The following is a 228,149-nucleotide window of genomic DNA, read 5'->3' as shown; positions in this document are numbered from 1 at the left end:
ACGCCTTTGACGACGCTGCGATTCTTGGGATCGGACATCTCGTATCTCCTAGGTGGAATTACTCACGAATCCGGAACATTAAGTACCGGTAATCGGGATTGGTTAGAACTTTAGGTCCTTCCTCGTAAAAGGTCAACATGAAAATACAAAAAAACGATACATATCGTCTAATTTTTTGCACCACAACAAAGTGATCGATATACGACCCAAACGGGAGGGATGGCCCGGCCCCGACCGTTCAATATAGGCGGCACGGCTGACAGCGGCGAGCCCGGCGGCTCCCGTCCTGCCATGGCCCGTTATCATGGCCGCGTCGCTGCGGCCCTGCCCGAGCGATAGACGACGACGTGCGCCGCACTGGTCACGCGGCGCCGCCTGGCGCAAAATATGCATGCTGCTGTGAGCTGTACCGGTATGCGGGCCCCAGCCCGCGTGTCCGCTGTGTACGCCCCCGTTCCGCCTTTCACTTTTCAGAGGATTGCCCTGCCATGTCGACGTCCCAGACTCCGCAACAGACCATTGCCGCTGCGCTGAAGGTCTCGGCGGACTTTCATCCGGAACAGGAAATCGAGCGGCGCATTGCCTTCCTGACCGACTACCTGGTACGCGCCGGCATGCGTTCGTATGTGCTCGGCATCAGCGGCGGCGTGGATTCGCTGACCGCAGGCTGCCTTGCCCAGCGCGCCGTGGAGCGTGCCCGCCACCAGGGCTACGATGCAACCTTCTATGCCATGCGCCTGCCCTACGGCGTGCAGAAGGACGAAGCCGAGGCGCAGCAGTGCCTCGAGGTGATCCGTCCCGACCGCCTCGTAACCGTCAATATCAAACCCGCGGCCGACGGCATGCTGGCCGCGCTGAAGCAGGCGGACGTGGCCTTCCGTGACGAGAAGCACGAGGATTTCGTGATGGGCAACATCAAGGCACGCCAGCGCATGATTGCCCAGTATGGGGTCGCCGGCGCCCACCATGGGCTGGTGATCGGCACCGACCATGCAGCGGAGGCGCTGATGGGCTTCTTTACCAAGCATGGGGATGGCGCGGCCGACCTGACGCCGCTCACGGGGCTCAACAAGCGGCGCGTGCGCAAGCTGGCGCAATTGATGGGCGCGCCTGATTCACTGGTGTTCAAGGTGCCGACCGCCGACCTCGAAGCCCTCGCCCCGCTGAAGCCGGACGAGGATGCCTTCGGCGTGACCTATGAGCAGATCGACGATTTCCTGGAGTGCAAGCCGGTGGATCCGCAGGCCATGGAAATCATCCTGCGGACGTATCGAAACTCGGCCCACAAGCGCAGCCTGCCAGCCGAGCCGGTCTAGGACACCCTCCCGGGTGACGCACGCACATGCGCGCTGGCGCGGAAAACCGCCGCCAGCGCCTCTCTGCACGGCGCGTCTCAGGAAAGGCGGTGACGGAACAGCCAGGCCGCAAGGGGCAGCGTGACGGCGCCGATCACCAGCAGTGGCACAAAGTCCAGCGCCACATCGGCCAGGCCCGCGCCTTCCAGGTAGACGCGCCTGACAATGCTGGTGCCAAAGCGCAGCGGATTGACGTAGGTGACGATCTGCAATACCTCCGGCATATTGCGGATCGGCGTGATCAGGCCGGACAGCATGGTCAGCGGCATGATGAGCAGCGATATGTACAGCATGGCCTGCTGCATGTTCAGCGACAGGGCAGAAATCGACAGCCCGATGCCCACCGCCGCACCGGTAAAGACCAGCAGTCCCAGATACAGCAGGCCGACCGACCCGTTCATCGGAATCTGGAACCAGAAACGGATGATGAGAAAAATGAGCGTCGACTGCAGCATGCCGACCAGGATCGCCGGGATGGCTTTGCCGACCATGATCTGCAGGGGTGTCAATGGAGTAACCAGCAACTGGTCGAACGTACCATGCTCGCGCTCGCGCGCCACTGATAAGGCCGCGATCAGCAAGGTCTGCAACATGCTAAGCGTACCGATCAGCGCGGGCATGAGGTTCCAGCGCGACTCAAGATTCGGATTGAACCAGGCGCGCCGCTCGACGCTGACCGCAGGCGCGCCTTCGGCCAACGCGGCGTTATAGCTGGCCACGATGGCGCCGACATAGCGCGCGGCAGCGCTGGCGGTGGAGGAATTACGGCCATCGAGGATCACCTGCAGCGGCGCCCGCCCGCCGGCATTGAGACGCTGCTCGAAGTCGGCCGGCACGCTCAGCACGAGCAAGGCCCGATTCTCGTCGATCACCTGGGCAATCTGCGTCGGCGACGTCAGTGTCGCAACGCGGTCGAACACCCCCGTGCCATCCAGCCGGGCCAACAGTTCGGTGGAAGCGGCGCCGCGGCTCTGGTCGAGGATCGCGTATGGCACATGGGTCAGGTCGAACGTCGCGCCATAGCCGAACAACATGGACTGCATAAGCACGGGGACGAACAGGATCGCACGGCTGGAGGGCTCCTTCAGCAGCGTCAGGATCTCCTTGCGGATCAATGCGCCAATCCGGGCGATGGTGGCGATCATGGCCTCACTCCAGTGTCTTGCGCACCGTGGCGCGTGCAGCGAAGACCAGCGCCACGGCGTACAGGCTCAGGACTACGGTGCTGCGCAGGATGGTGGGCCAATGGTCGCCTGCCAGAAAGAGCGTCCTGATCAGCACCATGAAGTGCGTGGCAGGCAGGAGTTGGCTGACCACCTGGATGACGAGCGGCACGTTGCGCAGATCGAATACGAATCCAGACAGCATCAGGGCAGGCATGAAGCTGACCAGCGAAGCCATCTGCCCCGCGTGGAACTGGTTGCGCATGGCGCCCGAGAGGAACAGGCCAAGCAGCAGCGAGACCGTGAGATAGAGCATCGAGGAAGCTACGACGAGTGCAAGCGAACCGCGCATGGGCACATGGAAAAGAAAGTGCGCGGCCAGCAGGCACATCGCCAGGTCGACCGCGCCCACCAGCAGATACGGGGCAATTTTCGCCAGGACGATCTCCAGGGGCCGCACCGGCGTGACAAACAGTGACTCCAGCGTGCCGCGCTCCCATTCACGCGCGATCAGCAACGACGTCAGCAGCGCACCGATCAGCGTGAGCACCAGCACAATCAGGCCCGGCACCAGATACCAGCGGCTCTCGCCTGCTTCGTTGAACCACATCCGCTGCACCACTTCCACACTGCCCGCGAGCGGGGCGTCGTTGCCGGAGCGGTCAGACTGCTTCTGCGCCTGGGTGGCGACCGCCCCTGCCACGTAGCCTTCGACGGTGGCGGCCGAGGTCGAATCGACACCATTGAGCAACAACTGGACGCGGCCCTCGCCGGCATTGAAGCGACGCGAAAAATCGACCGGGATGCGCACGATCCCGTCCACTTTGCCTGCACGCATCAAGGCATGCGCCTCGGCCATGCTAGCCACGCGCACGGGCGCAAGATAGCGCGAACCATCCAGGCTCTCGGCCACCATGCGTGCGGTTGGTGAGCGGTCTTCCAGCACCACAGCAACCGGCGCGTGCTCCACATCGAATGACAAGCCATAGCCGAACAGCAGGATCAGCCCGATCGGCAGGAGCAGGCCGACGGCCAGATTGCTCCTGTCGCGGACCATCTGGCGCATTTCCTTGCGCAGCAGCGCAAGAAAGCGGCGGAGTGCGCCGCTGGTATCCACGAGCTGGCCGGAACTCATGCCGTGTGCTCCACGATGCGGCAGTCGCCAGCTGGGGGTAGCGCATGGCGGCTGCGCTCAACAACGGCGATAAAGGCGTGGTTCATGTCGCTCCCCGCCACATCACCAACCTGCGCGCGCACTGCCTGCGGGGTGCCCAGGGCAAGCATCGTGCCCGCGTCCTGAATGGCGATACGGTCGCAGTACTCGGCTTCCTCCATGAAATGGGTGGTGATGATCACGGTCACCCCGCTCTGCGCCAGGGCCGTGATGGTACGCCAGAAGGCACGGCGCGCCAGAGGATCGATACCGCTGGTGGGCTCATCGAGAAACAGAATTTCCGGATGGTGCAGGAGGCTCGCCGCCATCGCCAGACGCTGCCGGTAACCGACCGGCAGCGCCCCGCTGACCGCGGCGGGCGCCAGGCCGAACTGCCGCATCACCGTTGCGACGCGCTCGCGCAACGCGGCCCCACGCAAACCGTAGGCACCGCCAAAGAACTCCAGGTTTTCCTGGACGGTGAGGTTGCCGTACAGCGCAAATTTTTGCGACACATAACCGATATGTGCGCGGGCCTGTGCGCGAGCCGTCCGCAGGTTGACCCCGGCCACTTCGAGACGGCCGCTAGTGGCCGGCAGCAGTCCGCAGAGCATGCGGAAGGTCGTGGTCTTGCCGGCGCCGTTCGGCCCGAGCAGGCCAAAGATCTCGCCGCGTGCAACGTCGAAAGAAGTTTGCGCCACCGCTGTAAAGTCGCCAAACTTTCGAACCACGTCGCGCACCACGATGGCAGGCCCGGCAGGCGTGGCCTGGCCAGCCACCGGCAAGGCGGCATGCGGCCCGGGCAAGCGGCTCTCGCCATGATGATGCTGGCGCAGCATCATCATGAAGGCATCTTCCAGGGTTTCGCGGCGCGGTTGCGCCACGAGCCCGTCAAGCAGTTGCGCCAGCGGTGCGGTCGCCGCCTCCGGCCGGCGGATAAAATGCACCGCCCCGCCCCTGGGCACCGCATCGATGATCAGCGCCTCGGCATCGAGCAGCCGCGCCTGCAGGTCACGGGCTGGCATGCCGGATGGCGGCACGGCCAGGAATGTCAGGCCACGTGCCCGCGCTGCCAGCTGCGCCGGCTCACCCTGCGCCAGGAACGTGCCCCGGTTCATCACGAACACCTGCGCACAGCGCTCGGCCTCGTCCATGTAGGCTGTACTGACAATCACGCTGAGATGCTCGTCATCCACCAGTTGCTGCAGGATCTTCCAGAGCTCGCGGCGCGACAGGGGATCCACGCCGGCGCTGGGCTCGTCGAGCAGCAGGAGCTTGGGCGAGCGCACCAGGGTGCACGTCAGACCCAGTTTCTGTTTCATGCCGCCCGACAGCTTGCCGGCCGGACGATCGACGAAGCGCGTCAGGTCGGTCATCTCCAGCAGCCGCTCGAAGCGTGCATGGCGCAGATCCGCCGAGATGCCATGCAGATCGGCATAGAGATCAAGATTCTCCTGGACGCTCAGATCCTCGTAGAGGCCGAAGCGCTGCGGCATGTAGCTGATGTGGTCCTGTACCGCCTGCGGGCTGTGGACCACGTCCATGCCTAGAACCGCCAGGCTGCCGCTATCCGGCTTGAGCAGCCCGGCCATCATGCGCATCAGGGTGGTCTTGCCGGCGCCATCGGGACCGACCAGCGCAGTCAAGGCCGCACGCGCCACGCTGAAAGACAACCCAGCAACAGCCTGCAACGGCTCGCCGCCAGGCGAAACGAATGTCTTGCCGACCTGCCGTGCCAGCACCACGGCATCCGATGAGGCTGCCTCCTCAGCGGTGGCGCGCATCGTCCTGCCCGCCAGTGACAACGCGCACCGTGGCCGGCTGCCCGAGCCGCAGCTGGTTATCCCGATCCTCGACGCGCACGCGCACCTCGTAGACCAGACTGGTACGCAGTTCTTCCGTCTGCACCGACTTTGGCGTGAACTCGGCCACCGACGAGATATAGCCAACCGTGCCATCAATGGGCCTATCCGGCGCGCTGTCGGTTGTTACACGGGCGGCCATGCCCGGTTTGACGCGGCCGAGATCCGGCTCGCTGACGTAGACCCGAATCCATTTCGGATGCGTCAAGGCCAGCGCAAACGCCGGCTTTTGCGGGGTGGCCATGTCGCCGGGCTCCAGCAAGCGGGAGCGCACGACGGCATCTGCCGGAGCCAGCAGCGTGCCCTGGGCGATCTGGTGGCGCAGCAGCGCCAGCTGTGCCTGGGATGCCTTGAGTTGCGCCTCCGCACCGGCCACGTCCTCCTCGCGCGGACCGAGTTCAGTCAAACGCAAGGCTTCCTGGCGTTCCCCGACCGTGGCCTGGGCGACTTGCCAGGTACTGCGGGCCCGGTCAACATCCTGGGCACTGACACCGCGCCCCTGTGTGCTGACGGCGACTTCCTGCAGACGAGAATAGTCCTGCCGGGCCCGCGCCGCGTCAGCCTGTGCCGCCACCAGGCGGCTGCGCGCCTGGGCGATTTCCTGCGGGCGGGAGCCGTTGCGCAGACGCTTGAGATTCTGTTCCTGCACGTCGATCTGCGCCTGCGCCTGTTCGGCCTGCAGCGCCAGCGTACGCGTATCGAGCACGCCAAGCACGGCACCTGCCTTGACGCTGTCCCCCTCCTCCACACGTAGCTCGGTCACCCGGCCGGTGCCGTCGAAGGCCAGCGCGATCTGGCGGATATCCACATTGCCATGGAGCACCAGCTCGCCGGCGCCTGGACGGTGGCGACCTTGCCACCAGACACCGAAGGCGAGCGCCAGCGCGGCGATCACGACAAGGGGAATCAAAAGCTTCTTCATGGTCGCTATCCCGCGGATCGAAGGTCATGCATCGGATCAGAAGCACGATCAATACTAAATCAAATCCTTGGCCCCATGCCGCCCAACGCGCGTTCATGCGCCATGTGTCGTCCGGTCCTGCCCCCCACCTGTGCCCCAGCACGAGAGCCCTGCTGCATGCCCCGCATGTCGGCAGGGCGGAACCGAGGGGCCGCTGTGGGATCCGGGCGGACGCCATTGCGCAACAAAAAACGCCGGGGCATACCCGGCGTTTTTTGTTGTCGTCTCGAGACTCAGAGAAAACGGTCAAGCAGCTTGCGGCTCGGGCGATCGAGCGCCGCGAAATCGCGGATCAGGTACTGCACGCCATGGCTGTCGGCGATCAGCAGCATGGGCGCGGCGAGACGGCGGATATCCTCCTCGCCCTTCAGCGTGAATGCCGTCGGGCCTCGGTCGGTATCAACTTCCCAGACGCTCGGCGTGGTGAAGCCGGATACCGAGCGGATCCGCTGGATCTGGGGCATGAACTCGCGGCTGCCCAGTTCCTCCGCCACCAGTTGGCGTGCTGCCGCATCGAGATCCGCGAGCTGTGCGATCCAGACCAGCTCCTTGCCATCCGTGCTGACCAGTGCGATACCGCGATCCGGGGCACTGATGGGAAAGGCGCGGACCGGCACCACACCTTCATGTTGCGTGCCATCGGCAAACGACAACAGCAGCTTGCCGAAAGGATTGCGGGCCAGCGTGAAGGCTTGTGAAGCGTGCGTACTCATGCCAGTTCCTCCTCGCCCAGAGCATCTTGTTCATGCGCCTGATCCTGCTCGGCCTGACGCGCCTGCGCCTGGTACAGGCGGTAGTACGCGCCTTGCCGCGCCATCAGTTCATCGTGTCCACCGATCTCCACGACCTGGCCACGGTCCAGCACCACCAGCCGGTCGGCCTTGCGCAGCGTGCTCAGGCGGTGCGCCACAGCAATCGTGGTACGGCCGCGCACGAGGTTGTCGAGCGCCTTCTGGATTTCTTTCTCGGTCGTCGTATCGACCGAGGACGTGGCCTCGTCGAGAATGAGGATATGCGGGTCGATCAGCAGCGCGCGCGCGATCGAGATGCGCTGGCGCTCGCCGCCCGAGAGCGACTGGCCGCGTTCGCCGACCAGTGAATCGTAGCCGTGCGGCAGGCGCAGGATGAACTCGTGCGCGTGCGCGGCACGCGCCGCCGCGACGATTTCCTCGCGCGTGGCGTCCGGCTTGCCATAGGCGATGTTCTCTGCAATCGTGCCAAAGAACAGGAACGGCTCCTGCAGTACCAGGCCGATGTTGCGGCGGTATTCGGTGACGGGCAACGCGCGGATGTCCTCGCCATCGAGCAGGATTGCCCCTTCCGACACATCGTAGAAACGGCAGATGAGGTTGACCAGCGTGCTCTTGCCGGAACCGCTGTGGCCGACGAGTCCGATCATCTCGCCTGGCGCAATCGACAGGCTGAGATTGCGCACCACCTGCCGGTTGCCATAGCGGAAACCGATGTTGCGGATGTCGATGCGGCCGTCCACCTTGGCCAGATGGCGGGGCTGGGCCGGTTCCGGCACGCTGGAAACGTGATCAAGAATGTCGAAGATACGCTTGGCGCCAGCCGCGGCTTTCTGCGTCACCGAGACAATGCGGCTCATCGAATCGAGGCGCGTGTAGAAGCGGCTGATATAGGCCAGGAAGGCGGCCAGCACACCCACGGTGATGTGATCGCTCGACACCTGCCAGATGCCGAAGGCCCACACCACCAGCAGGCCGATCTCGGTCAGCAGCGTGACTGTCGGAGTGAACAGCGACCAGATCTTGTTGACGCGATCGTTCACCGCCAGGTTATGGCGGTTGGCCTCGCGGAAGCGCGCCACCTCGCGCTTTTCCTGGGCGAAAGCCTTGACCACGCGGATGCCGGGAATGGTGTCGGCGAGCACATTGGTGATCTCGGCCCAGATGCGGTCCACCTTTTCGAAACCGTGGCGCAGCCGGTCGCGCACCACGTGGATCATCCAGCCAATGAACGGCAGCGGCAGCAGCGTCACGAGCGCCAGCCACGGGTTGATCGAGACGAGGATGGCAGCCGTCATCAGGATCATCAGCACATCGGTGAAGAAGTCGAGCAGATGCAGCGACAGGAACAGGCAGATGCGGTCGGTTTCCGAGCCGACACGTGAGATCAGGTCGCCCGTACGTTTGCCGCCAAAAAATTCCAGCGACAGTTTCTGCAAGTGCTCATAGGTCGTCGTGCGGAGGTCGGCGCCGATGCGCTCGCTCACCTTGGCAAGGATGAAGGTGCGCGCCCAGCCTAGCACCCACGCCACCAGCGCTGCCGCCAGCAGCCCGCCGAGGTAGAGCTTGACCTTGGATTCATCGATCGGCACGCCGTTCTGGTAAGGAATCAGCACCTCGTCCATCAGCGGCATGGTCAGGTACGGCGGCACGAGCGTCGCCCCCGTGGCCGCCAGCATCAGCAGGAAACCACCGAGCAATTGCCACTGGTATGGCCGGGCAAAACGCCACAGGCGCAGCAGCGCCCAGCGGTCGGAACGCGCGCCAGCCGATTCGGCCTCGACCTGCTCGACCGGGAACGCGTCATCATCCGCAGGCTCGATTCCCGCCAGCGCACCGCGAGCAGCCTCGAATGCCGTGACCAGTTTCAGCGCGGTCGGGTTATGCCCGAGCGTATACCGCCAGCGGCCAAGCCGACCCTGCGGATCGTGCAGCTCGATGGTGCCCACGCCGGCGTGGTCGAAATGGCGCAGTCCGTGGTTGGCGGCCAGTGGCCAGCTCTGCCATGCGCCCGTGCCGGGTGTGCAGGCCAGCAGGCGCTGTCCGGACGCCCCGCTGGCCAGCGCAAGGATGCCGCTGCCATAGTGCAGGCGGTCGTCCAGATCCAGGTCGAGTACGGCCAGCAGGCTTTCGCCCGGCTGGAGTTGCCCGTCCAGCGCCGCACGCGGGCTGGCGCCCGGCAAAATCGCTGCGGACGGGGTGGGTTGCATATCGTCGATCTTCATGAATTGGTGACAGGCTGTAACTTGCAGGCACCGGCCTGCGCGGCCCCGGAAATCGCCAGGTGCGGGTCAGGCGCGCATCGAAATGCCGAACAGCGCACATCCGGGAGCCGACATACCAGCGCCGGCCTGCCCGGCAAGGCGGCTGGGCGGTCGGCAAGTGGCGGGGAGAACGTCATGCGCGGTAAACGCCTGGAGGCCGTTTTTCGCCGACATGGTGCAAAACCGTTTCTTTTCGATACATTTGCGCGCCGCCATGTCCGCCAACACGTTCCACAATGGCTTCCATGTTCCGCCGGTAGCGGCTGGCGTCCTGCGCAAGCGGGATATTGCCATTCTTGCTTTCCGGCGAATGGCGGTCCCCGCCAGGTTGCGGCAAGTATAACCATTCGCCACCTTGTGCGCCGCCCGCCCCAAAAGATTTCTTTTTTTCGCGTATCACGTAAACCATTCGCGAACCTGAACGTTAATAGATCACCATTTGACGATTTATCCAGCCTCAGCCTTAGCGTGCCTGCCCAAATGACCAAAAAAGATATTGAAATCCTGGACATCCTGTCCCTGCGCGGACCGAATATCTGGACGTATCGCCCTGTCCTGGAAGCCTGGATCGATATCGGCGAGCTGGAGAATTTCCCGTCCAACCTCATTCCGGGCTTTCCCGAGCGCCTCGAGGCATGGCTGCCGACCCTGATCGAGCACCGTTGCAGCTACGGGGAACGCGGAGGTTTCCTGCGGCGCCTGAAGGAAGGTACCTGGCCAGGCCACATTCTGGAACATGTGACCCTTGAGCTACAAAATCTCGCCGGTCTGCCCGGTGGATTCGGCAAGGCCCGTGAGGCCTCCAAGGTGGGCGTCTACAAAGTGATCGTCCGCGCCTGGCATGAAGATGTGACACGCGCCGCCCTGATCGCCGCCCGCGACCTGGTCATGGCCGCCATCGAGGACCGTCCGTACGATGTCGCCGCCACGGTCGAGGAACTGCGCACCCTGACCGATGCGCGCTGCCTCGGCCCGAGCACGGCCTGCATCGTCGACGCCGCCGACGATCTCGACATTCCCTTTATCCGCCTGACCGAAGGCAATCTCGTCCAGCTTGGCTATGGCGCACGCCAGCGCCGCATCTGGACCGCCGAAACCGACCGCACCGGCGCGATCGCCGAAAGCGTGTCGCGCGACAAGGACCTGACCAAGAGCCTGCTGTCCGCCTGCGGCGTGCCCGTGCCCGAAGGCCGGCTGGTGGAAACGCTGGAAGACGCCTACGAAGCCGCCGAGGACATCGGCATGCCGGTGGTCGTCAAACCCACCGATGGCAACCATGGCCGCGGCGTGTTCACCAACATCACCAGCCGCGAGGAAATCGCCGCCGCCTGGGAAGTGGCCGTGGACGAAGGCAGCGGCGTACTGGTCGAACGGTTCATTCCGGGCCAGGAACACCGCCTGCTGGTAGTCGGTGGCAAGGTCGTGGCAGCGGCGCGCGGCGAGATCGCCAGCGTCACCGGCGACGGCGTGTCGACCATCAGCCAGCTGGTAGAAAGCCAGATCAATACCGATCCGCGCCGTGGCAGTACCGAGGACCACCCGCTCAATTTCATCCGCATCGACTCGTCCGCCCGCCTCGAACTGAAGCGCCAGGGCTACGATGCCAATTCCGTGCCGCCCGCCGGCAAGTCGGTGCTCATCCAGCGCAGCGGCAACATGTCGCATGACGTGACCGATCTCGTGCACCCGTCCGTGGCCGCCCATGCCGTGCTCGCCGCCCGTATCGTCGGCCTCGACATCGCCGGCATCGACCTGGTGGCGGAAGACATCTCGCAGCCGCTCGAAGGCCAGCGCGGCGCCATCGTCGAAGTCAACGCCGGCCCCGGCCTGCTGATGCACCTCAAGCCAGCCGAAGGCGAAGCCCGTCCGGTGGGCCGTGCCATCGTCGAGCACCTGTTCCCTGATACGGACGACGGCCGCATCCCCGTGGTCGGCATCACCGGCTCCACCGGTAAGACCGCCGTGGCACGCCGCATCGCCCACCTGCTGCACCTGAATGGCGCCAATGTGGGCCTGGCCTGCAGCGAAGGTCTGTTCGTCAATGACCGCCAGATCGAAAAAGGCGATTGCGCCAACTGGAAGTCGGCGCACCGCACGCTGCTCAACCGCGCCGTGGAAGCCGCCGTGTTCGAGAACGGCAACCGCGCCATCCTGTCCGAAGGCCTCGCCTACGACCGCTGCCAGGTGGCCGTGGTGACCGACCTCGACCCGGCCGAGACGCTGCCCGAATTCTCGATTCTCGAGCCGGACCAGATGTTCAATGTGTTCCGCACGCAGGTCGACGTCGTGCTGTCCTCCGGCTATGCCGTGCTGAATGCCGATGACGAGCAGGTGGCCGACATGGCCCGCCTGAGCGACGGCGAAGTGGTGTTCTTCAGCACCCGTGCCGACAGCCCGGTGGTGGCCGCGCACCTCGCCGCCAACGGCCGCGCCGTGTTCCCGCGCAACGGCAGCATCGTGCTGGCGCATGGCACGGCGGAAACCCTGCTGGAGCGCTACGACACCCAGCCGAGCATCAGCGTGCTGGCCTCGCTCGGCGCCGCCTGGGTGCTGGGCGTTGCGCCCCAGCTCATGGCTGCCGGCATCCGCGCAGAAAGTACCTTGCAGCCTGTTGCAGAACTCGCCTGAGAGACCGCACAATGCTAAAGCGAACCACGCCCCCCTGCCCTACCGTTTCTCTGGAAAACCTGTTCATGGAAGTCTCGCGCGTCCGCGTGCTGCGCGGCCCCAATCTGTGGAGCCGCCATACGGCAATCGAAGCCATCGTCCACTGCTCGGACAACGAACTGACGCTCGAGGCGCTGCCCGGCTTTGAAGAGCGCCTGCGCAGCCGCTTCCCGGACATCGGCATGCTGCAGCCGGCCGGCCACCTGCAGGCCACGTCGATTGCGCACGCCTTCGAGGCCGCCGCGCTGGCGCTGCAGGCCAAGGCTGGCTGCCCGGTGACCTTTGGCCGTACCGTGGCCACGCCGGAAGCCGACACCTTCCAGGTGGTCGTGGAATACACGGAAGAAGCCGTCGGCCGCCTCGCCTGCGAGCTGGCCGAACAACTGTGCCGCGCCGCGCTGAACGACACCCCGTTCGAGCTTGAGGACGCCCTGCACCGGCTGCGCGAGCTCGATGAAGACGTGCGCCTCGGACCGAGCACTGGCTCTATCGTCCAGGCCGGCATCGCCCGCGGCGTGCCGTATCGCCGCCTGACCGAAGGCAGTATGGTGCAGTTCGGCTGGGGCAGCCGCCAGAAACGCATCCAGGCCGCGGAAACCAGCGGCACCAGCGCCATCGCCGAATCGATCGCCCAGGACAAGGAACTCACCAAGACCCTGCTGCACGCCGCTGGCGTGCCGGTACCGGTCGGCCGGTCCGTGGAAGACGCGGAAGACGCTTGGGCAGCCGCCCAGGAAATCGGCGGCGCGGTCGTGGTCAAGCCGCGTGACGGCAACCAGGGCAAGGGCGTCGCGGTGAACATCACGACGCGGGAGCAGGTCATGGCGGCCTATGAAGTCGCTTCGCGCTTCCGCTCCGACGTGATTGTCGAACGCTATATTCCAGGCCACGATTTCCGTGCCCTGGTGGTCGGCAACAAGCTGATCGCCGCCGCTCGCCGCGATCCGCCGCAAGTGACCGGCGACGGCGTGCAGTCGATCCGCGAACTGGTCGCCAAGGTCAATCTGGACCCGCTGCGCGGCGACGGCCACGCCACCTCGCTCACCAAGATCCGCCTCGACGATATCGCCGTGGCCACGCTCGCCACGCAAGGCTACAACCCTGATTCCGTACCGCCGGCCGGCGTACTGGTCGTTCTGCGCAACAACGCCAACCTCAGCACCGGCGGCACCGCCACCGACGTCACCGACGACGTGCATCCCGAATGGGCGGCGCGTGTCGTGGCTGCCGCGCAGATGGTCGGCCTCGACATCTGCGGCGTCGATGTGGTCTGCAATAACGTCCACCAGTCGCTCGAGGAGCAAGGCGGAGGCATCGTCGAAGTCAATGCCGCGCCGGGCCTGCGCATGCACCTTGCGCCGTCGTACGGCAAGCCCCGCCAGGTCGGCGAAGCCATCATGGACCTGATGTTCCCGAACGGCGACGACGGCCGTATTCCTGTCGCCGCCGTGGCGGGCACCAACGGCAAGACCACTACCGTGCGCCTCATCGCTCATCTGCTCGGCATGAACGGCGATACGGTCGGCATGACCAACTCCGATGGCGTATACATCGGCAAGCAGCGCATCGACACCGGCGACTGCAGCGGCCCGCGCAGCGCGCGCAACGTATTGATGCATCCGATGGTCGACGCCGCCGTGTTCGAAACGGCACGCGGCGGCATCCTGCGCGAAGGCCTCGGCTTCGACCGCTGCCAGGTCGCCGTGGTGACCAACATCGGCATGGGCGACCATCTCGGCCTCAACTACATCAGCACGGTCGAAGACCTGGCCGTAGTGAAGCGTGTGATCGTCGAGAACGTAGCGCCGGACGGCACCGCCGTACTGAATGCCGCTGACCCCATCGTCGCGCGCATGGCGGCCAACTGCCCCGGTTCGGTGACCTACTTCGCCGCCGACCGTAACAACCCGATCCTCGCCACGCACCGTGCCAAGGGTCTGCGCGTGGTGTACACCGACGGCGATGCCATCGTGCTGGCCGAAGGCGAGACGGAAATCCGCCTGCCGTTCGCCGCCATCCCGCTCACGCACAACGGCACCATCAACTTCCAGGTGGAGAACGCCATGGCTGCCGCTGGCGCCGCCTGGGCGCTCGGCATCGACATGGCCACCCTGGCTGCCGGCATGGCCAGCTTCGTCAGCGATGCGGCCACAGCACCGGGCCGCTTCAACCTGTTCGAGTACCGCGGTGCGACGCTGATCGCCGACTACGGCCACAATCCGGATGCCATCCTGGCGCTCGTCAAGGCCGTCGAAGCCATGCCGGCCCAGCGCCGCAGCGTAGTCATCAGCGGCGCGGGCGACCGCCGCGATGTTGACATCCGCCAGCAGACGCAGATCCTCGGCCAGGTGTTCGACGATGTCATCCTGTACGAAGACCAGTGCCAGCGTGGCCGTGCCGACGGAGAAGTGCTCGCGCTGCTGCGCCAGGGCCTCGAAGGCGCCACGCGCGCCAGCCATGTCGAGGAAATCCGCGGCGAATTCCCGGCCATCGATGCGGCGCTGGCCCGTCTGCGGCCGGGCGACCTGTGCCTGATCCTGATTGACCAGGTGGAAGAAGCGCTGGAATACATCGCCAAGCAGGTCGCGAGCGCCAAGGTCGCCGCCTGACCCGCGACACCGCCCTCCACGTACCTCATACCTCAAACCGCCATCCTCCGGGATGGCGGTTTTGTTTTGGAGCATCCCCGGGTATGCCGGCTCCGCGCGAGGATACCGCCGGCCCTTCATGTCCTTGGCGGATACCTCAACCTTGCCCCGTAACACAGCGCACCACCAAGCCGAAAAAAAACCGCTCCGAAGAGCGGTTCTTGCAGCAGCAGGCCAGCAGCCTGCATTGCATCAGTCGTCCAGCAACGACAGGTCGCGCACCGCGCCCTTGTCGGCCGACATCACCAGCTTGGCATAGGCCTTGAGCGCAGCCGACACCTTGCGGGGACGCGGCTTGGCCGGCTTCCAACCCTTGGCGTTCTGCTCCTCCCGGCGTTTCGCCAGTTCCTCGTCGCTGACCAGCACGTTGATCGTTCGGTTGGGAATATCGATGCGGATCCGATCGCCGTTGCGCACCAGCCCAATCGCACCGCCCGCTGCCGCCTCGGGCGAGCAATGGCCGATGGACAGGCCCGAGGTACCGCCCGAGAAACGGCCATCGGTCAGCAGCGCACAGGCTTTGCCCAGTCCTTTCGACTTGATGTAGCTCGTCGGATAGAGCATCTCCTGCATGCCGGGGCCGCCCTTGGGACCTTCATAGCGCACCACGACCACGTCGCCAGCCTTGACCTTGTCGGCCAGGATGTTTTCCACGGCTTCGTCCTGCGACTCGACCACATGGGCCGGGCCCTCGAACACGAGGATGGAGTCGTCCACGCCCGCCGTCTTGACCACGCAGCCATCCAGCGCGATGTTGCCAGTCAGCACCGCCAGACCGCCTTCCTTGCTGAAGGCATGGTCATACGAACGAATACAGCCTTCGGCGCGGTCGGCATCGAGGCTCGGCCAGCGCGTGTTCTGGCTGAAGGCCACCTGCGACGGCACGCCGGCCGGCCCGGCCATGTAGAACGTCTTGACCGCTTCATCGCTGGTGCGGATGATGTCCCATTGCTCCAGCGCATCGCCCAGGGTCTTGGCATGCACGGTCGGCACATCCGTGTGCAGCTTGCCGGCGCGCTCCAGCTCGCCGAGAATGGCCATGATGCCGCCCGCGCGATGCACGTCTTCGATGTGGTACTTGTTGGTATTCGGCGCAACCTTGCACAGCTGCGGCACGGTGCGCGAGAGACGGTCGATATCCGCCATCGAGAAATCGATCTCCGCTTCCTGCGCGATGGCCAGCAGGTGCAGGATGGTGTTGGTGGAACCGCCCATGGCGATATCCAGCGTCATGGCGTTCTCGAAAGCCTTGAAGCCGACGGAACGCGGCAGTACCGACGCATCTTCCTGTTCGTAGTATTGGCGCGCAAGTTCGACGATACGGCTACCGGCGCGCTTGAACAGCTGCTCGCGGTCAGCATGCGTAGCCACCACCGTGCCATTGCCCGGCAGCGAGAGACCCAGTGCCTCGGTCAAGCAGTTCATCGAGTTGGCGGTGAACATGCCCGAGCACGAACCGCAGGTCGGGCAGGCAGAACGCTCCACCTCGGCCACTTCGGCATCGCTCACCTTGCTGTCGGCCGCCATGACCATGGCGTCGATCAGATCGAGCTTCTTGATCTGGATGGTCTGCTCGCCATTCGCACCCGGTACGGCGAGGCGCACCTTGCCCGCTTCCATCGGGCCGCCCGAGACGAAGATGACCGGAATGTTCAGCCGCATCGCAGCCATAAGCATGCCCGGGGTGATCTTGTCGCAGTTGGAGATGCACACCATGGCATCGGCGCAATGCGCGTTGACCATGTACTCCACGGAGTCCGCGATAATGTCGCGGCTCGGCAGCGAATACAGCATGCCGTCGTGGCCCATGGCGATGCCATCGTCCACCGCAATAGTGTTGAATTCCTTGGCGACGCCGCCGGCCGCCTCGATCTCGCGGGCCACGAGCTGGCCCAGATCCTTCAGGTGCACGTGGCCCGGTACGAACTGGGTAAACGAATTGACCACCGCGATGATGGGCTTGGAAAAATCTTCATCCTTCATGCCGGTGGCGCGCCACAGGGAACGCGCGCCCGCCATGTTGCGGCCGGCCGTGGAGGTTTTGGAACGATATGCGGGCATGTTGTTTATCGAAAAATTCGCTGACAGGAAAGCGGGCCGTGGGAACGGAAGACCCTCGCGCGCCCGTACGGACAACCTCTTGAGCTGCACTCTGGGCAAACCCGGCAATTATCCCACAGCCCCACGCAGGATGGTTTGCGCATGTGCATGACGCGCCGGGAGCGCGCCCGGGTGCCCCGGCAGGCACCCGGCAAAGGGCGATGGCAACGGCCCGCCAAGCGTGCGGCCACCCACCGGTGTTACGGTTACTTGTCGCGCGCCAGCGGGCAAGTGCTGAGCCCGAGTAGCGGATACAGCGGGCAGAAGCGGAACACGCCAGTCAGCAGCGGAATCACCCCCAGCCAGCCCCACCAGCCGACCGTCCCGGTTGCCGCCAGCGCAATCAACACCACACCCACAACGATGCGCAGTACACGGTCCACACCACCTACATTGGTCTTCATCGCACTCTCCCATTTCACATCACACACCACCGGCCCGGCAACCCGCCTGACCTCATGGACAGAAAATCGCCTTGAGCGTCGCGATCACCCGCGCCACGTCCGGGTTCTCGATGCGGTAGTACAGCATCTGCGCTTCACGCCGGTAGCTCACCAGCCCCTCCTCGCGCATCTTCGCCAGATGCTGCGACAGGGCCGACTGGCTCAATGGCACCTGCTCCAGCAGGCTACCGACAGCCATCTCGCCATGCTCGATCAGCAGGCACAGCACGAGTAGCCGATGCGGGTTACCAAGGGCACGCAGCATGCCGGCTGCCTCAGCCGCCTGCGCCTGCAGAAAAGTCGGATCGTTATTGCTCACTGCCGTCGTATATCAGTTTTTTCTAATTTAGCAAAATCTAATAAATAGAACAAGCGATGACCAATGAGGTCCATCAGGATTCGGTTTTGGTGCAATGGCCAAGCGGCCCCGTGCATGGATTGGCACATTGTGCTGTGCCGCAAACATCAGCTCCGCCTGGGCGGCACAAGACCCTGCCAGCAACGGGGGTGGCGCTTGACCTGCCGGAAAACCTCGATTTCATGCGGCTCTCCAGCGAGCCACATTGAAGATACGGGGTTTACCCTAGATCCTCTCGCCTGCAGCGAACTTTGGGCGTATCGTCATATCTGACAGATGTGTTTCGTCTTGTTAACCAACAGAGGGAGGTCGTCGAAGTCTTATGGCTCGTCAGCTGATTTCTGCCATGCGGCAGTACGCCAGTTTCAAGGGCGTCAAGCATTATGTCGTGCAAGGAGTTGAAGCACTCGGTGTGCTGCTGAAAGCCACCCCCGGCGCCGCAGCGCGCGCAATCTCTGCGATCGTCGCAGAAACCGAACATGGCGTGCAGGTATGGGTTTCGTACCTGGGCAAGCCGTTCGATCCTCACACCAACTACTTTCTGCAACCCAAGCCGATTCCTGTCCGGCAACGCCGGCGGGGGCCGCCGGAGCGGCTGCGCTAGGCAATCGCAACGGCAGCTGCAGCACCGGCAGAGCTATCCACCAACAGACAGGGTCATCATCGATGGCCCTTTTTCATTGGGGCTACCGATACGCTGCGTGCCTGTCCCATCTACCGTCGGTACCATACCGTCCTCAGCATGAAAAAAAGCGGCGCTCCCCCCTGAGAACACCGCTTTCATCCTGCATCGCCCGTGCTTGCATGGACATGCCACGCATCAAGGCAGGATACGCACCTCGTCGACATCGAACTCGACCGACCTGATGCCCTTGTCCAGCTCGCCCACCAGTTCGACGGTCATTTTGTCGTCGATCGACCGGCCTGCGGGGAAACGCTTGGCGTCGATCTCCACGCGGATACGGCCGGTGCCATCGTCGAAGGTGTAATGCTCGCCACCGTCATGCGACACAATGCGGCCGCGCAGGATGGCGTTCTGATCGTCCTTGCCATTGGCGAGCAACGCCTTGACGGTTGTGGGTTGTACCGTGGTCGGGCCGGTGTATCGGGCCGCAGCGGTCGTACCGGCCGTGCTGGGGCCGGTATAGTTCTGCGCCAGCGCCGCGCCGGCGCAGAATGCCCCGGCGAGCAGCGTGGCCATGACGAGGGTACGCGGCGAACGCAGCGAAGCGGGAAGGAAGGAACGGGACGGACGGATCTGGACCAGTTTCATGATGAACTCCTTGCGCCGATAACGGCGTTGACATTGAACACACCGTTATTGCACCACCCCAACATGAAGTGAATCTGAGCCGCGAGTCCCGTATCGCTGTCCTGCGCGATACTGCTCAGCCTGCGGTCTTGACTGGGATCGTCAACACCACGCCCAACCCAACCCCATCGAGCCCCTTGCCAAACGTCAGTGTCCCGCCATGCAGCTCGGCTACGCGCGCTGCAATCGACAGACCCAGACCGCTGCCTTGCGTCCCCGTGCCGAGTACCCGAAAAAAACGCTGCGTCAAGTGATCAAGGTCAGCCGATGCCACGCCCGGACCATCGTCGCGCACCGCGATCTCGATCGTCCCGCCGCGGTGGCTGGCAGACACCTCCACGCGCCCGCCCTCCCGGCCATACCGGATGGCGTTGTCGAGCAGATTGCGCAAGGCACTGAACAGCCAGTCGTAGTGCCCGGCCATCGTCACCACGTCGCAGGTAACCGAAACCATGATGCGCCGCCCCTTCACAGCCGCAGCACACATGCGCACGACCTCGTCGAGCAGTGCCTGCATGTCGATGCGATCCATCGCCACCGCGTCGGCGGACTGCGGATCGAGCCGCGCCAGCTGCAACAGGTTTTCCACCAGCGCGGTACTGCGGGCGACATCCTCGCGCAAGCGCTGCAGATCTGCCGCCAGCGCCGGTGCCATGGCAGATTCCATATCGGCCGCATAGCTGCGCTGCATCACCTGGATGCGCGATGCCAGCGCGGCCAGCGGCGTGCGCAATTCGTGCGCCGCATCAGCCGTGAAGCGGCGTTCGCCTTCCAGCGCCTGCGAGAGGCGCGCCAGCAAGCGATTCAGTGCCGTCACCACCGACTGCACTTCGCGCGCCTGACTATCGTCCCGTACCGGCGACAGGTCGCTGGGCGACTTCGCGGCAAGGCCTTGTGCCATGCGGTCGAGCGGCGCCAGCTGCCGCCGCACCAGCCACCAGTTGACCAGCCCGAGCACCGCCCACAATGCAGCCAAAGGCCAGGCCAGCGCGGCCAGCCCATCGCGCAGCAGGGCACTGCGGTCATCCCATTCCTGACCGATCTGCACCGAAAAACCCAGCGTCTTGTGCCGGCGCACGTAGACCCGCCACCATTCGCCATCCACTCGCGTGTCGTAGAATTTGTCGTCCTTGCTGCCGGGATCGACGAACGGCTGCTTCGGCGCATCCTCGCCGCGCCGCAGGACAACGCCTTCCCGCGACACGATCTGGTAGTCGAGACCCATCGTTGCGCCCTGCCTGCCGCGATCGGCATCGGGGCGCACGGGCCCGCCCGCCACGTCCTCACCGAGCGCCAGCACCAGCTTGGCGCCCTCTTCCAGCGTATCGTCGAATGTCTCGTTGGTTTCCTTCCAGGCAATGGCCAGCACGATGGCCGTGCTCACCAGGCCGGCGATCACGCTCGACCCGACCGTTGTCGCAATCAGCCGCCGCCGCAGCGAATAGCCATGCGGCGGTGCGGAAGGGAGGGAAGACCTGCGGGCAAACCAGCGCAATGCCATGTCAGCGCGCCCGGGAATGTACGGATGGGCCTGTCGACCCGCTTGCAGCCTCGCCACCAGCGTCGGCATCTGTATCGCCAGCAGCATTGTCCGCCGCGCTGGCGATCTTGCCGTCTGCAGGCGGGTTCATGGGTGAATCTCCCAGACGATATCCTTGCCGCCGGATGGTCTCGATCCAGCCGGCACCCAGCTTGCGCCGCAGGTTGTAGATATGCACTTCGATGGCGTTGCTCTCGACCTCGTCGCCCCACCCGTACAGCGCCTCTTCCAGCTGTGCGCGGGACACGATGTGGCCGGGCCGGCGGATCAGCGCATGCAGTACCGCGAACTCGCGCGCCGTCAGCGTCAGCGGTGCGCCATGCAGGGTCACCTGCTTACCTGCCTCGTCCAGCACCAGCCCGCCGTGCCGCAAGGCGGGCGAGGAGCGACCATCGTGCCGCCGGATGGCTGCACGGATGCGTGCCGACAACTCTTCGAGATCGAATGGTTTGACCAGGTAATCGTCTGCGCCCAGATCCAGCCCCTCGATCCGGTCGCGCACCGCATCGCGCGCCGTAATCATGATCACAGGAGTCGTCGCGTGACGCTCGCGCAGGCGGCGCAGCAGCGCATCGCCCGTCACACCCGGCAGGCCGCGGTCGATCAGCAGGCACTGGTAGTCATGCGTCGCCAATGCCGCCTCCGCGTGATCGCCGCGCGTCACGCGGTCCACGACATAGCCATCGAGCCTGAGCCACGACTCGATCGACTCGCCCAGGGAAAGGTCGTCTTCGACAAGCAGGATGCGCATGCAGCTGATTATACGGTCGGAGATGAAGCAAAGCTGAAGATGCCGGGCAAGCACCCACCATATCCACACCGCACGCACCATACACGGCCCTGTCGCCCGCACCTTGCTCACGTCTGTGATCCGCCAGGCGGCCGTGCCGCATCCACCGCAGCCTGCTCGCCGCCCTGCCCACCCGACGGCCGGTCCATATCGTGCAGCACCGTCGCATGCGAGGCCGCCAGCCGCCACGCGCCATCGTACATGCGCCATACCCGCGTATAGCGCACCTCCTCCGATATCACCCCGCCCTTGCCGGCGCCCTTGCTGGGATCCTTGACCAGCACCAGCCGACGCACCCGCGACACCACCACCGCCGTGTCGCCCCAGATCTCGACATGCCACTCCAGCAGGTCGAGTCCCACCAACTGCTCGACCAGCAAGGCAAAGTGCGACAGGATCGCCCGCTTGTCATACACGCAGCCGCTCGCATCGACCACGATAGCGCTGTCGTCCAGCAACGCGGCAAGCGTGCGCAGCGAGGAATTCAGCAAGGCGCGGCGGAAGCGGTCTTCGGCTACCAGCGGTGAAACGGGATGGTATGGGGTATCGGCGATATCGGTCATGGATGTTCCAGCAACCTGAAGCGTAAGCCTCGGCAACACACATGCTCCGCTAACGCACTAGAGCCAACGCTCAGAAATATTCGGTTTTGGAACAAATTTGAAAGTGCTGAATATCTAGCTATATCTTCATGAGCCAAATTTTTTCAAAATTCCGTCAACCGCACGCTGTGCCTTGATCTACAGCGATTTCATGTCTGTTCTTGCAGTCCAATTTCTCAGACATACCGCATCTGCTCTTTCGACGATGCAAGGATCTTTCAAATTTTCAAGCGCATGATCAATCTGCCGGTGAGCACGTTGAATACACGCCTGATGGCTTCCAACCAGGAATATTCGTGGAATGCCCCCAGGGCCAAGAAGGAGCAAAAAAAATGACTGAGCGTCGCGCCCACACAGGACCAGCGCCTCACGCGGCTGAAGGGATAGCTCACCTTGCCAAAGGAAACGAAACAGCCTATCGACCGCTTATTCGGAGGACGACGAATCGCCAGTGTGCACCAACGTCGCGTGTGACGCCGCCAGTCGCCATGCGCCGCTCACCATGCGCCATACACGTGTGTAGCGCACGACCTCCGACACGGCATGCCTTTTCCCGATTTCGCGCACGATCATCAATCGTCGCACGCGCGACACCACGACCGCCGTATCACCCCATGCCTGCACATGCCAATCCAGCAAGTCCAGACTTGCCAGTTGTTCTGCTAACAAAGCGAAATGCGACAGAATCGCGCGCTTGTCGTAAACGCAACCGCTAGCATCGACCACTATTGCGTCGTCGTCGACCAGCGCAGCCAATGTCTTGAGCGAGGAACTGAGCAGCGCTCGACGAAATCGGTCCTCTATAGCGAGCGGAGAAATCGGATGCGGATTCATCTGGGCTGACCGTAGCAATTAGCTCTGATAAGTCCAAGCGCTCCCACGCTGTACATAGACAAAGTCCTCGCTACCATTTCGCGGATATACTTTCTCACTTTTTCGCTCCCTTGCGCGCCAAAATAGTCTAAAATCGACTATTCCAAACCGGACTATAGCATGGGTTCATGATCTATGGTCAACGGTACGAAACGCTTAGAAAAGTGTTGCGCAAGACGCGTCTACAGAGCGGTCTGACGCAAGTACAACTTGCTGAAAAATTGGGCAAGGGGCAAAGCTATGTGTCGAAGATCGAGCGTGGGGAGCAGTATTTGGATGTAGTCGAATTTATCGAATGGTGCGAGGCTTGTAACGCAGCGCCTAAATCAGTAGTCGATAAAATTTGAGCGTCGACGAGAAACTTTGAGACAGGCAAGCACCTCGTCGATCATGCTCCCTGACACAACAAGGTCCGGCTGTTTTACCAGTATCCATATGGATAACGCCAGATTATTGGTCTGGAATCCTCGCCCTCAAACCGAGCGGAGAAAATGCGCCATATTCACCGCACGATATACGGCGAATAGCGAGCCTGGAAGAAACAATGCAATTGCATTACAATTACAATGCAATTGCATTCTAGGAGTTCGTCATGCCTGCCATTCTCGAAGCCGAATCGACACTGACCGACCGCTACCAGACCACAGTCCCCGAATCCGTACGCCGCGCCCTGCGGCTGGACAAGCGCGACAGGATTCACTACACGATCCGCCCCAGCGGCGAGGTCGTGTTGACGCGCGCAGAGTCTGCCGACGAAGCAGACCCCGTCCTTGGACAATTTCTGGGGTTTCTGGCCGACGACATCGCGCGCCATCCCGCGCGCCTGCAAGCCGTTGATCGCCGCTTCGTGCAGCGCCTTCAGTCGCTGACGCAAGGCGTCGATGTCGATCTGGATGCCCCGCTCTCGGCAGATGATGAATGAGCGGACGCACGGCTGCACCATTGCTCATTCACGGCTGGGCGGTGTTCGCGCACCCCTTGTTCATTGCTCAGCTAGAGGCATTGACTGCACAAGTCCAGGCGCTCAAGAAGAAAGATCCTTCTGGCTATGTGAAGAAAAATGCCGCGAAACGATTGGCGGCTATCACTCGACTGGCATTCGACCTCATCCCGCAGGACCCCGCTCGGCCCGAGTACCGTCAGGGCGGTACGCTGGGTGATCACCACAAGCATTGGTTTCGAGCCAAATTCTTTCAGCAATACCGTCTATTCTTTCGCTATCACGCCCCAAGCAAGGTGGTTGTGTTTGCTTGGGTCAATGATGAGGACACCAAACGCGCCTGCGAAAGCCAGGATGATGCGTATCGTGTGTTCCGCAGGATGTTGGAAAACGGGCATCCTCCCGATGACTGGAGCCAGTTGCTGGCAGAAGCACATGCTGAAGGACTTCGGCTGCAGCAGTTTGCCACCGGCCTCGACATGACCTGAGTATTTCGGAGCGGCCTTGCGTGCATGGTCCTCCGCAAAGAAAAAGCTCCTTGTCTGTCAGGTTCTGGGACGCATTCCTTTTCCAAGGAGCAACCTCATGTACATCCCTCCCGGCTTCAACACCGTCACCCCTTATTTCATCGTCCAGGACGCCGAACGGCTCATCGCTTTTCTGGTCAACGGACTCGGCGGCACGGAGACACTACGCTCCATGCGCCCCGATGGCGGCATCTCCAATGCTCAGATCCGGCTCGGCACATCGACGGTGATGGTGGGCGAGAGCAACAAGGAGTATCCGCCGATGGCGAGCACGTACTATTTCTACGTGGACGATGCCGATGCCGCGGTGGCACGCGCGCTGCAGCATGGCGGCGAGCTGGTGATGGAGGTCGGTGACAAGCCCTATGGCGACCGGCAAGGCGGTGTGCGCGATCCGAGCGGCAGTATCTGGTGGATTTCGCAGCGGATGGTGGAAGAGCCGTACACCGTGTGACGACGTACACGTCCGCAACACGCGGGCGGCGAAGTTCCATGGCGCGGCGGTGCGTGATAGGCTCGCAAAAAAATCACAACAGCAGGAGGACACATGGCGGAGCAGATGCTCATCGGCCCGGTACTGTCGTTTCGCGGCGTCGGCAACAATGATATGTGGCGCGTCACGGCGCTGATCGGCGTGCACGAGGATGCCCCGGTGCCCAGGCTGCTGGTAGAAGGACGCGACGCAGGCCGCCCGCGCGAGCTGCTGCTGTTCCGTAAGGAACGCTACCTGCGCTATGACCTTGCCTGCAAGATGCAGGCGCAGGAGCGCCGTGTGGAATATGGCATCGAAGGCGGACCGGTCTGGCATTTCACAGTGCCGGCAACCGGCACTGCGCCGCGGATCGCGTACGTATCATGCAATGGCTTCTCCGACCCCAGCGGCATGCGCAAGCTGGTCCGCCCGGCCAATACCGTGTGGCAGGACCTGCTGGAAAGTCACGACCGCCTGCTGCGCCCTGGGGATCGGCTGCTCGACAAGGAGCAGCTGTGGCACGAGGAGCGCATCCACGACAAGGGGCTGCAACGTTTTCATGTGCTGCTGATGGGGGGCGACCAGATCTACTTCGATTCGATCTGGGAAGATATTCCCACGCTCAAGCACTGGGTCAGCCTGTCGCGGCAGGAGCAGCTGGACTTCAAGGTCAATGCCGCCCTCGAACGCGAGATCGAGCAGTATTACTTCACGCTCTACCGCCAGCGCTGGCTGCCGGAGAAGCGCCGTCCGTGGGGCGCGCAGGCGCCAAACCTCGATGCGGCGGATGGCCTGGCGCGCGTTCCCACCGTGATGATGTGGGACGACCACGACATCTTCGATGGCTGGGGCTCCTACAGCTGCGCCATGCAGCGCTGCGAACTGTTCCGCGTGATGTTCCGCCATGCGCGCCGGGCGTTCTGGGTGTTCCAGATGCAGCACGCACTCGACGACCTCCCCGACCTGACCGATGCCACGCCGGCGGGTTTCCAGAGCAACGACCCGCTCTACGCGCCCATTGCCTGGAGCGCGGCGTTGAAGCGCGACGCACTTGCCCTGCCGATGCTCGACCAGCAGCCGGGGTTCAGTTCCGTATACCGTGTTGGCCCGCTGGCCATCGTGGCAGCAGATCTGCGCACCGAGCGCTCGCGCACCCAGGTCATGGGCTCGACTACCTGGTCCCGCCTCAAGGACTGGATGGCCGCCCTGCCCGCACCCGCAGGCAAACCTGCCGGCGGACGCACGCGCAAGACTGCGGAAGCCCGCTGCGAACACCTGCTGTTCATGTCGTCGGTACCGGTGGCGCACCCCAAGCTGTCGCTGGCGGAAGGCCTGCTCGACACCTTCGGGCAGGACCACGTCATTGACAGCAGTGCGGATGACCTGAAGGATCACTGGTCGCACGACGACCACGAAGGCGAGCGCAAGCGCCTGCTCGAAGTGCTTTCCGGCATCGCCCGCGACAAGCGGCTGCGTGTCTCGCTCGTCTCCGGCGACGTGCATGTGGCAGCCTGGGGCACCGCCGTGCGGCGCGACCTGCCACTGACGGAAACCTGGGCGCAGATCCACCAGTTCACCTCGTCCGCCATCGTGCATCCGTCCTTGATGGGCGTGGCCGAACGGCTGTTCCTGTCGCTGCTGAACAGCATGGCAGGCAAGGCGCAGCATATCGACGTACAGTACACCGTAGAGATGATGCTGTTCCCGGGACACAACAAGTACGTGATGCCGGCACGCAACTGGCTCGCGCTGGAGGCCGATGACGCTGGCCGCGAAGGCCGCAAGCTGTGGGCGACATGGCGCTGCGAGACGGAAAGCGGATTCTCCAATCACCTGCTGGCGGTGCCGGGCGTAGCGGCAGGCTGAATCGCACCCGCCGGCGGCTATCGTTCCGCCAACCAGCAAGGGAGGCTTGCCATGACCATCCGCCTGAAGCGCGCCTACGATCCGCCCGCCGCGAGCGACGGCTACCGCGTGCTGGTCGACCGCCTGTGGCCGCGCGGCCTGACAAAAGAGGAAGCGCATATCGACCTGTGGCTCAAGGACGTGGCGCCAAGTACCGAACTACGCAAGTGGTACAACCACGATCCGGCCCGCTGGACGGAGTTCGGCGAGCGTTATGCGGCGGAACTGCGCGAGCGCGAGGCTGCCGTGGACCAGCTCGCGGCCCTGGTGCGCGAGCGGACGGTCACGCTGGTGTATGCGGCGAAAGATACGGCGCACTGCCATCCACTTGTGCTGAAGACATTTCTGGAGCGTCGCAAGCGCGGAAAATCAGGCGACTGAATTGGCGCGACTGGTTGGGCACACCAGTTTGGCACAACTGACGGGCCGCAACGCAGGCCGGCTGGCCCAGGCATGACGGGTCACGATGTGCCGCCACCCGCCCGCCATAAGCCATGGCGGCGTCCGGCGTGCCGCGCTTACTTCCCCTGCGTCAGCGTGGCGTAGCTGGTCATGAGGTTGCGGTAGTCAGGAATGTGATTCGAGAACAGCGTGCCCAGCCCCTCAATATCGTTGCGCCAGTCACGATGTAGTTCGCAGGCGGCGCCGAACCAGGTCATCAGCTGCACACCGGCTTGCGTCATGCGCTCCCACGCTGCATGGCGCGTGATTTCGTTGAACGTACCCGAGGCATCGGTGATGACGAATACGTCGAACCCTTCCTCGATGGCGGATAGTGCGGGAAACGCAACGCATACCTCGGTCACCACGCCGGCGATGATCAGCTGACGCTTGCCGGTCGCCTTGACGGCGGCCACAAACTCCTCGTTGTCCCAGGCATTGATATTGCCGGGGCGCGCAATGTAGGGCGCATCGGGAAACTGCGCCTTCAGTTCCGGCACGAGCGGGCCATTGGGGCCTTGTTCGAAACTGGTGGTCAGGATAGTCGGCAGCTTGAAATACGTGGCCATGTCAGCCAGTGCAAGCACGTTGTTCTTGAATTTGTCCGGATCGATGTCACGCACGAGAGACAGCAGGCCGGCCTGGTGATCCACCAGCAGTACGGCAGCATTGTCCTTGTCGAGTCGAACGTAAGGCTTGGTCATGGTCTACTCCTTGGGTGAGAATCCGTCGCAGGGACGGGGTGCAACGCAAGCCACCGGATAGGTAGCGCAGCGGCGCGGTGTGACCATCCATCAGGAATGGCCGGAAACAGGCAAGCGGGGCGAGCCAGGCGGGCTGCGCTCCGCATTGCCATACATGAGGTCGGATGTTGTGGGCGGGGTGGCGACAGCCGGGTGCAGTCTCCCGGAGACCCATCGGGATCGCATGATCCCGATGGGTCGATGGCTGCTGGCGGGCGTGTCAGGAAGCGCCAGTCGCAACGGTCTCCCGTGGCATTTCGCCAAAGCGGCCGGCGTGGAAGTCGTCGATGGCCTGGCGGATCTCGGCCTGGGTGTTCATGACGAACGGCCCGTGCCCCACCACCGTTTCCTCGATCGGTTCACCCGACAGCCACAGCAGCGTGGCATCGTTGTTGGCCTCGATTTCCACTTCGGTCCCCGCGCGCGCGAAATGCACCAGTTGCCCCTCGCGGACCACTTCGCTGCCATTCAGCATGACCGTACCGCGCAACACCACCAGTGCAAGCGTATGGCCATCCGTGGCGGTAAAGCGGCTGGTACTGCCCTGGGTCAGCCGCACATCCCACACGTTCATGGGCGTGTGCGTGCGCGCCGGACCGCGACGGCCATCGAACTCGCCGGCAATCACCCGGACGCGTCCCGCGCCATCCGGCAGGTCCACCGACGGGATATCGGCATTCAGCAGCGTCTGGTAGCCCGGCGCGTCCATCTTGTGGCGCGCCGGCAGGTTCACCCACAGTTGCACCATCTCGATGGTGCCACCCTGCTCCGTAAAGGCCGGCGAATGGAACTCCTCGTGCAGGATGCCGCCCGCTGCCGTCATCCACTGGACATCGCCGGGGCCGATCTGCCCGCCCGCCCCCGTCGAATCGCGGTGTGCCAGCTCGCCCTGGTAGACGATGGTCACGGTCTCGAAACCACGGTGCGGATGCTCGCCCACGCCACGCGGCTTCTTGGCCGGCGGAAACACGGTCGGCGCCGCATGATCGAGCAGCAGGAATGGACTGAGGTGACGGCCGAGCCCGTTGTAGTCGAACAGCGAGCGCACCGGAAAGCCGTTGCCCACCCAGTGCGGCCGGGGGGCGCTGTACACGCCGCGAATGGTCTTCATATCGTTCTCCTGTGCCTGGCGGGAAGGTGTGTCCCGCATCCATGTGAACATGATAGTTTTGCGACGATACTTCCGGTAGATGGGATTTTTTGACATCATTGTCCCATCTGGAGAACGATAAACACCGGATGACGCCATCGGAGCCGCCATGCAAGACCTCAACGATCTGTACTACTTCGTGCAGGTGGTCGACCACCAGGGCTTTGCCCCTGCCGGACGGGCGCTGGGCATTCCCAAGTCCAAGCTGAGCCGCCGCATTGCACTGCTAGAAGAGCGGCTCGGCGTACGCCTGATCCAGCGTTCGACGCGGCGCTTTGCGGTCACGCCGGTGGGCCAGACGTACTACGGCCACTGCAAGGCGATGCTGGTAGAAGCGGAGGCGGCGGATGAAGCCATTGCCCGCACCCGCTCGGAACCGCGCGGCGTGGTGCGCATGACCTGCCCGGTCGCGTTGCTGCAGATGGAGATTGCACCGATGATCGCGGCGTTCATGGCTGGTTGCCCCGGCGTGGAAATCCACCTCGAGGAAACCAACCGGCGGGTGGACGTGGTCGGCGAAGGCATCGACGTTGCCATTCGCGTCCGCCCACCACCGCTGGAAGACAGCGACCTGGTCATGCGCGTGCTGGCAGAGCGCAGCCAGTGCCTGGTCGCCTGCCCGGACCTGCTCAAGGATGGGGTGCCGCAGGTCCCTGCCGATCTGGCCCACCTGCCGAGCATTGCGCTCGGGCTCCCCCAGAACGACCATGCCTGGAACCTGTTCGGCCCCGACGGCGCGCAGGCCACGATCCGTCACCACCCGCGCCTCATCACGCGCGACATGCCAACCCTGCGCATCGCCGCGCTAGCCGGCGTAGGTGTAGTGCAATTGCCGTCGATGATCGTCCGCGAGCAGATCGCACGGGGAGAACTGATCCACGTCATCCCAGGCTGGGCGCCCCGCCGCGAGATCGTGCATGCGGTGTTTGCCACGCGGCGTGGACTGCTGCCAGCGGTGCGTGCCCTGGTGGATGATCTGGCGGCGCGGTTTGAGGCGTTGGGGGATGATTGAATGCTGCTATGCGCGCGACATAAAAGGCCTCTCGTGCCACCCCGCCAAGGTGGCGTCCAAAAGCATCATCGCGCGTTGCAGCAAGTAGGCGGCCTCAAGGAAACGGAACGCGAGGAAGTAGCACCATATTCCAAGCGCCGCCCCGATATACCAATAAAAAGAAAGGTTCTTGCCACCCAATGTCGTAGTGAAGGTAATGATCACACTTGCAATCAACGGCAGAATTCCCACTTTTTCCAGTGGACCGACGACAAGAGGCCGTCCGCCAGCGCAATCCTTCAGCCACAAGCGCCTCGCTCCATAGGGTTCATGTATGCATGATGCCTGCAGCGACTGACTAGCCTCCTCAGTAGTTGAGGCATATGATGCATATCAATCTCAATCGACAGGTCTTCTTCAAAACTCACCTACGCTCACACCATGCACGACTCGACCGACATTGATCAACGCTTGACTGATCTTGAGATAAAGGCTGCTTACACCGACGACCTACTCGATCAACTGAACCAGACGGTGTTCCGCCAGCAACAGCAGATCGAGCGGCTGGCGCGGGAGCTCGAGGCCTTGCGGAGCCAGATTCCGGAAGGCGGTGCGCCATTCCAGAGCCTGCGCGACGAACTGCCGCCGCACTACTGAGCCACGTGCAACCGATATGCCCAACGCCTTCCTGTACTGGCTGGCTGATGCTGTACTGCTGGTGCATGCCCTGTTCGTCGTCGCGGTCGTGGGCGGACTGCTACTGATCTGGATTGGCGCGTGGCGCAAGTGGCAGTGGGTGCATGCGTGGTGGCTGCGGGTGGCGCACCTCGCGGCCATCGTGTTCATCGCAGGCTCGGCGCTGATTGGCGTGGCATGTCCGCTGACGGTCCTGGAGGATGCGCTGCGTGGCCGTACACCTGGTGCGAATGGCTTCATTGAGCGCTGGGTTGGCGCGCTCCTCTACTACGATTGGCCGACATGGGTATTCACGGTGCTCTATGTCGGCTTCGCGGCGCTGGTGGCCGTGACATGGATCGCCATTCCGCCGCAGCGACGGACCGGTCCGCGCTAGGTCGCCTTACGCGCGGCGTGAGGCGACCACTCATACCTGCGTCACATACTTCGTCACCAGATACCCGTCGAACGTCTCTGCCCCACCCTCGCGGCCCATGCCGCTGTCGAGGATGCCGCCGAACGGGATTTCCGGATTGATCGCTCCGATATGGTTGATGTGCACCATGCCGGATTGCAAGGTATTGGCCAGTTGTGTCGCGCGCGCGGTGCTGCCGGTGAAGGCGTAGGCCGAAAGGCCATAGGCGAGGCTGTTGGCACGGGCGATGGCGTCGTCAAGGTCGGTAAAGCGCACCACCGGCGCAATCGGCCCGAAAGGCTCCTCGCGCATCAACATGGCATGATCAGGCAGTTCGGTGACGACCGTCGGCTCGAAGAAATAGCCGGTCGCCGCCGCCGAACCGCCGGTGACGATCTGGCCGCCGTGCTGGCGCGCGTCGTCGACAAACTGCTGCATGGCGGCGACACGGCGCGGGTTGGCGAGCGGTCCCATCTGCGTGGCCGGATCGAGGCCGGGGCCGACACGCACCTCGCGCATCTGCGTGAGAAAGGCTGCCATGAAACGGTCGTAGGCCTTCGCGTGGACATAGAAGCGACTGGGCGAGGTACAAACCTGTCCGGCGTTGCGTAGCTTGAAGCGCGCGAGCACGGTAGCGGCGTTGTCGATATCGGCATCGTCGCACACGATGGCGGGCGAATGCCCGCCCAGTTCCATCGTGACCGGCTTCATGTGCGCACCAGCCAGCGCGGCAAGCTGCTTGCCGACCGGTACCGAACCCGTGAACGAAACCTTGCGTACGATGGGCGATTCAATGAGGTAGCGTGACACCTCTGCCGGCTCGCCCCACACGACGTTGAGGCAGCCGGCCGGCAAGCCGGCATCGTGAAACAGCTCGGCCAGTGCGACCACGGCGCTGGGCGCTTCTTCTGGACCTTTCAGGATCAGCGTGCAGCCGGCGCCGAGCGCCGCAACCATCTTGCGGATAGCCTGGTTGAACGGGAAATTCCAGGGCGTGAAGGCGGCGCAGACGCCGACCGGTTCGCGCACCGTGAACTGGCGGATATGCGGGGCGCGAGCGGGAATCACCCGGCCGTAGATGCGCCGCCCTTCCTCGGCATGCCACTCGGCGTGATCGGCGCAGGCCACCACTTCTCCCTTGGCTTCGGCCAGCGGCTTGCCCTGGTCGAGCGTGATGCAGCGGGCGATGTCACTCGCGCGCTCACGCGCCAGTTCGGCCACACGCCGCAGGATAGCGGAGCGCTCATGTGCCGGGGTGTTGCGCCATGCTGCGAAGGCGCGCTGGGCAGCGGCCAGTGCGCGATCGAGATCGGCCGTGGTGGCAAGGGGCAGCGCACCAATCACCGTACCGGTTGCTGGATCCCGCACGGGCCGCGTCGTACGCTCGTCTGCCGGGATAAATGCGCCGTCGATATACAGGCTGAGTGAACGATACATCTTCTCTTCTCCAGATTTTTATTATCTTCCCACAACCCGCGCAACCGATACATTAGTTATGTACATATCATGCATTAATTATTTTCATACCGTTTGAGACATATTCAGGGTATTTATTACATGGCAATTTGAAGACGCCTTCGCTGCAGGCAGCATCAGGGATTCCACCATCTTCTTGCAGTGCTGGTTGGCGGCCATACTGGCGTCCCCAGAGCGGAAAAACATGGCCGCCTTGATTTGCATCGAATATCTATTATCAAAAGAGGAGGATCGCCATGCAGAGTATGCGCAAGCAAGCCGGAAAAATGGCACTGTGCCTGTTTCTGGCCGGCGGGGTATTAGCCACGGCCCACGCCAAACCCGCTGTCGACAAGGACACCATTGTCTTCGGCATCGGACGCGACATTGCCATGCTCGACGCGCAGGTGGACAACACCGGAAACTCGGATCGCTACGCATGGCAGCTCTTCGACAACCTCTATACCTTCGACAAGAAAGGCATGCTGAAGCCTCAGCTCGCCACCAGCGTAACGCCGTCGGCAGATGGCATGGAGTATCGCTTCACGCTGCGCAAAGATGTGAAGTTCCACAATGGCGAGCCGATGACCTCGGCAGATGTGAAGTACTCGTTCGAACGCATTCTCGATCCGGCGGTGAAGAGCACGCGCCGCCCCTACTTTGCGGACACCGTCGACAGCGTATCGGCCCCCGACAAGTACACGGTTGTGGTGCGCATGAAGAAACCGGATGCGGTGTTCATGAACAAGATCGCTGCGTTCGTGGCGATCGTACCCAAGGCTTACACCGAATCGCTGCCGAGCGTGGAAGCCTTCTCTCGCGCGCCGGTCGGAGCGGGCCCCTACAAGTTCGTGTCGCACAAGATCGGCCAGTCGGTAGAGCTGGAACGCTTTGACGAGTACTACGGCGACAAGCCGGGGATCAAGCGGCTGATTTTCAAGTTCGTGCCGGAAGCGTCCAACCGCGTGAACGCCCTGCTCAAGAATGAAGTCGACATGGCCGATGGCATCGCTCCGGTCGACGTGGCGCGCGTCAAGGCGACCCCGGGGCTGGACGTGGTGAGCGTCCCCATGGGTAGCCCGCTGAACGTGCGGCTCTACGCCAACGTACCGGGCACACCTCTCAATGACAAGCGGGTACGGCTGGCACTCAACCACGCGATCGACACTCAGGCGATCATCAAGAATGTCATGCATGGCATCGGCCAGCCGTTGACGTCTTACATCTCCGCCTACTATCCGATTGGCGTCGACCCGGCGCTCAAGCCCTTCAAGTACGATCCGGCACTCGCGCGCAAGCTGCTGGCCGACGCCGGCTATCCGAAAGGCTTCGAGACCGAGCTGCTGAGTCCTACGTCGTACCCGAAGGAAGTCACCGAAGCAGTGGCGGCGTACTGGTCGGCCATTGGCGTGCGCGCCAAGGTGCGGCTGCTCGACTATCCGGCGTGGAACCGCCTGAACAATACGCACAAGTCGGGGCCGATGACGGTGATGCAGTACTCGAATGCGATGTATGACCCGATCACCCCGATTGCGGGTACGGCCAGCAAGAACGGCACGTGGTCTGACTACTTCAATCCAGAGGTGGAAAAGCTGATCGAGGAAACCAACGGCACCAGCGATCCGGCCGCGCGCGACAAGCTGTTCCGCCAGATCGCCAAGCTGCTGCGCGACGATGGCCACGCAGTGCTGATTTCCGAACTGTTTTCGGTCTTCGCCAAGAGCAAGGACATCGTGTGGGAACCCCAGCGCGGCTACGCCTTCTACGACCTGCGTACAGTCAAATGGAAGTAATGGTTGCCGGCCGGATTCCCTGCGCCGGCCGCCACGCTTCCATTCGGAGCCATGCATGAAACCAACCCGCTTCACCCTGCTGCCGAGCCTGGCGCCGCTCGGCAATGAAATCACCGGACTGGATCTCAGCCAGCCGCTCGATGCCAAGACCTTTGCCGAACTGCGCGAAGCCTATAACCAATGCTCCGTGCTGGTGTTCCGCAACCAGGTGCTGACACCGGAACAGCAGATCCGCTTTAGCCGCGGTTTTGGCGAGCTGGAAATCCATGTGATGGCACGCTATCTGCTGCCGGGGCATCCGGAAATCTTCCGGGTCTCCAACATTGTTGAAAACGGACAGCGCATTGGCGGCAGCGGCGAGTTCTGGCATACCGACCTGTCATACGTGGCCGAACCCAGCCGCGGCTCGCTGCTGTATTCGGTGGAAGTGCCGGTCCGCAACGGCGTGGTGCTGGGCGATACCGAGTTCGCCAGCACGGCGGCGGCCTACGATGCCTTGCCTGCCGCAATGCAGAAGAAACTCGAAGGACTGAAGGCGGTGCACCGCTATGGCGACATCTACAACAAGATCGCCCAGTCGCGTGGTGGCCCGGCCCTGACCGAGGACCAGAAGAAACAGACACCGGACGTGATCCATCCGGTCGTCCTGGTGCATCCGTTCAGCGGCCGCAAGAGCCTGTTCATCAACGAGGGTTTTACTGTCGGCATCGTCGGCATGCCGGACGATGAAGCGCAGACGTTGCTGCGCGAACTGTACGACCACACCACGCGGCCGGAATTCATCTACCGCCACAAGTGGCAGGTAGGCGATCTGATCATGTGGGACAACTGGGCCACCGTGCACCGGGCCACGGGCGGCTATACGGCCGAGGAGCGGCGCCTGCTGCATCGCACGACGCTCAAGGCCTCGCCGGAGTTCCGGCAGTCAGTGGCTGCCTGCGCTTGAGGCGCGGATGAAGGGGGCATGCGGGTGCCGAGCCTGCATGCCTGCCGGGCTGATCAATCGGAGCGACAACCGCTCCACCATCCTGCACTATCCGCTACGTCTTTCACTTCGCGCGCGCCACGCGTTGCAGCCACTGCTGCGCGCCATCGCGGCCACGCATGCGGTGCCATGCCGCTGCACCCAGCATCGCCAGCAAGCCGCCCAGGCTGGCCAGCAGCATGTCGCGCTGGGCATCCCAGACGTCGCCCTGGGTGCCGAGGTAGGCGATGCCCAGGTCGCCGCCAAAATACGCGGCGGCCGCCCACTCGAACATCTCGTACAGGGCCGAGCTGGCGACGATGAATTCCACCGGGAAGAAATAGCTCCAGAAGCCACGCACGCCCGTGGCACGCAGCACGATCTCGCGTACCGGGTAGGCCAGCAGCAGGCCATACAGAAAATGCCCGAGGCGGTCGAAATGGTTGCGCTCCCAGCCCATCAGGCTGTTCAGCGAAGTGCCGGCAATGGCCTGTAACCAGGCGTCGTATGGCACTTCCGAGTAGGTGTAGTGCGCGCCGATCTCGTGCACGCAGAGAAAGACGAACAGCAGCGTGTACGACGCAGGCGACAGCGGCCAGCGGCGATACGTGGCAGCCACGGCCACGACACACACCAGGACCAGCACGTTTTCCAGGGCCCAGTCGTCGCGATGCAAAGGCGCAATGGCCAGCACGGCCCACCACACGCCGAATGCCACGGCGAGCAGCAGCAGGTACCGCCGGGCGGCGTGCAGCGTCTGCATCAGGTCAGGGCGCGGCCGACCGTGGCAATCACGATGACGAGAATGCCGAGCCACAGGTTAGCGTGGACGGCACGCCGGATGCGGGCCAGCGCGGCACTGCCGGCGGCCCAGTCCTGGGCGGCAACGGCCCGGCTCAGCGCCTGGTATGGCGCGGCAAACACATAGACGAAAATTGCGGCCATCACCAGTCCGCCACCAGCCATGGCATGCAGGTGCTTGGGTGCCGCGGCGAAACCCATGTGTCCGAGCATCGCAAATCCGCTCAGCAGGATGCCGATCACCGCGATCCACACCCAGACAAAGAAACGCCGGAACACCCCCTGCCACAGCCGCAGCCGCAATGGTGGCTCGAGCGCCTCGGCGGCAGTCGGCCGCAGGCAGACGTAGGCGAAGAACATGCCGCCCACCCAGACCACGACACCAGCCAGATGGATAAAGAGCAGCAATGCATAGAGTGTCATGACGTCTCCTGATGATCGTGTGGGGAAACGACCATTGTAGCGGGTGCGCGTGGCAGGCCGAAGCAAGGCGGCTCCAGCGCCTGAACCCGGCGACAGGGCCGCGCAGGCCGGCCCGCGATCAAGCCCTGTAGTTTCTTTATTGTTTCTCTTGACCTTGCCACCGTGGGAAGCACGATGCTGTCATGGACAAGCCAGCTAGGGGCTAATTATGGGCTAATTACGGGCTCACCACCGGCCCGGCAACAGGAGAGAAAGATGAACACTCAAGTTTTCCGCGTCAGCGGCATGACCTGCGGCAACTGCGTCCGCCATGTGACCCAGGCGCTCGATGCGCTGCCTGGTGTGGAAGAAGTCACGGTCGATCTGGCTGGCGGCAGCGCCACAGTCACTGGCAAGGTCGAGCCGGCGGCGGTCGTCGCCGCGCTCGCTCAGGAAGGCTATCCGGCAGAACCTGCGGCAAGCCAGACCGCCGGCGCGGCGCCTGCACGCCGGGGATGCTGCTGCGGCTGAGCGATCCGGCCGGGCCACCGCGTGGTCGAGATGCGATGGCCCGCACAGCTGGCCGGCATGGCACTCAGGCCCGTGCCAGCAATACCTGCAGGGCACCGGCCTCGCCGGCCGGCGTATCCTGCAGGCGGCTCAGCCACATCGCTGCCACGCCCGTCTCTCCGTCCGCCAGTCCGTGGACGACCGTCTCCGCTGGCAACGCTGCCAGCTGCGCAGTCATCGCCCGTGCATCCATGCACAGCAGGCGATAAAGCGCGCCATCGGCTTCAAAGCGCAGGATGCCGGCCGCATCATCGGTATGTGACACAAGCCTGAAAGCGGTCGCCGCCGCCAGTACCGCATTGAGCATGCGAAACACGGTGGCCGCGGGGCGCGGGGTAAAACGCCGGTCGATCAGGCCGTGGCGCGGGTAGTAGCCACGGTCGACGTCCATAAACGTATCGAAGACGAAGCGTACGCCGCGCAGCGCCTTCGACAGGATCATGGCCTGCGCCGCACGGGCCGCCAGCTCGTCATCCTCGGCCCGTTCAGTGGCAAGATTCGGTCCGCTGGTCTTGAGCGAGGCCAGCACAAGACAACCGGTCTCCTCCGCAAACGCCGCCAGCACATGGGCCGCCGGGCAGAGCGGCTCCTCCGCATCGAGCCGCACGGTCACGCCGTCGATCACGCCGGCGGCACGCGCCACCATCAGCGTTTCACGCTGCCCCGCCAGCTCGTCCAGTGTCAGGCCGGATTTGACGAAATGACTGAAGTGCTTGCCGTCGTAATGCGAATCGTCAAAGGCGGCAATCCGCGCGTAGTAGATGGCGGCGCCCGTGGCCTGCCGCGCCGCGCGTAGCGCCTCCTGCTGACGCTGGAAACTGGCACCGGTGAGATTGACCTCAAAGGCGGCGACACCGCACTGCACGGGCTGTGCTTCCAGGCTGGCAGCCTTCGGCACGCCGAGCGTGGTGACGATATAGCGGTGCCCGAAGCGCGCCATCTGCGCCATGCGCGCACGCGCCTCCGGATCGTGCAGATCCATGTCGGTCACCTTGGACAGGCGCGCACCCATTTCCCACAATGCCAGCAAGGGGTAGTCGTTGCGCGCCCATTTGCGTCCGAACTCCTGCACGCCACCGGTAGCGGTGATCTGCATGCGTTCGGTCCACGGGTGACGCAACTCGACACCGACGTCATCAAAGGTGGCCGTCTTCGGATGCGTGAGATGCAGCGTCCGGGCTGGCGCTGCAGGCGCACCGGCCTGACTGTGCCGGCCCATCGTACGCACCGGATGCGCGACGTGCCCGCGCGTATACACGTCGACGATGAAGTAGCCAAACTTGTCGGCATCGCCACGCCCGAATTCCGTGGCCGGGGCGACCCGGTAGAACTCGGTGAAATCGTGCCGCAGGAATGCCGTGGACGGCAGCATGTAAAACTCTGCCGCGCCGACACGGTCGTACCAGAAATTGTGCACATGGCCGGCGAAAACGGCCTCCACGCCGGGACGCCGGATCAGGTCGAGCAGCCAGCTACGCGCGGGCTCGTCGACATTGTCATAGTTGGCACGCTCGTCGGGGGCAAAGATATACGGCGGGTAGTGCATGAACAGGAATACGCGGCGCTGCCCCGCCGTGGCGATCTGCTCTTCCAGCCATGCGCGCTGGCGTGCTTCATCGGGCAGCCCCGAGTTGAGCAGCAGCGAGTTGACGATGATGCAGCGCAGGCCTTCTTCATCGAAGGCGTAGAAATCCTGCCCGAAAGCTTCACGGTAGGTTGCCAGATAGGCGTCGCACACCTGCCCGGCCGGCATCCACTCCACACACTTGTCGCCCACATCGTGATTGCCGGGCACCAGATGCACCGGCAGCGTCACCGGCTGCGCAATCTCGCGGTAGCGTGCCACGGCGTCGTGGAAGGTGGGCAACGATGGCACCGGGTTGACGATATCGCCGAGATGCACCACGAAGCGCGGCGGCGGATCCATTGCCGCGATTTCCTGGAAGACGTGGCGCGCGCGGTCGTTGGCGAGGCGGTTGGTCAGATAGGGAGACGCCGAGGCGCCATCCTGCTCGTTGATGTGGGTGTCCGCGACGACAACAAAGGAAAACAGCGGTGCACCCAGCGTGGCATGCGGCAGGTGTGGCATGGGGAGTGTCTCCTGTATGGGCACGGTACACGCGGCCATCACGTCATCACGCAACCATGACCTCGGCGGCACTTACGCCCGAATAGTGGAATTCAATTCCTTTTAATTGAACAAAAGTATTGTTTCCGCCCGCTATAATGTCAAGCACGTTCATATTCGGGGAAGGGCTTGGAAGATCTCGACGACGGCGGTGCGTCGTTTCTCGATGCGGAAACACTGGCGGCCCATCCGCAGTTTGCGTCCACGCTCGCCAATGGCCTGGCTGTGCTCGGCTGTTTCGGCGGCGGGCAAACGGTGCTGGGCAACAAGGACTTTGCCGAACGCCTGCAGCTCTCCCGGCCCACGGTATCGCGCCTGACGTTTACATTGATGGGCCTGGGCTACCTGCGCCGCGACCGCACCACCGGCAAGTATTCGCTTGGGCCAGCGGTGCTCTCGCTCGGTTATCCGCTGCTGTCGCAACTCACGGTGCGGCAGATTGCCTCGCCGGAAATGCTCGAGCTGGCGCGCCATGCGCGCGGGCCGGTTTCCATCGGCACGCGCGACCGCCTGCAGGTGGTGTACGTGGAAACCGTACAGGCCTACGACAGCAACGCCACCAAGCCCGACATCGGCTCGACCCGTCCCTTCCTGCGCACCGCCATCGGACGCGCCCTGCTCGCCAGCTACAGCGTGCCTCAGCGCACGGCCTTGCTGCGTCGCCTGCGCGAGACGGTGCCGCAGGAATGGGCAGCCTTTCATGCCGCAGCAGAGCAGGCCTGTACGGAGATCGCGCAACAGGATTTCTGCATCGTGGCCGGCGACTGGCGGCCGACGCTTGCCGCCGTGGCGGTCCCGATGCGCGCGCCCGTCGGTGGCATGCACCTGGCCTTCAATCTGACCGTCCCCGCGTATGCAACCGACCGCCAGCATCTGCAGACCGACCTTGGCCCACGCCTGGTGAGCCTGGTCCGGAGCATCGAGTACAAGCTCGGCCTGGGCGATCACTGAGGATCCTGATCCATGCTGAGCCCCGAAACCGCCCTGTCCTTTTTTGGCGTTGCCGTGCTGCTGGGCCTGAGCCCGGGTCCCGACAATCTTTTCGTCCTGCTGCATTCGGCCATGCACGGCCGCAAGGCCGGCATGCTGGTGGTGCTGGGACTGTGTACCGGCCTGCTGGTCCATACCGCCGCCGTGGCATTCGGCGTGGCAGCGGTGGTCGCCGCGTCGGTCACGGCATTTACCGTGCTCAAGCTGTGCGGGGCGGCGTATCTGGTGTATCTGGCATTCCAGGCATTCCGTGCGCCCGTTGGCATGCAGGCCGATGAGCCACGCGCGCCGCTCGGTGCATGGCAGGGCTACGGGCGCGGTGTGATCATGAATCTCAGCAACCCCAAGGTCGTGGTGTTCTTTCTCGCCTTCCTGCCGCAGTTTGCCCATCCGGAAGCCGGCAGCCTGCCGGTGCAGATGCTGCTGCTGGGCGGTATCTTTATCGTGGCGACGCTGCTCACCTTCGGCGCCATCGCCTGTTTTGCCGGTACGTTCGGGGCAGCACTGCGTCGCTCGCCGCGCGTGCAGCGTGGTCTGAACTGGGCGGCGGGCATGGTATTCCTGGGGCTGGCTTTACGACTGGCCAATGCGGAACTCTGATTTTCTCGCCTTGCCATGTACCAGCACAGAAGCCGCACAGCCCCCCAGAACGCGATTCGCCCTATACAGGCTTGGGCAGCTTCATCCCCTGTATTTGCAGGCCACGCCATCTGCTTTTTTTGTACACTGCGAACTCTTTCCATGCAGTGCCTTCCGACCTCGCCTGAGCGACACGCCCAGCGACGCTCATAACGCTCATCTTTAGGAACCGGCGTGCCCATCCTGCGATTCTTCATTCCGTTCGCCGCAGCGTATTTCCTCTCCTCGCTGTTCCGCGCGGTGATCGGCGTCATCTCGCCTGAGCTGGCGCGCGAGTTCAGTCTCAGCCCGCAGGATCTTGGCGCGCTCGCCAGCCTGTATTTCTACGCGTTTGCCTTTGCGCAGATTCCTGCCGGCGTACTGCTCGACCGCTTTGGCCCGCGCCGCGCGGAAGGCGGCCTGATTCTTGCGGCCGCAGCGGGTGCGCTGCTGTTCTGCTTTGCCGACAGCTTCGCCGCACTCGGCGCGGGCCGCGTGCTGATCGGCATCGGCGTGGCGATCTGTTTCGCGGCACCGCTCAAGGCTGCTGCGGTATGGTACCCGCCAGAAAAACAGGTGGCCTTGTCCGGCTGGATCATGCTGGTCGGCGGCCTCGGCGCGTCGTTTGCCACCAAGCCGGTGGAACTGGCCCTCGGCTATTTCGACTGGCGCATGCTGTTCGCCGGGCTGGCGGTACTCAGCCTGCTGGCGGCAATGGGCATTGCCTGGGCCATCCGCGACATTCCGGTCGAGCGCGAACAGCGCTCGATGGCCGAGCAGTGGCGCGGACTCGGCGGACTGCTGGTGCACCGGCGCTTCTGGTGGGTCATGCCGTGGGCGTTCACCGGCATGGGCACGTTCATTTCCGTACAGGGCCTGTGGGGTATGCAGTGGCTCATGCATGGCGCGGGGTACAGCAAGCCGGATGCGGCCAGCCTGCTGCTGGCAGTGTCGCTGATCTCGCTGTCCGGGTACTTCTTCATTGGCGCCCTGTCGGAGCGGCTGGCCCGGCGCGGCGTCACCAATCGCCACCTGCTGGCGGCCGGCATGTTGCTCGACCTTCTCAGCCTGCTCGCCATCAGCCTGCGCTGGCCGGGCGAGGTGGTGTGGTGGTGCCTGTATGGTCTTGGCACGTCGCTGAATGTGCTGACCTACACGGTCCTCAGCCATGGCTTGCCTGCTACCCTCGTGGGGCGCGGCAATACCGGCCTGAACCTCTTCATGTTCATTGGTACCGGCTCGATCAGCTTCCTGGTTGGCTGGCTGATCTCGCAACTACAGGCCCAGGGCATGGCGACCGGGCAGGCGTTCGGGACGACATTCATGTGCCTCACCGCGGTCAACGCACTGGCTGCCACCTGGTATCTGCTGCGCTGGCGCACGTTCGAGCAGCGCTGACTCTGGCACTCGCCGCGCACAGGCCTGCCTGGTGCGCGGCCCGACAGGGACGGATAATCCGCAGCCTGCCGCCCTGAGCAAAACCTGCCTGCAGCCGGACTAACGGTAGCGCGACTCGACGAGGTCGATCTCGCGCACCAGCTTGCGCGACACCGTATCCGAGATGCGCCCTTGCCGGGCGAGATTGAAGATTTCCTCGCGCTCGGCCTGCAACCCGGCCAGCCGCAAGGTGCGCTCGACATCGTCCGTCTTGCGCAGTTGCTGGGCATCGCCCTCCTGTCCCATGCCGTCATCGAGCCGCGCCTGGTAGAGCGTGATCACACGGCTGGCGGCATCGCTGTACAACTCGGCCTCGGCGCTATCGTGCAGCAGGGCATGCTGGGCTTTTTCGATGGCCGCGATGGCCGCCGTGGCGGACTCGTGCCGCGCGAGATTTTCCTCCATCCGCTCGGCTGGTTCGTCTGGCACTTCCAGCCCGCGCAGCAGGCGTGGCAAGCCGATGCTCGCCACCACCAGCGACAGCAGGATGACAGCCGTGGCCAGGAACACCGCCAGATCGCGCGCCGGAAAAGCCTCGCCGCCCGGCAGCATGAGCGGCAGCGTCATCACGCCGGCCAGCGTGATTGCGCCGCGCACACCCGCCAGCGATGTCGCCAGCACAAGCCGCCACTGCGCGCGCGAGGTCGGCACGCCAGATTGCCCGGTCTTGAACAGTGAGACGCGCAGCGACACCCAGACCCACACGAAACGCAGCACGGCCAGGCCAACATTGATGGCCAGCGCATACGCCGCCAGCCACCAGGGGTTGACGTGCCCGCTCTGCTCGACCGAGGCCACGGCGTTGCGCAGGATGCCCGGCAACTGCTCACCCAGCAGCACGAACACGATACCGTTCAGTGTGAGCTGCACGGTATCCCACACGGCGGCGCGCTGCAGTCGCGTGCTGCCCAGCGCCCGGCCGGTGAGCTCGACATAGCTCATGGTCACGCCGGCCGCAACCGCCGCCAGGATGCCCGATGCGTCGATATGCTCGGCCACCAGATAGGCGCCAAATGGAATCAGCAGGCTGATCAGGATGGGCGACCCGGCCTCTTCACCGACGAGCCGCGACAACCATTGCTGCGCCGTGCTGACGATGAGTGTCACGGCCGCGCCAACGGCAAGACCGGCCGTCGCCACCCAAAGAAAAGTCAGCGATGCCGACGCGAGCGAGAACGTGCCCGTCACCGCCGCAGCTACTGCGAACCGGAAACAGACCAGACCCGACGCATCGTTGAGCAATGACTCGCCTTCGAGAATATGCATCAGGCGCTTAGGGATTGGCGCGCGGGCGGCGATGGCCGACACGGCCACCGGGTCGGTCGGCGACACGATGGCGGCGAGCGCGAACGCCACCGCCAGCGGCATGGCGGGAATCATCCAGTGGATCAGGAAACCCATGCCGAGCACGGTGAAGACGACCAGGCCCAATGCCAGCTCGATGATCACGAACTTGTCGCGGAACAGGCCTGCCTTGGGAATGCGCCAACCATCGAGGAATAGCAGTGGCGGCAGGAACAGCAGAAAGAAGAACTCCGGATCGAGCACCACGCCATGGTTCAGCCCTCCGGCAATCACCGCACCGAGCGCGATCTGCACCAGCGGCAATGGCAGCGCAATGGGTAGCATGCGCACCACGTAGCCGCTGACCACCACGGCCAGCAGCATGATCAGGACAACGCCGACGGATTCCATGCGGAGGCGGGATTGGACGAGTGACGCCGTGCGCCGGAACAGCGCACGGGAGGATGGCAAACGATGCCGGAAGAGTCAGGAGACAGGCCGGTCACAGGCAGGCAGTGCGTGGCGCGGCGGACAGCGTCACGAACAGGCATCACGAAACAAGCGCCGCACACCAGCGCGGCGGCGCGTGGCTTTTATTGTACGCCCGCCATCGACAGCCTGCGGCTGTTTTCCTGTGAGACCTGGTCGTTGAGGGTCCACAGGTCGATCAGCACGCCGATCAGGAAGAAACCGCCGGTGAACAGGTACAGGATGCCGGTCAGCCACTTGCCCATGTACATGCGATGCACACCGAACAGGCCGAGGAACGTGAGCAGCAGCCACGCGATGTTGTAGTTGAGATGTCCCGGCGTGTAGCGCAGGTCGGCATCGCGGTCCATGCCGGGAATCAGGAACAGGTCGATCAGCCAGCCAATGCCGAGCAGGCCAAGCGTGAAGAACCAGATCGTCCCGGTCACGGGCCGGCCGTAGTAGAAGCGGTGTGAGCCGGTAAAGCCGAAGATCCAGAGCAGATAGCCAATCAGCTTGCTATGGTTGTCCGCGGGTGTGTTCATAGTGGTCCTCGTGGTGATGACATGAAGCATCATGCCATAGGCATGGGCACCGTGACATCACGATACCGCAGCGATGCTGCAGCAACCCACGCGGCATCGCACCGCGCATCATCTCGCGCACGCTTCTCGCCGGCACCGCACGTGGACTCACCCACTGCATACCGTTGCCTTAACCGCCCACTCAGCCGAACCGCACAGCATAGATGGGCGGCAAATGCGCGGACAGGCAGATCCACTGGTCGCCACCATCTTCAGACAACCAAAGGCCGCCCGTCGTCGAACCCATCGCCAGCCGCTGGCCTGTGGCGTCGACATCGAGCCCGTGGCGGTAAATCAGGTCATATGACGGTGTCTGCGGCAAACCCGCGCGCAAGGTTTCGAAGGTCTGGCCGCCATCGCGCGTGCGCGTCACCACGAGTTGCGCATCGACCGGCACGCGGCAGGCATCCTGCGCCGCCGGCACGAACCAGGCGGTATCGGGATCATGCGGATGCGCGGCCACGGCAAAGCCGAAGCTGGAAGGTTGCGCCACCACCCGCCGCCAGTGCGCGCCGCCATCGGTCGAGCGGAAGATGCCATCGTGATGCTGGACCCAAAGCGCATCCGGCTGCGTGGCACAGGCCGTCATGCGATGCGGGTCCTGGATGTTCGGATCCTCACGGCGCTCCGGCGGCATGTAGCCGGCCTCCATGCCTTTGCAGCCGACTTCCCAGCTTGCTCCGCCATCACGCGTATGCCAGACGCCGCCGCACGAGATGGCCACGGTGACATGACGGCTGTCGCGCGGATCGACATGAATGGAATGGATGCCCGGATAGTCGTAACCGCCGCCGAACCACTCGGCGCGTTCCGGGCGATCCCACAGTGGGCGGTTCATCTGCCAGGTGTCACCGCCATCGTCCGAGCGGAACAGGCCGCCGGGAATCGTGCCAGCCCACAGCACCCCGGGCTGCTCCGGTCCGCCCGCTTCCAGCGACCAGATCTGCACCAGGCTCCAGGGTGGCGCGGGTGGCGCATCCCCGGGCGTGGGCAGGTTCGGTACATAGCCCTCTGGCTGGGGCGGATAGGTCGGCACGGCGCATTCTTCCCATTCGCCCCCGGCGCGGCAGCGCCAGAACTTGACGCCGAAATGGCCGAGGTTGAGAGCGGCATACACGGTGCCGTCGCGTCGGTCGGGCAGCACCATGCTGACCGGTTCGCCGAGGAAGGCGGCGCCTACCGTTTCCCACGCCCCGTCCCTGCGCCGCAGGGTGAACAGGCCCTTGCGGGTGGCGACATACAGTTGCTGCGGTTCGTTCATGGTCGCTCCGTACGGAAGATCGGGAGTGAGTGTACGGAAATCATCCGCCCGACAGCGCCTGCACCACGTACACCCGGCTGTCCTGCCGCAACGCATCGCCAAGGCCCCGCCGGTCCGCGATGGCCCGCCCATCGACAAAGATCGCCATGTGGCGGCGCAGTTGAGCCTGGTCGTCGAGAATGTAGCCGCGCAGTTCGGGTTGCAATTCAAAGACGGCATCCAGCGCGCTGCGCACGGTAGCGGCCGCGATGTCGCGCGCCGGGCTGGCGACATGACGTTGGATGGCGGGTGCGAAAACGATATGGGCCATGTGCGGAATCAGGATCCTGACGAAGAAGTTCTCAGTGTAGTCAATGGCAGCATGACGCGAGGGTGCTATGCTGAATGACATCTGCTGCAAACGATGCGCAGGCGCCCATGCACTTTCCTGATCCAGACCCCGGCCGGGCATCGGGAGATCCGGCAAGCCCGGCAAGCCCAGCCGCCGCCCTGCACTGGCAACGCTGCTTCGTCGCCCTGACACCTGTCCGTGCCACCGCTGAACGGCTGGCACTGGCCAGCGGCCCCGGCATTCGCGCCGTGCACCCGGCCAATCTGCACCTGACCCTGGCCTTCATCGGCGATCTGCCAGCCGAGCTCGGGCAGGAGGTGGCGCGCACCCTGCCGTCACTGGCACGGCCGCTGCGCTGCCTGCCGCTGGAGGCCATCGAATGGTGGCCGGACAGCATCCGCCCGCGCGTGCTGGTGGCAACCTTTACGGCCAACGACGAACTGCTGGCTCTGGTCGATCATCTGCGCACGCGTCTGGCGCAGGCCGGCCTGCCAACCGGCAATGCGTTTCGCGCACACCTGACGCTGGCGCGGGCCAGCCGGCGCATCACTGCGGAAGCAGCCGCAAGCGCGGCCCGGCACGCGGATCCACCGACACATGCCTGTTTCACCGCACTAACGCTGTATGCCACGCGGCCGGATGGTCCGGCTGGCCAATACTGGCAAGCGGCCAGCATCCCGCTCGGGGAGGTACTCGCCGGGCCCGATGGCGTGGCCCGGCATATTCCCTGATGCTGTGGCGCTGGATTTCCGGCGCTGGTTTCTCGGCACCGACCTTTTTGCACCCCGTCGTCGTCAGCTTGCGTTGTGCCTGAACCTCACGGCCAACTTCGCGCCTTACTTCGGCATGGTGGCCTGGAAGGATGGGCGGGCCTTGTAGCCTGCGAACCACTTCGCGGTGCGCGGCGCAAGGGCCGCCCAGTCGAACTCGGGATTGCGGAAGTCGAGATATCCGAGGGCGCACGCAATGGAAATCACGCCAATGTCATTGCGGCCTTCCAGGGCCTGCGCTTGCGCTTCGATGCCGCGCACGGCGCTGCGTGCTGCCTCGAATTTTCCGTCGATCCACTCCTGCCAGCGCAGCGGCTCGGGACGCACGAAGGTCTCGTAGCGGATCAGCACGGCGGCATCCATCAGGCCATCGCCCAGCGCCTCGTCACGCAGTGCGGTCCAGCGGGCCGGGCCTTCGGGTGGAATCACCTGGCCCGATGCCACGCTGTTCAGATACTGGCAAATGACACGCGAATCATAGAGCGCCACATCGTCGTCGGTCACCAGCGCGGGAATCTTGCCAAGCGGGTTCTGCGCGACCACGTCCGCGTTACGGTTGATCGGGCTGACGGCCGCAGGCACCAGCTCGATGCGATCGACCAGCCCCAGTTCATGGGCGGAGATCATGACTTTGCGGACAAACGGCGACGTGGGGGCGTAGAACAGCTTCATTGTGTCTCCTGGAGTCGAAAAGCGGGCGCGGCGTCCCATTGTTGTTGTATGCGCCGGTCAGGCCGTCGATCCTGCAACGGTATACCCGGCACGGACCAAGCATACACGCTGTGCCCGCAACGCGTGCACCTGCCGGGCGGGCTCCGCAGTACCTCGCTCCTGACGGCGGCACGCACTACACTGGAGCATGTGCCCGGCCCAATGCGGGGACTGGCACATAGCGTTGCGGAAACCGGCCCGTGACCGACACACCCACCTGACGACCCGAGGACTAATGACATGCCCAGCCTCCACACGCCACAGCACCCACCGGGCCATCCGCAGCCGGACCCGGAGACTCCGCCGGTACGCGATCCGGCGCCGCTGACACCCCCGATTCCAGAAGAAACGCCGGACGAACCGCAGGTCACGTCCTGATGCCTGACGGGGCGAGCGGTCCGTGCGGCAGAGCTAGGCAGGCGAGGACTTCGGCATCGGTGGTTTGAGAAAAATCGTCATAGTGGCGGCTGACGCCGTCGAACCGCACGGGTGTGTGGACACAAACGAACTGGTCAGCCACATCGCGGAATCGCTCCGCTGCGCCGGCCGGTGCAACCGGCACGGCAACGACGCAGCATGCGGCGCCCTGCCCCCGCAAGGCAAGCAGCGCCGCCTGCATGGTCGCGCCGGTTGCCAGCCCATCGTCGACCACCACCACGGTCCTGCCAGCCAGCACAGGAGGCGGCGAGCCAGCCCGGTAGCGTGTCATGCGCCGCTCCAGCTCGGCCCGTTCGCGCTGGAGCACATAGTCGAAAGCGGTGTCCGATACGTGATGCCAGGCGATGATTTCTTCGTCGCGATACACCACCGCGCCTGGTGCTACTGCGCCCATCGCCAGCTCCGGATCGAATGGCAGGCCGAGCTTGCGCACCGGCAGGATATCGAACTGTACGCCCAGCACCGCAGCGACAGCGGCCGCCACCGGCACACCGCCGCGCGGCAGGCCAAGTACCATCAGGTCCGCGCGCTGTTCGGCAGACAGCTCACGCAGCAGCATCTGGCCCAGTTGCCGGCCGGCGTCAGTCCGATCAGCAAATGGCGCAGTCATGCCAGCGACGCCGGTTCAACGTGGCCCGAACCATCAGCTCACGGCATGGCGTGCCACCAGCACGAGTACGATGACCAGTATCGTCGCGCCGATGACGCCCGCGGAAATCAGGTGAATCGGATTGAGCTGCATGTCCCGGTCATGTTCCGCGCCCTTGCGGACGCCGAAGAAGCCCCACAGGACCGCACGGGTGGTTTGCGCAAAGGAGGCCTTGCGCTGGATGGTCTGCTTGAAGTCGCTCATGATGTCTGCCAGTTCGTTTGCCGCGCCGGCCACGCTGATCGCATCCGTTCACATCAGTTGCATTGATCAGCGGCGGCAAGCCCGGATCGCACGCGCCTCGACATGCCGCCCGACGCGGAGATACCTTGAGCCTAGCAGGTGGGCCGGACAATACCAGTAGCAGTTTTGGCAGAAAACACCGGATCAGTTCGGCGGGGCGCCCGACAGGGTTTTCGTGGCGGCGGCAGGGCTGTCAAAGCCCTGCCCAGTCAACGCTCGGCCCGTAAAGGCTGCAGCAGGTGCGTCAGTCCGTTGTGATCAAGTTCGTGCATCAGCGCCAGCAACCGGCCCAGCTCGCCCGGCGGAAAACCGGTACGGGCGAACCAGTTGAGGTAATGCCCGGGCAGGTCCGCGATGAGACGTCCCTGATACTTGCCATACGGCATGCTGACGGACAGCAGGCGGTCGAGCGGCGGTACATGATCGCTCACTTGCCTCGCCCTCCACCTGCACCGCCGAGCGCCTGGGCCGTACCGGGCGGCGCTTCGAGATAGCGCTTGAACTCCATCGTATAGGTCGCACGTCCCTGCGTCAGCGAGCGTAGTGCGGTGGAGTAACCGAACATCTCCGCCAGCGGGACCTCGGCATGCACCGCCTTGCCACCGCCACCCGGAATATCCTCCATGCCCTGCACCATGCCGCGCCGCGATGACAGGTCGCCCATGACGTTGCCCGTGAACTCCTCGGGCGTCTCGACTTCGACCGACATCATCGGTTCGAGCAGCACTGGCTGGGCCCGCTGCAGCGCTTCCTTGAACGCCAGCGAGCCGGCCATGCGAAAGGCATTCTCGTTGGAATCGACATCGTGGTACGAACCGAACACCAGCGTGACCTTGACATCAACCACCGGATAACCGGCCAGTACCCCGGACGGCAACGCCTCCTGGATGCCACGGTCGACGGCGGGAATGAATTCGCGCGGCACCACCCCGCCCTTGATGGCATCGACAAAGGTGTAGCCGCCGCCCGACGGCAGCGGTTCGACATCGAGCACCACGTGACCATACTGGCCGCGTCCACCGGATTGCTTGATGAACTTGCCCTCCACATCCTTGACCGCGCGGCGGATGGTTTCGCGATAGGCGACCTGCGGCTTGCCGACCGTGGCCTCGACGCCGAACTCGCGCCTCATGCGGTCCACCAGGATTTCCAGGTGCAGTTCGCCCATGCCGGAGATAATGGTCTGGCCAGACTCTTCATCGGTACGGACGCGGAATGATGGATCCTCCTGCGCCAGCCGCCCCAGCGCGATGCCCATCCTCTCCTGGTCGGCCTTGGTCTTGGGTTCGATGGCCTGCGAGATCACCGGCTCCGGGAACACCATGCGCTCCAGGACGATGACGTGCCCGGGATCGCACAGCGTGTCGCCGGTGACCGTCTCCTTGAGGCCCACGGCGGCGGCAATATCGCCTGCCCGTACTTCCTTGATCTCGTTACGCTCGTTGGCATGCATCTGCAGCAGCCGACCCAGGCGCTCCTTGCGCTGGCGCGAGGGAATGAAGACCTGGTCGCCGGTCTTGACCACGCCGGAATAGACACGAAAGAAAATCAGCTGGCCGACGAACGGATCGGTCATGATCTTGAAGGCCAATGCGGCAAACGGCTCGTCGTCGTTCGGGTGGCGCTCGGCCTCGCCGCCGTCCTCGGTATGGCCGAGGATGGCCGGTACGTCGGCCGGCGACGGCAGGTAGTCGAGTACGGCATCGAGCAGCGCTTGGATGCCCTTGTTCTTGAATGCACTGCCGCACAGCATGGGCACGATTTCACCGGCGATGGTGCGCGTGCGCAGCGCCTGGCGGATCTCGTCTTCCGTCAAGGCCTCGCCGGCCAGGTATTTTTCCAGCAGCGCCTCGTTGGCCTCGGCCGCGCTTTCCACCATGCGGTCGCGCCATTGCTGCGCCTCTGCCAGCAGGTCGGCGGGGATGTCCTCGTAGCTGAACTTGATGCCCTGGCTGGCCTCGTCCCAGACGATGGCCTTCATCTTCAGCAGATCGATCACGCCGCGGAAGTGGTCCTCGGCCCCCACCGGGATCTGGATCGGCACGGGATTGCCGTGCAGGCGCTCGACGATCTGCCGGTGCACGCGGAAAAAATCGGCGCCGACCCGGTCCATCTTGTTGACGAAGGCCAGGCGCGGCACGGCGTATTTGTTGGCCTGCCGCCAGACGGTTTCGGACTGCGGCTGCACCCCGCCAACCGCGTCGTAGACCATGCAGGCACCGTCGAGCACGCGCATGGAGCGCTCGACCTCGATGGTGAAATCGACGTGCCCCGGTGTATCGATGATATTGATGCGATGCTCGGGATAGTTGCCGGCCATGCCTTTCCAGAAGGTCGTGGTCGCCGCCGCCGTGATGGTGATGCCGCGCTCCTGCTCCTGTTCCATCCAGTCCATCGTCGCCGTGCCCTCGTGCACTTCGCCGATCTTGTAGTTGACGCCGGTGTAGAACAGGATGCGCTCGGTGGTGGTGGTCTTGCCGGCATCGATATGCGCGCTGATGCCGATATTGCGGTAGCGCTCGATTGGGGTTTTGCGGCTCATGGCGACTCCTTCCCGGGATGAGCGGGCCATGCGCGGGCATGTCCGCCAGCCATCAGTTTGGCACGATTGCCTCGCCTGCACAAAAATTCACGCGGCTTGGGAATAAACCGTGGGCACGCTGCGTTTACCGGTTGCAACGTCCGCACAATGGCAGCGGCACACCGCCGCGGCCCCCACACCTCAAGGAGACACCATGCAAACCCAACGCTCTCTTCCGTTCGCCCGCTGGGCAGCCGCTTCGGCAGCCGCCATCGTCCTGACTGCCTGCGGCGCCATGCCCGGCTCCCAGGCCACCGCACCGGCGACCATGACCAACGGCATGCTGGTCGGTCCCAATGGCATGACCCTGTACACCTTCGACCGGGACAGCGGCGGCAAGAGCGTGTGCAACGGCCAATGCGCCGCCAACTGGCCGCCGCTGCTGGCACACGGCCCGGTGAGCGGGGACTTCGGGCTGATCACCCGCGACGACGGGCAGCAGCAGGTCACCTACAAAGGCAAGCCGCTGTACTACTGGGTCAAGGACCAGAAACCCGGCGACAAGAGCGGCGATGGCGTCAACAACGTCTGGCGCGTGGCGAAGTAACTGCGGCGGGACTATCATGACGGTGTGGGGCATTCGCCCCGCGCCTGCCACGCTGCAGAACACGCATGACCGACCTGACTGAGCACCTGCCACGCCTGCGCCGTTACGCCCGCGCCCTGACCGGCGACGCGCATGCGGCCGACGACCTGGTCCAGGACACGCTCGAACGGGCGTTGTCCCGCTTCCGGTTGTTCCGCCCGGGCACGCGTCCGGAAGCCTGGCTGCTGTCCATCATGCACAACCTGTTCGTCAGCCAGGTCCGCCAGCGTGGCACACGGCCGCAGACCACACCGCTTGACGAGGCCCACGCCATGCCCGCGATACGCGGTACCGAAGGCGACCGGCTGGCTCTGCGCGACCTTGACCGTGCCCTGGCCCAGTTGACGCCGGAACAGCGCGAAGTCCTCCTGCTGGTATCGCTCGAGGAGCTGACATATGAAGAGACCGCACGCGTACTGGGGATTCCCGTCGGCACGGTGATGTCCCGGCTGTCGCGGGCGCGCGACCGGCTGCGCGAGATCCTGGCGCAGCAATCCGGCCCCGGCCCGGCCCACCTGAAGGTAGTGAAATGAAACCCCCGCTCGATTCCGAACTGCATGCGCTCATTGACCGGCGCCTGTCTCCGCAGCAGGCAGCGGAGACCGAGCAGCGGCTGGCGCATCATCCCGAAGAAGCCGCGCGCGTGCGCGATTGGCGCCGACAAAAGGAAGCCCTGCACGCGGCATTCGATGGCTGGCTGGAAACCCCGGTGCCGGCCCATTTGCAGCGTGCCGCTCGACGCACGCCGCAATGGCGCTACGGTATGGCAGCGGCCTTGGCGGGGCTGGTGCTGGGCGGCGTGATCGGCTACAGCGTGCGCGGCCTATGGCCGGTGTCGTCGCCTTTGCTGGCCGAGCGCAACTATGCGACCAAGCTGCGGACGCAGGCGACCCTGGCTCATGTCACCTACTCGCCTGAAGTGCGCCACCCGGTGGAAGTCGCGGCGTCACAGGAGGCACATCTGGTGCAGTGGCTGTCCAAGCGGCTTGGCCATGCCGTTGCGATTCCGCATCTGCAGGCCCAAGGATTCGAGTTGGTTGGCGGACGCCTACTACCGGCCGGGCCCGCCCCAGCGGCGCAGTTCATGTACCAGGATGCCCGCCAGCAAAGGCTCACGCTCTACGTCCGCCCGTCGGAGGGCAATCGCGAAACGGCTTTCCGCTTTGCACGTGAGGGTGCAGTCAGTGTGTTCTATTGGGTCGACGGGCCGTTCGGCTACGCCCTGTCGGGCAGCATGCCGCGCGAAGAACTCCTGGCCGCGGCGGAGGCGGCCTATCATCAACTGGCCCGGCCGGAACAGCACCAAGCCCAGCCACGCTGAGCCGCCGGGGCAGCGGGCATGGGCTATCATCTCTCCCTGACCGATGTTGCCCCCGATGTACCCCAACGTTGCCCCAATGTCCGCGCGCCTCAATCTCACCACCCGAAAATCGCTGCTGTTCGCCCTCGCGGCCGAGCGGCTGTCGACCTTCTACGAACATGGCCAATGGCTGACCGAGGCACAAGGGGCGACGCTCGCCGCCTCATGGCTGGCACGCCATGACCTGTCGCTGCCGCATGCCGAGCGCAAGGCATTCTCGGCCCTGAGCGACGCGCTGGCGCGCGAGCTGGCCGGCACGCTGTCACGCGAGGCAGGCCTGTATACGGCGCATGAGATGATGGAAGCGCTGTCGCCGAACTACGTATCGGACATTGCGCTCGATCTGATGGACGAATGCGAGCGGCGGCTTCGGGAGGCGGAACTGGCGGAGTAATCGCATCCGCCCCCTTCCCGTGGAATGGCAATCGATGATCAGGAATCGGCAAAGAGCTTGACGCTCTTGTTGGCTTCCTCGACCTTGCCTGTCCAGTGCTCGACAATCGGCGACGGATCTTTCTCGACCGGGGCGTTCAGGTTGTTTTTCTGCACCGCCTTCAGGGCATTGGCATAGAGCGTCGCCAGTTGCGCGCGCATCTGCAGTTCCGTGATCGATTTCTCGCTATAGCGACGCATCATGATGCGCTGCGCCGAGTCGCGCGCCGGACCGGGAATCAGTTGCGTGTACTTCTGGGCCTCGGCAGCACCCGCCTCCCCGAGATGCTTGCGGGCCTGCGCCACGAAATCGCTGCTCACCGCCGCAGCCTGTTCCGGCTGCATATGTTCATCGAGCCGGCATAGATAGGACTTGTGCATAAAGCGCTTGGCGTCGGCGCTGCCGGAACGGTCCATGGACTCGTACAGCGCCTGGTGCAGCGGCACGGTGGTCAGCTTGGCTTCGTAGATCCAGCCGTAGTAGTTCAACCGGCTGCACTCCAGGCGATCGTATTTCCAGCCCTGCGGATACATTTCGTCGCGCAGCGCCTGCAGCAGCGCCGGCACGGCACGCTTGTAGTCGCCTGTTTCATGCAGCAGCTGGGCAATATGCGCATTCAGCAGGCCGCAGGCGTTGTACATGTCAGCGCGATCGGTATTCTTGAACGCCACGCCGAACGCCTGTTTGCCCAGCGGCGTGCCCGTTCCGCATTTGTCATTGAAGCGGCTTTGCAGCAAGGCCAGCGCTTTTTGGTTCTGGCCGCTCTTGCGCAACGGTACGATGTCGCTCAGGATGTATGCCTCTTCATCCTTCTTGTAGCTGTACGCGCCGGTGCTGGCGCATCCCGACACCACCAGCGCGGCCAGGAGAGCCGCAGCGGCGGGCCATCGGATGGATTTGCTCATGCTCATTGCACTCCCCACGGATTGACATCCGGCGCGGTTACCGCTTCCTGCATGGCGCGCTGCATATTGGTTTCGATATTACGTGCCTTGATGGCCGCCTGACGCTCACGCTGTGCGGTTTCGTAACGCTCGCGCTCCTCGCGCGCTGCATCCGCGGCCGCCGAACTCTCGCTCATCGAGCCAAACGCCTGTGCCACGGTACCGAGCATCGCCAGATTGCGCGCACTATTTGACGTCGATGGCGTGGTGCGCCGTGCAGTGGACGGCGGAGGCGTATAGGCCGGAGCCGGCGTATAGCTCGGCGCTGGAGTGTAGGCAGACGATGGCGTATAGGTGCCAGCATTATTCTGGGTGTTGCCCTGGGCCTGATTCTGCTGCGGCCGGCTGCCAAAGATCTGCTGGTTGCGCCGCTTCGCTTCTTCCTCGCGCTGCCGCTGCAGAGCCTCTTGCTCGCGCTTGCGGCGTTCGGCTTCCAGGCGTTCCTGTTCACGCTTCTTGAAGGGATCCACATAGACGTTGCAGCGGTAGCTTTCGCTGACGGCCACGACACCCGTCTGGATCTGCTTGGTCTCGCCAGGCTGGACGATTACCGTGAGACCATCGCCAAAGCCACCGTTAGCGTTGGCCCAGGACACATTGCATTGCTGAGCCTGGCCACTGCTGTTCTGAAGATACAGTACGGCATTGAAGCCACCGGGAGCGCCACGCTTCCACATGCGCATCTGCGCGTGGGCTGTACTGCAGACCGCCAACGACAACAACGCAGCGCCCGCACAGATCCAGCGAACCTGTGTGCGGCGTGTGGGCCTGAAAAAAAACGTACAGTTCGACATCAAGTTTCTCATGCTTTCCCTCATACGGCCGGTGGCGCGAGTTTGGGTTGATATCGTAGGGTGTATTAGCAGACCTCACATCCCGCAATCGGGGGATGTGCATTCGGGCATGCCAGCCACATTGACGTGCCCGGCATGCTCTAGTGGCCGTAAGCGAGTTGCTGTACCAGGCGGAGCAGATCGACCTGGCGGGACGTCTGTGTGCGCCGGAAAATGGATTTGAGATGCGAGCGCGCAGTTTCCAGCGAAATACCGAGGTCGAAGGCGCATGTCTTGATCGGCAGGCCCAGCATCAGCTTTTCGATCAACCGGTACTCGGCGGGCGAGATACCGAACAGCATGCGTAGCAGCATGTCGACCGGGCGCGCCTCATACTGCGCCGCGTGCACCATGACCAGCGCGAGAGGATCTTGCCCGGGCAACTGCATGCCCATGGCCTCAGGCAACGGCACAACCACGAGGTAGTAGCGTTGCAGGGGCTCGCCATACTCCAGTACTGCGCCGCCCGTGGCCAGTCTGTGCGTCAGCGCACACGCCCGCGATAGCGCCTGGGCCACTGCGATGGTACCGCTGCAAGTATGCCGCAGGCCGCGGGCAGAAAAAGGATTGCCCTTGAGGGCCAGCCAGTCGTCAGCCGCACGGTTGCCCAGCTGCACGGCGCCACGCTGATTCATGACCAGAACGGGAAAGGTGAAGGCATCCAGCACGCGCATCGCCAGCTCACCCTGACGCTGCAGGACATGCAGATGATGGCGCAAGCGGGCCGCCTGCTCGAAATGGGGTTGCAGCCAGCGCAGGATGGCGGAGTTGTCTGGCATCGCGCGCTCGCGCACATCGTCACCGCTCTGCAGCGAGAGGAAGCACTCCACCCGGTCGGTCTTCAGCAGCGGCGTGGCCTGCACCGAGTTGAGATCGTAGGCACGCAAGAACTCTTGGTGAAACTCGCCTTTCTGGAGAATCTTGCCATCCAGATCGCGGTAATCGACAAACCAGTCGCCCACGTCATAACGGTCCGCTATGTCGTAGCCTGGATCGTAAGCGTAGTAATGGGCGATGTATTCCTGCAGCAGCCGATTGTCGATATTCGACTGGTCGCTGATGAACGCAGCCTTGGTCTGCCGGTCGCGCAGCAGCATGCACGCCGACGCCGACTCAGTCAGACTGCGGATCTGTTCCAATGCCCCGGCCCACCCACCCGGCGCAAGTACCCCTTCATAGAGCGAATGGGCGATTTCCAGCGCCTTCTGTTCCCCCGTCACCATGCCCCCGGCCCTGCTTTATTCTTGAATAGACCCAATACATGAGCCCGATAGTAGCCCAAGGGCGTGACAAACTGCATCGCCACATACCCCACTCAAGTTGGGTATCCGGAACTATCCGGGAACATACAGGACGCTGTCAGTCTTGACGCGGGATCGCGGACAGGCTCGCACAGTAGTCGCGCTTGGCGGCAGCCGTCATGCGCTTGACTGCCAGCTCGGCCTTGAGCGCGTCCGAACGCGTGCCGCAGGCGACGGCGCCGGCAATGCGCAGGGGCGGATGTGAACGGGTATAGCGCGCGCCTTTCCCCGCCTGATGCTGCGAGAAGCGGCGCGCCACGTCGGTGGTGATGCCGGTGTACAGCGAGCCACCCGCGCACTCGAGAATCTAGAGGTACCAGACGGACACGGGCGGACGCTAGGGAAGAAACCTACGTTCAGGAGAGCGGCGCATCCAGCAGTTCGCGCGCGGCCGGGCGGTTACGCATCTCGGCGTACCAGCGTGCGATATGGGGTCGTTCCACCTGCGGCTGCGGCAGGTTGCTCCAGCGATGGATTTCGCAGGCAATCGGGATATCCGCCATGGTGAACTGCTCGCCGGCCATGTAGCGATGGCGCGCGAGATGCGCATCCACGATTGCCATCAATGGTTCGGTTGCGGCATTCGACGCTTCGATCTGCGCGGGCTGTCGCTCGGCTTCCGGTGTCCGGATCCATTGCCAGAAACTACCTTTGGTGGCCGGGTTGAGACGGGTCTGCTGCCAGTCCATCCAGCGCTCGGCAGTAAACCGGGCCTGCAGGTCCTCGGGATAGAGCGTCCCGGCCGCGTAGCGGGCCGCAAGGTATCGCACAATCACGTTCGATTCCCAGAGCAGGTAACCATCGTCGTCCAGCAGGGGGACCAGGCCATTGGGGTTCATTGCCTGGTAGTCGGCGGTGTCGACGATGCCAAACTGCCGTCCCGCATCCACCCGTTCAAATGGCACGCCGGTCTCCCGCACGGCCCACACGACTTTCATGACATTGATGGAATTCATCCGCCCCCAGATCCGCAGCATGTCCGCCCTCTCCCTCTTTTCTTCTGTTCGATTCGCGTTGCGCCCGGCATAGCGCCAGAGCAAGACGACAGCATACCCGAGGGCCCGGATTCATGTCACGACGGCTGTCGTCTCGCAAGCTGTCAGCACATCGAGGAAGGCTTTGCGCCACCAGTGGATATCCTGGTCGCGCAGCCGCATCATCAGCGCGCGATGCCGTTCGATCCGCTCCTCGGGCGGCATGCTCAGGGCGCGGCGGATCGCCTCGGCCGTTCCATCGATGTCATAGGGATTGACCAGCAAGGCCTCACGCAATTGCTCCGCGGCGCCGGCGAAGCGGGACAGCACCAGCACGCCAGGATCACGCTCATCCTGGGCGGCGATGTATTCCTTGGCGACGAGATTCATGCCATCGCGCAGCGGCGTCACCAGCGCCACCCGACACGCCCGATACAGGCCCGCGATGCGTTTGCGCGCCACGTTGCGGTGCAGGTAACGGATCGGTGTCCAGTCGAGTTCACCATAGTCGCCGTTGATACCACCACAGATCTGGTCCATGGCATGGCGCAGATCCTCATAGGCATCGACATCCTCCCGGCTCGGCGCGGCGATCTGGATCAGCGTGGCGATGCTGCGGTTTTCCGGATACTTGTCGAGCAGCATGCGGAACGCTTGCATACGCTGTGGAAGACCTTTCGAGTAGTCCAGCCGGTCGACACCGATCAGCAATTGCCGGCGCGAGTATTCGGTGCGCATGCGCTGGTACATATCACGGCCTTCGCGTGCAGTGGCGAGCGCGACGAATTCATCGACATCGATCGATACTGGAAATGCGCCAGCCTGCAGGAGACGTCCGAATGCGCGAAAGCGCTGGCCCGACAGCATCTCGACCGCCACCTGGGATTCGGTGGCCAGGAAACGTGCGAAATGCCCGACATCGCGTTCGCTCTGGAACCCGACCAGATCGTAGGAGAACAGGCAGCGCACGAGCCACTGGCACTGAGGAATCGCCGCGAGGATGATCGGTGGCGGCAAGGGAATGTGCAGGAAGAAGCCAATGCGGTTGGTGCAGCCAAGACGGCGCAGTTCCGCAGCCAACGGAATCAGGTGATAGTCGTGGACCCAGACGATATCCTCGGGCTTGAGCAAGGGCATAAGCCGCCGGGCAAACATGCTGTTCACGCGATGATAGCCTGCCGCAAACCCGGCTTCGAACTGAGCCAGGTCGAGCCGGTTATGAAACACCGGCCACAACACACCGTTGGCATAGCCGCTGTAATACGCTTCGTAGTCATCACGGCACAGATCGACCGTCGCAAGCGTGACCCGCCCGGCGCGCTGCACATGCAACGGTGGATCGTCCATATTTGCATGTGTAGTTTCCAGAATTTTCCCGCTCCAGCCAAACCACAATCCACCGGATTGCTGCAGGCTCTCACCGAGCGCGACGGCAAGTCCGCCGGCGGTGCTGTTGCGGGGATCGGCAGTGCGGTTGGACACCACCACCAGGCGCGACATGGGATTTGGACCTCCTTGATAAGCCAGTGCGATCCATGATGCCGGCCGGTCGGATGCTAACGCGGCAGTTAATTGAGTAGTTGCCTGAGCAAGAGATGCACCGCAGCGGGATCGCTGATCCGGTAGCCTGCAAGGGTCGTGCCCGCGCCGACCTTGATGCCAATACCCTGGGCGGCATGCACGGCAGCAAAGCCGGACTCATCGGTGACATCGTCCCCGATGAACACCGGGATCCTGCCGGCGAATGGCGACAGGTGCATAAAGTCATGTATCGCACCGCCCTTGTCGAGGTTGGCAGCCTTGACCTCCACGACCATCTTGCCGTGCAGCACGGTCACGCCCGGCAGATCATGGGCGGCCGCTCGCATGGTATCTAGGCAAAGGGCGGCGCGTTCCGGCGCCTGACGGTAGTGCAGCGCGAGGGCGCCATGCTTGCGCTCGACCACCAGACGGGCATCGCGTGCCGCCAGTGCCGCTGCAGCCGCCTCCACTGCCGTCAACGAGGGGACCGGCATCTGCACCAGCGGGCCACCTGCAAGCCGCCGCTCCGCACCATGGGTGCCGGCGCACGTCAGTTGCAATGGCGCGAGGAAGGCATCGAGCTGTGCAACCGGGCGGCCGGACACGATGGCCAGCGCGCCATCGAAGCGTTGCTGCAGCATGCCAAGCATGCCTGGCAGGGATGGCGGCAGGACTACCGCATCGGGTGTGGAAGCCAGCTCGGCAAGGGTGCCGTCGAAATCGAGGAACAGTGCGCTGGGCTGCGCAAACAGGTCAGAGAGGTCGGCAGGGGAGGAAAAAGGCGGTGGCGAAACATGCATAGACACATGGTAGCAAACCACGTGCCACTGGGCCGGCGCATCGCCATGCACCGGCCCGCGACCGTCAGGTCAGCTGCAGTTTTCCATGCAGCGCGTAGTCTTCACATCGCCCGGACGCGGATCGCCCCGCGTGAAGCCGTTGCGGTTCGGCATGGCAACCTTGGGCAGCGACGTGGCATCGAGCGAGGCGTTGGCATCGACGATACCGTTCATGTGCAACAGGAACGCCGTCAGCGCATACACCTCGTTTGGCTTGAGCGACTGCGGACGATCCCACGGCATGGCGCGGTTGATGTAGTCATACAGCGTCGTGGCATACGGCCAGAAGCTGCCGATCGTCATCACCGGCTTGTCGCTGGTCAACGTACCCTGACCGCCCACCAGGCGCGCCGCGGTGCCGCCCTGCCCCGTTGCACCATGGCAGGCAGCGCACTGCGCGGCATACAGGGCACGCCCCTGCGCCACCGTGCCGGAACCCGGCGGCAAGCCGCTGCCATCGGGGGCGATATCGATATTCCAGCCAGCGATCTCCTGGGCTGTCGGCGTCTTGCCGAGACCATAGCGCTCCCCGGCGGGCTTGTGCACCTGCCCGGACTGGCCAGCCTGGTTGGCGCAGCCGAGAGTCAGCAATGCGGCAGCGATGGCCGCGACGCCTGCTTTATGCATGGACATTGGTAATCTCCCCGCTCGTCGCGACTTTCCAGCTCTGAATGCCGTTGTAGTGATAGAAGGATTTCGTGCCGCGCGCAGCGATCAGTTGCTGGCGCGTGGGCTGAACCGCGCCGGTCTCGTCGATCGCGCGGCTCTGCAGGATGGCGGGCTCGCCATTCCAGCGCCACGGCAGGCAGAAGCGCGTGACGGCCTTGCTCTGGATCGCGCCCTGCAGTACAGCTTCGCGCCAGTTGCGTCCACCATCGACTGACACATCCACGCTGCGGATCTTGCCACGTCCGCTCCAGGCGATCCCTGATATCTCGTAAAGTCCTTTCTCACGCAGCGTCTGCCCGCCGGATGGCGTGGTGATGACGGACTTCACATCCATCTCGAACGTAAACTCGCGCGCCTTGCCATCCGGCATCAGATCGGTGTACTTCGAGGTTTCCTCGCGCGTGTAGAACGGCTGGTTGCCGATCTTCAGGCGGCGCAGCCACTTGATGCTCATATTGCCTTCGATACCCGGCAGCAGCAGGCGCAGCGGGTAGCCCTGCTCGGGGCGCAGCCGCTCGCCGTTCTGGGCGTAGACCAGCAAGGCGTCCTTCATGGCCATCTCGAGCGGAATGCTGCGGGTCATGGCTGCGGCGTCCGCACCTTCAGCCAGCAGCCACTTGCCTTCCGGCTTGACACCAACTTCGTCGAGAATGGTCGAGAGCGGAACGCCCGTCCACTCCGAGCAGCTCAGCAGGCCATGGACATCCTGCGCGGTCTTGCCGGTCGGCTTGTTCCATTCCGCGGCACTGTTACCGGAGCACTCAAGGAAGTAAATACGGGTGAACGACGGATAGCGCATCAGGTCGTTCATCGTCAGCAGCAGCGGCCTCTCGACCAGGCCATGCACCATCAGGCGATGCTCGTCCGGGTTGATGACCGGCACGCCGGCATGATGGCGCTCAAAGAACAGGCCATTCGGCGTGATGGTGCCAAACAGGTTCTGCAGCGGCGTACGCGTAGCTGTCGGAAATGCTGCAACCGTCGCTGGCAACTTACGTACGACGTTTTTCTCGAACGGCGACGGCAGGCCATACGGCGGATTCAGGAATCCGCCTCCCTGGGTTTTCATCCAGGCCGGAACATTCGGCGGCAGATTGGCTTCACTGGCCTGCGCGGCCGGAATCAGCTTGGCTGACGCAACCGCAGCGGCAGACACCGCAGCACCGCGCGCCAGAAACGCGCGACGACCAGACGCGGGAGCGCCCGGTCCGGTTGTCTCCTGAGGCTTGTTATTCTTCATGAGTCACCTGTGACGTCGGGGGATCCTATGAGTCACATGGATGATGCAGCGGGCTCGTGTGAAATAAAAGCAAGAATTTCTTCACGAACACAAAAGAATTTCTTGCCCTACATGTCTCGAAGGTTTGTGAATCAGGGACTTAGCGTACGCTCGGAATTTTGCATCCTAGTTCATGGGGCAAGAAATCCCGGATGGCAGGACGGGGACTCGCAAAATCATCGGGGATGGAGTGGGAGGAAAGCAGTGTTGGGGTACTAGCACGGAGGGAGCCGCCCAATATACAAACGCGCCGCCCGGCATTGCTGCTGGGCGGCGCGTTTATTGGCGCATCGAAAGTCAGGCTGGGGTAACTTGGTCGTTCATCACCCGGACACGCATGCCGACCTGGAGATTGTTGGGGGAAGTTTGCGTTACCGTGGCGATGCGGCCATCATCGAGCCGGACGACAACCCGGTACAACGCCTGCTGCCCACCCTGGCTACGCTGGATCTGGTTGCCAGCCACCGCGCCGAGGACCGCGCCACCGATGGTGGCCGCTGTCTTGCCGGAGCCGCCGCCGATCTGATGGCCCAAAAGGCCGCCAGCCGCGCCACCCAGGACCGTGCCGAGAATGCCGCTGCTCGCCTGCTGGCCTTGCAACATTTCGATCGATTCAACCCGGCCATACAGCGCATAGTTGGGGGCCACGCCTTGCGGCGCCGATTGATAGCCTTGTTGCGGATAACCGCCCTGAGGATAGCCTCCCTGCGGGTAGCCGGATTGCGGGTAGTTGTTCTGGTACGCCGGAACGGCACAGCCTGCGAGGGCGACCGCGGAAGCCATCGTTGCCAACAGAAGTTTCGTTTTCATCATGTTTTCTCCATCCTGGCGGGATGCCCGCGGCATCCCATGGAGCTAGGAGCCACGCACGGAAATGTTGGTTCCGTGCCGAGGCTGCCTGGATACAAAGCGAAACAACCGATACAAATCCGGTAACGCTTGTGCGTGTGCCAGGATCAGGCTCGTTCGCCCGTAATATAGCTTTCCAGTTGGGAAATGATGAATTGCTGCTCGGAGATGATATCCTTGACGAGGTCGCCAATCGAGATCAATCCGATCAGCTTGCCGTGTTCCAGCACGGGTAGATGGCGCAGGCGGCGCTCGGTCATCAGCGCCATGCAGCGTTCGTTGTCTTCTTGCGGACCGACATAGATGACGGCGCGCGTCATGATGTCGCGCACTGGCGTCGATTTCGAGGACCGGTCCATGAGGACGATCTTGCGGGCGTAATCGCGCTCGGTCACGATCCCGACGATCTCGTCGCCCTCCATGACCAGTACGGCCCCGATGCTCTTTTCCGACATCAGGCGGATTGCATCGAACACGGGCGCATCGGGCCGGATGGTGTGCACCGTCCGGTCAGGCTTGGTCTGCAGAATCGCGGCAACGGTTTTCATGTCGTCCTCCTCGTGAGCGTGGCGCCAGGGACATCCATGTCTTCATTCTAACCAAGCTGCGGACAAAGCGCGTAAATCAATATACGCCTGACATTTTCAGCCCCCCGTGTCGGAGGCTCAGACGGGTCTGCGGTGCGACTGGCGAAAGCTTCCGGCCGAGCCACGACGTTGAGGCACAGCTCAACACTCACCCCGCCAAACGCTTATTGACACGCAGGTCGCGGTACACAGCGGCGCGCATCAGAAGCATCGACACGACCGGCGATGTCATCAGGATGAAGGCGGCAATGATCAGTTCATGAATCACCAAGCGGGACTGCAGCACGGTGAAATAGAGCATCGACGCCAGCAGCAGGCATCCAGCGCCGAGTGTGACGGTAATGGCCGGACCATGGATGCGCTGGTAAAAATTGGGCAAGCGCATCAGCCCGAGCGCACCGATCAGGGCAATGCTCCCGCCCAGGATCAGCAGGAGCGCGGTCAACAGCGCCGCCCAAGCTGGCATGTTTTCGATTGCATTCATTCAATCACCTCCCCGCGCATCAGGAATTTTGTCAAAGCGACTGTCGACACGAAGCCGAGCAAGGCAATCAGCAAGGCAAATTCGAAATAGATCGGACTACCAAAACGAATACCCAAGGTCAGGGCCAGCAACATGCAGCACATCCACAATGTATCCAGGGCAAGGACGCGGTCATGAGCGGAAGGACCGATCAACAGGCGGACGGCGCAAAACACCATGGCAAGGATCGCGCAGACGAATGCATATCCTATTGCCAGTTCCAGCAAAGAATTCATTGGCCATCCCCTATTCAAAGATTTCGATGATCGGTTTTTCGTATTGCGTCTTGATGGTATCGATCCACCATTGCTCATCGTGCAGATCGAACACATGCAGGGCCAACTCATTCTTGCCCGGCAAGATTTCCACCCACACCGTGCCCGGTGTCGAATTGATCAGGCAGGACAGCAAGGCGAGGCCGTACGGGTTTCGCAGATCCAGCGGGATCCTGATGAACTGCGAATTCAGCCCCTCCGCCTTGGCGAACAGGATGATCCGGCTGACATTGAAGCAGGACCGCACGATCTCCACCAGCGCCATCGTCAGCAGACGAAATAGTGCCAGAGGCTTGGCAAGACGCGGATACCCGATCGGCTGCAACAGCGGCGCGACCAGCACTGGCACGAGCACGCCAAGGAAGGCGCCCAGCAGCAAGTGGGCTGGGTCGAGACTCTGGTTGAGCAACAGCCACAGTAGCATCAGCGTGCCGGACACCCCCGGCGAGGGCAACCAGCGCTTCATGGCGCCTCCTTCGCTTGCTGAACGCCTGGCACCACCGGTTGGGACAGGACCCGATCGATGTATTGGCCCGGCCGGTGCAGGTCATCGCTGGCACGCTGCAGGTAGGCAAGGACCGGCGCAGCCTGAACGGTCAGCGCGACGCAGAGCACCAGCAGCAGGCCGATCGGCGCAACTTCTGTTGCTGGCAACCTGGGCGGCTTGATGTCGCCCGCCGCCCAGAACGTCCGGACGCCGAAGCGCAGCATTGCGATGATGGCCGCCCATCCGGACAGCACGATGAGCGCCATCAGCACCCATGTCACTGGAGTCACCGATGCATTAGGCGCATCCGGATTGAGCAGCGCATGAAACAGCCCGAACTTCGCAACGAAACCGGATAGCGGCGGCAAGCCGGCGATCACCAGCGCGCAACCGGCAAACGATAACCCCAGGACAGCTACCGCAGCCGGAATACCCACGCCCACGGGTTCTTCCGGCGTTTCTTCAATCGCAAAAGCTTCCATCGTCAGCGCCAGCATTTCCGCGCGCGAGGAGCTGATACGTTGAATCAGCTCAAGCAGAAGCATGAATGCCGCCAACGCCAAGGTCGACCCAAGCAGATAGTACAACCCTGCACTGATCAGCGACGCCTGGCCATAGCCGATCACTGCCAGGAGGATGCCTGACGAGACGATCGCCGCGTAACCCGCCAGTCGCCCTGGCGCTTCTGTTGCCAACATGCCGGCAGCACCAAAGGCAATGGTCGCCATGCCGCCCAGGAGCAGGACATTGAAGCCGAAGCCGGCAGCAGCGCCCGCCTCGTCGGAGAACACCAGGAGCCATACGCGCAGGATCACGTAGGCCCCGACCTTGGTCATCATGACCAGCAAGGCAGCGACAGGAGGTGATGCTGCTGCATACGTAGCCGGCAACCAGAAGCCGAGCGGCCACATCGCGCTCTTGACGAGGAACGCGATCGCCAGCACCGCCACGCCGGTCTTGAGCAGCACCAGTTCATCACCCGTGATGCCCGGCAGGCGTCCCGCCAGATCTGCCATATTGAGCGTTCCGGCACTGGCGTAGATCAATGCGACGCCGATCAGGAAGAGCAACGAAGCAACCAGGTTAATGGCGATGTACTGGATACCCGCACGCAGACGCGTGGCATTGTAGCCATGCAGAAGCAAGCCATAGGACGCTGCCAGCATGACCTCGAAGAAGACGAAGAGGTTGAATAAATCGTGCGTCAGGAACGCGCCATTGATTCCCATCAACAGAAACTGGAACAGCGAATGGAAATGCACACCGATGCGGCTCCATCGCTGCATGGAATACAACAGCGCGGCGGCAGCTATCGTTGCGGCCAGTAACAGCATCACGGCCGCAAGGCGGTCCACCATTAACGCGATACCGAACGGCGCCGCCCAGTTCGCCGCCAGGTAGACGCCGATCCCGCGCGGCCATTGGCCGCTATCGGTCAGCGAGACCAGCGCGATCGCTGTAGCCAACAGACTGATTACCGATGCCAGGCTGATGAAGAACTTGAGTTGATGCCGGCTTTCGTTGAGCGAAATCAGCAAGGTGCCGCACGCCAGCGGTAGCAGCACCGGCAGCATGATCAGGTGTTGGGACCAACCCAGGGTCATTGCTCGGGCTCCTGTCCGTCGACATGGTCAGTGCCGGTCAAGCCGCGCGCGCCGATCATCACCACTAGATAAAGGGCGGTGGTGGCAAAACCGATTACGATGGCGGTCAATACCAGCGCTTGCGGCAAAGGATCGGCGACCGTGGCCGGATCGGGCAAGCCCTTGCCGGGAACAAGCGGCGGGCGGTCGACCCAGAGACGCCCCATGACGGAGATGAACAGATTGACCGCGTACGACATCAGCAGCAGTCCGATCAGCACCTGGAACGTTCGGGGACGCAAGATCAGCCAGATGCCCGCGCCGAACAGGATGCCGATAGCAAGCGCGATGACAATTTCCATCAGATAGCCTCTTTTGTAGAAACGGTTTCCGGTATAGCGCCGCCGGCAGTCAGACGGTGACCACGGATCGACTGGTGCGCCAGCGCCACCAGGATCAACATGGTGGTGCCGACGACAGCCAGGAATACACCCAGATCGAAGAAGAAGGCGCTCGGAACATGAATTTCACCCAGCAGCGGCAGAGTGAGATGGCTGGTATGGCTGGTCAGGAAGGGATAGCCAAACACCCAGGCGCCCAAACCTGTCAGGCACGCGGCGGCCAGCCCGCATGCAATCCAGTCGTGGGGCCGGACGCGAATGTGCGACTCCACCCAGTTCGTTCCGGCCAGCATGTACTGTGTGATGATCGCTACCGCGAAGATGAGGCCCGCCACGAAACCGCCGCCCGGCAGATTATGTCCGCGGAGAAAGAAATAAACGGCGACCACCATCATGAACGGCAACAGGAAACGCAGGTACACACCGCCGACCATCAGGTAACCACTGTTGGCCTGTTCGTCAGGCGCCTGTCCGACGGCCGGATCGACATCGTTTGCCTGCTGTATGGGAACAGCGATGCTCTCCGGCGCCGGGCGAAAGCGACGCAGCAGCGCATAGACCGTCAATGCCACGATGGCGAGCACGGTGATCTCACCCATGGTATCGAAGCCACGAAAATCGACCAGGAGTACATTGACCGCGTTGGTGCCGCCGCCTCCGGATAACGAATGGAGCAGGAAGAAATCGCCGATGCTCTGCGGGGGCGGACGTACCAGCACCGCATAGCTGACCGCAGCCATGCCAAGCCCCCCTGCCACGGCAATCAGCAGGTCACGCGCGCGCCGCAGCCAGACACGACGCGGCACATCGATATTCAGTTCGCGCGGCGTGATGCGTGGCGGCAGCCATCGCAAGCCAAGCAGGATCAGTACCGTGGTTACGGTTTCAACCATCAGTTGCGTGAGGGCCAGGTCCGGTGCCGATAGCCACAGGAAGGACAGACTGGTCACGATGCCCGTACCGCCGACGAGAATCAGTGCAGCCAGACGGTGATATTTGGCCTGCCAGGCAGCCGCGATTGCACAAGCCGCGCCAATGAACCACATCAGGGCAAACAGCGGATCGATCTCCGTACGGGGCATCGCGCTCAAGACCGGCAAGGGCCACACCAGAAGAAGGGGTGCCCCCACCAGCATCAGCATCATCAGCAGCAACTGCGGCTGCAAACGCTGTGCGCCAAGCCATTTCACCAGCGACGAGGCGCCCAGTTGCAGGTACGTCATGATGCGTTCGTACATCCGCGCGCCATTGAACCGGTACAGCACGGGCGCCTGGTCACTCTGGAGCAGCCCATAGTACTTGCGCAGCACGATATAGATGGCAATGCCGCCAACCAGGGCGACAATGCTCATCAGGAGCGGCAGGTTGATGCCATGCCAGACGGCCAGTTCATAAGCGGGCGTGGCCTGGCCAAGCACGGAAACAACAGCCATATGCAGGATCGGCCCTACACTTGGGCCGGGGACGGCGCCCACCACGAGGCATAGCAGCACCAGGAACTCCACTGGAAAGCGCATCCAGCGCGGCGGCTCGTGCGGCACCCGGGGCAAGTCGCGCGCTGGCTGGCCGAAGAACACGCTAATGAATCGGAGTGAGTACGTCACGCTGAAAATACCCATCGCCACTGCCGCAATCGACATGTTCCAGTCTTCCGTGCCGCCTACCAGTGCGGTCTCGGCAAAGAACATTTCCTTGGACAGGAATCCATTCAGCAGCGGCACCCCGGCCATCGCGGCGCTGGCGACGATCGCCAGCGTGCTGGTATAGGGAAGCATCCGGTAAAGGCCACGCAGCTGACGCATATCGCGCGTACCGGTTTCGTGATCGATGATGCCGGCCGCCATGAACAGCGAGGCTTTGAAAATGGCATGGTTCAGCGTATGAAACACGGCGGCGACGAGCGCCAGGGGCGTTCCGAGACCGAGCAGTACCGTGATCAAGCCCAGGTGGCTAATGGTGGAATAGGCCAACAGCCCTTTCAGATCATGCTGGAAAATGGCGAGAAACGAGCCAACCAGCATCGTGCATGTCCCGGCACCCGCGATGATCCAAGTCCACTCAGGAGTACCCGATAACGTCGGCCACAGACGCATGAGCAGAAACACCCCTGCCTTGACCATGGTAGCCGAATGCAGGTAGGCCGATACCGGCGTCGGCGCGGCCATGGCATGTGGCAACCAGAAATGAAACGGGAACTGTGCGCTCTTGGTGAGCGCGCCAAGTGCAACGAGCACCAGCGCCACCACATACAAGGAATGTGCGCGGACCTTGTCGCCAGCAGCCAGCACTGCGTCGAGCTCATAGCTGCCGGCGATATGTCCGAGTACCAGTACGCCGACCAGCAGGCACAAGCCGCCGGTGGCGGTGACCGTAAACGCCATCCGCGCCCCGCGCCGGGCATCGATGCGATGGTGCCAGTAGCCGATCAGCAACAGCGAGGTCAGGCTGGTCAATTCCCAGAACACGACCAACTGAATCAGATTGCCCGACAGCACCACGCCCAGCATCGAGCCCATGAAGGCCAACAGGAAGGAAAAAAAACGCTGCACCGGATCCGCGGGCGACATGTAGTAGCGTGCATACAGCGCCACCAGCAAGCCAATCAACAGCACCAGCATGACAAATAACCAGGCCAGGCCATCCATGCGCAAAGCAAAACTAACGCCATATCCTGGCAGCCATTCCGCCTGATAGCGCTCGATTGCCCCGCCACTAATCTGCGGATAAAGAGGCGCCGTCAGCAACAATCCAAACAAAGCGATGGCGCCAGTCAAGACTGCTTCCCCATTACGGGCGTTGGCAGGCAGGCATGCGGCGATGATGCTGCCAATAAAGGGAACAAGGACTAGCGTCAGCAGTAGCATTGGCTATGAGAAAAATGCTGTTATATGGGAGCGATGAGTGTATTCGAACTTTGTCGCAATCCTCATCACGGATTCATTACCAAGGGCGCGTCGACGAAGGCCATAGGCGCCTCGGGACAGAGACTCGGGCACTCGGAGCATCAAAGGACCAATCCATCCGGATTCCTGAGATCCTTATCTTTTCAGATGCATCACAGCGAACTGCGGTCCTCACGCTCGGGCGTCCCGTTTCCATCGCTCCGCCCGGGTAATCCGTCACCCCGGCAAGACGCCATGCCGGAACCGGCTTGGAGCAGCGCTTGTCGAACACGTAGCGTCCAGCTTCCGCGACCACGCGCCGACGTACCGCCAGCAAGGATCTCTGCCAGATGCGCAGCCGCGTACAGATCGAGCCAGCGCCCTTCTTCATGCCTTAGTACGGCGAGTAGAACACTGCCTGTGCCACACCATCCCAGCTGGCATACGACCTCATGGATGCCGACTCCCTGGCTGGGAGCGTTGCATGGGGTCGCGTGGGAGAACACAGCTCACTCGCGGATCTCCGCCATCGAAGTGCGCCCGAAACCGGGGGACCAGGAAGAGCTCGGCCACCGCCGTCAGGAGCTTTTGTCGCTTTTTCTGGCTTTTGGTTCTTATCGCACACGTCTTTTCTGAACTGGCCAGTTCATTTTATTTTGCTTTCGGCGAAAAGCAACACTTTGCCGAACTTCCAGGATATCCAGTCCCGTACCTTGTGCACTACGGTGAGACAAGGCGCGCACGCAGCACAATAGTGCACGATAGCGCCGCGGATACGCCACTGGGACTTGCCAGAAGAATGCAAGAACCACGACAAACCCAGCAAGGATGTTCGAGTTTTACCGCGCTGCTCGAGGGATCCTCGGGGGTCCGGCAGCGGCATCAAACCGACCCGTAAGAGAAGGCGCCCTCCTTTGCTCCGGGCCACCATGCCCGGTGAGTGAGCCACTCAACCCAAGACGGGTTTAGCGTTGCTATGCCATCCGCCCGTGCCGTTTCATCGTAGCCTGCCCACCGTGCACTGCCACCTGCATTTTACGCGAGCAGCCTGCTCCGGTAGAATGCGCACTCTGCCGCCTGGGTGGTGGAATTGGTAGACACAAGGGACTTAAATTTGATTGAGCACCGGGCTGCGAAAGCGCCCGCGTGAATCCCCTCAAATTCGGCGAACCCCCTGGCCTCATGGCCGAGGCAACGCCGAGCCAAGCTCAGTGATGAGAAGGTGTAGAGACTAGACGGGGGGCGCCTACCGCGCATCGCGCCACGGCGAAGGCATAGTCCAGCGCACGAACGGCCAACCGGCGGCGAAAGTCGCAGTGTGACGAAAATCCCTCGGCGCAAGCCATACGGGTTCGATTCCCGTCCCAGGTACCAAACGTCAGGTTTTTACCGCGAGGCTGGACAAGCGGCTCCTTTCTTCCTGCGGTGGGACGCTTGCTCTTGCCATCACGATTCGCCTGTCGGCTCGCCCACATACTTTCGCGTCTTATCAATAAGATCATTGCTTACCCCCACAGGATGGCAGCCGACAGGGGGGCGTGATCTTTCTCCTCCACCTTGCTTCAGCACAGCTTTTCTCGGCAGCAATGCGGGCATATCGGGGCAATCAAGATCGGGCTTCGCATGCCCGAATCAGTTCTTGAAATTTGCCTGGCCAACACTGCAATCTCTCTTCCTCTAGTCATAAGTCGGCGCAATGACCATCAGTCTCATCGCCCATAACACGTTGATGGCATTGGGTTTCCATCCAATCAAGAGCAGTCGCTAAAAAATATTTCATCGGGACTGAATCGCCCGAGCAAGTGTCAGCGGGATGATCACGCCATCGACCGTCAGCACGCCTCTTCCAACCACGCCGCCCGCCAACATCGCCAAACCGTCCGCTAGCCCGGCGGCAGCCGCGATCCCATACGTTACACAAAGCACTGGGTTGCATGCACCGTAACCGCCCAAACGGGTGATAGCTTCGCCATATCGCATCAGCTACTTTTCCCTTGGCGAACACCTTGGCAATCCTTTTGCTGACCAAGGCCTCTCCTGTAATCGCTTGTCGTAGGTCAAAAACAACTAGATTGAGGATGACATGAAACTGAAAGCGTTTGGATTGACTGCGGCGGCCCTCTCGGCCGCAGCCTTGGTAGCTGCATGTGGCGGCGGCGGTGGCGAGACCCCGGTTGCCCCCGCACAGGCCAGCCTGCAATTGTCCGGTGTCGCCGCGACCGGCCTGGCGATGGCCAGCAGCGCCGTGGACGTGAAATGCGCCTCCGGCACCGGAACGGCGACGACCAACGCGTCCGGCGGGTACACCGTCACGGTCACCGATGGCGCCCTGCCCTGCATCGTCAAGGTGACTGGCCAGGTCAATGGTGTGGACGTGACGCTGCACTCGCTCGCCCAGGCCGGCACGGCCAGCGGCTCGACCACGACTGCCACCGCCAACGTCACCCCACTGACCGAGATGATCCTGGCACGCGCCGTCGGCACCCTGCCATCCGATCTGTTCGCCAATTTCGGTTCGGGCAGCGCTGTCACCAGCACCGCGATCACCCAGGCCAGCACCGACATCCTGACCGCGCTAAGCACCGCCGCGGGCGTAGACCTGACCACGATCGACCCATTCAACACGCCCCTGGTGGCGGCCACCTCTGCCAATCCCTCGGGCGGCAACAACTATGACAAGCTGCTCGACCAACTGGGCACCGTTGTGAGTTCTGCAACACTGGCACAGGTCGTAAGCCAGATCGCCAGCACGACGGGCAGCGGCGCACCGACTACCCTGAGCGAGGTCGTGACGAATATCTCCAAGGGTTCGCTGGCAGGCTGCCCACAGGCGCTGAGTGGCAAGTACCGCATCATCGACTACATCGGCGCGTCCGATGTGGTCGAGATCGATTTTGGTGCCGGACTGCTCAAGGCAGCCGACGGCGACCATGCCATCACGCCAAGCAGCCAGGCATGCGAGTTCGATGTCGCCGGAAGTGTCCTGACCACGGTAATGATCGGGCCGGCCGGCGCCGGTGTCACCCGTGATGCGGAACGTGTGGGCTTTATTTTCCCGGTACAGGCGCACAACTTTGCTTCGGTACAGGGTAAGTGGGAGTTCCTGGAAAGCGGCGTCGAGGAGGCATCCTCCAATAACGCCGCACGTCACTGGGTTGGTGAAATGACCATCGCCTCGGACGGCAAGGTCACCGTGTGCGACTACGATGTTCCGGCGAACAATTTCAGCGCCTGCGCGGTCGACACCGACGAAGCCGCCACCCTCCAGGCGAACTCCGACGGCACCTTCAGCCTGCAGTACGGCAGCGGGTCATCGCCTGTCTACGGTTTCCGCGCACCGAACGGCGCCCTGACGCTGTTCGGCACCAACAACCCGAGCGGCAGTCTTGCCCCCGAGGTGCTGAAGTCGAGCTTCGTGCTGACGCGCCCGAACACGATCAGCGCTGCACCGGTTGGAACCGAGTCGAAGTTCTGGGATGTGACTCAGAACGTTGTGCTCGACAGCGGCAACAACACCGTGCTGAACCCAGGGGGAGATCCGAGCCTCAATACCGGCACGATCGCACGCAACTCGACCGTCATCACGGCTTCGACCGAGACGACGATCACACGCAAGCTGACGAGCAGCGGCAGCGACAACGGCCGCGTCGACACGCTGACGCTGAACAACCCGATCCCGGGCATGCGTTCGCGGCCGCAGGGCGTGGATAACAGCACCGGCACGCCGATTCCCTACAGCGCCATCATCAGCCGCGGTTTTCAAGGGACGGGCATCAGCATTGCCCTGGACAACCGCGTCGATAGGCACTTCATGTCCTATAGCGTGACCCGGCCATAAGCTAGTCCAACGACGCAAGACCCCGCCCTGAACCGACCATCCGATGCTGGACGGTCGGTGCGGTGGCTAAGGGCCTGGGTTCGGTGCAACACCGGGCCCAGGCCCTTTACGTTTGAATCTGATGCGATAAGCCGGACATTCGCAGGCCGGAATGCGGCGGGTATAAAAAAAGCCCCCGACGGGGGCTTTTCTGAAACTGGAGGCGGGGGTCGGAATCGAACCGGCGTCCACGGCTTTGCAGGCCGCTGCATAACCACTCTGCCACCCCGCCAGGTGACGCTGCCTGTGCACGAAATCGCACGACGAGGCGCATTGTAACTGCAAGCGGAAATTCGTGCAGGGCACGCCTTCGCTCCTTCACCCGCAGTCAACATGCATCCCGGCAAACCGGGAAGCCACGACTGCAAACAAAAAGGGAAGCGCAACATCTCGCTTCCCTTGGGGAGCGGAACAGGATCTGGGCTGCGAGCCCAACCCATTGATTCACAAAGGGTTTTTCCTGTCCTCCGCGACAGAATGGACGCAATTATGTCGTTGTTTGCGCGGCGCGTCAAGCAAATTGTGCCAAATCTCGCCCCCGCCCCATGATTCAGGCCGTTTCCGTGCGGTAGAAACGTGACGGCGGCATGCCGAACTGGCGCTTGAAGGCGGCGGCATAGGCGCTCTGGTTGTCGTAGCCATGGCGGAATGCCACCTCCAGCACAGGCAATCCCTGCGCAAGATCTTCCAGCGAATGGAGCAGGCGGGCATGCTGCCGCCACCGGCCGAACGGCACGCCCGTCGCATCGAGAAAGCGCCGATGGAAGGTCTTGGAACTCGTGGCCAGCTGCCGCGCCCACGCCTCTGCCGTGGCGGGTGCATCCGGCGCTTCGATGAGCATGGTGCACACCCCGGCGATACGCGGATCATTGGGCCACGGCAGGTAGAACGGCAACCGCGGGACAGCCGCCAGCTCATCGAGCAGGCAATGCATCAGGCGTCCGGCGCGGCTATCGGGACGATAGTCGAGCGGTAATCGGGTCGCGGCAACAATCAATTCACGCAACAGCGGCGAGATGCTGATCACACCGTTTTCCGCAGGAAGATCGGCAACGGCCCGAGGATCGATGAACAGGCTGCGCATCTGCGCTGCCCCCCGCATCTCCACCGCATGCTCCGCGCCGGCACACAGCCAGACACCACGGTGCGGCGGTACGATCCACCGGCCATTCCCGGCCATCACGGTGAGCACGCCTTTCACGGCATACAGCAATTGCGCACGCCCATGGCGGTGGGGTGGAATGCGGCTACCCGCCGGGTAGTCCACGGCGATGCCGGCCACGGGCACGCTTGCCGTTTCATATGGAGACAGGTCTGGCACCGGCCCGGACACAGCTCCTGGCGCAGGCACGGCCGTCTCGGCGGATTGGAATGGTCGGGGACGAGCCATGCGCAAGTGGCCAGCGTGGGATGATGTTGTCCATTTTACGACAATATCCGTCTATCTATGTTGATACAGACAGACGACGATCCTCTATGCTGTGCACATCGCCTGACCATCTCGCTTTCAGCCAGCTGCCTCCCGTGACCGCGCGCCCGACCGTCCTCCTGCTATCGCTACCCCTGCCTCTCGGCCGGGGTCTGCACGCGTGCGCGCCATGTCTGACTGACTCCTGATTCCCCCAGCCCCGGCCTCGACCAGCTTTCCACATGGATGCCCACAGGAAAGCAGGGGAATCGACTGCTGTCCTTTCCCATTGCTCCAGATCGAGGCCCCATATGCTGAACCGACCCGAGACCAAGTACCGCCCTTTTCCGCCCATTCCGCTGACCGACCGGCAATGGCCTTCCCGGACCATCACGAAGGCGCCAGCCTGGTTGTCTACCGACCTGCGCGACGGCAATCAGGCCCTGTTCGAGCCGATGAACCGCGAGCGCAAGCTGTGCCTGTTCCATGAACTGGTCCGGCTTGGCTTCAAGGAGATCGAAGTCGGTTTTCCGTCAGCATCGCGCACGGATTTCGAGATCGTCCGGCATCTGATCGACGCGGGACATATTCCCGACGACGTCACGCCCATGGTCATCACGCAGCTGCGCGAGGACCTGATCCGCGAAACCGTCCACAGCGTGCGCGGGGCGCGGCGCGCCATCGTGCACCTCTACAACGCCGTGGCCCCGGTGTGGCGGCGCGTGGTGTTCGACATGTCGGTGAGTGAAATCGTTGCGCTGGTCGAACATCATGTACAGCTCCTCAAATCCCTGACGGCGCAGCATCCGGAAACCGAGTGGGTCTTGCAATATTCACCGGAAACATTCTCGATGGCGGAGCTGGAGGTCTCACTGGAAGTCTGCAATGCCGCCATCCACACCTGGGATGCTGGGCCGTCGCGTCCCATGATCATCAATCTGCCGACGACCGTCGAAGTTGCCACCCCCAACGTCTTTGCCGACCAGATCGAATGGATGCATCGCCGGCTGGACCGGCGCGAATACATCACGCTCTCGGTTCATCCGCACAATGACCGCGGAACCGGCGTGGCCTGCGCCGAGCTGGCGCTGATGGCGGGTGCGCAGCGTGTAGAAGGCTGCCTGTTCGGCAACGGCGAGCGCAGCGGCAATCTTGATGTGGTCACGCTGGCGCTCAACCTGTACACGCAGGGCATCGACCCCGCGCTCGATTTCTCCGACATCGCCGCAGTGGCACGCATTGCGGAGGACTGCACTGCGCTGCCCATCCATCCGCGCCATCCGTACGTGGGCGATCTCGTGTTCACGGCATTCTCGGGCTCGCACCAGGACGCCATCGCCAAAGGTTTCGCGGCACAGCAGCCGGACGGCTTCTGGGAAGTGCCCTACCTGCCCATTGACCCGCAGGATCTCGGGCGGACGTATGACAGCATCGTGCGCATCAATGGGCAATCGGGCAAAGGCGGTATCGCCTATCTGCTGGAACGCGACCACGGCATCGCCATGCCGCGCCGCATGCAGGTCGAGTTCAGCGCCGTGGTGCAGCGGCATGCCGACAGCAGCGATACCGAGATCGACAGCGCAACACTGTGGAGCATCTTCCAGGAAACCTATGCGCCACCGCTGCGCCGGGGGGCATTCCGCTATCACGCACATGCCTTGCATGACACCGGCAAGGGACAACGTATCGAACTCCAGCTGCGCGAGGTGGATGGCACGATCCGCCATCTCCACGGCACCGGCAACGGCCCGCTCGCGGCTGCCGTCGATGCGCTGCGTATCGTGCTGGGCGGTGCGCTGCGCGTCGACAGCTACGAACAGTGGAGTCTGGGCGCTGGCGCGGAGGCTCAGGCAATTGCCATCATCGAACTGGCCTCGCCGGAGATCGCCGGTACGCGTTTCGGCGTGGGCCAACATGAGAATATCGTGACGGCGTCGATCCTCGCGTTGCTGTGCGCGTGCAATCGCCTGCATGAGGCCGGCATGCCGATCGCACGCGCCATGACCCAGGCAGGCTGAATCCGGGGTGCGCGGCGTCGGCCGCGCACCCCGGCAAGACGGGACTCAATTCTGCCGCCAGCCCCGACTGGCGCTCCGCACTCTCCGCCATCAACGCATGGGGCGTAGCGTCGGATTGGCAAGAACCTCAAGTAACCAATCGGCACGCGCGCCCGCGTCGCACTGCGGCAATGTGACAACCCGGTAACCCAACCGTGGGTATACCGCACACAGGCGCTCATACTCGGCCTTCGCAGCGGCAAAGTCATGCCGCCGCTCAGCATCGGCTACATAGATCTCCGGCCAGGGCGGCGAAAGAAATACTGTAGCGTGATACCGGCAATCAACGGCAGCCATCCCCGCCGCGATACCCAGATGCTCCAGACCGGTCACTGCATCAACGACGCTCCGATCGAAGAACACTAGGTGGGGCGCGTACCGATGTGCCATGAAATCGTCGACTGCCAATGCAAGTACCTGCTGCAGGAACATGCCTAGATCGACCCAGGGTAGCGCCTTGCCGCCGGCGGCCAACTCCTGCTGCACGACGCGACGGCCGGCCTCCGGCACGACTGCATGGCCACGTCGGGCCAGTACCTCCAGCAATGTCGATTTGCCGCTGCCGGAACAGCCGGAAATAACGACGCAGTGGTGGTGATCGAACGTGGAAACATGATCCATGTGGGAGTATCCAGATGAGCTTGAACGCGGCAACGCATCCGCAAGACCAGCGTACCGAGCTACGGCCGCCAATGGCCAGCGGCATTTTTGCCAGGCAGCCAAGTGGCTCAGGCACGTGCAACGCCAGAATACCTGCGGGGAGGGAAAGCCGGGCGGCAGGACAACACTGCGCCGCCGTCAATCGGTTGTGGAAACGGAGCAGCACAATGCTGCACACCGGATGTCGGTGAGACGGGGGAAGCAGTCAGCTGAATCCAGACACGGACGCAAGAAAGCCAGCCGGAGCGGAAAATACCAGGGGAAACGCAGGACAACAGGAGGAAAAAGCGGAAACCGGCGCAATCCGGGCACACTTCACGCAGTGCGGCGCAAAGCCGCGGGGCAAGTGTGTAGAAAGACTGGAGCGGGAAACGAGGCTCGAACTCGCGACCTCAACCTTGGCAAGGTTGCGCTCTACCAACTGAGCTATTCCCGCGTGGTCTGGCAATACGCCTGCAAAATCACCAGTTGAGAGCAACCGGCAATACACGTTGTAGAGATGGAGCGGGAAACGAGGCTCGAACTCGCGACCTCAACCTTGGCAAGGTTGCGCTCTACCAACTGAGCTATTCCCGCAGGGTCCCGTACAACGGTACCGGCAAAAAAGTCATGACTGACTTGCTACCGGCTTTGCTTTCGCATCACATGGCTGCGATGCGAGAACGAGATTATGGCAAAAAGCGGCACCACTCGTCAAGCGCCGTTTTGCAAAATCCACTTCAGCGGCTGCGCTCACGGATCTGCGGCCAGGCCAGCTTCATGTAATAGAACATGGAATACAGCGTCAGCACGGCGGCGGCGTAGATCATCCAGGTACCGATCCGCGCCGTATCCAGCGTGCCGACAGGGTCATGCCACAGCAGCAGCGGAATAGCCGTCATCTGACAGGCAGTCTTGAGCTTGCCGAAAAAATTGACCGCCACGCTCTTGGACGCGCCGATCTGCGCCATCCATTCACGCAATGCCGAAATCGTCAATTCGCGGCCGATGATGATCAGGGCGATCAGGTCCGAGACCCGATCGAGCGCGAGCAGCGACAGCAAGGCGGCCACGACCATCAGCTTGTCGGCGACTGGATCGAGGAAAGCGCCGAACGAGGAGGTCTGGTTCCAGCGGCGTGCGAGAAAACCATCGAGCCAGTCCGTGACCGCGGCGATCACGAAGAAGCCTGCCGCGAAAACATTCTGGAGATGCGGCGCCAGCACCGACTCGGGAAGATAAAACACGCCGACCACGAGCGGGATAAGCGCCACACGCAGCCATGTCAGCAGGATCGGAAGATTCAGGGGCATGGTGGTTCGTCAGAAGATGGCCTGCGCCGGGAGCAGCACAAATGCGCAGCACAGGCATTGTCGCCGATTTCGGCACGGCCGCCCACCCCGGTAGCCGGGTGGGCGGCAATTCCCATGTTCAATGCAACTGCCGGTAGATTTCCTCTGCCAGCGTAAACGAGATGCCTTCCACGCTCGCAAGTTCCTCGATACTGGCCGCGACCACGCCCCGCAACCCGCCAAAGCGCGCCAGTAGCCGCTGACGCCGCTTGGCACCCACCCCTTCGATATCCTCGAGCCGTGAGGTGGTGCGCGCCTTGGCACGCTTGGCGCGCATGCCGGTAATGGCAAACCGGTGCGCCTCATCACGGATCTGCGCCACCAGCATCAGCGCCGCGCTGCCGACACCGAGCTCGAGCGCAGGACGGCCATCAGCAAAGACCAATGTCTCCAGCCCGACCTTACGTCCCTCGCCCTTGGCGACGCCGACCAGCAAGCCAATATCGAGGCCGAGCGCCTCGAAGACCTGGCGCGCGATCTCGACCTGCCCCTTGCCCCCGTCGATCAGGACGATATGCGGCATGGCAGGCAGGGGGGGCACGGCCGGCTCATCGCTGAGGGGCTCAGCAGGCGTACTTGGGACGCACGTTTCCGCGTCCTTCTCCAGGGTGTCTCCAGTTTGTGCTTCCGCCGGGACCGCCGCATTTTCTTGTGGTACGTCTTCTGCCTGCTTTACAGCCTCTCCATCCGCATCCGACACCGCCGGCGCTTCCGCCAGCATCTCCGCAAGCTTCTGATAGCGCCGCGTCAGCACTTGCCGCATCGCCGCGTAATCGTCCCCGGGGATGATGCCGTTGATATTGAAGCGTCGATACTCGGACGGTTGCATGGCATGGCTGTGATACACCACGCACGATGCCTGCGTGGCCTCGCCAGCGGTGTGGCTGATATCGAAGCATTCGATCCGCAGTGCTGCCAGGTCCTCCAGCTCGATGCCGACCAGCTCGGCCAGCGCCCGGGTCCGGCCCTGCTGGCTGCCCTGCTCGGCCAGCCGGCGCGCCAGGGATAGCTCCGCGCCCTTGAGCGCCATCTCCAGCCAGATCCTGCGCGCACCCTGCGGCTGCCGCAGGAGCGTGATACGCCGCCCAGCCTGCTCGGTCAGCGCCCGGACCAGCTCTGTACCTTCCGGGGCATGGCTGACGACAATCACCGGCGGTACGAACTGACCAAGGTAATGCTGCGCCATGAAGGCTTCCAGCACATCGCTGGCAAGGCGGTCCTCCACGGATTGTGCTTGTGCATCGGGCTGTGCCTCTGCATCACTACCGACATCGGCCACACCTTCGATATGGGCTGGAAAGTACGCCTTGTCACCAAGATGACGGCCACCGCGAATCATGGCGAGGTTGACGCACGCGCGTCCGCCCCGCACCACCACGGCCAGCACGTCGATGTCGCTGGCGGTGCCGACCTCCTCCACCGCCTGCCGCTGCAGCACGTTCGACAGGGCAGAGATCTGGTTGCGCACCGCAGCCGCCTGCTCGAACTCGAGGCGGCCGGCATGGTCCTGCATCTTCTGCTGCAACGCTTCGATAACTTCACCCTGGCGGCCCAGCAGGAAGCGCGCCGCATGATCGACATCGCGCGCATAATCTTCCTGGCTGATGGCCTTTACGCAAGGCGCAGTGCAACGGTGGATCTGGTGCAGCAAACACGGCCGCGTGCGGTTGTTGAACACCGTATCCTCACAGGTCCGCAGCTGGAAGACCCGCTGCAGGATCTGCATGCTTTCACGCACCGCCGTGGCGCTGGGGAATGGCCCGAAGTACTGGTGGCGTCGGTCTGTCGCGCCACGGTAATAGGCCATGCGCGGAAATGCATGCTGCGTCAGGCGCAGGTAGGGATATGACTTGTCGTCGCGGAACAGGATGTTGTAGCGCGGCGTCAGCGCCTTGATCAGGTTGTTCTCGAGCAACAGTGCCTCGGCCTCCGTTCGCACCACGGTGGTCTCGATGGCAGCAATTTTCGCCACCATCATGGCGATGCGGGGCGACAGCTGGGTTTTGTTGAAATAGCTCGAGACACGCTTCTTCAGGTCGCGCGCCTTGCCGACATACAGTACGACTCCGCCCGCGTCGAGATAGCGGTAAACGCCCGGCAGGTTCGGCAGCCGGGCGATGACGGCCTTCGGGTCGAACGGTGTGGCAGGTGGCGAAGCCGCGGGAGTGTCTTGGTCCGGCATGGTCATGTCTGTTGCAATCCGGTCTCGCGTGGCACCATGCATGGCTCGGGGTTGTACGCCCATGCAGTTCCGTCACGCTTTGATCAGAGATGAGGGCTTTCCTCTAGAATCGCAAGTGTAGAGGAATTTGCCCCAGCACAGCCGCCCCCCCATAGCTTCCGACCCGAACCGTTCCGCCCCGATCGCCCGCCCGCATGCATTCCTCCCTCACCTGCGACCTCTTCTGCACCGTCGTTGATAACTACGGCGACATCGGCGTGTGCTGGCGGCTGGCACGCCAGCTCGTACAAGAGCATGGCTGCATCGTGCGCCTGTGGGTGGATGACCTCACGGCATTTCATCGCCTGTGCCCGGAGATCGATGTTCAAGGGCAACATCAGAGAATTGCCGGCGTGGACATCCTGCACTGGGACCGTGATGCGGCAGCGCTGCCCGCGCAGTGGACGCCGGGCGAGATGGTCATCGAAGCGTTCGCCTGCGACCTGCAGCCGGGCGTGCTGGATGCCATGGCACGCCAGCCGCACCCGCCCGTGTGGCTCAATCTCGAGTATCTGAGCGCCGAGCCGTGGGTGCGTGAACATCATGCCCTGGCCTCGCCGCATCCGCGCCTGCCCCTGGTACGGCACTTCTTCTTTCCCGGCTTCGAGCCGGGCACCGGCGGCCTGATTCATGAAACCGGGCTGGAACAGCAACAGCAAGCCTTCGGGACAGGCACGGCTGGGCGCCAGCGCCTGTGGCATCAACTCGGCATCGCGCCGCCGCCCGCGGACGCATGCCTGGTCAGCCTGTTCGCCTATGCCAATCGCGCCTTGCCATCCTTGCTGGAACAATGGCGCATCGCGCCACAGCCCGTGGTCTGCCTGGTGCCGGAAGGGCTGGCGGCGACGCAGATCGGTCAACTGCTCGGTGCACCAGGGCAAGCCATGCAGCCTGCAAGCGGTGTGGCCAATTGCCCGACAGGCTGGCAAGGCGGCAATCTCACCATCCTGCCGATTCCGTTCGTCCGCCAGGAGCGCTACGACGAACTGCTGTGGGCTTGCGACGTGAATTTCGTACGCGGCGAGGATTCCTTCGTACGCGCCCAATGGGCGCGCAAGCCGTTCGTCTGGCAGATCTACCCGCAGGCAGAAGAGGCGCACATCGAGAAGCTGGATGCATTTCTCGCCCGCTACCTGGCACTGCTGCCCGCCCGCGAAGCGGATGTCGTGCGCAATACCTGGCATGCCTGGAACGATCCCGTGCATCATCCAGCACTTGATTGGGCAGCCTTTTACGCTACGCTCGCCACCCAGCGCGCCGCAGCGGCGGCCTGGGCCGCACGGCTGCTGGCATTGGGCGATCTCGCTGCAAACCTCGTGGCATTTTGCGAAAACCGGTTAAAATAGCGGGTTGACTATCGGGGACTTACGTTCCGGCCAGCGCACGCGACATGTGGCGCACGGGCGACTGGGAGCAGCCCCCGCGATGGAAGATGCCAGACCGGTCCTCGAGACCCTGCCGGCGCAGCAGCCGGCAATGTCCGCCGGTTACCGGGCGCAGGCATCGCACGACCTACCTGCCCGAATACTCCTTTACTCTCAGGAAGCAAGATGAAGACCGCACAAGAACTCCGCGTTGGCAACGTATTCATGCTCGGCAGCGAACCGCTGGTCGTGCAGAAATCGGAATACAACAAGTCCGGCCGCAACTCCGCTGTCGTCAAGATGAAGATGAAGAACCTTCTGACCGGCGCAGCCTCCGAAGCCGTGTACAAGGCTGACGACAAATTTGAAGTCGTGGTGCTCGAGCGCCGCGAATGCACCTACTCGTACTTCGCCGATCCGATGTACGTGTTCATGGATGCCGACTACAACCAGTACGAAGTCGAGAAGGACAGCATGGGCGATGCCCTGAACTACCTCGAAGACGGCATGGCGGTCGAAGTGGTGTTCTACAATGACAAGGCGATCTCGGTGGAACTGCCGACCGTCGTCGTGCGCGAGATCATCTACACGGAACCGGCTGTCAAGGGCGATACCTCGTCGGGCAAGGTGCTGAAGTCCGCCAAGATCTCGACCGGCTTCGAACTGCCGGTGCCGCTGTTCTGCAATATCGGTGACAAGATCGAAATCGACACGCGTACCGGCGAATACCGCTCGCGCGCCTGATCGGCCGTACGCCTGGCGCATCACGGCGGCTCCGTCCGCCCCGCATCACCACCAGCGGTATGCGCGATACGCCTCGCGGGCAAACAAAAAGCCGCCTCGTGCATGAGGCGGCTTTTTGTTGGGATGCCGTCCGCGACAGCCGTGCACTCAGGCGATCAGCTCGTGCTCGCGCAGCAGCCGCAAGGCATTGCGGTAGTCGGTGGACGCTTCGAGCTTTTTCCAGGTGACCGGCTTGCTGGCGGCGAACAGCTTACGGATACGCCGCTGGGCCACCTTGTCGATCACGACCGGCAACTCGGTGAGCAGCTTGTCGGCCTTGTCCGGGCTGTTGCAGATCAGCACCATGTCGCATCCCGCCGTCAGCGCGGCGTGCGCGGCATCGGTCACGCTGCCGGCCACGCTGGCGCCCTCCATGCTCAGGTCATCACTGAAGATCACGCCATCGAAAGACAACAGCGAGCGCAGGATGTCCTGCAACCAGAAGCGCGAGAACCCCGCTGGGTTGGGATCGACCTTCGGATAGATGACGTGCGCGGGCATCACCGAAGCCAGTGTCATGCCCAGCCAATCGTAGGGGCGCGCATCCTCGGCCAGGATCTCGTCGAGCGTGCGTTCGTCGACCGGCACTGCCACGTGCGAGTCCGCGGCAACGAAACCGTGCCCCGGGAAATGCTTGCCGCAGTTGGCCATGCCGGCCAGCCGCAGGCCGTGCATCAAGTGCGAGGCCAGCATGGTCGTCACGCGCGGATCGCGCGAGAAGGCGCGGTCGCCAATCACGGCACTGCCGCCGTAATCCAGGTCGAGCACAGGCGTGAAGCTGAGGTCGATATCGCACGTGCGGAGCTCGGCCGCCAGCACATAGCCGCAGGCCACGGCGGCCTTGGTGGCGAGCAGCACATCGCGCTCCCATAGCTCGCCAAGCTTGCGCATGGCCGGCAGATGCGTGAAGCCGTCGGTCTTGCAGCGCTGCACGCGGCCACCTTCATGGTCGATACAGATCAGCACGTCGTCGCGCACAGCACGGATGGCACGTGTCAGCGCCGACAACTGGGCGCGCGATTCGAAGTTGCGCGAGAACAGGATCACACCGCCCGTCAGCGGATGCGAGATACGGCGAATGTCATCAGTATCGAGCTGGACGCCGGCCACGTCCAGCACGATCGGGCCGGGTTGCGGTTTACCACTTTTATTGCTGGTTCGAGTCATGCTTGCCCTGGATCGGAAGAAGTCGAAGAATCGGAAGTATGAGAGCCGCCTGGCACGATGCTCTTACCGCCGGTTGTACGCGTGGCCGTTCCTGCGCCCTGCTCCGCTACCACGAACGCCACTGCATAGTCGCGTTCATCGGTCAGCGTGACGTGGAACGTCAGCCCGCGAGCTTGCACCCAGGCCTCGAGCTCGCCACTGCAGCGCACCACCGGTTTGCCGGACGGACCGTTGAGTACCTGTACGGCGCGCCACGTCATGGGCCAGTGCATGCCCAGGCCGATGGCCTTGGAGAAGGCTTCCTTGGCCGCGAAGCGGGTCGCCAGAAACGCCAGCCCGCGCGCGGGCACACGTGCACGGCGGGCATGATAGACAGCCATTTCCTGCGGGCCCAGCACCTTTTCCGCGAACCGCCCGCGCGTGCGCTCCATCACGCCTGTCACGCGGTCGATCTGCAGGATATCGGTGCCGATGCCGTAGATCATCCGGCCGGCCGCCCGGCAACCGCCAGCGCAGACAGGCGCGCCGCCACCATGATGGCCTTCATCTCGCGCACCGCGTTCTGCCAGCCGGCGAACACGGCATGCGCGACGATGGCATGCCCGATGTTGAGTTCATGGATGCCCGTCAGCGCTGCGATGGGCTGCACATTTGTGTAGTGCAGGCCGTGGCCGGCGTTCACGCGCAAGCCCAGGCGCACGCCCTCGTCCACAGCGACGGCGATGCGGGCGAGCTCGCTCGCCATTGCCTCCGGGGAGTCGGCATCAGCATAACGGCCAGTGTGCAGCTCCACTACCGGCGCACCGCACGCGTGTGCGGCCTGCAGCTGCGCCGCTTCGGGATCGATAAACAGTGACACGCGGATTCCAGCGTCGGCGAGCTGGCGGCACGCCGCCTGCACGCGCTCGAAATTACCCGCGACATCAAGCCCGCCTTCAGTCGTTACCTCCTGGCGGCGCTCGGGGACGAGGCAGACATCCTGCGGACCAATGCGGCAGGCGATGTCGAGCATCTCCTGCGTCACGGCGCATTCGAGATTCATGCGCGTACGCAGCAGGGGCCGCAAGGTGGCGACATCGGCATCGCGGATATGGCGGCGATCCTCGCGCAAATGCAGGGTGATCAGGTCCGCGCCGGCTTCCTCGGCCTGCAGTGCGCCCTGCACGGGATCGGGATACGTGGTGCCACGCGCATTCCGCAGCGTGGCGATATGGTCGATATTGACGCCGAGGTCGATGACGCCTGGCGAGGCATGAAAAATCATAGATTGTGCAAGTCGATCAGGATCTGGCGCGTCTTCAGGACAGCGCCATTCAGATAATAATCCAAGAGGAAGCGCATCAGCATCCGGCTCTGCGTGGCCGACACCGGGCGCGAGAAATCGTTGGCCGTCATGTCGAGCAAGGTCTGCCCCTTCACGACTGGCCATGCCGCGGGCGCGTCCTGCGCCGCTAGCCGCACGCCCTGCTCGGGATCGTACACATACTCGCCGTCAGGCTCGACCAGCGCGCGATTGGCGCAGCGGTCGAAACGCACGGCATAGCCGGTTTCCTGCAACAGCACGCGTTCGAAGCTGCGCAGCGCAAACGCTGCGCGGTCGCCTTGCCCGAGGCGGGCCAATGTTTCAGTATATTGCGCGAACAGGACGGGATGCGGATCCTCGCGTGCGCAGAACTTGATCAGCAGTTCGTTCAGATAGAAGCCGCTGATCAGCGCCTCGCCGGCCAGCGGCAGCATGCCGCCAACCCATTCGGCCTTGGTCAGCGTACGCAACTCGGCACGGCCGGTCCAGGACAGCAACAGCGGCTGGAACGTCTGGAGGACACCGCGCAAGGCAGAATGCGGGCGCTTGGCGCCTTTTGCGACCAAGGCAAGCCGGCCATGATCGCGCGTCAGCACATCGACGATCAGGCTGGTTTCGCGATACGGATAGGCATGCAAGACGAAGCCGGGCTGGTGCTGGATGCGCAGTTCGCTGCGCGGGGCCCGGCGTGGCGGTTCTGTTACCGCGCCCTCTTTTGCCGCATCCGCTGATTCGTGCGCTGATTCATGGACTGACGCATGCGCCGGTTCATTCACCGGCTCATTCACCGGTTCACTCATACCCGTAGGCGCGCAGTCCCGCTTCGTTATCGGCCCAGCCGCTCTTTACCTTGATCCAGACTTCCAGATAGACCTTACTGTCGAACAGTTTTTCCATGTCGAGCCGGGCTTCCGTGGAAATCTGCTTGAGACGTGCGCCCTTGTTGCCGATGATCATGGCCTTGTGCGCATCGCGCTCGACCAGGATGGTGCAGAACACGCGCCGCAGGTTGCCAGTGGTTTCGAATTTGTCGATCACCACCGTGCTGGTATAGGGCAGTTCATCGCCGGTCCAGCGGAAGACCTTTTCACGCAGGATCTCGGAGGCCATGAAGCGTTCGCTGCGGTCCGTCATGGCATCCGCATCGTAGATCGGTTCGCCTTCGGGCAGATAGGCGCGCACGATGTCCAGCAGGCGGGCGATGTGGTCACGGCTCTTGGCCGACATCGGCACGGTCTCGCGGAACGGGTAGACGCTCGCGACTTTCTGCAGGAACGGGAACATGACGCGGTCGCGCGTCTCGCCTTCGAGACGGTCGAGCTTGTTGACGATCAGCAGCACCGGCGTGTTCTTGGGCAGCAGGGCCAGCACCTTCTCGTCGTCCGCACCGAAGCGCCCGGCCTCGATGACGAACAGCACCACATCGACGGACGACAGCGTGGACGTCACCGCCCGGTTCAGCGAACGGTTGAGGGCCGTTGCATGCTGCGTCTGGAAACCTGGCGTATCGACGAATACGAACTGCGCATCGTCCGTGGTCTGGATGCCGGTGATGCGGTGGCGCGTGGTCTGGGCCTTGCGCGACGTGATACTGATTTTCTGCCCCACCAGCGCGTTCATCAACGTCGACTTGCCGACGTTGGGGCGGCCCACGATGGCGACGGTACCGCAGCGGAATGCCTGGCCATCGGCCGGCATGTCATCCGCAGGAGTGCCGGCATCCGCCGGCGGTTGTTGATCGGTCATTCCTTGAGCCTGAGAGACAGTTGCGGGTCTTGCGGCGCCGGCTGCTTGCGCGTCTTGCCGGTGCGTTCGGTACGGCTGCGCTTGAGCAGTTGCGGCACCAGGCGATGCGCCTCATCGAGCGCCAGCTTGGCGGCAGCCTGCTCCGCCGCGCGGCGCGATGCGCCCGTGCCGAATACGTGGATCTCAAGCTTGGGAATCAGGCACTCGACCTCGAACTGCTGGTTATGCGCCGCACCGTGGGTCGCCACGACGTTGTAGGTCGGCAGCGCGATCTTGTGCCCCTGCAGGTATTCCTGCAGCAGCGTCTTGGCATCCTTGCCGAGCGTGCGCGGGTCGACCTGTTCGAGAATCGGGATATACAGTTTGCGGATCAGGGTGCGTGCCGCATCGAAACCGCCGTCGAGGAACACGGCGCCGAACACGGCTTCAAGCGCGTCGGCCAGAATCGAGGGGCGGCGAAAGCCGCCACTGCGCAGTTCCCCCTCACCCAGCTGCAGCACCTCGGACAAGTGGAGCATCTGGGCGATTTCGAACAACGCCTGCTGCTTGACCAGGTTGGCACGCACGCGCGAGAGATCGCCTTCGTCAAGCTTGCCGAACATGCCATACAACATGTCGGCCACCGCGCAGTTCAGCACGGAGTCGCCGAGGAATTCCAGCCGCTCGTTGTGATGTGCACTATGGCTGCGATGCGTCAGCGCCTGCTGCAGGAGCTCAGCCTTGACAAACTGGTAACCGAGACGCTGTTGCAGGACGTCGAGACTCATATTACTGCGCCGTACCGGAGTATTGGATCGCGAGGCTGATCGGACCGTACAGCAGGATCTCGCGACGATAGCTGAAGCGGACCGAGTCCACTGCGCCGTTGGCGTTGGTCTGGATATCGAGGTCCCGGCCGCGCACAACCTGCACGCCATCCACCAGCGCCTGCCGGTCGAATGCGGCGATGGCGGTTTGTACCGAACTGCCGTCAGTCTTCGCCTGGTAGGCGGCTCGCTTCACAGACTGGTACTCCAGCAATGACGGCACGACCTTGACCAGCGGCACGAACACGCCAACCGCCAGTAATACCGTCACCAGCAACCCCAGCAATGAAAATCCTGATTCCCGTCTGCTCCCACGCATGACCCGCTTCCCCCGGTGAATGACTTATTGTGATGTATCTGTCATCGGAACGACCCGATCCGGCCCAGGTCGCCGAGGTTCATCCAGATGAAAAATGCCTTACCAACCACATTTTTATCCGGAACGAAGCCCCAGTAGCGCGAATCCAGGCTATTGTCGCGATTATCGCCCATCACGAAATAGTGTCCTTCGGGAACCTTGCAGGTCAGCCCACGTTGATTGTAGGTGCAGTTTTCGCGAAAGGGAAAATCGTCCGCGCCGATGACAAACGGCGGCCGGTCCGCATCGTTGAGGATCTGGTGGGATGCGCCGCCGATGGTCTCGGTGAACTGCTTGGAATACGTCAGGCGCTCCTCGTCGAGGAAGTCGGCCTTGGGTTGATATTCGGCCGGCTGCCCGTTGACGGTCAGCTTCTTGTCTTCATAGCGCACCACGTCACCCGGCACGCCGACCACACGCTTGATGTAGTCGAGCGATGGGTCCTTGGGAAAGCGGAACACCATCACGTCGCCGCGCTGCGGATCGTTCAGCGGGATGACCTTCTGGTTGACCACAGGCAGGCGGATGCCATAGGTGTATTTGTTGACCAGGATGAAGTCGCCGATCAGCAGCGTGGGAATCATCGAGCCCGAGGGAATCTTGAACGGCTCGACTACGAACGAACGCAGCACGAACACCGCGAGGATCACCGGGAAGAAACTGGCCGAGTATTCGAGCCACCACGGCTGCCGCAGTTTTTCCTCGGCCAGCTTGGTGCGCGAGGTATCGATCTCGCTCACGCCGTAGCGATCCTGCAGGTCCTGGCGGCGGGCGTCGAAGGCGGAGAGCGCGTCCGCCGCCGCAGCGCGACGTTTCTTTTCGAAGTACAGCTTGTCCGCCACCCAGGCGATGCCGGTAATGACCACCAGCACAAAAAGAATCAAAGCGAAGTTCATGTCAGGATGTTCCCCATGTCCTGCAATTGCCTGTCCGAGGTGGCGCGCATTCCCTTGCCGCGCGCCGCGCCGGCATTCCGGTTATTTATCTTCGACACGCAGGATGGCGAGGAAGGCTTCCTGCGGAATTTCCACGGTGCCCACCTGCTTCATGCGCTTCTTGCCGGCCTTCTGTTTCTCGAGCAGTTTCTTCTTGCGCGTGATGTCACCGCCGTAGCATTTGGCCAGCACGTTCTTGCGCAGCGCCTTGACGTTCTCGCGCGCGATGACATTGGCGCCGATGGCAGCCTGGATGGCCACGTCGTACATCTGGCGCGGAATGATCTCGCGCATCTTGGCGGCCACTTCGCGGCCGCGATACTGGCTGTTGGAGCGGTGCACGATGACTGACAGCGCATCGACCTTGTCGCCATTGATCAGGATGTCGACCTTCACAACGTCCGAGGCGCGGTATTCCTTGAACTCATAGTCCATCGAAGCATAGCCGCGCGACACCGACTTGAGGCGGTCGAAGAAATCGAGCACGATCTCGCCCATCGGGATCTCATAGGTCAGCTGCACCTGCCGGCCGTGGTAGCTCATGTTGATCTGCGTGCCGCGCTTCTGCGTACACAGCGTCATGACCGCACCGACGTAGTCCTGCGGCATGTACAGGTTGACCGTGACGATCGGCTCGAGGATCGCGTCGATCTTCGCCGGGTCCGGCATCTTGGCCGGGTTTTCGACCGTCACCATCGTGCCATCGCGCTGCTGGACCTGGTAGACCACGGTCGGTGCCGTGGTGATGAGGTCCATGTCGAACTCGCGCTCGAGACGCTCTTGCACGATCTCCATGTGCAGCAGCCCGAGGAAGCCGCAGCGAAAGCCGAATCCGAGCGCCTGCGAGACTTCTGGCTCGTACTGCAGCGACGCATCGTTGAGCTGGAGCTTTTCAAGCGATTCGCGCAACGCGTCGTACTGGTTGGCCTCGACCGGATACAGGCCGGCGAACACCTGCGGCTTGACTTCCTTGAAGCCGGGCAGCGGTGCAGCCGCTTTCGCCGCGGTGTGCGTCACGGTGTCGCCCACCTTGGCGGCCTTGAGCTCCTTGATGCCAGCGATCACGAAGCCCACCTGGCCTGCCGTCAAGGCCTCGCGCGGCACGGACTTTGGCGAGAACACGCCGAGGTGCTCGACCAGATGCTGCGTGCCGCTGGCCATCAGGGTGATCTTGTCTTTCTGGCGCAGCGTGCCGTTGACCACGCGCACCAGCATGACGACGCCGACATAGTTGTCAAACCAGGAGTCGATGATCAGCGCCTGCAGCGGCGCATCGGCATCGCCCTTGGGCGGCGGCACCCGCGCGATGATGGCTTCGATGACATCGTCCACGCCAAGGCCGGTCTTGGCCGAGCAGTGAATGGCATCCTGCGCGTCAATGCCGATGACATCCTCGATTTCCTGGATGGCGTTGGCGGGATCGGCCGACGGCAAGTCGATCTTGTTCAGCACCGGCACCACTTCCATGCCAAGCTCGATGGCGGTGTAGCAGTTGGCCACGGTCTGGGCCTCGACGCCCTGCGAGGCATCGACGACCAGCAGCGCGCCTTCGCAGGCCGACAGCGAGCGACTGACTTCATAGCTGAAATCGACGTGTCCCGGCGTGTCGATCAGGTTCAGGTTATAGACCTTGCCATTGCGCGCCGTATAAGCGAGCGCGGCGGTTTGCGCCTTGATGGTGATGCCGCGCTCTTTCTCGATATCCATCGAATCGAGCACCTGGGCTTCCATCTCGCGGTCGGACAGCCCGCCGCACATATGGATGATGCGATCGGCCAGCGTCGATTTACCGTGGTCGATATGGGCGATGATCGAAAAATTGCGGATATTGTCCATCTGGCTCAGAAAATGCCGGCTGACGTGGCAGCACGGGGCATGGGTCGTCTGTTCATGGGGCAGATGCCGCCTGCCCGGACAGGCAACGAGGCGGCATCGAAGGAGTGCGTTGGAAAAACTGCAGAACGCGCATTAACCCGCCATTTTACCGGAATTCGGGGTTTTCCCGATGCGGAATGCGGCGATATTTATGCGCTGGCGGGATCGGTGAGCCAGGCGCGAATCCCCGGCAGATCGGCAAAATAATGGCACAGTTCACGGCCGGGGTTCGCTGGCGTGCCGGTCATGAGCACCGGTACCAGTTCGCCCAGCCGCGCCTCGATGGCCGGGTCGCTATCGACGTCGACTTCGTGCAGGGTAAAGGCAAATTCGCCCCGCAACGGTTCGATCGCCAGTTTCATGTCATCGCAAAGGTGACAATAGCCCCGGCCATAGAGTGTCAGGTCGGCCATGCTCACCGGCCCGTGCCCGCGAGACGGACCGTCAACACCTGGGTCGCATCGCCGCGCCGCACGAACACCGCGTGCGTCTTGTTTTTGTCGAGACCGCGCACCAGCGCCTCGAACTGGCGACTGTCCCGGATGTCGGTATCGCCAACCCGCAGGATGACGTCACCCTGCCGGATGCCGGCGCGTGCCGCCGGCCCTTCGGCGCGCTCCACCTCGATCCCCGACTTCAGCTTCAGCTCCGCCTGCCGTGCCGCGCTCAGGTCCTTGACAACCAGGCCCATGGCATCGACCTTCTGCGCGGGCGCCTTCTCGGCACCGCCTTCGCTGTCGCGGCTGGCGCGGGTATCGCTCGGCAGCTCAGCCACGGTGATGCTCATGTCGCGCGTTGCGCCCTTGCGCCACACCTGGATTGGCACGCGGCTGCCCGGCTTGGTATCGCCAACGAGGCGGGGCAGGTCGGACGCCCGCTCGATGTCACGGCCATTGAAGCGCAGGATGATGTCACCAGCTTCGATTCCGGCCTTTTCCGCAGGCCCCCCTGCCTCGACGCTGCCCACCAGTGCGCCGCGCGCCTTGGCGAGGCCAAGCGATTCAGCCTGCTCCTTGGTGACGTCACCGATCGCGACGGCAATACGGCCCCGCGTCACCCGGCCGGATGCCTTGAGCTGGTCTGCCACGCGCATGGCTTCGTCGATCGGGATGGCAAACGAAATGCCCATGTAACCGCCGCTACGGCTATAGATCTGCGAGTTGATGCCAATGACTTCGCCGCGCAGGTTAATCAGCGGACCGCCCGAATTACCAGGATTGACCGCCACGTCGGTCTGGATGAACGGCAGGTAATCGCCAGTATCGCGACCCTTGGCCGACACGATACCCGCGGTCACCGTGTTATCGAGCCCGAATGGCGAGCCGATGGCGAGCACCCACTCGCCGGCTTTCACCGCGTTCGAATCACCGAGCGGCAGGCGCGGCAGGTTGGTCGCTTCGATTTTCACCAAAGCGACGTCCGTGCGCTTGTCCGAGCCAATCAGCTTGGCCTTGAATTCCCGCTTGTCAGGCAGGGTGACATAGATACTGTCCGCATCCTCGACCACGTGCGCGTTGGTCATGACGTAACCATCGGCAGAAATAATGAAGCCTGAGCCGACACCGCGGCTTTGCTCCGGCCCTGGCTGCTGGGGCTGTTGCGGGGAACGGCGACCGGGCGGCATGCCCGGTAGCGGTACGCCGAAGAAACGACGGAAGAACTCCGCCATCTCCTCTTCGTCGGTGCTGGCACCACCCGAGGAACGGATGCGCTCCGTGGTACGAATATTGACGACTGCCGGGCTGGCGCGCTCGACCAGATCGGTGAAGTCCGGCAGATTGTAGGAACGGGCAGTGTTCTGCGCCAGCGCGGGCGTTGAAGTCACCGGCGCGATCAGCAGCGTGGCAGCGAGCATGCAGGCACTCGCCAGATGGACAGGTTTCACCGTGAGCATGGATGACAACTCCCTAGAAAAACGATTGGGTTGCCCGGACGGCAGCGCTGGCAGCGCCCCCACCCGTTCGGGGCCAACCCGGTCCGTATAGACCGTTACGGCTTGCCAGCAGGGCGATAGCTGACGGCCGCCGCGAACTGGCGGACCGTGGATGCCGGCACCTCACCGACCACCGTGATCCAGTGGTCGGCCACGCGGCGGACCTGGATATGCGTGGGCCCCTGGGCGGCGATGCCTTCCTTGCGCATGCGCTGCTGATCCACCGGCTCGATGAACACCGAGAGGCCGGCAAGGCCATCGCTGAACACGACCTGGTGCACCTCGAATGCTTTTTCATTGTCGGTGTTAAGGGGGCGGCGGACTTCGCGGATCTTCTGGAAGCCGCGCACCGGCGCGGACACCTGCCAGCCCTGATCGGCCAGGTTGGCCGGCTGGTAATGGATATCGTACTTGCGCCAACCGCTCAGGCCCTTGATGGCGCCGATGATGCGCTGCTTGCCGGACGGCACGCCAATATCCACCTGGGAAAACGCAATCTGTTCGAGCACCGTCTCGGCATCGCCGAGTGTCTGCGCGCGAATCAGCAGGCCGCTGTCCTTGTCGGCCCAGATGCGGTAGGCAAAGCGCTGGCTGTCCCGCGGGTCGAGCGCAAACACCTCGCATTCCTTGCCGGCGACACGCTCACGACCGAAGTGGCGCATGTCGTACTGTTCGAGTACATCACCCTTGGTCGTGGCCAGCAACGCGGGGAAACGATCCTTGCCTTCCTGTTGCTCCACGACGACGACATGGGCCTCGTGGATCAGCGTGTGGACCTGGGAATTCTGGCGCAGCACTTCGCGCTGCTTGCCATCAAGCATCTCGAGCCGCTCGTACTCGTTGTTCAGACCATCGGAAAAATGCTGGATGCGCGAGGAATGGATGGTGCTGCCGCGCTGGAACGTCAGCGTGCCGACGTAGTTCTCGCGCTTGGCCGCTTTCTGGATGCGTGCCAGCCATTTAGCGGCTTCACCGCGCTCCAGGCGCGTCGGCTCCTGCGGGCGCTCCTGCGCATGCAACGTGCCGAAGCCGGAAACACACAATACCAACACGAGCGTGCGGCAGACTGCCGCAACCTGATGCGAACGCACCGCGTGACGGATCGACTGCGGGATCGACCGCGGGATCGACCGCGCGGTATGCAACGAATGTGCCGCCATTATTCCTTCGAATTGTCCTGTGCCTGCGTCGTTTGCGCGGCTGCCGCGCGGATGTAGGGCATTGACACGCCCGTGGTTGCTGCCTGCCGATGGGCACGCAGATAATCGTCCAGGCGGGCGTCGCGAATCATCGTGGCATCGGCGGACACCGCGATCACCGGACCAGCGCTACGCGTAGCCGATTCGGACGGTGCGGGCGCCATGGCCACGACGGTGGACGAAGTGTTCGGGTTGACCGACTGGCCAAGTTGCGGCACGGCGATCCATGTCACCGCGGCCACTGCTGCCGCGACCGCGGTCGTCGGCACGACCCGGCGCACCCACGAGGGACGGAGCAGCAGGCGATGGCGCGATACGGAACGCGCGGCCACAGGAGCCAGCACATGGGGTTCGCTTTCGAAGCGCGCGGCGAACGACTGCAGGAAAGCATCGCTCGACTCGCCTTGGATCAGATCCTCGGAACGCAGCGCGTCACCGATCAGCTGATAGCACTGCCAGTCAGCCATGCCCACATCGGACTTGGCCGCATCGAACGCTTCATTGAGCTCATGGCTGGCGATTTCGCCATCCATCAGGGCGGACACGTGTTCCGCGACTGCGGTGAGCCGCACCGGTTGTTGTTGAGCCTGACCCATTTCCCGACCCCAAAAAAATCCTGATAACCGAAACAATCCCGTTTTTTCGTTGCTGTTCTGCCGGATGACGACAGCTGGCGCGCAACGTTTATATACCGCTCGATCACAACCGGCAGCAGCGTCGCCGCTTACCAGCGTTTTCCCTCCACTGTTCCCAGCAAGGGCCGCAATTTCTCCGCAATCGCCTCGCGTGCGCGGAAAATCCGGGAGCGTACCGTACCAATCGGGCACTCCATCGCCTCGGCGATTTCCTCGTAGCTCAGGCCTTCTATCTCGCGCAGCGTGATCGCAACCCGCAGTTCCTCGGGCAGGCTTTCCATCGCGCGATTCACCGTATCGGCAATCTGCCGCGTATGCAGCATCGATTCCGGTGTGTTGATGTCTCTTAGTTGGTCAGCATCAGCAAAAGTTTCAGCTTCTTCGTTATCAATGTCACTCGCCGAAGACGGCCGCCGGCCCTGCGTGGCAAGGTAGTTCTTGGCGGTATTCACGGCAATCCGGTACAGCCAGGTATAGAACGCCGACTCGCCACGGAACTGGGGCAAGGCCCGGTAGGCCTTGATGAACGCATCCTGCGCGACATCCTCGACCTCGGCATGATCCCGGATCAGACGCGAAATCAGGCGAATGATCTTCCGGTGGTACTTGACCACCAGCAGCTCAAAAGCCTTCTTGTCACCCTGCTGGACCCGCTCGACGAGAAGTTGATCGGCTTCGCGTTCACTCACTCAGTGTTCACCTGATAATTATCGCTTCAATTGTTACGTTCGCTTTCAGCGTTGCATATTACCAACGGGCGCCCGCTTCGGGTTGCGCCGACGTCGCATCGCGCAGCCTGCGGTGAAATCCGGCCATCTGGACGGCGGACGCACCCTCTGCATCGATCAGCACCCACACGGTGGCACGCCCCTGTCCCAATCCCAGCAATACCAGCCGCCCGCTCCACCACCAGCACCAACGCAACGGCAATGGCACAGGCTGCGGCGTGCCACGGTGCCACACTTGCAGTGTGGGCACCGCAGCACTTTCCACAAAGGCCAACTTGCAGATGTTTGCGGAACGCCACACCGGCGGCCATGCGAGCATCAGCAATGCTACGCTCAACAGGCCAGCCAGCCATCCGGGCACGGGCCCCGCCAGCGTTGACTGCAGCGCCAGCCAGCCAAGCACCGCCCCCTCGCCCGCCGCGAGCAGCGCGCAGCCGCGGCGAAACCAGGCCGCGCTGACCAGGACGGGAGCGGAATGCACGGAAATTTAACGGGGGCGGCGGAATACCAGCGTGCCGTTGGTTCCGCCAAACCCGAAATTGTTCTTGACGGCCACATCGATCTTCATCTCCCGCGCGGTGTTGGCGCAGTAGTCGAGATCGCACTCCGGATCCTGCTCGAAGATGTTGATGGTAGGGGGCGAAGCCTGATGATGGAGCGCCAGGACCGTGAATACCGATTCCAGGCCACCAGCACCGCCCAGCAGGTGGCCAGTCATCGACTTGGTCGAGTTAACCACCATCTTGTAGGCATGCTCGCCAAACGCCGCCTTGATGGCATCGGTTTCGTTCTTGTCACCGAGTGGCGTCGACGTGCCGTGGGCATTGAGGTAATTCACCTCGTCGGCATTCATGCCGGCGTCGCGCAGCGCATTCTGCATGCAGCGGCGCGGACCATCCATATTGGGCGCGGTCATGTGGAACGCATCCCCGCTCATGCCAAAGCCAGCGAGCTCTGCATAGATGCGGGCGCCACGGGCCTTGGCGGACTCGTACTCTTCCAGCATCATCACGCCGGCACCCTCGCCCAGCACGAAGCCATCGCGGCCCACATCCCACGGGCGCGAGGCGGTTGCCGGATCATCATTGCGGGTAGAGAGCGCGCGCGCCGCGGCAAAGCCGCCGATCCCCAGCGGGGAGACGGTCGACTCGGCGCCGCCGGCCAGCATTGCATCGGCATCGCCGCACTGGATCAGGCGGGCAGCCAGTCCGATGCTGTGCAGGCCTGTGGTACAGGCCGTGACTGCAGCCAGGTTCGGACCACGCAGATTGTGGTTGATACTGAGGTGCCCCGAGATCATGTTGATGATCGAACCCGGCACGAAGAATGGCGAAATACGGCGCGGACCGCGATTCAGCATTTCGATCTGGGTGTCTTCGATCATCGGCAGACCGCCGATGCCGGAACCCACCATCACGCCAATGCGATCGGCATTTTCCTCGGTGACTTCGTAGCCGCTGTCCTGCAGCGCCTGCATGCCGGCGACAATGCCATAGTGGATGAAGGTATCCATATGGCGGGCTTCCTTGGCGGGAAGATAGTCCTCCACATTGAAGCCCTTCACTTCACCGGCAAAGTGCACGGACAGTGCGGAGTGGTCGAACTTGGTGACCGTGGCAATACCCGACTTGCCGGCCAGAAGGTTCGGCCATGCTTCGGCGACCGTGTTTCCGACAGGCGAGATGAGTCCCAGACCAGTAATGACAACGCGACGACGGCTCACTCTGTATTCCTACGTTTATAACGGACAAAAGCCACAGAAGACGTCACCGGCTGCAGGCCATGGCCCGCTCCGGCACCTCTTCTGTGGCTGCAATTCTGTGCGCAGGGCTGCAGGCCTTGATCAGGCCTTGACGTGTGCCGTGGCGTAGTCGATCGCCTGCTGCACCGTCGTGATCTTTTCGGCTTCCTCATCGGGAATTTCCATACCGAATTCATCTTCCAACGCCATCACCAGTTCAACCGTGTCGAGCGAATCGGCGCCGAGGTCGTTCACGAAGGAAGACTCGGTCTTGATGTCGGCTTCAGCGACACCCAGTTGCTCAGCCACGATTTTCTTGACGCGTTGTTCGATATTGTCCATGTAACCCTCCAGGGAAGTTCGACAAAAATGTGGGCGCATTTTAGCAGGTTTAGGCACGAAGATGCCGCCCAGCCCGATATGCAAAAAACACACCCGTTCTTCAATTAAAAAACGTTGAACAGTTGCCAACGGCGTGCGTACTGGCCGCGCCCATGGGGCAAGCCCGGCCGTACGCGGCCGCCCGCCAACTCAGTTCATGTACATGCCGCCATTCACGTGCAGTGTCGTGCCCGTGATATAGCCAGCTTGTGGCGACGCCAGGAAGACCACCGCATGCGCGATGTCCTCGGGCTCGCCCAGCCGACCAAGGGGGATCTGCCCCTTGAGTGCAGTGTGCTGCTCTTCCGACAGGGCCTTCGTCATGTCGGTGTCGATAAAACCCGGTGCAATGCAATTCACCGTAATGTTGCGGCTACCGATTTCGCGGGCCAACGCGCGCGACATACCCGCGACGCCAGCCTTCGCCGCCGCGTAGTTCATCTGGCCGGGATTGCCGGCCGAACCCACGACGGAAGTGATATTGATGATACGGCCGCCGCGCGCTTTCATCATCGGCCGCAGCACGGCGCGCGACAGGCGGAAGACCGACGTCAGGTTGGTGTCGATGACAGCGCTCCAGTCATCGTCCTTCATGCGCATGGCCAGTTGGTCCTGCGTGATGCCAGCGTTGTTGACAAGGATGTTCAGGCCGCCATGCGACTTGACGATGTCGTCGATCACAGCCTCGCAGCCTGTCGCATCATTGACGTTCAGCACCACGCCATGGCCCGTCAGCCCATCGGCCGACAGGTACGCACTGATGGCTTCCGCGCCGGCCGCGCTGGTCGCCGTACCGATCACCCGCGCACCGGCACGCGCCAGTTCCAGCGCAATGGCCTTGCCGATGCCGCGCGACGCACCGGTGACCAGCGCCACTTGTTGTTCGAGAAGTCGTGTCATCGTGGTTCCTTACTTCAACTGAGCCAGGGCTTCCTGAACAGAAGCGGGATCGGTGATCGACAGGGCCGTCAGGTTGCCGTCGATGCGCTTGGTCAGGCCAGCCAGGACCTTCCCCGGTCCGCACTCCACGAGGTGCGTCACGCCCGCTGCCGCCATGGCCTGGACCGATTCCACCCAGCGCACGGGCGCAGCCGCCTGACGCACGAGCGCATCTTTGATGGCAGCCGGATCCGACACGATGGCCACGTCCACGTTGTTCACCAGCGGAATCGTCGGCGCGTGGACCGTCAGGTTCGCCATGTACTCGCGCAGGCGATCCGAAGCCGGCTTCAGCAGCGAGGAATGGAACGGCGCCGAGACCGGCAGCGGCAGCGCGCGCTTCGCGCCCTTGCTCTTGGCAATCTCGCACGCTTTTTCCACCGCGGCCTTCTGGCCGGCGATCACAACCTGCGCCGGCGCATTGTAGTTGACGGCCTCGACGATGCCGGCCACCGACGCTTCGGCACAAGCGGCGCGCACATCGTCATCGCTCAGGCCGAGAATCGCCGCCATGCCGCCCTCGCCCACCGGCACGGCTTCCTGCATGGCCTGGGCGCGGAAACGCACCAGGGGAACGGCATCCGCAAAGGCAATCGCTTCCGCGGCAACCAGGGCGGAATATTCGCCCAGGCTATGGCCGGCCACCATGGCCGGTGCCGCACCGCCCGCATCGCGCCACACGCGGTAGCACGCCACGGCGGCAGTCAGCATCACCGGCTGGGTATTGGTGGTGAGATTGAGTTCTTCGGCCGGGCCTTCGGCAATCAGCTTGCCGATATCGAAACCGAGGGCCGACGAGGCTTCTTCCAGCGTGCGCTGCACCACCGGATGATCGGCAAAGGCGTTGAGCATGCCCACCGATTGCGAGCCCTGGCCGGGAAAGACGAAAGCAAATTTCATGATATCTGCATTGGGTAAAGTCACGACGCGCCAGCTCTAGCGTCCTGATCCGAATTGAGAGGTGATGTCAAAAATGAAGCGGAGCGGTTCTGGCTAGGCGCGCGGCCGCAGACAGTACATGCAGTACGGCAAGGCCGCCGCATGACGCCAAACCGGACGCCAGAATCATTTTGAGATGACCTCTTACATGCGCAGCAGTACTGCGCCCCAGGTAAAGCCGCCGCCCACGCCTTCCATCAGCACGTTGTGGCCCGGCTGGATGCGGCCATCGCGCACCGCGGCGTCGAGCGCCAGCGGAATCGATGCCGCAGAAGTGTTACCGTGCTCATGCACCGTCGCGACCATACGCTCGGGCGGCAGGCCGAGCTTCTTGGCAGAACCCAGCATGATGCGGATATTGGCCTGGTGCGGTACTAGCCAGTCGATCTGGGCGGCGTCCACCTTGGCCTGTTCGAGGACTTCGCGCGCGACCTTGTCGAGCACATTCACGGCCAGCTTGAATACGGCCTGGCCGTCCATCTTGAGCAGGGGATCACCCGTTACCGTACCGCCCGACACATGGCCTGGCACGCACAGGATATCGACATAGCTGCCATCCGCATGCAGCGCCGTGGACAAGATGCCCGGCTCGTCGGACGCCTGTAGCAGCACCGCGCCGGCACCGTCGCCAAACAGCACGCAAGTGGAACGGTCATTGAAATCAAGGATGCGCGAGAACACTTCCGCGCCGATGACAAGCACTGTGCGGTACATGCCGCTGCGGATGAAGCGGTCTGCCGTGGCCATCGCGTAGATGAAGCCGGAACACACCGCCTGCAGGTCAAACGCAGCACAGTTGCTGGTGATGCCCAGCTTGCTCTGCACCATGCAGGCGCTGCTCGGGAAAACGAAATCGGGGGTGGAGGTCGCGACGATGATCAGGTCGATCTGCTGGCGATCGACACCTGCGGCTTCGATGGCTCGCTCCGCCGCCCGCACGGCGAGATCGCTGCTGGTGACATTGGCATCGGCATAGTGCCGCGCGGAAATGCCACTCCGCGAGGTGATCCATTCATCGCTGGTTTCGATACCTTTTTCCGCCAGCATGGCGGTCAGATCCTGATTGGTCACGCGGCGCGGTGGCAGGTAACTGCCGGTGCCAATGATCTTTGCGTATGTCATGAAAATCCTGTCGATGTAAATCGGCGTCTGCTATGTACCCGTCCTGGCCATCAACCAACGCGCGGCATCACGGTGGGCGGGTCGCCTGGCAGCTCCCGTGGCGCAGCCTTGCTGGCAAAGACTTGGGCAATACGCTCAACCACGCCATTTTTGGCCGCATCATACCCGCGTTTGATCGCCCATTCAAAAGCATAGGCGTCCGCCGAGCCATGGCTTTTGATCACCAGGCCGCGCAGTCCCAGCAGGGACGCGCCATTGTAGCGGCGATGATCGACACGGTGGCGGAAGCGATTCAGCACCGGCATTGCCACCAAGGCCATCAGCTTGGTCAGCCACGAGCGGCCGAATTCCTCGCGGATCATGCCGCCAATCATCTTGGCGATACCTTCGCTGGTCTTGAGCGCCACGTTGCCGACAAAGCCATCGCAGACCACCACGTCGGTCGTGCCGCGATAGATGTCATTGCCTTCGACATTACCGTAGAAATTGAGCGAACTGGCGCGCAGCAGCTCGCCCGCCTGCTTGACGACCTCGTTGCCCTTGATGACTTCCTCGCCGATGTTCAGCAGGCCGACCGACGGTCGTTCCTTGTTTTCCACCACCGCGACCATGGCTTCCGCCATTTGCGCGAACTGCAGCAGGTGCTGCGGTTCGCAGTCAGCATTGGCACCGAGATCGAGCATTGTGGTGCCACCGCCCTTTTCGTTGGGAATGGCCGTGGCAATGGCCGGGCGGTCGATGCCGTCCAGCGTCTTCAGGACATAGCGCGACAGTGCCATCAGCGCGCCAGTGTTGCCGGCCGAAATGCAGGCATCGGCATCGCCGTTCTTGACCTGGGTAATGGCCACGCGCATTGAGGAATCTTTCTTGCGGCGCAGCGCGACTTCCACGGAATCGTCCATCGTGACGACTTCGGATGCCGGGACGATGCTCAGCTGTGCATTGCCACTGGCGCCGAGCTTCTTGAGTTGCTGCTGGATGGCAGCAGGGTCGCCAACCAGCACCATGCTGGCATCTGCGTGCTGCGAGACGAAATTGACCGCGGCAGTGACGGTCACGGTTACGCCGTGATCGCCGCCCATGCAATCGATAGCAAGTCGGATCGTCATGTATGTGAGGAGTGGATCGAGAACCGCAGCCTCGGTTGCCTGCCGGATCGGGCAAGGCAACGGCCATCCATCGTCGTGGCTGCCGCCGGATGTCGAACGGTCATGTCAGGCGCGCGGAAACAAAAAAGCGGCAACGCAACTGCCGCTTTCCTATCAGATCGAATCACGAACCAGCGCGGGGAAAATCAACACACCTACCCGACACGCCTGCCCGATTCATCAGTCGTTCTTGGTCTTGACGACCTTCTTGCCACGGTAGTAGCCGTTCGGGCTCACGTGGTGGCGCAGGTGCACTTCACCGGTCGTCGGCTCGACGGCCAGCGACGCCGCGTCCAGATGGTCGTGGGAACGGTGCATGCCGCGCTTCGACGGCGTCTTCTTGTTTTGCTGAACTGCCATGATCTATGACTCCTAAGAGAATGTCTTGAATTTTATCACATCACATCCGCCGCCAACGTAGCCGGGTTGCAGCGAATGCACGATACTGCTCGACCGTAAACCGCGCGCCCGCGTGCGGCAGGCGCTGCACCACTGCTTCTTCAGTGGCGGCGTTTCAGGTCGGCCAGCGCCGCGAACGGCGATGGCCTGGTTTCTTCCTCTGCATCTTCGGGCGCTTCTTCAGGCACGACCTGGCCATCCGCACCCGTGACCAGGTCCGGATGAACCTCCGGACAGACGTCATGCTTGACTGCGATTGGCAAAGCCAGAAGCAATTCGTCTTCGATCAGTTCGGCCAGCTGGAAATGACGCGAACCGACGATGACATCGACTTCGTCGTCATCGACCGGCGCCGCATCAGCTTCTGCCTCGGTACGCACCAGCTCCAGGACGGTCCGCACGGACAGCGATTCCGGCTTGACCGTCAGACAGCGCTGGCACACGAGCCACAGCACGCCATCAACCTCCAGCGCCACGAACTTGCGCTTGCGCCCATCCAGGCCGGCCATCGAGGCCTCCTCGCGCACGAAACCGCGCAAGCGCCAGTTGAATAGTGCATCGCGCGCGTCGGCCGGCGCCTCGGGGGCCAGCTCCGCCAGCACACGCGGCAGTGAGGTCAGCGGGAGCGCACCCTGCGCCTCTTCGCCAGCGACACTGAAGTCGAAAATATCGAACGGTCTGAGCGGATTCAACTGAATCATGATGCGGAATCCCTAGTCTGGCGCGTGGCGCTCCACCTGCACTCACAGCCGTGCCGGCGCGGTTCGCAACAAAACCATCCGTACCGCGCGTTACCGCAGGATTGCCGTGTTGCCGCTTGGTCGCCAATCTGGTTTGTTGATAACATGCGCGGTCAGCCCGGCACGATCAGCAAAACGCGCGATTATACGCTGCTTTTTCAGCGGTCGTCAAAGCCCTCCGGGCAAAATCCATCTTTTCCGTCAATGACTTATGACTGACCCGCGCCTCCCGGCACTGATCCTCGCCTCCAGCTCCCGTTACCGCCGCGAATTGCTGGAACGGTTGCGCGTGCCCTTCACCGTCGCGGTGCCCGATATCGATGAAACCCCGCTGCCCGGCGAGTGCCCGGACGCCACCGCCATGCGGCTTTCACTGCACAAGGCACAAGCGATCGCCCGCCAGCAGCCGGATGCACTGATCATCGGCTCAGACCAGGTGGTCACGCTCGACGGCCAGCAGATGGGCAAACCCGGCGATCATGCACGCGCGCTCCAGCAATTGCAGCGCATGCGCGGTCGTACGGTGACTTTCCACTCGGCGCTCTGCCTGTTCGATGGCCGCACGGGACAGCACCAGATCGAGGATGTGCAGACTCTCGCGACCTTCCGCGACCTGCCGGATGCCGAGCTTGACGCCTACCTGCACCTCGAGCACCCCTATGACGTGGCCGGCAGCGCCAAGGCCGAGGGCCTGGGCATCGCCTTGCTGGAAAAAGTGACGTCGGACGACCCCACAGCCCTGATCGGCCTGCCGCTGGTCGCCCTGACCTCCATGCTGCGCCGAGTCGGCTACCCCTTCTTTGGAGCCTGAGCATGGCCGGCACCCTGTATCTGCTGCCCAACACCCTAGGCGCGCGCGATGCCGCAGACCCCCTGCCCGCAGTTATTCCAGCCGAGGTACAGCGGCAGACGGCCGCCCTGGACTATCTGATCGCGGAAAACGCCAAGACGGCGCGTGCCTACCTGAAGAAACTGTCGGAATCGACGCCGTTGCGCCACGCAATCCAGCAGATCGAGATCCGCGAGCTGAATGTCAATACACCGCAGGAGGCGCTGTCCGCTCTGCTGGATCCGCTGGCAGGCGGCCGGGATGGCGGGTTGCTGTCGGAAGCCGGCGTCCCTGCGGTGGCGGACCCCGGTGCCAACCTCGTGCGACTCGCGCACCAGCGCGGCATTCCAGTCCGCCCGCTGGTGGGTCCGAGTTCGATCCTGCTGGCGTTGATGGCGTCCGGCCTGAATGGCCAGAGCTTTGCATTCCACGGCTATCTGCCGATCGACGCCGCGGCACGTGCCGCACGGCTGAAGCAGCTCGAGCAGCAATCGCGCACCCAGGGCCAGACGATGATCTTCATCGAAACGCCCTACCGCAACCCGCAACTGCTCGACACCATCCGCAGCCAGTGTGCGGGGCAGACATTGCTATCGGTGGCGGTCGATCTCACGCTGCCCAGCGAGCAGGTCGTGACGCTGCCGGTGGCGCAATGGTCGGAGCAGCGTCTCGACCTGCGCAAGCGGCCGGCGATTTTCCTGCTGCTGGCCCACTGATCCACCCCAAGTGGCAAGGAAGAACGCCGGGTAGCGTCCTCAATGCGCCTGCGGCGCCGGCCTCAACGCAACGGCTGCAGCGAACCGCTCCACAGCAGCGCCTTCACGGCGCCGGCGCCCATGGCCGCGCCAAAGCGCTTGGCGACCCGCTCGGCGATATTGTCCTTGACCGTATAGTCGACGATATTTTCCGCTTTGATCACATCGCGCGCCACGAAGTCAGCGGTCCCGATACCGTCTGCCAGTCCCAGCTCGACGCTGCGCGCACCGCTCCAGAACAGGCCCGAGAACAGCTGCGGATCGTCGGAAAGCCGTTTCCCCCGCCCTTCGCGCACCACGGTGATGAACTGCTGGTGGATCTCGTCGAGCATCTGCTGCGCGTAAGCGCGCTGCACCGGCGATTGCGGCGAGAACGGATCCAGCATCCCCTTGTTCGCCCCGGCCGTGTAGAGACGGCGCTCGACGCCAATCTTTTCCATCAGTCCGGTAAAGCCGAAACCGTCCATCAGCACGCCGATGGAGCCGATAATGCTGGCCTTGTCCACGTAGATCATGTCGGCCGCCGCGGCAATGTAATAGCCGCCGGACGCGCAGACTTCCTCCACCACCACATACAGCTTCTTGTCCGGATAGATGCCGCGCAGCCGGCGGATTTCATCGTTGATGATGCCGGCCTGAACGGGCGAGCCGCCGGGCGAATTGATTTTCAGGATGACCCCGGCCGACGCCGTATCCTCGAACGCCGCCTGCAGCGACGCATTGATGGCCTCGGCGCTGGCGGACGTACCGGCCGCGATCTCCCCGTCGATGGTGACCATGGCGGTATGACGGCCGGAGACCGACTTGGTCGTGGTCTTGAATTCGAACAGCGTGAAGAACACCAGCAGGAACACACCCAGCGTCGCCAGCCGGAAAAAAATGCGCCAGCGCCGCGCTGCGCGCTGCTCCCTGAGCGTCGCCAGCAAGACTTTTTCCAGCACGCCACGCTCCCATCCTGGCGCCTGTCCGCGCACCTGCTCGCGCGCCCGCTTGTCGGCGCGCTTCAGATCCTCGTCCAGCGGGTAATCGGCATGGGTCGCCGGCTCCAGGACGTTGGGATCGTCCCCGGAAGCACCGCCGGAGGACTGGCCGGATGACGGGTGTTGCGGTTCGCTCATGTGCTGCGGTCTCTCAGGATAGGGTCAGGGAAGACGGGAGTGGCTGGAAATCGCCACCGGGGATCCAGCATACCTTACCCAGCTCTTCCTGTACTGCCAGCGCGACCAATTTCGCACCCCGGCAAGGTCCGCCCACGCATCGACCGCTGTGCGGCTCGTAGAGGGCCCCGTGGGTCGCACACACCAGCCAGGTCTGCGTAGCATCGAAAAACTGGCCTTCCTGCCAGTCCATTTCCATCGGGACGTGTGCGCACTCATTGAGATAGGCATACACCGTTCCACCATGGCGCACCGCGAACGCCCCGATCTCGCGGCCACGATGCACCAGCGCGAAACGCACCCCGGTACCACCGTCCACCAGCGCCTCGGACGCGCAGATCAGCTGGGCGCCTGGTTCAGGCATGTTGCGCCAGCCAGGCGTTGAGATCAGGCACATCGCTGGCGCAATGCAGCGGCGACAGCGAGAGCAGCGACGCCCGGGGATGCGCGCCATAGCTCACCGCCACCGCACCGGAACCGGCATTGGCAGCCATCTGCAGATCGTGCGTAGTGTCGCCGATCATGACCGTGCGCGTGACGTTCTGCCCGAGCTCACCCGCCAACTCCACAAGCATGGCCGGATGGGGCTTGGAGAACGTCTCGTCGGCACAGCGCGTGGCATCGAACAGGTCGGCCACGCCCGTGGCCGCTAGCGCACGCTGCAGGCCGGCGCGCGACTTCCCGGTCGCTACGCCCAGGAGGTAATGTTGCGCGCGCAGCGCTTCGAGCATGTCACGCACGCCGTCGAACAACACCAGCTCGGGATCGCGCGTCAGGAAATGGAAGCGGTAGCGCTCGGACAGCTTGGGGTAGTCGGCAGGGTCAAGCGTGGGCGCGGCAAGGCTCAAGGCATCCTGCAGGCCCAGGCCAATCACATGGCTTGCCGCACCATCGTCCGGTACCGGCAGGCCGAGATCCTGGCAGGCCAGCTGGATGCAGCGCGTGATGGTCGGCGTGGAGTCCATCAGGGTGCCGTCCCAGTCGAACACGATCAGATCGAATTGCTGCTGCGCCATATCGCTTACTGCCCTATTCCACATTGCTCAAGAAAAGCCGCGCACTCGCGCGGCAGCGGCGCCTCGACCGCCAGCCGCCGCCCGTCGGCCGGATGCGCGAGCGCCAGCCGATGCGCATGCAGGAACATACGCCGCAGGCCCGGCTTTGCGCCAGCGCGCGCCAATTGTTTGTTGAGGGCGAAATCCCCATACTTCTCGTCACCCAGGATCGGAAACCCGGCATGCGCCAGATGCACGCGGATCTGGTGGGTCCGCCCTGTCTTCAGTTCGGCTTCCAGCCATGAGAACGCGCCATTGCCGCCCATCCGGTTGATGACCGTATGGGACGCCAGGCCATCGGCCTGCACGCGCACGCGGCGCTCGCCTTCCGGCGTGCTGTATTTGTGCAGCGGAAAACGCAGGTGCTGCCGGGTATGAGTCCAGTCACCTTTCACCCCCGCGTAGTACCGCTTGTCCAGCTGGCCAGCCCGGATCTGCTCGTGCAGATGCACCAGGGCGGACCGCTTCTTGGCCAGCACCAGCACGCCCGAGGTTTCGCGGTCCAGCCGGTGGACCAGCTCGAGGAAGCGGGCGGTGGGCCGGCTGCGCCGCAACTGCTCGATGACCCCGAACGACACCCCCGAGCCGCCGTGCACGGCCGTACCGGCCGGCTTGTCGATGATCAGCAGGTAATCGTCCTCGAACAGGACGGCGAACTCCGCCGCCGGTACGGCTGCGGGCTGGACCGCCGATTCCGCGATACGCATGGGGGGCACGCGTACAATATCACCAAGCTGCAGGCGATAGGTTGCATCTATGCGTCCTTTGTTGACCCGCACCTCGCCGGAGCGCAGGATGCGGTAAACATGGCTTTTCGGTACCCCCTTCGCGAGGCGTAGTAGAAAATTATCGATCCGCTGGCCTTCGGCCCCCTCGTCGATCTCGACGAACGCCACCTGCCCTCCGGAAACCCCGGCGGTGCGATTTTTCTCATTTTGATGGCGTAACTCATTCATTTTGAATATAATTTTTTCGTTTTCCGGCAGTTGGCCGGCAAAACGAGCCCGTGCGGTAAAAGAATGGTTTCATTTTACACGCGGGGCTGTCTGCACCGGCTTGTCCTGTTCGCCTGGCGAGGGCGTCGGCCCGGACAGCGCAGTTCAGCAGTACGCGCAGCGCGCGCACCGGCAGGGACCGGCCCAGAGGCCGCTTCGGCAGATGCCCGCACTGTGGGAACCAGTGATTCGGCAAAACAGAATTCATGGCGGATGCCCGGTTTGGCATCCGCTTCGGCAAGAAAAGTCCCGTGCACCCGGTATGGTGCCGGCCGGCTTGCAGCAGAACGCAGCACCCGATCCAGACGTCTGGCGGCAATAAATCGAAGAAGTATTCGGCCACGTCGGGAAAGCGGTGTTAGAGCGTATGACTCAATCCGCGACCGCTTAGAGACGCTATCAAAGTGAAGCGCAATGCTTCCGGCACGACGCGCAGCAGTCCGTACGGAAAACCCGGCCGGACCGCGCCACGACGCCAGCATCATTTTGATAGCGTCTCTAACCGCTCTTTACAGAACGGCGTCCTGCACCCGGCTGCGCCCCGCTAGCGCGCCCGACAAGGCCCATGCATCCGTCGCGCCCACCCGGCCGACCGAAGCGGCCCGCCCGGGAACCGGATACGCGTTCTCCCTGCTTTTCTCGCCCGTGCCCGGCCGGTCTCGCCTTTGCGATGCCGCCATTCCGGCAATTCTCCCGCCCATTGCTATTCCCTGCGTGCTCCAACCGACCGCCGTGACAACACACGGCACTGGAGTGAGGTTTGCGATGAAACGCATGCTATTCAATGCAACACAGCAGGAAGAACTGCGTGTTGCCATCGTCGACGGCCAGAAGCTGATCGACATCGACATCGAGGCCGCCGGCCGCGAGCAACGCAAAGGCAACATCTACAAAGGCGTGATCACGCGCATCGAGCCCTCGCTCGAAGCGTGCTTCGTCAACTATGGCGAAGAGCGCCACGGTTTCCTGCCGTTCAAGGAAGTGGCGCGTGCGTACTTCAAGGACGGCACCGACGTCCGCAACGCCCGCATCAACGATGCGCTGCACGAAGGCCAGGAACTGATCGTCCAGGTAGAAAAGGAAGAGCGCGGCAACAAGGGCGCTGCCCTGACCACCTTCATCTCGCTGGCCGGCCGCTACCTGGTGCTGATGCCCAACAATCCGCGCGGCGGCGGCGTGTCGCGCCGCATCGAAGGCGAAGACCGCCAGGAACTGCGCGAAACGATGAGCCAGCTCACCGTGCCGGATGGCATGAGCATCATCGCCCGCACGGCAGGCATCGGTCGCAGCGCCGAAGAGCTGCAGTGGGACCTGAACTACCTGATGCAACTGTGGAAGGCCATCGACGGCGCCGCGACCGAAAACCGCGCCCCGCTGCTGATCTACCTCGAATCGAGCCTGGTGATCCGCGCCATCCGCGACTACTTCCAGCCCGACATCGGTGAAATCCTCATCGACACCGATGACATCTACGACCAGGCCCGCGCCTTCATGAGCGTGGTGATGCCGGACAACATGCCGCGCGTGAAAAAATATGTGGACGATGTGCCACTGTTCTCGCGCTTCCAGATCGAACACCAGATCGAATCGGCCTACTCGCGCATGGTGGGCCTGCCGTCGGGCGGTGCCATCGTCATCGACCACACCGAAGCGCTGGTATCGGTGGATGTGAACTCGGCGCGCGCCACCAAGGGCGCAGACATCGAGGAAACCGCCACGCGCACCAACCTCGAAGCCGCCGACGAAATCGCCCGCCAGCTGCGCCTGCGCGACCTCGGCGGCCTGATCGTCATCGACTTCATCGACATGGAGTCGAGCAAGGCCCAGAAGGATGTCGAGAATCGCCTCAAGGACGCCCTGCGCCATGACCGCGCCCGCGTGCAGATGGGCAAGATCTCGCGCTTCGGCCTGATGGAACTGTCACGCCAGCGCCTGCGTCCGTCGCTGTCCGAGGGCTCGCACATCACCTGCCCGCGCTGTAACGGCACGGGCCATATCCGCGATTCCGAATCGTCCGCCCTGCAGGTGCTGCGCATCATCCAGGAAGAGGCGATGAAGGAAAACACCGCCGCCATCCACTGCCAGGTGCCGGTGGAAGTCGCCGCCTTCCTGCTCAACGAAAAGCGCAGCGACATCAACCTGATCGAAAACCGCTTCAAGGTGCAGGTCCTGTTGATCCCCAACAAGCACCTCGAAACGCCGCACTACAAGCTCGAACGCTTGCGCCACGACGATCCGCGCCTCGAAGAGACGCGCCCGAGCTACAAGCTCGCGGAAGCCGCCGCCAAGGAACTCGAGGCAGATACGAGCTACAGCAGCACCCGCAAGGAAGAAGCCAAGCCGCGCCAGGAAGCCGCCGTCAAGGGCATCACGCCCGATCAGCCGGCCCCGGCCGCCACGCCGCGCCCTGAACGCGCCCCCAAGCCGGCTGCTGCCGCCCAACCGGCTCCGGCACCTGCCCCCGCACCGCAGCCTGCAGCTGCCGGTGGTTTTATTGCATGGCTGAAGAACCTGCTCGGCCTGACCCCGCCCCCGGCACCCGCCCCGGTCGCTCCCGCCCGACCGGCCCGCAATCCGGAAGGCCGCCGCGAGCGCGGTGAGCGTGGCGAACGTGGTGGCAATCGCCAGGAGCGCGGCCGTTCGAATGGCGGCCGCAATGGCGAGCGCGGCGAACGCAATGATCGTGGCGAGCGCGCTGAACGAGGCGAACGCCAGGCACGTGGCGAACGCGGAGAACGCGCGCCTCGCGAAAATGGTCGTGAAGCACAACGCGACGCCAACCGCGACGCGCAACGCCAGGTACGCCAGCCGGCCGACGCCAGCGAAACCGGCACAACGCAAGCACCAGCCGCCGTCGAAGGCCGCAGCAACGAGGCACGCCGCGAACGCAACCAGGAGCGCCGCGAACGGCAGCGCGAACGCCGCGAGGCACGGGAAGCCGCTGGCGCCGATGTGGCTTCCTCGGCCGAAACCCTGGCCAACGAGGTCGTGGCTTCCGCAGCGACGACCTCTGCTGCAGCCGTTGCCGCTGGCGTGACAGCAGCCGCCCGCCCGGCGATCGCCGAAACCGGCAGCGAAGCCAATGTCGAGGCACTGGGCCACGATGTCGCAGGTACTGCCGAAACCACCGAAGCTGGTGAAGGCGAGGAACGCCGCCGCCGCAGCCGCCGCAGCCGCAACCGTTATCGCCGCGAGCGCGAAGGCGCAGCCGCGGATGTCAACCCGCTCGAAGGCGAAGACACGAGCGCTAGCGCCGCAATTGCCGCGAGCAGCGACGTCACGCCCACGGAGCCCACCGGCGTGCTGGCCGTAATCTCGCATGATGCGGCCCAGGCTGCCACGGAGGCGGAAACGGAAGCGGCAACCGCCCGACCCACGCCAGCCGCCACCGTGGAAGCAGTCGCAGCCAAGGTCGCAGGGGCCATCGTACCGACAGTCGCAGCGACCGTCGCACCGGCCGAGCCCGAGGTGCAGGCTGCCTCCGCGCCAGCGGTTGCCGCGACGCCGGCACCGGTAGTCCCGGAACCAATGGTGGCAGAAACGCCGGCGCCGGTTCAACCCGCCGCCGCGCCCGTCGCTGCCCCTGCAGCCGCCCCTGCTGCTGAACCTGTCCGGACAGCACCCGCCCCAGCCCAGCCGGTGAAAGCCGGCCTGGCAATGGACGCACTGACTCCCGTCCTGGCGGCAGCCGGCCTGGAATGGATCCACACCGATGCAGCCCGGCATGAGGCAGTCCAGCGCGAGATCGCCAGCGTCGTCCCGGCACCGCACCAGCCGCGCGAGCGGAAGCCCGCGCCGGCCCTGCCGGAAGGCCCGATGGTGCTGGTCGAAACCCGCCCGACTTCCCAGCCTGAAAGCGCCGCATGATGCATGCGATCTGAACCATGCAGGTGTCCACGGCACCTGTGCGCGATGGAAAAAGGACGGCTCTGCCGTCCTTTTTTCACGTACAGCGCCTGAGGGCGTTGCCGTGTGCCATGGCCACCTGCGCTAGAATCGAACTATCTATCGCAAATCCGCGCGCGGCTTCGCTGTCGAAGCGCTCTACGAGGCTGTATGACTGACACCGTCATCCCGGTTGTAGACATCCGGGATCATCGCTACCGCACCACGGTTCCGGCCGTGCCTGCCCGGCTCGAAATGCCGAGCGGCCTGCTGGCGGATACGCGTGGCCGGCCGCTGCGCGACCTGCGTATCTCGGTGACGGACCGCTGCAACTTCCGCTGCGTCTACTGCATGCCGAAAGATGTATTCGACAAGGACTATCAGTTCCTGCCGCACAGCGAGCTCCTCAGCTTCGAGGAAATCGAACGCATCGTGCGCATCGCGATCGAACACGGCGTGGAGAAGATCCGCCTGACCGGTGGCGAGCCGCTGCTGCGCAAGAACATCGAACGTCTCATCGAGATGCTGGCGAAGCTCACCACTCGCGACGGCCAGCCGCTCGACCTGACCCTGACCACCAATGCCTCACTGCTGGCACGCAAGGCGCAAAGCCTGAAGGATGCCGGTCTGACACGCGTGAGCGTCAGCCTTGATGCCCTCGATGACGCCGTCTTCAAGCGCATGAACGATGTGGATTTCTCGGTGCACGATGTCCTCGCCGGGATCGAGACCGCGCAGCGTGTCGGCCTCGCCCCGCTGAAGGTCAACATGGTGGTGCAGAAAGGTGTCAACGATGACCAGATCGTGCCGCTCGCCGGGCACTTCAAGGGCACGGGCATCATCCTGCGCTTCATCGAATTCATGGACGTCGGCGCCAGCAATGGCTGGAACATGGCCTCCGTAGTACCGTCCGCCGAGGTCATCCAGCGCATCGATGCCGCTTTCCCGCTCGACAGCCTGCAGCCTAACTATCTCGGCGAGACCGCCGAACGCTGGCGCTATCGCGATGGCAGCGGCGAGATCGGCGTGATCTCGAGCGTCACCCAGGCGTTCTGCCACGACTGCACGCGTGCGCGCCTGTCGACCGAAGGCAAGCTCTATCTTTGCCTGTTCGCCACGCAAGGCTACGATCTGCGCGCGCTGCTGCGCGAAGGCCGTTCCGACCTCGAGATCAGCAACGCCCTCGCCGGCGTCTGGCGACAGCGCAGCGACCGCTACTCCGAGCTGCGCGCCGACCCGGAAACCCAGGCGGCACGCGCCGCGCGCAAGATCGAAATGTCGTACATCGGCGGCTGAGCCGTGGATGGACGCACCGATGCAACCTGAGTTGAGCTGAGACACCGCAATGGATCGACAAGACGTAACCGGCCTGATTCTCGCCGGCGGACGCGGCAGCCGCATGGGCGGCGTGGACAAGGGCCTGCAGCCGTTTCGCGGCACGCCGCTGGCGATGCACACCCTGCTGCGCCTGGCACCCCAGACCGGGCATCTGCTGGTCAACGCCAATCGCAACCTGGCCGCCTACGAGTCATTCGGCGTGCCTGTGGTAACAGATGCCGTGAATGACTTCCCGGGGCCGCTCGCCGGCGTGCTGGCCGGCCTGCAGCAATGCGAGACCCCGTATATGGTGACCGCACCGTGCGATTCGCCGCTGCTGCCGACCGATCTCGTCGCACGCCTCGGCGCAGCGCTCCTGGAGCAGGATGCGGAGATCGCCATGGCCGTGACGCAGGAGCCTGACGGGCACACGCAGCGCCACCCGGTGTTCATGCTGATGCAGGTCACCGTCCTGCCCAGCCTCGCACAATTCCTGGCCGAGGGCGAACGCAAGATCGCAGCATGGACCGATCGGCACCGCACCGCCCGCGTCCTGTTCGACGATGCCAACGCCTTCAGCAACATCAACACCCTCGACGAACTGCGCGCACTGGAACAACCGGTGGCCGAGTCCAGTAGGAACATCGCCTCATGATCACGCTTGCCTCGGTTGTCTCCTGCCTGTCCGACTACGATCCCAACGCCCTGCCCGTTGCCCAGGCCCAGGGCATCATCCGCGATTTCATCACCCCGGTCAGCGCCATCGAACGCGTTGCCATCCGCAGCGCACTCGACCGCGTACTGGCCGAAGACATCATCTCGCCGATCAACGTCCCGGCACATGACAATTCCGCGATGGACGGCTACGCGTTCTCGAGCAAGGTGCTCGGCGCGGGCGACGTCGCGCTGCGTGTGATCGGCACCGCCTATGCGGGCACGGCCTTCAGCGGCGCACCCTCTGCCGGCGAAGCCGTGCGCATCATGACCGGCGCCGTCATGCCGGCCGGCTGCGATACCGTCATTCCGCAGGAATTCACGCAGACCGAGGGCGACACCGTGCGGTTTGCCGGCGATGCCGTCAAACCGGGTGACAACCGCCGCCTGGCAGGTGAGGATCTAGCCATGGGGCAAGCCGCGCTAACAGCTGGCCGCGTGCTGCGCCCTGCCGATATCGGCATGCTGGCCTCGCTTGGCGTGGCCGAGGTCCCCGTGCGCCGCCGCCTGCGCGTGGCGTTTTTCTCCACCGGCGATGAACTGCGCTCGATCGGCCAGCCGCTCGACGAAGGCTGCGTCTATGACTCCAACCGCTACACGCTGTACGGCATGCTGCGGCGCCTGAACGTGGAGATCGTCGACATGGGCGTGGTACCGGACAGCCCCGAAGGACTCGAACGGGCATTCCGCATGGCATGCGAGAACGCCGATGCGATCATCACCTCCGGCGGGGTCTCGGTCGGCGAGGCAGACTACACCAAGCAGATGATGGCCAAGCTCGGCGATGTCACGTTCTGGACCATCGCCATGCGTCCGGGCCGGCCAATGGCCTTTGGCCGGATCGAATCCAACGGGCACAGCGCCTTCCTGTTTGGCCTGCCCGGCAATCCGGTGGCCGTCATGGTGACGTTCTACCACTTCGTGCGTGGCGCACTGCTGCACATGATGGGTGCGGATGCCAAACCCCTGCCGCTGCTGCGGGCCCGCAGCGCCGAAGCGATCCGCAAACGGCCGGGCCGAACGGAGTATCAGCGCGGCATCCTCGCCCTCGGCGCAGATGGCACTCCCGAGGTCCGCACCACCGGCCAGCAGGGCTCCGGTGTCCTGCGCTCGATGAGCGAAGCCAACTGCTTCATCGTGCTCGAGCATGAGCGCGGCAAGGTTGAAGTGGGCGACCCAGTGCAGGTCATGCTGTTCGACGGGCTGGTCTGACACGTATCCGCCGCAACCCCGGCTCCGGATGGATTTCCGGAGCCGTGTTGCCGGAGCGGCATTTCCGGAACAGCGTTTCCGCCGCCAGCCTTCGAGCGACGGACGGAGAAAACCACCCCTGCGGCAAGCCGCCCATCGCAGGCCTGGGGTATTGTCGTTTTTCCGCTGCACTTCCCCCGGCCGGCCAGCCCGGCGGCGGCCTGAAACTACCGTTCGGGAACAGGTTTCGCTACACTGCGTGCAACCATTTCTTCCCCACCCGAGCCGTACATGTCCTCTGCTCCGCTCCTCCCTGCCGTCAACAAAGAGATCGCCTACGTCGACCCGGTGCGTACCGCCAAGGCGCTGGTGCTTGTGTACCTGTGCTTTTCCGTGCCCATCGTCACGCTCGGCCTGATCGTGGCCTTCGTGCGCTATGGCGACCTGCCGGGCATCGCCGTGATCACGGCATTGGTCCTCAATACGCTCGTTGGTTTCGGCCTGCTGTGGCTGGCCTGCAATGCCTACAACTGGGTGGCGCGGCGCTTCGGCGGGATCGAAGTAACGTTGCGGGATATGCCGCACACTGACAACTGAAGCGCACCTGAGTGCGGCATCTTGGGCTGGCGGTGCCAGCCCGGTTCTTCTGTTTCCTCGCGCAATGCGAGAACGATGGCGCAGAACCATCGTCCACAGCTGAACTGTCCCGCGCGCGTTCCTATCCCGCACACGTCACGCTAGTTCGGCGCATCGGTTTCATCTTCCGGCTCCCCACCCAGCGCAAAACCTGGCCCATCGAGGCCCAGCATCGCCTGTGCCGCCTCGCCCGGCATCGCTTCCACCTGCCGCAGCTTGCGGTCCATCTGACGCGTGCGGACCTCCGCCTGCTCGATGTTGCGCGCCGCGCGCACGAGCGTGTCGCGCGTCTTGGCCAGCACGTCGCCGAACTTGCCGAACTCCGTCTTGACCGCGCCGAGCACTTCCCAGACTTCGCTGGAGCGCTTCTCCAGCGCCAGTGTGCGAAAGCCCATCTGCAAGCTGTTGAGAATGGCAGTCAGCGTGGTCGGACCAGCCACCGAGACGCGGTAGGTACGCTGCAAGGTATCGACCAGCCCCGGCCGGCGCAGGGCTTCGGCATACAGCCCTTCGGTCGGCAGGAACATGATGGCGAAATCGGTCGTGGCCGGCGGCGACAGGTACTTTTCGCCGATGGTCTGCGCTTCCTTGCGGATGGCCTGTTCGAGTTCGCGGCCGGCGGCACTTACCCCATCGACATCGGCGCGCTCCTGCGCATCGAGCAACCGTTCGTACTGCTCCTTGGGGAATTTGGCGTCAATCGGCAGCCACACCGGGACACTGCCATCACTGCGCCCGGGTAGCCGGATGGCGAACTCGACACGCGCGCCCGAACTGGCCACCGTCTCGACGTTTTTGGCGTACTGGTCGGGCGTGAGCATCTGCTCGAGCAGCATCTCGAGCTGCACCTCGCCCCACGTGCCACGCGACTTCACGTTGGTCAGCACGCGCTTGAGATCGCCCACGCCCTGGGCCAGCACCTGCATCTCGCCAAGCCCGCGATGCACCTGCTCGAGACGGTCCGAGACCAGCTTGAACGACTCGCCGAGCCGTTGCTCGAGCGTAGCGTGCAGCTTTTCATCGACGGTCTTGCGCATCTCCTCGAGCTTGGCGGCGTTGTGCGTCTCGATGTCCTTGAGCTTCTGCTCGAGCGTTGTCCGGATCTCGTTGAGCCGGCGCTCGTTGCCTTCGCTCAGCGCCTGCAATTGCTGCTGCAGGCCATCGCCAAAGCGGCGCAGCGTGCCTGCCTGTTCCTCACGCGTCTGCAGGCTTTCCTTCTGTAGATGCTGGCGCATGCCGTCGAGCTGCTGCAGTGTGCTTTCGGTCACGCGCGCGAGTTGCTGCGCAAATGCGTCGATCTGGTTGTTCTGCAGCGTGGCAACCGAGGTCATCTGCTGCGTCAGGCCTTGCTGGAACTGTCCGAGCTGCTGGCCGAGCTCGCCACGATTGGCGCGGGCGGTCTCGTTGACTTCGCCGCGCAGTTCGCGTTCCAGCCGCTCATTGCCGCGCCCGAGTTCCTCGCGCAAGGCCACAAGCTGGGCCGACAGTTCGGCTGCCTGCTGGCCGGGACGGCCGCGCAGCAGCACGACCAGCAACAGCACCACTGCCACGGCCGACAGTAGCGTGGCCAGGATCACCCAGGTTTCCATCACGCGCGTCGCTCCAGCACTTCGGGATTGAGCGGAGTCGGCGGCTTGCCGGCGTGCGGCCCGAGACCGAGCGCCGCGATCAGGTTGTCGGCGGCCAGGTTCGCCATGCCGCGTCGCGTGGCTTCCGTCGCGCTGGCGATGTGCGGGGTCAGGACGATATTGGGTACCGTCAGCAGATCGGGATGCACCTGCGGCTCGCCTTCGAACACATCGAGCCCGGCCGCGAAGATCTTCCGTTCGCGCAGCGCAGCCGCCAGCGCGGCATCGTCGACAATGCCACCGCGCGCGAGATTGACCAGCGTCGCCGTGGGCTTCATCTGCGCGAGCTCGGCCGCGCCGATGGCGTGATGGCTCTCCGCACTGTATGGCAACACCAGCATGAGATGATCGGCCTGCTGCAGCAGTTCGGCCTTGCTGACATAACGCGCACCAAGCTGCTGCTCGATGGCGGCATCGAGCCGGCTGCGGTTGTGGTACAGGATGGTCATGCCGAAGCCCGCCGCGCGGCGCGCGATCGCCTGGCCGATGCGGCCCATGCCGAGGATGCCGAGCGTACGGCCGTGCACGTCCGCGCCGAGGAACAGGTCGTACGACCACTTGCTCCACTTGCCGGCGCGCAGCCAGTGCTCTGACTCGGTGACGCGCCGCGCCGTCGCCATCAGCAGCGCCCAGCCGAAATCGGCCGTCGATTCGGTCAGGATATCGGGCGTATTGGTGGCCACGATGCCAGCGGCCGTGAGTGCGGGAACGTCGAGATTGTTATAGCCGACCGCCATGTTGCACACGGCCTTGAGTTCCGGCAGCTGCGCGATGATGGCCGCATCGATGCGGTCCGAGGTATTGGACAGCACGCCTTGCCGGCCAGCCATGCGGCGCACGAATTCGTCGGATGCCAGCGGCGTGTCCTCCTGATTGTCGAGCACGTCGAAATGCGTACGCAGGCGGTCGAGCACGTCGGGGAAGATGGCACGGGTCACGAAGATACGAGGCTTCATCATGGAATCCTGAAGAATATGAAGGTCATGATCACGAAGAGCGGAACAAGAATACCGCAGGACCACGCCATATAGCCGAAGAAGCTCGGCATGCGCACGCCTCGGTCCTCGGCGATTGCCTTGACCATGAGGTTGGGCGCGTTGCCGATATAGGTATTGGCGCCCATGAATACGGCGCCGGCTGAGATGGCCGCGAGCGTCGATGCGCCGGCTGTCATCAGCGTCGCCGCATCACCGCCGGCGGTATTGAAAAACACCAGGTAGGTCGGCGCGTTGTCGAGGAAGGACGACAGGATGCCGGTCGCCCAGAAGTACATGCCGTCGATCGGCTGGCCGTTGCTGTCGCTGACTACGCGGATCACACTGGCGAACGCCCCGGACGTGCCGGCCTTGAGCATGGCGATGACCGGAATGATGGTCAGGAAGATACCGGCAAACAGCTTGGCCACTTCCGCGATCGGCGCCCAGTTATATTCGTTGCCCGCGCGCGCCGTGGCCGGCGTAATGGCAAGCGAGAGCAGCGCGATCGCGACCAGTGCGCCATCGCGCACCAGGTTCTGCAGCTCGACCGGCGTGCCGAGTATGTCGAACGACACCCCTGGTTTCCACAAGCCACTCATCAGCACCAGTCCGACGATAGCCGCCAGCAGCAAGAAATTGCGCTTGCCCTCGATCGAAAAGCCCGGAGTGTCGGGTGTCGGATCCAGCCGGGCATCGCGCTCCTCGCCTGCCACGCGGTACAGCACCGTGTCGATGATGAAGAACAGCACCAGCAAGATCACGCACAGGAACAGCATTGGCCGGTAGAGATGTTCCATGGTCCAGAAGAAACTTACGCCTTTCAGGAAGCCGAGAAACAGGGGCGGATCGCCCAGCGGTGTCAGCGAGCCACCGGCATTGGCCACGAGGAAGATGAAGAACACCACCACATGCGTGACATGCTTGCGGTTGTCGTTGGCACGCAGCAAAGGGCGGATCAGCAGCATCGCCGCCCCCGTGGTACCCATGATGCTGGCCAACACGGTACCGAGCGTCAGGATGCCGGTGTTGAGCCCCGGTGAGCCGTGCAGGTTGCCACGGACGCAGATGCCGCCGGCCACGACGTACAACGCGCCCAGCAGGATGATGAACGGCACGTACTCGGCCAGCAGCGCATGCACCCCGTTGACCACGGCAGCGTGCGCACCGAACTGCACGGCAAACGGGATGAAGAAGGTCAGTCCCCACGCGGCGGCGATCTTGCCGAAGTGGCGGTGCCAGAAAATGGGGGCCACGAGCGGCCACAGGGCGATGGACAGCAGGATCCCGGCGAAGGGGATGGCCCAGGCCAGCGACAGTGCAGCGCCATCGAGGTCGGCAGCGCCAGCTAGCCCTGGCGCCAGGGTGCACGCGGCCACGGCACATGATTGAAGACGATGAACCCGGTGAACGGCATGCTGCGGCGCTTGCATTGGCAATAGTCTCTCCTGCACCTGGCGGTGCGTCATTCTGGTTGATTGAATTCCGGCGAATCGCGCGAACGGTGCAGCGCGCGATGTCTCGTCATGCAGCCTGCACGAGAATCACATGCACGCGATATGGCCCATGCGCACCGAGCACGAGATTCTGCTCGATATCGGCCGTGCGCGACGGCCCGCTGATGATATTCGTGGCACGCGGCAGCTGTCCCCGTTCGCTACGCATCAGCGCAAAGGCCGCCTCGAGATCCTGCACGATGCGTGTCACCGGCACGATGGCGATATGCGTTTCCGGCAGGAGCGCGGTGGAGGCCGGCGTCTCGGGCCCCGACAGTAACATCAGCGAACCGGTCTCGGCAATCGCACAGAAGCATCCAGTCACACCCACGAGGTCGCGGGCCGTGCGGTCGATCTCCACATCGCGGGCCGGCGGCCGGTTGGCGGCCTCGATACCGGCGGCCTGCCAGTCCAGCGCAGCGACTGTATCCCAGACCACGCAACGCAGCGGCAGCCCCAGGCTGCCCAGGTACCGCGCCACGGCCTGCGGTACATCAGCACGCGCCGGAATGGTCTCGAGCGTCGAGGCCATGCGCAGCGCCTGTTCGGAGAATTCCGGGACCAGACCATCCTGATGCGGACGGGTTTCGAGCGGACGTGGGCCGGCGGGATGACGTGCCAGATAATCGGCCACCGACGCGCGCTCGTTCTCCATCACTGCCTCGGGCCGGCGCTGGGCGGCACGGATGCGGGCAAGGATGTTGCGCCTGGCAGTACTGGTATCCATCTCGCCCCCTTTATCGACTTACTGCTGACTCACTGCCAAGCCGCCGCCGCGTCCCGCACAACGCTCGCTGGTCCGGCAGGCAGCCTTGCGATTATACGAGTGCAATTCCTAATATCCAGCGCCGGACGCTGACGGCGTCGGTTCGGCGGCGACCCCGAAGACCTGCCGCAGGTAGGCGAGATAGCCCGGATCGTCGCTCATGGTCTTGCCCGGCGCGTCCGAGAGCTTGGCGACCGGCTGGCCGTTGCAGCGTGTCATCTTGATGACGATCGGCAGGGCTTCGTACCCCAGATCGTTGGTCAGGTCGGTACCGATGCCGAAGGCCAGCTGGCAGCGCTCGCGAAACCGTTCGTACAGCGCGACGATGCGCGGCGCGGTCAAGCCATCGCTGAACACCAGCAGCTTGCTGCGCGCATCGATGCGGTGCGCCGCATAGTGCGCGAGCATGCGTTCGCCCCATTGCTCCGGATCTCCAGAATCGTGGCGCACGCCATCGAAGAGCTTGCAGAAATACAGGTCGAAATCGCGCAGAAAGGCATCGAAGCCCACGGTGTCCGACAGCGCGATGCCGAGGTCGCCACGATACTCATGCGCCCAGGTGTCCAGCGCAAAGACCTGCGAATCGCGCAGGCGCGGCCCCAACGCCTGGCAGGCCTGTACGTACTCGTGGGCCATCGTCCCCAGCGGGGTCATGCCATACCGGGCCGCAAGCCAGACATTGCTCGTGCCAGCGTATTGCGTGCCCAGCCGGGCGCGGGTTGCCAGCACTACCTCCTCCTGCCAGTCACGCGAAAATCGCCGGCGCGTGCCATAGTCGGCAATCTTGCAGGCCTCCTGACCGGGCTGCCCCAGCAGCGCCAGCTTGGCCGCAAGCCGGGCGCGGCCTTCGGCATAGTCAGGCTGGGGCTGGGTGCGGCGAAAGTACACCTCATTGACGATCGCCAGCACCGGCACCTCGAAGAGGATGGTGTGCAGCCACGGCCCGCGAATCCGGATGTCGAGGGCCCCGCCCCCTTCCGGCGCGGGCGCGATGTCGATGTAGCGGGTATCGAGCTGGAACAGGCGGAGAAAATCGACGAAATCTGACTTGAGGAAGCGCAGGCCCCGCAGATAGTCCAGTTCATCCTCGGTAAAGCGCAAGGTGCACAGCGCCGCAACCTCTTCCCGGATCTCGTCGGCGCACGCAGCCAGGTCCACGCCCGTCCGGCGGCAACGGAAGCGGTATTCCACATCGGCGCCAGGGAAATGATGCAGAACGACCTGCATCATCGTAAATTTATAGAGATCGGTATCCAGCAGGGATTGAATCATCATGCCGCCCATCTCCTGTCGACGCGTCCGGGTCCATGGTAGCGCATCCAGCACAATCCACGCGGTCCGGCACGCCACCAGCCGACCTACCCATTGAAAATCGCATAAAGAAATAAAAAAACTGTCTTATCGAGGCATATAGTCGCGCTATTCTTGGCAAGTGGCTGCGATACAATACGGGCTGCGCGGCAGAGCGTGCATTTGCACGGTTCGCAATCCCAATTTCACCTGATCAGTTTTTGGAAAAGTAATGACCCACGTCGTCACAGAAGCCTGCATTCGCTGCAAATACACCGACTGCGTCGATGTTTGCCCCGTCGACTGCTTCCGGGAAGGCCCGAATTTCCTGGTCATCGATCCGGACGAGTGCATCGACTGTGCGGTATGCGTGGCCGAGTGCCCGGTCAATGCGATCTATGCCGAGGAAGACGTCCCTGGCGATCAGCAGGATTTCCTCGACCTCAATGCCAAGCTGGCAAGCAGTTGGCCCTCCATTACGAAAACCAAGTCCCCTCTGCCGGATGCGGACGACTGGAAAGACGTCACCGCCAAACGGGACCAACTGGTCCAATAATTGATCCGCCGCGCGGCTCGGCCGGCGGCTTCGGAAGGAATATGATGGATATGAGCATCCCTAACTCCGTCGCGGAAACCGCTGCCAGCGGCCAGCCGCTGGAAATCGACGCGCTGATCGTCGGCGCCGGCCCCGTTGGCCTGTTCCAGGTCTTCGAACTCGGTCTGCTGGAAATCAAGGCGCACATCATCGACTCGCTCAAGAGCGTGGGCGGTCAATGCGTGGAGTTGTACCCGGACAAGCCCATCTACGATATTCCCGCCGTACCCATCTGCACCGGACAGGAGCTCACGGACAACCTGCTCAAGCAGATCGAGCCGTTCGAGCCGACCTTCCACCTTGGCCAGGAAGTCACCGTAGTCGAGCGCCGCGAAGACGGCCGTTTCTTCGTCGAAACCTCGACTGGCACACGCTTTATCACCAAGACCATTTTCATCGCCGCCGGCGTGGGTTCGTTCCAGCCGCGCACGTTGAAAGTGGAAGGCATCGACAAGTTCGATGGCCAGCAGCTGTTCTACCGCGTCAAGGATCCGAGCCGCTTCCACGGCCGCAACCTGGTGATCGTCGGCGGCGGCGACTCGGCGCTGGACTGGGCGCTCGATCTGGTCGGCAAGGCCGAATCGATCGTGCTGATCCACCGCCGCGACGGCTTCCGCGCCGCGCCTGCCTCGGTCGCCAAGATGAACGAGCTGTGCGAGAACCTGGAAATGCAGTTCCTGGTCGGTCAGATCACCGCCTATGAAGAAAAGGACGGCACGCTGACCGAAGTCAAGGTCACGGGCGCCGACGGCGTCACGCGCCGCCTGCCGCTGGATGACCTGCTGGTGTTCTTCGGCCTGTCGCCAAAACTCGGTCCGATTGCCGAATGGGGCCTCGACCTGGAGCGCAAGCAGATCAAGGTCGATACCGAAAAGTTCGAGACCAACATCCCCGGCATCTTTGCCGTGGGCGACATCAACACCTATCCGGGCAAGAAGAAGCTGATCCTGTCGGGCTTCCACGAAGCCGCGCTGGCCGCCTTCGGCGCCGCGCCCTATATCTTCCCGGAGAAGAAGATCCACATGCAGTACACGACGACGTCGCCGAAACTGCACAAGATCCTCGGCGTCGACAGCCCCGTCTTCGACTGATCCCCGGCGGAGCCCGCCGGCTCGCGACGGTACCAAACACCGCCCGCCTCGCCACCGCGAGGCGGGCGGTTTGCATTGGAGCGCCATGCATGGTGCCGGGAGGAAGTGGCTGCGTGCGTCCACTTCTGGCAACAGTCAGCCACGACGGGCAGTCAACACCCGCAACATGCCGGCGGAACCCGGTATCATAGCGGCTGCAAACGTTACCGCCGCCAAGGCGGAGCGTTCTTCCAGGCTAGGGGTCCTGCGCATGGCGCGGGTGAGAAAAACCCTTCGAACCTGATCTCGATAATGCGAGCGCAGGGAAGCTGGAACAGTATGGCCAGTCCTCCCCGGCCGACCTCACCCGCTGTTCCCGTCCTTGCGCCTACCGGCTCTGTGCCAAGGCTTGACCATGCTGTTGTTCCCCTTTCGCGCCGCCCGCCCGGCCAACCGTCCGAAGTTCCCCACCACAGTTGCAAGCCTGCTGCTGTTGCCCTTGCTGACCCCGACCGTATTGCACGCGCAGACTGAAGCCACGCTGCAGGAAGTCACGGTCTCTGGCGCACGTGAGACGGGGTACCGTGCACGCACGGCACGCGTCGCCGGGTTCGATGACGCACCGCTGCGCGACATTCCCGCCGCCGTGAGCGTGGTGACGCGCGAACGTCTTGATGACCAGCAGGCCCGCCTCCTGAGCGATGTCATCAAGAATGATGCATCGGTCGGCGAAAACTACGCACCCGTCGGCTACTACGAGAACGTCAATATCCGCGGCGTACCGCTCGATCTCGCCACCGGCTACCAGATCAACGGCATGAGCAGCGTCGGCGAACAGAACGTCATGCTAGAGAACAAGGAGCGCGTGGAGATTCTCAAGGGACTCGCCGGCTTGCAGGCCGGTGTGCTCGCACCTGCCGGCCTGGTCAACTACGTCACCAAGCGGCCTGCCGATGTACGCGACATCACCGTCGGCACCGACCAGCGCGGCAGCCGCTATGTGGCCGCCGACTTCGGCACGCGCTTTGGCAGTGCCGGCAGCGGACCGCAGCCTTTCGGCCTGCGGCTCAATCTGGTCCACGAAGACATGCATTCGTATGTCAACCATGCCGACGGGCACCGCAACGGCGGCGCCCTGGCTTTCGACTGGAACCTGACGCCGTCGACGGTGCTCCAGCTCGATGCGGAATACCAGAAACGCGCCCAGCGCTCGGTGCCCGGCTTCCAGCTGCTCGGCGGCACGGCGCTGCCGCACGATATCTCGCCCCGGCAGATGCTGAATAACCAGCCTTGGTCGCAACCGGTCACGATGGAATCGCACAATCTCAACCTGCGTCTCGACCACACCTTCTCGGATACGTGGCGTGGCGCGGTCAGTGCAAGTCGCAGCCGCGCGATCATCGACGATAACGTGGCCTTTCCCTATGGCTGCTACGCCGTGCCGAGCTGCGATCCATCCATGCCCGGCGCCACGCCCGGACAGTACTTCGCAGCCGATGGCAGCTACGATGTCTACGACTACCGGAGCCCCGGCGACAAGCGCCGCAATGACCAGTTGCAAGCCACGCTTACCGGCAACCTCGGCACGGATACGATCCGCCACGAAGTCACCTTCGGCGCCAGTGTGTTCCGCCGTACCGTCGACCTGCGCGAAGGCCTGTTCGACTGGGTCGGCAGCGACAATATCTACAATCCAACGCCACTCGTGTTCGCACCGGCCGCGCGCGAACCGGGACCATCGTACCGCGCGCTGGACAGCCGCCAGCGCGCCCTGTTCGTGCAGGACCGGATCCGCCTCGGCGGCCGTTGGCAGATCGTCGCCGGCGCGCGCCAGGTCTGGCTGAAGGAACGCACGCCGTCACAGGACACGACACGCAGCGAACTGCTGCCGCAAGCCGCCGTGATCTATCAGCCGACGGCGGCGCTGTCGTTCTACGGCAGTTACAGCAAGGGCCTCTCCCTGGGCGGACAAGCGCCGGCGTGGACCACCAATGCCTACGCCTTCCTCGCGCCCACGGTCTCACGTCAATGGGAAGCCGGCGTCCGCTACGACTGGCGCGAAGCGTTGACGCTGAGCCTCACCGCCTTCCGCCTCAGCAAGCCGTTCGAGTATGCCCAGCCCGATACCAGCGCCATGGGCAACACCTTCGTGCAGCAGGGCAGGCAGGTGCACAGCGGACTGGAACTCGCCGCCACGGGCCGCGTGACTTCCCGCCTGCAGCTGAGCGCCAGCGTCACCGCCCTGCGCGCGCGCCAGGAAGATACCGGCACGCCGGCCTTCGACGGCCAGCAGGTCATCAACGCGCCACGCTTTCGCAGTGCGCTGTTCGCCGACTACAGCATTCCCGGCGTCGAGGGTCTCGCGGTCCTGGGCGGCTGGAGCTACAGCGGCAGCAAGCACGCCACGCGCGATGGCCTCGTCGCCATTCCGGCCGTGCATCGTTTCGATGCCGGCCTGCGCTACACCACCCGCCTCGGCGCGACCCGCTCGACGTTCTACCTGATGGTGGACAACCTGCTCGACAAGCGCTACTGGAAGGATGTTGGCGAAACCCTGGGCGACGGTTACCTGCATCGGGGCGCCCCGCGTACCGTGCGGCTGTCCGCACGGTTCAGCTTTTAAGCGGATTCAGCAAAAAGGGGTTGACGACCCGGCAACCCCTGGCTATAATTTGCGTCTTCTCAGTTCCCTGATAGCTCAGTTGGTAGAGCGACGGACTGTTAATCCGCAGGTCGCAGGTTCGAGCCCTGCTCGGGGAGCCACTAGTATCAAGCAAAAAGCCCAGTCTATCCGACTGGGCTTTTTGTTTTTGGGTTGCTGTGTAGGCACCATGTAGGCATTCACGCTCAACACCCTTCCTACGATGAGCGAGCTATCCACAAGGTGGCTGGATATCTTAGCAACTCAGATGGATGGTGAGGCAAGCCGCCGGGGAAGCCACAATCCGTAGACCAGCAGCGCACTAGACGCCGGGATGGGCCCCAAGCCCCAACGCCTTATCGACAAACCACGCCCACTGTTTTTTGTTACCGAAATTCATGCTCGCCCGCCTCGCCATCCGGCTTCTGTGCCATGGTGATACAAATTAGCATGAAGAGACCCCACTGCCGCTCGCGGTCAAACAAGCGAACGTACAACCGCAGCGCTTGCGCTGCGGATGGAAAATTTGTAGTACCAAGAAGGCGACAAGGGACATTTAGGTATACAGCAACACATCTCTGCTTAACCCAAAGCATCAACCAAGCTGACCTAAAAAAGACATCACCTTCGCACGGCCTTCACTTGAGAGGCGGTGAAATTTTATTAAGAGCTCTGCTTCGTCATCGCTGACGGCATAGAAGTATGCCGCAGGCAAATTGAGAACCACCGCAATGCGCTCAACTAGTTCTGGGTCCGGCATGCGCTTACCAAGCTCATAGCGATTCATCCGCGTACTGGCAGACATTTCATCAAGACCAGCATTTCTGCCCAGAGCCTCCTGCGACAAGCCAGCGCGCTTGCGCGCCTCCTTTAGCCGCTGTGCAAACGTATTCATCCCTTGCCTTCTTTTTACCGAAGACAAGAATCGTCATGTGCTAGCCAACACAATTTACTACCATTTTGGTAGTATTGAGCTTTCCCCACATCTCTCTTCAAGGAAAGCAATGAAATCGATCCGAGTTGCTAGCAACTATGTAGACGCCTTGCTGGCTCGCCGAATCGCTCGCGCCCATGGCTGGCTGCGCACAGGCGGACGCATCCGCGAGCGCGTCTTTCAACTCGCTCGGCGTCGCTATCGGACGACCGACGAAGAGATCGGGACATTCTACTGGCCCGAACATATTGATTCAGCAACGGAACCTCCTTTCCGGGCACCAGCCGATGAGGACAGCGTGCGGGCGGCCGATGAAATCAGCCTATCGGAATTGGCTTCGCTGGCCCGAATTATCATCAATCAGGGAACAGAAGGTGAAGCGGTGTATTACGCGATGGCGCGAAAACTGGGGCTTCAACAACTACGAGCCTCCAGCCGGATGCGATTGAAGCAAGCATTGCATTCGGCAGGGTATTTATGACGCGATGTCGCGATAATCTCTTTGAGCTGATCTGTTTCATGTCGTCGGTGCCAAAAAGATTGCACTATTTCGTTGTATCAACTTCGCGGCGCTCACCCGCCCCTTGACGTAACCGTTGATGAAAGCCCGATCCTGTGTAATGGAATTGAGATGAACATTACCCCTTGCCAATGCTTTTCTCCTGGCTTCAAGATTCCCTGGGCCGAAAAATCCGACATCGGCGTGACGGATCGCGATTGGGAGCTCAGCAAGCTGCGTTGTGGTAAGTGCAGCACGCCTTGGCTGCGTGCGTTCCTTGAATATGAGGCATTCTCTTGCTCAGGTCGGTACTATAGGGCACCAACAAGCGATTCTGCGCTTGAGACTATTACACCCGACGCTGCGTTGCGCATCATCAAGGACGCTACATTCCGCATCGCTGGCGGTAGCCGTTTTGATGGTGTGGAGCATGTGATCCATGGGCCAGGCGAATTACTGGAAACGCCATAGCTACCGGCGTCACGTATTTTCCACCCACATCCTTGGATTACCGTTAATTCCTCGCGATAGCACAAATGCGTGGCAAGCTCGTTGTGCGTGCGCGAGAAGTCAGAGATTCGCCTGACAGATCTGACGCTACTCGACGATGGAGGCGATGCTGTGTCGGGGTGAGAATAGGCCGCCCCTGGGTTAATCGAGGCAACATCAAGATACTGGGACACAAGCGTCATTGCGTATGGCTAGAGGAGGATAAATCGATCCTAAACTATTTAATTCGCAATACGTATTTCCCAAAAACATGCCCTTGTTCAAGCCTCTTCAGCGCCTGTGCAGCCTGAGTCAGCGGGAACACCCCGGCAATATTTGGTTTGAGCGCGCCGATGTCGTACAAGCGGAAAATCTCCGCCTGGGCCGCCTGGATCTTCTGCGGGGTGCGCACATGGTAATCAGTCCATTGCATACCGCTGACTGTCAGGTTCTTGACCAGCAGGTAATTGGCCTTGATCTCCGGAATCCGGCCCGATGCAAACCCCACCACCACTGTGCGCCCGCTCCACGCCATGGCACGCAGAGCCGCGTCAAAGACATCTCCGCCAAGTGTATCGATCAGCACATCAGCGCCGCGCCCCGCAGTGTGCCCATGCACCTGAGCCCGTAACGCATTGCGCAGATCGGGTACCGCCAGATCGATTGTCGCGGAGGCGCCCAACTCCAGCGCAAACGGCACCTGATCCGCATGCCGTACACCAGCGAGCGCCTTGCCGCCCAGGCCCTGCACGATCTGCACCGCGGCCGAACCGACACCGCCTGCTGCACCGGTCACCAGCACGGTTTCCCCTGGCTGAAAGCGACCGCGCTCCATGAGGGCGAAGTAGGCTGACTGGTACGCGAGCCCCATCGCTGCAGCGTCCTCGAACGGCATGCTGTCGGGAATGTGGAAACAGTCGCAGGCGCGGACCTTTACCATTTCCGCATACGCCCCGTACTCGACCTGCGCCGCCACGCGGTCACCGGGCTTGAACTCAGACACATTGGTGCCGACCGCACGGACGATGCCCGCGGCATCCTTGCCAGGTGCGAACGGGAGCGGTGGTGAGAACTGATACTGGCCGCGTACTACCAGCAAGTCGGGAAAATTCACCGAGGCCGCGCGGACTTCGATCAGCAGGTCGTCCGGCCCGGCAACCGGATCCGGCAAGGAACCAAGCGTCAGCGTCGCTGGTTCGCAATACGCGTGAATGGCAATGGCTTTCATTGGAGTGGAGCGTTTCCCGTTGTATTGACTGCTCGAAGAAGATCGTTGTGTTCGCCAAGCCCGGGGGCGCGCCGCACGGTCTCCGGGCCGCGAAACGCTGGTGCGATAGGCACTGGCAGGGCTGGAATGTGTGCGCCTCCGGTCGTCCCGATACGCGCTTCGAATACCCCGCGCGCCGCGAAGTGCGGATGCCGGCTAGCCTCCTCGAGACTCACCACCCTGGCGATGCAGACGTCATGCCCGGCAAAGCGTTTCATCCATTCGTCCGCGCTGCGTGCGGCAATGGCGTGCGCCACGGCCGTCATCACATCCTGCGGTGCGAGCGCAGCCAGCCGTGTCTCATCCAGCCCGATCAAGGCCACGAAGTTGCTCCAGAACTTGGCTTCGATCGGCGCCGCCGCCAGATGCTTGCCGTCCGCCGTCTGGTACACCTGGTACCGTGGCGAGCCGCCATTCACCAGATCCGACGCTGGCGCAGGCCAGTTCCCGCACCAGCCGTTGCCCAGCCCCCAGTACTGGAACGTGAACAGGTTCTCGGCCATGGCGATGTCGAGATGCGTGCCTTTCTGCGTCATGTCGCGCTGGCGCAAGGCCAGCAGAATATTGATGACCGCCGGATACGCGCCGCCTGCCACATCCGCTATCAAGGCCGGTGGCAACGCAGGTATCTGTCCTGCTGGCGCGGACATCGCCAGCATGCCACTGCTGGCGACATAGTTGAGGTCGTGCCCAGCCTCCTGGGCATCGGGACCATCCTGTCCATAGCCAGTGATCGAGCAATAGATCAGACGCGGATTGATCGCCGCAACGGCTTCGTATCCCAAACCCAGGCGCGCCATCACGCCCGGCCGGAATTGCTCGACCAGCACGTCCGCCTCGCGGATCAGCGGCGTCAGCCGCACTACGGCATTCGGCGCCTTGAGGTCAAGCGCAATCGATTGCTTGCCGCGATTCAGCAGCACGAAATTGGCACTGTCCGCTCCGACCTTCGGCGCATAGGCACGCATCTCGTCGCCGCGCACCGGACGCTCTAACTTGAGCACCTCGGCCCCTGCCTCGGCCAGCAGCAAGGTGCACAGCGGACCAGGCAGCAGTGTGCTGAAATCGAGGACCTTGATTCCCTGCAATGGCTGCATCATGCGGCTGCCCGGCGCTTGCGTTCCGCTGCGACGCAGGCACGGCGTGCGGGCGCGTAATCGGCCTGACCGAGCGCCTCGTACAACGCCAACGTCGTGGCAAAATGATCTTCCAAGCCGGTACGCTCCAGCAGCGCAATCGGCCCTTCCGGATAGCCCAGGCCCAGGCACAGGGTCTTGTCTAGATCCTCGGCCGTGGCCAGCTTCTCGTCCAGCCGGCGCAGGGCTGCGTTGTAATAGGGCCGCACCAGGCGGTTGACGATACGCCCGGGAAAATCGTTGCATACCGCGACCTTCAGGCCGGCGGCGGTGAATGCATCCTGCGCTGCCTGCAGCGCATGCGCCGAGGTACCCGGCTGGCGCACGAGTTCGATCAGATCGCTCGGCGCTGCCTCACCCAGACGGAAGCGCGCAAAGCCGACGACATTCGAGCCCTCCTGGCCCCGGCCCTCACCGGTATGCACGCCCAGGCACTCCATGCCCAGCTCGATCGCCACGAACGATGCAGTAGATGTGTCGCCATGCGCGCAAAACGCCTGGCCAGCGCCGGCGCCGATGAACACCAGACCCGGCCCGCTAGCGCCAGCCTGCTCGAGAAAGGTATGGGAAACCGGAAAAGAACGGCTCTCGCCGCTGGCAATGATGGTGTACGACATGGTCAGGCCCCGAACATCTTGGAATCGTTGTAAACGTGGAAACCACGGCCGGTCTTCTTGCCCAGCCGCTTGGCGGCAATCATGCGGCGCACGAGCGGCGGGCAGGCAGCGCGCGCTTCATGGGTGAGACCATGCATGGCCTCGCACAACAGCTTCTGCGTATCGATGCCCACCAGATCCAGCAGCTCCAGCGGCCCCATGGGATAACCGAGCGCGGTCTTGATGGCGACATCGATATCGGCAGGCTCCGCCACACCCTGTTCCACCAGACGGATGGCATCGTTGTTGAACGGAATCAGGAAGTAGTTGAGGATGAAGCCCGGCGTATCGAGTGTCCTCACCGGCTTCTGGCCCATGCGCTCCGCACATGCCCAGGCACGAGCAAACGTATCGTCGCTGGTTTCCATCCCCGGCGACATCTCGACCAGTTTCATCAGCTGGGCGGGCAGACAGAAATGCATGCCGACGAAGCGGTCCGGACGGCCCGAGCCACCCGCGATCTCGGTGATCGAAATCGTCGACGTATTGGAGGCGAACAGCGTATGCGCCGGACACACCGCATGTAGCGCCGAAAACAGCGCATGCTTGACCGAGAGTTCCTCGAACACCGCCTCGATGATCAGGTCGCATTGCGCCATCGTCTCGAGTTGCCTGGTGCCTTCCCAGCGGCCCATGATGCGCTCGAGTTCATCGGCAGCCAGCTTGCCGCGCTCGACGGATTTTTTCAGGAAACCTTCAGTCTGGCCGCGCGCCCTGTCCAGCGCGTCCTGGCGCGTGTCGTATACGATGGTACGAAAGCCGGCGCGTGCCGCGACAATGGCAATCCCTGCCCCCATGGTCCCGGCACCTGCGATGCCAATGGTTTGAATATCAGCCACGTGATGGTCCTTACTTGATGAGGAAGCTCTTGCCGATCAGCTGCCGGTGCACCTGATTGGTCCCTTCCCAGATTTGCGTAATCTTCGCGTCGCGCATCAGGCGCTCCACGCGATAGTCGTTGCAGTAGCCATAACCTCCGAGCAGCTGGACCGCATCCGTTGTGATGCGCATGGCAGCATCGGTGGCGCGCAACTTCAGCGCCGAGGCTTCGATGCCGAAATCCTTCTCGCCGGCATCGACCATCGCCGCAATGCGCCACATCCAGCTTTCGCACAGCGCCAGTTCCGATGCGAGATCGGCCAGCATGAATTGCACGCCCTGGAACTCGACGATACGGCGCCCACCCTGGCGCCGCTCGTTGACATAGGCCACGGCATCCTCGAATGCGGCCCGCGCGATGCCAAGCGCATGCGCCGCCACGCTGGGGCGCGAGCGGTTCAGCGACCCGAAGAGGATGCGCAGGCCATCACCCGGCGCTCCGATCAGGTTAGAGCGCGGCACGCGGCAGTTCTCGAATGCCAGCGAAGCCGTACTCGAGGCTCGCGTACCCATCTTGTGCTCGGTGCCGAGCACCGACAGGCCTGGCGTGCCTTTCTCCAGCACCAGTACCGAGATCGATTTGCGCGGATCGTCGATGCCGGCCCATTTGCCGAACAGCAGATATTGGTCAGCGACATCGCCATTGGTGATGAAGGTCTTGCTGCCATTGATGACGATCGCGTCGCCATCCTCCGTGAAGGTCGTGCGCATGCCGAGTGCATCCGATCCCGCCGACGGCTCGGTGATGGCCAGCGACCCCAGCGCGCCTTCCGCGATACGCGGCAGGAACTGCTGCTTCTGCGCCTCGCTGCCATACTCGATCAGCGGCTTGATGGCATGGAAATTCGTCGCCCAGATGATGCCCGTCGAAGCGCACGCCTTGGCGATTTCGCGCACGCATGCCAGATAGCAGGTATACGACAGCGGCGCACCGCCATACTCCTCAGGAATGAACATGGCGTTCAACCCGAGCATGTTGATGGCCTCGACGTTTTTCCAGGGAAACGCACCGGAGCGGTCATGTTCCGCCGCAGCCGGGGCGATCTGTTCGTCGCACAGGGCCCTGACGCTGTCGAGCAGCATGCTCTCTTCGCCGGACAGGGACAGGCTGGCGTCCAGCCGTTGCAGGATATTCATTTCGCCTCCCGGTTAAAGAGCCATGCCCTGGCCGCCGTCGATGTACAGCGTTTCCCCGGTCAGGAAACGCCCCGGCAGCAGGAATAGCGAGGCAACCAGTTGCGCGACATCTTCCACCGCACCCGGTCCGCCTGTAGGAATGCGTTTCTGCAGGAAAGCATGTAGCGGACCCTGCGTCATCTCCTCGCGATTCAGGTCCGTCTCCACATAGCCCGGTGCTACATTCAGGACCTGGATGCCATCGCCCGCCCACTCCACGGCCAGGCAACGCGTGATCGCGCCGACAGCTGCCTTCGAGGCGCAATACGCGACATTGCCCCGCACCCCCAGCTTGTCGAAGAACGAACCGATGTTGACGATCAGCGCGCCCTCCGCGCGTGCGAGCGCGGCATAGGCTACCTGGCTCACTGCCAGTACCGAAGTAGCGTTGGTGGTCATGACCCGCTCATAATCGCTGACCGGGAATGACGCCGATTTGCCTTGCAGATGCAGGCCGGCGTTATTGACCAGCCCTACTAGCGGTTCGCTGCAGATCTCGCTCAGCGTCTCGAATGCCGCACGGATCGATGCCGCATCGGTAATGTCACACGCCAGCGGAAACATGCGCGCCTGCAGCGGCGCGCCGGCTTCCGGCAACGCTCCGGTGCGCGACAGGCATGCCACCCGGAAGCCCCTGGCGCTCAGCGTAGTGGCAATGGCAGCGCCAATGCCACGGCTGGCGCCAGTGACGACGACGCAGCCTTTGGATGGATCAGGCATCTTTGAACTCCGGTGTGCGTTTCTCGACGAAGGCCCGCATGCCCTCTTCGGCGTCCTGTGTCTGGTAAGCCAGCGTCGACAGATCAGATTCGATGCGCAGCCCTTCCGCCAGCGGTGTGGCCATCGCACGCTCGACCGCCTCCCGCGCGAACAGCGAAGCGCATTTGCTGAAGGCTGTGAATTGCACAAGATAGGTTTGCCCCAGCGCGACGGGATCGTCGCCTTCGACGATCTCGCTGACCAGGCCAATACGCTCCGCCTCGAGGGCATCGATCGTCCGCCCCGACATCACCAGTACCTTGGCGCGTGCCTCTCCCACCAGACGTGGCAAGCGCTGCGTGCCCCCATAGCCAGGGATCAGGCCGAGCTTGATTTCTGGCAGGCCCATCTTGGCGCGCGCAGTCGCGATCCGGAAGGTACAGGCCATAGCCAGTTCCAGTCCGCCACCGAAGGCATAGCCATGGATCACGGCCACGGATGGAATCGGCAGTGCGGCGAGCCGGGCGAAAGCGTTCTGACCCAGTTCCGCACCACGTCGCTGGGCCAGGATGTCACGATCCATCAGTTCCTTGATGTCGGCGCCGGCGCAGAATGCTTTCGGGCCCGCACCCGTCACGACCAGCGCACGCGCGGGCGAGACAGCAACGGCGTCGACTGCGCGCGCGATGTCCTCTAGCATGCTGAAGCGCAGAGCGTTCAGCGCCTCGGGCCGGTTCAGCGTCAGCACCGCGAATTGCCCGTCGAAAGAAAGTTCGACTGCCATATCACGCCCCCCGCGCAGCGCTGCCGCTGTAGCGCACCGGTTGCGGCTTGAGGCTGCCGGCACGCGTCATCTCGACCAGCTCGCGCTTCAGAATCTTGCCGCTTGCCGTCAATGGAAATTTCTCGAGGCTGAGGAAGAATTCCGGCATGTCGTACTTCGACAGGCCGCTGTCGGCGAGATGGCTCAGCAGGCCATCGGGGTCGACGCTCGCATTGCTTCTCGGGATCACCGACAGGCAGACTTTCTCGCCAAGGCGTTCGTCCTCCACCGGAAATGCCGCGGCGCGCTCCACACCGGGATGGCGCATCGCCAGCTCTTCGATGCGGGCCGGATGGATGTTGTGCCCGCCCCGGATGATCAGGTCCTTCTTTCGGCCGACAATCAGCAGGCAGCCGTTTTCATCCATGATTCCCAGGTCGCCGCTCATGAACCAGCCATGCACGTTGAAGGACGTCTCGGTCGCGACCTGGTTGCTGAAGTAGCCTAGCATCAGCACTCCGCCCCGCCCGCCGATCTCGCCGACCTCGCCGATGGCAGCTTCTTCGTTGATATTGTCCTGTTTCCACAGGCGGATCTCGTAGCCGCGGCAGGCGCGCCCGCATGTCGACACGATGGTGTCCGGCGTATCGTCGGGCACGGTGTAGTTGTGCGAACCGTTCTCCGTCATGCCGTAGACGTTCTGCGGCGTCACGCCCAGGCTCACGAACTTTTCCGCGACTTCGCGCGGAATGGCCGCGCCTGCCATGTAGAACGTGCGGACATCGCCCAGCGCGGTCAGCCCGCGCTCGCGCACCGCCTGCAGGATATCCATGGCATGTGTGGGCACGCCCATGACATACGTCGCGCCGGTTTCCAGGATCCAGTCGAGGGAATGCTCGCCGCGCCTGAGATCGGTCATCACCAGCTCGAGGCCTGCCACGAGCATTTGCTCCATGCCCACCGTCGCGATATGGTGACTCATCGGGCTCAGGGTCAGCAGCTTGGTATCTGCGGTATGCCCCCAGTCCGCCACGAGCGCGCGGCCGTTGGTCAGCAGGGTGTTGTCGCTGTGCATCACACCTTTCGGCAAGCCCGTCGTACCCGAGGTAAAGGCCAGGTACACGATCTTGTCCGGATTGAGATCGGGCGCCGCCACCGCCGACGGGCGCTGGCGATCCGGGAACGCACGGGCTTGCGGCGGCAAATCGACGGATTGGCCGCGATAGGTGGTCAGGGAAAAGATTGCCGTCAACGTCGGAATGTCGCGCGCACGCTCGAAGATCGACTGGCGATCCGCATCCGCGCCGTAACCTTCCATCGCAAACAGCGCCCGGCACTGGATGCGGTTGAGCAACGTGCAGATTTCGTCGACCGTATAGTTCTGGTGCAGGGACGGGCAGCAGACATAGCCGTTGCGCGAACAGGCCAGGAAAACGATGGCGGTATGCACGACATTGGGCAGCCAGACGCCGACGCGATCGCCGGGCTTGAGCCCGCGCCGGTGCAGCGCCTCGGCTACGCTGTCGACCCAGTCGACCACTTCGCTCCAGCTCAGGCGCGTGGTGGCATCGCGCAGGGCGCACGCGCTCGGCCGCTCGCGTGCGTGGCGCCGCGCGAGCGTGTAGAGGGTCTCCTGCTGCCAGATGCCCGACAGGTAGTAATCACGGGCGTTCTGGGGATTGTGTAAGGTCAGGATGTTCTGCATGAACGGGCCTTGCGGATCAGTGTCCAAATTTCGATGCATCGGGTTTCCGGCGTTCCGCGAACGCGGCGGCCAGTTCGTCGTGTTCGGCCGTGTCGAGATAGCCGCGCAGCAGGAGGTCGTGCGCCATGCGCGACAGGCCGCTGACGCCGCCGTGGCGCGCATTGAAGGCGCCCTTGAGGGATGCCAGGGCAAACGCGCCGCGCTCGGCGATTTCCAGCGCATAGGCACGCGTAGCCTCGCGCAGCTGGTCATCGGGCACGACCTTGTTGATCAGACCGATGTCCAGCGCCTCCTGCGCGGTCATCTTGGGATTGCGGTACCAGATGTCCTTCGCGCGCTTCTTGCCGACCAGGTCTTCGAGATACCAGGTACCGTATCCGGCGTCGAAACTGCCAACCATCGGGCCCACCTGGCGGAAGATCGCGGATGCCTTGGCGATGGTCACGTCGCACACCACCTGCAGCACATTGCCGCCACCCACGGCAAAGCCGTTGACCGAAGCGATCACAGGTTTCTGCAGGCGATCGATGCTTTCATACATCTCCAGGGTCGGCAGCACGCCGGCATACAGCGTCGTATCTTCCATGCCGTCCTTGCGGCCGCCAGTGCAGAAGAACTTGTCGCCAGCGCCTGTGATGACGATCACGCGCGTACGCGTCTCGCGGCGAATGGCGTTGATGCAGTCGCGGATCTCATGGCACATCTTCTCGGTGAACATGTTCCCGTCATGCGGGCGGTTCAGCGTGATGGTGCCAATCGGGCCATCTTCTTCGTAAATGATTTCTTCGTAGCTCACTGTTGGCTCCTGTTTAGATCACATCCATGTTTTTCAAGGCGGCAATGCAGGCATCCGACATCGTCAGACGCTCACGCAGGATCCGCTCGGTATCCTCTCCCAGCATCGGCGGTGCGCGACGGGCCACTGCGTTTCCGCCGTCGAAACGAATCCCGAGTCCCACCTGCGGCACGGGACCGGCCGGCCCCTGCACGTTGAACAACATCTGGTCAGCCTGCAGTAGCGGATCGTCGACGAGTTGTTCGAGGGTGTTGATCGGGCCGGCGGGAATTCGGTGTTGGGCGAACAGCGCCAGCCATTCGGCCCGAGACCGTGTGGCCAGCAGTTCTGCAATGGCGGCAACGACCTGCGGGCGGGCCGCACACCGCTTGGTATTGGAATCGAGCTCTGCGCGTGCGCCGAACTCCGGCTGGCCGACGGCCTTCCAGAAACGCTGCCAGATCGCATCATTGCCAAGGCCGAGCGTGATCGGATAATCCGCGGTATCGAACACCTGATAGACCGCGAGGACCGAGTCGGTGCCGCCCGAGCGTTTGGGCACGGTGCCGGAGCCCAGGTACGGCACGATGCGCGAGGCCATGAAACGCGTGGAGCTGGCGACCATCGAGATGTCGATGCGCGTGCCCTTGCCGGTCTGCTGGCGCCGGAACAGCGCCGCCAGGATCGCCAGCGCGGCATCCTGCCCGGCCAGCAGATCGGAAGCCGGCGTGCCGATTTTTTGCGGCGGGCCGTCAGCCTCGCCCGTCAGATCCATGATGCCGGCATAGCCCTCGGCGATCAGGTCGTAGCATGGGAGGTCGGCGCCGGCGCCTCCCAGGCCGAAACCGGTAATCGACGCGTGAATCAGCGCCGGGTTGAGCGCCTGCAGCGTCTCGTGGTCGAGGCCCAGCTTGGTCTGCACGCGCACCGCCGTGTTCATCACGATCACGTCGGCCTGGCGCACCAGATCGTGCAGGATCTTCCGGCCTTCCTCGCGCAGCAGGTCGAGCGTCAGGCTGGACTTGTTGCGGTTCGCGCTGATGAACCACAGCGATTCGCCGTCCAGGAACGGCGGCCCCCATTGGCGGGCATCGTCGCCGCCGTCGCGCTTTTCGACCTTGATGACCTCTGCGCCGAGATCGGCCAGCAGCTGCGTGCCATAGGGACCGGCAATCGATGTCGTCAGATCCAGTACGGTGATGCCCTGCAGAAAGGCCTGTCCTGCGGCATACGGCAGCAATGGCAGTTTGTTGAGAACGTTCATGGCGATCAATAGGAATGGAATGCAGGCTGTCATCGCAAGCACCATGCCAACGCGTGTTACCGGAGGCATGCCATTCCGTCTTCCGTCACGTACGCCCAAGCCGCGCACGGAGCAGCCTGCGTGATACCGGCGGGACGGCAGGCATGCGGCAGGCGTGCTCGCGCGGTTCTGCACAGGGAGACTGTCCACCGCGACTACATGATGGTGTGTACGACAACTGCACAGCGCGCCATCCGGCGCACAAGCCATGCCGCACGTACGGCGGCAGCGCGGCGCCATACCGCCCGGCAGGAATGGCAGAATGCGCTCCTGACGGCGAAGATCGCGCTTTTCAGGGAAGCCCGCCGCAAGCCGTTCCGCCTTGGCATGGTGCTTGCGGATTGGGGGCGCCCAATGACATCACAGGAGATCACACATGCAACACCGACTACGAGGACTGGCCTGCGGCGTGATGCTGACGCTCGGCATGACCGTCGCCAGCGCAGCGGCCGCCAGTCCCGGCTACCCGGACAAGCCGATCCGTATCGTCGTGCCTTTCCCGCCGGGCGGCATCACGGATCAACTGGCACGCGAAATCAGCCACTCCCTGTCCAAACGGCTGCATCAGACGGTGATCGTGGATAACCGTCCCGGCGCGGGCGGCAACATCGGCGCCGCAGCCGTCGCACGCGCGCCGGGGGATGGCTATACGCTGCTGTTCGGCACCTTTGGCACACTACCGGTCAACAAGAGCCTCTATGAAAAGCCGGGCTACGATCCGCTGAAGGATTTCGCACCAGTGGCCGGCGTGGCCTACCTGCCGAATGTGCTGCTGGTCCATCCGGACGTACCGGCCCGCAACGTTGCGGAACTGATCGCACTGGCGAAGAAATCGCCGGGCCAACTCACCTACGGCTCGTTCGGCAATGGCTCGTCGGCCCATCTGGCTGGCGAACTGTTTGCCCACATGGCAGGCATCAGCATCACGCATGTACCGTACAAGGGTAGCCCGGCCTCGATGACCGACCTGGTCGGCGGCCGCCTGACCATGATGTTCGACAGCATTCCGACCGCCCTGCCCATCGCACGCGATGGCCGGGCCCGCGCCTTGGCGGTGACGATGGCGACCCGCTCCGAACAGCTACCCAATGTACCGACCGTGGCGGAAACCGTTCCCGGCTATGAACTGACCGCCTGGTTTGGCGTGGCAGCACCGGCCAGCACGCCCAAGAGCATCGTGGATCGCCTGAATACGGAAATCACGGCGTCAATGAAAGAGCCGGCGTTCCGCGAAAAGCTGACCAGCCAGGGGGCGGTGCCGTTTCCGCAGACGCCTGCGCAGTTCAGCACCTTCATTAACAACCAGTACGAGAAGTGGGACAAAGTCATCAAGAAGGCGAATATCCGCCTGGACTGATTTTCCATGTGATCCACCCGCAATAAAAAGAGGCGCATACAGCGCCTCTTTTTTTGGTCTCACGGCAAACAGCCGTTTGCCGTTGCAGTACGTCTGGTGCCTTCCCGCCGGCATGGCGGAAAGGCATGCTGCCGATCAGTCCAATCAGTCCACCGTCGCGCCACTCACCTTGACGATGTGATCCCACTTCTGTACTTCCGAACGGATGAACTGGCCATACTCCTCCGGCGAACTGGGTCGCGGCTCGCCACCATAGGCGCGGATCTTCGCCGTGATCTCCGGGGAGCTGATGATCTTGACGGCCACTTCGTTCAGGCGCTTGATGATCGCCGGCGGTGTACCAGCCACCGTGACAAGGCCATACCAGGCGCGCATATCGAAGCCTGGCAGTACCTCGGCGATCGAAGGGACGTTCGGCAATGCCGGATTGCGCTTAGGCGATGTCACAGCGAGCGCGATCAGCCGTCCTGATTGGATGTACTGCAGACAAGACGAGAAATTGCAGAAGACCATCGGCACCTGATTGCCCAGAGTGTCGACGACCGCCGGACCCTCGCCTTTATAGGGAATGTGCGCCATCTTCACATTGCCCATGGATTTCATCAGCTCGCCCGCAAAATGCTGAGTGGTGCCGCTGCCACCTGAAGCATAGCTGTATTTATCGGGATTGGCCTTAAGCAACTTCATCAGCTCCGGCAGGGTATGTGCTGGAAAGCTGGGGTGTACCGCGAGAATATTGCCGATGATGGCGTAATTGGTGATCGGTGCGAAACTTTTGATGGGATCGTAGCCGAGATTCTTGTACAGACTCGGATTGCCTGCAAGCGGGCCATTCGTTGCAAACAGCAGCGTATAGCCGTCAGGCGCGGATTTCGCGACAAGCTCCGCACCGATGTTGCCTCCTGCCCCCGGACGATTTTCCACCACCACGGGCTGGCCGAGTTCAGTCGTCATGCGTAAGGCAAGATCTCTCGCCATCGCATCGGTCGGTCCGCCAGCCGAGAATGGCACCACCATCCGGATCGGCTTGGTCGGGTAAGTCTGCGCGTGCACCCCACTGGCAGCGCACAAGGCAACACTGGAAACGATGCCCATCAAACGATAGATTCCTGCTTTCATTAGTCTGCTCCTCTTTCTCTTTCCTTGTGTCGGCAAGTACCGGCAGCATGTGGCCGGCGCCCGCCACCTTGTGACCTCTACAGCCCCATCTGCTTTGCGATGATCGTGCGCATGATTTCGCTCGTGCCGCCGCCGATCGGGCCGACGCGCGCATCACGGAAATACATCTGCATCTCGTGCTCCATCATGTAGCCCGCGCCGCCCATGATCTGGATGCCCATGTCAGCGCACTTGCAGTTGTTCTCCGTCGCGACCACCTTGGCGATGGCGGTTTCGGCGGTCGGCTGCAGGCCGGCATCGAGCATGTCGGCGACGCGATACGTCAGCACGCGCGTCGTCTCGGCCATGACCTGCATGTCCGCGAACTTGTGCGCCACGGCCTGGTACTCGGTAATCGGCTTGCCGAACTGCGTGCGCTCGTCGGCATAGTCCTTGGCGTAATCGATGATCTTCTGGATGTTTCCGCTCGCGGCCGCGGACAGGCACAGGCGTTCCATGTTCAGGCCGCGCATCAGCGCATACCAGCCCCCATGCAGCGTGCCCAGCATGCGCTTGGCCGGTACGCGCACGTTGTCGAAGAACACTTCGTTGGTGTGGATCATGCGGCGGCCCAGCGCCTTGAGCGGGCGGATCGTCAGGCCCGGCGTGCGCGCATCGACCACGAACAGCGTGATGCCGCGCCGGCCCGCCTCGCGGTCCGTCTTGGTGGCCACGACCAGCTGGTGCGCGACGTGCGCACAGGTGATGTAGATCTTCTGGCCGTTGATCACATAGTCGTCGCCATCGGCCACCGCGGAGGTGCGAATCGCGCTGACGTCCGAGCCGGCCTCCGGCTCCGTGAGGCACAGCGCCATTCGCGTCTTGCCGCTGATGATGCCGGGCAGGATTTCATCCTTGACGGCATCAGAAGCGCCGTGACTGATCTGCATGCCGCCATACACCACCGAGGCGAGATAGGCCGATGCCATCTGCGCGTTGTGATACGCCACGGTCTCCACAAAGACCGCCAGATCCTTGAAGGAACCGCCCGCGCCCCCATACTGCGGGTCGTAGGGCAGCCCCATCCAGCCGGCCCGCGCAAGCGCCTCGTAGGCATCGAACGGAAACTCGCCAGCCTCATCGAGCGCACGGATCTTCTCGCGCGGCAGCACGTCTGCCAGCAAGGGCAGCACGCTGTCACGGATCATCCGCTGCGACCCGGTCAGTTGATAATCGTCCGGCAGGCTCATGCGGCACGCCTCCGGTACAGCAGCGTGGCTTCCATCTGCTGCGCCACCGAGCCATCCTGCTTGATGCAGCGCCGCTCGAACGTGATCACCCCGCGATCCAGCTTGCTGGAAGGCTTCTTCCCGATCACCCTGGACACCATGTGGATGGTGTCGCCATGCTTGACCGGGTTGAGCATCTTCCAGCCATTGATCTCGAGCAGCGCAAGCAGCGTGCCGTCGTTGATCCCGCTGGCGTACTGCAGTCCGCCCATGATCGAATAGATCAGCGGGCCATGCGCGATCGGCTCGCCGAATGGCGTGGTCTTGCAGTATTCGAAGTTCGTGTGGACTTCGTTGAAGTCGCCCGACAAGCAGGCGAAATTGACGATGTCCGTGCTGGTCACCGTGCGGGCCGGCGTGCGGAATTCCTGGCCGATCTCGAAATCGTCGAAAAAGCGTCCCCGCCCGACGCTCTGTCCGGTTGTGTCTTGCATCGCTGTGTCCTCTCGTTGGGGTTAACTCAGGTCTCTGGTGAGAATCGCCGTGCAGTGCGATGACAGGATCCCGCCCTCGCTATGGACGAGCGCGACTTCGGCGCCGGCCACCTGCCGCGCTCCCAGTCCGCCCCGCAATTGCCGTACCGCCTCGACGATGCCGAACAGCCCGCCGGCAGCGCCGGCATGCGCGTGCGACAACATGCCGCCATGCGTATTCACCGGCAGCCGGCCGCCGAGCGCCGCATGGCCATCGGCATAGAACGCCCCGCCTTCGCCACGCTCGCAGAAGCCCAGTTCTTCGAGCTCGAGAATCGGCACGATGGAGAAACAGTCATACAGTTCAGCCACGTCGATATCGCCCGGGCCCAATCCAGCCATACGGTAGGCGGTCTCGCCGCTGTGCCGTGCCCCGAACTCGGTGAGGCTTTCCGCGCAGATCAGGTGTTCGTGCGTATGGAACTCGCCGATACCGGCGAGATAGACCGGCTGGCTCTTGAGGTCGCGCGCCCGCTCGGCAGACGTGACGATGAACGCCCCGCCCGCATCGGAGATCAGGCAGCAATCGAGGATGTTGAACGGATCGGCAATCGGCTTGGAGGCCAATACGTCGGCCACCTCGATCGGTGCACGCATATGTGCGTTCGGATGCAGGCCGGCATGGGCGCGGCTGGTGACAGGCACCATCGCAAGCTGCTCGCGGGTCGTGCCGAACTCGGCCATGTGGCGCTGCGCGATCATCGCGTACATGGCCGGAATCGAGGCACCATAGGGCACCTCGAAGTACGGATGGCCGACTGCGGTGAGCGAAGCGACGGCGCTGTCGCGCGACTGGCCGGTGGCGCGGTTCTCGCCGACGCACACGAGCACCGTATCGCACTGGCCGGCGGCAATTGCCTCCGCAGCGTGCTTCAGCATGACGGCTGGCGAAGCACCGCCGGCGATCAGCGAAGCACAGTAGCGTGGCTTGAGACCGAGGTACTCGGTCAGCACGGAGCCGAGCATGAAGTACGGCTCCGTGAACGAGTAGGCGGTCAACAAGCCATCGATGTCCGAGACCTTCAGGCCGGCGTCGTCCAGCGCACGCTTTGCTGCCTGCGCATTGAGTCCCAGACCGGTCATGTGCGGCACCTTGCCGATGTCCGACTCGCCGACGCCGACAATGGCGACCTTGTTGCGGAGTGTGGTCGTCATACGCCGAGCTCCCGTGCAATCAGTGAACGCTGGACCTGAGACGTACCGCCGCCGACGGTAGCGTTGCGCGCATCGCGCCAGTGACGCTGCATGTCGTGGTCCGTGGTGTAGGCATGGCCACCGAGCACCTGCATGCCCATGGTGGTGACACGGCCCAGCATTTCCGAGACGAATAGCTTGGCCATGCTGGCCTCTTTGGCGCACGGCAGTTTCTGGTCGTAACGCCATGCAGCCATGGTGGTGATCCAGCGTGCCGCCTCGACTTCCGTCGCCATGTCGGCCAGCATGTGCGCAATGACCTGGAACTGGCCGATGGGCTGACCAAACTGCTGGCGCTCGCTTGCATAGGCCACCGCGTCGCGCAGCGCGCTGGTGGCGCTGCCTAGATAGTTGGCCGCCAGTGTGATGCGCTCACGCTCGAGATGGCGCGTGACATAGCTCCAGCCTTGATTGACTTCACCGATCAGGTATCGCTTGGGAACCCGCACTTCGTCGAAGAAGATCTCGGTCAGTCCGACGATCTTCCGGCCGACCGTCTCGAGCCGGCGGATCGTCAGGTTTGGCGTATCGTTGGGCACCAGGAACAGCGAAATGCCGCGATGCTTGGACACCGACGGATCGGTACGGGCCGCCACGATGATCATGTTGTCCTTGGCATCCGCGCCGCTGGAGAACAGCTTCTGGCCCGTGAGCACCCAGTCGTCGCCGTCCTGCCGGGCGCGCGTCTGCAGCGAGGCCGCATCCGAGCCGGAGTTCGGTTCGGTCAGGCTGAAGGACAGCTTGAGATCGCCGGTGGCAACGCGCGGCAGGATCTCCTGCTTCAGTTCCTCGCTGGCGAAATCGGCCAGAATCATGCTGCCCCAGGCAATCAAGGCGAGGCGTGTGGCAAAGTCGACACTCGGCTTGGCCAGCTCTTCATAGACGATGATGCAGTCGGACATCGGGCTGCCCATGCCGCCATAGGCTTCCGGCACCATCATCGCCGGGTAGCCGGCATCGGCCATGGCGCGATGCAGGGTTTCCGGGAATTCGCCATCGCGGTCCCAGCGGCGCACGTCGTTGGGCTGGCAATGGCCGGCCATGAAACGCGCGACCGATTCGCGCAGGATGTTCTGTTCCGTCGTGGGTTCGAAATTCATATCGTGTCAGGCCTTGCGTTGAAACTGGGGAAGCTTTGCGCCATCCGCGCATGCCTCAAAACACACCGTGACGGCGTCACCGATGCGCGTGTCGAGCGCGCCATCGCCAACGATGTTGGTCATCATGCGCGGCCCTTCTTCGAGGTCGATCAGCGCCAGCACATAGGGCGTGCGCGCCGCGAAGGTCGCCAGCGAGGCACGGCGTACCACGCTGAAGCTGTGCACCGTGCCGCGCCCGCTGGCCTCGCGCCAGGTGAGATCGGCAGACCAGCATTCCGGGCATTGATGGCGCGGCATGAAGAAGGTGTGGCCGCAACTGCGGCAATGGGGCAGCACGAGCTTGTCTTCGCGTGCCGCATCCCAGTACGGTTTGGAATCGGCGTTGGCAACCGGTGCCGGCAGGAGGGTCTGGGTCATTTGCCCGCCTCCTGCGCGCGCTGGGCCGCGCCTGTGAAGTCGGCCTGGCGCTTGTCGAGCGCGGCGGACAGGCCTTCGCGGAATTCAGGATTGGACATCGCCAGCGCCTGGCCGAAACCTTCGAAGGCGAACATGTCGTGCATGCCGGTTTCAAACGTGCGTGCCAGCAGCGACTTGGCGAGGCCCATGACTTCGGCGGGACCGGCAGCCAGCCGCTGAGCTTCGGCCAGGCCTTCCTCGAACAGCTTGTCATCCGGCACCACGCGTGCCACCAGCCCGAGCTGTTGCGCCTGCTGGGCGTTGTAGGTGCTGCCGCTGAACAGGAAATTCTTGGTCTGCGCCATGCCGATCAGGCGCGGCAGCAGATGCATGATGCCGACGTCCGGCACCACCCCCAGGCGGAAAAAGCCGGCCATGAGCTTGGCGCTCTCGCCCGCGATGGCCACGTCACCAGCCAGCGCAATACCCATGCCGCCGCCCACGGCTGCGCCGTTGATGGCGACCACCACAGGCTTTGGCAGCGTCAGCAACGGCAGCAGCCATTGGTCCAGGCCGCGGAAGCGGCGCAGCACCGGCCACGGATCGCAGGCGTCCTTGAGCATGTGCAGGTCGCCGCCCGAACAGAAGGTCGGGCCTTCCGCGGACAGCAGCACGGCACGTACCCGGCGGTCCTCCGCGGCCTGCGCTACGGCTGCGCCAAGCTGGGCGCGCAGTTCGCCAGTCAGCGAATTGCGGGTTGCCGGGTTGGCGAGCCGGATGCTCAGCACCGCGCCCAGGCGTTCAGTCTTTACGATGTCTTGCGTCATGTATGCCTTCGTTGCAGAAAATCGTTGGAGAGTCGATGGAGAATCAGGCCGCCACGTACTTCAGCCAGCGCCCGCCGTCGACGATGAGGTTGTCGCCGGTCACGTAGCCGCTAAGGTCCGAGCCGAGGAACACCGCCGCATTGGCGATGTCCGCGCACTGCCCGAAACGGCCGAGCGCGGTACGCTTCTTCTCCACCTCGGCACGGCCGGTTTCCTCGTACATGCGCTGCACGCCGACGGTGTCGCCGATAGGACCTGGTGAGATGGTGTTGACGCGGATACCGTCACCACCCCATTCCACGGCAAGCGTGCGGCTCAGCGAGAGAATCCCGGCCTTGGCGGCGGCGGCATGCGCGGCGTTGGGCCAGCCCGTGACGCCGAGCATGGTGATGATGCTGATGATGGAGCCGCCGAAGCGCGAAGCCTTGAGCGCTTCATAGGCCGCGCTGCAGCAGTAGAACGTGCCATTCAGGTCGATGTCGATCACCGTGCGCCAGCCGTTGGGCGACAGCGTGGCGGTGGGGCACGGAAAATTTCCGGCCGCGTTGTTGACGAGAATGTCGAGCGCGCCGAAACGCTCTTTGGTGAAGGCAATGGCAGCAGCGACTTCGTCCGGATTGCGCACATCCATGCGATAGGCCGCCACGTTCGCGCCGTCGGCGGACAGCGCAGCCGCAGCCGCATCGAGCCGTTCCTGATTGCGGCTCGCAAGGACCACCGACGCGCCCAGGCGGGTGTACTGGGTGGCGATTTCCAGCCCGATGCCGGTGGCGCCGCCCGTGATGAAGGCCACGCGGCCGGCAAGTGTATTCGGTGCGTACATTAGTGATCTCCCTTGTTTTTCAGGCGCGCCTGCGCGGCGGCGAGCGCACGTTGGTGGCCAGGCATGACCGTCGCGAGCGCGAATGCATCGGCCTCGTGGCCAAGTGCGGCTTCCATGGTGTTAGTCCAGGTCTGGCGGCTGACCGACTTGGTCAGCAGCAGGGCTTCTTGCGGCAAGGCCAGCAGCTCGTCGGCCAGCGCACGAGTGGTTTCCTGCAGCCTCGCTGCGGGTACCACACGGCGCGTCAGCCCCATGCGGCGCGCTTCCTCCGCATCCATCGTGCCGCCGGTGAGCATGAGGTCGAGTGCGGCCGGCACGCCGAGCTTGGACTGCAGCAGGTACGAACAGCCGCCGTCCGGAATCAGGCCCAGACGCACGAACGGAAAACGCAGCGTGGCGTCATCCGCCATGACCAGGATGTCGGCCGCCAGCGCCAGCGAGGCGCCACCGCCCGCGGCAACGCCCTGCACGGAGGCGATGACGATCTTGCTCATCTTGATCAGGGCGATGTGATGCAGTTGCGCGGTAAGAATGCGGTCACGCCATCCCAGCGGCGTGGTCGGCAGATCGCTGGTATCCGCGCCTACGCAGAAGGCGCGGCCCAGCCCTTGCAGCAGCACGATGCGAATCTCGGGATCGGCGGCGATGGCCTGCAGGTGCGCGCCGAACTCGGCACGCATGGCGGCCGACATGGCATTCAGTTTGTCTGGGCGGTTCAGCGTCAGGACCGCAATGCCGTCCGCCTTTTCGAGCAGGACGGTCGGGGCATGGCTCATGCGGCCTCCCGGGGGCTGGCTGACATGACGTGTCTCCTTATCTGGCTTTTGATGAACTGACTTAGCAAATCAGATGCCAGTGCGTGCACACCGTTAAAAACGCCTGTGGGGCGGCGATATGAGACGAAAAGACGACGAAAGATGTGTGCGCCGAAAACAGTGCCGCATACGCTGACTACACTGTGTACGTCCACGCGGAAAGGCATGCGCCACCCGCGGCGCCGGTCGCGCCGCTGCGCGACGAAAACAAAAAAGCCCGGACGTGGAAAACATCCGGGCTTTCTGGGTGCGGCAGCCTCGCTCAGTTCTTGCCGCGCAGGCCCAGGCGTTCCACCACGGGCCGCCACTTGCCGATTTCGCCGCGAATCAACTGGTCGAAGTCGGCCGGTGTGCCGACCTTGATGATCATGCCCTTGTCGCTCAGTTGCTTGGCAACGTCAGCACTGGTCATGGCTGTGCGGATATCGGCGTTGATGCGTTTCACCACGGCCGGATCCATGCCCTTGGGGCCGAGGATGCCAAACCATGTGCTCACGTCGTAACCGGGGACGCCGGCTTCTGCGACCGTCGGAATATTGCCCAGCACCGGCACACGCGTACGCGACGTCACGGCAAGCGCACGTACATTGCCGGCATCGATCTGTTCCTTGGCGCCCGGCACGGTGTTGATACTGGCCGGTACATGAGCGCCCATGACATTGGTGAGCGATTCGGAATCACCCTTGAAGAAGATGGCCTCGAGATGCGCGCCGCTCATCGACTTGAACAGCTCGCCGGCCAGATGCACGGATGTGCCGCTGCCCGACGTGCCATACGACAGGAGACTCGGCTTGTCCTTCGATGCGGCCACCAGCTCCATGACATTCTTGTACGGGCTGTTCTTCGGCACCAGCAGCACGTTCGGCACATCGACCACCTGTGCGATCGGCGTGAAATCTTCCACGGTCCGGTACGGCAGCTTTTCGTGGACGAGCTCATTGATGGCGTGCCCGCTGGCGACGATCAGCAGCGTCCGGCCATCCGGTGCGGCATTGGCGACCTGCCTTGCACCGATGGTGCCGGCTGCGCCCGGCTTGTTCTCGACCAGTACCGTCTGGTTCCAGGCCTGCGACAGGCGGCTGGCCAGTCCGCGCGCCACGGTATCGGTGGCGCCGCCGGCGGTGAACGGCACGATGATCCGGGTCGGGATGTTCTGCGCGGATGCAGCAAACGGCAGCATGCCAGCCAGGATCGCCGCAGCACTCGCTGCGATACCGGCTGAGATGCGTGCCGTCATACGTAAACGGGTCTTCATGTTTTATCTCCTGTTGAAATTGTTCTGGATTTCTTCCGCAGACATGCCTAGCAGTTCCGCCAGCACCTCCTCGGTGTGCTGGCCGCAGGTGGGCGGTGCGGTGTAGTGGTCGAGCGGCGTGGCGGACAGGCGCATGGGCGAAGCGACCAGCGGCACGGTACCGCCGCTGACATGCCTGACATGCCGCACAATGCCGCGCGCGCTGGCCTGCGGATCGGCGAGTGCTTCGGCCAGCGTATTGATGGGCCCAGCCACGAGGTTGGCGCGCTCGAGTGTTTCCTGCCAGTACGCCACGGTCTGTGTGCGCAGCCGTTCCTCAAGCGCCTCCTGGAGCGCAGCTCGATGGACGACACGCGCGCTGTTGCTGCGGTAACGCTCGTCATCGGCTAGCGCTGCAAGGTCCAGCACCTCGCACAGGCGACGGAACTGGATGTCGTTGCCGGCGACGATGACGATCCGGCCATCCGCGCAGGCAAATGCATTGGATGGCGACACCGAAGGCGCGCCGTTGCCGAAGCGGCCCGGGATTTCACCGGAGACGAGATAGTGGCTGGCCTGGTGCGACATTGCCGCCAGCTGCGCATCGAACATCGAGATGTCGATGTATTGGCCCGTCGTGCCGCCACGCGTATCGCGCGCATAGAGTGCCGCCTGGATCGCCATGGCGGCATAGGTGCCGGCCATCATGTCGGACAGGACGAGGCCGACTTTCAGCGGCCCACCGCCCGGTTCGCTATCGGGCCTGCCGGTGACGCTCATCACGCCGCACATGGCCTGGATGACGGTGTCATAGCCCATCTGGCCGCTGCGCGGTCCGGTCTGGCCGAAGCCGCTGATCGAGCAATAGACGATGCGCGGATTGATGGCTGCGATGCTGGCGTAATCGAGGCCATACTTGGCAAGATTGCCGGCCTTGAAGTTCTCGACGAACACATCGCATTGTCCGGCGAGCCGCCGGATCGCGTCCTGCCCTTCCGGCGTCTTGATATCGAGTGCAACGGACCGCTTGTTGCGGTTGACGCTGAGGTAATAGCTGGATTCGGCAGTCGGCCGATCAAGACCGTCGGCGAGAAACGGCGGACCGAGGCGGCGCTGGTCATCGCCACGGCCCGGCTGTTCGATCTTGATCACGTCAGCACCGAGATCGCCGAGGATCTGCGTCCCCCATGGTCCCGAGAACACGCGGGTCATGTCCAGCACCCGGATTCCCGCAAGCGGGCGCTTGTCTGTCTTGCTCTGCCCACTCTCTGTACTGGCTGGCATGGCACCTCCCTGATTGGCGTAAATGAATGCTTTACGCAAATCGGATGCCAGCGCGTCACATCAGCTGGGAGACCGCATGAAACAAGGCTTCAGGCCAATCTGTCTTCGGCAAGGACAGTGCCGTGCTGTGCACGCCGGCAACAGTGCCGGCTGCCGCGAAGACACTGTGCCTGCCAACGCAGGTACGCCAGGCCTGCACGGCGCCGCGATGAGTCAGGAGGCCTCGGGCTGCCGGTACCACTGCGGGTAGTACTTCAGCACCATCGGTCCGTCCTCGCGCCACGCATGGCAGCCGCCGATCTTGAGCGGGCGCGAAGTCGGCAGGGTATCGCCTTCCGCCACCATCTTGCCCTGCAGCATCGTCTGGACTGCGAGCGTCGGCATGAGGGCCGCCAGCTCGGAGAGATGCGAGCAGCGGTCGTAGGACGGAATCCGCTTGGCGACTTCCTGGCGGAATCCCTTGAGCAGGTTCGCGCCGACCAGACGCTCCACGCGAGCCTGCGCTTCGGGGCAAATGCCGGGAAACGGCATGCGCTGCATGCTGCCCTCGGCGGCCAGGACGTCCATGGCATCGTTGACAGTGAGGCGCAACGCCATCAGGTGGATCGGCACGCCGCATGGAAAATGCGTGGTCTGTGTGGTAAACGGCTCCGGCTTGACGTCCTCGATCAAGGCCTCGAGATCCCACAGGCCGTCCTGACGCTCGTAGGCTTGCAGGTGGATCGTACGCGTATGCGCGGCTTTCCGGGGGCTGGCGGGCGTGGAGAGAAAATGCGAAGGCGCGACCATATGGAGTCTCCGGGAATCAGCGCTCGCAGCGCGTGGCGCCGGCTTCTGCCAGCGCGGTGATCTCGCTGTCCGAGAGGCCGGCAGCTGCGAGAATTTCCTGGCTGTGTTCCCCGAGGCGTGGCGCGAGGCTCCGGATCTCGTTGGGCGTCTTCTCGAAGGTAACCGGTGGCCGGATCTGCGTGAGCACGCCTTCGCTCGGATGCGTCTGCGGGAAGAACATGCCGACGGATACCAGATGCGGGTCACTGAACAGATCCTCGAGGCTGTTGACCGGCGCGACGGGAATGCTGAGCGGCTTGAGCTGGCTGATCCACTCCTGCGAGGTACGCTCGGTCAGAATGTCGCCCAGCGTCTTGTACAGCGTCTCGTAGTTCCGGCTGCGGTTGTTGGCCGTGGTGTAGCGCGGATCTGCCGCCAGGTCGGGACGCTCGGCCAGCTGGAAGAAATCGAGCCAGTTCTTGTCGGTATAAGGCAGCACGCACAGATAGCCGTCCTTGGTACGGTGCGGCTTGCGCAACTGGCTGAGTACGCGCGGATAGCCGGCGGCGCCATGCTCGGGATCGAACGAGCGCTCCCACATGTGTTCGATCAACATGAACGAGGTCAGCGACTCGAACATCGGCACCTCGATACTCTGGCCTTCGCCGGTACGGTACTTGTGGAACAGCGCGCCGAGAATGCTGTACGCAATCGTCAGACCCGCCACCTTGTCGCCAATGATGGTCGGCGTGAAGCGCGGTTCGCCGGCCAACTGGGCATTGACGGCGCACAGGCCGGACACACCCTGAATCATGTCGTCGTAAGCGGGATCTTCGGCATACGGACCGCCCTTGCCGAAGCCGTATGCGCCACAGTACACGATGGACGGATTGGCCTGCCGGACACTCTCGTAGTCCAGTCCGAGCCGTTCGATGGCAGCCGGGCGCATCGAATGGACAAAGACATCAGCGCCGGCCACCACGCGCAGCAGCGCCTCGCGCGCGGCGGGCAGGCGCAGGTCAAGCATCAGGCTTTTCTTGTTGCGGTTGACGGAGAGGTGGATCGGCCCCATGGCCTTGCTGCGGCCCACGCCCATGTGCCGCATGATGTCGCCTTCCGGACTTTCCACCTTGATGACGTCGGCCCCCATGTCGCCAAAGATCTGGGTGGCATAGGGACCCATCACTACGGATGTTAAGTCGACGATCTTGATTCCGGACAACGGACCTGCCATGACATTCCTCTGAATTGGTTACTTGGTTATCTATTCAGCACACGAGCCACATCCAGCCAGCCCTTTTTCATTTTCCGGCTGGCGACCGGCAGCTTCCAGTCCCGTAGCATGCAACGATTCGGCACGGGCCGCCACGCTGCCCCCTGATCCGACCGAAACCGGCTGCCGGCGACACTGAACATGCTTGGCGTGGCGTTTGCTAGAGATCATGCATGAACATGCGCCACGCGCCTCTGCAAAGTGTGTTGACAGGATCTCAATAGCAGCTTTCATGCCACTGGCGGACGCATCCCGATGCATGCCAGTACAGCATGCCTGCGGGCCATGCGCATGCGTGAAACGATTCGCCACCGTCACGCATGCCGTGGGCCGGACGCTTCTTGGAAGCGCCGCGGCTGCCGTGGAGACTGTCGCTATGGAGTACACTTTTCGCGGGTAATATGCCCCCGCGGAATACACACCGTCATGCCGGGGCACAGAAGTCAAAAGAGAGGATATGAGAAGAGACACGGAAGGGATACTCGTCCTGGACGATCATGGACAAACCCGGCTGGCATCAGGACTCGGTGCCGATGCGGCGGTAGCGAAAGCGCTGTCCCGCGTGTGGGTCAACCGGACCACCGTACCGGTCAAGCGCTTGTTCGCCTTGCCGGGCATGGAGCAGGCGCACAGCGTGGCGTCGCTGGTCGCCCCACAGGGCGTGTGCTTTCTGATCTTTGCTTCCGGCGAAGGCGACGAGCTGACGGAGTTCATCGCCTCGGTCGATTGTGCTGCCGACATTTTCCGGTACTTCATCACCAATCCGTATGAGGCGATGAATGTCATTGATGCCGCCGGCAACCTGCTATATATGAGCCCCATTCACGAGCGCTCGATCGGCCTGAAACGTGGCGATGCCATCGGCCGCCCCGTGCGTGACGTGATCGAGAATACCCGTCTGCAGGAAGTCGTCATGACGGGCAAGCCGCAGATCGGCGAGGCGCATGAATCCAACGGCGTCACACGCATCGTGTCGCGCATCCCGATCTTCGATCGCAACCGCAAACTGGTTGGCGCCATCGGCCAGGTGATGTTCAAGGGGCCGCAAGCCATTCCGCAGGCGATCCAGGATATTTCGAACGAGCTGGCACGTGTCCGCCAGGAGCGCGACTTCTACAAACGTGAACTTTCAGGCCTGCGCAACCGGGCATATGGCCTGGACCAGATCGTGGGCAACAGCAATGCCATCAAGCGGCTCAAGGAAGACATCTTGCGGGTGGCGCCGCTCGACGTACCCGTCCTGCTGGTGGGCGAAAGCGGCACCGGCAAGGAGCTCGTCGCCCACGCGCTGCACCTGCTCAGCCCGCGCGGCGACAAGCCGCTGACACTCGTCAATGCCGCGGCCATGCCGGCCAATCTGGTCGAAAGCGAATTGTTCGGCTATGAAGGTGGCGCGTTTACCGGTGCGGACAAACGCGGCCGCAAGGGCAAGTTCGAACTGTCCCATTCGGGCAGCCTGTTTCTCGACGAGATCGGTGACATGCCGCTGGAAATGCAGGTCAAGCTGCTGCGTGTCCTGCAGGATGGTTCGTTCCAGCGCGTAGGTGGTGACCGGCTGCTGCATTCCGATTTCCGCCTGATTTCGGCCAGCCATCGCGATTTCCAGCAGATGATCGCGGAGAACACGTTCCGGCTCGACCTGTTCTACCGCATCAGTGCGGTGACCCTTTACCTGCCGCCGCTGCGCGACCGGCTCGAGGATATACCGGAACTCGCCAATACCTTCCTCGCGGCATTCGCCAAGCGTCAGGGCGTGCCCCGAAAATCCATCGACGACAGCGTGATTCGCTATCTGCAGTCATGCAGCTGGCCCGGCAATGTCCGCCAGTTGCAGCATGCGGTGGAACGTGCGGCAATCTTCAGCGATGGCGACAAGCTGGCAATCGAGAATTTCGGTGGACTGGAACGCTCGTCGGAACCCGGCATGAATCTCGAGAAGGAATACCGTCCGCTCGATACGCCCACCAAGCCGGGACGATTTGACGTGTGGGAGGCCAAACAGCGCGTGGAGCTCGAATTGATTGCCGAAGCGATGGAGCGCACCGGGGGCAACAAGAAGCGCGTGGCCGAGGAGCTGGGCATATCACGCTCGTATCTCTACAAGCAGTTGCGCATGCTGGAGTCCGGGAAGGCGGGCTGACAGCGCAAGCCATCCGGATACGGTGTGCCAGCGCGGTGGCTCCATGCCCGAGGGTGCACGAAGACCGCGCCGCGTCGCTTATTTTCCGGACCAGACCGGCGCGCGCTTCTGCGCGAATGCCGCAGCGCCTTCGATGGCATCGTCCGAGACGAATATCGGCGCAGTCATCTCGCGCTGACGGTCAAACATATCGTCGCGCGACCAGTCGGCGGATTCGATCAGTACCTGCTTGCTGATGGCCAGTGCCATCGGGCCGTTGGCGGCAATTTTCCGGGCAAGCGCCAATGCGCCCTCAAGCGCGTGCCCTGGCTCGGTCAACTGGTTGACCAGGCCATGGGCATGGGCCTCGTCAGCATCGAGCATGTCGCCGGTCAGCACATATTCCATGGCAATATGAAACGGGATGCGGCGCGGCAGCCTGATCAGCCCTCCAGCTGCGGCAACCAGGCCGCGCTTGACCTCCGGCAGACCGAACTTCGCGGTACGCGAGGCCACGATCAGATCACAGGCCAGGGCAATCTCGAAGCCGCCGGCCAGGGCGTAGCCTTCGACAGCTGCGATCAATACCTTGCGCGGCGGTTTCTCGGCGAGGCCGGCGAATCCCCGTCCGGGGATATTGGCGCGGCGGCCACCGACGAAAGCCTTCAGATCCATGCCGGAACAGAACGTGCCCCCTGCCCCGGTGAGAATCCCCATGCAAAGGTCATCGCGGGTTTCCAGCTGATCGAGCGCTGCGGCCAGCGCCTCGGCTGTTTCCAGGTCCACTGCGTTGCGCACGTGGGCGCGATTCAGTGTCATCAGCAGAACGTTGCCACGGGTTTCCAGCAGCAGGTTTTCGCTCATTGCGTTTCCAGTCTTTGTTGTAATGGCGGAGTGATGGACAGCGCGGACGTACGGCGCGCGCTGCGCTAGGCGGCCACCGGTTTCCAGGACGACACGATGCCCGCCTCGAACAACGCCTGGATCTCCGGTGCGCCAAGCCCAAATCCCGCAAGTACCTCGCGCGTGTGCTCGCCCTTGCGTGGCGCAGGCGCGGCAACATCATGCGGGACACCGGGAATGCGCGGCACCGGCACCTGACAGAGACCGCCCTGGTCGCTCTGCCGGAAGATCTCCCGGTGCCGGACTTGCGGATCGTCGAGAAAATCGGCGTACCCGGCGACCTTGCCGCACACCACGCCATGCTGGCTGAGGGTCTCCAGCCAGTGCGCCGTAGGTTGTTCGCGAAAGGCAACTTCCAGTTCGCCATTGATTTCCGCGGCATGGGCGAATCGCTCGGCGGCCGTGGCAAACCGTGCGTCGGTGGCCCATGCATCCTTGCCGATTGCCTTGCAGAGCCCTACGAACATCCTGTCGTGCAGCGAGGTCACATTGACATGGCCATCCTGTGTGGCAAAGGTGCCGGCCGGCACGCTCAGCGGTTGTGCGACGCGTCCACCGCCCAATGCTTCGTCGATAATTGCGCCACCCTGTACGGCGGCTGCGGTTTCGAGCAGGGAGATTTCGACGTGTGTGCCAATGCCATGGGTCGCACGGCGGTACAAGGCGGTGCCGGTCGCCTGTGCGGCATAGATGCCCGTGGCGACGTCGATGATGAGAATGCCGACCTTGCGCGGCGTGCCTACATGGTCACGGTTGACCATCATCATGCCGCTCATCGCCTGCAACGTGGAGTCCGAACCTGGACGGTCCGCGTAAGGTCCGTCGGGACCGAAGGCCGTCACCGAGACATAGATGAGATCCGGGCGCTCGCGCGCGAGTTCGGCATAGGACAGCCCAAGCTTCTCCATGACACCCGGACGAAAACTTTCGATCACGATATCGGCCTGCAATGCCAACGTCCGCATCAGTGCACGGCCTTGCGCGTTGCGGCCGTCGATACAGATCGACTGCTTGCCGAGGTTATAGGAGATCGCCAATGCACTCATGCCTTCCGACGCATGGCCGATGCCACGGCTCCAGTCGCCAGCAGGCGGTTCGACCTTGGTCACCTGTGCGCCGTTCTGCAGCAAGAGCATGGCGCAGTAGGGACCGGCGATGCCCTGACTGAAGTCGAGCACTTTCAATCCGTGGTACGGCGCATTCATCGTGGTATCCATATCGTCTGGTCTGAGACAGGCTTGTCGTGTTGCCTGTACAAACCTGTCTGTCGCAAGTCCTGTGCCAAACCTCGAGCTGGCGATACGGCATGGATGCTGGTTGCGACGGGCTCATCGCGCGGTAGGATGTGTTGCCATGAAGAACAGCTGTTTTTCGCGAGGACAGCGCGACAGGCATCGACGCAATGTTGCGACATGGATGGGATATGGCATGGCACGTCTGGTCTTGCCGTCTTGGGAACACAGTCCTCGCGTGTTTGCAGCTACTGGAGCAAGTGGCATGGCGCTTGCTCCCCTTGCCCGCGCCCGCTTCGCTGCGGCAATCCAAGTACATACCAGGAGACCAGCCATGACGCCCCGTTTCACGCGCCTGATCGCGATATCACTCACCATCCTCGGCATCTCGGGCGGATTAGCCGCTCCCGCCGCCGCCGACTACCCCGATAAGCCGATCCGCCTCGTGATGCCCTATCCGCCGGGCGGGCCGACCGATCTGCTGGCGCGCGTGGTCGCGATGGAGATGACGCAGAGCCTGGGACAATCGGTGGTCGTCGACAACCGGCCCGGTGCCAGCGGTATGATCGGCACGGAGGCCGTGGCGCGCGCGAAACCGGATGGCTACACGGTCGTGGCCAATCCGTCGCTGCATATCATCAATCCGAGCATCTATGCGGACATGCGCTACGAGCCCGTGGCGGATTTCGTGCCGGTCACGCAACTGGCACAAGTGCCGCTGGTGCTGATTGTGCCGGCCACGTCGCCGACGCGCACGGTTGCCGATCTGGTGGCACTGGGCAAGTCTCGAAAAAACGGCTTGAGTTATGGATCGGGCGGAATCGCGTCCTCGCACCACCTCGCAGCCGAATCGTTCCGCACTGTCACGAAAATCCCGATGCTGCATGTCCCCTACAAGGGCAGTTCGCCGGCACTGACGGATCTCATCAGCGCGCAGGTTGACTTCATGTTCGACTCGCTCTCCTCAGCCATGCCCTTCATCCAGTCCGGACAGCTGCGCGCCATTGCCGTTACCACACGCCAGCGCTCGACGGCATTGCCCGATGTGCCGACCATCGAGCAATCCGGCTATCCGGGTTTCGATATCGGGACCTGGTACGGCATCTGGGCGCCGAAAGGCACGCCCGCGGATGTCGTGCAGAAGCTCTCGCAGCATGCTGCACGGGCATTGCAGCAACCTCAGGTCCAGAAGCGCTATGCGGCGCTCGGCGCACAGCCGGTGGGGTCGACACCCGAGGATTTCGCGAACTATCAGGCAGCGGAAACCCGCAAGTGGGCAGAGATTGTGCGGCGCGCTGGTATTCAAAAGACCCAGCCATGATCGCGGCTTGACTAAAAACTCTGGTGCCACATCAGTAAGTCTAGTCAGTGATCTTAAGAAACGAGCATTTCATGGCTGCGCAGCCCAGACGACTGTCTACCGTGACCGGCAAGATTCACATTGCTTAACAAGTTCATTTGGGTATCAACGAGAACTCATTTGGGGTCTCAGCATTTCCTGGATGCTGCGCTCGATTACAGCACGCTCTGCGCAGCATCTGACCTCCTCAACTAGGTTTACTCGTGAAGATTTCATCACGAAACTTGAATTAAATTTCGCGCATTCGAGCTTGATATAGAGTCCGACAATGACTCAGATGCCCATCAAAAGGGATCATCATCCATTTCCCCTGAGACACGCGGGACATGTGAGGCGGAGCCCAATGCGCTTTCACTATCATCCTGTCCCGCATCGAAAATTCCATTCGGGGCACTGGGACCACCGCCTTTCTGGATAACATCGACGGCCGCCGCCCGAATTGCGTAAAAATATGTACGGCTGTTCGTACCCAAAGCACGAACAAAGTGCTTGCTTTTCTTCCGCTTACTGTCATTTTTGTACAGGAGCCCCGCGTCTTCCAGCGCAGTCAAGGCTGCGGTCTTGGAAATATCACCCAAGGCATCAGACAAGCCAGTTTCGGTGAACAGGTAAAGGCCCTCAGCGTCTTTGTAGTACCCGGCCACTTTCTGAGGCAGTCGATCCATCTCCGTCGCCAATGGGAATTGGCCGGGATGAGTGGCAATAAACTCGCCGATCGCACGAATTGCTCGCCTCCCATCATCAACGTCCGGAATCGTCGCGCGCCATTTTTTCCACACCTCACGAACAGCTGCCCAAATTTCTTGCGGCGTATAAGGCAAGACCCCTGCTTCTGCAGCCATTTCACCCGCGACCCCAACCAACACAAACCGCTGGGCGGCCCGCATGATCTCCGGGGAGTCACCCTCAACAAAACATGCATTGGATACAAGCTTGGCGCGAATAGCTTCGCCCGCTTCGTGGTGGTCAACAAACCTCTCAACAAACCAATCAACAAAGGCTCGACCCGCAACGCCATAGTATTCCGAGGCAGCCTGCTTCATGTCACGGATTTTTTGGCTGACCAACGGCTGTCCGGCAAACAATCCAGACGGAGGCAAGGGAATATCAAAAATGCGTACCGCCTGCCCGCCTTTTTGATGTTGCCCGTTTTGTTGCATCAGCTCTACCAGCGAAATTTCGCCAGATGAAAAAATCAGAGTCCGCCATTTACGAGGGGTGCGGCGCTGACTGTCCGACTTCAGGCGTTCTGCCCCACGCCCGCCTGCGAGGTTATAGATTGCCCGACCAAGTTCAGCTGGATTGCGGAAGGTCCCCAATTCATCAAGCGGCAGCACCAAATCATTGTGCTCTTCCGCCAGGCTTTCCAGCGCATTTCCGGTGGCGTTCCAGCGACGACAGAATGCGTTCCCGTCGGCGCCGGGATCCCCTCCATGCCCCCATACACTTGCAATCAGCTGCAGCAAGGTCGTCTTGCCACGGCTCGTCAATCCATATAGGTTGAACCCGAAGCTATCACTATTGGCCGGACGAAGCAGCGGGGCAACGAAGCTGGCACAAATAGCAAACATGGCGAGCAAGTCCTCGCTAGCCGGTACAGCGATCCGACGCTGCCATTCTTCCAAGGTTCCGGACACCTTGCAGGACTCGCTCATCCGATTGGCCCGCTCCGGCTGGAACACACTATCCTGCTCGCCAACGACCCGTTCCGGAAATACGAAAGCAGCACGATCACCCTCAGCCCATCCCAAACGGAGTTGGGCTGTCAACCATCCCCGCCGGCGTGCCAATGACCGCGCCGCATCCAGGTAGCTGACGAGCTGCTTTTCTCTACCAGGTACGACACGGATACCACGGTCTGCAAGCATGCGCGCCAACTCTGCCGGATCACCATGCAGTCGCACGGCAGGAATACTGAGTGAAATCACCCTGTCATCCAAGGTGATGCCGGTAATCAACAGTCCGAACTCATATCCCGTCGCACCACGCGTCAAGCGTTGAATCACCAGCGGCCCGCAGATTTGCTCGGGCACGTTATCGTCTTTTTCACGACTGATTCCGTCATCCCCAAGGAGAAATGGAGATGGAATGTAATCCTGAATGTGTACTTTCGTCCCGTTCGATACACCATGATGATTAATGTCGAGACCAGCCAGGAGACGCGTCAACACAGGCGCCGTCTCGATTGTCGTGAGTGTCTCGTGCAGACTACTATGGCCCAGCAATACAGCCAATGCTTCTTCGCTCGTACTCGGAGGAGCCATCGTTCAGATCTCCCCATTCAGAAGGCGCTCGATATCCGAAATACGCCAGCGCAAACGGCCACCAATGCGGATCGGCTGAATTGGGCCACATTCATAGCAAGCCCAACGACGAAGCGACTGCGGCTTCATGGCGAGGATGGCCGCGGCCTCGTTATTGGTCAACAGGTCCCGGCCTGCTTGCAGGAACCCGGCCAACACAGGAGAAAGGGATATGGATTGCATTTGATCACCATGACCGCATATCGCGGAGAGTTGAGGTGATGAGAAATTTATCCATGTCCGCGCTTCGCGGTTGCTTGCTGACCTTAGCGGTACGTTAGCGGTCTTGGCGACACCTTAGCGGCAATGAAACCGACTACGACCTAGCATTCTTGCCCACAAAGCCCATGCGTTTTAATCGCCGCTGCAACGCTGTTATCGAACGCGGCGTCCAGGGTTCCCCAGTACGGTCGAGAAGATACGCCGCCACCTCGTCGAGAGTATTCCACGTCGCCAGGATCATCATGTCAAAGCCTCTCCCATACACAGCAATGCAGGCACCTTGATATCAAATTTGATACAAGGATGCCTGCATGATGGAGAGTTATTTTATGCCATTGCTATCGTAATTTTCTTGCGTCATGGGCAACCATGCTCAATCCGTCAAAAGCATAGATTTTCTCCTAGAACCATCACTCGACCAGAAGAACTGACGGCATTCATTTAGGCCGAAGCGATCATCCTCAACCCTGGCGACTCCTGCTCTGACTGGAACTCGATGCCAGCCTGCCCGAGCATCCAAATCTCAATCTTATCGTGCCACATACGCAGCAGATCCAAAGGACGACGACGATAATGCTTCTCTGCAATTGCGCTCGGCTTGTGACCCTGGATCTGTGCCACGATACCAACTGGTACTTCGCACCATTCCGCCAACGTGCCGAACGAACGGCGCAAACCATGTAGCGTCAGGTGTGGAAGCCCTGCGGCACGAAGCGCTCGATCATGTGCAATACGAGGTTCCTCTATGTGTCCGCTTTTCGATGACAGGCTCGAGAAAACCCACTCATTGTGACGAGGTAGTGCCTTCAGCAACGCAGCAAGATAAGGAGGCAGTGGGATCGCTCTACCGCTTTCCTGCTCCACCTTGTCGGCGATAGACAAGCTGCGCCATTGAAAATCCACATCACTCCAACGCAACTCCGCTAGTTCCTCACGGCGCGCCCCGGTAATCAATAACGCCTGAAGATATGCAGATATCACCGGATTGGTAAGCTTTCGGACATGGGCAAACCATGCCGCCAGTTGTTCGCGCTGAAGGCTATCCCCTTCTTTCGCATTCGTACGAGGTATGGAATCTTTAACTTGACGTGACTTGTACGAGTCAGCGGGAATAATGCCCCTATATTCGGGCATGTCATCCGCCCACCGGACAAACCCGCGCAGCAAGCGGAACGACAATGCCGTCATCGTTGAGCGTTGATTTGCCTCGACTTCAAGCCATTGCGCGATCCGCTCACCAGTTAGCTCTGACAGCTTCAGTGGACGGAATACCGCTAACGGACCAGCTACCGTCACTCCTTTACCACGCTTCCTGGGACGCCCACCTGCGTCTGCATGATCCACATGATCTTGATAGTGGCGCTCGCTCCAGCGCGATTTACGCGCCGCAAGATACGCATTCCATGCCTCGGAAAATACTACGTCCTGACGCCGGGCTTCTGCTTTGTAGGCCTCATGAGCGGCACGTTGTTCGGCCTCACGCTCACGAGGGTCGACCCCTTGGTCAACCAGGCGTCGTAATTCTGTCGCGCGTTCACGGGCCTTGGAAATCGACCAGGCAGCTGCTCGCCCGATTGTGATCCGCATCGTCTTTCCGTGCAGGCGTGCCTCAAATATATAAGTGCGTGCACCGCCCGCCGTTACTCGCAGGCCAAAGCCAGATAACTTCGCATCCCAAAAGAACACTTGTTGTTTGCCCGGTGGGCATGCATAGGATGCAACGCGTTCAGTTGTGAAATTTTCTCGATGGGCCAAAACTACTCCTAGCCGCGCTATCATGTAGGCGCTGTGTAGGCATTTTATCTCAACACCGAGAAATTTCTAACTACACTCACGCATACTCAAATTTGATCAATGTATTGTTTTTAATCATTTTTTTCCAGATTAAGCATTGCATTCAACGCGCACCAACATGAAACCTACGGACTGTTAATCCGCAGGTCGCAGGTTCGAGCCCTGCTCGGGGAGCCACGGAATACAAGGCCCACAAGAAATTTGTGGGCCTTTTTTCTTTTGCGCAATGCGATCGTTTGATAGACAGTCGTCCATATTGGCCACGCCTCAACGATCTTCCTGTGCCGTCCCGCACGCGCAACAAGCCCCGTCTATCCGACCGGGCTTTTTTGCGGTGCCGTTATCCAAAGGTAATCCGCCCCCACGGATGCAGGCGCGGATCACCCGCTCTCCCCCTGGAATACACCGCACCCCGGCCGGGAACGATCCCACGTTCCACGCATTGCCAACGCAACCGCCGCAAGCAGAGCTGGCGCGCATCATGTAAAGTGGAACCTCATTTTTTCGCCAGCAACGCCGCGACAGCGGCTGATCGCAGCGCGCTGCGATCCACCCATGGCCCTTGTCTGACCGTGCGCGTTGTCCGTCTGCCACCCACCCGGTGGCGATCCTGGCAGCGCATACGCACACGACTGATATCGGCCTCATGGACCCGCCCCTACCCTGATCAGGACCTGCACCGATGACGTCGGGCATGGATGCCTGGCATCCCGGTGCCGCTTCTGTATCGCCTTCTTTGTATCGTGTTCGATCCGGCCGGCATCCGCGACGATTCCTGGCTGCCTCGTTCCCGCGCGCCACCGGCCTCGCTGCCGGCCTTCTTTTCATCTGCCCCTCGCGGCATTGCCCTTCGCCCCCGTTGTTCAGAATGTCCTCTCCGTCTGATCTTCCAGCCTCCTCCGAATTTTCATTTCGCAAGATTGCCGTCCAGGCCTTTGGCCCCAGCCTGCTCTTCGGCGTCGGCGAAGGCGCCATCCTGCCGATCATTCCGCTGACGGCGCGCGATCTCGGCGCATCGGTCCCCATCGCGGCGCTGATCGTCGGCCTGATCAGCCTCGGCTCGCTACTCAACAACATCCCCGCCTCGCTAATCACCATCCGCTGGGGCGAGCGCTGGGCCATCGTCGCGGCGGGCATCTGGAGCGCCATGGGCATGGCACTGTGCCTGTGGACGTCGGACCTGCGGCTGTTTTCCATCGGCTGCCTCATGGTGGGCATGTCGCAGGCGGTCTATTACCTGGCGCGGCAGAGCTACATGGCCGAAGCGGTGCCGATTGCCTACCGCGCCCGAGCCATGTCGACGCTGGGCGGCGTGATGCGCATCGGCATGTTCATTGGCCCGTTCCTGGCGGCCGCCGGCGTCCATGCCTATGGGCTGGATGCCGCCTATGCCATCGGCATCGTCGCGGCACTCGCAGCCGCGGCCATCGGCGCACGCCTGCCGGACCTGAAGGCCGCGCCGCTGCCGGCGGGCCACGTGGCACCAGCATCCGTCACGACACTCTCCACGCTACGCGATCACCGACGCGTGTTCCTGACACTTGGTATTGGCGTGGTGCTTGTCGCCGCAGTGCGCGCCTCGCGCCAGGCCGTCATTCCACTATGGGCCGAACACCTCGCGCTGGCGCCCGCGCTCGCTTCGCTGATCTATGGACTGTCCGGCGGCATCGACATGCTCGTCTTCTACCCCGCCGGCAAGATCATGGACCACAAGGGGCGACGGTGGGTGGCCGTGCCGTCGATGCTCATCATGGGTACGGCGCTCATCCTGATGCCGTTCACCCAGGGGTTCACCACGCTGCTGATCGCGGCGCTGGCTATCGGTTTCGGCAATGGCATCGGCTCGGGCATGATCATGACGCTCGGCGCCGATCATTCACCCTCGCACGGGCGCGCGCATTTTCTTGGGGTGTGGCGCCTGTTGTCCGACATCGGCTCCTCGTTCGGCCCCGCCCTGCTCTCGTTCCTGGCCGGCAGCCTGTCGCTGGCAGCCGGCATCGCCACCACGGGAGGCATTGCCTTGCTCGCGGCGGGCGCGCTGGCTTACTGGATTCCACACCAGGATCGCACCTGACCGAAACGGCCGCCCACCAGCCCCTTCAGGGGTGCCGGCTAGGCCAGATATTCGCTGGGCGCGGCACCGAGGGCGCGCCGGAAAGCTACGGTAAACGCGCTGGGACTGCTGTAGCCGAGCTCCATCGCCACGCGCGTCACCGACTGCCCCTGCGCAAGCCGCGTCAGTGCCCCGAGCAGGCATGCCTGCTGGCGCCAGTGGCCAAAACTCATGCCGGTCTGCGCACGGAACATGCGCGTGAAGCTGCGACGGCTCATGCCGGCCTGCTGTGCCATCGCGTCGATGTCAGCCTCCAGCGTCGGCGCCTGCAGCAGCGCGAGGCACAACCGTGCCAATCGCGGGTCATGCGGCAGCGGCGCATTCAGCGGTAGCTCCGGCATCCCGGCGATCTCCTCGACGATCAGCTGCATCAGATGATCGTCGCGCCCGCCCAGGGTGTATTCCGCCGGCACGTCCACGGCGGCGCACAGCAACTCATGCAGCAGCGGCGAGACGTTGATGACCGTGCAGCGCGTCGGCAGCCCTACCGCCATGGCGACGTCCGGATGGATGTAGGCACTGCGCGTGCTGGTTGGGCCGCCCATGCGCACTTCATGCGCGATGCCGCCGGGAATCCACGACGCGCGCCGTGGCGGCACGACCCAGCTGCCCTCATCGGTGGTGACCGTCAGCACGCCGGTGCTGGCGTACAGGCACTGGCTGCGCTTGTGGCTGTGCCGGGGCAGGACATAGCCGGCAGGGTAGTCGTTGCCGACCGTCACGACATCGCGCGGCACGCCCTCATATGCTTCAACCTGGATATTTCGCATGAACGCCCCGGCCCGGCCCAAATTCGAAAAAAACGGGCCCGGCAATGAATGCGGGCCGCTTGCCATCAATTTAAAGTGAGGCTCTCGAATCGGCAAGTCCTGCTTTTATCGTGCCCCGGACCATGCCGCCTTTCCGGAAGAAATCATGTCTGACAACGCAGCTGCTCTCGGCGATACTTCGCCTGCCTTACCGACCTCCCCGACCTCCCCCGTCTCGCCACGCCTTTCGTCGCCAACCCTGGCATCGCCCAGCCCCGCACAGGGTTTCGCGGTCCGTATCGTGGGCGCGGTCGCCTTCGCCCATTTGCTCAACGACACGATCCAGGCCCTCGTCTCATCAAGCTACCCGCTGCTGAAGGCCGAGTTTGCCCTGAGCTTCACGGAGATCGGCTGGATCGCGCTGGTCTTCCAGATCACGGCCTCGCTGCTGCAGCCATGGATCGGCCTCTACACCGACAAGCACCCGAAGCCGTATCTCCTGCCGATGGGCATGGTGGTCACCCTGGTCGGTATCGGATTGCTGTCCGTCGCCGGGCAATTCTCAACGCTGCTGGTGGCGGCCGCCCTCATCGGCGTCGGCTCGTCCACCTTTCACCCGGAAGCCTCGCGCATTGCACGGCTGGCCTCGGGCGGACGCTTCGGGACGGCGCAGTCCATGTTCCAGGTTGGCGGCAACACCGGCTCGGCCATCGGTCCGCTGATGGCCGCGGCCATCATCATGCCGCATGGGCAGCCAGCCATTGCATGGTTCATGCTGGTTGCCGCACTGGCCATCTGGGTGCTGCTGCGGGTCACCGACTGGCGGCTGAAACACGCGCCGGCGCAGGTGGTGGTCAGCGGCAAGCACGCCGTTTCAGGCCTGAGCCGCCGCCAGATCATCCGCGCCCTCGCGGTCATCGCGGTGCTGATGTTCGCCAAGTTCGTCTACATCGCGGCATTCACCAACTACTTCACCTTCTACCTGATCGAACGCTTCCACGTCTCCGTGCAGAGCTCACAGTTCTACCTGTTCATCTTCCTCGGCGCCGTGGCGGCAGGTACGTTTGCGGGCGGACCGGTGGGCGACCGCATCGGGCGCAAGGCAGTGGTGTGGGTATCGTTCCTCGGCGTCGCGCCGTTCGCGCTCCTGCTCCCCCATGTCGACCTGTTTTGGACAGGGGTGCTCGCCATCATGGTGGGACTGGTGATGTCCTCGGCATTTGCGGCCCTGGTGGTGTATGCGCAGGAAGCCCTGCCGGGCCGCGTCGGTATGATCTCGGGCCTGATGTTCGGCCTGATGTTCGGGATTGGCGGACTGGGTGCAGCAGGACTTGGCCACCTGGCGGACACCAACGGCATCGTATGGGTTTACAAGCTGTGCGCCTACCTACCACTACTGGGCTTTGCCACGGCATTGCTGCCCGATACGCGCGTTCGCAAGCCATGATCGGTGAGGGAGCAGTGATGGCAACGCTCTAATCACCGCCCCTCCGATACAATTGCTTTCGACATCGCACGTGCCGTCGGCGTCATCAATCTCGGATGCGGTCATGAACAACGCCATGCGTGAAGAAAGCGCCAAGGCTGTGCGTCTCGATCGGCATGTGGCGAAACATGCCGCCTAGGAGACGCGGAAGTCGCCGAGCGAGCGGGTCCCGCCGAAAATTTCCACAATGTAAAAAACTTCAAATTCCCACGGAACCGGGTACGATTGTCGCGTTACCCACTGGCATCCATCACCATTCCCACACTCCGACGTGCCACAACCTCCGCCCCTTCTTCGCTTCATTGCCTGGCCGCCGCAGGACTGCCCGCAGCCAGATGTGGAAGAAACCACCCGCGCTGCCACCGAGCATCGGTCGCAGGCCGGAGGGCAGGCAACAGGCAGTGCGCGGGCCGAGACGGCAACGTTTCAACGTATCCATACACACTATATGTTCGCTGCAGCACTGAGACGAAAATATGGCGCCGCCATCTTCCGGGCAGTCAGCAAGGAAATCTGCCTGCGGCCGGAACCCGGCGAGGAGCTGCCCGTACGCGTCCAGGAGCGCGCCGAACACATGGCACGCACGGCGCAGACCGTGCTGTCGGGCATGGATTTCTTCACGCGCATGCAGCTGTCGCCGGTGCTGCGGCCGCCCGCCTTCGTGCAGGCCTGCATTGAGCTGGGGCTGCGGCCGAGCGCCCTCACCCAGGCGCAATGCGATGCGGCGCAGCAACTGCTCGACCAGTCGTTTGAAGATGCTGCCGCGCGGCACGAGAGTCCGGTCTCGATGGAGCAGGGCATGCAATGGCTGAAACAGGCCCTTCGCCATGTTTCCGGAGATTTGGCGCAATGCTCCGATACCGGTACCCCCTTCGATGGTACGCATCAGGCTGCGGCAAATGAAGCGGACCATGCCGGCGATCCCGCGACGGACTCTGCCACAGAAGATCCTATCCGTCGAATCATGCGCAAGCGTGGGTGAAGCGCCCGCCTCCGCAGCATCCCGCGCAAACCGAGACAGATCAAGCGTTGCGGGGTAACTGCCGACTTCACGTTGTCTTACATCTGTAGAAACAGTTGTTGACAATCACCCCAATTTCCCGCTGCTACCATCCAGTCACACATCTCGCCGGGATGAGTCGATGTCAGCAGGGGGAAGAGATCATGCAACCGCACAACGCTTTCGAGACCGCATCATGTCAGGCGATTCAGACCATCGCCACGGACGTCGTCGACGAGCAGGGCGCACCGCCCATGACAGCCGGTGACCGCGAAATCCTGTTCCGCAACCTGCTCGAAACCCATCAGAACCGTCTCTACCGCTTCATTATCCGCAACATCGGCAACCCGTCCGATGCGGAAGACCTGACGCAACAGGCCTTTGTCGAAGCCGTGCGCTCCTTCCAGTCGTTCCGCGGAGAATCCGAGCTGTCCACCTGGCTATACGGCATCGCCATGAATCTCGTGCGCAACCACCTGTCGCGCGCGCCGCACCGCCGGTTCGGCTTCGACGACGAAAGCGCACTCGATGGTACGGCATCCGAGTCGCCCGGCCCCGCCGAGAAGCTGGAGCAGTCGCAACACGTGCAGCACCTCGAAGCTGCGATGGCCGAACTGCCGCAGAGCATGCGCGATGTCCTGGTGCTGGTGGCGGTGGATGAGCTGACCTACGAGGAAGCCGCCGCCCTGCTGACCATCCCTGTCGGCACCGTGCGCAGCCGCCTGTCGCGCGCCCGCGCCGCCCTGCGCAGCCGCCTGGAAGAGCGCGGCGTGATGCTCGAGTTTTAAGACGGCACCACTTGAAACAGTGCTGATCCAGTTGCCCTGGGCAGCGATTCCAGGCTACCGGAGCAGTTGCCCCAGATCACCCAGATCAAACAAACAGCACCTCAAGAATTACCTTAGTTACCTTAACGGGCTGACCAATCATGACCGCCTCGCATGCAGGAACCCACGAGGCATGCAAGATCCATCGATGCCTGTCGCCCTTCATACGGCGACAATACCCCCGCGCTCCACTCCGCATGTCTTGACCTTGTCTCTTGATCTTCTCGCTAAATCCTCGTGACAGGGCTCGGCGTGGCGCTGGATTCTTCCCTTGAGCCGCACACCTCTCAGTTCTGATCACAACCTCCGCTCGACGTCGCGACAACACGCACGCCTGCACTGACGGGCATTGCAGCCCATCGCATCGCGTTCACATGGTTAACTAGGTGAACGCTACGGACTCCTGACACGCAACCGCGAAGCCAGCGCAGTCCTTTGTGGTCACCACAAGCCATGTCATGACGTCCGGCTACGCGTGTCCAATATCTAGCGCTCGGCCGAACCCATGCGGATCGGCGCCCCCGTCGAGGACTGCAGGCCGGTGACCGTACCAGCCCGGCCCGCCAGGGTCGTGCTTCCAGAGGCACCAGCTTCTCCCGGTGCCAGCGGAACTTCGATCAGGGGACTGGCCTTGCGCTGGATATCCTCATGCCACGTCAGCGTGGTCGGACCCAGTGCCGGACGTGCCGTCGTGGCGCCGGCCGCTACGCCGCTCGCGGGGGCGGCAGCTGGCAGGGCGGCCGCCGGCATTTTCCGGTTGTCCGGACGGGCAGATTTGCCGCCCGGCGCCTTGCCGCGCGACTCTGGCTTGAGCTCGGTACCGGATGGCAGCGGATCTCCCGGGCCGACGACTGGGGCAGCAGATGCCATGGTCGGCGAACTGATGATCTTGGGCTTGATCATGAACAGCCGCTCGCGTTTCTGGAAGCTTGAACTGCGTGTCGAGAATAGCGCCCCGAGAATAGGAATATTCTTAAGACCGGGCACGCCATCATCGCGCTCGGTACGTGCGAGCGTGTTATAGCCGCCGATCAGCAAAGTCTGATTCTCGCCGACGATGGCTTGTGTGCTTACCACGCTGCGGCGTACAGTCGGCAGCATGTCAACCTGGCGATCCTGGATCTGGCCATCCTCGATATCGACCGTGAGCTGGACGGACGGCGTTCCGCTTTCACCTGACAGGTAACGCGGCGTCACCTTGAGCGTCGTCCCGGCAGTGACGGGGGTCACGCTGGCGACGCGCTCGCCAAGCGTACGGATGTAGAAGGTTTCGGAGAGGTCGAGCAAGGCGCCGACGTTGTCAATGGTGAGGATCGACGGGCTGGACTGGATATGCGCATCGCCCTCGCCTTCCAGAGCGTGGATGCGCGAGATCAGGTAGTTGCCGGCATCGACCAGCAAGGTGGTCGGATTGATGGCGCCCGACACAGCGGCGCCAATCGAGATACCTTGCGAATCGTTGTTGTTCAGGTTGCCGTAGCCGCCTGCCACCTTGCCGATGCGCCCGCCCCACGAGATACCGAGTTCCTTGAGCTTGTCGGAGTTGATGTCGATGATCAGCGCCTCGATCTCGATCAGGGCGGTCGGCACATCGAGTTCACGGATCAGGCGCTCATACATCGGCAAACGCTCTGGGATATCCTGGACGATCAGCGCGTTGATGCGTGAATCAGCCTGGATGGTCGGCCGCCCCGCCTGGCGACCGCGGCTTGTGCGTTGCGGCGTCGCTGGCGCCGAAGCGGTATTCGTGTCGCCATTGGCCGGTGCATCCTCGACGAGCGGTGCGGCGGACCGCAATGGCGCCGCCAGTGCGCGCAGCGTGGTATTGGTCACGCCAACCGGACCGTCGCCGCCGTTGAACAGATTGCGAATTACGGTCGCCAGACCCGGGGTGGTAATCTCGCGGTCGCGGTACATGATGGTCCGGTCGTCAACCGAGGCGTGCCGCAGGCGGAACACCATGACCTGCTGCCCCGACCCGCCCAGTGGCAGGCTCTTCATGGTTCGCTCGATCAGATCGACGTAGGCTGGCGGGCCGGACACCAGCGCCACACCCTGGTCGGGCATCTCGCCCCAGCCAAAGCGAGGATCGATGATGCCCAGGCTCGTCAGCGCTTCGCGCGCACCACTGATGCTGCCGGCGGCGGTGATGCCGCGTGTCACGGTCTCGGTCGACTTCGACACATACAGGGTGCCCGAGTAGGTGAACCACGTGAATCCATAGATGCTGCTCAGGCGATTGATGAATTCCGTCGGACTCGCAGTGTTGAAGCGCCCGTTCACCATCCCGGTTACAGCCGGCGTCAGCTGTGCCGACATGCTGAAATTGCCGGCGAACTCCCGCAACACGTTATCGAGCCGGGCGTTGTTCGCGTAGTAGCTGAACGGCGCGTCCGGCCATGGTGCGGCGGGAGCTGCAAACCCCAGCGTGGCGCACCACATGAGACTGGCGCCCGAGATCCATTTTTTCCACATCGTATTTCTCCTGCTGGCACCATGCCAGTTCCGGGCCGGCGTACCGCGCCCGACGGTTTTTCTACATTTCCGCTTCCAGCGGCCCGCCCTCCGCACGCAGGCGGTTGACCAACTTCAACACCTCCACCACCGGCTCGATGAACTCGCCAGGAATGAACCGTTCCACCGGTGCGCCAGCCATCAACGCACGCGCCAGCGGCACATTGCGCATGATCGGCACGCCATGCGCACGCGCCGCTTCGCGCATGCGCTCGGCCAGCGGGCCTTCCGCCTTGGCCATCACCACAGGGAGCGGAGTGACGTCTTTTTCGTAGTACAGCGCAATGGCAATGTGCGTCGGGTTGGTCACCAGCACCGACGCCGCGGCAGCGCGTGCCTCGCTGCTGTTCTCCGCCAGTTCGCGGCGCAGGTCGCGGCGCTTCTGCTTGATGTGCGGGTCGCCTTCCATTTCCTTGTATTCACGCTTGACCTCATCCTTGGTCATGCGCAACTGCTTGAAATACTGGTAGCGTTGCCAGAACAGGTCGGCGCCGGAGATCAGGACGTATGCAATCCCCAGGTTGATGAACATCAGCTTCATCAGGATGCCCATGCCGGTACCGATGCCCTGTACGCCGGCTTGCGGAATCGCCACAAGTCCCGGCAATGCCTCCTTCGTCAGCAACGTGAGCAAGGCCGACAGAAAGAGGATCTTCAGGAGCGACTTGACGAACTCCATCACGTTCTTGGCCGAGAAGATGTTCTTCAGGTTGGCGACCACATCGAGCTTCTTGCCGTTCGGCTTGATCTTCTCGAAGGCCATTACGACGCCGACCTGCAGCCCATCGCTGAGAATGCCCAAGCCAATCACGATCAGCAGGAATGGCACCATGAACCAGACTGCCTCGCGCAGCAGGTAACCTGTCAGCACGCCCAGTGCTTCGCGGAACGGCAAGGCCAGCAGATGCTCGGGCGCCAGCAGCATGTCCGACAGCGATTCCATCATGCTGGCGCCAGCCATGACCAGGTAACCGAAGGTCGCGACGATCAGGACGGTCTGCGTGAAGTCCTTGCTGTAGGCGACATCACCCTTCTTGCGTGCATCACGCAATTTCTTGGGTGTGGGCTGCTCGGTCTTTTCGTCGCTCATCTCGGCACCGGGTCAGGTGGGCCGGCCAGGCCGGCTGCCAAGGAGCAGCCGCCCGGCCATGGACCGGAGCCCGTGGCTGGTATGCACGCCCCTTGAATGCCTCGATATGTAACAACTTGGTGAGGATCGTTCCACCACCTCTGGGATAGGGCGAACGGACTTAAGAAAACGCCCGGCGCGAAGGCCGGGCGTAGCGGATCGAAATGACGGCGTGGATCACTGCCGGGATTCGGGCTCCCGGGTTTCCCAGAAGGTCGCGTTGCGGATGCCCAGCCCGGCGGGATGGAATACCGGATCCTCGCCGGCGCGCCGCCTGGCTTCGTAGTCGCGCAAGGCCAGCAGCGCCGGCTTCTGCAGGATGAGAATGGCAATGATATTGAGCCACGCCATCAGGCCCACACCGATGTCACCGAGCGCCCAGGCCAGTTCCGCCGTGCGCACGCAGCCATAGAAGGTCGCCGCGAGGATCGTCACCTTGAGCAGGAAGAGCGCCCACGGACGATGCATCTTGCGATTGATATACGCCACATTGGTTTCTGCGATGTAGTAGTAGGCGATGACGGTGGTAAAGGCGAAGAAGAACAATGCGATGGCGACAAAGGCTGCGCCGAAACCTGGCAGCACGCTCTCCACGGCCTGCTGCGTGTAGGCAGGCCCCACGGCGATATCGGGAGCGCCGGTAAACAGCGCGCGCCCGCTCGGAGCAAAGACGTTGTAGGCGCCGGTGATGAGGATCATGAAGGCGGTCGCCGAGCACACGAACAGGGTATCGACATAGACGGAAAATGCCTGCACCAGACCCTGCTTGGCCGGATGCGATACTTCCGCCGCAGCCGCAGGGTGCGGGCCCGTGCCCTGCCCCGCCTCATTGGAATAGACCCCGCGTTTCACGCCCCACTGGATTGCCATGCCGATGACGGCGCCAAAGGCGGAATCCAGGCCGAACGCGCTGCGCAGGATCAGGCCCAGCACGGCCGGTAGCTGCTCGATATGCAGGACAATAATCACCGTAGCGATCAGGATGTAACCACATGCCATGAAGGGCACGGCGAACTCCGCGAACACGGCGATCCGCTTGACACCGCCAAAGATGATCAGCCCCATCAGCGCCACGACAACCGCCCCCGTGACGACCGGCGGAATCGCAAACGATTGCTGCATGGCAGCGGCGATGCTGTTGGCCTGCACACCGGGCATGAGCACACCGCAGGCAATGACTGTCGCCAGCGCGAATAGCCACGCATACCACTTCAGCCCCATGGCCTTCTCGATATAGTAGGCCGGCCCGCCGCGATACTGTCCGTCGACCTTTTCCTTGTAGATCTGCGCCAGCGTCGATTCGATAAAGGCCGTGCTGGCGCCGAGGAATGCCACGGTCCACATCCAGAACACCGCACCCGGGCCGCCAAAGGCAATGGCCGTGGCCACGCCGGCAATGTTGCCGGTACCGACGCGCCCCGATAGCGACATCGCCAGCGCCTGGAACGAGCTGACGCCTGCGGCGGAACTCTTGCCGTCGAACATCAGCCGGACCATCTCCACGGCATGGCGCACCTGCAGGAAGCGGGTCCGTACCGAAAAATAGAGGCCTGTCGCGAGGCACAGGTAGACGAGCGCGGGACTCCATACCAGGTCGTTGACGGTCTTGACCCACTCATGCATGCCTGTGCTCCTGTCATATCATCGTTGCGGCCCGGTATGATGGCGGAAACGACGCCGATCATCAATTGCGGCCTGGTGGCTGCGCGTGCCGGGGCTGTCGATGTTTTAGCCGGTTTGTGCGCCATTTGCCAGCAACCTCAACCAGAGTGGACCTGCCACGGGACAGCCATGACGACCTCGCCGCCACGTCTTCACGCCGATCATCCCATGCTCGCGCTGCAACAGGTCAGCAAACGCTACCGGGATACCCTGGTGGTGGATGGGCTCGACCTCGAGGTCACGGCCGGACAATGCGTCGGCCTGCTCGGGCCCAATGGCGCCGGCAAGACCACCACCATCCGCATGCTGCTCGGCATGACAATCCCGGATACCGGTGCCATCACCCTGTGCGGTGAACCCATCCCCCTGCGCGCAGCGCAAGCGCGTCGGCGCGTGGGTGTGGTGCCGCAATTCGACAACCTCGATCCGGATTTCAGCGTCCGCGAGAACCTCCGCGTCTTCGGACGTTATTTTGGCCTGGCCCCGCGCGTGATCGAGGCGCGCATTCCTGATCTGCTGGCCTTTGCACGCCTGGAGAACAAAGCCGATGCCGAGGTCCGCCAACTGTCGGGCGGCATGCGTCGGCGGCTGACGCTGGCCCGTGCGCTGATCAACGATCCCGATGTCCTGGTGCTGGACGAACCGACGACCGGCCTCGATCCGCAGGCCCGCCACCTGATCTGGGAACGCCTCAAGTCGCTGCTGGCTGCCGGCAAGACCATCCTGCTGACCACGCATTTCATGGAAGAAGCCGAACGATTGTGCGATGTGCTGTACATCATCGACAGCGGCCGGAAGATCGCCCAGGGCTCACCACAGGCATTGATCGCCGAGCAGATTGGCTGCGACGTGGTGGAAGTCTACGGCGACGGCGCCGCGCAATGCCTTGCGCGTCTCGAACCCCTGGCCGAACGCGTCGAGGTGCGGGGCGACACGCTGTTCTGCTATGTGCGCGACGCCGCGCCGCTCATGGCGGCGCTCAAGCCGCTGACGCACCTGCGTTACCTGCACCGCCCGGCCAACCTGGAAGATGTCTTCCTCAAGCTGACCGGCCGCGAGATGCGAGACTGACATCCGACCGCGTGACGATCTCCGGACTTTTCCATGCCCTATCCCCAGTCGCCCTTTCCGCTCAACCTCACCAACTGGCGCGCCGTCTGGTACCGCAACTACCTGGTGTGGCGCAAGCTGGCCGTGCCGTCCATGGTCGGCAACCTGGCCGACCCCATGATCTACCTGTTCGGCCTCGGTTTCGGCCTGGGGCTGCTGGTCGGGCAGGTGGATGGCGTGTCGTACATCGCCTTTATCGCGGCCGGCACCGTGGCATCAAGCGTGATGATGACTGCCAGTTTCGAGTCGATGTATTCCGCCTTCTCGCGCATGTTCGTGCAGCGCACGTGGGAAGCGATCATGCATGCGCCGTTGAACCTCGGGGATATCGTCATCGGGGAAATCGCCTGGGCCGCCAGCAAGGCCGTGCTCAGCGGCATGGCGATTCTCGCCGTGGCGAGCGTGCTCGGTTACGCGCACTGGCCCCATGCGCTCTGGGTATTCCCGATCATCGTGCTGGCAGGCGTGATGTTCGCCAGCCTCGCCATGATTGTCACCGCGCTTGCGCCGAGCTATGACTTCTTCATGTTCTACCAGACGCTTGCCATGACGCCGATGCTGCTGCTGTCGGGCGTCTTCTTTCCGCTCAGCCAGTTGCCCGCACCCGCGCAGGCCGTGGTGCAGATCCTGCCGTTGCCGCATGTGGTGGCGCTGATCCGGCCTGTGATGCTGGGACAGCTGCCCGCGCAGCCGCTGCTGCACCTGGCCGTAATCACGGCCTATACCGTGGCGGGCGTGGTCACGGCCCTGCTGCTGACGCGTCGGCGCATGCTGCGCTGAGTGCCGGCCAGGCTTCAGCGCACAAAGGCCGAGCATCTTTCTGGCGTGCCGTCGAATCAGTCGGCGCTGAAGTATTTCAAGCCGACGATCCCCGCCACGATCAGGCCGATACAGACCAGCCGCGCGACAGTTGCCGGTTCCTTGAACAGCACGATGCCGAGGATGGCCGTGCCCACTGCACCGATACCGGTCCATACGGCGTAGCCGGTGCCAACCGGGATCGAGCGCAGCGCCAACGACAGCAAGACGACACTGATCGCCATCGCCACGAGCGTGAACACGCTCGGCCATAGCCGCGAGAATCCTTCGGTGTATTTCAGGCCGATGGCCCAGGTCACCTCGAACAATCCCGCGATCAGCAGAATCAGCCAAGCCATGCTGTCTCCTTGTGCCCACCGCTTTTGGTAGCCAAGGTCAGATCTCGCAGCTATCGAGACCACGCGCCAGATCAGCCTGCAGGTCAGCCACGCTTTCCAGCCCCACGGCGAGGCGGATCAGGCCTTCGGAGATGCCCGCAGCTGCCTTGGCTTCGGCCGTCATGCGGCCATGGGTGGTAGTCGACGGATGCGTGATGGTAGTGCGGGTGTCACCGAGGTTGCCGGTGATGGAACATACCTTGGTCGAATCGATGACACGCCATGCATTGGCGCGCTGCGCCTCGGGCGAGGCACCGCGCACCACGAACGAGACGATCGCTCCACCACCCGACTGCTGGCGCATGGCGATGGCATGCTGGGGGTGCGAGGGCAGCGCGGGGTGATAGACGCGCTCGACGTTGGGATGCGACTCCAGCCAGGTGGCCAGCGTGAGTGCGCTGGCGGAATGGCGCTCCATGCGGATTGCCAGCGTCTCCATGCCCTTGAGGATCACCCAGGCATTAAAGGCCGACAGGGTCGGGCCGGCCTGCCGCACGAACGGGAAGACCTTGCCCATGATCAGCTCGCGCGAGCCTACGATGGCGCCGCCCAGCACCCGCCCCTGGCCGTCGAGATGCTTGGTGGCGGAATGGATGACGATATCGGCACCGTGCTCGAGGGGACGCTGCAGAATCGGCGTGCAGAAGCAGTTGTCGACGGCGAGGAGCGCGCCCGCTTCCTTGGCGACAGCCGAGATCGCACGGATGTCCGACACCTCGGTCAGAGGGTTCGATGGCGTTTCCAGGAAGAACAGCTTGGTGTTCGGCTTGACCGCCGCGCGCCATGCCTCCGGCTTGGTCGGATCGACATAGGTCGTCTCGATGCCAAAGCGCCCGAAGATGCCAGAGAACATCTGGATGGTCGAGCCGAAGATCGACTGCGAGCTGACGATATGGTCACCGGCCTGCAGCGTGGCCATGACCAGGGACATGATCGCGCTCATGCCCGAAGCTACGGCCATGCAGGCCTCCCCGCCTTCCAGCGCGGCCAGGCGGCTCTGGAACATGGCCACGGTCGGATTGGTGAAGCGCGAATAGACGAACCCTTCCTCGGCGTTGGCGAAACGGTGCGCGGCCTCGGCGGAGTTGTCGAAGCAGAAGCTGGACGTCAGGTACAGCGCCTCCGAATGTTCCATGAACTCGCTGCGCAAGGTGCCGGCGCGCACGCCAAGTGTATCGAGGCCAAACTGGTCAGGGTTCAGGTCGGAATTCTGGGGGGTCGTCATGATGGTATCCGGAGCGGCGAGGCCGCAATAAAAAAAGCCCGTTCGGGCGACGCGCTGGCGTCGGAACGGGCCCTTGGCGAAAACACCGGCGACGTCCGCCGGCTTTCCGCTGCGCTTTAGCTGTTTGGGGGCCCGCCCCGCGTCCGCAAGCTACGAGTCAAATCGACGCAAAACCATGTTACGGCGTCCCGCCAGCAGCGTCAACTGGCGCGCGCCTCCTGTTTCTCTTCGTTGGCCAGCGCCACTGCATCCGCGAGCAATTGGTCAGGCTCAAGAATCGTCAGTCCGCGCCCTGCCGCGACTGCCTGTGCGACTGTTACTTCGGCGACGCGCTGCGCGGTCATCGGCATGTTGCGCTTGCCCACCATGGTATGGGTGATCTGGTCGATCGCCCCGCGGACCATGCGTGCGAACCATCCCTCTTCCTTCCGACCCATGCCCCACGTCGAAGGGCGCACGACCAGCAGCGTTTCGAACGGTAGCGCAGCCAGTTCCAGCTCGGCAACGTTCTGCAGCTTGTTGTGCAGCGCGGCCGGCTGCGAAAAGGCGGAAATCGGCGTGATCAGGATGAAGCGCTGCGCGCCATTGGCGAGTACGCGCCGCGCAAGATCGAGAACGGCATCCTCGCTGACTGTGTGATAGACCTCGGTGCGGCGCAGATGGTCGTCGGCGCTGCCGACCACGCAATATACATCGTCGGCCTGCAGGGCATCTGGCGCTTCGACGCACACAAGCTTGAGCACGGTGCCGCTGATGGGCTGCCGCGACCAGGCGAAAACCTTGTCATAGGCGGTCTGGCCCAGCAGCTGATCGAGCATGCGCTCACCCAGCCGGCCTCCCGCGCCCATCAACAGGGCCGTACGGCGCGGCGCCTCCGTGGCTGCACCGCGCAGGCCCATGCCAAGCGCCTGGTCGAGCTGCTTCACTCCTGCACCGCGCGCTGCAGATGCAGCTGGGAACGCTCATGGTCACCGGCGCCGTCGCGGTCCGACTTGGCCGCCGGCGCGTTACGCGCTTCCTCGAGCGAATCGAGATAGGCCTCGTCGATGTCGCCGGTGATGTAGTGCCCGTCGAAGCAGGACGCCTCGAACTGGTCGAGTGCGGGATTGATGTCGCGCACGGCCTGCTTCATGTCTTCGACATCCTGATACACCAGCAGGTCGGCGCCGATAATGCGGGCAATTTCCTCGTCGGTACGGCCATAGGCCACCAGTTCGCCACGCGTCGGCATGTCGATGCCATACACGTTGGGGAACTTCACCGGCGGTGCGGCGGAGGCAAAAATTACCTTCTTGGCGCCGGCATCGCGCGCCATCTGCACGATCTCGAACGAGGTGGTACCGCGCACGATCGAATCGTCGACGATCAGGACATTCTTGTCCTTGAACTCGATCGCCATGGCGTTGAGCTTCTGGCGCACCGATTTGCGGCGCACGGCCTGCCCCGGCATGATGAAGGTGCGACCCACGTAGCGGTTCTTGAAGAAGCCTTCGCGGTACGGCACGTTGAGGACCTTGGCCACCTGCATGGCAGCCGGACGGCTGGAATCGGGAATCGGCATGACGACGTCGATGTCGATGTCCTTGACCACGCGGCGGATCTTTTCAGCCAGGTAGTCACCCATGCGCAGGCGCGCATCGTAGACCGGCACGCCTTCGATACAGGAGTCGGGCCGTGCCAGATACACGTATTCGAAGATGCACGGTGTGAGCACCGGGTTGTCGGCACACTGCTGCGTATGCAGCTTGCCCTCGAGATCGACGAAGATCGCTTCGCCCGGCAGAACATCACGCTCCATCTTGTAGCCGATGCCTTCGAGGGCCACCGATTCCGAGGCCACCATCCACTCTTTGCCCGTGGGTGTCTCGACGCTGCCGAGACAGAGCGGCCGGATGCCGAACGGATCGCGGAACGACAGCATGCCGTAGCCGGCAATCTGCGCGACCACCGCATACGAGCCGCGCAGGCGGCGATGCGCACCGGCTACGGCCTTGAAGATGGTGGCCGGATCGAGCATGTTGCCCTGGCTGGCGCGCTGCAATTCGTCGGCCAACACGTTCAGCAGCACTTCCGTGTCGGAATGCGTATTGATATGGCGACGGTCACGGCGGAACATTTCCTCGCGCAGCTGCTGCGAGTTGGTGAGGTTGCCGTTGTGGGCGAGGATCACGCCAAACGGCGCGTTCACGTAGAACGGCTGGGCCTCTTCTTCGCTCGATGCGGAGCCGGCAGTCGGATAGCGTACCTGGCCGATGCCCGTGGTACCCGGCAGCCCGCGCATGTTGCGGGTACGGAACACGTCGCGCACCATGCCGTTGGCCTTGTACATGTGGAAGGTGTTGCCGTTGGCGGTCGCAATGCCCGCAGCATCCTGACCACGATGCTGCAGCAGCAGCAGGCTGTCATAGATCAATTGATTGACGGGAGAGGACGAAACCACTCCGACGATACCGCACATGTCAATCTCCCAGAGAGACGGTTCATTCAGCCCGCTGCAACCGTGCGGCAGGCAGTACTACAAAATCTGGTAGGCAGTTTGCCAGCGCATGCCTTCACTCGTGCTGGCAACCCTGCCCCTTCGAGGTCCTTCACGCCTTCAGGTGCTGCCCCAGTTCGGGCGGCAGCCAGGGCCGCAGGACGTCCATGATCTGCACGATGGTGGGACGCGTCACCGCATCACGCCAGAACGGTTCCTCGGGCAGCTTGGTGAAACTACCCAGGGTCACCAGGAACAGCACGAGCACGACGCCGCGCAGCACGCCGAACACGAACCCCAGCCCGCGATCCGCGGGCTTGAGTCCGGTACTGGTCAGCAATTGCGCCAGCAGCGCCGACGCCAGTGCCGTACCGATCACGGTCATCACGAACAACAGTACGAAACCGGCCAGGGTGCGAACGAACGGACCGCCCGGCAGATTATCGGGCATCCAGCCTGCGGCCGTACCACTGTATGTATATGCGACCCAGAACGCGAGAATCCAGCCCGTCAGCGACAACACTTCGCGTACCAGTCCGCGCAGCACGCCGATCAGCCCGGACGCCAGCAGGACGAACAGCACCGCGTAGTCGAAGGTGGTCAGCAGCATCGGCACCCGGTGACGGAGTGAACGACGGACGGCCCATGTCCCTGCGCAGTCAGCGACCACAGCAGCGACGGTGCCCGGGTCGACTCACCAGGCGACACCGGGAAGGCGGCGAAATACAGGACAGACAGCGAGACAGGCATCGTGCCGGGCCTTACAGTTCGCGCACAATGGCGGTCAGGCCGATTGCCTTGACCTTCTTCTCGGCTTCCAGCGCGCTCTCGTGATCGTTGAACGGCCCGGCCCGCAGCAGGTTACGGTCACCGTCGGCCAGCTTCTTGTGTTCGATGTAATTGGGGATCTTGGCAGCACGCAGTTTGGCCTGCCAGTTCTTGGCGCGCTCCTCGCTCGAGAACGCGCCAATCAGAATGATGTACTTGCCCGATTTGGCGGGCGCTTCCGCCTTCGCGGGTGCATCGGCCTTGGCCGGCTCTTCCGAGGCCGGACGCTTGGACGGTTGTGCCACGGTCGGCGCCGGCACCACGGTTTCGCCGTCATCCAGTCCCTGGGCTGCCGGCGCATCGCGCTCGGCCGGGCGGGCCGGCGCTGGCGCAGTGCGGGCGCGTGCAGGCTCGGCGCGCGGCATGAGGACCGCGACGTCTTCGTTGACGGGTTTAGGCTGGCTTTCGAACAGCAACGGCAGGAAGATCACCGCCAGCAGCATCAGCACCACCGCGCCGATCAGGCGACGACGGGCACGCTGCTTCTGGGGCAGATCGGGATCAAGCATGTCGTCGTCCAGCACGGCTGACCTGCGGCCCCGGCTGGCGCGGCCCATCGGCTCATCGTCGGATTTGCGGGAGGAAAACAGCGAGAACAGGCCCATGAGTCGACTCGGTTTGCCAGCGCCACGACAGGATGGCGCGGCATGACACGCAGCAATATTGCCTTTCAGTTTACGCCCTCAACAGGCGCGCGTCGGGTTCGCCGCGAGGAGGCACCGATCAGCGCCCCGCGCTCCGTCGCCATGCCAGTACGCCGGCCACGGTGAAGAACGAACCAAAGACCACAATTCTATCATTTTCGCCCGCCCGTTTCAGGGCATCCTGGTATGCCAGTTCAGGCGCATCGAAGGTTGCGATGCTGTGGTCGGCGTCATCCGGCATGCCGGCCGCCACGAGAGCAGCGGCGAGCTGGGCCGGCTGGGCGGCGCGCGGCGTCGGCAAGCCTGTGACACACCAGTGATCGATCTTGTCGAGGAACGGCGCGATCACACCGGCAATGTCTTTGTCCTGCATAGCCCCGAACACCGCGTAGGTGTAGGGGAAAAAGCCCATGTTGTCGAGATTCTGCGCGAGCGCGGCCGCAGCATGCGGGTTATGCGCCACATCCAGCACGATGGCCGGCCGGCCCGGCAGGACCTGGAAGCGCCCTGGCAACTCGACAAAGGCCAGGCCATTGCGAATGTCCTGCGCGCTCACCGGCAGACGGTGGCGCATGGCCTGCAGCGCCGCCAGTGCGGCCGAGGCATTCAGCAACTGGTTGGCGCCGCGCAGGGCGGGATAGCCGAGCCCGCTCAGGCGGCGGCCGCGGCCGGCCCAGGCCCACTGTTGCTTGTCGCCCTGGAAATTGAAATCGCGGCCGGGCAGCCACAGGTCGGCGCCGAGTGCCTCCGCATGCTCCACGAGCGACGCGGGCGGTACTGGATCGCCACAGATGGCCGGCGCACCCGCACGGAAGATGCCGGCCTTCTCACGCGCAATCGCCTCGCGCGTATTGCCGAGATAGTTCGTGTGGTCGATATCGATGCTGGTGATGATGGCGCAGTCCGTGTCGATCACATTGACCGCATCGAGCCGCCCGCCCAGCCCGACCTCGAGGATCACGGCGTCCAGCCCGGACGCGGCGAACAGGTGCATGATCGCCAGCGTGGTGAATTCGAAGTATGTCAGGCTGACCGGTTGCGCGAGGCCGCTGCGCGCCCGCTCGACCGCTTCGAAATGCGGCAGCAGTTGGGCGTCGGTGGCGATCTCGCCATTCAGGCGCGCACGTTCGTTGAAATCGATCAGGTGCGGTGAGGTATGGCAGCCGACCTTATAGCCTGCCTCCAGCAGGATGCGCTCCAGCATGGCGCAGGTCGAGCCCTTGCCATTGGTACCGCCCACGGTGAACACCACGGCGTCGAGCCGCAGGCCGAGGGCTTCTTTGACCTGGGTGATGCGCCCAAGCCCCATGTCGATGCCGACCGGATGCGCGGTTTCGAGGTGCTGGAGCCAATCGGACAGGCTGGAATACGTCTGGGACATGGGAAACGCGCGGCTGCGGGAAGGAAAACGGGGCGGGGAGAAGAACTGGATGGGGTTCTCCGCCGAGACGGAGACCCCTCGGGTAGTGTGCGGTCAGGCGACCGCGTCGGCGGGCTGTTTTTGCAGCAGGGCCAGCAACTGGGCGATTTCGGTGCGCATCTGGCGCCGATCAACGATCATGTCGATGGCGCCCTTCTGCATCAGGAACTCGGCGCGCTGGAAGCCCTCCGGCAGTTTCTCGCGCACGGTCTGCTCGATGACGCGCGGGCCAGCAAAGCCGATCAGCGCCTTGGGCTCGGCGATGACCACGTCGCCAAGGAAGGCGAAGCTGGCCGACACACCACCCATGGTCGGATCGGTCAACACGCTGATGAACGGCAGCTTGGCTTCCGACAGCTTGTTCAGCATGGCTGTGGTCTTGGCCATCTGCATCAGCGACATCAGGCTTTCCTGCATGCGTGCGCCACCGGTGGCGCTCACGCAGATGAACGGCACTTTCTGCTCCAGCGCGGTCTGCGCGCCGCGCACAAAGCGCTCGCCCACCACCGAACCCATCGAACCGCCCATGAAGGCGAATTCGAAGCAGGCCACCACGACCGGCACGGTATGGATCGAGCCACCCATGACGACCATTGCATCGGTTTCGCCGGTGCTTTCCATGGCGTCCTTGATGCGATCGGGATACTTCTTCGTATCCTTGAACTTGAGCGCATCGACCGGCACGATTTCCTGGCCCAGCTCATAGCGGCCTTCGGCATCGAGCAGTGCATCGAGACGCTCGCGTGCGCCGATGCGCATATGGTGGTCGCACTTGGGACACACGTGCAGGTTCGCCTCGACATCGGTCCGGTACAGCACCGATTCGCATGCCGGGCACTTGACCCACAGGCCTTCCGGAATCCCCTTGCGGGAGGCCGGATCCGTCTGCTGGATCTTGGGAGGCAGGAGTTTGTCCAACCAGCTCATAGAGGCTCCTTTATTGAACGTTCGCGGCGCCGTCGAGGGCTTGCCGGATGTCCGAAATCAATGACCGGAGCGATTGTACCGCGTCCGGGCGTTCTGTCTCCTCCAACAGTTGCACGAGCCGGCTACCGATCACGACCGCATCGGCGACGCCACCAATGGCCTTGGCTGTGGCCGCATCGCGAATGCCGAAGCCCACGCCCACCGGCAGCGCAGCATGCTGCTTGATGTAGGGAATGCGCTCCGCCACGCTTTGCAGGTCGAGCGCGCCCGAACCGGTCACGCCCTTGAGCGAGACGTAGTAAATATAGCCGCTGGCAATACGCGCGACCTGCTGGATGCGTGCATCGGTCGAGGTCGGTGCGAGCAGGAAAATGGGATCGAGCCCGTGTGCGCGCATCGTCGCAGCAAACTCCTCGCACTCTTCCGGCGGATAGTCGACCACCAGCACGCCATCGACGCCAGCCGCCTGGGCCGCCTCGACGAATGCGGCAGCCCCCATGCGTTCGATCGGGTTGGCATAGCCCATCAGTACCACCGGCGTGGCGCTGTCGGTAGTGCGGAACTCGCGCACGAATTCCAGCACCTGCTTGAGGCTCACGCCCTGCGCGAGCGCCACTTCCGATGCACGCTGGATGACCGGACCGTCGGCCATCGGATCGGAGAACGGCACGCCAAGTTCGATCACGTCGGCGCCGCCCGCAACCAGGGCGTGCATCAGTTCGACCGTCATGTCGGGCGCCGGGAAGCCGGCCGTGATAAAGGGAATGAGGCCCTTGCGCTGTTGCGCGGCCAGAGCCTGGAAGGTTTGAGCGATTCTGGACATGATCAGGAATTGGAAGCCAGCGGGGAAGTCAATGACACCGCCGCCGGTACAGGTGAAGGGGTCACTGCGCCAGCCGGTGCGGCGGCAGTGCATGCGCCGGGGGCGCATGCCGCATCGATCCGCTGCCGGGCATCGGCGCAGTACTCGGGGTTGATCTCAAAGCCGGTGAAGGCGCGGCCATGCCGCACACAGGCCACACCGGTGGTACCGCTGCCCATGAAGGGATCGAGCACCAGCCCGCCGCGCGGGCAACTGGCAAGCACCATGCGCTCGATCAGTTCGAGCGGCTTCTGCGTGGGATGGTCGGCGCGCTCCGGATCCTGGCGATGGATGCGCGAGATGCTCCAGACATCCTTGGGGTTATAGCCGACCTCAAGCCATTTCTTGCCCTCGAAGCGCGGCCGGCTCCGCGCCTTCTTGGTTTCCGCGTCGTACGGCACGCGCACGGCATCGAGGTCGAAGTAGTAGTTTTTGGCGCGGACGAAAAAGCCGATATTGTCGTGCACCGAGGAGTAACGGCGCGTACTGCCGCCCATGCTCGGCACGCGGCGGTCCCAGATGATCTCGTTCATCATGGTCATGCGCTGCTTGAGCAGGACGAACAGTTCGGGGGCGTATTGCCAGGTACAGAACACGTACAGCGAACCGGTCTCGCGCAGCTTGGGCAGCACGGCATCGATCCACGCCGCCGACCAGTCGAGATAGGCCACGCCCGACAGCTTGTCGGAATCGTTGCCGTAATCCTTGCCCAGGCCGTACGGAGGATCGGCGACCACAAGATCGACCGATCCATCCGCCACGCGCTGGATGCCCGTCAGGACATCCTCGTTAAACACATGATGTGCCAGCGCGTGCATGGGCATGTCGCCTGCGCAGTTCACCAGGCCACGCCGGCGCGCTGCGCCACGGTGTGCATGTCCTTGTCGCCGCGTCCGGAGAGGTTGACTAGCAGGATCTGGTCCTTCGGCAGCGTCGGCGCATACTTGCGGGCATAGGCGAGCGCATGGCTGCTTTCGAGTGCGGGGATGATGCCCTCGATGCGGCAGCAGTCATGGAAGGCCTGCAAGGCTTCTTCGTCATCGATGCAGACATACTCGGCGCGCTTGCTGTCCTTGAGCCAGGCGTGCTCGGGACCCACACCGGGGTAATCGAGGCCGGCGGAGACCGAATGTGTCTCGATCACCTGGCCGTTCTCGTCCTGCAGCAGGTAAGTGCGGTTGCCGTGCAGCACGCCCGGCGAACCCATCGTCAGCGAGGCGGAGTGGCGGCCCGTGCCGAGCCCGTCGCCAGCCGCCTCGACGCCAATCAGGCGCACGTCGGGCAGGTCGATATACGGATGGAAAATGCCCATGGCATTCGAGCCGCCGCCGACACAGGCAATCACCGCATCGGGTTGGCGGCCAGCCAGTTCGGGCATCTGCACCTTGCACTCCTCGCCGATCACGCACTGGAAGTCACGCACCATCATCGGATACGGATGCGGGCCCGCCACGGTGCCAATAATGTAGAACGTGTTCTCGACGTTCGTCACCCAGTCACGCATCGCTTCGTTGAGCGCGTCCTTGAGGGTCTTCGAGCCCGATTCCACCGGCACCACCTTCGCGCCCAGCAGGTTCATGCGGTATACGTTCTGGGCCTGGCGGCGCACGTCCTCGGCGCCCATGTAGACCACGCATTCCATGCCATAGCGGGCGGCGATCGTGGCCGTGGCCACGCCGTGCTGGCCGGCGCCGGTTTCGGCGATGACGCGCGGCTTGCCCATGCGGCGTGCCAGCATGGCCTGGCCGATGACGTTATTGATCTTGTGCGCGCCGGTATGGTTCAGGTCTTCGCGCTTGAGGTAGATCTGGGCGCCACCGAGCTCGCGGCTCCAGCGCTCGGCGTGATAGACCGGCGACGGCCGGCCGACGAAGTGCTTAAGCTCGCGGTGGAATTCAGCGAGGAATTCCGGATCGTGCTGATATCTGGCGTAGGCGTCGCGCAGCTCATCCAGCGCGCTCACCAGCGTTTCGGACACGAAACTGCCACCATAGGGGCCAAAATGGCCACGGGTATCGGGCAAATCGTACATGAGGGTCTCTTTTGCGGGGCCGGCACGCGCTGGGCATGCCGGCAGGTTCAGCCGGTGCGGAAGATGGCGATACGCCGGTCAGGCGAGCGCAGCATCCGCGGCACGCACCGCCTGCACAAAGGCAGTGATGCGCGCATGATCTTTGATCCCTTTGGACGACTCCACGCCGCTGCTCACATCCACGGCACAGGGTCGCACGCGCTCAATCGCGCCAGCGACGTTTTGCGCGTTCAACCCACCACTCAAAACGAGCCGAGGAGCGGCGCGCTGGGCGGGTGAAGGATGAAAAGGATCCAGCCATGGCTGTGGAATCAGTGTCCAGTCGAAAACGTGGCCGCCTCCGCCATACCCCTCGACAAAAGCGTCGAGCAGCAATGCGGTCGCGGCATCATAGTCCTTGGCGAATTCTACCAAATCGAGGCCCGGCCTGACACGGGCGGCGCGCATGAACGGCAAACGGGCAGCACGCGATACCTGCAGGCACTGCGCCGGCGTCTCATCCCCATGGAACTGAAGTAACGCCAACGGCACTTCAGACACGGTCTGCAGCACCGTTGCCTCGTCGGCATTGACGAACAGTCCGACCGTCGAGACAAATGGCGGCACCTCGCGTGCCAGCCGGGCGGCTTGCGCCGGCGTCACATGGCGGGGACTGCCAGGATAGAACACGAAACCGACAGCGTCGGCGCCGGCCTCGACCGCCGCCGCCACGTCCGCCTCGCGCGTCAGGCCGCAGATCTTGATGCGGGTGCGGGACATGCGTCGAACACTCCATAGAACAGGCTAGCCGCCAGATCAGGCTCTGGCAGCACGAAGGTGTCAGGATACCCCACTCGGGCAAGGTAAAGCCCGTCCGGCATGAAGGTGGGTGCCGCCACGGTCCGGTCCCGGCCTTCGAGCAGTTCACGCATCCAGTCCGGGCCTGCACGGCCCCGGCCGATGGCCACGAGGCAGCCCATGAGATTACGCACCATGTGGTGCAGGAAGGCGCTGGCACGAAACCGTAGGAAGACCCACTGGCCGCGCGGCACGATGGTCACGTCATAGCAGGTCTTGACCGGCGACCTGGCCTGGCAGTCCGCTGCGCGGAAGGCGGAAAAATCGTGCTCGCCAAGCAGGTGGCGGGCCGCTTCGACCATGGCCGTGCAATCGAGCGTCACGCCGGGCGGCAGCATCTGGTAACCGGCGCGGCCATGCAGCAACGGCACGCGCGTCGGGCCGGTATAAAGAGCGTAGTAGTACATCCGCTCGGTCGCGGCAAACCGCGCGTGAAAATCGTCCGTGACCGGGGTCGCCCACTGCACGGCCACGGACGGCGGCAGAAAGGCATTGACCCCACGCACCCAGGAAAACGGCTCGCGCGTCAGCGCGGTATCGAGATGGACCACTTGCCCGAGGGCATGGACGCCGGTATCGGTCCGGCCAGCCACCGTGGCGGCCACGGGCATGCCGGTAAACTGCTGCAAGGCGGCTTCGAGTGTGTCCTGCACGGTATTGCGATGGGGCTGCGATTGCCAGCCGTTGAAGCTGGCGCCGTCGTACTGGATACCGAGTGCGATGCGTGTCATGGCACGGAGTATAAGGGCAAAAACACAATGCGCCGGACACCCTGCACGGGGACCGGCGCATTGCACGGTTGAGCGGTACCCGGTGGTACCGGTCGGTCAGCCAAGCTGGGCGAGCAACCCCTCGGCTTCGGCGCGCAGGGCGCCATCGGCCTGCCCGATGACTTCCTGCAGCAGTTCACGGGCACCTTCCTTGTCACCGATCTCGACGTAGGCCTTGGCCAGATCGAACTTGATGTGCAATTCCTGCGAGGCTCCGGTTCCAGTGTCGCTGGGCAGCGTCAAAGGCCCCAGTGGCTCGTCCGTCATGCGGACCGTGCTGCCTTGCGCAGCGCCCTCGCCCAGGCGGCTGGTGCTGCTCGTCGGCAGGTCGTCGCTCAGGTCGAGCGAGATGCCGGACAGGTCGATGTCAAGCGGCCGGGTCTCCGGATTCACTGGCAACGTCATGTCGCCGGCATCCAGGCGTACCGGCGGCAGGCCGCCGGGGGTGTCGTCGCTGGCCGGGGACATCGACGGCGATGCACCGAGCTGCGACGCCGGAAATGCATCAAGCGGCAGCTCAAGATCACCCAGAGCCAGCGGCTTGGTATGTCCATCGAGCGCGGGGTCGGCAGTCAGCCATTCATCGCCATCCAGGCGCATCGCCGTATCGTCGCCTGCATCCACGCGATCCACGCCACCGGTGTAGGCGACTGCGCCTGCGCCAGCGGTACCGATCACGCCCCCGCCAGCCGTATACAGCGGGTTGGCCGGCTCCAGTTTCAGGCCAAGTGCCGCGGCTTGCGCCCACTCGGGGCCAATACCCTTGGTTTGCGCGTGCATCACCTCGGCCTGCGCATTGAATCCGGCAACGTCCTGCCGGTTTGCATAGATTTCCAGCAGCTTCAGCCGCACGGCCTGACGCTCCGGCTGGCGCTCCAGCGCTTCACGCAGGATTTCCTCTGCCTGGATATCGCGTCCGTAGGCAATGTAGACATCTGCCTCGGCCACCGGATCCACTTCATTGGCCTCCGCCGTCGTGCTGGCGAGCCGGAAGTCGGAGCCGAACACGCTGTGCTGCGAGGTATCGACGCTCTGCCCGCCGGGAGCGCCAAACAGGGAGTTCGCGCCACCCATGACCGTGCTTTCCTGTGACAGCAGGCTGTCCTCGAAACCACCCTGGGCATCGGCGCCTTCGGCCCGCCGGCGGCGCAGCCAGACAAAAGCGCCCACCAGCGCCAGCAGTGCGGCGATCGCGGCCAGCATCACTGGGTTGTTCATGAGGCTGGCGAAGAAACCCGGCTCCGCTGGTTGGGCGGGGACCGGTGTGACTGCCGGCGCAGGTACGGCCGGCGCAGGTACGGCCGGTGCGGGGGCGATGGCCGGCGCGGGGGCGGCCGTTTCGGAAGCGGGTGCCGCGCCTGCCTGTGCCTCGCGGGCAGCAGCGGCACCGCTCGCCTGGGCGGCTGCAACAGGCGCGGCGGCAACCGCCGAAGCCGCTGTCGCCGGAACAGCCGGCACGGTCAGCGCTCCTGCATCAGTCGGAGCGGCGCCGCGTTGCGTGGTCGCACCAGCAGTTCCCGGCGGCGCTTCGCCGTTCTTCAGAGTCACGAGCCGCTGCAGGTCGGCGAGATTCTTTTCCAGTTGTGCCAGGCGTTCCTGCGCTTCCTTCAAGGCGCGGTCCTTGGCAATCAGTTCTTCGTTGACCGCGGCCAGGCTGTTGCGGCCATCGCGTTCGGCGCGGCTGAGCGTCAGTTCGTCACGCGCACCTCCGCCCGGCACCGCCTGATCCTGGACCCGGGCCGTGACACGCCCGCTGCGTTGCCGCGCCGTCTCGCTGTCGGCCGACGGGGTCGCCGACGATGCAAGCCGGTCACGATAGCCGCCGAAGCCCTGCGTATGGGCAATCACCTCGCGCCGCGCAGTGGTGGCGGGCACTTCACGCGCCTGGGTAGTGGAGGGAATTTTCAGGACTGCACCGGCTTTCAGGCGGTTGATATTGCCGCCGATGAATGCCGAGGGGTTGTTCCGGTACAGCGACAGCAACATTTGATCGAGCGAGACGGCATCCTGTGTCTGCGCCGCATCGGCGGCAATGCCGTACAGGCTGTCGCCGCGCTGGACGGTGTAGCTGCCGCCGGCAGCCGCGGCTTGCCGCGCGGTGTTCCCAGTGGTTGCGCGTGCAGGACGCGGTGCCGCCTGGGGCGCCGGCGCACTGCGGCGCGCACTGTCCGGCAGGACAGGCGCCATGACACCGGGGGCGACAGCTGACGACGTGACCGCCGGCGCCGGGGCCTTCGAACCGGCAGGATCGAGCAGGAACGTATAGGCGCGCGAGACCCGGCCACTGGCCCAGCTCATGTCCACCAGGATATCGACAAACGGCTCGTTCACGGGCTGCGCGGAACGCACGTAGGCGACGTAGCTGCCGGACGCGCGGCGTTCCAGCTGGACGCGCAGGTTGCCGACGATCGGGTGGTAGGTCAGGCCCGCGGCCCGGTAAGCATCAGCCGAGGCGAGGCGAACCGCCAGGTTCTGCGCCTCGTCGGCCGTCACGCCAGTGATGTCGATCTCGGCCTGCAGCGGCTGCCCGAGATTGGACTGCACACGCAGCGGGCCGAACCCTGCGGCATGTGCCATGGCGGGCCCGATCAGCAGGCCAAGCGCAGTCAGCGCCAGGGTGGGCCAATGCGGGGCATTTGTTGTCGTCTTTGTCCGGCGCGTTTTGCTTAGCCTCACCTTTTGCTCCGTCTGATCAAATGTGCACAGCGAAATTAGCATCGCAAGGGATAGGCAGCAAGCAGCACTCGAGCTTGACCCCGCCGCAGGACAATCCGCACCTGGCGATTGCCTGCCCTCCCCTGTCTATTTTTTCTCACCGCTATTCTGGCCTATCGCACCTGCCAGATGCGTATCGACCATACAGAAACGCCGCCCCAGCGGGCGGCGTTTCTGCAAATCATAACGTTTTGTTGCCTATCAGCAACGTTATCACTCGATCAGTATGCAATCAACGTTCGATCAGGATACGCAGCATGCGGCGCAGCGGCTCGGCCGCGCCCCACAGCAACTGGTCGCCGACGGTAAAGGCGCTGAGATACTCCCCGCCCATCTGCATCTTGCGCAGTCGACCCACCGGGATCGTCAACGTGCCAGTCACCGCAGCCGGCGTGAGGTCAGTCATACTGGCCTCGCGCGTATTTGGCACCACCTTGGCCCACGGATTGTGGTCCGCCAGCATACCGGTGATCTCGTCGAGAGGGACATCCTTGCGCAGCTTGATGGTCAGCGCCTGCGAGTGGCAACGCATGGCGCCAATGCGCACGCACAGGCCATCGACCGGGATCGCTGCCGCACCGCCGCTGATGCCGCGACCGAGAATCTTGTTGGTTTCCGCGCCGCCCTTCCATTCCTCGCGCGACACACCGTTGCCCAAGTCCTTGTCGATCCAGGGAATCAGGTTGCCGGCCAGCGGCACGCCGAACTGCTTGGTTTCATCAGCGGACAGGCCGTGCTGGGTCGCAAGGATCTGGCGGTCGATCTCGAGGATCGCGGACGCCGGATCGTCCAGCAGCGGACGCACCGAGGCGTTGAGCGTGCCGAACTGGGTCAGCAGCTCGCGCATGTGTTGCGCGCCGCCACCCGACGCCGCCTGGTAGGTCATGGAGGTCATCCACTCGACCAGATCGTTGGCGAACAGGCCACCGAGGCCCATCAGCATGCAGCTGACCGTGCAGTTGCCGCCGATGTAGTTCTTGGTGCCCTTGGCCAGCGCGTCCTTGATAACGTTCTGGTTGACCGGATCAAGCACGATCACGGCGTCTTCCTGCATGCGCAGCGAGGAAGCGGCATCGATCCAGTAGCCGTTCCAGCCGGCTGCGCGCAGCTTGGGGAACACCGCGGTAGTGTAGTCGCCGCCCTGCGCGGTCAGGATCACGTCGCAGCGCTTGAGCGCGTCGATGTCATTGGCGTCCTGGAGCTTGGTCTCGTTCTTGGTGACGGTCTTGCCGCCAATCTGCGGAACATTGCCGCCAGCATTGCTGGTACTGAAGAACACCGGTTCGATATGGTCGAAATCGCCCTCTTCCTGCATGCGCTGCATGAGAACACTGCCGACCATCCCGCGCCAACCCACGAGACCTACTAACATGATTCACCTCAGATGAATGAACTTCCCCGCACTTTTCGCCCGGCGTGTCCGCCCGGGGAAGATTTTGCGGGCACGACGGACGATTAGCGGGTAATCGCTTTCTTGGTAATGGTTTTAATCGTCGTCGCAATCGTGACATGGCCGCGCGCCGTCACGCCAGCCGTTGCGAGACGGGCGAAAGCGGGACGGGAAAAAACCGGGGTGCGGACCATGCCAGCGAGTTTACACGATTTTTGGCCGTGCATGCACGCTTGCAGCGGCCGGGATCGTCGGAGATGCGCGATCGACGCGACGATCGAACCGGCGCGGTGGTGGCCCGCAGCGCCGCAACCGGCCGATCGCTTCTCCAGCAACCTTACAGCGCTGCCAGCACTGCCTCGCCCATCTCGCGTGTGCCAACCTGCTTGCAGCCCGGCGTGAGGATGTCGCCCGTACGGTAGCCCTGTGCCAGCACCTTCTTGACCGCATTTTCGATACGGTCCGCCTGCTCGGCGCGGTTGAGCGTGTAGCGCAGCATCATGGCCGCCGACAGGATGGTGGCCAACGGATTGGCCACGCCTTTGCCGGCGATGTCGGGAGCCGAACCGTGCGACGGCTCGTACAGGCCCTTGTTGTTGGCATCGAGCGATGCCGAGGGCAGCATGCCGATCGAACCGGTCAGCATCGCTGCCTCGTCCGACAGGATATCGCCGAACATGTTGCCGGTGACGATCACGTCGAAGTTCTTCGGCGCTTTCACCAGCTGCATGGCGGCGTTGTCGACGTACATGTGCGTCAGTTCGACTTCCGGATACTCCTTGTGCACGTCGATGACCACATCCTTCCAGAACTGGAAGGTCTCCAGCACATTGGCCTTGTCGACGCTGCACAGCTTCTTGCCGCGCTTGGCGGCAGCCTGGAAGGCGACATGGGCGATGCGGCGGATTTCCGGCTCGCTGTAGCGCATCGTGTCGAAGCCTTCGCGCGTACCGGGGAACCAGCCATCGGTGGCCGTGCGTACGCCGCGCGGCTGGCCAAAGTAGATATCGCCGTTCAGTTCGCGAATGATGAGGATGTCGAGACCGGCCACGATTTCCGGCTTGAGGCTCGATGCCGCCGTGAGTTCGGGGTAGCAGATGGCCGGACGGAAGTTGGCAAACAGCTGCAGGTGCTTGCGCAGTCCGAGGATGGCCTGCTCCGGACGCAGTTCGCGTGCCAGGCTGTCGTATTTCCAGTCGCCCACTGCACCAAACAGGATGGCATCCGCCTCCTTGGCCAGCTTGAGCGTGCCTTCCGGCAGCGGATGGCCTTCGGCTTCATAACCCGCGCCGCCCACCGGCGCGGTTTCCATTTCGAACGATTCGCCTAGCGCGTTCAATACCTTGACGGCTTCGGCAACGATTTCGGGACCAATGCCGTCACCCGGCAACACTGCGATTTTCATGAAGCTTCCTGCAAAAAGAGATCAGCGAACCAGACGGTGCCCAAGCCAGGGCATCTTCGCGAGGCGCTCGGCCTCGTAGGCCTTGATTTTGTCGGCATAGCGCAGCGTCAGGCCGATGTCATCGAAACCGTTCAGCAGGCAATACTTGCGGAACGGCGCGATATCAAAGCCGTATTCCGTGCCATCGGCTGCAACCACGCACTGGCGCTCAAGATCGATGGTCACCCGGTAGCCCGGGAATGCAAACGTCTCGTTGAACAGGTGATCGACCTGCTGCTCGCTCAACACGATCGGCAGCAATCCGTTTTTGTAGCTGTTGTTGAAGAAGATATCGGCGAAGCTCGGCGCGATGATGGCGCGAAAGCCGTATTGCGTGAGCGCCCAAGGCGCGTGCTCGCGCGAGCTGCCACAGCCGAAGTTCTTGCGTGCCAGCAGCACCGAAGCGCCCTGGTAGCGCGGCTGGTTCAGTACGAAGTCCGGGTTCAGCGGGCGCTTGCTGTTATCCATACCGGGTTCGCCGACATCTTTGTAGCGCCATTCGTCGAACAGGTTGGGACCGAAGCCGGTCCGCTTGATCGACTTCAGAAACTGCTTCGGGATGATCGCATCGGTATCGACGTTCTCGCGATCAAGGGGCGCGACCAGCCCCGTATGTAATACAAATTTTTCCATCATTCGACCTTCATGTGCCGCCCGCGCTCAGCGCTTGGCGGCATTCTCGAGTTTCTGGCCCGCTGCCTGGGTATCGCGACCGAGGCCAGCCATGGTGTTGCAGCCCGCCAGCACGGCAAGCGTCAGCAGGGAAAGGAAGAAGCGTTTCACTCTTGTCTCCTTGAACTTAGACCAGTTTACGGACATCGACGAAGTGACCCTCGATGGCAGCAGCAGCCGCCATCGCAGGACTGACCAGATGCGTGCGGCCGCCGGCACCCTGGCGGCCCTCGAAATTGCGGTTCGAGGTCGAGGCGCAGCGCTCGCCCGGATCGAGGCGGTCGGCGTTCATGGCCAGGCACATCGAGCAGCCCGGCTCGCGCCATTCGAATCCAGCCGCGACGAAGATCTTGTCCAGGCCTTCGCGCTCGGCTTGTTCCTTGACCAGGCCCGAGCCCGGCACGACCATCGCCAGCTTGACGTTGGATGCGAGCTTGCGGCCCAGCTTCTGCACTACCCAAGCGGCGGCGCGCATATCTTCGATGCGGCTGTTGGTGCACGAGCCGATGAAGACCTTGTCGATCCGGATATCCGTCACCGGCACGTTCGGCTGGAGGCCCATATAGGCGAGCGCACGCTCCATGGCACTGCGCTTGTTCGGATCCTTTTCCTTATCGGGATCCGGCACGCGGTCCTCGATGCTCACCACCATTTCCGGCGACGTGCCCCAGCTGACTTGCGGACGGATGTCCTCGGCGCGCAGCTGCACGACGTGGTCGAAATGCGCGCCTTCGTCGCTGTGCAGCGTCCGCCAGTACTGCACAGCCTGCTCGAACTCCGGACCGCTCGGAGCGAACGGGCGGTTTTTCACGTACTCGAGCGTGGTGTCGTCCACCGCCACCAGGCCAGCGCGCGCACCAGCCTCGATGGCCATGTTGCAGACCGTCATGCGACCTTCCATGGTGAGGCCGCGAATGGCCGAGCCGGCGAACTCGATGGTGTAGCCGGTACCGCCCGCCGTGCCGATCTTGCCGATCACGGCCAGCACAATGTCCTTGGCCGTGCAGCCGCGTGGCAGCACGCCCTCCACGCTGACGAGCATGTTCTTGCTCTTTTTCATCAGCAGCGTCTGCGTCGCCAGCACGTGCTCCACTTCCGACGTGCCGATGCCGAATGCCAGCGCACCGAACGCGCCGTGCGTGCTGGTATGCGAATCGCCGCACACCACCGTCATGCCGGGGAGGGTCGCGCCCTGTTCCGGACCGATGACATGCACAATGCCCTGGCGACGGTCGTTCATCTTGAACTGGGTGATGCCGAATGCATCGCAGTTGGCATCGAGCGTATCGACCTGCAGTTTGGACACCGGATCGGCAATGCCATGGCTGCGATCGGTGGTCGGCACGTTATGGTCGGACACGGCCAGGTTGGCGCTGATACGCCATACCGGGCGATCCGCCATTTTCAGGCCTTCGAAAGCCTGCGGGCTGGTGACTTCGTGCAGCAGTTGGCGATCGATGTAGAGCACCGTGGTGCCATCGTCTTCCACATGCACGACGTGTGCATCCCAGAGTTTGTCGTAGAGTGTTTTTGCCATGATGAAATCGGGAAACCGGCACTTATCCGCCCGTTGCGCTACCCTGCAGGCAGCGTGCGGCGATGCCGGTCGGAACCATGATTGGGGACCGTTTGATTATGCCATACGGCCTCATGCATCATGCTCCCACACAGGCCGAAAAAGCGCCCCGGCCTACCGTGATTCACGATAAGGGGTTTCGTTGGCGGCTCACGGCTGGCTCAGGCGAAGCATCGGCCACGGGCAACAGAGGCAGGTCTTCCGGCTGATGCGGGACAATCGTCTCGCTCAGGCTTCGCGCCGCGCGAGTGCCAGGAACGCCCCCAGCCCCAGCATCGTGATGCCGGACACTCGCGTCAGCAGCCGTGCGCGGGCGGCACGGGCTGCACCCGACTTCAGCAATCGGCCGGTGCCGAAGACCGCGATGACATCGACGCATGTGTTGAGCAGCACGCAAATCGTCCCGAGCAACGCAAGCTGCGGGATCACGGCCTCGCCAGGCGAGACGAACTGGGGAAGGAACGCCAGAAAGAACAGCGCGGTCTTGACGTTCAGCGCCTCGACGACAATGCCCTCGCCCAGCGCCCGCCTTACCCCCTGCGCCGAGACCGGCGTCACCGTGAACGTCGACTCCTTGCGCAGCAGCAGGCGAAGGCCCAGGTAGGCCAGATAGGCCGCGCCGAGATACTTGACCAGGCTGAAGAGCACGGCCGATTGCGCAACGATCAGCGACAGGCCGAGCGCCGCTGCCAGCACATGGAGCAAGCCGCCAAGCGCGGTGCCGAAGCATGAGGCCAGGCCTTCCGCACGACCGCCGGCGACGGTGCGCGCGACCACATAGGCCATGCCCGGACCAGGCGTCACGGCAAGAACGACGGCTGCGATCAGGAAAGCGAGGAATGACATGGCGGCATCATCCGGCATTGAGCGTTGGAAGCAGTTCCTTCATGGCGGTGCAAAGACGGCCGGGCAGCACGGCGCTTTTCATTGGTGATCCCGCGGCCGAGGGCTCGCCAGCTGCCCCAGATGGGCCAGCGGATGCGGAATCCCGCCATCGCCATAGGATCCGACCACCTGTGCGATGACCACATGATAGCCGTTGAGCCATTGTGCCTGTTGCCGCTTGGCCTCCAGATGGGCGGGATGTCGCATGAGCGCCTCCAGGCTTTCCATGGTTTCCCAGTAGTACACATTGGAAACGAGCCCCGTCGACGGGTTCTCCCAGCTTTCTTCACCGAGATAGCCGGGGATCGATCTGGCTGCCTCGGCAATGGCCTGGTCCAGGGCGTGGAACGCGTCATCGAACTGGCCGACGGCAAAGGTGAACGTGGATGTGTACATGGCTTGAAACAAAAAAGCCCCTGCGGCCGAACGGCACGCAGGGGCGCAGAGACATGCCGCTCAGGCGGGGATCAGCGCTTGCCGATCTCCGGCACGTCGCGCGACACGGCGCCGACGAACAGCTGGCGCGGACGGCCGATCTTGTATTCCGGATCGGTGATCATCTCTTCCCACTGTGCAATCCAGCCCACGGTACGTGCCAGGGCGAAGATGCAGGTGAACAGCGAGGTCGGGATGCCCAGCGCGCGCTGCACGATACCCGAGTAGAAGTCGACATTCGGGTACAGCTTGCGGCTGACGAAGTATTCGTCTTCCAGCGCGATCTTCTCGAGCTGCATGGCGAGCTTGAACAGCGGATCGTTTTCCAGACCCAGTTCGCCCAGCACTTCGTGGCAGGTTTCGCGCATCAGCTTGGCACGCGGGTCGTAGTTCTTGTACACGCGGTGGCCGAAGCCCATCAGGCGCACGCCGCTGTTCTTGTCCTTGACCTGCTTGACGAACTCGCTGATGTTGTCGACGCTACCGATCTGCTCGAGCATGTTCAGCGCAGCTTCGTTCGCGCCACCGTGAGCCGGGCCCCACAGGCAGGCCACGCCCGAGGCGATGGCCGCGAACGGGTTGGTACCCGACGAACCGGCCAGGCGCACGGTCGAGGTCGAGGCGTTCTGCTCGTGATCGGCGTGCAGGATGAAGATGCGGTCGAGGGCGCGCTCGAGCACCGGGTTGACCGTGTAGTCTTCGCACGGCGTACCGAACATCATGCGCATGAAGTTGCCGGTGTACGACAGGCTGTTCTGCGGATAGATGTACGGCTGGCCGATGTTGTACTTGTAGGACATCGCCACCAGGGTCGGCATCTTGGCGATCAGGCGGATGGCCGAGATTTCACGCTGATGCGGATCGGCAATGTCCATGGCGTCGTGGTAGAACGCGCTCATGCCGCCCACCAGGCCCGTCAGCACCGCCATCGGGTGCGCGTCGCGGCGGAAGCCGCGCATGAAGAGCTGCATCTGCTCGTGCACCATGGTGTGGTGCATGACCGTATCCACGAACTCTTCTTTCTGCTTGGCGTTCGGCAGTTCACCCTTCAGCAGCAGGTAGCAGACTTCGAGGAAGTCGCAGTTCACGGCCAGTTGCTCGATGGGGTAGCCGCGATACAAAAGTTCACCTTTATCACCATCGATATAGGTTATCTTCGAGTTGCACGAAGCCGTGGACATGAAACCCGGGTCATACGTGAACTTGCCGGTCTGACCGTACAGCTTCCGGATATCAATCACATCCGGCCCGACAGTGCCCTTGTACATGGGCATGTCAACGCTCGGCGTACCATCGGAAAACGATAGTGTGGCTTTCACTTCGGACGGCGTCATGTCTCGTTCCTTCTTCATGCTATTAATGTTTAAGGTCTGATACTCAGACTGAGCGCAGCTGTGTCAGCAGCTTGCGAATCTCAGGAGTATCGAGGGGCGGCTCGAGTTGCTTGCGCTCAAGCAACAGGTCCATCAACTCGTAATCGGGCAGATCGAGAATCCGGTCGAGCGCTTCAATGTCCGTATCGGACAATTCGGTTTCGTAGCGGTTGAAGAACCGCTCGATAATCAGGTCGTTCTCCAGCAATCCGCGTCGCGCACGCCACCGCAGCCGCGCGCGCCGGCGCGGATCGGACTGGTGCGAAAATCCCGGTGTCCCGGGGAGAGCTGGTTCAGTCATGCGTCTTCCTTGCAAACCCGCCATCTGGCCGCCCCGTCAACACGGAACCCCAGGCGGCGGGTTTTTGCCTTGCGACCCCAGGGGCCAATCAGAATGAGCGATGGGTCCGGTAGCGACGGACCGTACAGGCGTACGGCGCAGCCGCTTCAGAAAACCCGCGTCACTCCGATCGCATCGCCCCTTAGACCGCGCGGCGGACCATCAGCTCCTTGATCTTGCCGATGGCCTTGGTCGGGTTGAGTCCCTTCGGACACACATCCACACAGTTCATGATGCTGTGGCAGCGGAACAGGCGGTACGGATCCTCAAGGTTGTCCAGACGTTCGCTGGTGGCTTCGTCGCGCGAGTCGGCGATGAAGCGATAGGCCTGCAGCAGGCCGGCGGGGCCGACGAACTTGTCCGGATTCCACCAGAACGACGGGCACGACGTCGAGCAGCTTGCGCACAGAATGCACTCGTACAGGCCATCGAGCTCGTCACGTTCCTCGGGCGACTGCAGCCGCTCTTTCTCGGGCGGCGGATTGTCGTTGATGAGGTACGGCTTGATCGAATTGTACTGCTTGAAGAACTGCGTCATGTCGACGATCAGGTCGCGCACTACGGGCAGGCCAGGCAGCGGGCGCAGCACGATTTTTTCGGGCAGTTCGCGCATATTGGTCAGGCAGGCCAGACCATTCTTGCCATTGATATTCATGGCGTCAGAACCGCACACGCCTTCGCGGCAGGAGCGACGGAAGGCGATCGTCTCGTCGAGCTTCTTCAGCTTGACCAGCGCGTCGAGCAGCATGCGCTCATGGCCGTCGAGCTCAAGCTCGTACGTCTGCATGCGCGGCGCAGAATCCTGATCGGGATCGTAACGATAAACTTCAAAGATACGTTTCATAATGTGATCTCTCCCACGCTTAGAAGGTACGGGCTTTCGGCGGGACGCTCTCAGCCGTCAGCGGCTGCATCTTGACCGGCTTGTATTCAAGACGGTTGCCTTCGCTGTACCACAGCGTGTGCTTCAACCAGTTTTCATCATCGCGGTTCGGCTTGTCGCTGTGCGCATGCGCACCACGCGACTCCTGACGGGCTGCGGCCGACACCATGGTGGCGTTGGCGACTTCGATCAGGTTGGCCACTTCCAGCGCCTCGACCCGCGCAGTGTTGAACACCTGCGACTTGTCCTTCAGGTGGATGTCGCCCACGCGCTTCGACACTTCAGCGATCTGTTTCACGCCCTCGTCCATCAGCGCCTGCGTGCGGAACACGCCGGCATGCGTCTGCATCGTGCGGCGAATGTCGTTGGCGATATCCTGGGCATATTCGCCCGACGTCGAGCTGTCGAGCTTGGCCAGGCGTGCCAGCGTAAAGTCAGCGGCATCGGCCGGCAGCGGCTTGTGCTCTTTCTGCTTGAGCGCGGTCGCCACGATGTGGTTGCCGGCGGCACGGCCGAACACCACGAGGTCGAGCAGCGAGTTCGTGCCCAGGCGATTCGCGCCGTGCACGGAAACGCACGAGCATTCGCCAATGGCGTAGAAACCGTTGATGACTTCGTTCGGGTTGCCGTTCTTCGGTGCCACGACCTGGCCGTGGATATTCGTCGGGATGCCGCCCATCTGGTAGTGAATGGTCGGCACGACGGGGATCGGTTCCTTGATGCAGTCCACGTTGGCGAACTTCAGGCCAATCTCGCGGATCGACGGCAGGCGCTTGTTGATCGTATCCGCACCGACGTGCGTCAGGTCCAGCAGCACGTAATCGCCGTTCGGGCCGCACCCACGGCCTTCCTTGATTTCCTGGTCCATCGAGCGCGACACAAAGTCGCGCGGCGCCAGATCCTTCAGCGTCGGAGCATAGCGCTCCATGAAGCGTTCGCCGTCCTTGTTGCGCAGGATACCGCCTTCGCCGCGCACGCCTTCGGTGATCAGCACGCCCGCGCCGGCCACGCCGGTCGGGTGGAACTGCCAGAACTCCATGTCTTCGAGCGGGATGCCGGCGCGTGCCGCCATGCCGAGGCCGTCACCGGTATTGATGAAGGCATTGGTCGAGGCGCCATAGATCCGGCCTGCGCCGCCCGTGGCGAACAGCGTGCACTTGGCTTCGAGGATGTAGACCTCGCCGGTTTCCATTTCGAGCGCCGTCACGCCGAGCACGTCGCCGTCCGCGTCGCGGATCAGGTCGAGCGCCATCCATTCGACGAAGAAGTGGGTCTTGGCGCGCACGTTGCGCTGGTACAGCGTGTGCAGCAGCGCATGGCCGGTACGGTCGGCCGCCGCGCAGGCGCGCTGGACAGGCTTTTCACCGTAGTTGGCCGTGTGGCCGCCAAACGGACGCTGGTAGATCGTGCCATCGGGGTTGCGGTCGAACGGCATGCCGAAGTGCTCGAGCTCGTACACCACCTTGGGTGCTTCGCGGCACATGAATTCGATCGCATCCTGGTCGCCGAGCCAGTCGGAGCCCTTGATGGTGTCGTAGAAGTGATAGTGCCAGTTGTCTTCGCTCATGTTGCCGAGCGAGGCACCGATACCGCCCTGCGCCGCCACGGTGTGCGAGCGGGTCGGGAAAACCTTGGAGAGCACGGCCACATTGAGGCCTGCCTCTGCCAACTGGAGCGAAGCGCGCATCCCTGCACCGCCGGCCCCGACGATCACCACGTCGAAACGACGACGCGGCAAGCCAGTCTTGACTGCGACCATGAATTACACCCTCCAGAGAATTTGTGCTGCGTAGCCCGCGCAACCGATGAGCCACAAGGCCGTCAATACTTGCAACGTCAAGCGGACAGCCACCGGCTTGACATAGTCCATCCAGATGTCGCGTACGCCAATCCAGGCGTGATACAGCAGCGACAGGATGGAGAGGAACGTCAGGATCTTCATCCACTGGTTGGCGAACAGGCCAGCCCAGCTTTCGTAGGAGCGGTCCGGCGCGAGCAGGAACGCCACCAGCAACACCACCGTATACAAGGCCATGATGACAGCCGTGATACGTTGGAACAGCCAGTCCTTCAGACCGTAGTGCGCGCCGACGACGAGGCGCTTGGGACCAATATTGTTATTTGCCATGTCGTATTCCTCAGAACAGGCCGAACAGCTTCAGGCCGCAGACTGCTGTCAGGAGCAGGCTGACGATCAGAACGGTCACGGCGGACTTGGCCGACTTCTCTTTTGCGACACCGACGTGCACGTCCAGCAGCAGGAAGCGGATACCGGCGCAGAAGTGATGCAGGTAGCCCCAGATCAGGGCCAGCACCACCAGTTTCACGAAGCCGTGCGACAGCAGGTCCGAAAACTTGGCGAAGCTGAGCTCGGAAGTCAGGCTCAGTTCGAACAGGTACAGAATGAATGGAAGAAGAAGGAACAGGAGTGCACCGCTGACGCGATGCAAAATGGATACCTTGCCGGCCCAGGGCAACCGGTAACGCGCAATCTGCGTTACGTGGATGTTCCGGAACTCCGGCCTGGCTTTCTTGGCGGCTTCTGCCATGCTAGACCCCATATGCGTGTGACAAAAACAAAACAGCTCTGCGCAAAACCTGACGATTTTACCGCGTAATGGCGCGCTGCACCATGACCCGGCACGCGTTTATCGAACGCTTGCCGGCCCTACCCAGCGCTCAACTCAAATCATTCTGGTAGAAATGGTGCGCGGTCACGTATAACCCGCGCCGCACTTCTACCGGACGATCTCCAAACGTAAACGATACGCGCTCCACCGACAGCAGCGGCGCGCCCTCTTCCACCGAGAGGATGGCAGCGGTCGCGGCATCGGCCGCCACCGCCCGGATCTTTTCCTTGGCCCGGATCATGCGCGTCCCGAACTCGCCCTCGAACAAGGCGTACATCGGGCCTTTCCATTCCGTCAGGCGCTCCGCGGTCAAGCCCTTGAAGGCGGTACCGGGCAGCCAGATCTCGTCGAGCACGATCGGTTCGCCAGAAAAAAACTGCACACGCCGGATCTGCACCACGCTGTCGCCCGTCTTCAGGTCGAGCAGGCGCGCGATCTCGGCGGGCGCCCGCGTGCGCTTGCACTCCAGCACGGAGTTCTTCGGGTAGTGGATTTCGCCTTCGTCGGGGTGCAGCCGCAGGAAACGGAACTGCACGCCATATTCATGGTGGGTGGTCACGAATGTGCCCTTGCCCTGCCGGCGCATCACCAGATTCTCCGCCGCCAGCTCGTCGATGGCCTTGCGGACGGTTCCCTGGCTCACCTTGTAGCGGCCCGCCAGTTCCATTTCGCTGGGAATCATCTCGCCGGGCTTCCATTCGCCCGACTGGAGGCTTTGCGTGATCAACTGTTTGATCTGCTGGTACAGCGGACTGAACGTCGGGGACGCGCCGCTGGCGGCCACCGCACCTCCCGCCGCCGGCGCAAGCGCCGCGGATTCGCCGTTGCCACCGGAATCGGCGGCAGAAGACGGGGGTTGGGTGACATTCGACATGCCGGGATTTGACCACAGATCGCCCCCGTGCGTCCACTCACCCATGAAACATCTTATGTCTTATATAAGACAGAAGATGTTTGACTTTAGAGGGCCTGCCGCCTACACTCGCGCAGGATCCTGCATGGGCGGGGATCGGCACCCGATGTGGCGCATCCTTCGGCACATCGTCAGCAAGGCGACGACGTAGTTGCGTTTTATCCCTTCTCGTAGCTGCGTTTTACCCCTTCTGTGCCGCCCCGTCACGCACTACACTAACGGTCTGCCGCAGATCGTGCGAAAACCGCGCGCCGCCGAGTTCGCTCCGACGTCGCAGGCAACGTCACCCGCAGCAAAACCGTCATTGAAGCCCGGCATGATGAAGACATCTTTGAGACGTCATCCTGCCGGGCATCGATCCACTAGAGGCGCTATCAAAATGAAGCGCGGCAGTTCTGGCTCGCCTGACATGGCGGCCGGCCATACCCTGGCCCGGCTGGACCACCCAGGCACCAGAATCATTCTGATAGCGCCTCGTACTCTACCTACCTGATTGGAGATATATCCATGGCAAAAGCCCCAATGCGTGTCGCGGTCACTGGCGCGGCCGGTCAAATCGGTTACTCCCTCCTGTTCCGTATCGCCAACGGGGACATGCTGGGCAAGGATCAGCCCGTCATCCTGCAACTGCTGGACCTGACGCAGGCCCTGCCGGCCGTGAAGGGCGTGGTCATGGAACTCGACGATTGCGCGTTCCCGCTGCTGGCTGGCGTGGTCATCACCGACGATCCCAAGGTGGCCTTCAAGGATGCCGACGTGGCCCTGCTGGTTGGCGCCCGTCCGCGTAGCAAGGGCATGGAGCGCAAAGACCTGCTCGAAGCCAACGCCCAGATCTTTACCGTGCAGGGCAAGGCACTGGACGAAGTTGCCAGCCGCGATGTCAAGGTGCTGGTGGTCGGCAACCCGGCCAACACCAATGCCTACATCACCATGAAGTCGGCCCCGAGCCTGCCGAAGCAGAACTTCACCGCCATGCTGCGTCTGGACCACAACCGCGCCCTGTCGCAAGTCGCGGCCAAGATCGGCAAGCCGGTGTCGTCGATCGAAAAGCTGTTCGTGTGGGGCAACCACAGCCCGACCATGTACGCTGACTACCGCTTCGCCACCGTGGACGGCAAGAGCGTCAAGGACATGATCAACGACCAGGTGTGGAACAACGACGTGTTCCAGCCGACCGTCGGCAAGCGCGGCGCAGCCATCATCGAGGCACGCGGCCTGTCGTCGGCTGCCTCGGCCGCCAATGCCGCCATCGACCATGTGCACGACTGGGTGCTGGGCACGAACGGCAAGATCGTGACCATGGGCATTCCGTCCGACGGTTCGTATGACATTCCGGAAGACGTCGTGTTCGGCTTCCCGGTCACTTGCGCCAACGGCAAGTACGAAATGGTCAAGGGCCTGGACATCGACGCCTACAGCCGCGAAAAGATCAACGTCACGCTCAATGAGCTGATGGAAGAGCGCGAAGGCGTGAAGCACCTGGTGGGCTGATCCGCGCGGATCGATCCCCTGTCCCCCGGCCGGCGCTACCCCGCCCGCCGGCGGAAATCAAGGCTGCGGCGCATCCGCCGCAGCCCGTTCTACCGAGAGATGATGAGCAACGTGCATCCTTCCGAGGTCTTGTTCGAGGGCGAAGCGACACCGGTCCAGTTACCGGTCTGCGATCACTATGCCGGCTCCGAGAAGCTGATGGTGAAATCGCTTGCCCTGCAACAAGCGCTTGGTCCCGTATTTGATGTCACCTTCGATTGCGAAGATGGCGCCGCGGTCGGCGCAGAAGAAGCCCACGCGCGGCTGGCCGCCAGCCTGATCAATAGCGATGGCAACCTGTTCAACCGGGTTGGCGTACGCATCCACGATCCGCGGCATCCCGCCTGGGAACAGGACATCGCCATTCTGGTCGGACTGGCTGGTGCGCGCCTCGCCTACATTACCGTGCCCAAGGTCACGGATGTCGTCGAAGTGGCGCGCGTCACCGATGCCGTCAACCAGATGGCCCGTACTGCCGGTATTGCCCGGCACATCCCGATCCACGTACTCATTGAAACGCATGCCGCACTGGCCCAGGCCTCCGTCATTGCCAGCCTCGTGCAGGTCGAATGCCTGAGCTTTGGCCTGATGGATTTCGTATCCGCGCACCATGGCGCCATTCCAGCCAGCGCGATGGGTTCGCCGGGGCAGTTCGAGCATCCGCTGGTACGCCGCGCCATGCTGGAAATTTCTGCTGCCTGCCACGCCCACGGCAAGGTACCTTCCCATAACGTCAGTACCGCCATCGCCGCGCCCGAAGACGCTGGCGCAGATGCGCGGCGGGCGCGCAACGAGTTCGGCTACCTGCGCAAGTGGAGCATCCACCCAACCCAGATCGAACCCATCGTGGCCGCGTTCCGTCCCGGCGTAGAGGAAATCGCCGAGGCCAGCACGATCCTGCTGGCCGCACAGGATGCCCGCTGGGGTCCGATCCAGCATGCCGGCAAGCTTCATGACCGCGCCAGCTATCGCTACTACTGGTCCGTGCTGCAACGCGCACATGCTACGGGGGCAGCAGTTCCCGCCTCTGCCCGTACGCGTTTTTTCGAGTAACGGCGGCCTCGGAATGCAAAGAACAATGCCAGGAAGCTACGATGCCCCTCAACTGGACACATCTCACAGCAAATCTGTGAAAATACCGTCCCGTGCCGCCCCTCTACAAAGGACATACATGAAACAGCTCGCTCTCCTGACTGCCTGTATCAGCGCCCTGGCGCTTGCACCGCTTGCGTCCGCCCAGACCGCGGAGAAAGCACCGGCCAAGCCGACGGCACAGAAAGCCGCGCCGAAGAAACCGGCGGCACGCAAGACCACCCGCGCCAAGGCAGCCGCAGGCGGCGCAGCGGCGGCGGCAGTCGTGCCGCAGGGCGTCAAGTGGGATTGCGAGCTCGGCAATCATCTGTATATCGACGGCGACATGCCGCGCGCCGAAGTGATCACGCTCAACTGGAAAGGCGCCAACCACAAGCTGCCGCGCCAGACTACCGTCACGGGCGCTGACCGTTACTACGATCCGCAAAGCGGCCTCGACCTGGTGGTGATCCCGTCCAAGGCCATGCTGTTCGACAAGCGAGCCGGCCAGCGCCTCACCGACGAATGCCAGACCGAGGCAATGCGCGCTGGAGAAGCCGCGCCGACCCAGGCTGGTGCGCTGCGTGCGCCGGTGGTGGCCCCGCTCCTGGTCCCGCAAAAGAACTGAACCGCGCGACGGCTGCAGCCAGGCTGCCGCGCATGGCGTCATGCGCGGCAGGCAGCCCGGGTGTGCTGAGAAGTGTGTTTGTAGCTGAGAATTTGTAGCCAAGATGTAGCCAAGAATCGGCTCGCCAGTCAGCTGCCCTGACTGGCGGCGCCAACATGAAACTGAACTTCCGTATGGAGTCCTGCAATGCCCCACAATCTTCATAAAACTTTCAAAGAATTCAAGATCAACGGTTCGCGTACCGGCAAGTTCTACTCGCTACCGCAACTGGGCAAGGAGCTCGGCGTCAAGGTCGAGCGCCTGCCGGTGTCGATCCGCGTGGTGCTGGAATCGGTGCTGCGCAACTGCGATGGCAAGAAGGTGAACGAAGAGCACGTGCGCCAACTGGCCAACTGGAAGCCGAACGCTGAACGCACCGACGAAATTCCGTTCGTGGTGGCGCGCGTGGTGCTGCAGGATTTCACCGGCGTGCCGCTGCTCGCCGACCTCGCCGCCATGCGCAACGTGGCCAGCAAGATGGGCCAGAACCCCAAGAAGATCGAGCCGCTGGTGCCGGTGGACCTGGTCGTCGACCACTCCGTGCAGATCGATCACTTCCGCGAGAAGAAAGCGCTCGACCTGAACATGAAGCTGGAATTCCAGCGCAACAACGAACGCTACCAGTTCATGAAGTGGGGCATGCAGGCCTTCGATACCTTCGGCGTGGTCCAGCCGGGCTTCGGTATCGTCCACCAGGTCAACCTCGAGTACCTGGCACGCGGCGTGCACGCCAAGAAGGATGGCAAGGCCACCGTCTACTATCCGGACACGCTCGTCGGCACCGACTCGCACACCACGATGATCAACGGCATCGGCGTGGTGGGCTGGGGCGTGGGCGGCATCGAAGCGGAAGCCGGCATGCTCGGCCAGCCGGTGTACTTCCTGACGCCCGACGTCGTCGGCGTGGAACTGAAAGGCCGCCTGCGCGAGGGCGTGACCGCCACCGACCTGGTGCTGACCATCACCGAAATGCTGCGCAAGGAAAAGGTCGTCGGCAAGTTCGTCGAATTCTTCGGTGAAGGCACCGCCTCGCTGGCCCTGCCGGACCGCGCCACCATCGCCAACATGGCCCCCGAATACGGCGCGACCATGGGCTTCTTCCCGGTCGACGAAAAGACCATCGACTACTTCAAGGGCACGGGCCGCACCAAGGCCGAGATCGAAGCCTTCGAAGGTTACTTCCGTGCCCAGAAGATGTTCGGCATTCCGAAGGCCGGCGAAATCGACTACACCAAGTCGCTGACGCTCGACCTCGGCACCGTCGCCCCGTCGCTGGCCGGCCCGAAGCGCCCGCAGGACCGCATCGAGATCGGCAACGTCAAGTCGACCTTCGCCAGCCTGTTTGCCAAGCCGGTGGCCGAGAACGGCTTCAACAAGGACATCGCCGACCTCGACAAGACCTACACCACCTCGAACGGCGTGGATGTGAAGAACGGTGACGTGCTGATCGCCGCCATCACCTCGTGCACCAACACCTCCAACCCGAGCGTGCTGCTCGCCGCCGGCCTGCTGGCCAAGAAGGCGGTTGAAGCCGGCCTGAAGGTCGCCCCGCACATCAAGACCTCGCTCGCCCCCGGAAGCCGCGTGGTCACCGAGTACCTGACCGCTGCCGGCCTGCTGCCGTACCTCGAGAAGCTCGGCTTCGGCGTGACCGCCTACGGCTGCACGACCTGTATCGGCAATGCCGGCGACCTGACGCCGGAGCTGAACGAAGCCATCGTGAAGAACGACATCGTGGCGGCCGCCGTGCTGTCGGGCAACCGTAACTTCGAAGCGCGTATCCACCCGAACATCCGCTCCAACTTCCTGGCTTCGCCGCCGCTGGTCGTGGCCTACGCCATCGCCGGCAATGTCACGCGCGACCTGATGACCCAGCCGGTCGGCAAGGGCAAGGGCGGCAAGGACATCTACCTCGGCGACATCTGGCCGACCTCGGATGAAGTCGCCAAGCTGATGAAGTTCGCCATGAACGCCAACACGTTCAAGGACAACTACTCGCAGGTCAAGAAGCCGAGCCCGCTGTGGGCCAAGGTCAAGGGCACGTCGGGCCAGGTCTACGACTGGCCGGCCTCCACCTACATCGCCGAGCCGCCGTTCTTCCAGAACTTCGAGATGGAACCCGCCGCCTCGACCGACGGCATCCGTGGCGCACGCGCCCTGGGCATCTTCGGCGACTCCGTGACGACCGACCACATCTCCCCGGCCGGCTCGATCAAGGAAAGCTCCCCCGCTGGCCAGTACCTGCTCGCCAACGGCGTGCTCAAGGCCGACTTCAACAGCTACGGCTCGCGCCGCGGTAACCATGAGGTGATGATGCGCGGCACCTTCGCCAACGTGCGCATCAAGAACCTGATGCTCCCGCCGAAGGCTGATGGCTCGCGCGTCGAAGGCGGCATCACGCTGCACCAGCCGACCGGCGACGAAATGTCGATCTACGACGCCGCCATGAAGTACGTGGCCGAAGGTACGCCGACGGTCGTGTTCGGTGGCGAAGAGTACGGCACCGGCTCGTCGCGCGACTGGGCCGCCAAGGGCACCCAGCTGCTCGGCGTGAAGGCCGTGATCGCCCGCAGCTTCGAGCGCATCCACCGCTCCAACCTGGTGGGCATGGGCGTGCTGCCGCTGCAGTTCAAGGGCACCGACAGCGCCGAATCGCTCGGCATCATCGGCAACGAAACCTTCGATATCGAAGGCGCCGAAGGCGACCTGAAGCCGCAGCAGGACCTGACGCTGGTGATCAACCGTGCGAATGGCGACGTCCATCGTGTGCCGGTGCTGCTGCGCATCGATACGCCGATCGAAGTCGACTACTACAACCACGGCGGCATCCTGCCGTTCGTGCTGCGTCAGCTGCTGGCTGCCTGAGCCTGGCTGTAAGCACCGTGCAAGCGTCGGGTGAGAAACTCGCCCGACGCCAACACTACACCGGAGACACGCATGGTCAAGATTGTCATAGCCTTCATCGTCATCGCAGCGGCAGCCTTCTATCTGCTGTCGAAGAGCGGCGGCGATGTATCGATGGGTGGCGAGCAGCATGGTGCCGAGGCTGCGCACATGGAAAGTGCTCCTGCTTCCACACCTGATGCAGCACCAGCCTCGGCTCCCGAAGCCGCGCCAGCCCCTGCACCGGCAGCCGCATCCGCCGCACAGTCCTGATGCCATATCCGCCGCCGGCGGACCGCACGGTATCCAATGCCGCCAGTCATGGCGGCATTTTTTTTGCTGTCGCCAGCGGCCGCCATGGTATCCGTGCTGCCGCAGGGGCAATCCCGGCACACAGGCAAGCATGGGGGGTGTTTTATGGCTGCAGCGAGTAGAATAGTGGTTTAGTCACATCCCAAAACAATTCAGCATGGTCGGTTTTCGTTCCAAATCTCCCCAGCGTCTTTCCCCGGATGCCGAACGGCTCGTCGCCGATGCACTGTCGCTGGCCGCGTCAGGCAGCCGCCTCGAGGACGTGTATTGGGAGCGGCGCCTGTCGGGACGCCTGGCCCGCCTGCTCAAGAATGGCAGCCAGAGTTCACTGGACGCCGCGCTCGATCACTTGTTCAAGCACAACAACGATGCGTCCGACGTGCTGGCCGAACAGGCCGAGCTGCTGGCCGAATCGGCACAGGTGGAACACGAAGGCACCGTTTACGATGTCTTGCTGCTGGCCGCACCGATTCTCGCCCACACGCGCTACAGCATACCCTCCGGCACGCTGAAGGCCGATGACGTGCAGACGCTGGGCGCCCAGTTGCAGGCCCATGTGCTCGCGACCGGCACGCGCTTCACGCTCGCACCGTACCTCTACAGCATCGATCAGTTGCCGCGCACACACAGCGACACCTTTGCACTCACGCACCGCCTGGCCGCCGCCGCGCTGGCTGGCACGACGCCCTCGCTCGATCTGCGCGACCTCCCGGAAACAGCTCCCGTGCTGGCGGACCCGCGCTACCTGCTGGCTGTGGTCATCGCGCCCGCCGGCGCCGCCCTGTTCCGCTGGCAGGAGGAAGCGCGTGAACATCATGCTGAGCGCTCGGCCTGCCTCGAGCAGTGGAGCACGCAGGCCAAGCCAACAGTGGCGCGCATGATGCCGGGCTGCGAGTTCGAACTGATGCTGCCGGATGCGTTCTTCTACAGCTGCCGCGAGTCCGACAAGAAGGTCCGCCCGCTGACGGTCCGCGCCGCAGTCAACTACCTGACGGGCACGCTAGATGTCACTGCCGACCGGCTCGCTGCGATCGTCGCCGGTTTCGGCGAACAGGACCTCGACGAATATCGCGTGTCGTTCACGCTGCGCGGTGAACGCGACGTGATCTACGGCATTGTCTGGCCGATCTACGGCGAGGAGGACAACACGGCCGCCAGCCAGGAAAGCGGTGGCGGGGTACTCGAACGGATCTGCGAGGAGTTGCGGGCCTGCGGTATCGAGGACATCTTCCGCCACGCCAGCCTGTTCGAACCGGAATACTGCGACGACTGCGGCACGCCGCTGTTCGCGGACCGCAAGGGCGAGATCCTGCATCCCGAGATGCCCGAGGATACGCCCACGCAGCAACCACTGTTTCATTGAGCCGGATGCCGGCCCGGCGATCCGCGCGCCGTGAGTTCCTGCGCACCGGCCTGAGCCGGGCGCTGGCGCTCGGGGGGCTGGCAGGCTTGCACCTCCGGGCGGCCACGGCATCGGCTGCCGGCACTTCCGGTAGCCCGGCGACCCGCACACTGCGCATCGGGCTCGCGGCCGATGTGACTTCCATGGATCCGCACTGGAACAACAGCGGACCTAACAATGCGATGGCCCTGCACATCTTCGAGTCGCTGGTGCTGCTCGACCAGGATGCGCGCTATATTCCCGGACTTGCCACCAGCTGGCGCCCGCTCGATCCCAAGGTCTGGGAAATCCGCCTGCGTGCCGGCGTGCGCTGGCACGACGGCACACCGTTCACGTCCGCCGATGTCAAGGCCTCGCTCGAACGACCCGCGCGCCTCAAGGGCAGTCCCGGCCCCTTCACCGGTTACACCAAGACCTTCACGGCAATCGACACGCCCGACCCGCTGACGGTGCGCCTCACCACCTCGGTCGCCAATTACGCGAATATCGCGAATGACCTGAACAGCGTGGCCATCGTGCCGCAGAAGGTCGCGCAACTCGGCCAGACAGCCTTCGACAGCGGCGAGGCAATGATCGGGACGGGCCCGTTCCGTTTCGTGCGTTATGCGCGGGGGCAAGAGGTCGTCCTGCGCCGCAATGCCGATTACTGGGGCAGTGCACCGGCCTGGGAGACGGTCACCTTCAAGATCCTGACCAACAACGGCACCCGCACCGCCGCCTTGCTGTCCGGCAGTGTGGACGCAATTGAAAGCGTGCCGTCGGCCGATGTCGCGCGCCTGCGCCGCCACCCGGATTTCCGCCTCGAACAGGCCATCTCCTGGCGCGTGATCTTCTGGCAAATGGACCAGTGGCGCGATGCCTCGCCCTACATCACGGACCTTGCCGGTACCCCGCTCGGCCGCAATCCGTTCAAGGACGTACGCATACGCCAAGCCGTCAGCAAAGCGCTGCGCCGTGACGTACTATGCACGCGGCTCATGGAAGGCTTGGCCGTGCCCGCATCGAGCCTGGTCTCGGCGCCGATCTTCGGCCATCCCGGCACGCCGCCCGATGCTTACGACCCGGAGGGCGCGCGCCGCCTGCTGGCTGCAGCCGGCTACCCGCAGGGCTTCGGCCTGACCCTGCACGCCACCAATAACCGCTACCTGAACGACAGCCAGGTGGCACAAGCCACGGCGCAGATGCTATCGCGTATCGGCATCCGCACGCGCGTGGAGGTGATGCCGGTAGCGTCGTACTTCTCCAAGGCCCGCGCCGGTGCCTTCTCGTTCCAGATGCTCGGCTGGGGCTCGTCGGCCGGCGACGTGGCGCTGCGCTCGATCCTCGGCACGCCGAACGACAAGACTGGCTACGGCACCTGGAACTGGGGACGCTTCAGCAACCCAGAACTCGACCGCCTGATCGCCCGCTCGCTCTCGACCATCAGCAGCCCGCAAGACCGGGAAGCCGTCGCACGCGAAGCCGTACGGCTCGCCAACGCGGACCATGCGGTCATTCCATCACACAGCCAGATGGCCACATGGGCCATGCGCCACGGCATCCGCTATCGCGCCCGCACCGACGAATGGTCGCTCGCGCACCAGTTCTTTCCGGCATGACGCGTACCAACGTCCGCTGGCGAAGCGAACGCCTCGACCGCGCGCAACGACTGGATTCCGCCGGAACTTTCATGCCCTCGATCCATCTACTTTCCATTCTCCGCCGCCAACCGGTTGATCCCGTGCACGCTAGAAACGCTTCCTTTATCGCCACACTCGTCCTGCTCACCGGCTGCGCCGGCATGCCTGCGCAAGATTCCGCCACCAGCACCGCTACCGGCACCACGTTGCCTGCCTCATCCACTACACCCGCCACCTCAGCCTCGCACCCTGCCCTGGGCGTCCGGCCAGCGGCTCCCGCCACACCGCCTGCAGCAAGTCCATCCCCCCAGTCACGCCCCGATACAACCTTCACCCTGCCATCCGAGGAACGTGTCAGCCTGGCTACGTACCGCACCCAGATGCGCGCACGCCTGATGGAAACCGAGGGGGCAAGCGCCGATGTGGCGGATTGCGCGGCCCACGCGAGCTGGGTCGTCCCGCGTTCTTCCAGCTTCGATGCGCTCAAGCTGCCAAATGGCGCACTGCGGGCCGACAGGGCCGAGGTCAAGCCATGGGAAGGCCGCTTCTCTCCGGTCAAGCAGGCGGTGCAAGTCTCGCAGGTGGTGATGTTCGATGCCGAAGGCCATCGCCGCGGTACGGCTGACAACTGGGTCCCGGTGAAGGTGCGTTGCGGCTACAAGGACGGCATGATGCTGGCCTATGAGTTGCTGGACGCGGATGGCGCGACGATCACGGAAGCCGCGCGCCCGGCCCCGCAGACATCGCGCGCAGCAAGGAGCCAAGTCACACGGCAGAAAGGCACGAGCAAGCCTGCCAAGGCCGGCGCAAAATCGGCCAGGTCGGGCAGCAAGGCCAGTATCAAGCCCGCGGCTGCCAAACCGGCCGCGAAGAAAAGCACGACCAACAGCAAGAAGAGCAAGTCCTCCAGCCGTTGAAGCACGGCCTCGGAAAATGAAGCTCGGCCTCAGGACGCCGCTGCCCGCCCCGCTGGCGAAGCAGCAGCCGTCGATGTCGTCGCCAGCAGTTGCTCGAGGATCGGCTGCACCATGGCCGCCCCGAGCAGAGCGCTGCGCTGCGCACTCCAGCCGGACTCCGCATCCGGCAGATTGGCATTGTCCTTGAATGGCAGCTCGAGCGTCAGCGACAGGCAGCCGTAGGCGTGCCCGATGTATTTCGAGGCCAGCTTGAGCGCATCCTCGTTGTACTTGCCGGCTGGATAGCCAACCGCATTCTGGAAATCCGGCGAGGCGCGCAGGAACGCCTCGATGAAGCGCTGCTGCTCCCGGCGCTGGCGCTCGGTAAAGCCGGGCAGCATCTCGCTGCCGGCCACGAATACGTATGGCAAACCCTCGTCGCCATGCACGTCGAAGAACATGTCGCAGCCTGTGGCATGGATCGCGTCACGCACCACAAGCACTTCCGGACTGCGCACAGGGTCGGGCTCCATCCACTCGCGGTTGAGGTTAGCGCCCATGGCATTGGTCCGCAGGTTGCCGTGCGCCGCGCCATCGGGATTCATGTTCGGCACCACATGCAGCACAGCGTGCTGCAGCAGCACACGCCGCACCGGGTCGTGGCGCCATGCGCCCTGCCCCGTCACGCGTTCGAGCAGGCCCTCGCAAAACCATTCGGCCATGGTCTCGCCGGGGTGCTGGCGCGCGATGATCCATACCTGCTTGCGGCCCGGCGCGGGCTCGCCGATTGTCAGCGCCGTGATATCGCGGCCTTCCACGGAATGGCCAAGATGGCGCGTGCGCACGCCAGGCTGGCGCTGGCAGCGGCCCAGCAGGTCGAGATGGCGCTCTTCCGAATAGGGCTCGAAGTAGGCCAGCCACACGCTATCGTGCTCGGGTGTCAGCGTCATGACCAACTCACGGCCATCGTACTGCGTCGGAATGCGGAACCAGGTCTTGCGGTCGTAGCTGGCCACCGTGCGGTAGTCAACCCAGCCGTCAGGATACGTGCAGTCGCTGGCATTCAGCAGGCGAATGCGGCAGTCGCTTCCCTGCACCCCCTGCAGGCTGCAATGGAACCACTGGCGGAACTCCGCATGCGAATCGGCGCGGATCCGCAGCTGGATATCGTCGGCACGCTCACATGCCACGACTTCGATCGCACCGGAATCGAAACGGCTGGATACGGTAATCATGCGGCTCCCCTGCACTGCGGCGCACTGTATCGGCGCCCAGTACCATCATGCATGGCCGGCCCGCAACGCGATCCAGCCGATTCTTAAACTACCACGGAGTCCTTCAGTCCGAACTCCCGAGGCTGGCTCAGGCAGCCTCAAGCTGCCGCCGGAATACCCAGCGATGCGCGTCCGACGCCTCGGGCGTGAAGCGGTAGCCATCGGTATCGAACCCCTTCAGCGCCTGTGCATCGGTAAGCTGGCGGTCGATCGCATAGCGCGCCATCAGGCCACGCGCACGTTTGGCATAGAACGAAATGATCTTGAAGCGGCCGCCCTTCCAGTCCTCGAACACCGGCGTGATCACCGGCGCGGCAAGGCGCTTGGGCCGCACGACCTTGAAGTATTCTTCCGAGGCAAGATTGACCAGCGTATCCGCCTTCTCTTTCTTTAGCGTGACATTGAGCGCATCGGTTACGTCATCGCCCCAGAAGCTATAGAGATCCTTGCCATGCGGGTTGGCAAGGCGCGTCCCCATTTCCAGACGATACGGCTGCATGCGATCAAGCGGCCGCAGTACGCCATATAGTCCGGACAGGATACGTACGCGCCGCTGTGCAAATGCCAGGCCATCTTCCGCCAGGCTGCCGGCGTCGAGGCCGTCATACACATCGCCGTTGAACGCCAGCACAGCCTGCTTGCTGTTGCGCGCCGTAAACGACGGCGACCACTCCGCATAGCGGGTGGCGTTGAGCACTGCCAGCGGGTCGGAAATGCTCATCAGGGAACCGATCTGGGCCGGCGAATAGCCACGCAGCACCTCGATCAGTTGAGTGGAGCGGTCAACGAACTGGGGCAGCGTGTGTTTGCTGGTGGTGGCAGGGGTGGTGTAGTCGAGCGATTTTGCGGGCGAGAGTACGATGAGCATGTCAGAATCACGAAACTTGATTTATCCCATTGTATCGAATGCCCGCTTCCCCGACTGCCCCACTCACCGATCCAGTGCCGGATCCCTCGGCAACTGCCTCGATGACGATATCGACGGACGCGCCGTTAACGTCCGGGGCGCGCCCCTCGGCCAACCCGCGACCCTGCGTGGTGCTCGACTCGAATGTCTGGATCGACATCATGGTGTTCGACGACCCGCTGGCGCGCCCCATACGCGCAGCCCTGGTCGCCAGGCAACTCGATACCGTGATCAGCCCGTCCTGCCGCGAGGAACTGCGGCGCGTGCTGGGCTATCCGCAATTTGCACGCTTCGCGGTCGACATTGATGCCGCTCTGGCATGGGTCGATACCGTGACGCGCATGCTTGATCCGGTCGCCGGAAATGCGCCGCGCCTGCCACGGTGCAGCGACGCTGACGACCAGAAATTCCTTGAACTCGCCCAAGCCGCGACGGCGCACTATCTCGTCTCGAAGGACAAGGCCGTGCTCAAGCTGCGGCGCCGCATGGCGCAAGTGGCCGGCGTGACGGTACTGAAGCCCGCAGATTTCGTGGCGCAGGCGACGCTGACAGCCTGACGCCCAATCCGCTACGATAGCGGCACGTTCCCCCTCTTTCGATCCGACCCGCCCCCGCCGCCATGTCCACCGCTCCGCTTTTCCCTTCCGCAGCCCGCGCCGCCTTCACGCCGCCGCCCTCGCGCCTGCCGGGTGTCGGCACAACCATTTTCACGGTAATGTCGGCGCTCGCCACGGAAACGGGTGCGGTCAACCTCGGCCAGGGCTTTCCGGATTTCGACTGCGACCCGCGCCTGACGTCGGCCGTCACGGAGGCCATGCAGGCCGGCCACAACCAGTATCCGCCGATGCCGGGCATTCCGCTGCTGCGCCAGCGCATTGCCGAGAAAATCGGCGCACTGTACGGCCGGCACTACGACTGGAACCGTGAAGTCACCATCACCGCCGGCGCCACGCAAGGCCTGCTGACCGCCATCCTCTGCTGCGTGCATCCCGGCGACGAGGTGATCGTGTTCGAGCCGTGTTACGACAGCTATCGCCCGGCGATCGAACTGGCCGGCGGACGTGTGGTGCCGGTGTGCCTCCGCGCGCCCGACTACCGCATTCCGTTCGACGCACTGGCCGCCGCGCTGTCGCCGCGCACGCGCATGGTGATCGTCAACACACCGCACAATCCCACCGGCACGATCTGGCACGACGACGACATGCGCCAGCTCGCACGCGTGCTCGACGGTACCGATGTCGTGGTGCTGTCGGACGAGGTGTACGAGCACATGGTGTACGACGGCCAGCTGCACGCATCGGTGGCGCGTTACCCGGAACTCGCGATGCGCAGCTTCGTGGTCTCGAGCTTCGGCAAGACCTATCACGTCACCGGCTGGAAGGTTGGCTATGTGGCGGCTCCCGCGCCGCTGATGGACGAGTTCCGCAAGGTGCACCAGTTCAACGTGTTCACCGTCAACACGCCAATGCAGCACGCCCTTGCCAGCTATATGGCCGACCCCGCGCCATGGCGCGACCTGCCAGCGTTCTACCAGCGCAAGCGCGACCTGTTCCGTAGCGGACTGGCCGGCTCGCGCTTTCGCCTGCTGCCGGCGGATGGCACCTATTTCCAGTGTGTCGACTATTCGGCGATCTCGGCTTTGCCGGAAAACGAATTCGCCATGTGGCTGACGCGCGAGATCGGTGTGGCCGCGATTCCGGTGTCGGCGTTCTACAGCACGCCGCAGGACGCAGGCATCGTGCGCTTCTGCTTTGCCAAGCAGGATGCGACGCTGCAGCAGGCGCTGCAGCGCCTGGCCGCACTCTGAACACGCCAGTGCTTTAGCGCGCCCGGGCGCGCGCCATCATGGCTTCGTTGTTGGCCTTGCGGTCGGCCTTGACCTTCTGCACCGCCGGCAATTCGCCCATGCGCTTCAGGTAATCGCCCACCGGCAGGTCCGCCAGCGGATCTTCGCCGTAGATAATCTTGCAGGCATTGCTGATCACCGGGAAATGCACGATGGCGGCGCAATCCGCCACGGTGAACATGTCGCCGGCCAAGTACGGCGAGAATTTCGTGAGCTTGGCAAACGCAGCGACGTTGCGTTCTACCAGGCGCTTCTGGCGGGCCTTGAGGTTGTCGCTGACCTTGCCGCCGAAGAACGCTTCCGCATACAGCTCGCGCACGACGAGCTCGAGATGCAGTTCGAGGTAAGTCACCAGTTCCCGCACCTTGGCGGCGGCATAGGGATCGATGGGCAGCAGCGGCGACTGCGGGAAACGATCCTCCAGATACTCCATGATCACGCCCGACTCGCTCAGCGGACCCTGCGGCGTGATCAGGTAGGGCACCTTGCCCAGCGGCGAGGCCTCGGCATCGGTCTGATCGACCCACACCAGTTTCTCCTCGAACGGCACGTCCTTGACCAGCATCGCCAGCTTCACTTTGTTGTAATAGTTGCTGGCCGAAAACCCACACAGCTGAAGCATTGTCCCTCCCGTGCCCTGCGGCAAAGATGTCGGTGCGCCTGGCCGGCCACCGACGATTGTCCGGTCGTCCATCACGTACCGCGCACGTCGCGGCGCGGTGTGATGCCAACGCATGGTGACATGCGGATCGTGTCATTGTCCGTGCTGCACGGCAAAAAGAACAGGTGCAGCCTCCGCACGATCGTGCTATTTTATCCGCAAACCAAAACCATGCAGAAGAAAGCCTCGTCATGACATCACCCTCGATTCAAACCCTCGGCATCGTCGGCACCGGCGCGATGGGCCGCGGCATTGCCCAGATCGCCGCGCAGGCCGGCCTGCGCGTGCGCCTGTTCGACACCAATGCCGCCGCCATCGATGCCGCCCGCAGCTACCTGCAGGACACCTTCGCCAAGCTGACCGCCAAAGGCAAGATGACGGCCGAGCAGGCCAGTGCCGCCACCGCCAACGTCTTCGCGGCAGCCACGCTCGAGGACCTGGCTGACTGCGACGTGGTCGTCGAGGCCATCGTCGAAAAGCTGGAGGTGAAGCGCGAACTGTTCGTGAAGCTCGAGGCCATCCTCCGCACTGACGCGATCCTCGCGTCGAATACCTCGTCGCTGTCGATCACCGCCATCGCCACGGCCTGCCAGCATCCGGAACGCGTCGCCGGCTACCACTTCTTCAACCCGGTGCCGCTGATGAAGGTCGTGGAAGTCATCGATGGTCTGCGTACCGCGCCAGCCGTGGGCGATGCGCTGATGGAGCTGTCGCGCCGCCTCGGCCACACTCCGGTGCGCTGCAAGGACATGCCGGGCTTCATCGTCAACCATGCCGGCCGCGGTATGAATATCGAAGGCCTCAAGACGGCCGGCGAAGGCGTCGCCAGCTTTGCCGACATCGACGCCATCATGCGCGAGCAGGCCGGCTTCCGCATGGGCCCGTTCGAGCTGATGGACCTGACTGGCCTCGATGTATCGCACCCGGTGATGGAATCCATCTACCGTCAATTCTTCGACGAACCGCGCTACCGCCCTTCCGCCATCACCGCCGTGCGCTATGCCGGCGGCATGCTGGGTCGCAAGACGGGTGAAGGGTTCTACGCCTATCCGGATGGCCAGAAAGCGGTAGCGCCGGAAGCGCCTGTGCCGACCGACAAGCCTGCAAGCGTATGGATCAGCCGTGCGCATGAACGTGGCCATGCGGCCGTGGCGCGCCTGCTGGCGCAGCTCGGCGTCACGCCGGAAGCTGGCAACACGCCCTCGGACAATGCCCTGATCGTGGTGACGCCTTACGGTGAAGACGCGACCACCTGCGCTGTCGAGCAAGGGCTCGATGCCACGCGCGTGATCGCCATCGACACGCTGTTCCCGTTCGAGACCGCCAAGCGCCGCGTACTGATGACTACGCCGGCCACGCGCGCGGACATGCGCGCCGCGGCACATGCACTGTTCGCCGCAGACGGCGTGCCCGTGACGGTGATCCGCGATTCAGCCGGCTTCGTCGCGCAGCGCATTGTCAGTATCATCGTCAGCATCGCCGCCGATATTGCGCAGCAGCGCATCGCCACGCCGGGCGACATTGACCGCGCGGTTACCCTCGGCCTCGGTTACCCCAAGGGCCCGCTGAGCCTGGGCGATGCCCTGGGCGCCGATGCGATCCTGCAAACGCTGCGGACACTGCAGCGCGTGACCGGCGACATGCGCTACCGCCCGAGCCCGTGGCTGGCACGCCGCGCGGCCCTGGGCCTGTCGCTGCTGAGCGAAGAATCCTGAATCGATCTCTAATCGACCCTCCACCTGAACCGGAATCCACATGAGCGGACAACTGCTGACGGAACGCCTCGGCCACACCCTGGTGCTCACCATTTCCAACCCCGGCGCGCGCAATGCGCTGGGACCGACAATGTACAGTGCCGCGGTAGAGGCGCTCGACTCGGCCGCACGCGATCCGGAAGTACGCGTGGTGGTGCTGACCGGGGAAGGCAATACATTCTGCGCCGGCGGCAACCTCAACCGCCTGCTGGACAACCGCAGCAAGGAACCCTCGGTACAGGCCGCCAGCATCGAAGCCCTGCACCAGTGGACTGAGGCGCTGCGCGCCTTCCCCAAGCCGGTGATCGCCGCGGTCGAAGGCCCCGCCGCCGGTGCAGGCTTTTCGCTCGTGCTGGCCTGTGATCTGGTGGTGGCCGCCAGCGACGCCAAGTTCGTGATGGCCTATGTTCGGGTCGGCCTGACGCCGGACGGCGGCGGATCGTGGCATCTCGCGCGCGCCCTGCCGCGTGCGCTGGCCACCGAAGTGCTGATCGAAGGCAAGCCCATCGACGCGCCTCGGCTCGCGCAGTTCGGCCTGGTCAATCGTGTCGTGCCGCCCGGCCAGGCACGCACCGAGGCACTGGCATGGGCCGAAGACCTCGCCGCACTCGCACCGAATTCGGTCACACGCATCAAGGGCCTGATCAGCCATGCCGAAGAAGCGCCCTTGCCGACCCATCTCGAAAAGGAGCGAGACAACTTCATCGGCTCGCTGTTCCACGCCGACGGGCTCGAGGGCATCAGCGCCTTCCTCGAAAAACGCAAGCCTGTCTATCGCTGACAGCCTTTGCGGCAACCGCCGCAGCACATACAGAAAGCACAAACGCGCAGCCGGTCTGCGCGTTTGTGCTTTCTGTGCTTAAATTTTCGGATTGCAGCGCCGCCGGATTTGCAGCATGCCTCAGGGCGGCGCTGTTTCCGTTTCGATTCTGCTGTCTTTCAAATGAGGAACCTCTTCGATGATCGATGCCTATAGCTGGGCCACGCCGAACGGCCACAAAGTCCATATCATGCTGGAAGAATGCGGGCTGCCGTATCGGGTGCATGCCATCAACATCGGCGCCGGCGACCAGTTCAAGCCTGAATTCCTGCGCATCAGCCCCAACAACAAGATTCCTGCCATCGTCGACAGCGAGGGTCCGGATGGCAAGCCGATCTCCCTGTTCGAATCCGGCGCCATCCTGCTCTACCTCGCCAGCAAGACCGGCAGGTTCCTGCCCGAGGACGTGCGCGGCAAGTATGAGGCGCTGCAGTGGCTGATGTTCCAGATGGGCGGAGTCGGGCCGATGCTGGGGCAGGCCCACCATTTCCGCATCTACGCACCGGAAAAGGTCGAGTACGCGATCAATCGTTATACCAACGAGGCCAAGCGCCTGTATGGTGTGCTCGACAAGCGCCTGGCGGAACATGCCTATCTGGCCGGCGACGCCTATTCGATCGCCGACATCGCCACCTTCCCGTGGCTGCGCAGCTGGGAAAACCAGGGCGTGGAGCTCTCGGACTACACACACGTCAAGCGCTGGTTCGACGAGATTGCCGCCCGTCCGGCCGTGCAACGTGGCGTCGAGGTGCTCGCCAAGCATCGCAAGCCGGTAGACGACAAGGAGCGTGACATCCTGTTCGGTGCGACCCAGTATCAGCGCCGCTGAAGCGGCGGTGTATACGACGTATCCGCGTGGCTGCAGACTGGCGCCGCCGCATGGACAACGGCCGCCTGAGCGGGGCCCGGAGGCCGTTCTTGGCAATAGTTCACATTCTCTTGATCGTGCAGCGCGCCGCGTGCCAGACCCGGCACGCAGGCATGCCGCATGGGCTGTCGCACTAGTTCACACTTTGCCAAGCAATGCGCCGCAACGATTTGACGGCAAGCGGCACTCATTGGCAGATCGGGTGTCCGCCTCCTTGGCCACCCGCCTTGACTTTGTGGACTGCCCCGCATGACAGCAATCCTGACGCCTCTCACCGTTGCCGGCAACGCCTACCAGGCACAATCGCTCGTCCCGCCTCAGCCCGCCAATTCAGCGGACAAGGCCGCATTCGATGCGGCCATGGCGGCCGATCTACCCGCCGTGGAGGTCCACGCTGCACGCGCCACCACGGACTACAAGACCGCCAGCCTCAGCAGCATGCCGCCCGAAATCCGCGAGCAGTTCAAGAAGACACTCCACCGCTACATCGTGGACCTCGCCATCGACTACGCCACCAACCCCATCTACCAGTATGGGAACGAGGACAACGACTGGGCGTGATCAGCTAAAGCGGCGCGAGATCGTTTCCGCCACGCACACCGGGCGGTCGCTGCCCTCGCGCTCGACCGTCACCTGCATGATCACCTGCGCGCCCTTCAGGTCGGGACGGTTCTTCGGCGACTCGATGCTTTCCACCGACAGCAGCTTGGCGCGCGCGCGCAAGCGGCTGCCCACCGGCACCGGCGCCATGAAGCGCACGCGGTTCAGGCCGTAGTTCACGCCCATCTTCACATTGCGCATCTCGATGGCTTTCTTCATCAGCAACGGAATCAGCGACAGCGTCAGATAGCCGTGCGCGATCGGCGCACCGTAAGGCGACTCGCGCTTGGAGCGTTCGACATCGACGTGGATCCACTGATGATCGCCGGTGGCGTCGGCAAACAGGTTCACCTGCTCCTGCGTCACTTCGACCCATTCGCCCACGGCCACTTCCTGGCCGACCAGTTCCTCGAGTTGCTCCAGCGATTCAATGACGCGCATGCTGCTCTCCTGTCCAGATATTGGTATCGGCCGGCTTTTCCGGCCCTGCTTGTGGCGTGGCGCCGGCGGGCACCGCTCCGCCGCCCCGCTGTTGTGTCGCGGCCGCATGGACGCTGCATCGCAGACCATCCCGTCATGCCTGTGCGGCGCCATGACGCCCGGACACAATAGTAGCGTTGATCAGCCGTTTTGTGAACGATCGTTCGAATTTATGACAGATAGCGGAATCAACGAGGCCCTGCGACACGTCAGGCGAGGACCGGCGCCAGCCGGCAACTATCATGGGGACCCAGGAGAAGCCACGCAGGCCCGCGGAACATACGGTCTTGCGGGCTACTCAACAGCCACGCTGGCATGCACCCCGTATCGGGAGCCAGGGAATGAGACGCCTCAGGCGGGCACAGGCTGCTCGCCCGGCTGCCACGTGCCGGACAGGATCTTTTCCAGCCAGAACGTGCCGATCATGGTCTTGACGTCCGTGACACGGCCCTGCCGCACCCAGTCGATCAACTGGCCTGCGGGCAGCATGAATAGTTCGATGAATTCACCGTCATCGAGATCCTGTTCACCCGGCGTGAGCGAGCGCGCCAGGAACAGGTCGATGAATTCGGTGGAATACGAAATGACGGGGTGGATGCGCGTCAGGTAGTCCCATTGCGCAGCCTGATAGCCTGTTTCCTCAATCAGCTCGCGCTTGCCGCATGCCAGCGCACCCTCTTCGGGATCCAGCTTGCCGGCGGGAAACTCGACCATCACCTGCTCGACCGGATAGCGGTATTGCCGCTCCAGCAAGACGGTGCCGTCATCGAACAGTGGAATCATCATGACCGCGCCAGGATGCTCCACGAATTCGCGGCCGGCTTGCCGGCCGTTCGGAAGCTGCACGATATCCTGCTTGAGGGTCAGGAAGTTGCCGCGATGCAAGGTGGCCGAGGCCAGGCGGGATTCCTTCAGATGCTCGTCAGACATCGCGCCCTCCACAGCACGAGACCCTCAGCGGTGCTTGACCAGATACCGCCAGGTAAAACCGGGAAATGCGAACACCAGCATCATGCTCGCGGTAATCGCGTAGAACTGCCAGCCTTGCGGAAACGCACCGCCAATGCTCGACTCGACCGCAAAACCGACGAGGCCGGCCACGACGTAGTACACGCACAGCTCGAGCAATCGCAGCCACAGCGACTTGCGGCCCGAACGCAGGGGAATCAGCAGGAACAGGCGCTGGTTGATGAACGGCAGATTCGCCAGCACCAGCGCCAGCAGGATTACAAACCAGCCACCTGCAGCGGTCGACATCGTACGCGTTCCCTTTACGCTGCCAGCGAGGCACGGATCGCCTCGTAGCACAGGCGCATCAAGTCGGCCGGGAAGATGCCCAAGAGCAGCACCAGCAGGCCATTGACGCTCATCAGCGAACGGAAGCCAAACGTGGCCTGTACGGGCTGCGTATCAGCCGGCTCGTCGAAGTACATCAGCTTGATCACGCGCAGGTAATAGAACGCACCAATCAGTGAGAACAGCACAGCCACCACGGCCAGCCAGGTCATGCCGGCATTGACCACGGCACTCAGCACCGCGAGCTTGGCATAGAACCCCACCGTCGGCGGCAGGCCGGCCAGCGAGAACATCATGATCAGCATAAGAAACGCAAACCACGGGCTCTTCTTGGACAGGCCACGCATGTCGGCCAGTTCTTCCGCCTCGAAACCCTTGCGCGCGAACAGCATGACCATGCCGAAGGTGCCGAGCGTCGTCAGCACATAGGTCAGCGCATAGAACATCGCCGAGCTGTAGGCGGCCGGCGCACCCTCGGCACTGCCACCCACCACGCCGGACAGGAAGCCCAGCAGCATGAAGCCCATGTGCGAGATGGTCGAGTACGCCAGCATGCGCTTCAGGTTGGTCTGCGCGATGGCGGTCAGGTTACCCACGGCCAGCGACAGCACCGCGAGGATGACCAGCATATTCTGCCAGTCGAACGCCAGCGGCAGCAGGCCTTCGACGAGCAGGCGCAGCACGAGGGCGAAGGCCGCCAGCTTCGGCGCACCGGCGATCAGCAGCGTCACCGCGGTGGGCGAGCCCTGGTAGATATCGGGAATCCACATGTGGAACGGTGCCGCGCCCAGCTTGAAGGCCAGTCCGGCCACCACGAATACCACGCCGAACACCAGGATCATGGTGTTGATGCGGCCGGTGGCGATGGCGGCAAACACCTCGCGCAGCTCGAGCGAGCCGGTCGCGCCATAGAGCATCGAGATGCCATACAGCAGGAAACCGGAGGCCAGCGCACCCAGCACAAAGTACTTCATGGCCGATTCCGACGATTGGCCGGACAGGCGGCGCAGCGCCACCAGCGCGTACGACGACAGCGCCAGCAGCTCCAGACCGAGGTACAGCGTCAGGAAATTGTTGCCGCTGATCATCACAAACTGGCCCAGCAGCGTGAACAGGGCCAGCATGTAGAACTCGCCGGTATCCAGTTCGCGGTCGCGCACGTACTGGCGCGAGTACACCAGCGTTGCGAACAGCGCGATGGCACAGCCAGACATCAGAATGTAAGCCATCGGGTCGAGGACGACCAGGTTGCTGAACAGGTAATGGGTTGCGTCACTGGCGCCGGCGAGCACCGCACACCACGCGGCCAGTACCAGCGTGGTCAGCAGCGACATCGGATAGGCGGCGCTCGTGCTGCCTTTCTTGCGCAGGATATCGATCCAGTTCGTGACGGCGATCATCACCGCCAGGAAAATGACCGGCAGGACGGGGGTCAATGCGGGCGCGATTTTCATCGTAGACATGATGGGTCCTGTCTCCTCGTTACAGCTTCGACTGCGCCACGTGGGTGAGGAGATTCACCACAGAAGCATGCATCACGTCGGTAAAGGGCTTGGGATACACGCCCATGAAGATGGTCAGCGCGGCCAGCAGAACCAGGATGGCGAACTCGCGGCGGTTGATGTCGAGCAGCTCGGCGACGTGCTTGTGCACCACCGGGCCGAACACCACGCGCTTGACCAGCCACAGCGAGTAGGCGGCACCCAGGATCAGCGCGGTGGCGGCCAACAGACCGATCCAGAAATTGAACTTGACGGCGCCGAGAATCACCATGAACTCGCCGACGAAACCGGAGGTAGCGGGCAGGCCACAGTTGGCCATGGCGAACAGCACCGAGAACGCCGCGAACTTCGGCATGGTGTTGACCACGCCACCGTAGTCGGCAATCCGCCGCGAATGCACGCGGTCGTACAGCACGCCGATCGAAAAGAACATCGCGCCGGAGATAAAGCCGTGCGAGATCATCTGCACGATCGCGCCTTCCACGCCGATGTCATTGAAGATGAAGAAACCGAGCGTGACGAAACCCATGTGGGCAATCGACGAGTACGCCACCAGCTTCTTCATGTCCGCCTGCACCAGCGCGACCAGGCCGATGTAGATCACGGCGATCAGCGACAGAGCGATGACGACGCCCGACAGCAGGTGGCTCGCATCCGGCGCGATCGGCAGCGAGAATCGCAGGAAACCGTAGGCACCGAGCTTCAGCATGATGGCCGCCAGCACGATCGAACCACCAGTCGGCGCTTCCACGTGGGCATCGGGCAGCCAGGTGTGCACCGGCCACATCGGTACCTTCACGGCAAAGGCCATGAAGAAGGCGATGAACAGCAATACCTGCGCCTCCATGCCGATCTTGGCCTGGTGCCATTGCGGAATCTCGAACGAGCCGGTCAGGTTGTACAGGTATAGCAACGCCACCAGCATCAGCAGCGAGCCGAGCAGCGTGTAGAGGAAGAACTTGAACGCGGCATAGACGCGGTTCGCTCCGCCCCACACGCCGATGATGATGTACATCGGAATCAGCGTGGCTTCGAAGAATACGTAGAACAGCAGGCCGTCGAGCGCACTGAACACGCCGACCATCAGGCCGGAGAGGATCAGGAACGCGGCCATGTACTGCGCCACGCGGTCGGTGATGACCTCCCAGCCAGCCAGCACGACGATGATGGTGATGAAGGCAGTCAGTGGAATGAACCACATCGATAGCCCGTCTACGCCCAGGAAGTACTGGATGTTGAAGCGGTCGATCCACAGGACCTTCTCGACGAACTGCAGGCCGGCCGACGACGTATCGAAGCCGGAGATCAGTGGCAGCGTCACCAGGAAGCTGACCACCGCACCAAACAGCGACATCCAGCGGACGAAGCCGGGACTGCGGTCAGACCCGAATGCCAGGACCACCAGGCCAAAGAAGATAGGCAGCCAGATAGCGAACGACAGAACCATTTTTCCTATTCCCTTATTTGCTACCCAGCGTGACAAAGATCGTCATCAAGGCCACCACGCCCAGAATCATCGCAAAGGCATAGTGGTAGATGTAGCCGGACTGCAGCAGACGGGTCACGTTGGCGATCCAGCCCACGACGCGTGCGCTGCCGTTCACCAGGCCATCGATGCCGCGCTGGTCGCCGCCCTTCCACAAGCCGGTACCGAGCGCACGTGCGCCGCCGCCGAACACCACTTCGTTGAAGCGATCCATGTAGTACTTGTTGTCGAGCAGTGTGTAGATACCATGGAACTTCTTCTGGATAGCCGCCGGAATGTCCGGACGCTTCATGTAGAAGAACCAGGCCAGCACCACGCCCGCCAGCGCCAGGGCGAACACCGGGGTCATGAAGCCGTGCAGGCCCAGGGCCAGCC

217 protein-coding genes, 4 tRNA genes, 1 pseudogene and 1 riboswitch (2 of these 223 only partly in view) are annotated in these 228,149 nt (G+C 63.2%); of the genes and pseudogenes, 64 read left to right on the top strand and 158 right to left on the bottom strand.

The genetic code is table 11. The features are described 5' to 3' along the window. A protein-coding gene (gene xsc, locus ACQ3C8_RS04980) for a sulfoacetaldehyde acetyltransferase (protein ID WP_009521360.1) crosses the window boundary here: on the bottom strand, window positions 1-38 show its start. It extends 1,762 nt beyond the left edge of the window; only the first 38 of its 1,800 coding nucleotides appear in the window; its start codon is at window positions 36-38; its stop codon lies off the left edge, out of view. 450 nt (window positions 39-488) lie between these two features. On the opposite strand from xsc, the gene nadE reads away from it, so the two are divergent. Continuing rightward, window positions 489-1,316 (top strand): ammonia-dependent NAD(+) synthetase, encoded by an 828-nt coding sequence (gene nadE / locus ACQ3C8_RS04975; RefSeq protein ID WP_428852676.1) that lies wholly within the window; start codon window positions 489-491, stop codon window positions 1,314-1,316. A 77-nt stretch (window positions 1,317-1,393) separates the two neighbouring features. On the opposite strand, the gene ACQ3C8_RS04970 is transcribed toward nadE, so the two are convergent. From ACQ3C8_RS04970 to ACQ3C8_RS04940, 7 genes are all read right to left on the bottom strand, one after another. Continuing rightward, on the bottom strand, window positions 1,394-2,500 hold the full coding sequence (locus ACQ3C8_RS04970) for an ABC transporter permease (RefSeq protein ID WP_428852675.1): 1,107 nt from the start codon (window positions 2,498-2,500) through the stop codon (window positions 1,394-1,396). 4 nt (window positions 2,501-2,504) lie between these two features. Continuing rightward, window positions 2,505-3,653: an ABC transporter permease gene (locus ACQ3C8_RS04965; RefSeq protein ID WP_428852674.1), complete on the bottom strand. Its 1,149-nt coding sequence runs from the start codon at window positions 3,651-3,653 to the stop codon at window positions 2,505-2,507. Then, entirely contained in the window at window positions 3,650-5,455 is a 1,806-nt protein-coding gene (locus tag ACQ3C8_RS04960; RefSeq protein WP_428852673.1) for an ATP-binding cassette domain-containing protein, read from the bottom strand. The genes ACQ3C8_RS04965 and ACQ3C8_RS04960 overlap by 4 nt, the downstream gene beginning before the upstream one ends. Next, window positions 5,439-6,455 carry an HlyD family efflux transporter periplasmic adaptor subunit gene (locus ACQ3C8_RS04955; protein WP_428852672.1) on the bottom strand — a complete coding sequence of 339 codons (1,017 nt, stop codon included), beginning with the start codon at window positions 6,453-6,455 and terminating at the stop codon, window positions 5,439-5,441. Before ACQ3C8_RS04955 ends, ACQ3C8_RS04960 begins: the two co-directional genes overlap by 17 nt. Window positions 6,456-6,727: 272 nt before the next feature. Further along, entirely contained in the window at window positions 6,728-7,207 is a 480-nt protein-coding gene (locus tag ACQ3C8_RS04950; RefSeq protein ID WP_428852671.1) for a DUF1854 domain-containing protein, read from the bottom strand. Continuing rightward, window positions 7,204-9,468, bottom strand: coding sequence for an ABC transporter ATP-binding protein (locus tag ACQ3C8_RS04945; protein ID WP_428852670.1), 2,265 nt, complete (start codon window positions 9,466-9,468; stop codon window positions 7,204-7,206). Before ACQ3C8_RS04945 ends, ACQ3C8_RS04950 begins: the two co-directional genes overlap by 4 nt. Window positions 9,469-9,640: 172 nt before the next feature. Further along, window positions 9,641-9,916 (bottom strand): hypothetical protein, encoded by a 276-nt coding sequence (locus ACQ3C8_RS04940; RefSeq protein WP_428852669.1) that lies wholly within the window; start codon window positions 9,914-9,916, stop codon window positions 9,641-9,643. Window positions 9,917-9,987: 71 nt separating this feature from the next. Here ACQ3C8_RS04940 and cphA (ACQ3C8_RS04935) point away from each other — a divergent pair. After that, window positions 9,988-12,093, top strand: a pseudogene (cphA, locus tag ACQ3C8_RS04935) (cyanophycin synthetase); the annotation flags it as partial. A gap of 107 nt (window positions 12,094-12,200) precedes the next feature. Next, the gene (gene cphA / locus ACQ3C8_RS04930) at window positions 12,201-14,783 is read left to right on the top strand and encodes a cyanophycin synthetase (protein WP_428852668.1); all 2,583 of its coding nucleotides are present in this window, start codon (window positions 12,201-12,203) and stop codon (window positions 14,781-14,783) included. Between the two features lie 231 nt (window positions 14,784-15,014). On the opposite strand, the gene ilvD is transcribed toward cphA (ACQ3C8_RS04930), so the two are convergent. The 3 genes from ilvD to ACQ3C8_RS04915 all read right to left on the bottom strand — a co-directional run bounded on the left by ilvD (window position 15,015) and on the right by ACQ3C8_RS04915 (window position 17,630). Continuing rightward, window positions 15,015-16,883: a dihydroxy-acid dehydratase gene (gene ilvD / locus ACQ3C8_RS04925; RefSeq protein ID WP_009521370.1), complete on the bottom strand. Its 1,869-nt coding sequence runs from the start codon at window positions 16,881-16,883 to the stop codon at window positions 15,015-15,017. Between the two features lie 245 nt (window positions 16,884-17,128). Continuing rightward, entirely contained in the window at window positions 17,129-17,326 is a 198-nt protein-coding gene (locus ACQ3C8_RS04920) for a YgaP family membrane protein (protein WP_009521371.1), read from the bottom strand. Between the two features lie 52 nt (window positions 17,327-17,378). Next, a complete protein-coding gene (locus tag ACQ3C8_RS04915) occupies window positions 17,379-17,630 on the bottom strand; it encodes an ArsR/SmtB family transcription factor (RefSeq protein WP_009521372.1) in 252 nt (83 codons plus the stop codon). 415 nt (window positions 17,631-18,045) lie between these two features. On the opposite strand from ACQ3C8_RS04915, the gene ACQ3C8_RS04910 reads away from it, so the two are divergent. Next, complete coding sequence (locus ACQ3C8_RS04910) at window positions 18,046-18,327, top strand: hypothetical protein (RefSeq protein ID WP_428852667.1); 282 nt, start codon at window positions 18,046-18,048, stop codon at window positions 18,325-18,327. Window positions 18,328-18,543: 216 nt separating this feature from the next. Here ACQ3C8_RS04910 and ACQ3C8_RS04905 read toward each other — a convergent pair whose 3' ends face one another. From ACQ3C8_RS04905 to ACQ3C8_RS04885, 5 genes are all read right to left on the bottom strand, one after another. Beyond that, complete coding sequence (locus ACQ3C8_RS04905) at window positions 18,544-18,996, bottom strand: YgiW/YdeI family stress tolerance OB fold protein (protein ID WP_428852666.1); 453 nt, start codon at window positions 18,994-18,996, stop codon at window positions 18,544-18,546. Between the two features lie 115 nt (window positions 18,997-19,111). Further along, window positions 19,112-20,536, bottom strand: a complete 1,425-nt coding sequence (locus ACQ3C8_RS04900; protein ID WP_428852665.1) for an ATP-binding protein — start codon at window positions 20,534-20,536, stop codon at window positions 19,112-19,114. Between the two features lies 1 nt (window position 20,537). Next, window positions 20,538-21,326, bottom strand: coding sequence for a response regulator (locus tag ACQ3C8_RS04895; RefSeq protein WP_428852664.1), 789 nt, complete (start codon window positions 21,324-21,326; stop codon window positions 20,538-20,540). Window positions 21,327-21,433: 107 nt separating this feature from the next. Further along, window positions 21,434-21,928 (bottom strand): nuclear transport factor 2 family protein, encoded by a 495-nt coding sequence (locus ACQ3C8_RS04890; RefSeq protein ID WP_428852663.1) that lies wholly within the window; start codon window positions 21,926-21,928, stop codon window positions 21,434-21,436. A gap of 465 nt (window positions 21,929-22,393) precedes the next feature. Next, entirely contained in the window at window positions 22,394-22,801 is a 408-nt protein-coding gene (locus tag ACQ3C8_RS04885; protein WP_428852662.1) for a nuclear transport factor 2 family protein, read from the bottom strand. A 167-nt stretch (window positions 22,802-22,968) separates the two neighbouring features. Between ACQ3C8_RS04885 and ACQ3C8_RS04880 the strand changes: the two genes are divergently transcribed. The 6 genes from ACQ3C8_RS04880 (at window position 22,969) to ACQ3C8_RS04855 (ending at window position 27,065) form a co-directional block, all read left to right on the top strand. Continuing rightward, entirely contained in the window at window positions 22,969-23,187 is a 219-nt protein-coding gene (locus ACQ3C8_RS04880; RefSeq protein ID WP_009521380.1) for a helix-turn-helix domain-containing protein, read from the top strand. A gap of 245 nt (window positions 23,188-23,432) precedes the next feature. Next, window positions 23,433-23,762 carry a type II toxin-antitoxin system PrlF family antitoxin gene (locus ACQ3C8_RS04875; RefSeq protein ID WP_009521381.1) on the top strand — a complete coding sequence of 110 codons (330 nt, stop codon included), beginning with the start codon at window positions 23,433-23,435 and terminating at the stop codon, window positions 23,760-23,762. After that, the gene (locus ACQ3C8_RS04870) at window positions 23,759-24,268 is read left to right on the top strand and encodes a type II toxin-antitoxin system YhaV family toxin (protein ID WP_428852661.1); all 510 of its coding nucleotides are present in this window, start codon (window positions 23,759-23,761) and stop codon (window positions 24,266-24,268) included. The genes ACQ3C8_RS04875 and ACQ3C8_RS04870 overlap by 4 nt, the downstream gene beginning before the upstream one ends. 97 nt (window positions 24,269-24,365) lie before the next feature. After that, complete coding sequence (locus tag ACQ3C8_RS04865; RefSeq protein ID WP_428852660.1) at window positions 24,366-24,761, top strand: VOC family protein; 396 nt, start codon at window positions 24,366-24,368, stop codon at window positions 24,759-24,761. A 93-nt stretch (window positions 24,762-24,854) separates the two neighbouring features. Then, complete coding sequence (locus ACQ3C8_RS04860; RefSeq protein ID WP_428852659.1) at window positions 24,855-26,645, top strand: alkaline phosphatase family protein; 1,791 nt, start codon at window positions 24,855-24,857, stop codon at window positions 26,643-26,645. A gap of 51 nt (window positions 26,646-26,696) precedes the next feature. Continuing rightward, complete coding sequence (locus tag ACQ3C8_RS04855) at window positions 26,697-27,065, top strand: DUF488 domain-containing protein (protein WP_428852658.1); 369 nt, start codon at window positions 26,697-26,699, stop codon at window positions 27,063-27,065. Window positions 27,066-27,202: 137 nt separating this feature from the next. On the opposite strand, the gene ycaC is transcribed toward ACQ3C8_RS04855, so the two are convergent. Beyond that, window positions 27,203-27,829, bottom strand: coding sequence for an isochorismate family cysteine hydrolase YcaC (gene ycaC / locus ACQ3C8_RS04850; RefSeq protein WP_009521386.1), 627 nt, complete (start codon window positions 27,827-27,829; stop codon window positions 27,203-27,205). 259 nt (window positions 27,830-28,088) lie between these two features. Continuing rightward, on the bottom strand, window positions 28,089-28,979 hold the full coding sequence (locus ACQ3C8_RS04845; RefSeq protein ID WP_009521387.1) for a pirin family protein: 891 nt from the start codon (window positions 28,977-28,979) through the stop codon (window positions 28,089-28,091). 148 nt (window positions 28,980-29,127) lie between these two features. On the opposite strand from ACQ3C8_RS04845, the gene ACQ3C8_RS04840 reads away from it, so the two are divergent. Continuing rightward, on the top strand, window positions 29,128-30,030 hold the full coding sequence (locus ACQ3C8_RS04840; RefSeq protein WP_009521388.1) for a LysR family transcriptional regulator: 903 nt from the start codon (window positions 29,128-29,130) through the stop codon (window positions 30,028-30,030). Window positions 30,031-30,036: 6 nt separating this feature from the next. Here ACQ3C8_RS04840 and ACQ3C8_RS04835 read toward each other — a convergent pair whose 3' ends face one another. Then, the gene (locus ACQ3C8_RS04835; protein WP_138750462.1) at window positions 30,037-30,318 is read right to left on the bottom strand and encodes a hypothetical protein; all 282 of its coding nucleotides are present in this window, start codon (window positions 30,316-30,318) and stop codon (window positions 30,037-30,039) included. A 132-nt stretch (window positions 30,319-30,450) separates the two neighbouring features. Here ACQ3C8_RS04835 and ACQ3C8_RS04830 point away from each other — a divergent pair, with 132 nt between their 5' ends. Both ACQ3C8_RS04830 and ACQ3C8_RS04825 read left to right on the top strand, forming a co-directional pair. After that, on the top strand, window positions 30,451-30,666 hold the full coding sequence (locus tag ACQ3C8_RS04830) for a SlyX family protein (RefSeq protein WP_428852657.1): 216 nt from the start codon (window positions 30,451-30,453) through the stop codon (window positions 30,664-30,666). A gap of 16 nt (window positions 30,667-30,682) precedes the next feature. Beyond that, the gene (locus ACQ3C8_RS04825; RefSeq protein WP_428852656.1) at window positions 30,683-31,081 is read left to right on the top strand and encodes a DUF2784 domain-containing protein; all 399 of its coding nucleotides are present in this window, start codon (window positions 30,683-30,685) and stop codon (window positions 31,079-31,081) included. Between the two features lie 30 nt (window positions 31,082-31,111). Here ACQ3C8_RS04825 and ACQ3C8_RS04820 read toward each other — a convergent pair whose 3' ends face one another. Further along, the gene (locus tag ACQ3C8_RS04820) at window positions 31,112-32,536 is read right to left on the bottom strand and encodes an NAD-dependent succinate-semialdehyde dehydrogenase (RefSeq protein WP_428852655.1); all 1,425 of its coding nucleotides are present in this window, start codon (window positions 32,534-32,536) and stop codon (window positions 31,112-31,114) included. A gap of 275 nt (window positions 32,537-32,811) precedes the next feature. Here ACQ3C8_RS04820 and ACQ3C8_RS04815 point away from each other — a divergent pair, with 275 nt between their 5' ends. Continuing rightward, window positions 32,812-34,347 carry an ABC transporter substrate-binding protein gene (locus tag ACQ3C8_RS04815; RefSeq protein ID WP_009521392.1) on the top strand — a complete coding sequence of 512 codons (1,536 nt, stop codon included), beginning with the start codon at window positions 32,812-32,814 and terminating at the stop codon, window positions 34,345-34,347. Window positions 34,348-34,402: 55 nt separating this feature from the next. After that, entirely contained in the window at window positions 34,403-35,293 is an 891-nt protein-coding gene (locus ACQ3C8_RS04810; protein WP_428852654.1) for a TauD/TfdA dioxygenase family protein, read from the top strand. Window positions 35,294-35,396: 103 nt separating this feature from the next. On the opposite strand, the gene ACQ3C8_RS04805 is transcribed toward ACQ3C8_RS04810, so the two are convergent. Next, window positions 35,397-36,074, bottom strand: a complete 678-nt coding sequence (locus ACQ3C8_RS04805; RefSeq protein ID WP_428852653.1) for a DUF2238 domain-containing protein — start codon at window positions 36,072-36,074, stop codon at window positions 35,397-35,399. After that, on the bottom strand, window positions 36,074-36,535 hold the full coding sequence (locus ACQ3C8_RS04800; RefSeq protein ID WP_428852652.1) for a CopD family protein: 462 nt from the start codon (window positions 36,533-36,535) through the stop codon (window positions 36,074-36,076). Before ACQ3C8_RS04800 ends, ACQ3C8_RS04805 begins: the two co-directional genes overlap by 1 nt. 255 nt (window positions 36,536-36,790) lie before the next feature. Between ACQ3C8_RS04800 and ACQ3C8_RS04795 the strand changes: the two genes are divergently transcribed. After that, entirely contained in the window at window positions 36,791-37,045 is a 255-nt protein-coding gene (locus ACQ3C8_RS04795) for a heavy-metal-associated domain-containing protein (protein ID WP_428852651.1), read from the top strand. Between the two features lie 64 nt (window positions 37,046-37,109). Here ACQ3C8_RS04795 and ACQ3C8_RS04790 read toward each other — a convergent pair whose 3' ends face one another. Continuing rightward, window positions 37,110-39,173: a metallophosphoesterase gene (locus ACQ3C8_RS04790; RefSeq protein WP_428852650.1), complete on the bottom strand. Its 2,064-nt coding sequence runs from the start codon at window positions 39,171-39,173 to the stop codon at window positions 37,110-37,112. Between the two features lie 168 nt (window positions 39,174-39,341). Between ACQ3C8_RS04790 and ACQ3C8_RS04785 the strand changes: the two genes are divergently transcribed. The 3 genes from ACQ3C8_RS04785 to ACQ3C8_RS04775 all read left to right on the top strand — a co-directional run bounded on the left by ACQ3C8_RS04785 (window position 39,342) and on the right by ACQ3C8_RS04775 (window position 42,218). Beyond that, window positions 39,342-40,163, top strand: coding sequence for an IclR family transcriptional regulator (locus tag ACQ3C8_RS04785; protein ID WP_428852649.1), 822 nt, complete (start codon window positions 39,342-39,344; stop codon window positions 40,161-40,163). 12 nt (window positions 40,164-40,175) lie between these two features. Then, window positions 40,176-40,802 carry a LysE family translocator gene (locus ACQ3C8_RS04780; protein ID WP_428852648.1) on the top strand — a complete coding sequence of 209 codons (627 nt, stop codon included), beginning with the start codon at window positions 40,176-40,178 and terminating at the stop codon, window positions 40,800-40,802. Window positions 40,803-41,015: 213 nt separating this feature from the next. After that, entirely contained in the window at window positions 41,016-42,218 is a 1,203-nt protein-coding gene (locus ACQ3C8_RS04775) for an MFS transporter (protein ID WP_428852647.1), read from the top strand. Between the two features lie 99 nt (window positions 42,219-42,317). Here the strand turns inward: ACQ3C8_RS04775 and ACQ3C8_RS04770 are convergent, their stop codons facing one another. From ACQ3C8_RS04770 to ACQ3C8_RS04755, 4 genes are all read right to left on the bottom strand, one after another. Then, window positions 42,318-43,952: a Na+/H+ antiporter gene (locus ACQ3C8_RS04770; protein WP_009521401.1), complete on the bottom strand. Its 1,635-nt coding sequence runs from the start codon at window positions 43,950-43,952 to the stop codon at window positions 42,318-42,320. 182 nt (window positions 43,953-44,134) lie between these two features. Next, the gene (locus ACQ3C8_RS04765; protein WP_428852646.1) at window positions 44,135-44,554 is read right to left on the bottom strand and encodes an NINE protein; all 420 of its coding nucleotides are present in this window, start codon (window positions 44,552-44,554) and stop codon (window positions 44,135-44,137) included. Window positions 44,555-44,735: 181 nt separating this feature from the next. After that, entirely contained in the window at window positions 44,736-45,854 is a 1,119-nt protein-coding gene (locus tag ACQ3C8_RS04760) for an exo-alpha-sialidase (RefSeq protein ID WP_428852645.1), read from the bottom strand. Window positions 45,855-45,894: 40 nt separating this feature from the next. Next, window positions 45,895-46,164: a MoaD/ThiS family protein gene (locus ACQ3C8_RS04755; RefSeq protein ID WP_428852644.1), complete on the bottom strand. Its 270-nt coding sequence runs from the start codon at window positions 46,162-46,164 to the stop codon at window positions 45,895-45,897. A 74-nt stretch (window positions 46,165-46,238) separates the two neighbouring features. Here ACQ3C8_RS04755 and thpR point away from each other — a divergent pair, with 74 nt between their 5' ends. Beyond that, window positions 46,239-46,916, top strand: a complete 678-nt coding sequence (thpR, locus tag ACQ3C8_RS04750) for an RNA 2',3'-cyclic phosphodiesterase (protein ID WP_428852643.1) — start codon at window positions 46,239-46,241, stop codon at window positions 46,914-46,916. Between the two features lie 105 nt (window positions 46,917-47,021). Here the strand turns inward: thpR and ACQ3C8_RS04745 are convergent, their stop codons facing one another. From ACQ3C8_RS04745 to fusA, 5 genes are all read right to left on the bottom strand, one after another. Next, window positions 47,022-47,627, bottom strand: a complete 606-nt coding sequence (locus ACQ3C8_RS04745; RefSeq protein WP_428852642.1) for a glutathione S-transferase — start codon at window positions 47,625-47,627, stop codon at window positions 47,022-47,024. A 406-nt stretch (window positions 47,628-48,033) separates the two neighbouring features. Next, window positions 48,034-48,714 (bottom strand): phosphoribosyltransferase, encoded by a 681-nt coding sequence (locus ACQ3C8_RS04740; RefSeq protein WP_428852641.1) that lies wholly within the window; start codon window positions 48,712-48,714, stop codon window positions 48,034-48,036. Window positions 48,715-48,747: 33 nt separating this feature from the next. Further along, window positions 48,748-48,957, bottom strand: a complete 210-nt coding sequence (locus ACQ3C8_RS04735; protein ID WP_037029310.1) for a DUF2970 domain-containing protein — start codon at window positions 48,955-48,957, stop codon at window positions 48,748-48,750. Window positions 48,958-49,205: 248 nt separating this feature from the next. Next, window positions 49,206-49,427: a DUF3820 family protein gene (locus ACQ3C8_RS04730; RefSeq protein ID WP_009521410.1), complete on the bottom strand. Its 222-nt coding sequence runs from the start codon at window positions 49,425-49,427 to the stop codon at window positions 49,206-49,208. After that, complete coding sequence (gene fusA / locus ACQ3C8_RS04725) at window positions 49,424-51,538, bottom strand: elongation factor G (protein WP_428852640.1); 2,115 nt, start codon at window positions 51,536-51,538, stop codon at window positions 49,424-49,426. Before fusA ends, ACQ3C8_RS04730 begins: the two co-directional genes overlap by 4 nt. Before the next feature lie 193 nt (window positions 51,539-51,731). Between fusA and ACQ3C8_RS04720 the strand changes: the two genes are divergently transcribed. The 4 genes from ACQ3C8_RS04720 (at window position 51,732) to ACQ3C8_RS04705 (ending at window position 53,917) form a co-directional block, all read left to right on the top strand. Beyond that, entirely contained in the window at window positions 51,732-52,124 is a 393-nt protein-coding gene (locus ACQ3C8_RS04720; RefSeq protein ID WP_428852639.1) for a COG4315 family predicted lipoprotein, read from the top strand. 65 nt (window positions 52,125-52,189) lie between these two features. Continuing rightward, window positions 52,190-52,696 carry an RNA polymerase sigma factor gene (locus tag ACQ3C8_RS04715; RefSeq protein ID WP_428852638.1) on the top strand — a complete coding sequence of 169 codons (507 nt, stop codon included), beginning with the start codon at window positions 52,190-52,192 and terminating at the stop codon, window positions 52,694-52,696. Continuing rightward, window positions 52,693-53,484 (top strand): anti-sigma factor family protein, encoded by a 792-nt coding sequence (locus ACQ3C8_RS04710; protein ID WP_428852637.1) that lies wholly within the window; start codon window positions 52,693-52,695, stop codon window positions 53,482-53,484. The genes ACQ3C8_RS04715 and ACQ3C8_RS04710 overlap by 4 nt, the downstream gene beginning before the upstream one ends. Window positions 53,485-53,560: 76 nt before the next feature. After that, on the top strand, window positions 53,561-53,917 hold the full coding sequence (locus ACQ3C8_RS04705) for a hypothetical protein (RefSeq protein ID WP_037029311.1): 357 nt from the start codon (window positions 53,561-53,563) through the stop codon (window positions 53,915-53,917). Window positions 53,918-53,955: 38 nt separating this feature from the next. Here ACQ3C8_RS04705 and ACQ3C8_RS04700 read toward each other — a convergent pair whose 3' ends face one another. From ACQ3C8_RS04700 to ACQ3C8_RS04620, 17 genes are all read right to left on the bottom strand, one after another. Then, window positions 53,956-54,861, bottom strand: coding sequence for a hypothetical protein (locus ACQ3C8_RS04700; protein WP_428852636.1), 906 nt, complete (start codon window positions 54,859-54,861; stop codon window positions 53,956-53,958). A gap of 2 nt (window positions 54,862-54,863) precedes the next feature. Then, window positions 54,864-55,577 carry a hypothetical protein gene (locus ACQ3C8_RS04695; protein ID WP_428852635.1) on the bottom strand — a complete coding sequence of 238 codons (714 nt, stop codon included), beginning with the start codon at window positions 55,575-55,577 and terminating at the stop codon, window positions 54,864-54,866. A gap of 257 nt (window positions 55,578-55,834) precedes the next feature. Continuing rightward, a complete protein-coding gene (locus ACQ3C8_RS04690; RefSeq protein ID WP_428852634.1) occupies window positions 55,835-56,956 on the bottom strand; it encodes a helix-turn-helix transcriptional regulator in 1,122 nt (373 codons plus the stop codon). A 136-nt stretch (window positions 56,957-57,092) separates the two neighbouring features. Continuing rightward, the gene (locus ACQ3C8_RS04685; RefSeq protein ID WP_428853033.1) at window positions 57,093-57,341 is read right to left on the bottom strand and encodes a GIY-YIG nuclease family protein; all 249 of its coding nucleotides are present in this window, start codon (window positions 57,339-57,341) and stop codon (window positions 57,093-57,095) included. Window positions 57,342-57,390: 49 nt separating this feature from the next. Further along, a complete protein-coding gene (locus ACQ3C8_RS04680; protein WP_428853032.1) occupies window positions 57,391-58,011 on the bottom strand; it encodes a glutathione S-transferase family protein in 621 nt (206 codons plus the stop codon). A gap of 90 nt (window positions 58,012-58,101) precedes the next feature. Then, on the bottom strand, window positions 58,102-59,508 hold the full coding sequence (locus tag ACQ3C8_RS04675) for an alpha,alpha-trehalose-phosphate synthase (UDP-forming) (protein WP_428852633.1): 1,407 nt from the start codon (window positions 59,506-59,508) through the stop codon (window positions 58,102-58,104). A gap of 68 nt (window positions 59,509-59,576) precedes the next feature. Next, window positions 59,577-60,329, bottom strand: a complete 753-nt coding sequence (gene otsB / locus ACQ3C8_RS04670) for a trehalose-phosphatase (protein ID WP_428852632.1) — start codon at window positions 60,327-60,329, stop codon at window positions 59,577-59,579. Between the two features lie 69 nt (window positions 60,330-60,398). Then, the gene (locus ACQ3C8_RS04665) at window positions 60,399-61,001 is read right to left on the bottom strand and encodes a c-type cytochrome (RefSeq protein ID WP_009521423.1); all 603 of its coding nucleotides are present in this window, start codon (window positions 60,999-61,001) and stop codon (window positions 60,399-60,401) included. Continuing rightward, the gene (soxC, locus tag ACQ3C8_RS04660; protein ID WP_428852631.1) at window positions 60,988-62,277 is read right to left on the bottom strand and encodes a sulfite dehydrogenase; all 1,290 of its coding nucleotides are present in this window, start codon (window positions 62,275-62,277) and stop codon (window positions 60,988-60,990) included. The genes ACQ3C8_RS04665 and soxC overlap by 14 nt, the downstream gene beginning before the upstream one ends. A 336-nt stretch (window positions 62,278-62,613) precedes the next feature. After that, a complete protein-coding gene (locus tag ACQ3C8_RS04655) occupies window positions 62,614-63,126 on the bottom strand; it encodes a glycine zipper 2TM domain-containing protein (protein WP_037029315.1) in 513 nt (170 codons plus the stop codon). A gap of 146 nt (window positions 63,127-63,272) precedes the next feature. Continuing rightward, on the bottom strand, window positions 63,273-63,713 hold the full coding sequence (locus tag ACQ3C8_RS04650) for a CBS domain-containing protein (RefSeq protein ID WP_009521426.1): 441 nt from the start codon (window positions 63,711-63,713) through the stop codon (window positions 63,273-63,275). A 187-nt stretch (window positions 63,714-63,900) separates the two neighbouring features. After that, window positions 63,901-64,236, bottom strand: a complete 336-nt coding sequence (gene mnhG / locus ACQ3C8_RS04645) for a monovalent cation/H(+) antiporter subunit G (protein ID WP_009521427.1) — start codon at window positions 64,234-64,236, stop codon at window positions 63,901-63,903. After that, complete coding sequence (locus ACQ3C8_RS04640) at window positions 64,233-64,511, bottom strand: K+/H+ antiporter subunit F (protein ID WP_009521428.1); 279 nt, start codon at window positions 64,509-64,511, stop codon at window positions 64,233-64,235. Before ACQ3C8_RS04640 ends, mnhG begins: the two co-directional genes overlap by 4 nt. A gap of 10 nt (window positions 64,512-64,521) precedes the next feature. Beyond that, window positions 64,522-65,016: a Na+/H+ antiporter subunit E gene (locus ACQ3C8_RS04635; protein ID WP_009521429.1), complete on the bottom strand. Its 495-nt coding sequence runs from the start codon at window positions 65,014-65,016 to the stop codon at window positions 64,522-64,524. Next, entirely contained in the window at window positions 65,013-66,641 is a 1,629-nt protein-coding gene (locus tag ACQ3C8_RS04630) for a monovalent cation/H+ antiporter subunit D (protein ID WP_428852630.1), read from the bottom strand. Before ACQ3C8_RS04630 ends, ACQ3C8_RS04635 begins: the two co-directional genes overlap by 4 nt. Beyond that, entirely contained in the window at window positions 66,638-66,982 is a 345-nt protein-coding gene (locus tag ACQ3C8_RS04625) for a Na+/H+ antiporter subunit C (protein WP_009521431.1), read from the bottom strand. Before ACQ3C8_RS04625 ends, ACQ3C8_RS04630 begins: the two co-directional genes overlap by 4 nt. Next, a complete protein-coding gene (locus ACQ3C8_RS04620) occupies window positions 66,982-69,885 on the bottom strand; it encodes a monovalent cation/H+ antiporter subunit A (protein WP_428852629.1) in 2,904 nt (967 codons plus the stop codon). Before ACQ3C8_RS04620 ends, ACQ3C8_RS04625 begins: the two co-directional genes overlap by 1 nt. Before the next feature lie 2,101 nt (window positions 69,886-71,986). Between ACQ3C8_RS04620 and ACQ3C8_RS04615 the strand changes: the two genes are divergently transcribed. Next, a complete protein-coding gene (locus ACQ3C8_RS04615; protein WP_428852628.1) occupies window positions 71,987-73,741 on the top strand; it encodes a hypothetical protein in 1,755 nt (584 codons plus the stop codon). A gap of 197 nt (window positions 73,742-73,938) precedes the next feature. On the opposite strand, the gene ACQ3C8_RS04610 is transcribed toward ACQ3C8_RS04615, so the two are convergent. Continuing rightward, window positions 73,939-74,012 (bottom strand) — tRNA-Cys (locus ACQ3C8_RS04610). A 318-nt stretch (window positions 74,013-74,330) separates the two neighbouring features. Next, entirely contained in the window at window positions 74,331-75,131 is an 801-nt protein-coding gene (locus ACQ3C8_RS04605; RefSeq protein WP_428852627.1) for an AraC family transcriptional regulator, read from the bottom strand. A gap of 368 nt (window positions 75,132-75,499) precedes the next feature. Between ACQ3C8_RS04605 and leuA the strand changes: the two genes are divergently transcribed. Next, window positions 75,500-77,206, top strand: coding sequence for a 2-isopropylmalate synthase (gene leuA, locus ACQ3C8_RS04600; protein WP_428852626.1), 1,707 nt, complete (start codon window positions 75,500-75,502; stop codon window positions 77,204-77,206). 90 nt (window positions 77,207-77,296) lie between these two features. Here the strand turns inward: leuA and ACQ3C8_RS04595 are convergent, their stop codons facing one another. The 5 genes from ACQ3C8_RS04595 to uvrC form a co-directional block, all read right to left on the bottom strand. Further along, complete coding sequence (locus tag ACQ3C8_RS04595; RefSeq protein ID WP_428852625.1) at window positions 77,297-77,866, bottom strand: AAA family ATPase; 570 nt, start codon at window positions 77,864-77,866, stop codon at window positions 77,297-77,299. A 399-nt stretch (window positions 77,867-78,265) separates the two neighbouring features. Next, a tRNA-Gly gene (locus ACQ3C8_RS04590) sits at window positions 78,266-78,341 on the bottom strand. Between the two features lie 64 nt (window positions 78,342-78,405). Beyond that, window positions 78,406-78,481, bottom strand: a tRNA-Gly gene (locus tag ACQ3C8_RS04585). Window positions 78,482-78,624: 143 nt separating this feature from the next. Continuing rightward, complete coding sequence (gene pgsA / locus ACQ3C8_RS04580; protein ID WP_009522136.1) at window positions 78,625-79,197, bottom strand: CDP-diacylglycerol--glycerol-3-phosphate 3-phosphatidyltransferase; 573 nt, start codon at window positions 79,195-79,197, stop codon at window positions 78,625-78,627. Between the two features lie 118 nt (window positions 79,198-79,315). Next, the gene (gene uvrC, locus ACQ3C8_RS04575; protein WP_428852624.1) at window positions 79,316-81,424 is read right to left on the bottom strand and encodes an excinuclease ABC subunit UvrC; all 2,109 of its coding nucleotides are present in this window, start codon (window positions 81,422-81,424) and stop codon (window positions 79,316-79,318) included. A gap of 188 nt (window positions 81,425-81,612) precedes the next feature. On the opposite strand from uvrC, the gene earP reads away from it, so the two are divergent. Further along, window positions 81,613-82,803 carry an elongation factor P maturation arginine rhamnosyltransferase EarP gene (gene earP, locus ACQ3C8_RS04570; RefSeq protein ID WP_428852623.1) on the top strand — a complete coding sequence of 397 codons (1,191 nt, stop codon included), beginning with the start codon at window positions 81,613-81,615 and terminating at the stop codon, window positions 82,801-82,803. 204 nt (window positions 82,804-83,007) lie between these two features. Continuing rightward, window positions 83,008-83,565, top strand: coding sequence for an elongation factor P (gene efp, locus ACQ3C8_RS04565; protein ID WP_428852622.1), 558 nt, complete (start codon window positions 83,008-83,010; stop codon window positions 83,563-83,565). A gap of 147 nt (window positions 83,566-83,712) precedes the next feature. Here the strand turns inward: efp and nagZ are convergent, their stop codons facing one another. From nagZ to ACQ3C8_RS04450, 23 genes are all read right to left on the bottom strand, one after another. Beyond that, the gene (nagZ, locus tag ACQ3C8_RS04560; RefSeq protein WP_428852621.1) at window positions 83,713-84,771 is read right to left on the bottom strand and encodes a beta-N-acetylhexosaminidase; all 1,059 of its coding nucleotides are present in this window, start codon (window positions 84,769-84,771) and stop codon (window positions 83,713-83,715) included. Further along, window positions 84,768-85,256, bottom strand: coding sequence for a holo-ACP synthase (gene acpS / locus ACQ3C8_RS04555; RefSeq protein ID WP_428852620.1), 489 nt, complete (start codon window positions 85,254-85,256; stop codon window positions 84,768-84,770). Before acpS ends, nagZ begins: the two co-directional genes overlap by 4 nt. Beyond that, on the bottom strand, window positions 85,253-86,035 hold the full coding sequence (pdxJ, locus tag ACQ3C8_RS04550) for a pyridoxine 5'-phosphate synthase (protein ID WP_428852619.1): 783 nt from the start codon (window positions 86,033-86,035) through the stop codon (window positions 85,253-85,255). Before pdxJ ends, acpS begins: the two co-directional genes overlap by 4 nt. Continuing rightward, window positions 86,032-86,874, bottom strand: a complete 843-nt coding sequence (recO, locus tag ACQ3C8_RS04545; RefSeq protein ID WP_428852618.1) for a DNA repair protein RecO — start codon at window positions 86,872-86,874, stop codon at window positions 86,032-86,034. The genes pdxJ and recO overlap by 4 nt, the downstream gene beginning before the upstream one ends. Continuing rightward, complete coding sequence (gene era, locus ACQ3C8_RS04540; protein ID WP_428852617.1) at window positions 86,867-87,820, bottom strand: GTPase Era; 954 nt, start codon at window positions 87,818-87,820, stop codon at window positions 86,867-86,869. The genes recO and era overlap by 8 nt, the downstream gene beginning before the upstream one ends. Then, window positions 87,817-88,587 (bottom strand): ribonuclease III, encoded by a 771-nt coding sequence (rnc, locus tag ACQ3C8_RS04535; RefSeq protein ID WP_428852616.1) that lies wholly within the window; start codon window positions 88,585-88,587, stop codon window positions 87,817-87,819. The genes era and rnc overlap by 4 nt, the downstream gene beginning before the upstream one ends. Before the next feature lies 1 nt (window position 88,588). Next, window positions 88,589-88,912, bottom strand: coding sequence for a DUF4845 domain-containing protein (locus tag ACQ3C8_RS04530; RefSeq protein WP_050981033.1), 324 nt, complete (start codon window positions 88,910-88,912; stop codon window positions 88,589-88,591). A 74-nt stretch (window positions 88,913-88,986) separates the two neighbouring features. After that, window positions 88,987-89,880 carry a signal peptidase I gene (lepB, locus tag ACQ3C8_RS04525; RefSeq protein WP_009522125.1) on the bottom strand — a complete coding sequence of 298 codons (894 nt, stop codon included), beginning with the start codon at window positions 89,878-89,880 and terminating at the stop codon, window positions 88,987-88,989. Window positions 89,881-89,961: 81 nt separating this feature from the next. After that, complete coding sequence (gene lepA / locus ACQ3C8_RS04520; protein WP_428852615.1) at window positions 89,962-91,755, bottom strand: translation elongation factor 4; 1,794 nt, start codon at window positions 91,753-91,755, stop codon at window positions 89,962-89,964. A gap of 188 nt (window positions 91,756-91,943) precedes the next feature. Continuing rightward, entirely contained in the window at window positions 91,944-92,207 is a 264-nt protein-coding gene (locus ACQ3C8_RS04515) for a glutaredoxin family protein (RefSeq protein WP_009522123.1), read from the bottom strand. 2 nt (window positions 92,208-92,209) lie between these two features. Continuing rightward, on the bottom strand, window positions 92,210-93,688 hold the full coding sequence (locus tag ACQ3C8_RS04510) for a DegQ family serine endoprotease (RefSeq protein ID WP_009522122.1): 1,479 nt from the start codon (window positions 93,686-93,688) through the stop codon (window positions 92,210-92,212). Between the two features lie 95 nt (window positions 93,689-93,783). Next, window positions 93,784-94,887, bottom strand: coding sequence for a MucB/RseB C-terminal domain-containing protein (locus ACQ3C8_RS04505; protein WP_009522121.1), 1,104 nt, complete (start codon window positions 94,885-94,887; stop codon window positions 93,784-93,786). Continuing rightward, window positions 94,887-95,522, bottom strand: coding sequence for a sigma-E factor negative regulatory protein (locus ACQ3C8_RS04500; RefSeq protein ID WP_428852614.1), 636 nt, complete (start codon window positions 95,520-95,522; stop codon window positions 94,887-94,889). Before ACQ3C8_RS04500 ends, ACQ3C8_RS04505 begins: the two co-directional genes overlap by 1 nt. A gap of 128 nt (window positions 95,523-95,650) precedes the next feature. Next, window positions 95,651-96,250: an RNA polymerase sigma factor RpoE gene (rpoE, locus tag ACQ3C8_RS04495; protein ID WP_009522119.1), complete on the bottom strand. Its 600-nt coding sequence runs from the start codon at window positions 96,248-96,250 to the stop codon at window positions 95,651-95,653. A 58-nt stretch (window positions 96,251-96,308) separates the two neighbouring features. Beyond that, entirely contained in the window at window positions 96,309-96,770 is a 462-nt protein-coding gene (locus ACQ3C8_RS04490) for a hypothetical protein (RefSeq protein WP_428852613.1), read from the bottom strand. A 6-nt stretch (window positions 96,771-96,776) separates the two neighbouring features. Beyond that, window positions 96,777-98,012, bottom strand: coding sequence for a beta-ketoacyl-ACP synthase II (fabF, locus tag ACQ3C8_RS04485; RefSeq protein ID WP_009522117.1), 1,236 nt, complete (start codon window positions 98,010-98,012; stop codon window positions 96,777-96,779). A 120-nt stretch (window positions 98,013-98,132) separates the two neighbouring features. Next, complete coding sequence (acpP, locus tag ACQ3C8_RS04480; protein WP_009522116.1) at window positions 98,133-98,372, bottom strand: acyl carrier protein; 240 nt, start codon at window positions 98,370-98,372, stop codon at window positions 98,133-98,135. Window positions 98,373-98,561: 189 nt separating this feature from the next. After that, on the bottom strand, window positions 98,562-99,311 hold the full coding sequence (gene fabG, locus ACQ3C8_RS04475; RefSeq protein WP_428852612.1) for a 3-oxoacyl-ACP reductase FabG: 750 nt from the start codon (window positions 99,309-99,311) through the stop codon (window positions 98,562-98,564). A 9-nt stretch (window positions 99,312-99,320) separates the two neighbouring features. Continuing rightward, window positions 99,321-100,250 (bottom strand): ACP S-malonyltransferase, encoded by a 930-nt coding sequence (fabD, locus tag ACQ3C8_RS04470; RefSeq protein WP_428852611.1) that lies wholly within the window; start codon window positions 100,248-100,250, stop codon window positions 99,321-99,323. A gap of 183 nt (window positions 100,251-100,433) precedes the next feature. After that, window positions 100,434-101,411 (bottom strand): beta-ketoacyl-ACP synthase III, encoded by a 978-nt coding sequence (locus tag ACQ3C8_RS04465; protein ID WP_428852610.1) that lies wholly within the window; start codon window positions 101,409-101,411, stop codon window positions 100,434-100,436. 50 nt (window positions 101,412-101,461) lie between these two features. Next, on the bottom strand, window positions 101,462-102,520 hold the full coding sequence (gene plsX / locus ACQ3C8_RS04460; protein ID WP_428852609.1) for a phosphate acyltransferase PlsX: 1,059 nt from the start codon (window positions 102,518-102,520) through the stop codon (window positions 101,462-101,464). A 219-nt stretch (window positions 102,521-102,739) separates the two neighbouring features. After that, window positions 102,740-102,919, bottom strand: coding sequence for a 50S ribosomal protein L32 (gene rpmF, locus ACQ3C8_RS04455; RefSeq protein ID WP_009522110.1), 180 nt, complete (start codon window positions 102,917-102,919; stop codon window positions 102,740-102,742). A 140-nt stretch (window positions 102,920-103,059) separates the two neighbouring features. Then, window positions 103,060-103,659, bottom strand: a complete 600-nt coding sequence (locus ACQ3C8_RS04450) for a YceD family protein (protein ID WP_428852608.1) — start codon at window positions 103,657-103,659, stop codon at window positions 103,060-103,062. A gap of 250 nt (window positions 103,660-103,909) precedes the next feature. Between ACQ3C8_RS04450 and ACQ3C8_RS04445 the strand changes: the two genes are divergently transcribed. Beyond that, complete coding sequence (locus ACQ3C8_RS04445; RefSeq protein ID WP_009522108.1) at window positions 103,910-104,509, top strand: Maf-like protein; 600 nt, start codon at window positions 103,910-103,912, stop codon at window positions 104,507-104,509. Window positions 104,510-104,511: 2 nt separating this feature from the next. Next, window positions 104,512-105,243, top strand: a complete 732-nt coding sequence (locus ACQ3C8_RS04440) for an SAM-dependent methyltransferase (RefSeq protein WP_428852607.1) — start codon at window positions 104,512-104,514, stop codon at window positions 105,241-105,243. A gap of 62 nt (window positions 105,244-105,305) precedes the next feature. On the opposite strand, the gene ACQ3C8_RS04435 is transcribed toward ACQ3C8_RS04440, so the two are convergent. The 4 genes from ACQ3C8_RS04435 to ACQ3C8_RS04420 are packed head-to-tail and all read right to left on the bottom strand — an operon-like array spanning window position 105,306 to window position 108,450. Next, a complete protein-coding gene (locus ACQ3C8_RS04435) occupies window positions 105,306-106,400 on the bottom strand; it encodes a S49 family peptidase (protein WP_428852606.1) in 1,095 nt (364 codons plus the stop codon). 13 nt (window positions 106,401-106,413) lie between these two features. After that, window positions 106,414-106,803 (bottom strand): Rieske (2Fe-2S) protein, encoded by a 390-nt coding sequence (locus tag ACQ3C8_RS04430; RefSeq protein ID WP_009522105.1) that lies wholly within the window; start codon window positions 106,801-106,803, stop codon window positions 106,414-106,416. Then, window positions 106,796-107,455, bottom strand: coding sequence for an HAD-IA family hydrolase (locus ACQ3C8_RS04425; RefSeq protein ID WP_009522104.1), 660 nt, complete (start codon window positions 107,453-107,455; stop codon window positions 106,796-106,798). Before ACQ3C8_RS04425 ends, ACQ3C8_RS04430 begins: the two co-directional genes overlap by 8 nt. A 5-nt stretch (window positions 107,456-107,460) precedes the next feature. Beyond that, on the bottom strand, window positions 107,461-108,450 hold the full coding sequence (locus ACQ3C8_RS04420; RefSeq protein WP_428852605.1) for an RluA family pseudouridine synthase: 990 nt from the start codon (window positions 108,448-108,450) through the stop codon (window positions 107,461-107,463). 804 nt (window positions 108,451-109,254) lie between these two features. Here ACQ3C8_RS04420 and ACQ3C8_RS04415 point away from each other — a divergent pair. The 5 genes from ACQ3C8_RS04415 (at window position 109,255) to ACQ3C8_RS04395 (ending at window position 116,193) form a co-directional block, all read left to right on the top strand. Continuing rightward, window positions 109,255-112,356, top strand: coding sequence for an Rne/Rng family ribonuclease (locus ACQ3C8_RS04415; protein WP_428852604.1), 3,102 nt, complete (start codon window positions 109,255-109,257; stop codon window positions 112,354-112,356). 189 nt (window positions 112,357-112,545) lie between these two features. Continuing rightward, on the top strand, window positions 112,546-113,670 hold the full coding sequence (gene moaA, locus ACQ3C8_RS04410; RefSeq protein WP_428852603.1) for a GTP 3',8-cyclase MoaA: 1,125 nt from the start codon (window positions 112,546-112,548) through the stop codon (window positions 113,668-113,670). A gap of 49 nt (window positions 113,671-113,719) precedes the next feature. Then, the gene (gene mobA / locus ACQ3C8_RS04405; RefSeq protein WP_428852602.1) at window positions 113,720-114,346 is read left to right on the top strand and encodes a molybdenum cofactor guanylyltransferase MobA; all 627 of its coding nucleotides are present in this window, start codon (window positions 113,720-113,722) and stop codon (window positions 114,344-114,346) included. Next, window positions 114,343-115,617 (top strand): molybdopterin molybdotransferase MoeA, encoded by a 1,275-nt coding sequence (moeA, locus tag ACQ3C8_RS04400; RefSeq protein ID WP_428852601.1) that lies wholly within the window; start codon window positions 114,343-114,345, stop codon window positions 115,615-115,617. Before mobA ends, moeA begins: the two co-directional genes overlap by 4 nt. A 270-nt stretch (window positions 115,618-115,887) precedes the next feature. Then, window positions 115,888-116,193, top strand: a complete 306-nt coding sequence (locus ACQ3C8_RS04395) for a hypothetical protein (protein ID WP_428852600.1) — start codon at window positions 115,888-115,890, stop codon at window positions 116,191-116,193. 140 nt (window positions 116,194-116,333) lie between these two features. Here ACQ3C8_RS04395 and rmuC read toward each other — a convergent pair whose 3' ends face one another. From rmuC to pncB, 5 genes are all read right to left on the bottom strand, one after another. Beyond that, a complete protein-coding gene (gene rmuC, locus ACQ3C8_RS04390) occupies window positions 116,334-117,821 on the bottom strand; it encodes a DNA recombination protein RmuC (protein WP_428853031.1) in 1,488 nt (495 codons plus the stop codon). After that, window positions 117,821-118,816, bottom strand: a complete 996-nt coding sequence (locus ACQ3C8_RS04385; protein ID WP_009522096.1) for a 2-hydroxyacid dehydrogenase — start codon at window positions 118,814-118,816, stop codon at window positions 117,821-117,823. Before ACQ3C8_RS04385 ends, rmuC begins: the two co-directional genes overlap by 1 nt. After that, window positions 118,816-120,267, bottom strand: coding sequence for a sodium:proton antiporter (locus ACQ3C8_RS04380; protein ID WP_428852599.1), 1,452 nt, complete (start codon window positions 120,265-120,267; stop codon window positions 118,816-118,818). Before ACQ3C8_RS04380 ends, ACQ3C8_RS04385 begins: the two co-directional genes overlap by 1 nt. Window positions 120,268-120,358: 91 nt before the next feature. Continuing rightward, window positions 120,359-121,057 (bottom strand): LutC/YkgG family protein, encoded by a 699-nt coding sequence (locus tag ACQ3C8_RS04375; protein ID WP_428852598.1) that lies wholly within the window; start codon window positions 121,055-121,057, stop codon window positions 120,359-120,361. A 108-nt stretch (window positions 121,058-121,165) separates the two neighbouring features. After that, complete coding sequence (gene pncB / locus ACQ3C8_RS04370) at window positions 121,166-122,371, bottom strand: nicotinate phosphoribosyltransferase (protein WP_428852597.1); 1,206 nt, start codon at window positions 122,369-122,371, stop codon at window positions 121,166-121,168. 247 nt (window positions 122,372-122,618) lie between these two features. Here pncB and fdxA point away from each other — a divergent pair, with 247 nt between their 5' ends. The 4 genes from fdxA to ACQ3C8_RS04350 all read left to right on the top strand — a co-directional run bounded on the left by fdxA (window position 122,619) and on the right by ACQ3C8_RS04350 (window position 126,814). Beyond that, a complete protein-coding gene (fdxA, locus tag ACQ3C8_RS04365; protein ID WP_009522092.1) occupies window positions 122,619-122,942 on the top strand; it encodes a ferredoxin FdxA in 324 nt (107 codons plus the stop codon). A gap of 44 nt (window positions 122,943-122,986) precedes the next feature. After that, window positions 122,987-124,072 (top strand): NAD(P)/FAD-dependent oxidoreductase, encoded by a 1,086-nt coding sequence (locus ACQ3C8_RS04360; protein ID WP_428853030.1) that lies wholly within the window; start codon window positions 122,987-122,989, stop codon window positions 124,070-124,072. A gap of 227 nt (window positions 124,073-124,299) precedes the next feature. Continuing rightward, window positions 124,300-124,395: riboswitch (TPP riboswitch) on the top strand. 71 nt (window positions 124,396-124,466) lie between these two features. After that, a complete protein-coding gene (locus ACQ3C8_RS04355; RefSeq protein ID WP_428852596.1) occupies window positions 124,467-126,674 on the top strand; it encodes a TonB-dependent siderophore receptor in 2,208 nt (735 codons plus the stop codon). A gap of 64 nt (window positions 126,675-126,738) precedes the next feature. After that, window positions 126,739-126,814 (top strand) — tRNA-Asn (locus ACQ3C8_RS04350). 473 nt (window positions 126,815-127,287) lie between these two features. On the opposite strand, the gene ACQ3C8_RS04345 is transcribed toward ACQ3C8_RS04350, so the two are convergent. Further along, entirely contained in the window at window positions 127,288-127,587 is a 300-nt protein-coding gene (locus ACQ3C8_RS04345; protein ID WP_428852595.1) for a helix-turn-helix domain-containing protein, read from the bottom strand. 109 nt (window positions 127,588-127,696) lie between these two features. Here ACQ3C8_RS04345 and ACQ3C8_RS04340 point away from each other — a divergent pair, with 109 nt between their 5' ends. Together ACQ3C8_RS04340 and ACQ3C8_RS04335 are read left to right on the top strand one after the other, a co-directional pair. Further along, window positions 127,697-128,107: a DUF3320 domain-containing protein gene (locus tag ACQ3C8_RS04340; RefSeq protein ID WP_428852594.1), complete on the top strand. Its 411-nt coding sequence runs from the start codon at window positions 127,697-127,699 to the stop codon at window positions 128,105-128,107. Window positions 128,108-128,257: 150 nt separating this feature from the next. Further along, a complete protein-coding gene (locus ACQ3C8_RS04335) occupies window positions 128,258-128,596 on the top strand; it encodes a hypothetical protein (protein WP_428852593.1) in 339 nt (112 codons plus the stop codon). Window positions 128,597-128,852: 256 nt separating this feature from the next. Here the strand turns inward: ACQ3C8_RS04335 and ACQ3C8_RS04330 are convergent, their stop codons facing one another. Genes ACQ3C8_RS04330 through ACQ3C8_RS04285 form a run of 10 tightly spaced genes read right to left on the bottom strand, consistent with a single transcriptional unit; the run spans window position 128,853 to window position 138,934 of the window. Next, window positions 128,853-129,842, bottom strand: a complete 990-nt coding sequence (locus ACQ3C8_RS04330; protein ID WP_428852592.1) for an NADPH:quinone oxidoreductase family protein — start codon at window positions 129,840-129,842, stop codon at window positions 128,853-128,855. Next, window positions 129,839-130,981, bottom strand: coding sequence for a CaiB/BaiF CoA transferase family protein (locus ACQ3C8_RS04325; RefSeq protein ID WP_428852591.1), 1,143 nt, complete (start codon window positions 130,979-130,981; stop codon window positions 129,839-129,841). Before ACQ3C8_RS04325 ends, ACQ3C8_RS04330 begins: the two co-directional genes overlap by 4 nt. After that, window positions 130,978-131,634, bottom strand: a complete 657-nt coding sequence (locus ACQ3C8_RS04320) for a 3-hydroxyacyl-CoA dehydrogenase family protein (protein ID WP_428852590.1) — start codon at window positions 131,632-131,634, stop codon at window positions 130,978-130,980. The genes ACQ3C8_RS04325 and ACQ3C8_RS04320 overlap by 4 nt, the downstream gene beginning before the upstream one ends. A gap of 2 nt (window positions 131,635-131,636) precedes the next feature. After that, a complete protein-coding gene (locus ACQ3C8_RS04315; protein ID WP_428852589.1) occupies window positions 131,637-132,512 on the bottom strand; it encodes a 3-hydroxyacyl-CoA dehydrogenase family protein in 876 nt (291 codons plus the stop codon). 10 nt (window positions 132,513-132,522) lie between these two features. Further along, on the bottom strand, window positions 132,523-133,689 hold the full coding sequence (locus tag ACQ3C8_RS04310) for an acyl-CoA dehydrogenase family protein (protein WP_428852588.1): 1,167 nt from the start codon (window positions 133,687-133,689) through the stop codon (window positions 132,523-132,525). A 12-nt stretch (window positions 133,690-133,701) separates the two neighbouring features. Then, on the bottom strand, window positions 133,702-134,448 hold the full coding sequence (locus ACQ3C8_RS04305) for an SDR family NAD(P)-dependent oxidoreductase (protein WP_428852587.1): 747 nt from the start codon (window positions 134,446-134,448) through the stop codon (window positions 133,702-133,704). Further along, the gene (locus ACQ3C8_RS04300; protein ID WP_428852586.1) at window positions 134,441-135,211 is read right to left on the bottom strand and encodes an enoyl-CoA hydratase/isomerase family protein; all 771 of its coding nucleotides are present in this window, start codon (window positions 135,209-135,211) and stop codon (window positions 134,441-134,443) included. The genes ACQ3C8_RS04305 and ACQ3C8_RS04300 overlap by 8 nt, the downstream gene beginning before the upstream one ends. 1 nt (window position 135,212) lies before the next feature. Further along, window positions 135,213-136,895 (bottom strand): class I adenylate-forming enzyme family protein, encoded by a 1,683-nt coding sequence (locus ACQ3C8_RS04295; RefSeq protein WP_428853029.1) that lies wholly within the window; start codon window positions 136,893-136,895, stop codon window positions 135,213-135,215. Between the two features lie 16 nt (window positions 136,896-136,911). Beyond that, window positions 136,912-137,691, bottom strand: coding sequence for an enoyl-CoA hydratase-related protein (locus ACQ3C8_RS04290; protein WP_428852585.1), 780 nt, complete (start codon window positions 137,689-137,691; stop codon window positions 136,912-136,914). Between the two features lie 13 nt (window positions 137,692-137,704). Further along, on the bottom strand, window positions 137,705-138,934 hold the full coding sequence (locus tag ACQ3C8_RS04285; RefSeq protein WP_428853028.1) for a CaiB/BaiF CoA transferase family protein: 1,230 nt from the start codon (window positions 138,932-138,934) through the stop codon (window positions 137,705-137,707). A gap of 415 nt (window positions 138,935-139,349) precedes the next feature. Here ACQ3C8_RS04285 and ACQ3C8_RS04280 point away from each other — a divergent pair, with 415 nt between their 5' ends. Then, window positions 139,350-140,330 carry a Bug family tripartite tricarboxylate transporter substrate binding protein gene (locus ACQ3C8_RS04280; protein WP_428852584.1) on the top strand — a complete coding sequence of 327 codons (981 nt, stop codon included), beginning with the start codon at window positions 139,350-139,352 and terminating at the stop codon, window positions 140,328-140,330. A 144-nt stretch (window positions 140,331-140,474) separates the two neighbouring features. Here ACQ3C8_RS04280 and ACQ3C8_RS04275 read toward each other — a convergent pair whose 3' ends face one another. From ACQ3C8_RS04275 to ACQ3C8_RS04215, 13 genes are all read right to left on the bottom strand, one after another. Beyond that, entirely contained in the window at window positions 140,475-141,449 is a 975-nt protein-coding gene (locus tag ACQ3C8_RS04275) for a Bug family tripartite tricarboxylate transporter substrate binding protein (RefSeq protein WP_428852583.1), read from the bottom strand. Window positions 141,450-141,526: 77 nt separating this feature from the next. After that, window positions 141,527-142,678 (bottom strand): acyl-CoA dehydrogenase family protein, encoded by a 1,152-nt coding sequence (locus ACQ3C8_RS04270; protein ID WP_428852582.1) that lies wholly within the window; start codon window positions 142,676-142,678, stop codon window positions 141,527-141,529. Beyond that, window positions 142,675-143,151: a MaoC/PaaZ C-terminal domain-containing protein gene (locus ACQ3C8_RS04265; RefSeq protein ID WP_428852581.1), complete on the bottom strand. Its 477-nt coding sequence runs from the start codon at window positions 143,149-143,151 to the stop codon at window positions 142,675-142,677. Before ACQ3C8_RS04265 ends, ACQ3C8_RS04270 begins: the two co-directional genes overlap by 4 nt. 21 nt (window positions 143,152-143,172) lie before the next feature. Next, a complete protein-coding gene (locus ACQ3C8_RS04260) occupies window positions 143,173-144,345 on the bottom strand; it encodes a thiolase C-terminal domain-containing protein (RefSeq protein WP_428852580.1) in 1,173 nt (390 codons plus the stop codon). Further along, a complete protein-coding gene (locus tag ACQ3C8_RS04255; RefSeq protein WP_428852579.1) occupies window positions 144,342-145,484 on the bottom strand; it encodes an acyl-CoA dehydrogenase family protein in 1,143 nt (380 codons plus the stop codon). Before ACQ3C8_RS04255 ends, ACQ3C8_RS04260 begins: the two co-directional genes overlap by 4 nt. A 6-nt stretch (window positions 145,485-145,490) precedes the next feature. Beyond that, window positions 145,491-145,901, bottom strand: a complete 411-nt coding sequence (locus tag ACQ3C8_RS04250) for a Zn-ribbon domain-containing OB-fold protein (protein ID WP_428852578.1) — start codon at window positions 145,899-145,901, stop codon at window positions 145,491-145,493. Further along, window positions 145,898-146,707, bottom strand: coding sequence for an enoyl-CoA hydratase/isomerase family protein (locus ACQ3C8_RS04245; RefSeq protein WP_428852577.1), 810 nt, complete (start codon window positions 146,705-146,707; stop codon window positions 145,898-145,900). The genes ACQ3C8_RS04250 and ACQ3C8_RS04245 overlap by 4 nt, the downstream gene beginning before the upstream one ends. Before the next feature lie 43 nt (window positions 146,708-146,750). Next, complete coding sequence (locus ACQ3C8_RS04240) at window positions 146,751-147,530, bottom strand: SDR family oxidoreductase (protein WP_428852576.1); 780 nt, start codon at window positions 147,528-147,530, stop codon at window positions 146,751-146,753. Further along, window positions 147,530-148,306 carry an enoyl-CoA hydratase/isomerase family protein gene (locus tag ACQ3C8_RS04235; protein ID WP_428852575.1) on the bottom strand — a complete coding sequence of 259 codons (777 nt, stop codon included), beginning with the start codon at window positions 148,304-148,306 and terminating at the stop codon, window positions 147,530-147,532. The genes ACQ3C8_RS04240 and ACQ3C8_RS04235 overlap by 1 nt, the downstream gene beginning before the upstream one ends. A gap of 301 nt (window positions 148,307-148,607) precedes the next feature. After that, window positions 148,608-149,600: a Bug family tripartite tricarboxylate transporter substrate binding protein gene (locus ACQ3C8_RS04230; RefSeq protein ID WP_428852574.1), complete on the bottom strand. Its 993-nt coding sequence runs from the start codon at window positions 149,598-149,600 to the stop codon at window positions 148,608-148,610. Between the two features lie 3 nt (window positions 149,601-149,603). Next, on the bottom strand, window positions 149,604-150,863 hold the full coding sequence (locus ACQ3C8_RS04225) for a CaiB/BaiF CoA transferase family protein (protein WP_428852573.1): 1,260 nt from the start codon (window positions 150,861-150,863) through the stop codon (window positions 149,604-149,606). Window positions 150,864-151,076: 213 nt separating this feature from the next. Further along, on the bottom strand, window positions 151,077-151,652 hold the full coding sequence (locus tag ACQ3C8_RS04220) for a DUF2889 domain-containing protein (RefSeq protein ID WP_428852572.1): 576 nt from the start codon (window positions 151,650-151,652) through the stop codon (window positions 151,077-151,079). Window positions 151,653-151,668: 16 nt separating this feature from the next. Continuing rightward, window positions 151,669-152,865, bottom strand: a complete 1,197-nt coding sequence (locus ACQ3C8_RS04215; protein ID WP_428852571.1) for a CaiB/BaiF CoA transferase family protein — start codon at window positions 152,863-152,865, stop codon at window positions 151,669-151,671. A gap of 496 nt (window positions 152,866-153,361) precedes the next feature. Between ACQ3C8_RS04215 and ACQ3C8_RS04210 the strand changes: the two genes are divergently transcribed. Then, window positions 153,362-155,044: a sigma-54 interaction domain-containing protein gene (locus ACQ3C8_RS04210; protein WP_428852570.1), complete on the top strand. Its 1,683-nt coding sequence runs from the start codon at window positions 153,362-153,364 to the stop codon at window positions 155,042-155,044. A gap of 78 nt (window positions 155,045-155,122) precedes the next feature. Here the strand turns inward: ACQ3C8_RS04210 and ACQ3C8_RS04205 are convergent, their stop codons facing one another. Both ACQ3C8_RS04205 and ACQ3C8_RS04200 read right to left on the bottom strand, forming a co-directional pair. Then, window positions 155,123-155,887 (bottom strand): crotonase/enoyl-CoA hydratase family protein, encoded by a 765-nt coding sequence (locus ACQ3C8_RS04205; protein WP_428852569.1) that lies wholly within the window; start codon window positions 155,885-155,887, stop codon window positions 155,123-155,125. A 65-nt stretch (window positions 155,888-155,952) separates the two neighbouring features. After that, window positions 155,953-157,143: a CaiB/BaiF CoA transferase family protein gene (locus tag ACQ3C8_RS04200; protein WP_428852568.1), complete on the bottom strand. Its 1,191-nt coding sequence runs from the start codon at window positions 157,141-157,143 to the stop codon at window positions 155,953-155,955. A 349-nt stretch (window positions 157,144-157,492) separates the two neighbouring features. Here ACQ3C8_RS04200 and ACQ3C8_RS04195 point away from each other — a divergent pair, with 349 nt between their 5' ends. Continuing rightward, the gene (locus ACQ3C8_RS04195; protein WP_428853027.1) at window positions 157,493-158,479 is read left to right on the top strand and encodes a Bug family tripartite tricarboxylate transporter substrate binding protein; all 987 of its coding nucleotides are present in this window, start codon (window positions 157,493-157,495) and stop codon (window positions 158,477-158,479) included. Window positions 158,480-158,802: 323 nt separating this feature from the next. Here ACQ3C8_RS04195 and ACQ3C8_RS04190 read toward each other — a convergent pair whose 3' ends face one another. From ACQ3C8_RS04190 to ACQ3C8_RS04180, 3 genes are all read right to left on the bottom strand, one after another. Beyond that, the gene (locus tag ACQ3C8_RS04190) at window positions 158,803-160,689 is read right to left on the bottom strand and encodes a DUF927 domain-containing protein (protein WP_428852567.1); all 1,887 of its coding nucleotides are present in this window, start codon (window positions 160,687-160,689) and stop codon (window positions 158,803-158,805) included. 96 nt (window positions 160,690-160,785) lie between these two features. Next, complete coding sequence (locus ACQ3C8_RS04185) at window positions 160,786-161,004, bottom strand: helix-turn-helix domain-containing protein (protein WP_428852566.1); 219 nt, start codon at window positions 161,002-161,004, stop codon at window positions 160,786-160,788. 480 nt (window positions 161,005-161,484) lie between these two features. Next, entirely contained in the window at window positions 161,485-162,798 is a 1,314-nt protein-coding gene (locus ACQ3C8_RS04180) for a tyrosine-type recombinase/integrase (protein ID WP_428852565.1), read from the bottom strand. A gap of 907 nt (window positions 162,799-163,705) precedes the next feature. Here ACQ3C8_RS04180 and ACQ3C8_RS04175 point away from each other — a divergent pair. Then, window positions 163,706-164,911: an MFS transporter gene (locus tag ACQ3C8_RS04175; RefSeq protein WP_428852564.1), complete on the top strand. Its 1,206-nt coding sequence runs from the start codon at window positions 163,706-163,708 to the stop codon at window positions 164,909-164,911. 38 nt (window positions 164,912-164,949) lie between these two features. Here ACQ3C8_RS04175 and ACQ3C8_RS04170 read toward each other — a convergent pair whose 3' ends face one another. Next, window positions 164,950-165,720: an AraC family transcriptional regulator gene (locus tag ACQ3C8_RS04170; protein ID WP_428852563.1), complete on the bottom strand. Its 771-nt coding sequence runs from the start codon at window positions 165,718-165,720 to the stop codon at window positions 164,950-164,952. Window positions 165,721-165,865: 145 nt separating this feature from the next. On the opposite strand from ACQ3C8_RS04170, the gene ACQ3C8_RS04165 reads away from it, so the two are divergent. The 3 genes from ACQ3C8_RS04165 (at window position 165,866) to ACQ3C8_RS04155 (ending at window position 168,973) form a co-directional block, all read left to right on the top strand. Next, complete coding sequence (locus ACQ3C8_RS04165; RefSeq protein WP_428852562.1) at window positions 165,866-167,146, top strand: MFS transporter; 1,281 nt, start codon at window positions 165,866-165,868, stop codon at window positions 167,144-167,146. A gap of 646 nt (window positions 167,147-167,792) precedes the next feature. Continuing rightward, window positions 167,793-168,167 carry a hypothetical protein gene (locus tag ACQ3C8_RS04160; protein ID WP_428852561.1) on the top strand — a complete coding sequence of 125 codons (375 nt, stop codon included), beginning with the start codon at window positions 167,793-167,795 and terminating at the stop codon, window positions 168,165-168,167. Window positions 168,168-168,349: 182 nt separating this feature from the next. Then, on the top strand, window positions 168,350-168,973 hold the full coding sequence (locus ACQ3C8_RS04155) for an RNA polymerase sigma factor (RefSeq protein ID WP_428852560.1): 624 nt from the start codon (window positions 168,350-168,352) through the stop codon (window positions 168,971-168,973). A gap of 525 nt (window positions 168,974-169,498) precedes the next feature. Here the strand turns inward: ACQ3C8_RS04155 and sctC are convergent. The 3 genes from sctC to ACQ3C8_RS04140 all read right to left on the bottom strand — a co-directional run bounded on the left by sctC (window position 169,499) and on the right by ACQ3C8_RS04140 (window position 174,278). Continuing rightward, on the bottom strand, window positions 169,499-171,487 hold the full coding sequence (gene sctC / locus ACQ3C8_RS04150; protein ID WP_428852559.1) for a type III secretion system outer membrane ring subunit SctC: 1,989 nt from the start codon (window positions 171,485-171,487) through the stop codon (window positions 169,499-169,501). Window positions 171,488-171,548: 61 nt separating this feature from the next. Beyond that, window positions 171,549-172,616, bottom strand: coding sequence for a type III secretion system export apparatus subunit SctU (sctU, locus tag ACQ3C8_RS04145; RefSeq protein WP_428852558.1), 1,068 nt, complete (start codon window positions 172,614-172,616; stop codon window positions 171,549-171,551). A gap of 216 nt (window positions 172,617-172,832) precedes the next feature. Then, the gene (locus tag ACQ3C8_RS04140) at window positions 172,833-174,278 is read right to left on the bottom strand and encodes an alanine/glycine:cation symporter family protein (protein WP_428852557.1); all 1,446 of its coding nucleotides are present in this window, start codon (window positions 174,276-174,278) and stop codon (window positions 172,833-172,835) included. Between the two features lie 168 nt (window positions 174,279-174,446). Between ACQ3C8_RS04140 and nodI the strand changes: the two genes are divergently transcribed. Together nodI and ACQ3C8_RS04130 are read left to right on the top strand one after the other, a co-directional pair. Continuing rightward, window positions 174,447-175,388 carry a nodulation factor ABC transporter ATP-binding protein NodI gene (gene nodI / locus ACQ3C8_RS04135; RefSeq protein ID WP_428852556.1) on the top strand — a complete coding sequence of 314 codons (942 nt, stop codon included), beginning with the start codon at window positions 174,447-174,449 and terminating at the stop codon, window positions 175,386-175,388. A 33-nt stretch (window positions 175,389-175,421) separates the two neighbouring features. Next, window positions 175,422-176,207 carry an ABC transporter permease gene (locus ACQ3C8_RS04130; RefSeq protein ID WP_428852555.1) on the top strand — a complete coding sequence of 262 codons (786 nt, stop codon included), beginning with the start codon at window positions 175,422-175,424 and terminating at the stop codon, window positions 176,205-176,207. A gap of 56 nt (window positions 176,208-176,263) precedes the next feature. Here the strand turns inward: ACQ3C8_RS04130 and sugE are convergent, their stop codons facing one another. The 28 genes from sugE to ACQ3C8_RS03990 all read right to left on the bottom strand — a co-directional run bounded on the left by sugE (window position 176,264) and on the right by ACQ3C8_RS03990 (window position 203,861). Further along, window positions 176,264-176,584 carry a quaternary ammonium compound efflux SMR transporter SugE gene (sugE, locus tag ACQ3C8_RS04125; RefSeq protein ID WP_009522037.1) on the bottom strand — a complete coding sequence of 107 codons (321 nt, stop codon included), beginning with the start codon at window positions 176,582-176,584 and terminating at the stop codon, window positions 176,264-176,266. A gap of 37 nt (window positions 176,585-176,621) precedes the next feature. After that, the gene (locus tag ACQ3C8_RS04120) at window positions 176,622-177,848 is read right to left on the bottom strand and encodes an O-succinylhomoserine sulfhydrylase (RefSeq protein WP_428852554.1); all 1,227 of its coding nucleotides are present in this window, start codon (window positions 177,846-177,848) and stop codon (window positions 176,622-176,624) included. A gap of 200 nt (window positions 177,849-178,048) precedes the next feature. After that, window positions 178,049-178,774, bottom strand: a complete 726-nt coding sequence (locus tag ACQ3C8_RS04115) for a hypothetical protein (RefSeq protein WP_428852553.1) — start codon at window positions 178,772-178,774, stop codon at window positions 178,049-178,051. Next, on the bottom strand, window positions 178,771-180,306 hold the full coding sequence (gene purF, locus ACQ3C8_RS04110) for an amidophosphoribosyltransferase (protein ID WP_428852552.1): 1,536 nt from the start codon (window positions 180,304-180,306) through the stop codon (window positions 178,771-178,773). Before purF ends, ACQ3C8_RS04115 begins: the two co-directional genes overlap by 4 nt. A gap of 130 nt (window positions 180,307-180,436) precedes the next feature. Continuing rightward, entirely contained in the window at window positions 180,437-180,934 is a 498-nt protein-coding gene (locus ACQ3C8_RS04105; RefSeq protein ID WP_009522033.1) for a CvpA family protein, read from the bottom strand. Window positions 180,935-181,085: 151 nt separating this feature from the next. Next, complete coding sequence (locus ACQ3C8_RS04100; protein ID WP_428852551.1) at window positions 181,086-181,757, bottom strand: SPOR domain-containing protein; 672 nt, start codon at window positions 181,755-181,757, stop codon at window positions 181,086-181,088. A 118-nt stretch (window positions 181,758-181,875) separates the two neighbouring features. After that, window positions 181,876-183,177 carry a bifunctional tetrahydrofolate synthase/dihydrofolate synthase gene (gene folC / locus ACQ3C8_RS04095; RefSeq protein ID WP_428852550.1) on the bottom strand — a complete coding sequence of 434 codons (1,302 nt, stop codon included), beginning with the start codon at window positions 183,175-183,177 and terminating at the stop codon, window positions 181,876-181,878. A gap of 93 nt (window positions 183,178-183,270) precedes the next feature. Then, the gene (gene accD / locus ACQ3C8_RS04090; protein WP_009522030.1) at window positions 183,271-184,143 is read right to left on the bottom strand and encodes an acetyl-CoA carboxylase, carboxyltransferase subunit beta; all 873 of its coding nucleotides are present in this window, start codon (window positions 184,141-184,143) and stop codon (window positions 183,271-183,273) included. Between the two features lie 10 nt (window positions 184,144-184,153). Further along, entirely contained in the window at window positions 184,154-184,966 is an 813-nt protein-coding gene (trpA, locus tag ACQ3C8_RS04085) for a tryptophan synthase subunit alpha (protein ID WP_009522029.1), read from the bottom strand. A 2-nt stretch (window positions 184,967-184,968) separates the two neighbouring features. After that, window positions 184,969-185,823 carry a DNA-methyltransferase gene (locus ACQ3C8_RS04080; protein ID WP_428852549.1) on the bottom strand — a complete coding sequence of 285 codons (855 nt, stop codon included), beginning with the start codon at window positions 185,821-185,823 and terminating at the stop codon, window positions 184,969-184,971. Between the two features lie 20 nt (window positions 185,824-185,843). Continuing rightward, complete coding sequence (gene trpB, locus ACQ3C8_RS04075) at window positions 185,844-187,037, bottom strand: tryptophan synthase subunit beta (protein WP_009522027.1); 1,194 nt, start codon at window positions 187,035-187,037, stop codon at window positions 185,844-185,846. Between the two features lie 78 nt (window positions 187,038-187,115). Beyond that, window positions 187,116-187,796, bottom strand: a complete 681-nt coding sequence (locus ACQ3C8_RS04070) for a phosphoribosylanthranilate isomerase (RefSeq protein ID WP_428852548.1) — start codon at window positions 187,794-187,796, stop codon at window positions 187,116-187,118. Beyond that, a complete protein-coding gene (gene truA / locus ACQ3C8_RS04065) occupies window positions 187,763-188,605 on the bottom strand; it encodes a tRNA pseudouridine(38-40) synthase TruA (RefSeq protein ID WP_428852547.1) in 843 nt (280 codons plus the stop codon). Before truA ends, ACQ3C8_RS04070 begins: the two co-directional genes overlap by 34 nt. Before the next feature lie 96 nt (window positions 188,606-188,701). Continuing rightward, window positions 188,702-191,221 (bottom strand): FimV/HubP family polar landmark protein, encoded by a 2,520-nt coding sequence (locus ACQ3C8_RS04060; RefSeq protein ID WP_428852546.1) that lies wholly within the window; start codon window positions 191,219-191,221, stop codon window positions 188,702-188,704. A gap of 370 nt (window positions 191,222-191,591) precedes the next feature. Continuing rightward, window positions 191,592-192,731: an aspartate-semialdehyde dehydrogenase gene (gene asd, locus ACQ3C8_RS04055; RefSeq protein ID WP_428852545.1), complete on the bottom strand. Its 1,140-nt coding sequence runs from the start codon at window positions 192,729-192,731 to the stop codon at window positions 191,592-191,594. A gap of 355 nt (window positions 192,732-193,086) precedes the next feature. After that, the gene (leuB, locus tag ACQ3C8_RS04050; RefSeq protein ID WP_009522022.1) at window positions 193,087-194,154 is read right to left on the bottom strand and encodes a 3-isopropylmalate dehydrogenase; all 1,068 of its coding nucleotides are present in this window, start codon (window positions 194,152-194,154) and stop codon (window positions 193,087-193,089) included. A 21-nt stretch (window positions 194,155-194,175) separates the two neighbouring features. Beyond that, window positions 194,176-194,826, bottom strand: coding sequence for a 3-isopropylmalate dehydratase small subunit (leuD, locus tag ACQ3C8_RS04045; RefSeq protein WP_009522021.1), 651 nt, complete (start codon window positions 194,824-194,826; stop codon window positions 194,176-194,178). Between the two features lie 27 nt (window positions 194,827-194,853). Beyond that, complete coding sequence (locus ACQ3C8_RS04040; RefSeq protein WP_037029630.1) at window positions 194,854-194,976, bottom strand: entericidin A/B family lipoprotein; 123 nt, start codon at window positions 194,974-194,976, stop codon at window positions 194,854-194,856. A 16-nt stretch (window positions 194,977-194,992) separates the two neighbouring features. Beyond that, the gene (leuC, locus tag ACQ3C8_RS04035) at window positions 194,993-196,402 is read right to left on the bottom strand and encodes a 3-isopropylmalate dehydratase large subunit (protein WP_428852544.1); all 1,410 of its coding nucleotides are present in this window, start codon (window positions 196,400-196,402) and stop codon (window positions 194,993-194,995) included. A 267-nt stretch (window positions 196,403-196,669) separates the two neighbouring features. Then, the gene (locus ACQ3C8_RS04030; RefSeq protein WP_428852543.1) at window positions 196,670-197,287 is read right to left on the bottom strand and encodes a LysE family translocator; all 618 of its coding nucleotides are present in this window, start codon (window positions 197,285-197,287) and stop codon (window positions 196,670-196,672) included. A 78-nt stretch (window positions 197,288-197,365) separates the two neighbouring features. Continuing rightward, complete coding sequence (locus ACQ3C8_RS04025; protein WP_428852542.1) at window positions 197,366-197,722, bottom strand: antibiotic biosynthesis monooxygenase family protein; 357 nt, start codon at window positions 197,720-197,722, stop codon at window positions 197,366-197,368. Window positions 197,723-197,793: 71 nt separating this feature from the next. Next, window positions 197,794-199,095: a citrate synthase gene (gltA, locus tag ACQ3C8_RS04020; RefSeq protein ID WP_428852541.1), complete on the bottom strand. Its 1,302-nt coding sequence runs from the start codon at window positions 199,093-199,095 to the stop codon at window positions 197,794-197,796. A gap of 43 nt (window positions 199,096-199,138) precedes the next feature. Continuing rightward, a complete protein-coding gene (locus ACQ3C8_RS04015) occupies window positions 199,139-199,435 on the bottom strand; it encodes a succinate dehydrogenase assembly factor 2 (protein ID WP_009522017.1) in 297 nt (98 codons plus the stop codon). Between the two features lie 181 nt (window positions 199,436-199,616). Next, entirely contained in the window at window positions 199,617-200,321 is a 705-nt protein-coding gene (locus ACQ3C8_RS04010) for a succinate dehydrogenase iron-sulfur subunit (protein ID WP_037029627.1), read from the bottom strand. Between the two features lie 16 nt (window positions 200,322-200,337). Further along, the gene (gene sdhA, locus ACQ3C8_RS04005) at window positions 200,338-202,116 is read right to left on the bottom strand and encodes a succinate dehydrogenase flavoprotein subunit (protein WP_009522015.1); all 1,779 of its coding nucleotides are present in this window, start codon (window positions 202,114-202,116) and stop codon (window positions 200,338-200,340) included. A 3-nt stretch (window positions 202,117-202,119) separates the two neighbouring features. Next, a complete protein-coding gene (gene sdhD / locus ACQ3C8_RS04000) occupies window positions 202,120-202,485 on the bottom strand; it encodes a succinate dehydrogenase, hydrophobic membrane anchor protein (RefSeq protein WP_009522014.1) in 366 nt (121 codons plus the stop codon). A 10-nt stretch (window positions 202,486-202,495) separates the two neighbouring features. Further along, the gene (gene sdhC / locus ACQ3C8_RS03995) at window positions 202,496-202,906 is read right to left on the bottom strand and encodes a succinate dehydrogenase, cytochrome b556 subunit (protein WP_428852540.1); all 411 of its coding nucleotides are present in this window, start codon (window positions 202,904-202,906) and stop codon (window positions 202,496-202,498) included. Between the two features lie 130 nt (window positions 202,907-203,036). Beyond that, window positions 203,037-203,861: a GntR family transcriptional regulator gene (locus ACQ3C8_RS03990; protein ID WP_428852539.1), complete on the bottom strand. Its 825-nt coding sequence runs from the start codon at window positions 203,859-203,861 to the stop codon at window positions 203,037-203,039. Between the two features lie 546 nt (window positions 203,862-204,407). Here ACQ3C8_RS03990 and ACQ3C8_RS03985 point away from each other — a divergent pair. The 8 genes from ACQ3C8_RS03985 (at window position 204,408) to ACQ3C8_RS03950 (ending at window position 214,301) form a co-directional block, all read left to right on the top strand. After that, a complete protein-coding gene (locus ACQ3C8_RS03985) occupies window positions 204,408-205,391 on the top strand; it encodes a malate dehydrogenase (RefSeq protein ID WP_009522011.1) in 984 nt (327 codons plus the stop codon). Window positions 205,392-205,502: 111 nt separating this feature from the next. Then, a complete protein-coding gene (locus ACQ3C8_RS03980; protein WP_428853026.1) occupies window positions 205,503-206,483 on the top strand; it encodes an HpcH/HpaI aldolase/citrate lyase family protein in 981 nt (326 codons plus the stop codon). A 118-nt stretch (window positions 206,484-206,601) separates the two neighbouring features. Continuing rightward, window positions 206,602-207,129: a hypothetical protein gene (locus tag ACQ3C8_RS03975; protein WP_009522009.1), complete on the top strand. Its 528-nt coding sequence runs from the start codon at window positions 206,602-206,604 to the stop codon at window positions 207,127-207,129. Between the two features lie 186 nt (window positions 207,130-207,315). After that, window positions 207,316-210,033: an aconitate hydratase AcnA gene (acnA, locus tag ACQ3C8_RS03970; RefSeq protein ID WP_428852538.1), complete on the top strand. Its 2,718-nt coding sequence runs from the start codon at window positions 207,316-207,318 to the stop codon at window positions 210,031-210,033. Window positions 210,034-210,105: 72 nt separating this feature from the next. After that, window positions 210,106-210,324: a hypothetical protein gene (locus tag ACQ3C8_RS03965; protein WP_428852537.1), complete on the top strand. Its 219-nt coding sequence runs from the start codon at window positions 210,106-210,108 to the stop codon at window positions 210,322-210,324. Between the two features lie 196 nt (window positions 210,325-210,520). Further along, a complete protein-coding gene (locus ACQ3C8_RS03960) occupies window positions 210,521-211,726 on the top strand; it encodes a DUF2863 family protein (protein WP_428852536.1) in 1,206 nt (401 codons plus the stop codon). A gap of 5 nt (window positions 211,727-211,731) precedes the next feature. Beyond that, entirely contained in the window at window positions 211,732-213,363 is a 1,632-nt protein-coding gene (locus ACQ3C8_RS03955; protein ID WP_428852535.1) for an ABC transporter substrate-binding protein, read from the top strand. Between the two features lie 182 nt (window positions 213,364-213,545). Beyond that, window positions 213,546-214,301: a BspC domain-containing protein gene (locus tag ACQ3C8_RS03950; RefSeq protein ID WP_428852534.1), complete on the top strand. Its 756-nt coding sequence runs from the start codon at window positions 213,546-213,548 to the stop codon at window positions 214,299-214,301. Between the two features lie 29 nt (window positions 214,302-214,330). On the opposite strand, the gene ACQ3C8_RS03945 is transcribed toward ACQ3C8_RS03950, so the two are convergent. Both ACQ3C8_RS03945 and yaaA read right to left on the bottom strand, forming a co-directional pair. Next, window positions 214,331-215,515 (bottom strand): M14 family metallopeptidase, encoded by a 1,185-nt coding sequence (locus tag ACQ3C8_RS03945; protein ID WP_428852533.1) that lies wholly within the window; start codon window positions 215,513-215,515, stop codon window positions 214,331-214,333. Window positions 215,516-215,642: 127 nt separating this feature from the next. Next, window positions 215,643-216,422: a peroxide stress protein YaaA gene (yaaA, locus tag ACQ3C8_RS03940; protein WP_009522002.1), complete on the bottom strand. Its 780-nt coding sequence runs from the start codon at window positions 216,420-216,422 to the stop codon at window positions 215,643-215,645. Between the two features lie 101 nt (window positions 216,423-216,523). On the opposite strand from yaaA, the gene ACQ3C8_RS03935 reads away from it, so the two are divergent. After that, the gene (locus tag ACQ3C8_RS03935) at window positions 216,524-217,018 is read left to right on the top strand and encodes a putative toxin-antitoxin system toxin component, PIN family (protein WP_428852532.1); all 495 of its coding nucleotides are present in this window, start codon (window positions 216,524-216,526) and stop codon (window positions 217,016-217,018) included. Window positions 217,019-217,080: 62 nt separating this feature from the next. Beyond that, on the top strand, window positions 217,081-218,268 hold the full coding sequence (locus ACQ3C8_RS03930; protein WP_428852531.1) for a pyridoxal phosphate-dependent aminotransferase: 1,188 nt from the start codon (window positions 217,081-217,083) through the stop codon (window positions 218,266-218,268). A gap of 13 nt (window positions 218,269-218,281) precedes the next feature. Here the strand turns inward: ACQ3C8_RS03930 and ACQ3C8_RS03925 are convergent, their stop codons facing one another. Next, entirely contained in the window at window positions 218,282-218,929 is a 648-nt protein-coding gene (locus ACQ3C8_RS03925; protein WP_428852530.1) for a glutathione S-transferase N-terminal domain-containing protein, read from the bottom strand. A 188-nt stretch (window positions 218,930-219,117) separates the two neighbouring features. Here ACQ3C8_RS03925 and ACQ3C8_RS03920 point away from each other — a divergent pair, with 188 nt between their 5' ends. The 4 genes from ACQ3C8_RS03920 to ACQ3C8_RS03905 all read left to right on the top strand — a co-directional run bounded on the left by ACQ3C8_RS03920 (window position 219,118) and on the right by ACQ3C8_RS03905 (window position 222,971). After that, window positions 219,118-220,683 carry a 3-hydroxyacyl-CoA dehydrogenase gene (locus ACQ3C8_RS03920; protein ID WP_428849605.1) on the top strand — a complete coding sequence of 522 codons (1,566 nt, stop codon included), beginning with the start codon at window positions 219,118-219,120 and terminating at the stop codon, window positions 220,681-220,683. A 40-nt stretch (window positions 220,684-220,723) separates the two neighbouring features. Continuing rightward, entirely contained in the window at window positions 220,724-221,503 is a 780-nt protein-coding gene (locus tag ACQ3C8_RS03915; protein WP_009521997.1) for an oxepin-CoA hydrolase, alternative type, read from the top strand. 178 nt (window positions 221,504-221,681) lie between these two features. Continuing rightward, window positions 221,682-222,371, top strand: a complete 690-nt coding sequence (locus ACQ3C8_RS03910; protein WP_428852529.1) for a glutathione binding-like protein — start codon at window positions 221,682-221,684, stop codon at window positions 222,369-222,371. Between the two features lie 288 nt (window positions 222,372-222,659). Next, a complete protein-coding gene (locus ACQ3C8_RS03905) occupies window positions 222,660-222,971 on the top strand; it encodes a hypothetical protein (protein WP_428852528.1) in 312 nt (103 codons plus the stop codon). Here ACQ3C8_RS03905 and ACQ3C8_RS03900 read toward each other — a convergent pair whose 3' ends face one another. The 6 genes from ACQ3C8_RS03900 to nuoL all read right to left on the bottom strand — a co-directional run. Next, complete coding sequence (locus tag ACQ3C8_RS03900) at window positions 222,972-223,451, bottom strand: MaoC family dehydratase (protein ID WP_009521994.1); 480 nt, start codon at window positions 223,449-223,451, stop codon at window positions 222,972-222,974. Between the two features lie 390 nt (window positions 223,452-223,841). Then, on the bottom strand, window positions 223,842-224,420 hold the full coding sequence (locus ACQ3C8_RS03895) for an NUDIX domain-containing protein (protein ID WP_428852527.1): 579 nt from the start codon (window positions 224,418-224,420) through the stop codon (window positions 223,842-223,844). Window positions 224,421-224,444: 24 nt separating this feature from the next. Continuing rightward, window positions 224,445-224,747, bottom strand: a complete 303-nt coding sequence (locus tag ACQ3C8_RS03890) for a DUF2818 family protein (protein WP_428852526.1) — start codon at window positions 224,745-224,747, stop codon at window positions 224,445-224,447. Window positions 224,748-224,761: 14 nt separating this feature from the next. After that, window positions 224,762-226,249 carry an NADH-quinone oxidoreductase subunit NuoN gene (nuoN, locus tag ACQ3C8_RS03885; protein WP_428852525.1) on the bottom strand — a complete coding sequence of 496 codons (1,488 nt, stop codon included), beginning with the start codon at window positions 226,247-226,249 and terminating at the stop codon, window positions 224,762-224,764. Between the two features lie 19 nt (window positions 226,250-226,268). Beyond that, window positions 226,269-227,735 carry an NADH-quinone oxidoreductase subunit M gene (locus tag ACQ3C8_RS03880; RefSeq protein ID WP_428852524.1) on the bottom strand — a complete coding sequence of 489 codons (1,467 nt, stop codon included), beginning with the start codon at window positions 227,733-227,735 and terminating at the stop codon, window positions 226,269-226,271. A gap of 13 nt (window positions 227,736-227,748) precedes the next feature. Beyond that, window positions 227,749-228,149 carry the final stretch of an NADH-quinone oxidoreductase subunit L gene (gene nuoL / locus ACQ3C8_RS03875; RefSeq protein ID WP_428852523.1) on the bottom strand. Its footprint extends 1,678 nt past the window's final position, so only the last 401 of its 2,079 coding nucleotides appear in the window; the start codon falls outside the window, past its right edge; its stop codon occupies window positions 227,749-227,751.

Source organism: Imbroritus primus (assembly GCF_964332355.1).
GTDB classification, from domain to species: Bacteria; Pseudomonadota; Gammaproteobacteria; order Burkholderiales; family Burkholderiaceae; genus Imbroritus; species Imbroritus primus.
Note: the sequence above shows the minus strand (reverse complement) of the source record. Positions and strands in the feature narration are given on the sequence as shown.

Coding starts and splice junctions, on each gene's coding strand:
- ACQ3C8_RS03945 (WP_428852533.1), bottom strand. CDS start 215,515: ATGATTACCGTATCCAGCCGTTTCGATTCCGGTGCGATCGAAGTCGTG.
- ACQ3C8_RS03925 (WP_428852530.1), bottom strand. CDS start 218,929: ATGCTTCAGCTGTGTGGGTTTTCGGCCAGCAACTATTACAACAAAGTG.
- nadE (WP_428852676.1), top strand. CDS start 489: ATGTCGACGTCCCAGACTCCGCAACAGACCATTGCCGCTGCGCTGAAG.
- ACQ3C8_RS04675 (WP_428852633.1), bottom strand. CDS start 59,508: ATGTCGCGCCTGGTGGTGGTGTCCAACCGCACTGCCGATCCCCGCAAC.
- ACQ3C8_RS04230 (WP_428852574.1), bottom strand. CDS start 149,600: ATGAAGACCCGTTTACGTATGACGGCACGCATCTCAGCCGGTATCGCA.
- trpA (WP_009522029.1), bottom strand. CDS start 184,966: ATGTCCAGAATCGCTCAAACCTTCCAGGCTCTGGCCGCGCAACAGCGC.
- ACQ3C8_RS04375 (WP_428852598.1), bottom strand. CDS start 121,057: ATGGATACCAGTACTGCCAGGCGCAACATCCTTGCCCGCATCCGTGCC.
- ACQ3C8_RS04305 (WP_428852587.1), bottom strand. CDS start 134,448: ATGCCTGATCCATCCAAAGGCTGCGTCGTCGTCACTGGCGCCAGCCGT.
- ACQ3C8_RS03905 (WP_428852528.1), top strand. CDS start 222,660: ATGACAGCAATCCTGACGCCTCTCACCGTTGCCGGCAACGCCTACCAG.
- ACQ3C8_RS03910 (WP_428852529.1), top strand. CDS start 221,682: ATGATCGATGCCTATAGCTGGGCCACGCCGAACGGCCACAAAGTCCAT.
- mobA (WP_428852602.1), top strand. CDS start 113,720: ATGGATCGACAAGACGTAACCGGCCTGATTCTCGCCGGCGGACGCGGC.
- fabD (WP_428852611.1), bottom strand. CDS start 100,250: ATGAAATTTGCTTTCGTCTTTCCCGGCCAGGGCTCGCAATCGGTGGGC.
- ACQ3C8_RS04265 (WP_428852581.1), bottom strand. CDS start 143,151: ATGCAAGACACAACCGGACAGAGCGTCGGGCGGGGACGCTTTTTCGAC.
- ACQ3C8_RS04790 (WP_428852650.1), bottom strand. CDS start 39,173: ATGCCACACCTGCCGCATGCCACGCTGGGTGCACCGCTGTTTTCCTTT.
- ACQ3C8_RS04385 (WP_009522096.1), bottom strand. CDS start 118,816: ATGAAGCCTCGTATCTTCGTGACCCGTGCCATCTTCCCCGACGTGCTC.
- fusA (WP_428852640.1), bottom strand. CDS start 51,538: ATGAGCCGCAAAACCCCAATCGAGCGCTACCGCAATATCGGCATCAGC.
- moaA (WP_428852603.1), top strand. CDS start 112,546: ATGACTGACACCGTCATCCCGGTTGTAGACATCCGGGATCATCGCTAC.
- ACQ3C8_RS04310 (WP_428852588.1), bottom strand. CDS start 133,689: ATGAATATCCTGCAACGGCTGGACGCCAGCCTGTCCCTGTCCGGCGAA.
- ACQ3C8_RS04415 (WP_428852604.1), top strand. CDS start 109,255: ATGAAACGCATGCTATTCAATGCAACACAGCAGGAAGAACTGCGTGTT.
- yaaA (WP_009522002.1), bottom strand. CDS start 216,422: ATGCTCATCGTACTCTCGCCCGCAAAATCGCTCGACTACACCACCCCT.
- purF (WP_428852552.1), bottom strand. CDS start 180,306: ATGTGCGGTATCGTCGGAGTGGTTTCGTCCTCTCCCGTCAATCAATTG.
- ACQ3C8_RS04770 (WP_009521401.1), bottom strand. CDS start 43,952: ATGGAATCCGTCGGCGTTGTCCTGATCATGCTGCTGGCCGTGGTGGTC.
- ACQ3C8_RS04015 (WP_009522017.1), bottom strand. CDS start 199,435: ATGACTGAACCAGCTCTCCCCGGGACACCGGGATTTTCGCACCAGTCC.
- ACQ3C8_RS04325 (WP_428852591.1), bottom strand. CDS start 130,981: ATGATGCAGCCATTGCAGGGAATCAAGGTCCTCGATTTCAGCACACTG.
- ACQ3C8_RS04060 (WP_428852546.1), bottom strand. CDS start 191,221: ATGGCACATGCCGCAGGGTTCGGCCCGCTGCGTGTGCAGTCCAATCTC.
- ACQ3C8_RS04620 (WP_428852629.1), bottom strand. CDS start 69,885: ATGCTACTGCTGACGCTAGTCCTTGTTCCCTTTATTGGCAGCATCATC.
- ACQ3C8_RS04795 (WP_428852651.1), top strand. CDS start 36,791: ATGAACACTCAAGTTTTCCGCGTCAGCGGCATGACCTGCGGCAACTGC.
- ACQ3C8_RS03975 (WP_009522009.1), top strand. CDS start 206,602: ATGAAACAGCTCGCTCTCCTGACTGCCTGTATCAGCGCCCTGGCGCTT.
- ACQ3C8_RS04840 (WP_009521388.1), top strand. CDS start 29,128: ATGCAAGACCTCAACGATCTGTACTACTTCGTGCAGGTGGTCGACCAC.
- ACQ3C8_RS04630 (WP_428852630.1), bottom strand. CDS start 66,641: ATGACCCTGGGTTGGTCCCAACACCTGATCATGCTGCCGGTGCTGCTA.
- ACQ3C8_RS04820 (WP_428852655.1), bottom strand. CDS start 32,536: ATGTATCGTTCACTCAGCCTGTATATCGACGGCGCATTTATCCCGGCA.
- ACQ3C8_RS04220 (WP_428852572.1), bottom strand. CDS start 151,652: ATGGTCGCGCCTTCGCATTTTCTCTCCACGCCCGCCAGCCCCCGGAAA.
- ACQ3C8_RS04655 (WP_037029315.1), bottom strand. CDS start 63,126: ATGAAAACGAAACTTCTGTTGGCAACGATGGCTTCCGCGGTCGCCCTC.
- ACQ3C8_RS04450 (WP_428852608.1), bottom strand. CDS start 103,659: ATGATTCAGTTGAATCCGCTCAGACCGTTCGATATTTTCGACTTCAGT.
- pncB (WP_428852597.1), bottom strand. CDS start 122,371: ATGATGATTCAATCCCTGCTGGATACCGATCTCTATAAATTTACGATG.
- ACQ3C8_RS04945 (WP_428852670.1), bottom strand. CDS start 9,468: ATGAAGATCGACGATATGCAACCCACCCCGTCCGCAGCGATTTTGCCG.
- ACQ3C8_RS04270 (WP_428852582.1), bottom strand. CDS start 142,678: ATGAGCCTGCCGGACGATTATCAACTGACCGGGTCGCAGCGGATGATC.
- ACQ3C8_RS04165 (WP_428852562.1), top strand. CDS start 165,866: ATGTCTGACAACGCAGCTGCTCTCGGCGATACTTCGCCTGCCTTACCG.
- ACQ3C8_RS04070 (WP_428852548.1), bottom strand. CDS start 187,796: ATGTCCCGCACCCGCATCAAGATCTGCGGCCTGACGCGCGAGGCGGAC.
- pdxJ (WP_428852619.1), bottom strand. CDS start 86,035: ATGATTTTTCATGCCTCGCCAGGCGTCATCGACCTCGGCGTCAATATC.
- ACQ3C8_RS03880 (WP_428852524.1), bottom strand. CDS start 227,735: ATGGTTCTGTCGTTCGCTATCTGGCTGCCTATCTTCTTTGGCCTGGTG.
- ACQ3C8_RS04355 (WP_428852596.1), top strand. CDS start 124,467: ATGCTGTTGTTCCCCTTTCGCGCCGCCCGCCCGGCCAACCGTCCGAAG.
- ACQ3C8_RS04860 (WP_428852659.1), top strand. CDS start 24,855: ATGGCGGAGCAGATGCTCATCGGCCCGGTACTGTCGTTTCGCGGCGTC.
- ilvD (WP_009521370.1), bottom strand. CDS start 16,883: ATGCCCGCATATCGTTCCAAAACCTCCACGGCCGGCCGCAACATGGCG.
- ACQ3C8_RS04665 (WP_009521423.1), bottom strand. CDS start 61,001: ATGTCCATGCATAAAGCAGGCGTCGCGGCCATCGCTGCCGCATTGCTG.
- leuD (WP_009522021.1), bottom strand. CDS start 194,826: ATGGAAAAATTTGTATTACATACGGGGCTGGTCGCGCCCCTTGATCGC.
- sdhD (WP_009522014.1), bottom strand. CDS start 202,485: ATGGCAAATAACAATATTGGTCCCAAGCGCCTCGTCGTCGGCGCGCAC.
- sugE (WP_009522037.1), bottom strand. CDS start 176,584: ATGGCTTGGCTGATTCTGCTGATCGCGGGATTGTTCGAGGTGACCTGG.
- nagZ (WP_428852621.1), bottom strand. CDS start 84,771: ATGACTCGAACCAGCAATAAAAGTGGTAAACCGCAACCCGGCCCGATC.
- ACQ3C8_RS04210 (WP_428852570.1), top strand. CDS start 153,362: ATGAGAAGAGACACGGAAGGGATACTCGTCCTGGACGATCATGGACAA.
- pgsA (WP_009522136.1), bottom strand. CDS start 79,197: ATGCCCCTGAATCTTCCGATCCTGCTGACATGGCTGCGTGTGGCGCTT.
- ACQ3C8_RS04250 (WP_428852578.1), bottom strand. CDS start 145,901: ATGACCCAGACCCTCCTGCCGGCACCGGTTGCCAACGCCGATTCCAAA.
- ACQ3C8_RS04905 (WP_428852666.1), bottom strand. CDS start 18,996: ATGAAACTGGTCCAGATCCGTCCGTCCCGTTCCTTCCTTCCCGCTTCG.
- ACQ3C8_RS04815 (WP_009521392.1), top strand. CDS start 32,812: ATGCAGAGTATGCGCAAGCAAGCCGGAAAAATGGCACTGTGCCTGTTT.
- ACQ3C8_RS04640 (WP_009521428.1), bottom strand. CDS start 64,511: ATGAATTCTTTGCTGGAACTGGCAATAGGATATGCATTCGTCTGCGCG.
- ACQ3C8_RS04615 (WP_428852628.1), top strand. CDS start 71,987: ATGAAACTGAAAGCGTTTGGATTGACTGCGGCGGCCCTCTCGGCCGCA.
- ACQ3C8_RS04695 (WP_428852635.1), bottom strand. CDS start 55,577: ATGTGGAAGCGTGGCGCTCCCGGTGGCTTCAATGCCGTACTGTATCTT.
- ACQ3C8_RS04805 (WP_428852653.1), bottom strand. CDS start 36,074: ATGCAGACGCTGCACGCCGCCCGGCGGTACCTGCTGCTGCTCGCCGTG.
- ACQ3C8_RS04155 (WP_428852560.1), top strand. CDS start 168,350: ATGCAACCGCACAACGCTTTCGAGACCGCATCATGTCAGGCGATTCAG.
- ACQ3C8_RS04940 (WP_428852669.1), bottom strand. CDS start 9,916: ATGGTTTACGTGATACGCGAAAAAAAGAAATCTTTTGGGGCGGGCGGC.
- ACQ3C8_RS04465 (WP_428852610.1), bottom strand. CDS start 101,411: ATGACATACGCAAAGATCATTGGCACCGGCAGTTACCTGCCACCGCGC.
- ACQ3C8_RS03890 (WP_428852526.1), bottom strand. CDS start 224,747: ATGTCGACCGCTGCAGGTGGCTGGTTTGTAATCCTGCTGGCGCTGGTG.
- ACQ3C8_RS04870 (WP_428852661.1), top strand. CDS start 23,759: ATGAGCGGACGCACGGCTGCACCATTGCTCATTCACGGCTGGGCGGTG.
- ACQ3C8_RS04755 (WP_428852644.1), bottom strand. CDS start 46,164: ATGGCCCATATCGTTTTCGCACCCGCCATCCAACGTCATGTCGCCAGC.
- ACQ3C8_RS04170 (WP_428852563.1), bottom strand. CDS start 165,720: ATGCGAAATATCCAGGTTGAAGCATATGAGGGCGTGCCGCGCGATGTC.
- ACQ3C8_RS03960 (WP_428852536.1), top strand. CDS start 210,521: ATGGTCGGTTTTCGTTCCAAATCTCCCCAGCGTCTTTCCCCGGATGCC.
- ACQ3C8_RS04955 (WP_428852672.1), bottom strand. CDS start 6,455: ATGAAGAAGCTTTTGATTCCCCTTGTCGTGATCGCCGCGCTGGCGCTC.
- ACQ3C8_RS04760 (WP_428852645.1), bottom strand. CDS start 45,854: ATGAACGAACCGCAGCAACTGTATGTCGCCACCCGCAAGGGCCTGTTC.
- ACQ3C8_RS04395 (WP_428852600.1), top strand. CDS start 115,888: ATGTCCTCTGCTCCGCTCCTCCCTGCCGTCAACAAAGAGATCGCCTAC.
- ACQ3C8_RS04505 (WP_009522121.1), bottom strand. CDS start 94,887: ATGGCGGCACATTCGTTGCATACCGCGCGGTCGATCCCGCGGTCGATC.
- ACQ3C8_RS04515 (WP_009522123.1), bottom strand. CDS start 92,207: ATGGCCGACCTGACACTCTATGGCCGGGGCTATTGTCACCTTTGCGAT.
- leuA (WP_428852626.1), top strand. CDS start 75,500: ATGCTGAACCGACCCGAGACCAAGTACCGCCCTTTTCCGCCCATTCCG.
- ACQ3C8_RS04880 (WP_009521380.1), top strand. CDS start 22,969: ATGATCTATGGTCAACGGTACGAAACGCTTAGAAAAGTGTTGCGCAAG.
- ACQ3C8_RS04300 (WP_428852586.1), bottom strand. CDS start 135,211: ATGGCAGTCGAACTTTCTTTCGACGGGCAATTCGCGGTGCTGACGCTG.
- ACQ3C8_RS04875 (WP_009521381.1), top strand. CDS start 23,433: ATGCCTGCCATTCTCGAAGCCGAATCGACACTGACCGACCGCTACCAG.
- ACQ3C8_RS04360 (WP_428853030.1), top strand. CDS start 122,987: ATGGATATGAGCATCCCTAACTCCGTCGCGGAAACCGCTGCCAGCGGC.
- ACQ3C8_RS04855 (WP_428852658.1), top strand. CDS start 26,697: ATGACCATCCGCCTGAAGCGCGCCTACGATCCGCCCGCCGCGAGCGAC.
- lepB (WP_009522125.1), bottom strand. CDS start 89,880: ATGAACTTCGCTTTGATTCTTTTTGTGCTGGTGGTCATTACCGGCATC.
- ACQ3C8_RS04330 (WP_428852592.1), bottom strand. CDS start 129,842: ATGAAAGCCATTGCCATTCACGCGTATTGCGAACCAGCGACGCTGACG.
- ACQ3C8_RS04800 (WP_428852652.1), bottom strand. CDS start 36,535: ATGACACTCTATGCATTGCTGCTCTTTATCCATCTGGCTGGTGTCGTG.
- ACQ3C8_RS04845 (WP_009521387.1), bottom strand. CDS start 28,979: ATGAAGACCATTCGCGGCGTGTACAGCGCCCCCCGGCCGCACTGGGTG.
- acpP (WP_009522116.1), bottom strand. CDS start 98,372: ATGGACAATATCGAACAACGCGTCAAGAAAATCGTGGCTGAGCAACTG.
- thpR (WP_428852643.1), top strand. CDS start 46,239: ATGACATCTGCTGCAAACGATGCGCAGGCGCCCATGCACTTTCCTGAT.
- truA (WP_428852547.1), bottom strand. CDS start 188,605: ATGACACGCATCGCACTCGGTATCCAGTACGACGGCGCCAGCTTCAAC.
- ACQ3C8_RS04920 (WP_009521371.1), bottom strand. CDS start 17,326: ATGAAGACCAATGTAGGTGGTGTGGACCGTGTACTGCGCATCGTTGTG.
- ACQ3C8_RS04780 (WP_428852648.1), top strand. CDS start 40,176: ATGCTGAGCCCCGAAACCGCCCTGTCCTTTTTTGGCGTTGCCGTGCTG.
- leuC (WP_428852544.1), bottom strand. CDS start 196,402: ATGGCAAAAACACTCTACGACAAACTCTGGGATGCACACGTCGTGCAT.
- ACQ3C8_RS04625 (WP_009521431.1), bottom strand. CDS start 66,982: ATGGAAATTGTCATCGCGCTTGCTATCGGCATCCTGTTCGGCGCGGGC.
- rpmF (WP_009522110.1), bottom strand. CDS start 102,919: ATGGCAGTTCAGCAAAACAAGAAGACGCCGTCGAAGCGCGGCATGCAC.
- era (WP_428852617.1), bottom strand. CDS start 87,820: ATGACCGATCAACAACCGCCGGCGGATGCCGGCACTCCTGCGGATGAC.
- ACQ3C8_RS04160 (WP_428852561.1), top strand. CDS start 167,793: ATGGATTTCTTCACGCGCATGCAGCTGTCGCCGGTGCTGCGGCCGCCC.
- gltA (WP_428852541.1), bottom strand. CDS start 199,095: ATGACGCCGTCCGAAGTGAAAGCCACACTATCGTTTTCCGATGGTACG.
- ACQ3C8_RS04380 (WP_428852599.1), bottom strand. CDS start 120,267: ATGCAAGCGCCGCAGCATGCCGTTCACCGGGTTCATCGTCTTCAATCA.
- ACQ3C8_RS04195 (WP_428853027.1), top strand. CDS start 157,493: ATGACGCCCCGTTTCACGCGCCTGATCGCGATATCACTCACCATCCTC.
- ACQ3C8_RS04130 (WP_428852555.1), top strand. CDS start 175,422: ATGCCCTATCCCCAGTCGCCCTTTCCGCTCAACCTCACCAACTGGCGC.
- asd (WP_428852545.1), bottom strand. CDS start 192,731: ATGTTAGTAGGTCTCGTGGGTTGGCGCGGGATGGTCGGCAGTGTTCTC.
- mnhG (WP_009521427.1), bottom strand. CDS start 64,236: ATGAATGCAATCGAAAACATGCCAGCTTGGGCGGCGCTGTTGACCGCG.
- ACQ3C8_RS04235 (WP_428852575.1), bottom strand. CDS start 148,306: ATGAGCCATGCCCCGACCGTCCTGCTCGAAAAGGCGGACGGCATTGCG.
- fdxA (WP_009522092.1), top strand. CDS start 122,619: ATGACCCACGTCGTCACAGAAGCCTGCATTCGCTGCAAATACACCGAC.
- ACQ3C8_RS04765 (WP_428852646.1), bottom strand. CDS start 44,554: ATGAACACACCCGCGGACAACCATAGCAAGCTGATTGGCTATCTGCTC.
- ACQ3C8_RS04105 (WP_009522033.1), bottom strand. CDS start 180,934: ATGCTGCTGACCACCTTCGACTACGCGGTGCTGTTCGTCCTGCTGGCG.
- ACQ3C8_RS04215 (WP_428852571.1), bottom strand. CDS start 152,865: ATGGCAGGTCCGTTGTCCGGAATCAAGATCGTCGACTTAACATCCGTA.
- ACQ3C8_RS03965 (WP_428852537.1), top strand. CDS start 210,106: ATGGTCAAGATTGTCATAGCCTTCATCGTCATCGCAGCGGCAGCCTTC.
- ACQ3C8_RS03915 (WP_009521997.1), top strand. CDS start 220,724: ATGAGCGGACAACTGCTGACGGAACGCCTCGGCCACACCCTGGTGCTC.
- ACQ3C8_RS04595 (WP_428852625.1), bottom strand. CDS start 77,866: ATGGATCATGTTTCCACGTTCGATCACCACCACTGCGTCGTTATTTCC.
- ACQ3C8_RS04440 (WP_428852607.1), top strand. CDS start 104,512: ATGGCCGGCACCCTGTATCTGCTGCCCAACACCCTAGGCGCGCGCGAT.
- ACQ3C8_RS04700 (WP_428852636.1), bottom strand. CDS start 54,861: ATGAGCAAATCCATCCGATGGCCCGCCGCTGCGGCTCTCCTGGCCGCG.
- ACQ3C8_RS04680 (WP_428853032.1), bottom strand. CDS start 58,011: ATGCTGCGGATCTGGGGGCGGATGAATTCCATCAATGTCATGAAAGTC.
- ACQ3C8_RS04895 (WP_428852664.1), bottom strand. CDS start 21,326: ATGCGCATCCTGCTTGTCGAAGACGACCTTTCCCTGGGCGAGTCGATC.
- nuoN (WP_428852525.1), bottom strand. CDS start 226,249: ATGTCTACGATGAAAATCGCGCCCGCATTGACCCCCGTCCTGCCGGTC.
- moeA (WP_428852601.1), top strand. CDS start 114,343: ATGATCACGCTTGCCTCGGTTGTCTCCTGCCTGTCCGACTACGATCCC.
- leuB (WP_009522022.1), bottom strand. CDS start 194,154: ATGAAAATCGCAGTGTTGCCGGGTGACGGCATTGGTCCCGAAATCGTT.
- ACQ3C8_RS04910 (WP_428852667.1), top strand. CDS start 18,046: ATGGCTCGTCAGCTGATTTCTGCCATGCGGCAGTACGCCAGTTTCAAG.
- ACQ3C8_RS04025 (WP_428852542.1), bottom strand. CDS start 197,722: ATGTACACATCCACGTTCACCTTTGCCGTCGGCCAGTTCGATGACGCG.
- ACQ3C8_RS04970 (WP_428852675.1), bottom strand. CDS start 2,500: ATGATCGCCACCATCGCCCGGATTGGCGCATTGATCCGCAAGGAGATC.
- ACQ3C8_RS04705 (WP_037029311.1), top strand. CDS start 53,561: ATGTCCGCGCGCCTCAATCTCACCACCCGAAAATCGCTGCTGTTCGCC.
- ACQ3C8_RS03895 (WP_428852527.1), bottom strand. CDS start 224,420: ATGTCTGACGAGCATCTGAAGGAATCCCGCCTGGCCTCGGCCACCTTG.
- ACQ3C8_RS03985 (WP_009522011.1), top strand. CDS start 204,408: ATGGCAAAAGCCCCAATGCGTGTCGCGGTCACTGGCGCGGCCGGTCAA.
- ACQ3C8_RS04635 (WP_009521429.1), bottom strand. CDS start 65,016: ATGAAGCGCTGGTTGCCCTCGCCGGGGGTGTCCGGCACGCTGATGCTA.
- ACQ3C8_RS04420 (WP_428852605.1), bottom strand. CDS start 108,450: ATGAATGAGTTACGCCATCAAAATGAGAAAAATCGCACCGCCGGGGTT.
- ACQ3C8_RS03950 (WP_428852534.1), top strand. CDS start 213,546: ATGCCTGCGCAAGATTCCGCCACCAGCACCGCTACCGGCACCACGTTG.
- ACQ3C8_RS03935 (WP_428852532.1), top strand. CDS start 216,524: ATGACGATATCGACGGACGCGCCGTTAACGTCCGGGGCGCGCCCCTCG.
- ACQ3C8_RS04810 (WP_428852654.1), top strand. CDS start 34,403: ATGAAACCAACCCGCTTCACCCTGCTGCCGAGCCTGGCGCCGCTCGGC.
- fabG (WP_428852612.1), bottom strand. CDS start 99,311: ATGACACGACTTCTCGAACAACAAGTGGCGCTGGTCACCGGTGCGTCG.
- acpS (WP_428852620.1), bottom strand. CDS start 85,256: ATGATCTACGGCATCGGCACCGATATCCTGCAGATCGACCGCGTGACA.
- plsX (WP_428852609.1), bottom strand. CDS start 102,520: ATGACGATCCGACTTGCTATCGATTGCATGGGCGGCGATCACGGCGTA.
- ACQ3C8_RS04445 (WP_009522108.1), top strand. CDS start 103,910: ATGACTGACCCGCGCCTCCCGGCACTGATCCTCGCCTCCAGCTCCCGT.
- ACQ3C8_RS04960 (WP_428852673.1), bottom strand. CDS start 5,455: ATGCGCGCCACCGCTGAGGAGGCAGCCTCATCGGATGCCGTGGTGCTG.
- ACQ3C8_RS03930 (WP_428852531.1), top strand. CDS start 217,081: ATGTCCACCGCTCCGCTTTTCCCTTCCGCAGCCCGCGCCGCCTTCACG.
- ACQ3C8_RS04280 (WP_428852584.1), top strand. CDS start 139,350: ATGCAACACCGACTACGAGGACTGGCCTGCGGCGTGATGCTGACGCTC.
- sctU (WP_428852558.1), bottom strand. CDS start 172,616: ATGAGCGACGAAAAGACCGAGCAGCCCACACCCAAGAAATTGCGTGAT.
- ACQ3C8_RS04650 (WP_009521426.1), bottom strand. CDS start 63,713: ATGAAAACCGTTGCCGCGATTCTGCAGACCAAGCCTGACCGGACGGTG.
- ACQ3C8_RS04260 (WP_428852580.1), bottom strand. CDS start 144,345: ATGACGACCACACTCCGCAACAAGGTCGCCATTGTCGGCGTCGGCGAG.
- ACQ3C8_RS04285 (WP_428853028.1), bottom strand. CDS start 138,934: ATGAACGTTCTCAACAAACTGCCATTGCTGCCGTATGCCGCAGGACAG.
- ACQ3C8_RS04320 (WP_428852590.1), bottom strand. CDS start 131,634: ATGTCGTACACCATCATTGCCAGCGGCGAGAGCCGTTCTTTTCCGGTT.
- ACQ3C8_RS04120 (WP_428852554.1), bottom strand. CDS start 177,848: ATGACGACCCCCCAGAATTCCGACCTGAACCCTGACCAGTTTGGCCTC.
- ACQ3C8_RS04275 (WP_428852583.1), bottom strand. CDS start 141,449: ATGAAAGCAGGAATCTATCGTTTGATGGGCATCGTTTCCAGTGTTGCC.
- ACQ3C8_RS04335 (WP_428852593.1), top strand. CDS start 128,258: ATGAACATTACCCCTTGCCAATGCTTTTCTCCTGGCTTCAAGATTCCC.
- folC (WP_428852550.1), bottom strand. CDS start 183,177: ATGTCCCAGACGTATTCCAGCCTGTCCGATTGGCTCCAGCACCTCGAA.
- sdhC (WP_428852540.1), bottom strand. CDS start 202,906: ATGGCAGAAGCCGCCAAGAAAGCCAGGCCGGAGTTCCGGAACATCCAC.
- ACQ3C8_RS04185 (WP_428852566.1), bottom strand. CDS start 161,004: ATGCAATCCATATCCCTTTCTCCTGTGTTGGCCGGGTTCCTGCAAGCA.
- otsB (WP_428852632.1), bottom strand. CDS start 60,329: ATGCATGTTTCGCCACCGCCTTTTTCCTCCCCTGCCGACCTCTCTGAC.
- ACQ3C8_RS04735 (WP_037029310.1), bottom strand. CDS start 48,957: ATGAGCGACTTCAAGCAGACCATCCAGCGCAAGGCCTCCTTTGCGCAA.
- ACQ3C8_RS04255 (WP_428852579.1), bottom strand. CDS start 145,484: ATGAATTTCGAACCCACGACGGAACAGAACATCCTGCGCGAATCGGTC.
- ACQ3C8_RS04885 (WP_428852662.1), bottom strand. CDS start 22,801: ATGAATCCGCATCCGATTTCTCCGCTCGCTATAGAGGACCGATTTCGT.
- uvrC (WP_428852624.1), bottom strand. CDS start 81,424: ATGACCATGCCGGACCAAGACACTCCCGCGGCTTCGCCACCTGCCACA.
- ACQ3C8_RS04340 (WP_428852594.1), top strand. CDS start 127,697: ATGAAATCGATCCGAGTTGCTAGCAACTATGTAGACGCCTTGCTGGCT.
- ACQ3C8_RS04030 (WP_428852543.1), bottom strand. CDS start 197,287: ATGTCATTCCTCGCTTTCCTGATCGCAGCCGTCGTTCTTGCCGTGACG.
- ACQ3C8_RS04345 (WP_428852595.1), bottom strand. CDS start 127,587: ATGAATACGTTTGCACAGCGGCTAAAGGAGGCGCGCAAGCGCGCTGGC.
- ACQ3C8_RS04425 (WP_009522104.1), bottom strand. CDS start 107,455: ATGGCGCAGCAGCAATTCGATCTGATCGTGTTCGACTGGGACGGCACC.
- ACQ3C8_RS03990 (WP_428852539.1), bottom strand. CDS start 203,861: ATGTCGAATGTCACCCAACCCCCGTCTTCTGCCGCCGATTCCGGTGGC.
- acnA (WP_428852538.1), top strand. CDS start 207,316: ATGCCCCACAATCTTCATAAAACTTTCAAAGAATTCAAGATCAACGGT.
- earP (WP_428852623.1), top strand. CDS start 81,613: ATGCATTCCTCCCTCACCTGCGACCTCTTCTGCACCGTCGTTGATAAC.
- ACQ3C8_RS04205 (WP_428852569.1), bottom strand. CDS start 155,887: ATGAGCGAAAACCTGCTGCTGGAAACCCGTGGCAACGTTCTGCTGATG.
- rmuC (WP_428853031.1), bottom strand. CDS start 117,821: ATGGAAACCTGGGTGATCCTGGCCACGCTACTGTCGGCCGTGGCAGTG.
- ACQ3C8_RS04720 (WP_428852639.1), top strand. CDS start 51,732: ATGCAAACCCAACGCTCTCTTCCGTTCGCCCGCTGGGCAGCCGCTTCG.
- ACQ3C8_RS04225 (WP_428852573.1), bottom strand. CDS start 150,863: ATGCCAGCCAGTACAGAGAGTGGGCAGAGCAAGACAGACAAGCGCCCG.
- ycaC (WP_009521386.1), bottom strand. CDS start 27,829: ATGACCAAGCCTTACGTTCGACTCGACAAGGACAATGCTGCCGTACTG.
- ACQ3C8_RS04245 (WP_428852577.1), bottom strand. CDS start 146,707: ATGACGCAAGACATCGTAAAGACTGAACGCCTGGGCGCGGTGCTGAGC.
- ACQ3C8_RS04100 (WP_428852551.1), bottom strand. CDS start 181,757: ATGGGCCTGTTCTCGCTGTTTTCCTCCCGCAAATCCGACGATGAGCCG.
- ACQ3C8_RS04715 (WP_428852638.1), top strand. CDS start 52,190: ATGACCGACCTGACTGAGCACCTGCCACGCCTGCGCCGTTACGCCCGC.
- ACQ3C8_RS04915 (WP_009521372.1), bottom strand. CDS start 17,630: ATGCTGCGTGCCCTTGGTAACCCGCATCGGCTACTCGTGCTGTGCCTG.
- ACQ3C8_RS04965 (WP_428852674.1), bottom strand. CDS start 3,653: ATGAGTTCCGGCCAGCTCGTGGATACCAGCGGCGCACTCCGCCGCTTT.
- sdhA (WP_009522015.1), bottom strand. CDS start 202,116: ATGGTCGCAGTCAAGACTGGCTTGCCGCGTCGTCGTTTCGACGTGGTG.
- ACQ3C8_RS04745 (WP_428852642.1), bottom strand. CDS start 47,627: ATGAAGCTGTTCTACGCCCCCACGTCGCCGTTTGTCCGCAAAGTCATG.
- trpB (WP_009522027.1), bottom strand. CDS start 187,037: ATGTACGATTTGCCCGATACCCGTGGCCATTTTGGCCCCTATGGTGGC.
- ACQ3C8_RS04690 (WP_428852634.1), bottom strand. CDS start 56,956: ATGGTGACGGGGGAACAGAAGGCGCTGGAAATCGCCCATTCGCTCTAT.
- ACQ3C8_RS03900 (WP_009521994.1), bottom strand. CDS start 223,451: ATGCGCGTCATTGAATCGCTGGAGCAACTCGAGGAACTGGTCGGCCAG.
- ACQ3C8_RS04500 (WP_428852614.1), bottom strand. CDS start 95,522: ATGGGTCAGGCTCAACAACAACCGGTGCGGCTCACCGCAGTCGCGGAA.
- ACQ3C8_RS04295 (WP_428853029.1), bottom strand. CDS start 136,895: ATGCAGAACATCCTGACCTTACACAATCCCCAGAACGCCCGTGATTAC.
- cphA (WP_428852668.1), top strand. CDS start 12,201: ATGGAAGTCTCGCGCGTCCGCGTGCTGCGCGGCCCCAATCTGTGGAGC.
- ACQ3C8_RS04430 (WP_009522105.1), bottom strand. CDS start 106,803: ATGCCTGAACCAGGCGCCCAGCTGATCTGCGCGTCCGAGGCGCTGGTG.
- ACQ3C8_RS04240 (WP_428852576.1), bottom strand. CDS start 147,530: ATGTACGCACCGAATACACTTGCCGGCCGCGTGGCCTTCATCACGGGC.
- ACQ3C8_RS04950 (WP_428852671.1), bottom strand. CDS start 7,207: ATGAGTACGCACGCTTCACAAGCCTTCACGCTGGCCCGCAATCCTTTC.
- rnc (WP_428852616.1), bottom strand. CDS start 88,587: ATGAGTCTCGACGTCCTGCAACAGCGTCTCGGTTACCAGTTTGTCAAG.
- ACQ3C8_RS04175 (WP_428852564.1), top strand. CDS start 163,706: ATGTCCTCTCCGTCTGATCTTCCAGCCTCCTCCGAATTTTCATTTCGC.
- ACQ3C8_RS04710 (WP_428852637.1), top strand. CDS start 52,693: ATGAAACCCCCGCTCGATTCCGAACTGCATGCGCTCATTGACCGGCGC.
- recO (WP_428852618.1), bottom strand. CDS start 86,874: ATGAGTGAACCGGTGAATGAGCCGGTGAATGAACCGGCGCATGCGTCA.
- ACQ3C8_RS04200 (WP_428852568.1), bottom strand. CDS start 157,143: ATGGATACCACGATGAATGCGCCGTACCACGGATTGAAAGTGCTCGAC.
- ACQ3C8_RS04510 (WP_009522122.1), bottom strand. CDS start 93,688: ATGCTCACGGTGAAACCTGTCCATCTGGCGAGTGCCTGCATGCTCGCT.
- ACQ3C8_RS04435 (WP_428852606.1), bottom strand. CDS start 106,400: ATGAGCGAACCGCAACACCCGTCATCCGGCCAGTCCTCCGGCGGTGCT.
- lepA (WP_428852615.1), bottom strand. CDS start 91,755: ATGGACAATATCCGCAATTTTTCGATCATCGCCCATATCGACCACGGT.
- ACQ3C8_RS04865 (WP_428852660.1), top strand. CDS start 24,366: ATGTACATCCCTCCCGGCTTCAACACCGTCACCCCTTATTTCATCGTC.
- accD (WP_009522030.1), bottom strand. CDS start 184,143: ATGAGCTGGTTGGACAAACTCCTGCCTCCCAAGATCCAGCAGACGGAT.
- soxC (WP_428852631.1), bottom strand. CDS start 62,277: ATGAAGAATAACAAGCCTCAGGAGACAACCGGACCGGGCGCTCCCGCG.
- ACQ3C8_RS04900 (WP_428852665.1), bottom strand. CDS start 20,536: ATGGCATTGCGCTGGTTTGCCCGCAGGTCTTCCCTCCCTTCCGCACCG.
- ACQ3C8_RS04830 (WP_428852657.1), top strand. CDS start 30,451: ATGCACGACTCGACCGACATTGATCAACGCTTGACTGATCTTGAGATA.
- ACQ3C8_RS03955 (WP_428852535.1), top strand. CDS start 211,732: ATGCCGGCCCGGCGATCCGCGCGCCGTGAGTTCCTGCGCACCGGCCTG.
- nodI (WP_428852556.1), top strand. CDS start 174,447: ATGACGACCTCGCCGCCACGTCTTCACGCCGATCATCCCATGCTCGCG.
- ACQ3C8_RS04890 (WP_428852663.1), bottom strand. CDS start 21,928: ATGACCGATATCGCCGATACCCCATACCATCCCGTTTCACCGCTGGTA.
- sctC (WP_428852559.1), bottom strand. CDS start 171,487: ATGTGGAAAAAATGGATCTCGGGCGCCAGTCTCATGTGGTGCGCCACG.
- ACQ3C8_RS04140 (WP_428852557.1), bottom strand. CDS start 174,278: ATGCATGAGTGGGTCAAGACCGTCAACGACCTGGTATGGAGTCCCGCG.
- ACQ3C8_RS04825 (WP_428852656.1), top strand. CDS start 30,683: ATGCCCAACGCCTTCCTGTACTGGCTGGCTGATGCTGTACTGCTGGTG.
- efp (WP_428852622.1), top strand. CDS start 83,008: ATGAAGACCGCACAAGAACTCCGCGTTGGCAACGTATTCATGCTCGGC.
- ACQ3C8_RS04740 (WP_428852641.1), bottom strand. CDS start 48,714: ATGACTGCGCCATTTGCTGATCGGACTGACGCCGGCCGGCAACTGGGC.
- ACQ3C8_RS04080 (WP_428852549.1), bottom strand. CDS start 185,823: ATGCACGCGCTGGCACATCATGTGTTTAACGAGGATGTCCTGACGGGC.